General features: G+C 68.2%; 226 protein-coding genes, 1 tRNA gene, 3 pseudogenes and 1 riboswitch (2 of these 231 cut by a window edge). Of the genes and pseudogenes, 134 read left to right on the top strand and 96 right to left on the bottom strand.

Annotated features, from left to right (window positions below; all coding sequences use genetic code 11):
• Together G6N58_RS12405 and G6N58_RS12410 are read right to left on the bottom strand one after the other, a co-directional pair.
• Positions 1-694, bottom strand: partial view of a GolD/DthD family dehydrogenase gene (locus G6N58_RS12405; RefSeq protein WP_115278498.1) — the 5' portion only. Its footprint begins 44 nt before the window's first position; the window shows 694 of its 738 coding nt (coding positions 1-694); it begins with the start codon at positions 692-694; its stop codon lies beyond the left edge, outside the window.
• 28 nt (positions 695-722) lie between these two features.
• Positions 723-1,646 carry a sugar-binding transcriptional regulator gene (locus G6N58_RS12410; RefSeq protein WP_068914969.1) on the bottom strand — a complete coding sequence of 308 codons (924 nt, stop codon included), beginning with the start codon at positions 1,644-1,646 and terminating at the stop codon, positions 723-725.
• 170 nt (positions 1,647-1,816) lie between these two features.
• Between G6N58_RS12410 and G6N58_RS12415 the strand changes: the two genes are divergently transcribed.
• From G6N58_RS12415 to G6N58_RS12470, 12 genes are all read left to right on the top strand, one after another.
• Complete coding sequence (locus G6N58_RS12415) at positions 1,817-2,449, top strand: SIS domain-containing protein (RefSeq protein WP_232067837.1); 633 nt, start codon at positions 1,817-1,819, stop codon at positions 2,447-2,449.
• Positions 2,446-3,930 (top strand): xylulokinase, encoded by a 1,485-nt coding sequence (locus G6N58_RS12420; protein ID WP_115278496.1) that lies wholly within the window; start codon positions 2,446-2,448, stop codon positions 3,928-3,930. Before G6N58_RS12415 ends, G6N58_RS12420 begins: the two co-directional genes overlap by 4 nt.
• Positions 3,927-4,583: a beta/alpha barrel domain-containing protein gene (locus tag G6N58_RS12425; RefSeq protein WP_068914972.1), complete on the top strand. Its 657-nt coding sequence runs from the start codon at positions 3,927-3,929 to the stop codon at positions 4,581-4,583. The genes G6N58_RS12420 and G6N58_RS12425 overlap by 4 nt, the downstream gene beginning before the upstream one ends.
• Complete coding sequence (locus G6N58_RS12430; RefSeq protein ID WP_115278495.1) at positions 4,580-5,602, top strand: NAD(P)-dependent alcohol dehydrogenase; 1,023 nt, start codon at positions 4,580-4,582, stop codon at positions 5,600-5,602. Before G6N58_RS12425 ends, G6N58_RS12430 begins: the two co-directional genes overlap by 4 nt.
• Positions 5,599-6,366, top strand: a complete 768-nt coding sequence (locus tag G6N58_RS12435; protein WP_115278494.1) for an SDR family NAD(P)-dependent oxidoreductase — start codon at positions 5,599-5,601, stop codon at positions 6,364-6,366. Before G6N58_RS12430 ends, G6N58_RS12435 begins: the two co-directional genes overlap by 4 nt.
• On the top strand, positions 6,360-7,397 hold the full coding sequence (locus G6N58_RS12440) for a zinc-dependent alcohol dehydrogenase (protein ID WP_068914975.1): 1,038 nt from the start codon (positions 6,360-6,362) through the stop codon (positions 7,395-7,397). The genes G6N58_RS12435 and G6N58_RS12440 overlap by 7 nt, the downstream gene beginning before the upstream one ends.
• Positions 7,398-7,399: 2 nt before the next feature.
• The gene (locus G6N58_RS12445) at positions 7,400-8,932 is read left to right on the top strand and encodes a sugar ABC transporter ATP-binding protein (RefSeq protein WP_115278493.1); all 1,533 of its coding nucleotides are present in this window, start codon (positions 7,400-7,402) and stop codon (positions 8,930-8,932) included.
• The gene (locus G6N58_RS12450) at positions 8,929-9,960 is read left to right on the top strand and encodes an ABC transporter permease (protein ID WP_115278492.1); all 1,032 of its coding nucleotides are present in this window, start codon (positions 8,929-8,931) and stop codon (positions 9,958-9,960) included. The genes G6N58_RS12445 and G6N58_RS12450 overlap by 4 nt, the downstream gene beginning before the upstream one ends.
• Positions 9,961-10,012: 52 nt before the next feature.
• Positions 10,013-11,068 carry a substrate-binding domain-containing protein gene (locus G6N58_RS12455; protein ID WP_068914978.1) on the top strand — a complete coding sequence of 352 codons (1,056 nt, stop codon included), beginning with the start codon at positions 10,013-10,015 and terminating at the stop codon, positions 11,066-11,068.
• A 36-nt stretch (positions 11,069-11,104) separates the two neighbouring features.
• Positions 11,105-12,154 (top strand): sugar ABC transporter xylitol/L-sorbitol-binding protein XypA, encoded by a 1,050-nt coding sequence (xypA, locus tag G6N58_RS12460; protein WP_163908125.1) that lies wholly within the window; start codon positions 11,105-11,107, stop codon positions 12,152-12,154.
• 71 nt (positions 12,155-12,225) lie between these two features.
• Positions 12,226-12,603 (top strand): nuclear transport factor 2 family protein, encoded by a 378-nt coding sequence (locus tag G6N58_RS12465; RefSeq protein WP_068919516.1) that lies wholly within the window; start codon positions 12,226-12,228, stop codon positions 12,601-12,603.
• Between the two features lie 10 nt (positions 12,604-12,613).
• Complete coding sequence (locus G6N58_RS12470; RefSeq protein WP_147289326.1) at positions 12,614-12,949, top strand: hypothetical protein; 336 nt, start codon at positions 12,614-12,616, stop codon at positions 12,947-12,949.
• 19 nt (positions 12,950-12,968) lie between these two features.
• Here G6N58_RS12470 and G6N58_RS12475 read toward each other — a convergent pair.
• A pseudogene (locus tag G6N58_RS12475) lies at positions 12,969-13,286 on the bottom strand (UBP-type zinc finger domain-containing protein); the annotation flags it as partial.
• Positions 13,287-13,355: 69 nt separating this feature from the next.
• Between G6N58_RS12475 and G6N58_RS12480 the strand changes: the two are divergent.
• Entirely contained in the window at positions 13,356-13,796 is a 441-nt protein-coding gene (locus G6N58_RS12480; RefSeq protein WP_115278490.1) for an SRPBCC family protein, read from the top strand.
• Here G6N58_RS12480 and G6N58_RS12485 read toward each other — a convergent pair.
• Genes G6N58_RS12485 through cynS form a run of 3 tightly spaced genes read right to left on the bottom strand, consistent with a single transcriptional unit; the run spans position 13,793 to position 15,782 of the window.
• The gene (locus G6N58_RS12485) at positions 13,793-14,500 is read right to left on the bottom strand and encodes an AIM24 family protein (protein WP_115278489.1); all 708 of its coding nucleotides are present in this window, start codon (positions 14,498-14,500) and stop codon (positions 13,793-13,795) included. The genes G6N58_RS12480 and G6N58_RS12485 overlap by 4 nt on opposite strands.
• A complete protein-coding gene (locus G6N58_RS12490; protein ID WP_115281552.1) occupies positions 14,497-15,321 on the bottom strand; it encodes a formate/nitrite transporter family protein in 825 nt (274 codons plus the stop codon). Before G6N58_RS12490 ends, G6N58_RS12485 begins: the two co-directional genes overlap by 4 nt.
• Before the next feature lie 14 nt (positions 15,322-15,335).
• Positions 15,336-15,782 carry a cyanase gene (gene cynS / locus G6N58_RS12495; protein WP_115278488.1) on the bottom strand — a complete coding sequence of 149 codons (447 nt, stop codon included), beginning with the start codon at positions 15,780-15,782 and terminating at the stop codon, positions 15,336-15,338.
• A gap of 183 nt (positions 15,783-15,965) precedes the next feature.
• Here cynS and G6N58_RS12500 point away from each other — a divergent pair, with 183 nt between their 5' ends.
• The 3 genes from G6N58_RS12500 (at position 15,966) to G6N58_RS12510 (ending at position 19,716) form a co-directional block, all read left to right on the top strand.
• Positions 15,966-16,721 carry a helix-turn-helix domain-containing protein gene (locus G6N58_RS12500; protein ID WP_163908127.1) on the top strand — a complete coding sequence of 252 codons (756 nt, stop codon included), beginning with the start codon at positions 15,966-15,968 and terminating at the stop codon, positions 16,719-16,721.
• Positions 16,722-16,739: 18 nt separating this feature from the next.
• The gene (locus G6N58_RS12505) at positions 16,740-17,648 is read left to right on the top strand and encodes a TIGR03564 family F420-dependent LLM class oxidoreductase (RefSeq protein WP_115278486.1); all 909 of its coding nucleotides are present in this window, start codon (positions 16,740-16,742) and stop codon (positions 17,646-17,648) included.
• 403 nt (positions 17,649-18,051) lie between these two features.
• A complete protein-coding gene (locus G6N58_RS12510; RefSeq protein ID WP_115278485.1) occupies positions 18,052-19,716 on the top strand; it encodes a DUF222 domain-containing protein in 1,665 nt (554 codons plus the stop codon).
• A 10-nt stretch (positions 19,717-19,726) separates the two neighbouring features.
• Here G6N58_RS12510 and G6N58_RS12515 read toward each other — a convergent pair whose 3' ends face one another.
• The gene (locus tag G6N58_RS12515; RefSeq protein ID WP_264036902.1) at positions 19,727-20,623 is read right to left on the bottom strand and encodes a DMT family transporter; all 897 of its coding nucleotides are present in this window, start codon (positions 20,621-20,623) and stop codon (positions 19,727-19,729) included.
• Positions 20,620-21,789, bottom strand: coding sequence for a pyridoxal phosphate-dependent aminotransferase (locus tag G6N58_RS12520; protein WP_115278483.1), 1,170 nt, complete (start codon positions 21,787-21,789; stop codon positions 20,620-20,622). The genes G6N58_RS12515 and G6N58_RS12520 overlap by 4 nt, the downstream gene beginning before the upstream one ends.
• A gap of 80 nt (positions 21,790-21,869) precedes the next feature.
• On the opposite strand from G6N58_RS12520, the gene G6N58_RS12525 reads away from it, so the two are divergent.
• Positions 21,870-22,877 carry a LacI family DNA-binding transcriptional regulator gene (locus tag G6N58_RS12525; RefSeq protein WP_163908129.1) on the top strand — a complete coding sequence of 336 codons (1,008 nt, stop codon included), beginning with the start codon at positions 21,870-21,872 and terminating at the stop codon, positions 22,875-22,877.
• On the opposite strand, the gene G6N58_RS12530 is transcribed toward G6N58_RS12525, so the two are convergent.
• Positions 22,855-23,736 (bottom strand): LysR family transcriptional regulator, encoded by an 882-nt coding sequence (locus G6N58_RS12530; protein WP_115278481.1) that lies wholly within the window; start codon positions 23,734-23,736, stop codon positions 22,855-22,857. The genes G6N58_RS12525 and G6N58_RS12530 overlap by 23 nt on opposite strands.
• 86 nt (positions 23,737-23,822) lie before the next feature.
• Between G6N58_RS12530 and G6N58_RS12535 the strand changes: the two genes are divergently transcribed.
• Together G6N58_RS12535 and G6N58_RS12540 are read left to right on the top strand one after the other, a co-directional pair.
• Entirely contained in the window at positions 23,823-25,382 is a 1,560-nt protein-coding gene (locus G6N58_RS12535) for a phytoene desaturase family protein (protein WP_163908131.1), read from the top strand.
• A 47-nt stretch (positions 25,383-25,429) separates the two neighbouring features.
• A complete protein-coding gene (locus G6N58_RS12540) occupies positions 25,430-26,326 on the top strand; it encodes an ABC transporter substrate-binding protein (RefSeq protein WP_068914992.1) in 897 nt (298 codons plus the stop codon).
• On the opposite strand, the gene G6N58_RS12545 is transcribed toward G6N58_RS12540, so the two are convergent.
• The gene (locus tag G6N58_RS12545) at positions 26,308-27,435 is read right to left on the bottom strand and encodes an MFS transporter (protein ID WP_147289325.1); all 1,128 of its coding nucleotides are present in this window, start codon (positions 27,433-27,435) and stop codon (positions 26,308-26,310) included. The two genes, G6N58_RS12540 and G6N58_RS12545, sit on opposite strands and share 19 nt — an antisense overlap.
• A gap of 220 nt (positions 27,436-27,655) precedes the next feature.
• Here G6N58_RS12545 and G6N58_RS12550 point away from each other — a divergent pair, with 220 nt between their 5' ends.
• Genes G6N58_RS12550 through G6N58_RS12575 form a run of 6 tightly spaced genes read left to right on the top strand, consistent with a single transcriptional unit; the run spans position 27,656 to position 34,597 of the window.
• On the top strand, positions 27,656-28,867 hold the full coding sequence (locus G6N58_RS12550; RefSeq protein WP_115278478.1) for an amino acid ABC transporter substrate-binding protein: 1,212 nt from the start codon (positions 27,656-27,658) through the stop codon (positions 28,865-28,867).
• A gap of 4 nt (positions 28,868-28,871) precedes the next feature.
• Positions 28,872-29,753, top strand: a complete 882-nt coding sequence (locus tag G6N58_RS12555) for a branched-chain amino acid ABC transporter permease (protein ID WP_115278477.1) — start codon at positions 28,872-28,874, stop codon at positions 29,751-29,753.
• A complete protein-coding gene (locus G6N58_RS12560; RefSeq protein ID WP_068914996.1) occupies positions 29,750-31,615 on the top strand; it encodes a branched-chain amino acid ABC transporter ATP-binding protein/permease in 1,866 nt (621 codons plus the stop codon). Before G6N58_RS12555 ends, G6N58_RS12560 begins: the two co-directional genes overlap by 4 nt.
• Positions 31,612-32,361, top strand: coding sequence for an ABC transporter ATP-binding protein (locus tag G6N58_RS12565; protein WP_068914997.1), 750 nt, complete (start codon positions 31,612-31,614; stop codon positions 32,359-32,361). The genes G6N58_RS12560 and G6N58_RS12565 overlap by 4 nt, the downstream gene beginning before the upstream one ends.
• Before the next feature lie 17 nt (positions 32,362-32,378).
• Positions 32,379-33,326, top strand: coding sequence for an NAD(P)-dependent oxidoreductase (locus G6N58_RS12570; RefSeq protein WP_068914998.1), 948 nt, complete (start codon positions 32,379-32,381; stop codon positions 33,324-33,326).
• On the top strand, positions 33,323-34,597 hold the full coding sequence (locus G6N58_RS12575) for a M24 family metallopeptidase (protein WP_068914999.1): 1,275 nt from the start codon (positions 33,323-33,325) through the stop codon (positions 34,595-34,597). The genes G6N58_RS12570 and G6N58_RS12575 overlap by 4 nt, the downstream gene beginning before the upstream one ends.
• Before the next feature lie 68 nt (positions 34,598-34,665).
• Here G6N58_RS12575 and G6N58_RS12580 read toward each other — a convergent pair whose 3' ends face one another.
• From G6N58_RS12580 to G6N58_RS12600, 5 genes are read right to left on the bottom strand one after another with little or no spacing between them, the layout of a single operon-like run.
• Positions 34,666-35,595 (bottom strand): NAD-dependent epimerase/dehydratase family protein, encoded by a 930-nt coding sequence (locus G6N58_RS12580; RefSeq protein ID WP_115278476.1) that lies wholly within the window; start codon positions 35,593-35,595, stop codon positions 34,666-34,668.
• Positions 35,592-36,119, bottom strand: a complete 528-nt coding sequence (locus tag G6N58_RS12585; protein WP_068915001.1) for a flavin reductase family protein — start codon at positions 36,117-36,119, stop codon at positions 35,592-35,594. The genes G6N58_RS12580 and G6N58_RS12585 overlap by 4 nt, the downstream gene beginning before the upstream one ends.
• Positions 36,112-36,645 (bottom strand): LeuD/DmdB family oxidoreductase small subunit, encoded by a 534-nt coding sequence (locus tag G6N58_RS12590; RefSeq protein WP_115278475.1) that lies wholly within the window; start codon positions 36,643-36,645, stop codon positions 36,112-36,114. Before G6N58_RS12590 ends, G6N58_RS12585 begins: the two co-directional genes overlap by 8 nt.
• The gene (locus G6N58_RS12595) at positions 36,642-37,904 is read right to left on the bottom strand and encodes a 3-isopropylmalate dehydratase large subunit (RefSeq protein ID WP_115281551.1); all 1,263 of its coding nucleotides are present in this window, start codon (positions 37,902-37,904) and stop codon (positions 36,642-36,644) included. Before G6N58_RS12595 ends, G6N58_RS12590 begins: the two co-directional genes overlap by 4 nt.
• Positions 37,897-38,757 (bottom strand): isocitrate lyase/PEP mutase family protein, encoded by an 861-nt coding sequence (locus tag G6N58_RS12600; protein WP_232067839.1) that lies wholly within the window; start codon positions 38,755-38,757, stop codon positions 37,897-37,899. Before G6N58_RS12600 ends, G6N58_RS12595 begins: the two co-directional genes overlap by 8 nt.
• A gap of 224 nt (positions 38,758-38,981) precedes the next feature.
• Here G6N58_RS12600 and G6N58_RS12605 point away from each other — a divergent pair, with 224 nt between their 5' ends.
• From G6N58_RS12605 to G6N58_RS12625, 5 genes are read left to right on the top strand one after another with little or no spacing between them, the layout of a single operon-like run.
• The gene (locus tag G6N58_RS12605; RefSeq protein ID WP_068915004.1) at positions 38,982-39,776 is read left to right on the top strand and encodes an IclR family transcriptional regulator; all 795 of its coding nucleotides are present in this window, start codon (positions 38,982-38,984) and stop codon (positions 39,774-39,776) included.
• 4 nt (positions 39,777-39,780) lie between these two features.
• Positions 39,781-40,224 carry a GlcG/HbpS family heme-binding protein gene (locus G6N58_RS12610; protein WP_083230520.1) on the top strand — a complete coding sequence of 148 codons (444 nt, stop codon included), beginning with the start codon at positions 39,781-39,783 and terminating at the stop codon, positions 40,222-40,224.
• Between the two features lie 34 nt (positions 40,225-40,258).
• On the top strand, positions 40,259-41,392 hold the full coding sequence (locus G6N58_RS12615) for an LLM class flavin-dependent oxidoreductase (RefSeq protein ID WP_115278473.1): 1,134 nt from the start codon (positions 40,259-40,261) through the stop codon (positions 41,390-41,392).
• Positions 41,393-41,394: 2 nt separating this feature from the next.
• Positions 41,395-42,189 (top strand): SDR family NAD(P)-dependent oxidoreductase, encoded by a 795-nt coding sequence (locus G6N58_RS12620; protein ID WP_163908133.1) that lies wholly within the window; start codon positions 41,395-41,397, stop codon positions 42,187-42,189.
• A gap of 22 nt (positions 42,190-42,211) precedes the next feature.
• Positions 42,212-43,441 (top strand): bifunctional 3,4-dihydroxy-2-butanone-4-phosphate synthase/GTP cyclohydrolase II, encoded by a 1,230-nt coding sequence (locus G6N58_RS12625; RefSeq protein WP_115278471.1) that lies wholly within the window; start codon positions 42,212-42,214, stop codon positions 43,439-43,441.
• A gap of 12 nt (positions 43,442-43,453) precedes the next feature.
• Here the strand turns inward: G6N58_RS12625 and G6N58_RS12630 are convergent, their stop codons facing one another.
• Positions 43,454-44,149 carry a GntR family transcriptional regulator gene (locus tag G6N58_RS12630; RefSeq protein WP_115278470.1) on the bottom strand — a complete coding sequence of 232 codons (696 nt, stop codon included), beginning with the start codon at positions 44,147-44,149 and terminating at the stop codon, positions 43,454-43,456.
• Positions 44,150-44,399: 250 nt separating this feature from the next.
• Here G6N58_RS12630 and G6N58_RS12635 point away from each other — a divergent pair, with 250 nt between their 5' ends.
• The 6 genes from G6N58_RS12635 (at position 44,400) to G6N58_RS12660 (ending at position 51,255) form a co-directional block, all read left to right on the top strand.
• On the top strand, positions 44,400-45,695 hold the full coding sequence (locus tag G6N58_RS12635) for an MFS transporter (protein ID WP_163908136.1): 1,296 nt from the start codon (positions 44,400-44,402) through the stop codon (positions 45,693-45,695).
• A complete protein-coding gene (locus G6N58_RS12640) occupies positions 45,692-46,483 on the top strand; it encodes an enoyl-CoA hydratase/isomerase family protein (protein ID WP_115278468.1) in 792 nt (263 codons plus the stop codon). Before G6N58_RS12635 ends, G6N58_RS12640 begins: the two co-directional genes overlap by 4 nt.
• A gap of 5 nt (positions 46,484-46,488) precedes the next feature.
• On the top strand, positions 46,489-48,168 hold the full coding sequence (locus tag G6N58_RS12645; RefSeq protein ID WP_232067840.1) for a class I adenylate-forming enzyme family protein: 1,680 nt from the start codon (positions 46,489-46,491) through the stop codon (positions 48,166-48,168).
• A gap of 78 nt (positions 48,169-48,246) precedes the next feature.
• Complete coding sequence (locus G6N58_RS12650) at positions 48,247-49,239, top strand: enoyl-CoA hydratase/isomerase family protein (RefSeq protein WP_115278466.1); 993 nt, start codon at positions 48,247-48,249, stop codon at positions 49,237-49,239.
• Positions 49,236-50,393, top strand: a complete 1,158-nt coding sequence (locus tag G6N58_RS12655) for a thiolase family protein (protein WP_163908138.1) — start codon at positions 49,236-49,238, stop codon at positions 50,391-50,393. The genes G6N58_RS12650 and G6N58_RS12655 overlap by 4 nt, the downstream gene beginning before the upstream one ends.
• Before the next feature lie 13 nt (positions 50,394-50,406).
• Positions 50,407-51,255 (top strand): oxidoreductase, encoded by an 849-nt coding sequence (locus G6N58_RS12660; RefSeq protein ID WP_115278465.1) that lies wholly within the window; start codon positions 50,407-50,409, stop codon positions 51,253-51,255.
• On the opposite strand, the gene G6N58_RS12665 is transcribed toward G6N58_RS12660, so the two are convergent.
• A complete protein-coding gene (locus G6N58_RS12665; RefSeq protein ID WP_115278464.1) occupies positions 51,245-51,826 on the bottom strand; it encodes a carboxymuconolactone decarboxylase family protein in 582 nt (193 codons plus the stop codon). The two genes, G6N58_RS12660 and G6N58_RS12665, sit on opposite strands and share 11 nt — an antisense overlap.
• Before the next feature lie 83 nt (positions 51,827-51,909).
• On the opposite strand from G6N58_RS12665, the gene G6N58_RS12670 reads away from it, so the two are divergent.
• A complete protein-coding gene (locus tag G6N58_RS12670; RefSeq protein WP_115278463.1) occupies positions 51,910-52,935 on the top strand; it encodes a LacI family DNA-binding transcriptional regulator in 1,026 nt (341 codons plus the stop codon).
• On the opposite strand, the gene G6N58_RS12675 is transcribed toward G6N58_RS12670, so the two are convergent.
• Genes G6N58_RS12675 through G6N58_RS12685 form a run of 3 tightly spaced genes read right to left on the bottom strand, consistent with a single transcriptional unit; the run spans position 52,913 to position 55,505 of the window.
• A complete protein-coding gene (locus G6N58_RS12675) occupies positions 52,913-54,289 on the bottom strand; it encodes an NADP-dependent succinic semialdehyde dehydrogenase (RefSeq protein WP_115278462.1) in 1,377 nt (458 codons plus the stop codon). The two genes, G6N58_RS12670 and G6N58_RS12675, sit on opposite strands and share 23 nt — an antisense overlap.
• A gap of 24 nt (positions 54,290-54,313) precedes the next feature.
• Entirely contained in the window at positions 54,314-54,973 is a 660-nt protein-coding gene (locus tag G6N58_RS12680) for a GntR family transcriptional regulator (protein ID WP_115278461.1), read from the bottom strand.
• Between the two features lie 7 nt (positions 54,974-54,980).
• Positions 54,981-55,505, bottom strand: a complete 525-nt coding sequence (locus G6N58_RS12685; protein WP_068915017.1) for a VOC family protein — start codon at positions 55,503-55,505, stop codon at positions 54,981-54,983.
• Between the two features lie 148 nt (positions 55,506-55,653).
• Here G6N58_RS12685 and G6N58_RS12690 point away from each other — a divergent pair, with 148 nt between their 5' ends.
• Together G6N58_RS12690 and G6N58_RS12695 are read left to right on the top strand one after the other, a co-directional pair.
• The gene (locus tag G6N58_RS12690; RefSeq protein WP_115281550.1) at positions 55,654-57,840 is read left to right on the top strand and encodes an alpha-ketoacid dehydrogenase subunit alpha/beta; all 2,187 of its coding nucleotides are present in this window, start codon (positions 55,654-55,656) and stop codon (positions 57,838-57,840) included.
• A complete protein-coding gene (locus G6N58_RS12695; protein ID WP_115278460.1) occupies positions 57,840-59,096 on the top strand; it encodes a dihydrolipoamide acetyltransferase family protein in 1,257 nt (418 codons plus the stop codon). The genes G6N58_RS12690 and G6N58_RS12695 overlap by 1 nt, the downstream gene beginning before the upstream one ends.
• Positions 59,097-59,139: 43 nt before the next feature.
• Here the strand turns inward: G6N58_RS12695 and G6N58_RS12700 are convergent, their stop codons facing one another.
• From G6N58_RS12700 to G6N58_RS12740, 9 genes are all read right to left on the bottom strand, one after another.
• Positions 59,140-60,216 (bottom strand): SDR family oxidoreductase, encoded by a 1,077-nt coding sequence (locus tag G6N58_RS12700; protein ID WP_115278459.1) that lies wholly within the window; start codon positions 60,214-60,216, stop codon positions 59,140-59,142.
• Between the two features lie 81 nt (positions 60,217-60,297).
• A complete protein-coding gene (locus G6N58_RS12705; protein ID WP_115278458.1) occupies positions 60,298-61,689 on the bottom strand; it encodes a M24 family metallopeptidase in 1,392 nt (463 codons plus the stop codon).
• A gap of 45 nt (positions 61,690-61,734) precedes the next feature.
• Entirely contained in the window at positions 61,735-62,523 is a 789-nt protein-coding gene (locus tag G6N58_RS12710) for an SDR family NAD(P)-dependent oxidoreductase (RefSeq protein ID WP_115278457.1), read from the bottom strand.
• 22 nt (positions 62,524-62,545) lie between these two features.
• Positions 62,546-63,316 carry an SDR family oxidoreductase gene (locus G6N58_RS12715; RefSeq protein ID WP_115278456.1) on the bottom strand — a complete coding sequence of 257 codons (771 nt, stop codon included), beginning with the start codon at positions 63,314-63,316 and terminating at the stop codon, positions 62,546-62,548.
• Entirely contained in the window at positions 63,313-64,383 is a 1,071-nt protein-coding gene (locus G6N58_RS12720; RefSeq protein ID WP_115278455.1) for a 2,3-butanediol dehydrogenase, read from the bottom strand. The genes G6N58_RS12715 and G6N58_RS12720 overlap by 4 nt, the downstream gene beginning before the upstream one ends.
• Positions 64,384-64,393: 10 nt before the next feature.
• Positions 64,394-65,401 (bottom strand): ABC transporter permease, encoded by a 1,008-nt coding sequence (locus G6N58_RS12725; RefSeq protein WP_115278454.1) that lies wholly within the window; start codon positions 65,399-65,401, stop codon positions 64,394-64,396.
• Between the two features lie 15 nt (positions 65,402-65,416).
• The gene (locus tag G6N58_RS12730; RefSeq protein WP_163908139.1) at positions 65,417-66,865 is read right to left on the bottom strand and encodes a sugar ABC transporter ATP-binding protein; all 1,449 of its coding nucleotides are present in this window, start codon (positions 66,863-66,865) and stop codon (positions 65,417-65,419) included.
• Positions 66,866-66,950: 85 nt separating this feature from the next.
• Entirely contained in the window at positions 66,951-67,724 is a 774-nt protein-coding gene (locus G6N58_RS12735; RefSeq protein WP_115278452.1) for an SDR family NAD(P)-dependent oxidoreductase, read from the bottom strand.
• Positions 67,721-68,869 (bottom strand): sugar ABC transporter substrate-binding protein, encoded by a 1,149-nt coding sequence (locus G6N58_RS12740; protein ID WP_163908141.1) that lies wholly within the window; start codon positions 68,867-68,869, stop codon positions 67,721-67,723. Before G6N58_RS12740 ends, G6N58_RS12735 begins: the two co-directional genes overlap by 4 nt.
• 353 nt (positions 68,870-69,222) lie before the next feature.
• Here G6N58_RS12740 and G6N58_RS12745 point away from each other — a divergent pair, with 353 nt between their 5' ends.
• The 4 genes from G6N58_RS12745 (at position 69,223) to G6N58_RS12760 (ending at position 72,670) form a co-directional block, all read left to right on the top strand.
• Positions 69,223-69,849, top strand: coding sequence for a cupin domain-containing protein (locus G6N58_RS12745; protein WP_163908143.1), 627 nt, complete (start codon positions 69,223-69,225; stop codon positions 69,847-69,849).
• 7 nt (positions 69,850-69,856) lie between these two features.
• Complete coding sequence (gene lhgO, locus G6N58_RS12750) at positions 69,857-71,062, top strand: L-2-hydroxyglutarate dehydrogenase (RefSeq protein WP_115278450.1); 1,206 nt, start codon at positions 69,857-69,859, stop codon at positions 71,060-71,062.
• A 69-nt stretch (positions 71,063-71,131) separates the two neighbouring features.
• Entirely contained in the window at positions 71,132-71,872 is a 741-nt protein-coding gene (locus tag G6N58_RS12755; protein ID WP_115278449.1) for an SDR family NAD(P)-dependent oxidoreductase, read from the top strand.
• A 21-nt stretch (positions 71,873-71,893) separates the two neighbouring features.
• Entirely contained in the window at positions 71,894-72,670 is a 777-nt protein-coding gene (locus tag G6N58_RS12760; protein WP_115278448.1) for a helix-turn-helix transcriptional regulator, read from the top strand.
• Here the strand turns inward: G6N58_RS12760 and G6N58_RS12765 are convergent.
• On the bottom strand, positions 72,660-73,262 hold the full coding sequence (locus G6N58_RS12765; protein ID WP_115278447.1) for a TetR/AcrR family transcriptional regulator: 603 nt from the start codon (positions 73,260-73,262) through the stop codon (positions 72,660-72,662). The two genes, G6N58_RS12760 and G6N58_RS12765, sit on opposite strands and share 11 nt — an antisense overlap.
• Positions 73,263-73,370: 108 nt before the next feature.
• Here G6N58_RS12765 and G6N58_RS12770 point away from each other — a divergent pair, with 108 nt between their 5' ends.
• On the top strand, positions 73,371-74,084 hold the full coding sequence (locus G6N58_RS12770) for an SDR family NAD(P)-dependent oxidoreductase (RefSeq protein ID WP_115278446.1): 714 nt from the start codon (positions 73,371-73,373) through the stop codon (positions 74,082-74,084).
• On the opposite strand, the gene G6N58_RS12775 is transcribed toward G6N58_RS12770, so the two are convergent.
• A complete protein-coding gene (locus G6N58_RS12775) occupies positions 74,074-74,562 on the bottom strand; it encodes a MarR family winged helix-turn-helix transcriptional regulator (protein WP_115278445.1) in 489 nt (162 codons plus the stop codon). The two genes, G6N58_RS12770 and G6N58_RS12775, sit on opposite strands and share 11 nt — an antisense overlap.
• 92 nt (positions 74,563-74,654) lie before the next feature.
• Between G6N58_RS12775 and G6N58_RS12780 the strand changes: the two genes are divergently transcribed.
• The gene (locus G6N58_RS12780) at positions 74,655-75,071 is read left to right on the top strand and encodes a Rid family hydrolase (protein ID WP_115278444.1); all 417 of its coding nucleotides are present in this window, start codon (positions 74,655-74,657) and stop codon (positions 75,069-75,071) included.
• 2 nt (positions 75,072-75,073) lie between these two features.
• Here G6N58_RS12780 and G6N58_RS12785 read toward each other — a convergent pair whose 3' ends face one another.
• A complete protein-coding gene (locus tag G6N58_RS12785) occupies positions 75,074-75,925 on the bottom strand; it encodes an LLM class flavin-dependent oxidoreductase (protein WP_115278443.1) in 852 nt (283 codons plus the stop codon).
• 106 nt (positions 75,926-76,031) lie between these two features.
• Here G6N58_RS12785 and G6N58_RS12790 point away from each other — a divergent pair, with 106 nt between their 5' ends.
• Complete coding sequence (locus G6N58_RS12790) at positions 76,032-76,607, top strand: TetR/AcrR family transcriptional regulator (protein ID WP_115278442.1); 576 nt, start codon at positions 76,032-76,034, stop codon at positions 76,605-76,607.
• A gap of 3 nt (positions 76,608-76,610) precedes the next feature.
• Here G6N58_RS12790 and G6N58_RS12795 read toward each other — a convergent pair whose 3' ends face one another.
• A complete protein-coding gene (locus G6N58_RS12795; RefSeq protein ID WP_115278441.1) occupies positions 76,611-77,237 on the bottom strand; it encodes a flavin reductase family protein in 627 nt (208 codons plus the stop codon).
• Between the two features lie 75 nt (positions 77,238-77,312).
• Here G6N58_RS12795 and G6N58_RS12800 point away from each other — a divergent pair, with 75 nt between their 5' ends.
• The 3 genes from G6N58_RS12800 (at position 77,313) to G6N58_RS12810 (ending at position 81,949) form a co-directional block, all read left to right on the top strand.
• Entirely contained in the window at positions 77,313-78,410 is a 1,098-nt protein-coding gene (locus G6N58_RS12800; RefSeq protein WP_115278440.1) for an alkene reductase, read from the top strand.
• A gap of 176 nt (positions 78,411-78,586) precedes the next feature.
• The gene (locus tag G6N58_RS12805; RefSeq protein WP_068915040.1) at positions 78,587-79,798 is read left to right on the top strand and encodes an acetyl-CoA C-acetyltransferase; all 1,212 of its coding nucleotides are present in this window, start codon (positions 78,587-78,589) and stop codon (positions 79,796-79,798) included.
• 3 nt (positions 79,799-79,801) lie between these two features.
• The gene (locus tag G6N58_RS12810) at positions 79,802-81,949 is read left to right on the top strand and encodes a 3-hydroxyacyl-CoA dehydrogenase NAD-binding domain-containing protein (RefSeq protein ID WP_115278439.1); all 2,148 of its coding nucleotides are present in this window, start codon (positions 79,802-79,804) and stop codon (positions 81,947-81,949) included.
• 53 nt (positions 81,950-82,002) lie between these two features.
• Here G6N58_RS12810 and G6N58_RS12815 read toward each other — a convergent pair whose 3' ends face one another.
• Both G6N58_RS12815 and G6N58_RS12820 read right to left on the bottom strand, forming a co-directional pair.
• Positions 82,003-82,428 (bottom strand): pyridoxamine 5'-phosphate oxidase family protein, encoded by a 426-nt coding sequence (locus G6N58_RS12815; RefSeq protein WP_115278438.1) that lies wholly within the window; start codon positions 82,426-82,428, stop codon positions 82,003-82,005.
• 9 nt (positions 82,429-82,437) lie between these two features.
• Positions 82,438-83,655 (bottom strand): FAD-dependent monooxygenase, encoded by a 1,218-nt coding sequence (locus tag G6N58_RS12820; protein ID WP_115278437.1) that lies wholly within the window; start codon positions 83,653-83,655, stop codon positions 82,438-82,440.
• 74 nt (positions 83,656-83,729) lie between these two features.
• On the opposite strand from G6N58_RS12820, the gene G6N58_RS12825 reads away from it, so the two are divergent.
• The 4 genes from G6N58_RS12825 (at position 83,730) to G6N58_RS12840 (ending at position 87,220) form a co-directional block, all read left to right on the top strand.
• Positions 83,730-84,281, top strand: coding sequence for a TetR/AcrR family transcriptional regulator (locus tag G6N58_RS12825; protein ID WP_115278436.1), 552 nt, complete (start codon positions 83,730-83,732; stop codon positions 84,279-84,281).
• Between the two features lie 11 nt (positions 84,282-84,292).
• Positions 84,293-85,285 (top strand): LLM class F420-dependent oxidoreductase, encoded by a 993-nt coding sequence (locus tag G6N58_RS12830; RefSeq protein ID WP_115278435.1) that lies wholly within the window; start codon positions 84,293-84,295, stop codon positions 85,283-85,285.
• Positions 85,286-85,326: 41 nt separating this feature from the next.
• Positions 85,327-85,800, top strand: a complete 474-nt coding sequence (locus G6N58_RS12835; protein ID WP_115278434.1) for a VOC family protein — start codon at positions 85,327-85,329, stop codon at positions 85,798-85,800.
• A 64-nt stretch (positions 85,801-85,864) separates the two neighbouring features.
• Entirely contained in the window at positions 85,865-87,220 is a 1,356-nt protein-coding gene (locus G6N58_RS12840) for an MFS transporter (RefSeq protein WP_068915047.1), read from the top strand.
• On the opposite strand, the gene G6N58_RS12845 is transcribed toward G6N58_RS12840, so the two are convergent.
• Positions 87,210-87,812 carry a TetR/AcrR family transcriptional regulator gene (locus tag G6N58_RS12845; protein ID WP_115278433.1) on the bottom strand — a complete coding sequence of 201 codons (603 nt, stop codon included), beginning with the start codon at positions 87,810-87,812 and terminating at the stop codon, positions 87,210-87,212. The genes G6N58_RS12840 and G6N58_RS12845 overlap by 11 nt on opposite strands.
• Positions 87,813-87,849: 37 nt before the next feature.
• Between G6N58_RS12845 and G6N58_RS12850 the strand changes: the two genes are divergently transcribed.
• Positions 87,850-88,923: a DUF2855 family protein gene (locus G6N58_RS12850; RefSeq protein ID WP_115278432.1), complete on the top strand. Its 1,074-nt coding sequence runs from the start codon at positions 87,850-87,852 to the stop codon at positions 88,921-88,923.
• A 12-nt stretch (positions 88,924-88,935) separates the two neighbouring features.
• The gene (locus G6N58_RS12855; RefSeq protein WP_115278431.1) at positions 88,936-89,562 is read left to right on the top strand and encodes a trimeric intracellular cation channel family protein; all 627 of its coding nucleotides are present in this window, start codon (positions 88,936-88,938) and stop codon (positions 89,560-89,562) included.
• 2 nt (positions 89,563-89,564) lie between these two features.
• Here G6N58_RS12855 and G6N58_RS12860 read toward each other — a convergent pair whose 3' ends face one another.
• From G6N58_RS12860 to G6N58_RS12885, 6 genes are all read right to left on the bottom strand, one after another.
• The gene (locus tag G6N58_RS12860; RefSeq protein WP_068915051.1) at positions 89,565-90,017 is read right to left on the bottom strand and encodes a GreA/GreB family elongation factor; all 453 of its coding nucleotides are present in this window, start codon (positions 90,015-90,017) and stop codon (positions 89,565-89,567) included.
• A gap of 91 nt (positions 90,018-90,108) precedes the next feature.
• Positions 90,109-91,359 (bottom strand): NAD(P)/FAD-dependent oxidoreductase, encoded by a 1,251-nt coding sequence (locus tag G6N58_RS12865; RefSeq protein ID WP_115278430.1) that lies wholly within the window; start codon positions 91,357-91,359, stop codon positions 90,109-90,111.
• An 87-nt stretch (positions 91,360-91,446) separates the two neighbouring features.
• Complete coding sequence (locus G6N58_RS12870) at positions 91,447-92,985, bottom strand: PucR family transcriptional regulator (protein WP_115278429.1); 1,539 nt, start codon at positions 92,983-92,985, stop codon at positions 91,447-91,449.
• Positions 92,986-92,997: 12 nt separating this feature from the next.
• Positions 92,998-93,348: a VOC family protein gene (locus G6N58_RS12875; protein ID WP_115278428.1), complete on the bottom strand. Its 351-nt coding sequence runs from the start codon at positions 93,346-93,348 to the stop codon at positions 92,998-93,000.
• Entirely contained in the window at positions 93,345-94,994 is a 1,650-nt protein-coding gene (locus G6N58_RS12880; RefSeq protein WP_068915055.1) for a DNA repair helicase XPB, read from the bottom strand. The genes G6N58_RS12875 and G6N58_RS12880 overlap by 4 nt, the downstream gene beginning before the upstream one ends.
• Before the next feature lie 69 nt (positions 94,995-95,063).
• Complete coding sequence (locus G6N58_RS12885) at positions 95,064-97,337, bottom strand: helicase-associated domain-containing protein (RefSeq protein ID WP_115278427.1); 2,274 nt, start codon at positions 97,335-97,337, stop codon at positions 95,064-95,066.
• Positions 97,338-97,393: 56 nt separating this feature from the next.
• Here G6N58_RS12885 and G6N58_RS12890 point away from each other — a divergent pair, with 56 nt between their 5' ends.
• From G6N58_RS12890 to G6N58_RS12905, 4 genes are read left to right on the top strand one after another with little or no spacing between them, the layout of a single operon-like run.
• The gene (locus G6N58_RS12890; RefSeq protein WP_115278426.1) at positions 97,394-97,582 is read left to right on the top strand and encodes a hypothetical protein; all 189 of its coding nucleotides are present in this window, start codon (positions 97,394-97,396) and stop codon (positions 97,580-97,582) included.
• A 59-nt stretch (positions 97,583-97,641) separates the two neighbouring features.
• On the top strand, positions 97,642-98,067 hold the full coding sequence (gene moaC, locus G6N58_RS12895; protein ID WP_115281549.1) for a cyclic pyranopterin monophosphate synthase MoaC: 426 nt from the start codon (positions 97,642-97,644) through the stop codon (positions 98,065-98,067).
• Positions 98,064-98,543 carry a MogA/MoaB family molybdenum cofactor biosynthesis protein gene (locus G6N58_RS12900; RefSeq protein ID WP_068915059.1) on the top strand — a complete coding sequence of 160 codons (480 nt, stop codon included), beginning with the start codon at positions 98,064-98,066 and terminating at the stop codon, positions 98,541-98,543. The genes moaC and G6N58_RS12900 overlap by 4 nt, the downstream gene beginning before the upstream one ends.
• The gene (locus tag G6N58_RS12905; RefSeq protein ID WP_068915060.1) at positions 98,540-98,968 is read left to right on the top strand and encodes a molybdenum cofactor biosynthesis protein MoaE; all 429 of its coding nucleotides are present in this window, start codon (positions 98,540-98,542) and stop codon (positions 98,966-98,968) included. Before G6N58_RS12900 ends, G6N58_RS12905 begins: the two co-directional genes overlap by 4 nt.
• A 136-nt stretch (positions 98,969-99,104) precedes the next feature.
• Here G6N58_RS12905 and G6N58_RS12910 read toward each other — a convergent pair whose 3' ends face one another.
• From G6N58_RS12910 to G6N58_RS12925, 4 genes are all read right to left on the bottom strand, one after another.
• Entirely contained in the window at positions 99,105-100,280 is a 1,176-nt protein-coding gene (locus G6N58_RS12910; protein WP_115278425.1) for a transglycosylase family protein, read from the bottom strand.
• A gap of 9 nt (positions 100,281-100,289) precedes the next feature.
• A riboswitch (cyclic di-AMP (ydaO/yuaA leader) is annotated at positions 100,290-100,471 on the bottom strand.
• 250 nt (positions 100,472-100,721) lie between these two features.
• The gene (locus G6N58_RS12915; protein ID WP_068919524.1) at positions 100,722-100,964 is read right to left on the bottom strand and encodes a MoaD/ThiS family protein; all 243 of its coding nucleotides are present in this window, start codon (positions 100,962-100,964) and stop codon (positions 100,722-100,724) included.
• A gap of 1 nt (position 100,965) precedes the next feature.
• Positions 100,966-102,018, bottom strand: a complete 1,053-nt coding sequence (gene moaA / locus G6N58_RS12920) for a GTP 3',8-cyclase MoaA (RefSeq protein ID WP_068915062.1) — start codon at positions 102,016-102,018, stop codon at positions 100,966-100,968.
• Entirely contained in the window at positions 102,015-102,419 is a 405-nt protein-coding gene (locus G6N58_RS12925) for a YccF domain-containing protein (RefSeq protein WP_115278424.1), read from the bottom strand. The genes moaA and G6N58_RS12925 overlap by 4 nt, the downstream gene beginning before the upstream one ends.
• A gap of 141 nt (positions 102,420-102,560) precedes the next feature.
• Here G6N58_RS12925 and G6N58_RS12930 point away from each other — a divergent pair, with 141 nt between their 5' ends.
• The 4 genes from G6N58_RS12930 to G6N58_RS12945 all read left to right on the top strand — a co-directional run bounded on the left by G6N58_RS12930 (position 102,561) and on the right by G6N58_RS12945 (position 105,519).
• Positions 102,561-102,974, top strand: a complete 414-nt coding sequence (locus tag G6N58_RS12930) for a cold-shock protein (RefSeq protein WP_068915064.1) — start codon at positions 102,561-102,563, stop codon at positions 102,972-102,974.
• 29 nt (positions 102,975-103,003) lie between these two features.
• On the top strand, positions 103,004-104,008 hold the full coding sequence (locus tag G6N58_RS12935) for a glutathione S-transferase family protein (RefSeq protein ID WP_115278423.1): 1,005 nt from the start codon (positions 103,004-103,006) through the stop codon (positions 104,006-104,008).
• Positions 104,009-104,089: 81 nt separating this feature from the next.
• The gene (locus G6N58_RS12940; RefSeq protein WP_115278422.1) at positions 104,090-104,518 is read left to right on the top strand and encodes a hypothetical protein; all 429 of its coding nucleotides are present in this window, start codon (positions 104,090-104,092) and stop codon (positions 104,516-104,518) included.
• A gap of 5 nt (positions 104,519-104,523) precedes the next feature.
• The gene (locus G6N58_RS12945; RefSeq protein ID WP_163908145.1) at positions 104,524-105,519 is read left to right on the top strand and encodes a DDE-type integrase/transposase/recombinase; all 996 of its coding nucleotides are present in this window, start codon (positions 104,524-104,526) and stop codon (positions 105,517-105,519) included.
• A gap of 33 nt (positions 105,520-105,552) precedes the next feature.
• Here the strand turns inward: G6N58_RS12945 and G6N58_RS12950 are convergent, their stop codons facing one another.
• The 3 genes from G6N58_RS12950 to G6N58_RS12960 form a co-directional block, all read right to left on the bottom strand.
• Positions 105,553-107,880, bottom strand: coding sequence for an esterase-like activity of phytase family protein (locus G6N58_RS12950; protein ID WP_115278420.1), 2,328 nt, complete (start codon positions 107,878-107,880; stop codon positions 105,553-105,555).
• Between the two features lie 75 nt (positions 107,881-107,955).
• Entirely contained in the window at positions 107,956-110,067 is a 2,112-nt protein-coding gene (locus tag G6N58_RS12955) for a xanthine dehydrogenase family protein molybdopterin-binding subunit (RefSeq protein WP_115278419.1), read from the bottom strand.
• On the bottom strand, positions 110,064-110,552 hold the full coding sequence (locus tag G6N58_RS12960) for a (2Fe-2S)-binding protein (RefSeq protein ID WP_068915068.1): 489 nt from the start codon (positions 110,550-110,552) through the stop codon (positions 110,064-110,066). Before G6N58_RS12960 ends, G6N58_RS12955 begins: the two co-directional genes overlap by 4 nt.
• A gap of 94 nt (positions 110,553-110,646) precedes the next feature.
• Here G6N58_RS12960 and G6N58_RS12965 point away from each other — a divergent pair, with 94 nt between their 5' ends.
• Positions 110,647-111,417 (top strand): deoxyribonuclease IV, encoded by a 771-nt coding sequence (locus G6N58_RS12965; RefSeq protein ID WP_068915069.1) that lies wholly within the window; start codon positions 110,647-110,649, stop codon positions 111,415-111,417.
• Here the strand turns inward: G6N58_RS12965 and G6N58_RS12970 are convergent.
• A complete protein-coding gene (locus G6N58_RS12970; RefSeq protein ID WP_115278418.1) occupies positions 111,414-111,953 on the bottom strand; it encodes a TetR/AcrR family transcriptional regulator in 540 nt (179 codons plus the stop codon). The two genes, G6N58_RS12965 and G6N58_RS12970, sit on opposite strands and share 4 nt — an antisense overlap.
• Before the next feature lie 79 nt (positions 111,954-112,032).
• Here G6N58_RS12970 and G6N58_RS12975 point away from each other — a divergent pair, with 79 nt between their 5' ends.
• On the top strand, positions 112,033-112,803 hold the full coding sequence (locus G6N58_RS12975; RefSeq protein ID WP_115281548.1) for an SDR family NAD(P)-dependent oxidoreductase: 771 nt from the start codon (positions 112,033-112,035) through the stop codon (positions 112,801-112,803).
• 22 nt (positions 112,804-112,825) lie between these two features.
• Here the strand turns inward: G6N58_RS12975 and G6N58_RS12980 are convergent, their stop codons facing one another.
• Entirely contained in the window at positions 112,826-113,320 is a 495-nt protein-coding gene (locus G6N58_RS12980; RefSeq protein ID WP_115278417.1) for a DUF2771 domain-containing protein, read from the bottom strand.
• On the bottom strand, positions 113,317-114,891 hold the full coding sequence (locus G6N58_RS12985) for an MFS transporter (RefSeq protein WP_163908147.1): 1,575 nt from the start codon (positions 114,889-114,891) through the stop codon (positions 113,317-113,319). Before G6N58_RS12985 ends, G6N58_RS12980 begins: the two co-directional genes overlap by 4 nt.
• A 178-nt stretch (positions 114,892-115,069) precedes the next feature.
• Here G6N58_RS12985 and G6N58_RS12990 point away from each other — a divergent pair, with 178 nt between their 5' ends.
• Positions 115,070-115,882, top strand: coding sequence for a DUF3027 domain-containing protein (locus G6N58_RS12990; protein WP_068915074.1), 813 nt, complete (start codon positions 115,070-115,072; stop codon positions 115,880-115,882).
• 28 nt (positions 115,883-115,910) lie between these two features.
• Here the strand turns inward: G6N58_RS12990 and G6N58_RS12995 are convergent, their stop codons facing one another.
• On the bottom strand, positions 115,911-116,186 hold the full coding sequence (locus tag G6N58_RS12995; protein WP_068915075.1) for a DUF2530 domain-containing protein: 276 nt from the start codon (positions 116,184-116,186) through the stop codon (positions 115,911-115,913).
• Between the two features lie 92 nt (positions 116,187-116,278).
• Here G6N58_RS12995 and G6N58_RS13000 point away from each other — a divergent pair, with 92 nt between their 5' ends.
• The 3 genes from G6N58_RS13000 to G6N58_RS13010 are packed head-to-tail and all read left to right on the top strand — an operon-like array spanning position 116,279 to position 117,818.
• A complete protein-coding gene (locus tag G6N58_RS13000) occupies positions 116,279-116,710 on the top strand; it encodes an Rv0880 family HTH-type transcriptional regulator (RefSeq protein WP_115278416.1) in 432 nt (143 codons plus the stop codon).
• Positions 116,711-116,726: 16 nt separating this feature from the next.
• Positions 116,727-117,530 carry a TrmH family RNA methyltransferase gene (locus G6N58_RS13005; protein ID WP_115278415.1) on the top strand — a complete coding sequence of 268 codons (804 nt, stop codon included), beginning with the start codon at positions 116,727-116,729 and terminating at the stop codon, positions 117,528-117,530.
• A 9-nt stretch (positions 117,531-117,539) separates the two neighbouring features.
• Complete coding sequence (locus G6N58_RS13010; protein ID WP_068915078.1) at positions 117,540-117,818, top strand: DUF2537 domain-containing protein; 279 nt, start codon at positions 117,540-117,542, stop codon at positions 117,816-117,818.
• Here the strand turns inward: G6N58_RS13010 and sepH are convergent, their stop codons facing one another.
• Both sepH and serC read right to left on the bottom strand, forming a co-directional pair.
• A complete protein-coding gene (sepH, locus tag G6N58_RS13015) occupies positions 117,819-118,640 on the bottom strand; it encodes a septation protein SepH (RefSeq protein ID WP_068915079.1) in 822 nt (273 codons plus the stop codon).
• A gap of 104 nt (positions 118,641-118,744) precedes the next feature.
• The gene (gene serC, locus G6N58_RS13020; protein ID WP_115278414.1) at positions 118,745-119,863 is read right to left on the bottom strand and encodes a phosphoserine transaminase; all 1,119 of its coding nucleotides are present in this window, start codon (positions 119,861-119,863) and stop codon (positions 118,745-118,747) included.
• Between the two features lie 195 nt (positions 119,864-120,058).
• Between serC and G6N58_RS13025 the strand changes: the two genes are divergently transcribed.
• Both G6N58_RS13025 and G6N58_RS13030 read left to right on the top strand, forming a co-directional pair.
• Positions 120,059-121,105 (top strand): AurF N-oxygenase family protein, encoded by a 1,047-nt coding sequence (locus G6N58_RS13025; RefSeq protein WP_068915083.1) that lies wholly within the window; start codon positions 120,059-120,061, stop codon positions 121,103-121,105.
• A gap of 4 nt (positions 121,106-121,109) precedes the next feature.
• On the top strand, positions 121,110-122,750 hold the full coding sequence (locus G6N58_RS13030; protein ID WP_115278413.1) for an FAD-dependent oxidoreductase: 1,641 nt from the start codon (positions 121,110-121,112) through the stop codon (positions 122,748-122,750).
• Positions 122,751-122,789: 39 nt separating this feature from the next.
• Here G6N58_RS13030 and G6N58_RS30550 read toward each other — a convergent pair whose 3' ends face one another.
• The 5 genes from G6N58_RS30550 to G6N58_RS13055 form a co-directional block, all read right to left on the bottom strand.
• Positions 122,790-123,332: a chitin-binding protein gene (locus G6N58_RS30550; RefSeq protein ID WP_163908149.1), complete on the bottom strand. Its 543-nt coding sequence runs from the start codon at positions 123,330-123,332 to the stop codon at positions 122,790-122,792.
• 101 nt (positions 123,333-123,433) lie between these two features.
• A complete protein-coding gene (locus tag G6N58_RS13040; RefSeq protein ID WP_068919526.1) occupies positions 123,434-124,606 on the bottom strand; it encodes a YihY/virulence factor BrkB family protein in 1,173 nt (390 codons plus the stop codon).
• Positions 124,607-124,677: 71 nt separating this feature from the next.
• Positions 124,678-125,481, bottom strand: a complete 804-nt coding sequence (locus tag G6N58_RS13045; RefSeq protein ID WP_163908151.1) for an ABC transporter ATP-binding protein — start codon at positions 125,479-125,481, stop codon at positions 124,678-124,680.
• A gap of 45 nt (positions 125,482-125,526) precedes the next feature.
• Entirely contained in the window at positions 125,527-125,976 is a 450-nt protein-coding gene (locus G6N58_RS13050) for a VOC family protein (protein ID WP_068915086.1), read from the bottom strand.
• A gap of 51 nt (positions 125,977-126,027) precedes the next feature.
• A complete protein-coding gene (locus tag G6N58_RS13055) occupies positions 126,028-127,155 on the bottom strand; it encodes a citrate synthase 2 (protein WP_068915087.1) in 1,128 nt (375 codons plus the stop codon).
• A gap of 95 nt (positions 127,156-127,250) precedes the next feature.
• Between G6N58_RS13055 and pdxH the strand changes: the two genes are divergently transcribed.
• From pdxH to G6N58_RS13085, 6 genes are all read left to right on the top strand, one after another.
• Positions 127,251-127,877 (top strand): pyridoxamine 5'-phosphate oxidase, encoded by a 627-nt coding sequence (gene pdxH / locus G6N58_RS13060; protein ID WP_068919527.1) that lies wholly within the window; start codon positions 127,251-127,253, stop codon positions 127,875-127,877.
• The gene (locus G6N58_RS13065; protein ID WP_068915088.1) at positions 127,874-129,124 is read left to right on the top strand and encodes an MFS transporter; all 1,251 of its coding nucleotides are present in this window, start codon (positions 127,874-127,876) and stop codon (positions 129,122-129,124) included. The genes pdxH and G6N58_RS13065 overlap by 4 nt, the downstream gene beginning before the upstream one ends.
• A 115-nt stretch (positions 129,125-129,239) precedes the next feature.
• Positions 129,240-129,908, top strand: coding sequence for a TetR/AcrR family transcriptional regulator (locus tag G6N58_RS13070; protein WP_232067842.1), 669 nt, complete (start codon positions 129,240-129,242; stop codon positions 129,906-129,908).
• A 59-nt stretch (positions 129,909-129,967) separates the two neighbouring features.
• Complete coding sequence (locus G6N58_RS13075) at positions 129,968-131,278, top strand: citrate synthase (protein WP_068915090.1); 1,311 nt, start codon at positions 129,968-129,970, stop codon at positions 131,276-131,278.
• Positions 131,279-131,324: 46 nt separating this feature from the next.
• Entirely contained in the window at positions 131,325-132,779 is a 1,455-nt protein-coding gene (locus tag G6N58_RS13080) for an MFS transporter (protein WP_163908153.1), read from the top strand.
• Positions 132,766-133,176, top strand: coding sequence for a MarR family winged helix-turn-helix transcriptional regulator (locus G6N58_RS13085; protein WP_068915092.1), 411 nt, complete (start codon positions 132,766-132,768; stop codon positions 133,174-133,176). Before G6N58_RS13080 ends, G6N58_RS13085 begins: the two co-directional genes overlap by 14 nt.
• On the opposite strand, the gene G6N58_RS13090 is transcribed toward G6N58_RS13085, so the two are convergent.
• A complete protein-coding gene (locus G6N58_RS13090; RefSeq protein WP_115278410.1) occupies positions 133,163-134,704 on the bottom strand; it encodes a phytoene desaturase family protein in 1,542 nt (513 codons plus the stop codon). The genes G6N58_RS13085 and G6N58_RS13090 overlap by 14 nt on opposite strands.
• Before the next feature lie 27 nt (positions 134,705-134,731).
• Positions 134,732-135,220: an Rv2240c family protein gene (locus G6N58_RS13095; RefSeq protein ID WP_232067843.1), complete on the bottom strand. Its 489-nt coding sequence runs from the start codon at positions 135,218-135,220 to the stop codon at positions 134,732-134,734.
• A gap of 184 nt (positions 135,221-135,404) precedes the next feature.
• On the opposite strand from G6N58_RS13095, the gene G6N58_RS13100 reads away from it, so the two are divergent.
• From G6N58_RS13100 to G6N58_RS13125, 6 genes are read left to right on the top strand one after another with little or no spacing between them, the layout of a single operon-like run.
• Positions 135,405-136,073, top strand: a complete 669-nt coding sequence (locus G6N58_RS13100) for an MspA family porin (protein WP_115278409.1) — start codon at positions 135,405-135,407, stop codon at positions 136,071-136,073.
• A complete protein-coding gene (locus G6N58_RS13105) occupies positions 136,070-136,732 on the top strand; it encodes an MspA family porin (protein ID WP_115278408.1) in 663 nt (220 codons plus the stop codon). Before G6N58_RS13100 ends, G6N58_RS13105 begins: the two co-directional genes overlap by 4 nt.
• 1 nt (position 136,733) lies before the next feature.
• Positions 136,734-137,150, top strand: a complete 417-nt coding sequence (locus tag G6N58_RS13110; protein ID WP_115278407.1) for a hypothetical protein — start codon at positions 136,734-136,736, stop codon at positions 137,148-137,150.
• Positions 137,151-137,160: 10 nt separating this feature from the next.
• The gene (locus tag G6N58_RS13115) at positions 137,161-138,018 is read left to right on the top strand and encodes a hypothetical protein (RefSeq protein ID WP_163908155.1); all 858 of its coding nucleotides are present in this window, start codon (positions 137,161-137,163) and stop codon (positions 138,016-138,018) included.
• Positions 138,015-138,308: a hypothetical protein gene (locus tag G6N58_RS13120; protein WP_115278405.1), complete on the top strand. Its 294-nt coding sequence runs from the start codon at positions 138,015-138,017 to the stop codon at positions 138,306-138,308. The genes G6N58_RS13115 and G6N58_RS13120 overlap by 4 nt, the downstream gene beginning before the upstream one ends.
• Before the next feature lie 14 nt (positions 138,309-138,322).
• Positions 138,323-138,610, top strand: a complete 288-nt coding sequence (locus tag G6N58_RS13125) for a hypothetical protein (protein WP_147289324.1) — start codon at positions 138,323-138,325, stop codon at positions 138,608-138,610.
• 1 nt (position 138,611) lies between these two features.
• On the opposite strand, the gene G6N58_RS13130 is transcribed toward G6N58_RS13125, so the two are convergent.
• The gene (locus G6N58_RS13130; protein WP_115278403.1) at positions 138,612-138,860 is read right to left on the bottom strand and encodes a DUF2630 family protein; all 249 of its coding nucleotides are present in this window, start codon (positions 138,858-138,860) and stop codon (positions 138,612-138,614) included.
• Between the two features lie 294 nt (positions 138,861-139,154).
• Between G6N58_RS13130 and G6N58_RS13135 the strand changes: the two genes are divergently transcribed.
• Positions 139,155-139,517, top strand: a complete 363-nt coding sequence (locus tag G6N58_RS13135; RefSeq protein WP_068915099.1) for an FKBP-type peptidyl-prolyl cis-trans isomerase — start codon at positions 139,155-139,157, stop codon at positions 139,515-139,517.
• 1 nt (position 139,518) lies between these two features.
• Here G6N58_RS13135 and G6N58_RS13140 read toward each other — a convergent pair whose 3' ends face one another.
• Genes G6N58_RS13140 through prrA form a run of 3 tightly spaced genes read right to left on the bottom strand, consistent with a single transcriptional unit; the run spans position 139,519 to position 142,825 of the window.
• Entirely contained in the window at positions 139,519-140,742 is a 1,224-nt protein-coding gene (locus tag G6N58_RS13140; RefSeq protein ID WP_147289322.1) for a sensor domain-containing phosphodiesterase, read from the bottom strand.
• A gap of 11 nt (positions 140,743-140,753) precedes the next feature.
• Positions 140,754-142,106 carry a sensor histidine kinase gene (locus G6N58_RS13145; RefSeq protein ID WP_115278401.1) on the bottom strand — a complete coding sequence of 451 codons (1,353 nt, stop codon included), beginning with the start codon at positions 142,104-142,106 and terminating at the stop codon, positions 140,754-140,756.
• Between the two features lie 8 nt (positions 142,107-142,114).
• Complete coding sequence (gene prrA / locus G6N58_RS13150; RefSeq protein ID WP_115278400.1) at positions 142,115-142,825, bottom strand: two-component system response regulator PrrA; 711 nt, start codon at positions 142,823-142,825, stop codon at positions 142,115-142,117.
• A 93-nt stretch (positions 142,826-142,918) separates the two neighbouring features.
• On the opposite strand from prrA, the gene G6N58_RS13155 reads away from it, so the two are divergent.
• The 4 genes from G6N58_RS13155 to G6N58_RS30810 all read left to right on the top strand — a co-directional run bounded on the left by G6N58_RS13155 (position 142,919) and on the right by G6N58_RS30810 (position 149,306).
• On the top strand, positions 142,919-144,793 hold the full coding sequence (locus G6N58_RS13155) for an ABC transporter ATP-binding protein (RefSeq protein WP_115278399.1): 1,875 nt from the start codon (positions 142,919-142,921) through the stop codon (positions 144,791-144,793).
• Between the two features lie 104 nt (positions 144,794-144,897).
• On the top strand, positions 144,898-146,790 hold the full coding sequence (locus tag G6N58_RS13160) for an ABC transporter ATP-binding protein (RefSeq protein ID WP_068915114.1): 1,893 nt from the start codon (positions 144,898-144,900) through the stop codon (positions 146,788-146,790).
• Complete coding sequence (locus G6N58_RS13165; protein WP_115278398.1) at positions 146,787-148,604, top strand: ABC transporter ATP-binding protein; 1,818 nt, start codon at positions 146,787-146,789, stop codon at positions 148,602-148,604. Before G6N58_RS13160 ends, G6N58_RS13165 begins: the two co-directional genes overlap by 4 nt.
• A 432-nt stretch (positions 148,605-149,036) precedes the next feature.
• Positions 149,037-149,306, top strand: coding sequence for a MerR family transcriptional regulator (locus G6N58_RS30810; RefSeq protein ID WP_218567696.1), 270 nt, complete (start codon positions 149,037-149,039; stop codon positions 149,304-149,306).
• A 9-nt stretch (positions 149,307-149,315) separates the two neighbouring features.
• Here G6N58_RS30810 and G6N58_RS13175 read toward each other — a convergent pair whose 3' ends face one another.
• Both G6N58_RS13175 and G6N58_RS13180 read right to left on the bottom strand, forming a co-directional pair.
• Complete coding sequence (locus tag G6N58_RS13175; protein ID WP_172545074.1) at positions 149,316-150,656, bottom strand: NAD(P)/FAD-dependent oxidoreductase; 1,341 nt, start codon at positions 150,654-150,656, stop codon at positions 149,316-149,318.
• A 44-nt stretch (positions 150,657-150,700) separates the two neighbouring features.
• Positions 150,701-151,509 (bottom strand): annotated as a pseudogene (locus tag G6N58_RS13180) (LuxR C-terminal-related transcriptional regulator).
• Positions 151,510-151,567: 58 nt separating this feature from the next.
• Here G6N58_RS13180 and G6N58_RS13185 point away from each other — a divergent pair.
• The 5 genes from G6N58_RS13185 to G6N58_RS13205 are packed head-to-tail and all read left to right on the top strand — an operon-like array spanning position 151,568 to position 156,572.
• Entirely contained in the window at positions 151,568-153,247 is a 1,680-nt protein-coding gene (locus tag G6N58_RS13185; RefSeq protein ID WP_115278395.1) for an AMP-binding protein, read from the top strand.
• Positions 153,244-154,881: an AMP-binding protein gene (locus G6N58_RS13190; protein WP_163908157.1), complete on the top strand. Its 1,638-nt coding sequence runs from the start codon at positions 153,244-153,246 to the stop codon at positions 154,879-154,881. The genes G6N58_RS13185 and G6N58_RS13190 overlap by 4 nt, the downstream gene beginning before the upstream one ends.
• A 55-nt stretch (positions 154,882-154,936) precedes the next feature.
• Positions 154,937-155,356 carry a hypothetical protein gene (locus G6N58_RS13195; protein ID WP_115278394.1) on the top strand — a complete coding sequence of 140 codons (420 nt, stop codon included), beginning with the start codon at positions 154,937-154,939 and terminating at the stop codon, positions 155,354-155,356.
• Positions 155,357-155,406: 50 nt separating this feature from the next.
• Positions 155,407-156,111, top strand: a complete 705-nt coding sequence (locus G6N58_RS13200; RefSeq protein WP_232067844.1) for a GntR family transcriptional regulator — start codon at positions 155,407-155,409, stop codon at positions 156,109-156,111.
• Entirely contained in the window at positions 156,108-156,572 is a 465-nt protein-coding gene (locus G6N58_RS13205) for a RidA family protein (protein ID WP_115278392.1), read from the top strand. The genes G6N58_RS13200 and G6N58_RS13205 overlap by 4 nt, the downstream gene beginning before the upstream one ends.
• A gap of 8 nt (positions 156,573-156,580) precedes the next feature.
• Here G6N58_RS13205 and G6N58_RS13210 read toward each other — a convergent pair whose 3' ends face one another.
• Complete coding sequence (locus tag G6N58_RS13210; RefSeq protein WP_115278391.1) at positions 156,581-157,177, bottom strand: SRPBCC family protein; 597 nt, start codon at positions 157,175-157,177, stop codon at positions 156,581-156,583.
• Between the two features lie 153 nt (positions 157,178-157,330).
• On the opposite strand from G6N58_RS13210, the gene G6N58_RS13215 reads away from it, so the two are divergent.
• The 9 genes from G6N58_RS13215 (at position 157,331) to G6N58_RS13255 (ending at position 166,703) form a co-directional block, all read left to right on the top strand.
• A complete protein-coding gene (locus G6N58_RS13215; protein ID WP_232067845.1) occupies positions 157,331-158,323 on the top strand; it encodes an LLM class flavin-dependent oxidoreductase in 993 nt (330 codons plus the stop codon).
• Positions 158,324-158,643: 320 nt separating this feature from the next.
• Positions 158,644-159,642, top strand: a complete 999-nt coding sequence (locus tag G6N58_RS13220; RefSeq protein ID WP_115278389.1) for an ABC transporter substrate-binding protein — start codon at positions 158,644-158,646, stop codon at positions 159,640-159,642.
• 38 nt (positions 159,643-159,680) lie between these two features.
• The gene (locus G6N58_RS13225) at positions 159,681-160,481 is read left to right on the top strand and encodes an ABC transporter ATP-binding protein (RefSeq protein ID WP_068915132.1); all 801 of its coding nucleotides are present in this window, start codon (positions 159,681-159,683) and stop codon (positions 160,479-160,481) included.
• Positions 160,478-161,326: an ABC transporter permease gene (locus G6N58_RS13230; protein WP_068915133.1), complete on the top strand. Its 849-nt coding sequence runs from the start codon at positions 160,478-160,480 to the stop codon at positions 161,324-161,326. The genes G6N58_RS13225 and G6N58_RS13230 overlap by 4 nt, the downstream gene beginning before the upstream one ends.
• Positions 161,323-162,096: an ABC transporter permease gene (locus G6N58_RS13235; RefSeq protein ID WP_232067846.1), complete on the top strand. Its 774-nt coding sequence runs from the start codon at positions 161,323-161,325 to the stop codon at positions 162,094-162,096. The genes G6N58_RS13230 and G6N58_RS13235 overlap by 4 nt, the downstream gene beginning before the upstream one ends.
• Entirely contained in the window at positions 162,069-164,411 is a 2,343-nt protein-coding gene (locus G6N58_RS13240; protein ID WP_232067847.1) for a xanthine dehydrogenase family protein molybdopterin-binding subunit, read from the top strand. Before G6N58_RS13235 ends, G6N58_RS13240 begins: the two co-directional genes overlap by 28 nt.
• Positions 164,408-165,274: an FAD binding domain-containing protein gene (locus G6N58_RS13245; RefSeq protein ID WP_115278388.1), complete on the top strand. Its 867-nt coding sequence runs from the start codon at positions 164,408-164,410 to the stop codon at positions 165,272-165,274. Before G6N58_RS13240 ends, G6N58_RS13245 begins: the two co-directional genes overlap by 4 nt.
• Positions 165,271-165,747: a (2Fe-2S)-binding protein gene (locus G6N58_RS13250; RefSeq protein ID WP_232067848.1), complete on the top strand. Its 477-nt coding sequence runs from the start codon at positions 165,271-165,273 to the stop codon at positions 165,745-165,747. The genes G6N58_RS13245 and G6N58_RS13250 overlap by 4 nt, the downstream gene beginning before the upstream one ends.
• Positions 165,687-166,703, top strand: a complete 1,017-nt coding sequence (locus G6N58_RS13255; RefSeq protein WP_163908158.1) for an FUSC family protein — start codon at positions 165,687-165,689, stop codon at positions 166,701-166,703. The genes G6N58_RS13250 and G6N58_RS13255 overlap by 61 nt, the downstream gene beginning before the upstream one ends.
• Here the strand turns inward: G6N58_RS13255 and hglS are convergent.
• Positions 166,675-168,078 (bottom strand): 2-oxoadipate dioxygenase/decarboxylase, encoded by a 1,404-nt coding sequence (hglS, locus tag G6N58_RS13260; protein ID WP_115278386.1) that lies wholly within the window; start codon positions 168,076-168,078, stop codon positions 166,675-166,677. The two genes, G6N58_RS13255 and hglS, sit on opposite strands and share 29 nt — an antisense overlap.
• Before the next feature lie 86 nt (positions 168,079-168,164).
• Here hglS and G6N58_RS13265 point away from each other — a divergent pair, with 86 nt between their 5' ends.
• Together G6N58_RS13265 and fgd are read left to right on the top strand one after the other, a co-directional pair.
• Complete coding sequence (locus tag G6N58_RS13265) at positions 168,165-169,394, top strand: amidohydrolase family protein (protein WP_115278385.1); 1,230 nt, start codon at positions 168,165-168,167, stop codon at positions 169,392-169,394.
• Positions 169,391-170,401 carry a glucose-6-phosphate dehydrogenase (coenzyme-F420) gene (fgd, locus tag G6N58_RS13270; protein ID WP_115278384.1) on the top strand — a complete coding sequence of 337 codons (1,011 nt, stop codon included), beginning with the start codon at positions 169,391-169,393 and terminating at the stop codon, positions 170,399-170,401. Before G6N58_RS13265 ends, fgd begins: the two co-directional genes overlap by 4 nt.
• Here the strand turns inward: fgd and G6N58_RS13275 are convergent.
• Both G6N58_RS13275 and G6N58_RS13280 read right to left on the bottom strand, forming a co-directional pair.
• On the bottom strand, positions 170,398-171,207 hold the full coding sequence (locus G6N58_RS13275; protein WP_115278383.1) for a VOC family protein: 810 nt from the start codon (positions 171,205-171,207) through the stop codon (positions 170,398-170,400). The two genes, fgd and G6N58_RS13275, sit on opposite strands and share 4 nt — an antisense overlap.
• Positions 171,208-171,792: 585 nt before the next feature.
• Positions 171,793-173,177, bottom strand: a pseudogene (locus tag G6N58_RS13280) (IS256 family transposase).
• Between the two features lie 85 nt (positions 173,178-173,262).
• On the opposite strand from G6N58_RS13280, the gene G6N58_RS13285 reads away from it, so the two are divergent.
• Complete coding sequence (locus tag G6N58_RS13285) at positions 173,263-174,840, top strand: DUF222 domain-containing protein (protein ID WP_272866092.1); 1,578 nt, start codon at positions 173,263-173,265, stop codon at positions 174,838-174,840.
• A 9-nt stretch (positions 174,841-174,849) separates the two neighbouring features.
• Here the strand turns inward: G6N58_RS13285 and G6N58_RS13290 are convergent, their stop codons facing one another.
• Complete coding sequence (locus G6N58_RS13290) at positions 174,850-176,322, bottom strand: carboxyl transferase domain-containing protein (protein ID WP_115278381.1); 1,473 nt, start codon at positions 176,320-176,322, stop codon at positions 174,850-174,852.
• A 36-nt stretch (positions 176,323-176,358) separates the two neighbouring features.
• Between G6N58_RS13290 and G6N58_RS13295 the strand changes: the two genes are divergently transcribed.
• The 6 genes from G6N58_RS13295 to G6N58_RS13320 all read left to right on the top strand — a co-directional run bounded on the left by G6N58_RS13295 (position 176,359) and on the right by G6N58_RS13320 (position 182,963).
• Complete coding sequence (locus tag G6N58_RS13295) at positions 176,359-177,093, top strand: enoyl-CoA hydratase (protein ID WP_068915145.1); 735 nt, start codon at positions 176,359-176,361, stop codon at positions 177,091-177,093.
• Positions 177,094-177,106: 13 nt separating this feature from the next.
• Positions 177,107-178,234, top strand: a complete 1,128-nt coding sequence (locus G6N58_RS13300) for an MBL fold metallo-hydrolase (protein ID WP_115281541.1) — start codon at positions 177,107-177,109, stop codon at positions 178,232-178,234.
• Between the two features lie 63 nt (positions 178,235-178,297).
• Positions 178,298-179,857, top strand: a complete 1,560-nt coding sequence (locus tag G6N58_RS13305) for a serine hydrolase (protein ID WP_115281540.1) — start codon at positions 178,298-178,300, stop codon at positions 179,855-179,857.
• Positions 179,854-182,232 carry a cation-translocating P-type ATPase gene (locus G6N58_RS13310; RefSeq protein ID WP_115278380.1) on the top strand — a complete coding sequence of 793 codons (2,379 nt, stop codon included), beginning with the start codon at positions 179,854-179,856 and terminating at the stop codon, positions 182,230-182,232. The genes G6N58_RS13305 and G6N58_RS13310 overlap by 4 nt, the downstream gene beginning before the upstream one ends.
• A gap of 5 nt (positions 182,233-182,237) precedes the next feature.
• On the top strand, positions 182,238-182,522 hold the full coding sequence (locus tag G6N58_RS13315; protein ID WP_068915147.1) for an antitoxin: 285 nt from the start codon (positions 182,238-182,240) through the stop codon (positions 182,520-182,522).
• A 3-nt stretch (positions 182,523-182,525) separates the two neighbouring features.
• The gene (locus G6N58_RS13320; RefSeq protein WP_068915148.1) at positions 182,526-182,963 is read left to right on the top strand and encodes a type II toxin-antitoxin system Rv0910 family toxin; all 438 of its coding nucleotides are present in this window, start codon (positions 182,526-182,528) and stop codon (positions 182,961-182,963) included.
• On the opposite strand, the gene G6N58_RS13325 is transcribed toward G6N58_RS13320, so the two are convergent.
• Together G6N58_RS13325 and G6N58_RS13330 are read right to left on the bottom strand one after the other, a co-directional pair.
• Entirely contained in the window at positions 182,964-184,541 is a 1,578-nt protein-coding gene (locus tag G6N58_RS13325; protein WP_115278379.1) for a sensor histidine kinase, read from the bottom strand. It lies immediately after the preceding gene.
• Positions 184,534-185,184, bottom strand: coding sequence for a response regulator transcription factor (locus tag G6N58_RS13330; RefSeq protein ID WP_115278378.1), 651 nt, complete (start codon positions 185,182-185,184; stop codon positions 184,534-184,536). Before G6N58_RS13330 ends, G6N58_RS13325 begins: the two co-directional genes overlap by 8 nt.
• Positions 185,185-185,293: 109 nt before the next feature.
• On the opposite strand from G6N58_RS13330, the gene G6N58_RS13335 reads away from it, so the two are divergent.
• Genes G6N58_RS13335 through G6N58_RS13355 form a run of 5 tightly spaced genes read left to right on the top strand, consistent with a single transcriptional unit; the run spans position 185,294 to position 188,875 of the window.
• A complete protein-coding gene (locus G6N58_RS13335; protein ID WP_163908160.1) occupies positions 185,294-186,073 on the top strand; it encodes a phosphoketolase family protein in 780 nt (259 codons plus the stop codon).
• 22 nt (positions 186,074-186,095) lie between these two features.
• Positions 186,096-186,479: a phage holin family protein gene (locus G6N58_RS13340; protein WP_115278376.1), complete on the top strand. Its 384-nt coding sequence runs from the start codon at positions 186,096-186,098 to the stop codon at positions 186,477-186,479.
• Positions 186,476-187,354 carry an amidohydrolase family protein gene (locus tag G6N58_RS13345; RefSeq protein WP_115278375.1) on the top strand — a complete coding sequence of 293 codons (879 nt, stop codon included), beginning with the start codon at positions 186,476-186,478 and terminating at the stop codon, positions 187,352-187,354. Before G6N58_RS13340 ends, G6N58_RS13345 begins: the two co-directional genes overlap by 4 nt.
• 30 nt (positions 187,355-187,384) lie before the next feature.
• Positions 187,385-188,134, top strand: a complete 750-nt coding sequence (locus tag G6N58_RS13350; RefSeq protein ID WP_115278374.1) for a VOC family protein — start codon at positions 187,385-187,387, stop codon at positions 188,132-188,134.
• Between the two features lie 18 nt (positions 188,135-188,152).
• Positions 188,153-188,875 carry a 3-keto-5-aminohexanoate cleavage protein gene (locus tag G6N58_RS13355; protein WP_115278373.1) on the top strand — a complete coding sequence of 241 codons (723 nt, stop codon included), beginning with the start codon at positions 188,153-188,155 and terminating at the stop codon, positions 188,873-188,875.
• Here the strand turns inward: G6N58_RS13355 and G6N58_RS13360 are convergent.
• Positions 188,872-189,312, bottom strand: a complete 441-nt coding sequence (locus G6N58_RS13360; RefSeq protein ID WP_115278372.1) for a cupin domain-containing protein — start codon at positions 189,310-189,312, stop codon at positions 188,872-188,874. The genes G6N58_RS13355 and G6N58_RS13360 overlap by 4 nt on opposite strands.
• A 111-nt stretch (positions 189,313-189,423) precedes the next feature.
• Here G6N58_RS13360 and G6N58_RS13365 point away from each other — a divergent pair, with 111 nt between their 5' ends.
• Genes G6N58_RS13365 through G6N58_RS31310 form a run of 4 tightly spaced genes read left to right on the top strand, consistent with a single transcriptional unit; the run spans position 189,424 to position 192,654 of the window.
• The gene (locus G6N58_RS13365; protein WP_115278371.1) at positions 189,424-190,986 is read left to right on the top strand and encodes an ABC-F family ATP-binding cassette domain-containing protein; all 1,563 of its coding nucleotides are present in this window, start codon (positions 189,424-189,426) and stop codon (positions 190,984-190,986) included.
• Between the two features lie 9 nt (positions 190,987-190,995).
• Positions 190,996-191,430 (top strand): hypothetical protein, encoded by a 435-nt coding sequence (locus G6N58_RS13370; RefSeq protein WP_068915158.1) that lies wholly within the window; start codon positions 190,996-190,998, stop codon positions 191,428-191,430.
• Complete coding sequence (locus G6N58_RS13375; protein WP_068915159.1) at positions 191,427-192,026, top strand: GNAT family N-acetyltransferase; 600 nt, start codon at positions 191,427-191,429, stop codon at positions 192,024-192,026. Before G6N58_RS13370 ends, G6N58_RS13375 begins: the two co-directional genes overlap by 4 nt.
• Positions 192,027-192,054: 28 nt before the next feature.
• Positions 192,055-192,654, top strand: coding sequence for a hypothetical protein (locus G6N58_RS31310; RefSeq protein WP_147289320.1), 600 nt, complete (start codon positions 192,055-192,057; stop codon positions 192,652-192,654).
• Here G6N58_RS31310 and G6N58_RS13385 read toward each other — a convergent pair.
• Together G6N58_RS13385 and G6N58_RS13390 are read right to left on the bottom strand one after the other, a co-directional pair.
• Positions 192,638-194,119 carry a carotenoid oxygenase family protein gene (locus G6N58_RS13385; RefSeq protein ID WP_115278369.1) on the bottom strand — a complete coding sequence of 494 codons (1,482 nt, stop codon included), beginning with the start codon at positions 194,117-194,119 and terminating at the stop codon, positions 192,638-192,640. The two genes, G6N58_RS31310 and G6N58_RS13385, sit on opposite strands and share 17 nt — an antisense overlap.
• Positions 194,110-194,484, bottom strand: a complete 375-nt coding sequence (locus G6N58_RS13390; RefSeq protein ID WP_147289319.1) for a hypothetical protein — start codon at positions 194,482-194,484, stop codon at positions 194,110-194,112. The genes G6N58_RS13385 and G6N58_RS13390 overlap by 10 nt, the downstream gene beginning before the upstream one ends.
• A 50-nt stretch (positions 194,485-194,534) precedes the next feature.
• Here G6N58_RS13390 and G6N58_RS13395 point away from each other — a divergent pair, with 50 nt between their 5' ends.
• Both G6N58_RS13395 and G6N58_RS13400 read left to right on the top strand, forming a co-directional pair.
• Positions 194,535-195,221 carry a GAF and ANTAR domain-containing protein gene (locus tag G6N58_RS13395; protein ID WP_115278368.1) on the top strand — a complete coding sequence of 229 codons (687 nt, stop codon included), beginning with the start codon at positions 194,535-194,537 and terminating at the stop codon, positions 195,219-195,221.
• Positions 195,214-197,553, top strand: coding sequence for an AAA family ATPase (locus G6N58_RS13400; RefSeq protein WP_115278367.1), 2,340 nt, complete (start codon positions 195,214-195,216; stop codon positions 197,551-197,553). Before G6N58_RS13395 ends, G6N58_RS13400 begins: the two co-directional genes overlap by 8 nt.
• 14 nt (positions 197,554-197,567) lie before the next feature.
• Here the strand turns inward: G6N58_RS13400 and G6N58_RS13405 are convergent, their stop codons facing one another.
• The 6 genes from G6N58_RS13405 to G6N58_RS13430 form a co-directional block, all read right to left on the bottom strand.
• On the bottom strand, positions 197,568-198,830 hold the full coding sequence (locus G6N58_RS13405) for an HNH endonuclease signature motif containing protein (RefSeq protein ID WP_115278366.1): 1,263 nt from the start codon (positions 198,828-198,830) through the stop codon (positions 197,568-197,570).
• 30 nt (positions 198,831-198,860) lie between these two features.
• A complete protein-coding gene (locus G6N58_RS13410) occupies positions 198,861-200,999 on the bottom strand; it encodes a DNA gyrase subunit A (RefSeq protein ID WP_115278365.1) in 2,139 nt (712 codons plus the stop codon).
• A 12-nt stretch (positions 201,000-201,011) separates the two neighbouring features.
• Positions 201,012-203,045, bottom strand: coding sequence for a toprim domain-containing protein (locus G6N58_RS13415; protein ID WP_068915167.1), 2,034 nt, complete (start codon positions 203,043-203,045; stop codon positions 201,012-201,014).
• A 77-nt stretch (positions 203,046-203,122) separates the two neighbouring features.
• The gene (locus tag G6N58_RS13420; protein WP_232067849.1) at positions 203,123-203,911 is read right to left on the bottom strand and encodes an adenylate/guanylate cyclase domain-containing protein; all 789 of its coding nucleotides are present in this window, start codon (positions 203,909-203,911) and stop codon (positions 203,123-203,125) included.
• The gene (locus G6N58_RS13425) at positions 203,908-204,294 is read right to left on the bottom strand and encodes a YchJ family protein (protein ID WP_068915169.1); all 387 of its coding nucleotides are present in this window, start codon (positions 204,292-204,294) and stop codon (positions 203,908-203,910) included. The genes G6N58_RS13420 and G6N58_RS13425 overlap by 4 nt, the downstream gene beginning before the upstream one ends.
• 15 nt (positions 204,295-204,309) lie before the next feature.
• Complete coding sequence (locus G6N58_RS13430) at positions 204,310-205,008, bottom strand: SDR family NAD(P)-dependent oxidoreductase (protein ID WP_115281538.1); 699 nt, start codon at positions 205,006-205,008, stop codon at positions 204,310-204,312.
• Between the two features lie 83 nt (positions 205,009-205,091).
• Here G6N58_RS13430 and G6N58_RS13435 point away from each other — a divergent pair, with 83 nt between their 5' ends.
• From G6N58_RS13435 to G6N58_RS13475, 9 genes are all read left to right on the top strand, one after another.
• Positions 205,092-205,880, top strand: coding sequence for a helix-turn-helix transcriptional regulator (locus tag G6N58_RS13435; RefSeq protein WP_232067850.1), 789 nt, complete (start codon positions 205,092-205,094; stop codon positions 205,878-205,880).
• 156 nt (positions 205,881-206,036) lie between these two features.
• Positions 206,037-206,558, top strand: coding sequence for an MSMEG_0572/Sll0783 family nitrogen starvation response protein (locus tag G6N58_RS13440; protein WP_068915171.1), 522 nt, complete (start codon positions 206,037-206,039; stop codon positions 206,556-206,558).
• 7 nt (positions 206,559-206,565) lie between these two features.
• Positions 206,566-207,456, top strand: coding sequence for a carbon-nitrogen hydrolase family protein (locus G6N58_RS13445; protein ID WP_115278363.1), 891 nt, complete (start codon positions 206,566-206,568; stop codon positions 207,454-207,456).
• Positions 207,449-207,742 carry an MSMEG_0570 family nitrogen starvation response protein gene (locus G6N58_RS13450; RefSeq protein WP_068915173.1) on the top strand — a complete coding sequence of 98 codons (294 nt, stop codon included), beginning with the start codon at positions 207,449-207,451 and terminating at the stop codon, positions 207,740-207,742. The genes G6N58_RS13445 and G6N58_RS13450 overlap by 8 nt, the downstream gene beginning before the upstream one ends.
• Positions 207,742-209,019, top strand: coding sequence for an MSMEG_0569 family flavin-dependent oxidoreductase (locus tag G6N58_RS13455; protein WP_115278362.1), 1,278 nt, complete (start codon positions 207,742-207,744; stop codon positions 209,017-209,019). The genes G6N58_RS13450 and G6N58_RS13455 overlap by 1 nt, the downstream gene beginning before the upstream one ends.
• Before the next feature lie 23 nt (positions 209,020-209,042).
• Positions 209,043-210,098, top strand: a complete 1,056-nt coding sequence (locus G6N58_RS13460) for an MSMEG_0568 family radical SAM protein (RefSeq protein ID WP_115278361.1) — start codon at positions 209,043-209,045, stop codon at positions 210,096-210,098.
• Complete coding sequence (locus tag G6N58_RS13465; protein WP_115278360.1) at positions 210,098-211,516, top strand: MSMEG_0567/sll0787 family protein; 1,419 nt, start codon at positions 210,098-210,100, stop codon at positions 211,514-211,516. The genes G6N58_RS13460 and G6N58_RS13465 overlap by 1 nt, the downstream gene beginning before the upstream one ends.
• Before the next feature lie 10 nt (positions 211,517-211,526).
• Positions 211,527-212,363: a carbon-nitrogen hydrolase family protein gene (locus G6N58_RS13470; RefSeq protein WP_068915177.1), complete on the top strand. Its 837-nt coding sequence runs from the start codon at positions 211,527-211,529 to the stop codon at positions 212,361-212,363.
• A 2-nt stretch (positions 212,364-212,365) separates the two neighbouring features.
• Entirely contained in the window at positions 212,366-213,427 is a 1,062-nt protein-coding gene (locus G6N58_RS13475; RefSeq protein WP_115278359.1) for an MSMEG_0565 family glycosyltransferase, read from the top strand.
• Here the strand turns inward: G6N58_RS13475 and G6N58_RS13480 are convergent.
• Entirely contained in the window at positions 213,409-214,170 is a 762-nt protein-coding gene (locus G6N58_RS13480; RefSeq protein WP_197746420.1) for a helix-turn-helix transcriptional regulator, read from the bottom strand. The genes G6N58_RS13475 and G6N58_RS13480 overlap by 19 nt on opposite strands.
• A gap of 84 nt (positions 214,171-214,254) precedes the next feature.
• On the opposite strand from G6N58_RS13480, the gene G6N58_RS13485 reads away from it, so the two are divergent.
• On the top strand, positions 214,255-215,055 hold the full coding sequence (locus G6N58_RS13485) for an SDR family oxidoreductase (protein WP_115278358.1): 801 nt from the start codon (positions 214,255-214,257) through the stop codon (positions 215,053-215,055).
• 22 nt (positions 215,056-215,077) lie between these two features.
• On the opposite strand, the gene G6N58_RS13490 is transcribed toward G6N58_RS13485, so the two are convergent.
• Positions 215,078-215,150 (bottom strand) — tRNA-Arg (locus tag G6N58_RS13490).
• A gap of 66 nt (positions 215,151-215,216) precedes the next feature.
• Between G6N58_RS13490 and G6N58_RS13495 the strand changes: the two genes are divergently transcribed.
• Positions 215,217-215,420: a CsbD family protein gene (locus G6N58_RS13495; protein ID WP_068915181.1), complete on the top strand. Its 204-nt coding sequence runs from the start codon at positions 215,217-215,219 to the stop codon at positions 215,418-215,420.
• Here G6N58_RS13495 and G6N58_RS13500 read toward each other — a convergent pair.
• Positions 215,414-216,232, bottom strand: a complete 819-nt coding sequence (locus G6N58_RS13500; protein WP_115278357.1) for a TIGR03621 family F420-dependent LLM class oxidoreductase — start codon at positions 216,230-216,232, stop codon at positions 215,414-215,416. The two genes, G6N58_RS13495 and G6N58_RS13500, sit on opposite strands and share 7 nt — an antisense overlap.
• A 19-nt stretch (positions 216,233-216,251) precedes the next feature.
• Here G6N58_RS13500 and G6N58_RS13505 point away from each other — a divergent pair, with 19 nt between their 5' ends.
• Complete coding sequence (locus G6N58_RS13505) at positions 216,252-217,346, top strand: glutamate--cysteine ligase (RefSeq protein WP_232067851.1); 1,095 nt, start codon at positions 216,252-216,254, stop codon at positions 217,344-217,346.
• On the opposite strand, the gene G6N58_RS13510 is transcribed toward G6N58_RS13505, so the two are convergent.
• The 9 genes from G6N58_RS13510 to G6N58_RS13550 form a co-directional block, all read right to left on the bottom strand.
• Positions 217,339-218,037: an anti-sigma factor gene (locus tag G6N58_RS13510; protein WP_115278356.1), complete on the bottom strand. Its 699-nt coding sequence runs from the start codon at positions 218,035-218,037 to the stop codon at positions 217,339-217,341. The two genes, G6N58_RS13505 and G6N58_RS13510, sit on opposite strands and share 8 nt — an antisense overlap.
• Complete coding sequence (locus G6N58_RS13515; RefSeq protein WP_068915184.1) at positions 218,034-218,582, bottom strand: sigma-70 family RNA polymerase sigma factor; 549 nt, start codon at positions 218,580-218,582, stop codon at positions 218,034-218,036. The genes G6N58_RS13510 and G6N58_RS13515 overlap by 4 nt, the downstream gene beginning before the upstream one ends.
• 80 nt (positions 218,583-218,662) lie before the next feature.
• The gene (locus G6N58_RS13520; protein ID WP_272866076.1) at positions 218,663-219,424 is read right to left on the bottom strand and encodes a DUF1365 domain-containing protein; all 762 of its coding nucleotides are present in this window, start codon (positions 219,422-219,424) and stop codon (positions 218,663-218,665) included.
• A gap of 51 nt (positions 219,425-219,475) precedes the next feature.
• Entirely contained in the window at positions 219,476-219,754 is a 279-nt protein-coding gene (locus G6N58_RS13525; protein ID WP_083230538.1) for an ANTAR domain-containing protein, read from the bottom strand.
• A gap of 124 nt (positions 219,755-219,878) precedes the next feature.
• Entirely contained in the window at positions 219,879-220,937 is a 1,059-nt protein-coding gene (locus G6N58_RS13530) for a poly-gamma-glutamate hydrolase family protein (RefSeq protein ID WP_115278355.1), read from the bottom strand.
• On the bottom strand, positions 220,938-222,164 hold the full coding sequence (locus G6N58_RS13535; RefSeq protein WP_115281534.1) for an Nramp family divalent metal transporter: 1,227 nt from the start codon (positions 222,162-222,164) through the stop codon (positions 220,938-220,940).
• A gap of 59 nt (positions 222,165-222,223) precedes the next feature.
• Complete coding sequence (locus tag G6N58_RS13540; protein WP_115278354.1) at positions 222,224-222,466, bottom strand: hypothetical protein; 243 nt, start codon at positions 222,464-222,466, stop codon at positions 222,224-222,226.
• Between the two features lie 42 nt (positions 222,467-222,508).
• The gene (locus G6N58_RS13545; protein WP_163908161.1) at positions 222,509-222,811 is read right to left on the bottom strand and encodes a hypothetical protein; all 303 of its coding nucleotides are present in this window, start codon (positions 222,809-222,811) and stop codon (positions 222,509-222,511) included.
• A protein-coding gene (locus G6N58_RS13550; RefSeq protein WP_068915187.1) for a hypothetical protein crosses the window boundary here: on the bottom strand, positions 222,799-222,983 show its 3' portion. Its footprint extends 61 nt past the window's final position; 185 of the gene's 246 nt are visible here — the last part of the coding sequence; the start codon falls outside the window, past its right edge — the gene reads right to left on this strand; its stop codon occupies positions 222,799-222,801. Before G6N58_RS13550 ends, G6N58_RS13545 begins: the two co-directional genes overlap by 13 nt.

The raw sequence follows: 222,983 nt of genomic DNA on the forward strand, positions 1-222,983 counted from the left end.
TGACCATGCCCGCGGCATCGGAGGCCAGATACACCGCGGCCGCGGCGATCTCGTCGGGGTAGGCGAACCGGCCGGTGGGGATCAGCTTCTTCAGTGCCTCGCCCTTGGGGTTGTCCCACGCCTTGATGCCGAGATCGGTGAGCACGACGGTGGGGGAGATGCTGTTGACCCGCACGCCCCGCCCGGCCCATTCGGCGGCAAGCACTTTCGTGATGCCGACGACGCCGAACTTCGACGCGCAGTAGGCCACGTGCTCGTCGATGGCGACGGTGGCGGCCTGCGACGCCATGTTGATGATGACCCCACGGCCCGCGGCGAGCATGTGCTTCCCGACGGCTTGGCTCATCTGGAACGTGCCGCTGAGATTGACGGCGATGGTGTCGTCCCAGAACTGCTGTGAGAGTTCTTCGGCGGGTGCCAGCCGGGCGATGCCCGCGCTGTTGACCAGAATGTCGATCCTGCCGTGGGCCTCGATCACCGCGTCGACGGTCTGGCGCACGGACTCGGGATCGGCGACGTTGCAGTGGAATCCGCGGCTTCCGTCGGAAGGGTCGCTGAGGTCGGCGACGGCGATGGTGGCGCCCTTGGCGGCCAGGGCGGAGGCGATGGCGGCACCGATTCCCGAGGCTCCACCGGTCACCACGGCCACGCGGCCGTCGAGACGGAAGTCGAGATCAATCGCTTGCCCGGACATAGCTACACCAATCTGTTGAGGCGGTCGGTCACGACGCCAGCACCGCGGAGGCGATCTCGACGTCGGTGACCATCGATTTGACCAGTCCCGATTTCAGGACCGATCGGGTGGCGGCGATCTTCTGGGTGCCGGTCGCCAAGGCGATGACGGTGGGGATGGAGCGCAGGATCGCCTCGTCGACGCCCATCCGGCGCTCGTCGAGTCCGGACACCCGCACTCCGTCGGCGTCGAGCAGCAGGGCGCAGGTCTCGGCGCAGACGCCGGCCTCGCCCAGGGCCTGGGTCTCAGCCGGGGTCAGCAGTTCGTAAACCTGCGAGGCGCCCGGGTGCCAGGCGCCGACGGACACCACGGCGCAGGTCACCTTGTTGTGCCGGGTGAGGGTCTCCTGGATCTGCTGTGTGCCCGTGAGGCTTTCGGCTGTCCGGGCGTCGGAGACCACCAGCGGCGCGTACATGGGCCACGACCGCCCGCCGCTGATCTCGGTGAGGCGACGCACCAGGTCCACACCGTTGGAGGTCAGTGCGCCCGCCATGCCGGTCAGCTGCACCACGTCGGCGTGGGGAAGTGCGGTGATGTGGTCGGCGATCTTGGTCAGGGTCCGGCCGCAGTCGACGCCGATGACGTCATCGGGGCGCAGGATCGACTGCAGCAGTTGCGCTGTCGCCTTGGCCACGGCATCCACGCGTTCGGCCGGGCTGTTCTCGTCGGTCAGCACCACATAGGCGTGTTCGAGGTTGAACCGGCGCTGCAGTTCGGTGGACAGCTCGACGTCGATGGACCCGGGATTGTGGATGGTGATCTCGACCATGCCGGAGGCCAGCGCCTCGTCCAGCTCGCGGGCCACCTTGAATCGGGAGATGCCGAACTCCTCGGCGATCTGGATGCGGGTCCGGCCTTCGAGGTAGTACCGACGCGCGATCACGGCGCGTTGGAACAGCTCATCCGGCCCCATGTGATGCCTCCTCGCCGTTCCCGATGCCGCTCAATCGACGCAGTGTATGCCGCGGAATTGACGGGTGTCCCACCGCTCTGCTCATATGTGCAGGCGTATTGACATGTGAGCATAGACCCTGCATGATCTGGATCACAAGATCATCTGAGTATCGGAGAGATCAAATGAGCATGGACGACACAGAGCTGGCCGCGCTGGCCGGCGATGTGCTGTCCCGGGAGTCGCGGGCGCTGTCAGCGCTCGTCGGCGCCGTGGAAGCAGGGGTGGCCCAGGTGGCCCGTCGGGTCGTCGACACCCCGGGCAAGGTCGTCACCACCGGATCGGGCACCTCGGGCATCATGGCCGAGCGCCTGGCCCATCTGCTCTCGGTGTGCGGCACCCCATCGGTGTACCTACCCGCGATGGACGCCCTGCACGGCGGCATAGGCGCCGTGACCCCCTCCGATCTGGTGCTGGCCATCTCCAAGACCGGCCGTTCCAGCGAATTGACCAACCTCACGGCGAAATTCGTGCAACGTGGCATCGACGTCGTCGCCGTCACCGAGAACGCCACCTCCCCGTTCGCGCAGGCCGCCACCGTCGTGGTGGCACTGCCGACCACCCCGCCCGATGCGGACCCCGGTGACATGATCGCCATGGCCAGCACCCTGGCCGTGGGCGCCTGGGGTGACGCACTGTCCGTGGTCACCATGGCGATGCGCGGGCACACGCTGGCCGACGTGGTGGAGAGCCACCCCGCCGGCGGGGTCGGGCACCGCGGCGTGCAGCCCGGTGACGATGCGGCACCGGTGGTCCGCGTATGACCTTTCCCGTTGTGCTGGGCGTGGATTCGTCCACCCAGTCCTGCAAGGTCGAGGTCCGCGACGCGGACACCGGCCGGCTCTACAGCACCGGCTCGGCGCCGCACCCGCCGGCGTTCCCGCCCTGCAGTGAGCAGCATCCGCTGGACTGGGTGTCGGCGTTCATCGCCGCCACCAGGGCAGCTCTGGCCGGCTGTACGGAAACTGTTGAGGTTCGAGCCATCTCGGTGGCGGCGCAGTGTCACGGCCTGGTGCTGCTCGACGCCGCGGGACAACCGCTGCGGGCGGCCAAGCTGTGGAACGACACCACCGGGGCGCCGAATCTCGCCGGGCTGACCGAGCGCATCGGTGTGGACGCCTGGGTGGCCCGGGTGGGCTCGCTGCCCACGGCGGCGTTCACGATCGCCAAGCTGGCCTGGGTGGCCGAGCACGAGCCGCACCTGCTGGACCGGGTGGCCACGCTGCTGCTGCCGCACGACTACCTGACGTTCTGGCTCACCGGCGCCAAGATCACCGACCGCTCCGAGGCGTCCGGTACCGGTTACTTCGATGCGCGCACCGGTGAATGGATCACCGAGTATCTCGAAATCGCTGCAGGCGAACGCGATTGGGCCCGCATGCTTCCGACGGTGCTCGGGCCCGCCGATGTCGCGGGCACCGTGCGTCCCGCGGCCGCCGCGGAACTCGGCTTGGGCGAGGCAGTGGTGGTGGCGCCGGGCGGCGGAGACCAGCACCTCGGCTACCTGGGCCTGGGCCTCACCGACGGCGACCAGTACTTCGGCATCGGCACCTCGGGTGTGGTGGCCACCTCCTCGCGCGCCCCGGTCTACGACACCAGCGGGATGATCGACGGCGTCGCCGACGTGACCGGTGGCTTCCTGCCCCTGGTCAGCACCCTGAACGCGGCCCGCGTGGGCGACCTCGCAGCACGGCTGCTGGGTACCGACCTGGCCGGTCTGGAGCAGTTGGCGCTGGCCGCCGGCGACACCAGGGGCCCGGTGCTGGTGCCGTTCTTCGACGGGGAACGCAAGCCCAATCGACCTGACGCCCATGGCACTTTCGTGGATCTCACCTCGCACACCAGCCGCGAGGAACTCGCGCGGGCGTTTGTCGAAGGTCCGCTGCTCTCGTTGCTGAGTGGGCGTGACCATCTGCGCGCCGGCGGTGTCACCCTGCGCCCCGGCATCACCGCCGTGGGCGGCGGCGCCCGCTCCAAGGCCACCCGCCAGCTGCTGGCCGACCTGTCCGGCGACGAGGTCAGCACCCTGGATGCCGACGAGGCCACCGCCCGCGGCGCCTGCGTGCAGGCCGCCGCCGTGGTGGCCGGTGGCGGCGTCGGCACGCTGATCGACGTCGCCAAACGCTGGCAGCCGCCGGTTCTCGGTGCGGCGGCACCGCGCCGGCTCTCGCGCGATGTCGACTCGCTGCGGGCGCGCTGGGCGGCCGTGGCAGAGTCCTCCCTGATCGACGAGGTGAACCGGTGACCGCCGTACTCGCGCCATGGCACACCCGGTTCCCGGGCCGGCTCGCCGGCTCGGTCTACGCGGCGGAGCCGGAGTCCAGAGTTGATGCCGCCCAAGCCCTCTCGGATGCAGAGCTGGATGTCCACGTAGACGTGATGGCCGAGGCCGAGGGCCTGCCCGCCGGCGTCAGCCTCACCGAGTTGCACCGCATCGCCGACACCGTCGACCCCGCCCGGATCGGGGTGCACCTGATCGGCTCGGCCGATTTCGTCGACACCATCCTGGCTTCGGTGCTCAGGGTGCGGCCCGGCGTGGTGTTCGTGCCATGGGCGGCCTTCACCGAAGAGCGTGTCGCGGCCATCCGCGCCGCCGGATCCCAGGCGTGGATCGCGTTGTGGCGCGAATGGGACGGACTCGAGGAGTCATCAGCACCGGTGTGGCCGGCACGGCCGGACGGCGTGCTGGTGATGCTCATCGAGCCGGGCACCAAGAACCGTTGTGCACTCGGCAGATTGGCTGTGGTGACGGCGTGTGCCGGCGACCTCCCGGTCGCGGTGGACGGCGGTGTCACCGAGTCGGTGGCGCAGCTGTGTGTCACCGCCGGAGCCAGTTCGATCGTCGTCGGCAGAGCACTGCTCGCCGCACCCTCAGCACGGAGAGAAGGAGACAGATGACCACCACAGAGACCATGCGCGCGAGCGTGATGACCGGCCCGGGCAGCCTCGTGATCGAGGAACGGCCCGTGCCGGTGCCGGGTCCCAACCAGGTGCTGATCGAGGTTGCCGCCGTGGGTGTCTGCGGCTCCGACGTGCACTACTACCGCCACGGCCGCATCGGCGACTTCGTGGTCAACGACCCGATGATCCTGGGCCACGAACTCTCCGGCCGCATCACCGCCGTCGGTGAGGGGGTGGACTCCGGCCGGGTCGGACAGCGGGTGGCCGTCGAGCCGCAGCACCCCTGCCGTCGCTGCAAGCAGTGCAAGGCCGGGCGCTACAACCTGTGCCCGGACATGAAGTTCTACGCCACCCCGCCGATCGACGGCGCGTTCTGCCGCTACGTCATCATCGACGAGGATTTCGCCTACGCCGTACCGGATTCCATGTCCGATGACGCCGCCGCACTGCTGGAGCCGCTCTCGGTGGCCATCGCCACCATGCGCAAGGCCGGCATTGTCCCCGGCTCGTCGATCCTGATCGCCGGCGCCGGCCCCATCGGCGTCATCTGCGCCCAGGCCGCCAAGGCCTTCGGCGCCTCCCGCATCGTGGTCACCGACCTGGTGCCGTCGCGGCGGGAGAAGGCGCTGAAATTCGGCGCCACCGAGGTGCTCGACCCCGCGCAGGTCGACGTCTCGGCCATCGAACCGGTGGATGCGTTCGTCGACGCCACCGGCGTGGCCGTGGCCGTCCAGAGCGGCATCAAGGCCGTCGGCCCCGCCGGCAAGGTGGTGCTGGTGGGCATGGGTGCCGACGAGTACCCTCTGCCGGTCAGCCACATCGCCAACCTGGAGATCACCGTCACCGGCGTCTTCCGGTACACCGACACCTGGCCTGCCGCGATCCATCTGGTCAACTCCGGAGCGGTGGACCTGGACTCCATGGTGACCGGGCGCTACGACCTCGAACACGTGGCCGACGCGCTCGACAGCGACACCGACCCTGCCAGCCTCAAGTCGATTGTGAACCCCTCATGACGCAGAAGAACCCGTTCGATCTGACCGGCCGCACCGCCCTGGTAACCGGCGGCAACCAGGGCCTGGGCCTGGCCTTCGCCTTCGGGCTGGCCGACGCCGGCGCCAAGGTCGCCATCGCGGGCCGCAGTGCCGAGCGCAACGAGAAGGTGGTGGCCGAAGCCAAGGGCAAAGGTCATGACTTCCACGCCATCACCGCCGACATCACCAAAGCCGAGGACGTCGAGCGGATGACCGCCGACGCCATCTCCGCGCTGGGCCACCTCGACATCCTGGTCAACAACGCCGGCACCTGCTACCACGGCGAATCGTGGACGGTCAAGGAATCCGAGTGGGACGCGGTGTTCGACCTCAATGTCAAGGCGCTGTGGGCCTGCTCGCTGGAGGCAGGCAAGCACATGCGCGAGCGCGGCAGCGGCTCGATCGTCAACATCGGCTCCATGTCGGGCATGATCGTCAACCGCCCGCAGATGCAGCCGGCCTACAACGCCTCCAAGGCCGCCGTGCACCACCTCACCAAATCCCTTGCGGCCGAATGGGGTCCGCTGGGCATCCGGGTCAACGCGCTGGCCCCGGGCTACTGCAAAACCGAGATGGCCCCGGTGGACCGGCCCGAGTTCAAGCAGCACTGGATCGACGACACCCCGATGCTGCGGTACGCGATGCCCGAGGAGATCGCCCCGTCGGTGGTGTTCCTGGCCAGCGATGCCTCGTCGTTCATCACCGGCTCGGTCCTCGTGGCGGACGGGGGATACACCGCATGGTAGAAACCAACCGTCGCGTCGTCGTCAGCGCTCTGGACGACATCACCATCGAGACCGTCGACCAGCAGCAGCCCGCAGCGGGGGAGGCGCGGGTGCGCACCCGCATCGTCGGCATCTGTGGCTCCGATCTGCACGCCGCCTGCGGCAGGCACCCGTTCATCGACCTGCCCTACCGGCCCGGCCACGAGGCCGTGGGTGTGGTGGACGCGGTGGGTGACGGTGTCGATGAATCCTGGATCGGGAAACGTGTTGTGGTGGAACCCAATCTGGCCTGCGGACACTGCACCCAGTGCCAGGCCGGCCGCTACAACATCTGCAAGGACCTGCTGGTGCTGGGCTGCCAGACACCCGGGGCGCTCGCCGATACCTTCAGCGTCGCCGTCGATCGGCTGATCGCGCTGGGTGACGAGCTCGACGACCGGCACGCCATCCTGGTGGAGCCGCTGGCCACCCCGGTGCACACGGTGCGCCGCGCCGCCGAAGCGGTCGGTGACCTCGCCGGGCGACCGGTCGTGGTGATCGGCGCCGGGCCCATCGGACTGTTCGTCCTGCTGGCGGCCAAACACGCCGGCGCCAAGGTCGTGGTGGCCGACCTGTTGGAATCCAAGCGGGAGCGCGCCGAACGCCTCGGTGCCGCAGGCACCTTCGACCCCACCGCACCTGATGCGGTGCAGACCGCACTGGAACTCCTCGGTGGCCCGGCTGCGGTGGTGATCGACTGTGTGTCCCGCGAGAGTTCGGTGGCCCAGGCCGTGGATCTGGTGGACAAGGGCGGTGCCGTGATGATCGTGGGTGTCGCCGAAGGTGCCACCCCGGTACCGCTGGGGCTGATCCAGGATCGCGAACTGGCGCTGATCGGCAACCTGATGTTCGTGCGTGAGGACTTCCTGGCGGCCATCGAACTGCTGTCCTCGGGTGCGGTGCCGATCGACGAGATCATCAGTGCAGAGTTCGATTTCGAACATGCCGCCGACGCTTTCGCCGCGTCGGCCGATGCGGAGAACGTCAAAGTGCTCGTGACGGTGGGGAGCTAGCGATGGCGGCACTACTGCAGGCCAAGGACATCCAGAAGGGATTCGGCGGGGTGCCGGTCCTCAAGGGCATCACCCTGGACCTCGAGCCGGGCACCGTCACCGCTCTTGCTGGCGAGAATGGCGCCGGCAAGTCCACGTTGATGAAGATCATCAGTGGCCAGTACACCGCAGACCACGGCAGCGTCACCGTCAAGGGCGCCACGTTGACCGGCGGGAACACCAAGGACGCCGTCAAGCACGGCGTCGCGATCGTCCCGCAGGAACTGGCGTCCATCGAGTACATGACGGTCTACGAGAACCTGTTCGTGGGACGCGAGATCAAGACCGGGCCGTTCCTCAACCGCAAGGCCATGATCGACGAGGCCCGCGACGCGCTGGCCGTGTTCGGCGTGAACATCGACCCGAGTGCGCGCATGGTCAGCCTGCCGGTGGGCCTGCGGCAGATTGTGGAGATCGTCAAGGCGGCCCGCACCGGCGCCCAGGTGGTGATGCTCGACGAGCCCACCTCGGCGATCTCCGAGCGTGAGGTCGAAGGTCTGTACAAGATCGTGCGCCAGCTCAAGGAGCACGGCGTCGCGATGGTGTACACCACGCACAAGATGGCAGAAATCCGCGCCATCGCCGATCGGGTGGTGGTGCTGCGCGACGGCGGCCTGATCCTCGACAAGATGATCGGCGATGTCACCGACGACGACATCGTGACCGCGATGATCGGCCGCGAGCTCGAGGCGCTGTTCCCCGAGCGCCCCGAACCGGGCGCCGACACCGTGCTCGAGGTCAAGAACCTGTTGGTCGACGGTGCCAACGGACCGGTTTCGTTCGACGTCAAGGCCGGTGAGATCGTCGGTCTGGCCGGGCTGGTGGGCGCCGGGCGCACCGAACTGCTGGAGGCCATCTTCGGTGCCCGGCGCACCCACGGCGGTGAGGTGCTGGTGCGCGGCAAGCTCGTCAAGCGCAACGCCCCCGCGGCGGCCATCACCGAAGGCATGGCGATGGTGCCCGAGGACCGCAAGCTCTCGGGTGTGGTGCTGTCGATGAGCGTGCTCGACAACGGCTCCCTGCCGCGACTGTCGGCCTTCTCGGTGGCCGGCTGGCTCAAGGGCAAGGCCCGCACCAACCAGATCGCCGACGCGATGAAGTCGGTGCGGTTGCGCAGCAACGGACTGTCCCAGGAGGTCGGCACCCTCTCCGGCGGCAACCAGCAGAAGGTGGTGCTGGCCCGCTGGCTCACCGGCACGGTCAACGTGCTGCTGCTCGACGAACCCACCCGCGGTGTGGACGTCGGCGCCCGCAGTGAGATCTACCGCATCATCACCGAATTCGCAGAACAGGGCATGGCCGTGCTGATGGCGTCGTCGGACATGCCCGAGGTCGTCGGGCTGAGTCACCGCGCATTCGTGATGCGCGGCGGCGAGTTCGTCGGCGAGCTCGACCGTGACGCGCTCGACCACCCCGAGGTCCAGGAGTCGGTGTTCCGGCTGGCGACCGCGCTCGAGGCCAGAACCGACACAGGAAATCAGGAGGCAGCATCATGAGCACCAAGGAAGACACCGCTCCGGAGTCCGGAGGTGCCACCACGGTGGCCTCGCCGGTCACCGGCGAGCCGGTGAAACTCTTCTCCCGGGAATGGCTGAGCGGCATGGCGTTGCGCTACGCCATGTTCATCATCCTGCTGCTGGTGATCTGCTACTTCAGTTACCGCAGTGCACGATTCGCCACCCCCGACAACCTGATCACCATCCTGGTGGCGGCCGCGCCGTTCGCGCTGATCGCACTCGGCCAGACGCTGGTGATCCTCACCGGCGGCATCGACCTGTCGGTGGGCTCGGTGATCGCGGTGTCCGCCATGGCCGGTGCGGCCACCGCCAAAGCCAACCCCGGCCAGGTCTGGATGACCGTCATGGTCGCCATGCTGGTCGGCCTGGCCGTCGGCTGCCTCAACGGGGTGATGGTCTCGCGCCTGAACGTTCCACCGTTCATCGCCACCCTCGGCACCTTGACCGCCGGCTCGGGTGCGGCCTACGTGATCGGCGGCGGCGCCCCGATCAACGGCCTGCCCGCGGAGTTCGGTTCCATCGCCAACACCCGGATCCTGGGTCTGCAGATCCCGGTGCTGCTGATGATCTTCGGCATCATCGCGCTGGCCATCATCATGAAGCGCACCACCTACGGCATGCGGGTGTACGCCGTGGGCGGTAACCGCAACGCCGCCGAGATCGCCGGTATCAACGCCAAGAACGTGTTGTTCAGCGTGTACGCGCTGTCGGGTCTGCTGGCCGGGCTGTCCGGCGTCATGCTGGCCTCGCGCGTCATCTCCGGCCCGCCCAACCTGGGCCAGGGCTACGAGCTGGACGCCATCGCCGCCGTCGTCATCGGTGGTGCCAGCCTGATGGGTGGCCGTGGCTCCATCTGGGGAACCGCGCTGGGCCTGTTGATGATCCAGACGCTGAACAACGGTCTGGACATCCTCGTGGTGCCGGCCTACTGGCAGGACGTCATCAAGGGTGTGCTGATCGTCGCCGCGGTGGCGATCGACGTGTGGTCCTCGAAACGAAGAACATGACGCTCCACGAGTTGCGACACAACCAACCGAAAGAAAATGGGAGAGAAGGCAGATGAAGCTGGGAACAAAGATGTTCGCCATTGCCTCGGCCGCGGCGCTGGGGCTCGGTCTGACAGCATGTGGGGCTGGTGACGATTCCGCGTCTGGCGGAGAAGGCGGAGCCACCCGGATCGGCGTCTCGGTGTACGACATGAGCTCGTTCATCACCGCCGGCAAAGAGGGCATGGATCAGTACGCCAAGGACAACAACATCGAGTTGATCTGGAACTCGGCCAATCTGGACGTCTCGACGCAGGCCAGCCAGGTCGACTCCTTCCTCAACCAGGGTGTCGACGCCATCATCGTGGTTCCGGTGCAGGCGGATTCGCTGGGCCCGCAGGTCACCGCGGCCAAGGAGAAGGGCATTCCGCTGGTTCCGGTGAACGCCGCGCTCAACAGCCCGGACGTGGCCGGCAACGTGCAGCCCGACGACGTGGCTGCCGGTGAGCAGGAAATGCAGATGATGGCCGATGCGCTCGGTGGGCGCGGCAACATCGTGGTCCTGCAGGGCCCGCTGGGACAGTCCGGCGAGCTGCAGCGCACCGAAGGCATCAACAATGTCCTGGCCAAGTACCCGGACATCAAGGTGCTGGCGATGGACACCGCCAACTGGAAGCGCGACGAAGCCGTCAACAAGATGAAGAACTGGATCTCCGGTTTCGGGGACCAGATCAACGGTGTGGTGGCCGAGAACGACGACATGGGTCTCGGTGCCCTGCAGGCGCTCAAGGAGTCGGGTCGCACCGTGCCGATCGTCGGCATCGATGGCATCGAAGACGGTCTCAACGCCGTCAAGAGCGGTGAGTTCATCGGCACCTCGCTGCAGAACGGCACCGTTGAGCTGTCCGCCGGTCTGGCCGTGGCCAACGCCCTGGCCAAGGGTGAGGACGTCAACAAAGAGCCCGTCTACATCATGCCGGCCATCACCCAGGACAACGTCGACGTCGCCATCGAGCACGTCGTCACCAAGCGGGCCGAGTTCCTGGCCGGCCTGTCCGAACTGACCAAGAAGAACCTCGAAACCGGCGACATCGCCTACGAGGGCATCCCCGGTCAGACCGCTCCGTAATCCCCGAACCGACAGCACGAAAGAGAAAGAGATCGAATGAAACTGACGACCAAGTTCGGCGCGATCGCGGCCGCCGGCGCGCTGGGCCTCGGCCTGACCGCCTGTGGTGCCGGTGACGATGCGGCCAACAGTGACACCACCCGCATCGGTGTGACGGTGTACGACATGAGCTCGTTCATCACCGCCGGCAAGGAGGGGATGGACGTCTACGCCGAAGCCAACAACATCGAGCTGGTGTGGAACTCGGCCAACAACGACGTCTCCACTCAGGCCAGCCAGGTCGACTCCCTGATCAACCAGGGCGTCGACGCGATCATCGTCGTTCCGGTGCAGGCGGATTCGCTCGGGCCGCAGGTGGCCGCCGCCAAGGAGAAGAACATCCCGCTGCTGGCGGTCAACGCGGCACTGGAGACCCCCGACCTGGCCGGCAACGTGCAGCCCGACGACGTGGCTGCCGGTGAGCAGGAAATGCAGATGATGGCCGACCGCCTCGGCGGCCGCGGCAACATCGTGATCCTGCAGGGCCCCCTCGGTGGCTCCGGTGAAATCAACCGCGGCAAGGGCATCGACAACGTGCTGGCCAAGTACCCGGACATCAAGGTGCTGGCCAAGGACACCGCCAACTGGAAGCGCGACGAGGCCGTCAACAAGATGAAGAACTGGATCTCGAGCTTCGGCCCGCAGATCAACGGCGTCGTCTCCCAGAACGACGACATGGGCCTGGGCGCCCTGCAGGCGCTCAAGGAAGCCGGCCGCACCGATGTGCCGATCGTCGGCATCGATGGCATCGAGGACGGGCTGAACGCGGTCAAGAGCGGTGAGTTCATCGGCACCTCGCTGCAGAACGGCACCGTGGAGCTGTCGGCCGGTCTGGCCGTGGCCAACGCGATCGTCAAGGGCGAGGACGTCAACACCGAGCCCGTGTACATCATGCCGGCCATCACCCAGGACAACGTCGACGTGGCGATCCAGCACGTCGTCACCGAGCGGCAGCAGTTCCTCGACGGACTCGTCGAGCTGACCAAGAAGAACCTCGAGACCGGCGACATCGCCTACGAGGGCATTCCTGGCCAGACCGCTCCGTAAAAAGCCAACTGAATCCCCCGCAGCGGGCCGGTCACCTTCGGGTGGCCGGCCCGTCTGGTTCACTGAGCGTCATGCATCCGTTCAGAGCTGCCGTCGAAGCGGGCGACTTCGCCGCCATCCCCCCGATGTGTGCACCCGACGTGGTGTTCCGCAGCCCCATCGCCCACAAGCCCTACCAGGGCCGCGAGATGCTGGGGGTGATCCTCGGGGCGGTGTCGCGGGTGTTCGAGGACCTGACCTATGTGCGCGAGTTCGGCGACGACTCCAACCACGCCCTGATCTTCACCGCCCGGGTGGGGGACCTGGAGATCAACGGCTGCGACTTCCTGCACACCGGGCCCGACGGGCTCATCGACGAATTCATGGTGATGCTGCGGCCGCTGAAGGCGGTGACGTTGTTCGCCGAGAAGATGAGCGTCGAGTTCGAGAAGGCGATGCGGGGCGAGTAGCGCACTACGCGTGAACCCGCTGCCGCCGCGCGGCAGCATCGAGGGCATGGCCAGCATCGGCACCGACGGGATGACCGTCCGCGGGGAGCAGCGCGACGACCACAGCTGGCTCTTCACGGTCTGCTACACAGCGTGTTTCAGCGACGACGACCTGGGCCGCCGCTTCGATGACACGGTGGCCATCCGGGAGCTACACGGGTGCACCAGGATCGCGCAGGCAGAGCACGGCGTCACCTTCACCGCAACCAGCGCCACGGTGTGGCGCAAGAAGCGAATCGTGGTGCGGGCGTCCGCCGTTGAGGCCGTCTGCGCCGAGATCCACCTGCACCCGGCTCAGCCGCGCTGACGCTCCAGCTGCTCGAACAGTCCGACGGCACCCGCCCGCGCGGGCCCGGCACGGTCTCGTCGGCGGGCCGGGAGTCCGGCGGGGCGAGCTGAGGCCCGTCGTAGTAGTCGTCGCTGGAGTAGTCCCAGAACCAGTCTTCGCCCGGTTCGAAGGACTGGATGACAGGATGGCCACTCTCGCGCCAGTGGGCGCTGGCGTGCTTCATCGGGGAATCGTCGCAACAGCCGATGTGGCCGCAGGCCGCGCAGCGGCGCAGGTGCACCCACCAGCCCTTGGCTTCGTCGCATTCCACACAACCGGTGCCGCTCGGTGCCACGGTCGGATCGACATCGCTCATGGGTTCCGAGCCTACTGGCGATGGGGGAAACATGACCGGATCTGCGCCCGGCTCGCTAATGTTCGGGCCATGGCTGTCAACGATTCGCGTGAAGTGACCATCGACGCAACACCCGAGGAGATCCTCGACGTCATCGCCGACGTCGAGAACACCCCCAGCTGGTCACCGCAGTTCCAGAGCTGCGAGGTGCTCGAGGCGTTCGACGACGGCCGCCCCAGGCGGGTCAAGATGAAGGTCAAGGCCGCGGGTGTCACCGATGAGCAGATCATCGAATACACCTGGTCCGACAGCGGGCCGAGCTGGACCCTGATCAGCGCGGGGGCCCTGAAGAAGCAGGATGCGTCGTACACCCTCACCCCCGACGGCGACAAGACCAAGGTGCGCTTCGACATCACGGTGGACCCGTCGATCCCCATGCCCGGCTTCGTCATCAAACGCACCATGAAGGGCGCCATCGAGACGGCCACCGACGGGCTCAAGAAGCAGGTGGACAAGCTCAAGAAGGGCTAGTTGCCGTCGTTGGTCTTGTCCGGCAGGTAGGGCTCGATGGCGGCGGCCAGCTTGGCGACCGTCATCGACTGCAGCCAGAACTGTCCCGGGCCGTGCAGTTCGGCCATGAACAGGGAGTCGCCGAACATCTTGTTCTTCACCCCGCGGACGCTGGCGAAACTCAACTGCATCTCGGCGCGGTACATGGCCAGGTGACCGGGGTGGACCATGAACGACTGACCCGCGGGCAAGTCGTACTCCACCAGTTCACCGGCCACCTGCACCCAGGCCACGCCGTTGCCGCTCAGCTTCTGGAACACCACGCCCGCGCCGCCGAAGATGCCGGCACCGAGCTTCTGCTGCAGCCCCACCGACACCTCGACATCGGGCGTACTGGCCATGTACGCGCCGTTGGCCACCATGAACGTGTCCGCGGGGTCGACGCGCAGTTCCCGGATCACGCCGGGCAGGTTCGTGGACAAGGCGATCAGCCGGCCCGGCGCCTGCGCGGTGTACTGGGTGAGGAACAGTTGTCCGCCGCCGAGCATCCGTTTCAGGCCGCTCATGAAGCCGCCGCGGCCGCCGGAGCCGAACCGGGTGGAGGTCTCGATGGCGAAACCCGGAGTGAACCAGGAGACGTCGCCGCCCTCGGCCACGATGGCCTCTCCCGGTTCCATCGTCAGCTCCAGGATCGGCATGGTGTTGCCGATGATCGTTGTCTTCACGCCGTCAATGTACCGACCTTTCGTGGCGGCCGGGTCTTGGCGTGCGTGGCGTAGATGACCAGACCCACGAAGGCCAGCCCACCCACCAGATTGCCGAGCACCGTGGGGATCTCGTTCCACACCAGATAGTCGGCCACGGTGAAGTCGCCACCGAGCAGCAGGCCGGACGGGAACAGGAACATGTTGACGATCGAGTGTTCGAAGCCCAGGTAGAAGAACACCATGATCGGCATCCACATCGCGATGACCTTGCCCGGCAGGCTGTCTGACATCATGGCGCCGACCACGCCGGTGGACACCATCCAGTTGCACAACACCGCGCGGACGAACAGGGTCAGCATGCCGGCCGCGCCGTGCTCGGCGTAGCCGACCGTCCGGCCGTGGCCGATCTCCCCGATGGCCTGGCCCACCGCGTCGGGGGTGACCGAGAATCCGTAGGTGAAGTAGATGGCCATCAGCACTGCGACGGTGAAGGCGCCGGCGAAGTTGCCCAGGAACACCAGGCCCCAGTTGCGTAGCAGCGCAGCGATTGTCACTCCGGGACGCTTGTCCAGCCAGGCCAGCGGCACCAGCGTGAAGACGGCGGTCAGCAGGTCGAATCCCAGCAGGTGCAGGATGCAGAAGCCGACGGGGAACAACACCGCTCCGAGCAACGGCTGCCCGGTGTTGACCGAGATGCTGACCGCGAACGCGGCCGCCAGCGCCAGGATGGCGCCGGCCATGTAGGCGCGGATCAGGGTGTCCCGCGTGGACATCAGCACCTTCGCCTGGCCGGCGTCGATGATGCGGGTGGCGAGTTCTTTGGGGGTCACATACGACATCGCGGGTTCTCCGTTCACCACTGGTAGGGCAGGAATTTGCCGTCGATGGTGACGACCACCCGGTCACCGGCGGCGTCTTCGCGGCGCTCGAAGCTGACATTGCAGTTGATGGCGCTCATGATCCCGTCGCCGAACTCCTCGTGGATCAACGCCTTGAACGCGGGCCCGTAGACGTTGATCAGCTCGACGAAGCGGTAGATCGTCGGGTCCGTCGCCAGTGCCGGGTCGGCGGTCCGGTAGGGCTGGCGTTGGATCGCCGCGACTGTCTCGGGTTGCAGGCCCAGCAACTCACCCAGGGAGGCGGCCTCTGCGGCGGGCACTGGATGGCTGCCCAGCAGCGCGGCGGTGGTCCAGACCAGGGGCCGGTTGATGTGGTCGGCGATCTTCTGCCAGCTCAGGCCGGTGGCGGCGCGGCGCGCTTCGATGTCTGCGATGGCTGGGGAGGTGGGGTCGTATGCCATGGACTGTCTCCTTGTCGTCGTGGTGGTTGTCGTCGTCGTGAATCCATGTCATCGCCCCGGGACGGGGCGCCACAATGGCAGGACGCGCACACCGACCGGCATTTCGCGCACGGTGAGCTCGGCTTAACCAGCGCTTTACCCGGGGTAAACACCGTGCAACTCTGCGGCTCTAGCGTCGATGTCATGGGGACTGTCGATGCGGAACTGCTGTCTGCAGTGGTCGAGGCCGCACCGACTCCGTTGTGGGTCATCGAGGCCGACGGCACGGTGGCGCTGGCGAACCAGGCCGCGGTGAACGTGCTGGACTACGCATCAGTCGCTGATGTGATCGGTGCTCCGAGTCACGACACCCTGCATCGCTGGCGGCTGGACGGTTCTCGTTATGCCTCGCACGCCTGCCCCATCGTGGATCACCGCGGTGCCCGCGCAGGGTCTCATCCCGAGTGGTTCTTCACCCGCGTCGGCCGGCCGATCCCTGTCACCTGGTCCATCCGTCCACTCGGCCGCGGCGGCGCCAAGCTGTTGTCCTTCACCGACGCCAGCGAGCAGATGGCCGTGCACCGGCGGGAGTTCGCACGTGCGCCGTCGCGTGCGGAACTGCGGTCGCGGCTGCTGGCCCACGTGAGCGTCCGCTTTCGCGATCCCGAGTTCACTCCGGCGGTGCTGGCGGGTGAGTCCCACCTGTCGCTGCGTCTGGTCCAGCAGGTGCTCTCCGAGGACGGCCGTTCGCCGGCCACCGAGATCCGGCGCAAGCGTCTGGAACTGGCGTGCACGCTGCTGCGGAGCGGGTCCACGGTGCAGCAAGCCTGTCGGGCCAGCGGATTCTCCGAACCAGGCACCTTCACCCGGGCCTTCCGCCGACACTTCGACATGTCACCCAGCGAGTGGCTGCGCAAAAATTCGAATCAGCCGGAGTCTGCGGAAATAGCCTCGCGGTGAGCCTGGTTGCTCCGGAGTATGCCGACAGGAGTTGTCCTCAATCCGGATCACAGCGCCGAAAACACCGTCGATGACGCGATTGGCCAGGCCAGACGTGCCTACGACGCCGGTGTGCGCCAGCTGTGGCTGGCGCAGATGGCCGACATCGACGCGATTGCCCTGGCCGGGTTGATCGGTGCAGCCGTACCCGGACTGGGGGTGGGCACGTCGGTGGTTCCCATCAATCCCCGCCATCCGCTGCTGATCTCCGCCGCCGCGCAGACCGCGCAGGCTGCCTCGCACGGCCAGTTCAGTCTGGGGCTGGGACTCGGTGCGCCGGATGTGGAGCAGGCGGTGTTCGGCATGCGCTGGTCGAACACCATCACCCGGTTGCGCGAGCACCTGACCGTGCTGCGATCGATATTCGACACCGGCGTCGTGGATTTCGACGGCTCCGAGATCAGCACCCACCCACAGTGGCCGATCTCGGTGGGCGGCGGCACCCCCATTCCGATCTATGTGGCCGCGATGGGACCCAAGGCGCTGCGGATCACCGGGGAGCTCGCCGATGGCACCCTGCCGTACCTGGCAGGTCCGAAAACGTTGGAGCAGTTCATCGTTCCCACCATCACCGCTGCCGCGGCCGGCCGTCCCGCGCCGCGGATCATCGCCATGGTTCCGGTGCTGGTGACCGACGACGTCGACGCCGGGCGCCGCTGGGCCGCTGAGCAACTGGCGTTCTACGAAACCATCCCGTCGTACCAGAAGGTGATTGCCCGCGAAGGCGTGGACGGTGTGGTGGACCTGGCCGCGGTCGGGTCTGCGGCTGAGGTGACCAAGCATCTGCAGCGGCACCTCGATGCCGGAGCGACGGATGTGGTGCTGAGTCCGATGCGACGTGCACCCGGTGACGCTGAGGCGAACTGGGCTGTGGCCGCCGGTCTCTGAGTTTCACCACCGCCGAGCGTGCGTGTTTGTACGGGGGCGCGCCGTGGTAGCTGTGCAGAATGCGGACGCTCAACGCGCGGTGAATCCGGCTCTGCCACTTCAGCGAAGCGCCGCGGTTGGGGTCGCCGCGAGTGTGGAGTTGTGTCGCCTCTACCTCGGTTCGGCGGAGACCAAGTCCACACTCGAGCCGTATCCCACCACCCGTCGGGAGTGCGTGTTTGTACTAGGGCGCGCCGCAGAATCTGTACAGGATGCGCACGCTCGGCATGCGCTGAATCCTGCTCTGGCACTTCAGTAGAGCGCTGCCGGTATCAAGTCCACACTTAAAACTGTTGCAAAACTCATCTGTCACTTCCGTTTTCGGCGGCCGTTTTTTGTCGGACCCCGTCTATATCGTGGGGGCATGTTCGCAGGGTTGCCCGATTGCGCAGCGCGGTCGCAGATGACCGACGTGCAACTCGACGATGCGATCACCACCTACACCGCCCTGGCCGCCACCGTCGCCGCCCACCGGTTGCTGTTCATCGCCGAGAAGACCACCCGTACCTACACCGATGACTACGACACCGTCGAGGACACCGAAGCCGCCTGGAAGTCCGCCGCCGCCGAGATCTCGTTGGCCAGCGACACCAGCCACGGCCGGGCGTCCAACGACATGGAAATCGGGTTGGCGTTGGCGACTCGGTTGCCGAAGGTCGCTGAGTTGTTGTTGGGCGGGCAGATCTCGGAATACATCGCCCGACGCATCGTGCACCGCACCACCAACATCATCGACCCCGACGTACTGGCCACCGTGGAGGCTCACCTCGCTGAGGCGGCCACCACCTGGGGTGCCCTATCGGTCAAGAAACTCGATGACGCCATCGATGTGTGGGTGAATCGTTTCGATCCGGCGGCGGTGCGGCAGGTGCGGGTGCGGGTCCGCGACCGGGGTGTGGAGATCCTGGAAACCAAAGACGGGGTCACCGAGGTCCTGCTGCGCCTCACCGGTGCCGATGCCGCGTTGTATTGGCAGCGGATCACCGCGATGGCCAAAGGGGTCTGCACAGACGACCCCCGGACGCTGAATCAGCGCCGCGCTGATGCCCACGGGGCGCTGGGGGCGGGGTTCTTCCACCTGGCGTGTCAGTGCGGGAACCCGGACTGCCCCGCCGCCGCCGACGATGATGGCCGGGCCTCGCAGGTGGTGGTGCACATCTACACCGAAGCGGCCACCCTCGACGCACAGCCCGATCCGTTGATGGACGGCGATGCTCCGCTGCCGCCGGACCCTGGCCAGCCGCGCAGTGACATCACCCTGGTCTATCCCGACGGCACCCGCGTCCCCCTCGACGGCGAACCCGAACCCGCCCGCGAACAGGAGAGCACCAACGATGGCTCACCTGCCGAATGCCGGCCCGCGGCCGACGTTCAGCAGGAGCCCGAGAGCGAAAACGAAGCAGCGGAGACACCACCACCCACACCACCGCCCAATCCGCCGCCGGGCATCCTGGTGGGCTTCGGCGCGATGCCGGCGCCGCTGATCGCCGCACTCATCGCCCGAGGCGCACCAGTCCGCCACCTCACCGCACCGGGAACAAATCCCGAACAGCGCTACCGCCCGTCAACAGCCCTGCAGGAGTGGACCACCGCCCGCGACCTGACGTGCCGGTTCCCGAACTGCGACCGCCCGGCCCAGTTCTGCGAATACGACCACACCACCCCGTGGCCGGCCGGCACAACCCATGCCTCCGGCGGCAAGATGTACTGCAAGCTGCATCATTTCGGCAAAACCTTCTGGGCCGGCTGGACCGACAGCCAAGCCCCCGACGGCACCATCACCATCACCACCCCCACCGGACAGACCTACACCAGCAAACCCGCCAGCCGCCTCTACTTCCCCACCATCAACACCACCTCAGCTCCCATCAACACCCCGCCGCCGACACCCACCCCGCCCGGCAAAATCAACCACATCCCCACATACCGAAAACGCAACCACGCCCGACAACGCGCCTACCGCATCAACGCCGAACGCAAACTCAACGACGCCCACGTCACCGAATGGAACAGACCACCACCGTTCTGACGGTCGGGGCTCACGGGGCCGGCTGCCGGTCCAACCTGATTCGCACCGCTGCACCAGCGCACGCGATCACGGCGACCGCGCCCAGAACGGTCTGCCACGTCAGCCTCTCGTGCAGGAGTACAGCGGCCCACAGCACACTGAGCACCGGTTGAATCAACTGAACCTGACTGACCTGCGCAATGGGGCCGATGGCCAGCCCGCGGTACCAGGCGAAGAACCCGAGGAACATGCTGACCGCGGCCAAGTAGCCGAACGCGGCCCACTGATGTGCAGTCGCCGACGGGGGTTGATTGATCACCGCCACCACGGTGAGAACGATCATCACGGGAGCGGCAACCACCAGCGCCCACGAAATCGTCTGCCAAGCACCGAGTTCCCGGGCCAGAAGCCCGCCTTCGGCGTACCCGATGGCCGCCCCCAGCACAGCGGCGAACAACAAGAGGTCCGACCAGTGAATTTGCCCCGGGCCGCCGCCGTGAAGCACCGCGAACGCCACCGCGGCTACCGCCCCGGCCGCGGCGACGAGCCAGAAGAGCATCCGCACGCTCTCCTTACCGCGCAGGACAGCCATCACAGCGGTTGCGGCGGGCAGCAATGCAATCACCACAGCGGCGTGGCTGGCCGACGTCGAGGTCAGGGCATAGGACGTCAAGATTGGAAACGCGAGGACAATGCCCGCCGCGATGACCATCAGTCGCACACACTGACTCCAGGTCGGGCGAGCCTGCCTGGTCAATGCCAGCGCTGCGCCGGCCAGTACCGCGGCGACCACGGCACGCGCCGCACCGATGAACAGTGGAGACAATCCCTCGACGGCGACGCGGGTGAAGACGACGGTGAAGGAGAAGCTGAGAACACCGAGCAACCCCCACCACAGACCTGTACGAGAAACACGTGTCACCGTCAGCGGCGCAGGATCTGTAGCCGTCTGATGGCCTCGTCCAGTGTGCCGTCCTTCTTGCAGAAGGCGAAGCGCACCAGGTGATTCCATTGCGCGGCGTGGGGTCCCGCTGCATCGCAGAACGCCGACAGCGGGATGGCCGCCACGCCGGCGCGGTGCGGTAGCTCGGCGCAGAATGCGGTGCTGTCGGTGTAGCCGAGCGGCCGGGGATCCGCGCACAGGAAATATGTTCCGGCGCTGGCATGGACGTCGAAACCGATGTCGGCCAACGCATCCGAGAGCTTGTCGCGCTTGCCCTGCAACGAATCCCGCAGGTCGTCCACCCAGGCGTCCTCGTTGTCCAGCGCATAGGCCACCGCCGGCTGGAACGGGGCGCCGCCGACGTAGGTGAGGAACTGCTTGGCCGCCCGCACGCCGGCGATCAGCTCGGCGGGTCCGCAGACCCAGCCGATCTTCCACCCCGTGACGTTGAACATCTTGGCCGCACTCGAGATGGTCAGGGTGCGCTCGGCCATCCCGGGGTAGGCGGCCAGCGGCCGATGCTCGCGCGAATCGAATACCAGGTGCTCGTAGACCTCATCAGTGATCACCAGCAGGTCGGCGTCCACAGCGATCTGCGCGACGGCCGCCAGATCCTCGTCCCGGAGCACCAAGCCGGTGGGGTTGTGCGGGGAGTTGATGATCATGGCCTTGGTACGCGGCGAGACGGCGGTGCGCAGCGCGTCCAGGTCGAGGCCGAACCCGCGGCCGTCGGGCACCAGCGGTGCGGTGATGCGGTGACACCCGGCCATGGCGACCACGGGGGAGTAGGAGTCGTAGAACGGTTCGATCAACAGCACCTCGGAACCGGGTTCCACCAGGCCGATCACCGCCGCGGCGATGGCCTCGGTGGCGCCTGCGGTGATCAAGACCTCGCTGTCGGGGTCGTACTCGACGGCGTACTTGCGCTTGCGCTGGCGAGTCACCGCCTGGCGCAGCATCGGGATGCCCGGTCCGGGCGGGTACTGGTTCACCCCGTCGGCGATGGCGTGCTGCGCGGATTTCAGCATGGCGACGGGACCGTCCTCGTCGGGGAACCCCTGGCCCAGGTTGACTGCGCCGATGCGCGCCGCCAACGCCGACATCTCGGCGAACACGGTGGTCGTATAGGGCTGCAGCCGGTGGACCGTCATGGTTGCCCAGCCTAGCGACGGCGGTAGTCTGACTGCTCTGGCGGTCAGCCACCGGGGAGGGGGACAGGATGCCGCGTCGGGTGACCATCGACGATGTGGCCCGGTTGGCTGAGGTCCACAAGGCGACGGTGTCGCGGGCGCTCAACGCCCGCACCAGTGACCAGGTCAACGCCGAAACCCTGAAGCGGGTCAAGCGGGCCGCCCGCCAGCTGGGCTATGTCCCCAACGCGATGGCCCGCGGGTTGCGCACCAGCAGATCCATGACCATCGGCGTCATCATCCCTGACCTGATGAACCCGATCTTCCCGCCCATCATCCGCGGCATCGAGCACGTGCTGCAGGCGCAGGGGTACACGGTGCTGATCGCCAACACCGATTCCCACGACGACGTCGAGATCTCAGCGTTCGAATCGCTGCTGCAGCGCCGGGTGGACGGGTTCATCCTCGCGACGGGGCGCCTCGACGACCAGCCGGTGGTGGACCAGGCGGCCGCGGCCGGAGTTCCGGTGGTGTTGGTCAACCGCGGCTCCGGCATGGGTGGTTATCCGTTGGTGGGCGGCGACAACGTCCGCGGCGTCGAGTTGGCGGTCGCACATCTGGTCGAGCTGGGGCACCGCAGCATCGTGCATGCCGCCGGGCCGCCGAACTTCTCCACCACCCGTTCGCGCGCCGAGGCGTTCGAAGCGACGGCCACCGCAGCCGGTGTGGCGCACCAGACCATCTATGCCAATGCCCTGACCATCGAGGCCGGCTTTCAGGCCGCCGATACCATGTTGGCGCACAACGACATTCATCCGACGGCGTTGATGGCCGGCAATGACCTGGTGGCGCTGGGGCTGATCCGGCGGTTGCGGGCCGAGGGTCTGCGGTGCCCGGAGGACGTCTCGGTGGTCGGGTTCAACGACATGCCCTTCGCCGAGGACTTCTGGCCGCCGCTGACCTCGGTGCACATGCCGCTGCGCGACATCGGTGCGGAGGCGGCGCGATTGTTGTTGCGGGGCATCGACACCGGCGAGCAGGACGGCGCGACGCTGACGCTGCCGGTGACGCTGATGGTGCGGGGTTCTACCGGTCCGGCACCGGCCTGAGCAGTTCGTCGGCCAAGGCGGCTGCGGCGGGGCTGAGGTGTCGCGGTGCGGCGAGATACAACGTCCAGCGCACCTCCGGCTGCAGGGGCAGCGCCCGCAGATCAGGGAAGCGCCCGGCGTCGGTGGCGGGCATGATCGTGCTGCCCAGGCGGTGACGGGTCAGTTCGGCGGCGGTGTGGTAGTCGGCCACCTCGTAGGTGGTGGCCACCGTGACGCCGGCGTCGGCCAGGGCCTGGTCCACCATCCGGCGCACGCCCCACCCCGGAGCGAACTGGATGAGGTGCTCGCCGGACAGGTCCGCGACGTCCACCGTGTTATGCCCCGCCAGGTGGTGCTCGGGTCGGCAGACGAACAGCAGTGGCTCGCTGGTGAGGGGCTGCACGTCCACCGCGGCCACGGTCCTTCCAGGAGTGGAGATCAGCGCCAGGTCCAGGGTGCCGTCGGCGATGGCAGCCAGATGACCCACCGAGCCGGCGGCACTCTGCTGCAGTCGGACCTGGATCAGCGGGTACCGGGTGCGGAACTTGCCCAGTGCGGCAGGAAGATCCAGGGCGCCGGCGGACATCAGGGTGCCCAGCTGCACGGTGCCCGCCAGCTGGTCCTGATACTTCACCACGGCATCCCTGGCACGCCTGGCCGCAGCCAGCACCTCGTGGGCCTGGGTGAGAAACACTGCGCCCGCCGCGCTGAGGGTGATCTGGCGCCGCGAGCGGTCCACCAGCGCGACGCCGAGTTCCTTTTCCAGCCGCGCGATGGACGCCGACAGTGCCGATTGCACCAGGTGCACCCGGCGCGCGGCCCGGGAGAAGTTCAGTTCATCGGCGACGGCGATGAAGTGTTCGAGCTGGCGGAGCTCCATCCCGCCATTGAATCATCTCCCAGACCGATCGGACAGATCACAAACATTCGTTGGACGCGATGGGACTGCAGTGCTGCGATCAGGGTATGACCACTGACATCGTTGTCGCGGGCGCCGGGCACAACAGCCTCATCACCGCCTGCTACCTCGCCCGGGCCGGTTACCGGGTGCTGGCCGTCGATGCCCGGCCCATTCCGGGCGGCGGCGCGGCCACCGAGGAGATGCTCGCACCTGGCTACCTGGTGGACTCGTGCTCCACCGGCCACACGCTGATCCAGGGCAATCCCCTGATGACCGGCGACGAACTAGGGCTGCTGGCCCAGCACGGGTTGCGCTATGCCCACCCGGATCCCGTTGCGCACGTGATGTTTCCGGACGGCACCCAATTCACCCACTGGCTCGACATGGAGCGCACCGTCGAATCGATCAGCCGGTTCTCCCGGGCCGACGCCGATGCCTACCGTCGGCTGATCGCCGAATGGCGCGACGTCAAGCACCTGTTCAACCGGGCGCAGTTCACGCCCCTGGGTCGCGGGCCCAGCCTGGACGCAATGCTGGACGAGCACCCGATGGGCAACGTCTGGAAGCGGCGGCGGGTGATGTCCTCCTGGGAGGTCATCCGGCACGAGTTCGAGAACCGCTACGTCCGCTCCTACATGCTGTGGCAGGCGTACCAGACAATGGTGCGACCGGACGCCGCGGGCACCGGCCCGCTGGCCTACTCGATCATCGGCGGACGGCAAGAGAAGAGCTGGTCCATCCCGCTGGGCGGCTCCGGGCAACTGACCGACGCCCTGGTCCGGTGTTTCGAATCCTACGGTGGTCGAATCGAAACCGACGTGATGGTGGAGTCGCTGATCCTCGACGACGGCCGCTGCGTCGGCGTGCGCGCCGTCGACGGGCGGGAGTTCCGTGCGTCGGTGGCGGTGTTGTCCACCATCCACGTCACCCGCCTGACCGAGATGGCGCCTGCTGAAAGTTGGGACGAGGCTTGGCGCTACGGCGTCGCGACCTACGACCCCGGTGCCGCCGGCTCTGCGGTGTATCTGGGCACGACGGTGCCGCCGGTGTTCGAGACGCCCGACGGGCCGGTGTCGGCGGTGTCGGCCGGGTACGCGGGGTGGCCCGAGGACATGCTGGACCACGCCCGGATCGCTTATGACGGGCAGTGGCAGGACCGGATCGGTTTCCTGCTGGTCGCCACCCCCACCCTCGTGGACCCCAGTCGCGTTCCGGTGCCCGGACACCACACCGTCAAGCTGCTGCACACCGTCGGACACGTGATGCCGGAGGACCGCCGCTACGCCGACGTGATGGCGACGCGGGCCGCCGAACTGCGCGAGCTCACCCGGTGGATGTGCCCGTCGTTCACCGACGATGTGGTTCTTGCCGAATATGTCAAGGGCCCTGTGGAATTCGAGCAAGCCAACCCGGCGATGGTCAACGGTGCCTGGCACGGCGGCGACCGTGGCATCACGTTCTCCGGTCCCCAGCGGCCGGCGCCGGGATGGGCCGGCCACCGCACCCCGATCCCCGGGCTGTACCAGACCGGCGCCACGACGTATCCGGGCGGCTCGGTGACGGGTGGACCGGGTCGCAACGCGGCCATGGTCATGCTCGAAGATCTTGGCCGCGAACTTCTTTGATTCGGTAGTCTCCCGGCAGCATCCCTACAAACGATTGCAGGTCTCTGGTGGATCAGATCAAGCTCGGAGTCTTCAGCCCGTCGGTGGTCCTCGACGTCGCCCGGTCCAGCGGCCGGCTGACCGAGGCTGGCGTGGAGGTTCACGACACCCCCGTGGCGTCCTCACCGGCGCAGTTCACTTCACTGCGAGACGGCGAGTACGACGCGGTGTTCACCAGCCCCGACAACGTGCTGGCCTACCGGTTCCTGCCGGCCAACCCGCTGGGCGAGCTGCTCGACGTGGAGATCCTGGCCGGGCTGGACCGGGGACTCGGGCTGTGCCTGGCGGTGCGGCCCGGGCTGGTCGACGTGAGCAAACTCGCGGGTGGGCGTTTCGGTGTCGACGTGCCCACGTCCGGTTTTGCGTTCGTCGGCTACGCGCTGCTGGAGGAACTGGGCGTGGCGCGCGCCGACGTGGAGATCATCACATTGGGATCAACACCCAAGCGCGCCAGCGTGTTGCAGACCGGCGGCTGCGATGCCACGGTTCTCAACGCGGGCAATGAGTTGGCCGCCCAGGCGGCCGGCTGTGCGCTGCTGGCCGACGTCACCCGGTTGGGTCCGTACCTGGGCACCGTGGTCGCCCGGCTGCGGGACGCCCCCGCAGCGGCGGCCGTCGACCGGATGGTGGCGGCGCTGGTGGACACCGCACGCAGCATCAGTGCCGGCGAACTGGACAGCGCGGCAACCGAATCCGCGGCGCGGTTGCTCGCCCTGGACGCCGACGGCGCCGCCCGGCACCTGGCGGTGCTGCGGGACCCGGCGCGCGGGCTGATCGGCGACGGCAGCGTGGACCTCGCGGCGCTCGGCACGCTGGTGGGGTTGCGTCGACGCTTTCTGCCGGCGCCTGAACTCGAGGGCCTCGAAGACCGGTTCGGTGAGCTGGTCTATTCGCGGACGACGTAGCGGGCGCGGGCGGCGGTGGTCACCGCCGCATAGCCGATCGACACCACCGTCGCGACGATGAACAGCACCTCGAAGCGGTGTGCGCCCGCGGCGACGTTGCCCGCGGCCGCGCCCGCCGATGCGCCGACGAACAGTGCGACGGAGAAGGATGACATGCCGATGGCGCGGCTGTCGGCGGCGGCGTCACTCATCCAGGTCTGCATGGTGGTGTGACCGGTGGCCCACGCCAGGCCCAGCGCAATGGCGGCCGTCAGCACGGTGATCAGCGAAATGTCCACGGACACCGCAACGTAGGCGCCCACGATCGCGATACCTGCCACCAGCATCAGCACCCAGGTCGCCCAGCGGCCGAGCACCAGTCGCATCAGCTGGGTGGTGATCACCACTGCGGCTCCGAACGCCGAAGTGGCGGCCCCGGCCACCAGGACGGAGGCGCCGGTGGCCTGCAGCGCCACCGCCAGGTAGTTGAACACCCCGACCAGCAGGGCTCCCTCGACGATGGTGAAGGCCAAGATGGCAACCGCCCAGCGGTTGGCGGCCAGCGTGCGCAGCGAGGGCAGTAGGCGTTCCCGGGTGTCGCCGGCGGTGTCCGAGAGCCGGGGCAGCAGCGCGGTCAGTGCGAACGCGAACACGGCGATCACCACGTAAACCCAACGCCAGCCGAACCATTGGGCGATGACGCCGGCACCCAGTGTCCCGCTGGCCAGCCCCACCGAGATGGCGGCGGCCAGGTTGGCATTGGCCACGGCTCGCTTGGTGATCGCCAGCGTGTCGCCGTAGTAGATCAGGACGGTGGTGATGGTGGCGGCGAACATGGCGCCCGCGACACCGCGGGTGATGCTGTAGGTGAGTGCGTCCTGGGTGAATGCGGTGGCCAGATTGGCCACGCCGCCCAGTGCCGTTGACACCACCAGGATGCGCACCCGGCCGAAGCGCGCCGCCAGGGTGCTCCAGAACAACTGGAACGCGGCATAGGACACGGCGTAGACCGTCAGCGAATGGCCGATCGCGTCCAGGCTCGTGTTCAGATCACCGGCGATCACGGGAACCAGAGGAGGCATCACCGACCGGTCGATCATCGACACGAACGCGGCCAGGATCAAGATCATGTGTGCCACTCCGGTGTGGGATGGTGCCCTGGTTGGTGCAAACGTTTGCGGTTGACTATAGCTGCGTCGATTCGGTCAACCAGAGGCGGTGTGATCCCCGGCATGGGAGGGTGTTGACACTCGTCCCGCTCCTGTGTGACGATTCACTGCAATCGATTGCAAGTGAGCTACACAACATCAGAGCTCGTCGGAGGCAATCGGTCTGACAGAGAGGTTGGGCATGCGCATAACCACCGCATTTCGAGCGATCGCGGCGGCTGCCGCGATCGCATTGGCAGCCACCGGCTGCTCGGCGGACGACGCCGGCGACAGTGACACCATCAAGATCGGTGCCTCACTACCGCTGACCGGCGAATTCAGCCAGGGCGGGCTCGACACCCAGCGCGGGTACGAGACCTGGGTCGAGATGACCAACGAGGCCGGCGGTCTGCTCGGCAAGCAGGTGGAGATCGTCGTCAAGGACGACGCCACCCAGCAAGAGACCGCGGTCTCCAACTACAACAACCTGATCTCGCAGGACAAGGTGAATCTGCTGCTCGGCAGCCAGTCCTCCCTGCTCAACATCCCCGCCTCGGCCATCGCCGAGAAGAACAAGATGCTGTTCGTGTGCCCGTCCTGCGGCTCACCGGACATGTTCAACCGCGGGTTCAAGTACATCTTCTTCTCCCAGCAGGCCATCGCCACCGACCAGGCCAAGGTGTTCGCCAACTGGATCGCCGCCCTGCCGCCGGAGCAGCGGCCGAAAACCGCCGCCTATCCCGCGCTGGACGACCCGTTCGCCGGGCCCGTCGTGGAAGGCGCCGAGAAGATCCTCTCGGCCGCGGGCATCCGCACCGTCTACAAGGACCAGTACCCGGCCACCACCAAGAACTTCGACTCGGTGGTCAACGCCATGCGTGACGCCGGCGCCGAGATCGTGGTGCAGGGCGCACAATTCGAGGACGGGGTCAACATGATCCGTTCGATGAACCGGGCCAATTACCAGCCGGGCATCCTGTACCAGAGCAGCTCGCCCACCTACGGCCAGCAGTACCTCGACGCCGTGGGACCCGACAACGCCGAGGGCGTGTTCTTCTCGTCCAGCTACAGCCCGCTGTCGGACACCACGCAGAATGCGGACTTCGTGAAGCGGTACGAGGAGAAGTTCGGCCAGAGCCCGCCCGAGGACGCCGCTGACGGCTTCGCCGCCGGCCAGGTGCTGCAGGCCGCCGTCGAGGCAGTCGGCTCCATCGACGACCAGACCGCTCTCGCAGACTGGTTGCACGCCAATAGCGTCGACACACTGCTGGGCACGCTGAGCTGGAATGAGGACGGCAGCCCCAAGGGTGACTTCCTGGTGGGACAGTGGCAGGCCGGCGTCTCGCAGGTGGTGCTGCCCACCGACGTCGCAACCTCGGACAAGATCATGCGCTGGCGCGGCGGGGACATCTGATCTCATGACCTCCCTCGTCCAGACGCTCATCCTGGGGCTGCTCGTCGGCGCGCTGTACGCGCTGATGGCCTCTGGCCTGACCCTGATCTTCGGGGTCATGCGGGTGATCAACCTCGCCCACGGTGCGTTCGCCGTACTGGCGGCGTTCCTCACCTACACCCTGTGGCGCCAGCTCGGACTCGATCCGCTGCTGTCCATCCCGATCGTCATGGTCGTGATGTTCGGATTCGGTTGGCTGGTCTACGTTCTGGTGATCCGCCACGTCCGCGGCGCGCACGTCACCATGACGGTGCTGGCCACCTTCGGGATCGCGTTGATGCTCGAGGGAATCATGGGCTTCATCTGGGGCAACACCTCCACCTCGGTGGTGGTGTCCTACACCGACGCCTCGCTGTCACTGGGCAGCATCTACATCCCGCAGGCCATGCTCATCGCTGCGGTCATCGCGGTGGTGGTGATGGGCGGGCTGTACCTGCTGCTCAACCACACCTGGGCGGGCCGGGCCATCCGGGCGGCGTCGTCCAACGAGAGCGGCGCGCTGCTGGTGGGGGTGAGCGTGGCCACCATCGCCGCGCTCACCTTCGCCATCGGCGTGGCCACCCTGGGTGCCGGCGGCGCGATGCTCTCCACGATCTACCCGTTCCTGCCCGGCACCCACTACCAGTGGATCGCCCGGTTGCTCGCGATCGTCGTGCTCGGCGGTCTCGGCAGCCTGCCGGGTGCCGTCCTCGGCGCACTGGTGATCGGGATCGGTGAGATGGCGGCCACCGCCTACGTCGGCGCCGCCTGGCCCGTCGCGGTGCCGTTCCTGGTCATCATCGTCGTGCTGATCACCCGCCCGCAGGGCCTGATGGGCACCCGACTCCGAGAGGACGCGGTGGCATGAGTGCCGATGTGAAGACCCGCCTGCTGGACCCCACGTTGCACAAGTGGGGATCCCGCGCCCTGATCGCCGTCGCGGCGGCCGTGATCGTGCTGTTCCCGTTGTCGCCCAGCATGTCTGCGCAGAACATCGTCATCCTGTCACTGGTGTTGGCCATCGGCGCCAGCGGCCTGAACGTCATCACCGGGTTCACCGGCTACCTGTCGCTGAGCCAGGGCGCGTTCATCGGGATCGGTGCCTACGTCGGGGCCATCATGGCCAACCGGTTCCCCGACATCGAACCGCTGGTCTGGGTTCCGTTGGCCGGCGTGGTCGCGGCCCTGATCGCCATGCTGCTCGGCCTGGTCACCTACCGCTCCCGCGGTCCGGCCTTCGTCATCATCACCGTGGCGTTCCTGTTCCTCATCCAGTTCGTCGCCATCGAATGGGTGTCGGTCACCAACGGCACCGCCGGCCTGACCCTGCCGCTGCCGGATTGGCCGGAGGCGTGGGGCAACTGGCCCTTCCACCTGGCCCTCGTCGGACTGCTGGCCGCCTCGCTGCTGATGACGTGGTGGATCCGCCGCACCAAGTTCGGCATGGGTCTGATCGCCATCCGCGAGGATGAGGGCAAGGCCGGCACCATCGGTGTCAACGCACCCGTCTACAAGCTGCTGGCCTTCGGGCTCTCGGCACTGTTCGTCGGCATGGCCGGGTCGGTGTACGGCTACTACCTGTCCTTCGTCGACCCCATCGGCATGTTCTCCATCATCACCAGCGCCCTGATCGTGCTGGCAGTCATCCTCGGCGGCCGCGGCACGCTGTGGGGCCCGGTGTTGGGCGCCTTCATCATTCAGCCGGTCAACATCTACGCCAACCAGGCCTTCGGCGGCGGCAACGCCCGCCTGGTGCTGTTCGGCGGGCTGCTGGTGCTGCTGGTGATCCTGCTGCCCAAGGGCATCCTGCCCACCCTGGCCTCGCTGATCGAGAAGGCCAGGACCAAGGGCACCGTGGGGTTGTCCGGTGCGCGGCTCAATCCGCTGGACCGGCCGCTGGTGCGCACCGAGCTCCGCAAGCCCGCGCCGACCGGCAAGACACTGCTGGAAGTCAAAGGCCTGCACAAGAGTTTCGGTGGCAACCAGGCCGTCAACGACTGCAGCTTCACCGTTCCCGAAGGGTCCATCACCGCGCTCATCGGACCCAACGGCTCGGGCAAGACCACGGTGTTCAACCTGATCTCCGGTGTCATGGCCCCCGACCAGGGCGAGATCCTGCTGGACGGGCAGCGCATCGACAACATCTCGCCGTGGTCGCGTGCGCACCACGGGCTGGGCCGGACATTCCAGATCACCCGGTTGTTCCGGGAGATGACCGTGCTGGAGAACGTCGTCGCGCCGCTGCGCAACTTCTCGGTGCCGCAGCTCGGCCTCGGTGCCGTCAGCGGCTCGGAAGCCGCACGCGCCGAGGAACTCCTGGAGTTCGTCGGTATGACGGCCTACCGGGACGCGCACGCCGGGGCGCTGTCCTACGGGCAGCAGAAGCTGGTCGAACTGGCCCAGGTGCTGATGCTCGATCCGAAGCTGATCCTGCTCGACGAACCCGCCGGCGGCATCAACCCCACCTTGATCGAGCGGATGGGTGACCTGATCCGCCAGCTCAACGCCGACGGCAAGACCTTCCTGCTGGTGGAACACAACATGCCGTTCGTGGTGGGTCTGTGTGACCCGATCCGGGTGCTTGCGCGTGGTGCGGTGATCTCTCAGGGCAGTCCGGAAGAAATCCAGAAGGACCCGTTGGTGCTCGACGCCTACCTGGGCGACGACTACCTGCTCGAGGCGCCGTCCAAAGGCTCCACAGTGTCAGTGAAGGAAGGGAATCCGGCATGATCAAACTCGAAGGCGTGATCGCCGGCTACGGCGGCGGCAACGTCCTGCAAGGTGTCGATCTCGAGGTCGGCCCGGGTGAGCTCGGCTGTATCGTCGGGCCCAACGGTGCAGGCAAGTCGACGGTGCTGCGGGCCGTCAGCGGCATCCTCAAGCCCAGCGCGGGCCGGATCACGCTGGACGGCAAGAACATCACCGGCCTGTCCCCGGACCAGGTGCTCGAATGTGGTGTCACCCAGGTGCCGCAGAGCAACGGGTTGTTCCCGACGCTGACCGTCAAGGAGAACATCCTGATGGGCGCTTACGTCATCCGCAGGCAGCGGGCGCTGGTCAAGCAGCGCTACGACGAGGTGCTCAACATGTTCCCGTTGGTGAAGGACAAGACCGGCATCCGCTGCGGCAACCTCTCCGGCGGCCAGCGGCGCATGGTGGAATTCGCCCGTTCGCTGATGCTCGATCCCAAGCTGGTGCTGCTGGACGAACCGTCGCTGGGACTGGACCCCAAGTCGCTCACGGTGATCGACGAAGCCGTGGCGATCATGCGGGCCAACGGCAAGGCCATCCTGATGGTCGAGCAGAACGTCCGATTCGGCCTGCGCATGGCGTCCAGCGGCATCGTCATGGAGAGCGGCCGGGTCCTGCTGACCGGCCCGGCCCAATCCGTTCTGGCCAACCCCGAGATCGCAGATCTCTACTTCGGTGGTGCGGTGCATGCACCCAGCACGTCCGACACCCCCGCAACCGCCTAGAAAGATAAGGAACACACATGTCTGCCTCAAACCTCAAGATCGGCTGGATCGGCGCAGGCCGAATGGGTGCCCAGCTGGTGACCCGGTTGCTCGACGCCGGATACGACGTGACGGTGTACAACCGCACCGCGGCCAAAGCCGCGCCGCTGGCGGAGAAGGGTGCCAAGGTGGTGACCCGGCCGGTGGACCTGGCCGATCGCGATCTGGTGTTCGCCATGGTGTCGTCGTCGAAGGACCTCGAGCAGGTGATGCTCGGTGACGGTGGCCTACTCACCGGCGAGGTGTCGCCGCGGGTGATCGCCGACTCGTCGACGGTCTCGGCCGAGATCAGCGTCAAGATCCGGGAGGCCGCCAACTCGCGTGGGTGTGACTTCCTGGCCACCCCCGTCAGCGGTAACCCGAAAGTGATTGCGGCAGGGAAGCTCACGGTGGCGGTGTCGGGTCCGCGTGAGGTGTTCGACTCCGTGCGCCCGGTGTTGGAAGTGTTCGGTCGCAGTGTCACCTACGTCGGCGAGGGTGAGGTGGCGCGGTTGGTGAAGATCGCCCACAACCTGATGCTCGGCGTGGTCACCCAGTGTCTGGCCGAGATCACGGTGCTGGTGGAGAAGGGCGGTGTCAGCCGCGCCGACTTCCTGGAGTTCCTCAACGATTCGGTGATGGGCTCGACGTTCACCAAGTACAAGTCGCCGGCGTTCGTCAACCTCGACTTCGCGCCGACGTTCACGATGGGCCTGCTGCAGAAGGACTTCGACCTGGGTCTGGCCGCGGCCAACGAGTTGAAGGCCCCCATGCCCATCGCCTCGGCCACCCGCCAGATCGTGGCGCAGGCGGCGGGCGCGGGAGTGGGTGTCGAGGAGGACTTCGCGACACTGCTGCTGGAGGTGGCCCGCGGCGCGGGCATCGAACTCTCACCCGAGAACGTGACGGTCGACGACGGACTGACGCCGCCGGTGCACCAGTCATGACGGCTCTGCATGAGCCCAAGGCTCCTCCGGTGACACTGCGTCCGCTGGGCGCTCCGGGGCACATGGGTGTCGACTACGAGGAGCGGGTGGACTTCGCCCGGTTGCGGGACTATCGCATCGGGCGGGCGAAGGCCGCGCTGGAGGCGTCGGGGTGTGGCGCGTTCCTGCTGTTCGACTTCTACAACATCCGGTACACCACGCAGACGTGGATCGGTGGGGCACTGGGCGACAAGATGATTCGCTACTGCCTGCTGACCCGCGACCGGGAGCCCATCCTGTGGGACTTCGGCTCGGCCGTGCGGCACCACAAGCTCTACAGCCCGTGGCTGCCGCAGGAGAACTGGCGAGCCGGCTTCCTGGGCTTCCGCGGGGCGGTGGCCCCGGAGGCCGGGCTGATGCGCGATGCGGTCACCGAGATCAAGGCGCTGCTGGTCGAGGCCGGCGTGGCCGACGAGCCGGTGGGCATGGACATCGTGGAGCCGCCGTTCCTGTTCGAGATGCAGCGCCAGGGACTGTCGGTGGTCGATGCTCAGCAGTCGATGCTCGACGCCCGGGTGATCAAGTCGGGCGACGAGATCATGTTGCTCAACCAGGCCGCAGCCATGGTCGACGGGGTGTACCAGGACATCGTCGATGCGCTCAAGCCCGGCGTGCGGGAGAACGAGATCGTGGCGCTGGCCAACAAACGGCTCTACGAGTTGGGGTCCGATCAGGTGGAGGCCGTCAACGCCATCTCCGGCGAACGGTGTAATCCGCACCCGCACAACTTCACCGATCGGATCATCCGTCCCGGTGATCAGGCGTTCTTCGACATCATCCACTCCTACAACGGGTATCGGACCTGCTACTACCGCACCTTCGGGGTGGGATCGGCCACGCAGAGTCAGCGTGATGCCTACAAGCAGGCCCGGGAGTGGATGGACCGGTCCATCGACGCGATCCGCCCGGGTGTGGGTTCGGATCAGATCGCCCGGTTGCTGCCCAAGGCCGAGGACTTCGGGTTCGAGAACGAGATGGCGGCCTTCGGGTTGCAGTTCGCCCACGGTCTGGGACTGGGGCTGCATGAGCGGCCCATCATCTCGCGGCTGAACTCGCTGGAGAACCCGTTGGAGATCCAGGCGGGCATGGTGTTCGCGATGGAGACCTACTGCCCGGCCTCCGACGGCACCTCGGCCGCACGCATCGAAGAGGAAGTGGTGGTCACCGACGACGGCCCGGTGATCCTGACGAAGTTCCCGGCTCAGGAACTCTTCGTCGCCAACGAGTACTAGCGGGACCCCTCGCCCGCAGAACAAGTGCGGCGCCCCTGAACGGGGGCGCCGCACTTTTCTGTGTCACCTCATGTTGCTCGATACCACCGCACCGTCTCGGCAAGCGCGGTCTCGTGATCGGTCACGGGCAGCGGGCCGAAAACGCCGTCGAACTTGGCATGGTCCACCACCCAGGGGTGGGTGCGTTGGTGATCCATCTCGTCGTAGCCGCGGAGTCTGGGATCTAACAGGCCGAGTAGCCGGACGGTGGCGGCAGGCAGCCGTAACGGATGACGCTCACGGCCCGCGACGCGGCCGGTCAACCTGATGAACTCGGCGATCGTCAGCGTCTCGGCGGCGGGTGTGTGCCAGATCTGCCCGTCGGCACGCGCGTCGTCACCCAGGATGATGAGCGCACGCGCGGTGTCACTGGAGTACCCGAAGGTGTGCGGAATGCCCAACGGCGCGAACCACATCGGCCGCCGGCCGCGGGACAACGGCCCCACAATCAGTTCCCCGGGCAGCGACATTCGCGCATCCGGGCCGTAGTAGTCGCTGATGCGACCGATCGTCACCCGCATCCGACCGCGCTCGTGCGCGGCCAGCAGCGTGTGCCCGAGGTCGGCGCGCATTCTCTCCTTCGGGCCGACCGGTCGCTGCGGCGTCTGTTCGGTGATCGGTCCGGTCACCGGCCCGTAGGCGTACAGATTGTCGGCGAATACCACCTTTGCACCCGTGGCCTCTGCTGCGGCGATGACGTTGTCGATCATGACCGGGAACGAGGCCACCCACTCGGGGTAGGGCACATTGGCTGCCATGTGGATGACTGCCGCATCATGGCACGCGGCGATCAGCGCCTCCCTGTCCATGACGTCGGTGCGGTGGTTCTCGACACCTGGTGGCAGTCCCTTGCCGGTTCGCGTGACGCCGCGTACCGGTCGACCATCAGTCGACAGCTGGCGGGCGATTTCTGCGCCGAGGCCGCTGCCGGCACCCAATACCACTGTCGTCTCGCTCATAACTCTCCTCGTATGGTGGCGGCCATCCGTCGAAAGTCACTGCCCTGGAACACCAACGGTTCATGGTCTGCGTCCACGTGGATGGTTCTGATCAGGAACAGCGCGATCGTGTGGTCGCCCCCGGGCAGCTCATCGAACAACTCGCAGTCCAGGTGAGCGGCGGCGTGGTCGAGGAACACCGCACCGCTGTGGTGGGGCGTCCAGCTGACGTCGTTGAACCGGTCGCCGTTCTTGGCGGCCAACCGCCGGCAGCTCGGGCCCTGGGTGTCGTTGAGCAGACTGATCCCCAACCGGGAGAACCCACGCAGCACCGGCCAGGTCGAGGAGCTACGCGCCATCGCCACCGACACCAGGGGAGGATCCAGCGACAGGGGGGTGAACGAACTGGCCGCCATCCCGTGCGGGACACCGGCAGAGTCGAGCCCGCACACCGCCACAACGCTCTGCGGTACTTTCGCGAAGGCCGCTCGCAATTGCGCCGGGTCGGACGGTACATCCGCGAAGGCGGACGGCTTGCTAGCCATCGGCGCGGCCGCTGCTCGGCGGGGTGGGACGCAGGTATCCGGCAGCTTCGAGCTGGTTCATCAGTCCCCCTGCAGCCAGCATGTCCTCGATGAACTGCGGGAAGGGATCGAATACCGTTGTGGTGCACTGGGATTCATTGACGAGCTGAGCTGTACTCAGGTTGATGTCAAGCAGGTCACCCTCGGTGATCACCGTCCGCGCAGCGGGGACGGTGATGGCGGGCAGACCGTAGTTGAGCAGGTTGCGGTGAAACAGCGAGTTGAACTGTTCGGCGATGAGACAGGTGATCCCGATCTCGAGGAACAGCTCGGCGACCGGCCGGCTGGATCCCAGTCCGAAATTGCGTCCGGCGACCACGATGTCACCAGGGGCGGCCAGTGCGGGCCAGCCGGGGCGGGTGGCGTCGAACATGTGCTGCGCCGCTTCGGCGGGAGGGAGTTTCATGGCGAAGCCGGGGTACATGTCATCGGTGTTGACCTCATCGCCGAATACCCAGGCTCGACCGCGGATCTGCGGCAGCGTCATCGGTGTGCCTCCGTCAACCGAACCGGCGCAGTGATGTGCCCGGCGATGGCCGACGCGGCGACGGTGGCGGGCGACGCCATGTAGATGGAGGCCTCCGTGCTACCCATCCGTCCGCGGAAGTTCCTGGTGCTGGCCGTGATACACACCTCCGACGGTGCGAGCAGACCCATGTGGTAACCGAAGCATGCGCCGCACGTCGAGTTGGTGACGACGGCGCCGGCCTCCAGCAGGGTCGCAACGTAGCCCAGCCTGACCGCCTCCAGGTACACCTTCTGTGATGCCGGGGTGACGATCAGCCGGACACCGTCTGCAACGCGGCGCCCGGCCACCACACGCGCGGCAACCTCCAGATCGGCGAGCTGGCCGTTGGCGCACGAGCCGATGAAGGCCTGGTCGACCCGGGTGCCGGCGAGCTCGCCGACCGGCACGGCATTGTTGATCACGGTGCCCGGGAGCGCGACCATCGGTTCGACACTGCGGAGATCGATCATCCGGATTTCTTCGTACTCGGCGCCGGGATCACCGTTGCGGGGTGTGAAGGCAGCATCGGGCGCGGTGCGCGACAGGTGTTCCAGGCACACGTCATCGGCGGGAAACACCGTGAAATCGGCGCCGATCTCCGCCCCCTGAGTGGCAATCGTGCGGCGATCCGCGATGGGAACGCTGGCCAGACCCGGGCCGCCGAACTCGACGGCGTGATCGGTGGCATCGCCGTAGCGGTTCGCGATGTGCAGGAAGATGTCCTTGCCGTTGACGTGTGGGGGTTTGCAGCCCACGAGTTCATAACGGATGGTCCTGGGCACCCGGTACCAGGTTTTGCCGGTGCAGACCATCTGCAGTATCTCGGCCGGACCGAGGCCCCGCGCCGCGGTGTTCATGGCGCCCCCTGCGCAGGTGTGGGAGTCGGTACACGCCAGAACTGTCCCTGGGAGCGCCATCCCCTGTTCGTCGATGACCTGGTGCACGATGCCGTGCCTGCCGATGTCGAAGAAGCGCCCGATGCGGTGCTCGCGGGCGAACGCACGGGCCCTGGTGCCGTGAACCGCGTCGCGGACGGTCGGCGCGGGAACAGCGTGGTCCATGACGATCGCAATCTTGTCCGGGTCATGCACCGCGACCACGTCGGCCAGGCGGAGCTGGGCGAACTGCACGTCGATGATCACCGTCATGTCCACGTCGCAGGTCACGATCTGGCCTGGTGTCACCTCGTCATGGCCGGAGGCTGCGGCGAGGATGCTCTCGATGATGGTGTTAGGCATCGGCAGCACTCCCGGCGTAGGCGCCGCGGATGCGCTCCCAGAACGGCAGACCGAGTGCGTCGAAGAAGCGCCGTGGTGACGGTAGCCCCGCGCCCTGGGTGTCATGGCGGGCCAGGGCTGCGAGAGCGTCGGTGATTCCGCGGACCGCGCCCCCGACGCCGGCCCCGGGCGCGATCACGAGTGCGTATCCGAAGTCCCGCAGCTGTTCGAGCGAGACCGGGGGTGTCTTGCCGTGCGGGACCAGGTTGAACAACACCGGCGCATCCACTTCCGCGGGAATGCGCGCGATCTCATCGAGTGACTCTGGAGCCTCGACGAAGATGACGTCAGCGCCGGCGGTGACGTACCGCGCGGCACGGCGCAGGGCGTCGTCCATTCCGTTTACGGCACGCGCGTCGGTGCGCGCGATGATGAGCGCGTCCGTGCGGGCGTCGCAGGCGGCCTCGATCTTGGCGGTGAATTCGCCGACGTCGACGACGGACTTCTCCTCGAGGTGCCCACACCGTTTGGGGAACACCTGGTCCTCCAGTTGGACGGCGGACACCCCGACCCGTTGGTACTCCCGGACTGTGCGGAAGACGTTGGTCACGTCGCCGAAACCGGTATCGGCATCGGCGATCAGCGGTTTCGACAAACAGCGCCGAATCACGGCGGCGGACGCCACCAGTTCGGTCATCGTGGCCAGTCCGATGTCGGGGAGCCCCACTGCGGAGGCCGAGACGGCAGCCCCCGACATGTATGCCACCGGGAAGGCCGAATTCTGGATCAGCGCGGCCGAGACGCCGTCGTACACACCTGGCGCGATCACCAGGTCGGGTCCGTTGATCAGGTCACGCAAGACAGTTCCCGTCACGGGGTGACCCCTTTCGATGGGGAAGTGGGCGGGCGAACGACTAACCCGCCAGATGGGTTTAGAAACCATCTAGTGGTGACAGTAAATTCCGATGACGACGGTGTCAATGCTGCGCTGTGGCCTGATGCACGAGGCGCCGCGGTATTGACAGACGTGGCTGGCCGTGACTACGGTCACAGCCACTAGATGGTTATATGAACCACCAGACGGTCGCGGGAGGAACAATGGTCGAGGATGGATCGGTGCGCGTCATCGAGCGCGTCTGTCTGGTCTTGGACTGCTTCACCAAACAGCAGCCGCGCCTGCAGGTCGGCGACATCCGGGACCGCACCGGTCTCCCCGCCACCACCGTGGCGAGAATCCTCAAAAACCTGGTAGCGCAACGTCTTCTGGAGCGAGAAGGAAACGACTACCGGTTGGGTCTGCGGGTGCTGGTCTGGTCGGCGCCGGCCAAGGCGGCATCCGATCTGATCATGGCCGCCGGTCCGGTGATCGATCATGTGCGGGACCTGACCGGGGAGACCACCGGTGTGTATGTACGGCAGGGGGCCGTTCGTGTCGGGGTCGCCGCCACTCTGTCCGAGCGATCCATCATCTACAACGGCTATGTCGGACAGGTGATGCCCATGCACGCCGGCGCCGCGGGTAAAACACTGATGGCCTTCAGCGAGCAGGCGCTGTCCTCGGCGCTCGACGCCGGCCTGACCCGGTTCACCGATGCCACCATCACCGACGCTGCCGCCCTGCGACGGGAACTCGAGACCGTCCGTGCGCAGGGGTGGGCCTACGCCTCCGAGGAGCGTGAGCCGGGGCTCAGCTCGATCGCCGCCCCGATCCTCGACTCGGCAGGTGAGATCACCGCCACCATCACCGTCGGCGGCCCCACGTTCCGGCTGTCTCCCGCGGCGGCAGCCGAATTCGGCCCGCTGATTGCCGCCGCCGGTATCTCGATATCCCAAAGGCTGGGCTACGTCGGCCATCTGGCCGACCATCCCGCTCCTACGACGAACGGACACTGACATCATGTCGACCACGACCGCGCCCGCCACCCGATCGCTGCAGACCCTGACCCTCGCGGGAGCCTCCGCGCTGACCGAGGCGGCGATAACCGCCGCCTCCGACCAGGCGATGGCGATCGCAGTGGCTGTCCATGACGCCGGTGGCAACCTGCTCAGCTTCGCGCGCATGGACGGCGTCCCGGAGCTCACCATCGAGATCGCGCAGAACAAGTCGTACACCGCCGTGGCCTTCGGGTTGCCCACCCATCAATGGCACGACGTCATCAAGAACGACGAGCCGTTGAGGCTCGGAATGGTCCACACTCCGCGGCTGGTCACCTACGGCGGTGGATTCCCGCTGGTGTCCGCGGGACAGGTGGTCGGCGCCATCGGCATCAGCGGGGGCCATTACAGCCAGGACATGCAGATTGCGCAGAGTGCACTTCAATCCTGCGGTTACGCGGGCTGAAATCAATCCTTCACCACCGAAACGAGGTTGTGTCATGCCCGAAGACCATGCTGACGTCACTGCCGAAGCGCGAGAGCATCTTTCGCTGTACGACAACACGAACAGACTCAAGCTGGGAACCTTCGCCACCAACGCGAGCTACGGCTCGAGCATCAGCGAGGCACCCACGTCATATCACGTGAGCTGGCAGCACACGGTGGGTCTCGCACAACAGGCCGAGCGGTTGGGCCTCGACATGGTGGTCCCCATCGGCCGGTGGCGAGGCTTCGGCGGCGCGACGAACTTCAACGGCGAGAGCTTCGAGACCTACACCTGGGCGGCGGGAATCGCCCAGGCCACCGAGCGGGTGATGGTGTTCGCGACATCCCACGTTCCCACCATCCATCCGATCGTGGCCGCCAAGCAGGCCGTCACCATCGACCACATCTCCAACGGGCGGTTCGGCCTCAACCTCGTCATGGGCTGGTTCAAACCGGAGATGGAGATGTTCGGCTCGGCACTGCGTGAGCACGACGAGAGGTACGGCGTCGGAGACGAGTGGGTGCGCATCGTCAAGCAGCTGTGGACCGACGAGGAGCCGGTGTCCTTCGACGGCCGCTTCTACACGATCAACGGGGCCGAGTCCTGGCCCAAACCGATCCAGCGTCCCCACCCGGTGATCATGAACGCTGGATCCTCGCCCGCGGGAAGCGACTTTGCTGCGCGCAACGCCGACATCAACTTCGTCACGGTCGACGACGCGGAGGTGGCCGCGGCACTGGTCCAGAAGCTCAAGGCCAACGCCCGCGACAACTACGGGCGCGACCCGCAGGTGTTCTCGGGTGCGTACGTCGTCTGTCGTGACACCGAAAAGGAAGCCCGCGACGCGGTGCAGTCGGTTCTCGATCACGGTGACCGGCAGGCCGCGCGCAACCTGATGGAGGTGCTCGGCGTGCAGAGCGGCTCCTTCGACCACCTGATGAAGAAAGGCATGGAGGACCGTTTCATCACCGGTTGGGGCGCACCGGCTTTCGTCGGCACACCCGAGCAGATCGCCGATCAGTTCATCGGGTTGGAGAAGGCGGGGATCTCTGGGATCACCATGGGCTTCCTCGATTACGCAGCGGAACTCGAGTACTTCGGCGAGACCGTGCTGCCACTGCTCCGCGAAGCCGGCCTGCGCGCCTGAGCGTGAACGACACCTACTCGACGAAGGGCGACACAGTGGGACGGCTCGACAACAAACTGGCGGTGATCACCGGTGCGACGGGCGGGGTGGGACGCGCCGCATGCCACATGTTCTGCCGCGAAGGCGCATCGGTGATCGGCGTCGACATCGACGATGACGCGGGGGCAGCACTGCAATCGAAGTTGACCGCCGAGGGATTCGCCTTCGAGTTCCGCACGGTGGACGTTGCCTCCGAACACGAGGTGGCTGAACTCGCCGCGGATGTCGGGCAAGGCCGGACGATCGACATCGTCTACAACAACGCGGGCATCATCCTGGGTAAGCCCATCGTGGAGTCCACGGTCGAGGACTGGGACCGCATCCACAACGCCAACTCCAAATCCGTGTTCCTGATGATCCGGGCCTTCGCGCCCCGGATGACCAATCCCGGTGGTGCCATTGTGAACACCTCGTCAGCAGGCGGTGCGGTGGCGCTACCCAACATGGCCATCTACGGGGCGGCCAAAGCCGGAGTCATCATGCTCTCGAAGGTCGCGGCCGTCGACCTGGCCCCTGGCATCCGGGTCAACGCACTCCTACCCGGCGTCGTCGACACCCCGATGCCACACAATTTCGTGGCAGGTCTGCCCGAAGCCCAGCAGGCCGCCGTCCTCGATGGATTTCGGGCGCAACATCTGACGGGCCGGATAGGCCGTCCCGAGGAGGTGGCTGCCGCCGCACTTTTTCTCGCCAGCGACGAAGCGTCGTTCATCACGGGCAGCGCGATGTATGTCGACGGTGGCGCCACCGCAATGTGACCGCCCGCGAAGAAGGACAGACATGACAGGAACAACGGCGTCCAGGTCAGTGCACCGTGCGGTTGCGGCGCTGGCCGCGGGCGGCTTCGTGGTGGTTGTCGACGACGCCGACCGGGAGAACGAAGGGGACCTCATCTGCGCGGCGGAGACGATCCGGACCGACCAGATGGCGTTTCTGGTCCGCCACACCACCGGCATCATCTGCACCCCGATGCCGGCGGCACGAGCCGACGCCTTGCAGCTGCCGCCGATGGTCGTCCAGAACAACGACTCACTGGGCACTGCCTTCACCGTCACCGTCGACCACATGTCGACCGGAACCGGGGTCTCGGCGACGGACCGCGCGGCGACAGTCCGCGCGCTTGCGGAAATTGACACTGCACCTGGCGATCTGAGGCGGCCCGGCCACATCTTTCCGTTGCGGGCGCGTGCCGGTGGTGTCTTGGAGCGCGCCGGACACACCGAAGCCGCGGTGGACCTGACCACCATGGCGGGGATGTCGGGCGTCGGGGTGATCGGCGAGATCGTGGACGACGACGGTTCCATGCGGCGCGGCGCCTCACTGCAGGAGTTCGCCTCGACTCACGGGATCCCGATGCTCGCCATCGCCGATCTGGTGCGTCACCGCCGCGCAACGGAGCGGCTGGTCGAGCTCATCGGCGCTGCCCAGATGCCCACCGAGTTCGGCGAGTTCCGCGCACTGGCTTACCGCAACGCGCTCAACGGTACCGAGCACCTCGCCCTGGTGATGGGCGATGTGGCGGCCGCGGGGCGCACCACCGAGGGCGCCCTGGTTCGCGTGCACTCCGAATGTCTGACCGGCGACATGATCGGATCTCTGCGGTGCGACTGCGGCACACAATTGGAACAGGCGCTGCACGCGATTGCCCGCGAAGGCGTCGGCGCGCTGATCTACCTACGCGGGCACGAAGGCCGGGGAATCGGTCTGGGACACAAGATCAGGGCGTATGCCCTGCAGGAACAAGGCATGGATACCGTTGATGCGAACACCGTCCAAGGGTTGCCGGTGGACGCGCGCAGTTACGGCATCGGCGCGCAGATCCTGACCGATCTGGGTGTCCAGCGTCTGCGGCTGATCACCAACAACCCGGCCAAGTACCGGGGCATCGATGGCTACGGTCTCGAGATCACCGGGCGCGTGGCACTCCCCACCGTCACGACACCGCACAACGTCCGGTATCTACGCACCAAACGCGAACGTATGCAGCACGACATCACGCTGGCGCGCTGAACTCGTACCGCCTCAATCCCAGAGCCCGGACCGGGCCAGATCCTCGCTGAGCATGTCCCTGCTCTGGGTCAGGTGCTCGAACATCGCCGCTCGCGCGCCCTCGGCGTCGCCGCTCTCGAGGGCCGCGATGATGCTCCCGTGCTCATAGGTGCAGGTCTTGGGACGATCCGTCCACTCCAGCCCGATGTAGCGCGGTACATACCGTGCGAAACGTGCTGCGGTCCAGGCCAACTCGGGTGAATCGGCCGCCAGGTTGACGGTGCGGTGCAGGTGGTGGGCGCTGCGTTCGGCGCCCACGCGGTCGTTGTCGTCCTCGTGCGCGGTGAGCTCCTGCTGCAGTTCGCGCAGCCGCGCTGTCTCATCAGCGGTGATCCGGCCGGCGGCGCGGGCGGCCAGCTCGCCGGTGACCATGGCGAGCACCAGGATGCGGTCCTCGAAACCCGAGCGGGTGAGCCTCGCGACCTCATAGCCGCGCCGCGGGCGGCGCTGGACAAAACCGTCGGCGAACAATTCGACGAGTGCTTCGCGCACCGGTGTCACGCTCAGGTCCAGGTGGTCGGCCAGGTGCTCGACACGGAGCCGGTCACCGGCGCTGAGCCGGCCGGTCATGATCAGGTGCTGGATGTAGTCGCGCACCTCGGTGCTCACCTTGGCGCCGCCCATCGACGGGGCCTCGGGCAGGGCGTCGAGCTCAGGGCGTACCAACACGTCCGGCGTCCTTTCGTCGGGTCAAGTGTATTGGGTCCAAAACCCGCGCCGGAGCGTGAGCGCGTTCTTTGTAAAATATTTTAGGTCAAAAACCTGGACATCTCGGAGCGGAGCGCCCATGATGAGAAAGCCGGGTAGTCCGGCGTGTGTTCGCGGCCCCGGCGCCGGCCGGCGAGTGCGCAACCCCTGTCACTCTCATCCGAGGAGCGTCGTGAACCGACAGCCAACCGGTGCAGAACCCGCACCCCCCATGAGCATCAGGACGGTTGCGGCATCGAGCATGATCGGTACCACCATCGAGTGGTTCGACTTCTTCGCTTACGCCACTGCCGCCGCGCTCGTGCTGAACGTCCTGTTCTTCCCCACCGCGGATCCGCTGGTCGGCACCATCCTCGCGTTCGGCGGCATCGCCGTGGGCTACTTCGGGCGCCCGCTGGGCTCGGTGGTGTTCGGCCACTTCGGCGACCGCATCGGACGCAAGACCATGCTGGTCATCTCCCTGCTGATCATGGGTGCGGCCACCTTCGCCATCGGCCTGTTGCCCACCTATGCATCGTGGGGGATCGCGGCACCGATCCTGTTGATGTCGCTGCGGTTCCTGCAGGGCTTCGCGCTCGGCGGTGAATGGGGTGGCGCGGTGCTCATGGTGATCGAACATGCCGAGCCGCGGTCCAAGCGGTTCTGGGCCAGCTTCCCGCAGGCCGGGCTGGCCCTCGGGCTCACGCTGTCCACCCTGTGCTTCGTCGCCCTCAAACAGATGCCGGAGGCGGCGTTCCAGTCGTGGGGGTGGCGGGTGCCGTTCCTGCTGAGCGCAGTTCTGGTGTTGGTGGGCTTGATGATTCGCCTCAAGATCACCGAAACTCCGGAGTTCGAGGCCCTGCGTGAGGCCGGCGGCCAGGTCCGGATGCCCATCGTGGACACCTTCCGGCACCAGTGGCGTCAGGTGATTCTCGCTGCACTGTGTTTCGCCAACATCGGCGCGATCTTCTACGCCCTGTTCACCTTCAGCGTCACCTACGGGACCACGCGGCTGGGCTTCTCGCAGACGGCGACACTCTGGATGGGCACACTGTGCGCGGTCATCGCGATCATCGGCTTTCCCGCCGCCGGACGGCTGGCCGATCGCTACGGCACCGGACGGGTGTTCACCCTCGGGGTGCTGGGCACCACCGTGTTCGCCGTCCCCATGTACTGGCTCATCGACACCGGCAGCTTGTGGATCGCGACCCGGGGTTATGTGCTTGCCACCGTGAGCTTCTGCGGCTCCTACGGAACCCTGGGAGCACTGTATGCCGAGGCCTTCGACGTGTCGGTGCGGTACACCGGAATGTCGCTGAGCCTGGGAGTGGGCACCCTGGTGGGCTCGGCGTTCGTCCCGATGATCTACGTCGAGCTGCTCGACCGCTTCCACAGCTCCTGGACGATCTCGCTCTACATCGTGCTCACGGGTCTGATCAGCCTCACCGCGGCGACGCTGCTGCTGCGCCTCACACCGTCCCGCGACCACACAGCGGCCCCGGCGGCCCGCGAGGAGGCCACGGCATGACCGAGCCCACCGTGCTGCTCGACGTACGGGACGGGGTGGCCTGGCTGCACCTGAACCGACCCCGGCAGCTGAACGCCCTGTCGCGGGACCTCACCCGGGAGCTCAACACCGTCCTGGACCGTATCGAAGCCAATCCACGCTGCCGAGTCATCGTGGTGACCGGCGTCGGCCGGGCCTTCAGCGCCGGGGGAGATCTCACCGAGTTCAAACGCCACCTCGACGCGGGCGACCACGACGGGCTGTTACGCCTGATCGACGACACCGCAACAACATTGAGCCGCTTCGAGGACACCTCCCGGCCGGTGATCGCGGCGGTCAACGGCATTGCGGTGGCCGGCGGCATGGAGATGCTGCTCTGCTGTGACATCGTGGTGGCCGCGGAATCGGCCCTGATGGGGGATGGCCATGCCAAGTACGGGGTGATCCCCGGGGCCGGCGGGGCCGCGCGGCTGGTCCACAAGGTCTCGTCCAATTCTGCCGCCCGTCTGCTGCTCACCGGTGAGCTGTTCCCCGCCGGGCATCGGGTGTTCACCGGCCTGGTCGACGAGGTGGTGCCCGATGACTGTCTGCGGGATCGCGCGCACCAACTGGCCGTCCAGATGGCACGGCTCAGTCCGCTGGCGTTGGGCCACATCAAGGCCGTGGCACGCGAAGCCCGGCACCAACCTGTCTCGGTCGGGCTCAAACTCGAACTCGCGGCCTTCGCCGATTATGTAGGTTCGAAGGACTTCGCCGAAGGAATGGCTGCCTTCAGCCAACGGCGAATCCCCGAGTTCCACGGGAGGTGATGACGATGACAGCACGTGATCTCAGCGAGCTGCTGCGCCGCAGCGCCGCAAGCGCCCCCGGGTCGGCCTTCGTCTTTCCCGATAACCGCTATACGTTCCCCGAAATGGACCGGCGTTGTGACGAATTCGCCGCCATGTACCGCAGCGCCGGCCTGGGCGCGGCTGACCACGTCGGTCTCTGGATGCCGGCATCGCTGGACATGATCGCCGCGATCGTGGCCTGCGCGCGGATCGGCGCCGTCGCGGTTCCGGTCAACGACCGGTTCCGCACCGACGAGCTGCAGTACGTCGTCGCCCACGGGGATCTCTCGGCCCTGGTGACCAGCGCCCCCGACGGGCACACCGACCGTCCTGCCGAGCTGATGCGCGCACTACCGGGCCTGGCGTCCGCACCGGGGCCGACCCTCGACCTCGACGCGACTCCCCGGTTGCGCCGTGTCATCGTCGTCGGGACCGACCACATACCACCCTGCCCGGGTATCACCAGTCAGCACGAACTCGGGTTGCCTGCAACACATCCCGCTGAGCGGATGGGCCAACCCAGTGTGCCTGTCGACGAATCGCACGGCGACATCGCCTACCTGATGTACACCTCCGGGACGTCGGCGTCGCCGAAGGCCTGCATCATCTCCGCCGCCGCGGTGGTGGCTCAGGGCGGCGCACTGGCCCACCAGCGTTACCTCCTCGACAGCACCAGCGTTTTCTGGTGCCCGCTTCCGCTGTTCCACACCGCGGGTCTGGCGACGCTGGCGGCCTGCATCACCGCCGGGGCCAGCTTCGTGCACGCCGGGGTCTTCGATCCCGCCCAATCGCTGCGGGCGATGGAGCGTGAGCGCGTCACCCACGCGATCCCGTGCTTCGAAACCATCTGGATGCGGGTACTGGACCATCCGGACTTCGCCATCACCGATCTGTCCTCGCTGCGGGTCCTGATGAACACCGGCGGCGAGGACTTGCTGCGCAAGCTGCAGGCGCGGGTGCCGCACGCCGTGCAGTTGGCGAACTACGGCATCACCGAAGGCAGTGGGCACGTCGCCATGACGGAGATCGCCGATTCGCTGGATGTCCGGGTGCGCACGGGAGGGTTTCTGCTGCCCGGTATGCAGGCCCGCATCGTGGATCTGGAAACCGGGCACTCGGTGGCGCCGAACGTCGAGGGCGAGATCCACTTCCGCGGTGAATCCCGGTTCCTGGGGTACTACCGCGACCCGGAAGCGAACGCGACGTACATCGACGCCGACGGCTGGTTCGCCTCCGGCGACCTGGGCGTGCTCGACGAGGACGGCCGCCTCACCTACAAGGGGCGCGTGAAGGACATGCTCAAGGTCGGCGGCGAAAACGTTGCGTCGCTGGAGATCGAGTCCTACTTGTTGCGGCACCCCGACATCGCGGTGGCCGCGGTGGTGGCCGCACCCGACGCCTACTACGGAGAAGTCCCAGCCGCCTTCGTGCAACTCGCCGACGGCCGGCGACTCGACGAAGCGGATGTCATCGACTTCTGCCTCGACCGCATCGCGACCTACAAGGTGCCGCGCTACGTCAGGTTTGTCACGCAGTGGCCGATGTCGGGCACCAAGATTCGCAAAGTCGAACTGCGGCAACGCATCGCCGAAGAACTGGCGGCTCACAACATCACCGAGGCGCCCCGACTGCGCAGCAGCCGCGCAGCCCGCGTCGCTCCTTGATCACACCTCTGCACTGCAAAGGACCCGTTTCATGACCAGTTGTCTCACCCTGTCCCGCCCCGTCACCGAGGTGCTCGCGTGAGCGGGGGACAGAACCTCATGGTCGGGCATGCCCAGGGACTGACCACCGTGACACTCGATCGGCCCCGGGCGCTCAACGCGCTCACCATAGACATGGTTGCCGGCATCAGGGCTGTGGTCGATGCGTCGAGTGCACCGGTGCTCATCCGCAGCGCACATCCCGTCGCGTTCTGCGCCGGCGGAGACATCCGGGCTATCCGTGAGTACGCCATGAGAGGTGACCGGGAAGCCATCCGGGAATTCTTCGCCACCGAGTATGCGATGAATCATGTTGTTGCACAGGCTCCGCAGGTGGGCTCGGTGGTCGACGGCATCTGCTTGGGCGGCGGCCTCGGTATCGCTGCCCACAGCCGGGTACACGTCGTCACGGAGCGGGCATCGCTGGCGATGCCAGAAAGTGCCATCGGCTTCTTTCACGATGTCGGCGCCAGCTATCTCCTGGCCGCCGCGCCGGGTCAGGTGGGCCTCTATCTCGCGATGACCGGCGCACGGATCGGGCCGGCAGACGCCATCTACGCCGGTCTGGCCACTCACCTGATCGCCTCCGCCGACGTGGCGGAGTTCGGTGCGCGGCTGCGGACGGAAGGCGTCACCGCGGCGCTGGAAAGTGCGGCGCTGCCGGTCGATGTCGCGGACTGTGCGTTGCTCGCCCACCGGGACGACATAGACCGGTGTTTCTCGGCGGAGTCCGTGCCCGCAGTCCTCGAGCGGGTCGCGGCCACCGACAACGACTGGGGTGTAACGACGTCAGCCCTCTTACGTGCGGCATCACCGCAGAGTTTGGCCACCGCGTTCGCCCTGGTGCGCCGGGCGCGCACCAGCACGCTGGCCGACTGCCTGGATCGTGATCTTGCCGTCGCGCTGGCCATGGTCCACACCGACGACTTCATCGAAGGCGTGGGGGCAAAGCTGGTGGACCGCAACCGCGCCCCGGTGTGGACATCGCGCCATGACAGCGTTGACCCTGCGATGGCTGAGGTGCTGTTGTGAACGAAGTCGTGATCGTGGCGGCTGCCCGCACGGCGATCGGGCGCGGGCACCCGGTCAAGGGAATGTTCCGGGACGCGTCCCCCCACGAGCTGCTGGCCACTGCGTATCACGGTGTGCTGGACCAGTGTGGGATCACCGGCTCAGACGTCGACGAGGTCCTCGCCGGGTGTGTCCAGCAGATCGGGCCACAAGGCACGAACATCGCCCGTAACGCGTGGTTACATGCGGGACTGGACGTTTCGGTACCGGCCAGCACCGTCGACACCCAGTGCGGCGCTTCGCAGCAGGCGGTCAATCTGGCCGCGGCGCTGATCGGATCCGGCGCCCGGGACGTGGTTCTCGCCGCCGGCGTCGAGCACATGGGGCTGGTGCCCTTCGCCTCCGGTGTCCGGATCCAGCAGGAGTACGGCGACGCCGTGACCCCGGCGATGACGAACCAGCACGGCCTGGTTCCCTCCCAGAATCTGATCGGGCAGGGCCCCGCCGCCGAACGCATCGCGACGCAGTGGGGGATCTCCCGGGCCGAGCTGGACGCCTGGGCGCTGCGTTCACACCAGCTCGCCGACGCGGCCACCAGCAGAGGCGATTTCGAACGAGAGATCGTGGGAAGCGAGCGAACCGATCAGGGTATCCGCCCGGGTACCACGCTGGACACCCTGGCGGCGCTGGAACCACCCTTCGTGGAGAACGGTCGGCTGACGGCGGGCACGTCGTCACAGGTCTCCGACGGCGCCGCGGCGGTCCTGCTGATGTCGCGCGCCAGGGCGGCGAAGCTCGGCATCACGCCGCGCGCCAGGGTCATCGACCATCTGGTGCTCGGTGCGGATCCCCGGATGATGTTGACCGCTCCGATCCCGCTGACCCACAGGCTGTTACAACGCAACACGCTCAGCATCGCAGACATCGACGTCACCGAGATCAACGAAGCCTTTGCGTCGGTGGTGCTGGCCTGGCTGGCCGACATCGGAGCCGACCAAGCCACCGTCAACCCGCGCGGCGGCGCCATTGCGCTCGGTCACCCACTGGGGGCTTCCGGTGCCCGATTGATCACCACCCTGATCCATGAACTCGAAGACCTCGACGCCGAGCTCGGGTTTGTCACCATGTGCTGCGCCGGCGGACTGGCCACCGGAACGCTGCTGCAGCGAATCTGACAAGGAGAACACCATGACCACTCTGTTCGTCACGGGCGTCAGCAGCGGCCTGGGCCGCGCCTTCGCCACCGAAGCCCTCGCTGCCGGACACACCGTCGTCGGGACCGTCCGCAGCCGCGCTGACGCCGACGCCTTCGAGGCCCTTCAGGCGGGCCGAGCCCACGCGCGCCTGCTCGATGTCACCGACGACGCCGCCGTGGTCGAGACGGTTGCCGACATCGAGCGCACCGTAGGGCCGATCGACGTCGTGATCGCCAATGCCGGCTACGGCGTGGAGGGCATCTTCGAGGAGACTCCGCTCTCGGAGTTGCGGGCGCAGTTCGCCACCAACGTCTTCGGAGTTGCCGCGACGCTGCAGGCCGTGCTGCCCTACCTGCGGTCGCGGCGCCGCGGCCATCTGATGGCCGTGACGTCGATGGGTGGGCTGATGGCGGTGCCCGGCATGTCGGCCTACTGTGCCAGCAAGTTCGCCGTCGAGGGACTGCTGGAGAGCATCGCCCAGGAGGTTGCGGGGCTGGGAATCCACGTCACCGCCATCGAACCCGGGTCGTTCCGTACTGACTGGGCGGGCCGTTCGATGACGCGCGCGCAGCGGTCCATCACGGACTACGACGCCCTCTTCGACCCGATCCGACAGGCCCGCATCACCGCCAGCGGAAACCAGCTGGGTAACCCCCGCAAGGCCGGCCAGGCCGTACTGGCGATTCTCGACGAGGCAGCGCCGCCGCGGCATCTGGTGTTGGGCTCCGATGCGCTGCGGCTGGTGCGCACCGCCCGGGCGGCCGTCGACCGCGACATCGACCAGTGGGAAAATCTCTCCCGCAGCACCGATTTCGCCGACGGCGCGCAGCTCAGCTCGTGAACGTCGCGGCCACTTCCGGCGCGAGCCCGGCCACGCCGCTGCTGTCGAGATCCCCGTGCTTGATACCCAGCGTCTTGAGGAACTTCTGCTGGCCCATGGTCAGGCCGATGAAGTAACCCAACTCGACGATCTCGGGCTCGGTGAAATTGGCATGCAGCGCCTCCCAGACCGTGTCATCGGCCATCCCCGGATCCCAGGCGATGGCTTCGGCCAGCAGCAGGGCGGCCTTCTCGCGGGGTGAGAACTTCTCGGAGTCGCGGAACTCGATCACGTCGTCGAATTCGCGTTCGGTCAGCCCGGCGGCCAGGTGTGACCGTTGGCCGGCGCAGTAGCCGCAGTCCAGTGACTTGGCCACGAACACCCGCGCGAGCTCCTTGATCGAATGGTCCAGGACACCTTCCCGGAACACCGTCTGCCAGGACTGATTGAACGACCGCAGCACGGCGGGCACGTGGGCGCGGATGGCCTGGCTCTCCACCCGGGGCGTGCCGAAGCGGCGGGAATCGGCGATGTAGCCGGCGAGCTCGGGGTCGGTGATCGAGTCCGGATCCACGTAACTGATGCGCGGCATGGCGGGTCCTCCAATGTTTGGCAATCGATTGCCAAACACTGTACTCAGCTGGGGACGCAGCACAAGGTGTCTAGGCTTGTCGGATGCCGAAGCCGACCATCCAGGATGTCGCCCGCGCTGCCGGCGTCCACCCGGCAACGGTGTCGCGGGCACTCAATCCCGCACTGGTCGGCCGGGTTACCCCGGCAACCACCCGCCGGGTGGAGGAGGCCGCCGCCCGCCTCGGATACGTGCCCGACGAGTTCGGCCGGACCCTGCGCACCCGCCGGTCCCGCATGATCGGCGTCGTGGTGCCCGACCTCGGCAACCCGGTGTTCCCGCCGATTGTGCGCGGCATCGAGGACACGTTGCGCACGGCCGGCTATGCGGCCCTGATCGCGAACACCGACGACAGTGCCGACCGGGAGGAAGAGCTGCTGCGTACTCTGACCGCCCGGCGCTGCGACGGTTTCATCATCGCCTCCTCGCGCCGCGACGACCGGGCGGTCGTCGACCTCGTCAACACGAATACGCCTGTGGTGCTGGTCAATCGTCTGCTGGACGTGGATGCGGCCGCGGTCTCCGGCGACGACGCAGCGGGCATGGTGGCCGCCGTGGATCATCTGGTGGCACTCGGTCACACTGCAATCGCCCATGTGGCCGGTCCGGTGAGTCTGTCGATGACGGGGGTGCGAAGAACTGCTTTCGAGACGGCAATCGAGGCCGCAGGCCTGGCGGTGGACCCGGAACTCATCGAGCATGCGCAGCGCTACGCCGCAGACGAAGGCAAAGCGGCCTTCTCTGCTCTGCTGGACAGACGGATTCCCACCGCGGTGATCGCCGGCAACGACATGATCGCGGTCGGTTGCTACGCGGCGCTACGCGAGCGGGGGATCCCCTGTCCGGCAGAGGTTTCAGTGATCGGCTTCAACAACATGCCGCTGTCGGATTTCCTGGACCCCGCGCTGACCACCGTGGCGATCCCGCAGTACGACATCGGCGCGCGGGCAGCGCAACTGGTCCTCGACCTGATCGCCGACCAGCCGCGCAGCCACGTTCTGGTGCCCGTCGCGCTCCTGGTGCGCGGCTCCACAGGCCCGCCGCCGGTCAGGCCTTCCAGACGGTCTTGAGGTTGCAGAACTCGCGGATGCCTGCGGCGGCCAGCTCGCGGCCGTAGCCGGAGTCCTTGATGCCGCCGAACGGCAGCTCGGGGTAGGAGACCGTCATGCCGTTGAGGAACACCGCGCCGGCATCCAGGGCGCCGACGAACCAGTCCTGCTCGTCGGCGTCGTTGCTCCACACCGCCGAGCTGAGCCCGAAGGTGGTCTGGTTGGCCACCCGCACCGCCTCGTCGCGGTCGGCGACCCGGTACACCGAGGCCACCGGACCGAAGGTCTCCTCCATGACGATGCGCATGTCATCGGTGAGACCGGCCAACACCGTGGGGTTGTAGTACCAGCCGGGCCGATCCGGCGCCCCGCCGCCGGCGAGCACCTCGGCGCCCTTGGCCACCGCGTCGTCGACCAGGTCGGCGACATCGGTTCGGCCGGATTCGGTGGCCAGCGGGCCCACGTCGGTGGACTCGTCCATCGGGTCCCCGACGGTCAGCGCGTTCATCTTCGCGACGAACGCGTCGACGAATTGGTCGTAGACGTCGGTGTGCACGATGAATCGCTTTCCGGCGATACAGGATTGACCGTTGTTGGAGACCCGGGCCTTCACCGCGGTGGCGGCGGCCGCCTCGATGTCGGCGCTGGGCATGACGATGAACGGATCGGAGCCGCCGAGCTCCAGCACTGCCTTCTTGATGACCTGACCGGCGGTGGCCGCCACCGAGCGACCCGCCGGCTCGGACCCGGTGAGGGTGACGGCCTTGACCCGGGGGTCCTCGATCACCGCGGCCACCTCACGCGAGCCGATCAGCAGGGTGCGGAACGAGCCGGTCGGGAATCCGCCCCGCTCGAACAGCTCGTCGAGGTACAGCGCGCTCAGCGGAACGTTGGAGGCGTGCTTGAGCAGTCCGGTGTTGCCGGCCATCAGCGCGGGGGCGGCGAACCGGATCACCTGCCACAGCGGGTAGTTCCACGGCATCACCGCCAGCACCACGCCCAGCGGCTGCCACACCGTGCCCGCCGAGGCGGCGTTCACCGACGACGGATCGTCGAGTGCCTCGGCGCCCAGGAATGACTCGGCGTTGTCGGCGTAGAAGTGCATGTTCTTGGCACATTTGAGCACCTCGGCCCGGGACTGGGCGATCGGCTTGCCCATCTCCAGGGTGATCATCTCGGCGGTCTTGTCGACGTCGGCCTCCAGGATCTCCGCCGTCGCGTGCATCCAGGCGGCGCGCTGGGCGTAGGTGGTGCTCTTCAGCTGGTGGAAGGCGTCGTGGGCGGCGGCGATGCGCTGCTGCACTTCGTCGGCGGAATGCGCCTCGAAGGTCTCGACGGTCTCACCGTTGGCGGGGTTGATGGTCTCGATTGCCATGGAATTCCTGTTCGTTGCCGGGGACTATTCGAAAACTTCTGGGTGCCGGGCCAATTGGCGGCGGGTACGGCGGATGTGGCCGAGTAACACCCGCTCGGCCTCGTCGTGGTCGCGCTCGCGCAGGGCTGCGACCAACATGTGGTGCTCGTCGTGCACGATGCGGTTGCTGTCGTCGTCGAGCAGCCGCGTGAAGGCGCGGCGGTAGTGCTGGGTGGTGTTCCACAGCCGCTCCACCGTCGGGCCGAGGAACGTGGTGTCCGCACCGGCGTAGCTGCCGAGGTGGAACTGCCGGTCCAGCTCGAGGAACTGTTCGACATCCCGGGTGGCGCGCATCTGATCGGCCAGCTCGGCCAGCCGCGTGATCTGGAACTCCGAGAGGTTCGCCAAGCTGTAACGCAGCAGCAGCGGCTCGATGCGTTCGCGGACCTGGTACAGCTCGACACATTCGTCGAGGCTCAGCTGGGCGATCCACGAGCCGGCGTTGGCCACCGAGGTGACCAGGCCGTCGGCTTCCAGAATGCGCAGGGCCTCCCGCACCGGGACGCGGCTGGCGCCGTACTCGTCGGCCAGTTCCACCTGACGCAGCCGGGTGCCCGGTGGATACACCCCGCGCAGGATGGCCTGACGGAGTTCGTCGGCCACCCGGGCACCGGTGATGCCGTCGCGGATCAAGGGTTGTGTCATCGGGTGTTCAGTCTGCCGGATGATTCGGATTCCACAGCAGCACTTGCGCGTCTGCCTCGTACGCTTTGCCGTTCGGGAAGCTCACGAGTTCGAACTGCATGCCCCAGGGGCTGCGGAAGTAGACCCAGTGCTGTCCCTCGCTGGCGTTGCGGCTGGCGGTCGGCTCGCCCATCACCTCGATGCCTTCGGACCGCAGGTAGGCCACGGCGGCATCCATGTCGTGGACGTAGAAGGCGAGATGGTGGCCGCCGATGTCGCTGTTGCGGGGTTGGGGGGCCTGGCCGTCGGCGGGCTCGTATTCGAACACCTCGAAGTTGGCGCCGGTGCCGCACCGGTAGAAGCGCAGTTCACGCATCACCGTGCGGGGGTGCACGCCGAGGTGCTCCTGCATCCAATCGTCGTCGTGCGCATAGGGACCCAGTGTGTAGACGTGGGTGCAGCCCAGGATCCGCACGAAGAAGTCGTGCGCCTTCTCCAGGTCGGGGACCGTGAAGCCGATGTGGTCGGTGCCGACGAGGCCGGGGAGCGGCATGGTGCGAACCCTTTCGAAGGTGCCGTAAAGTGCATCCAATCAAGAGTGAGAGTACCGGCTCAACCCGCAGAAAAGAACCCTCTCTGGCCAAAGTGTATCCAATCGGGTTATGGTTGGGATGCGCATCACACCGATGGAGATGAGGCTCATGCCAACCGAAACCCGCCTGGAAACCGGCTCGCCCTGGATCGAACTGGCGACCACCGCCGAGGACTGGAAAGCCGCTGACCCGGCACTGCTGGCCACCATGCTGGCCGAGCTGCACCTGATCCGGGCCTTCGAGGAGACGGTGCTGGAGCTGGCGGGCGAGGGGCTGGTGCACGGCCCGGCGCACTCCAGCATCGGGCAGGAGGGCGGTGCGGTGGGATCCATCGTCGGCCTGCGCTCCGCCGACGCGGTCAACGGCTCGCACCGCGGCCACCACCAGTTCCTGGCCAAGGCCCTGACGCATGTCTCCGGCGGGGTGATCGATCCCGCCGCGGCCGTCACCCCGAAGATCCAGCGCGTGCTGCAGCAGACGCTCGCCGAGATCCTGGGCCTGGCGCAGGGGTATTGCCGGGGCCGCGGCGGCTCGATGCACCTGCAGTGGTTCGAAGCCGGCGCCCTGGGCACCAACGCCATCGTCGGCGGCGGCGTACCCATGGGTGCGGGCAACGCCTGGGCGCAGAAGCACAGTGGCACAACGGACCTGACCATCAGCTACTTCGGGGACGGCTCCAGCCAGATCGGCTCGGTGCTGGAATCGATGAACCTGGCCGCGGCCTGGAAGCTGCCGTTCTGCTTCTTCATCGAGAACAACCTCTACGCGGTGTCCACCCGCGTCGACGAGATCACCGCCGATCCAAGGCTTTCGGTGCGCGGGCAGGGCTTTGGCATCCCGGGTTGGCGGGTGGACGGCATGGATCCGCTGGCGGTGTACCTGGCCACCGAAAAGGCTGCCGAGCGGATGCGCAACGGCGAGGGTCCCGCCGTCATCGAGGCCGAGGTGTACCGGTTCTTCCACCAGAACGGCCCTTACCCGGGTAGCGCGTTCGGCTACCGCGACAAGGCGGAGGAGGCGTCCTGGCGCGCCCGTGACCCGCTGGAGAAGACCGCTTCCGAGATGATCGCACTGGGGCTGATCGACGAGGCCGGCGTGGCCGAGCTGCGCCGCCAGGCCCAGCAGGCGATGACGGACGCGGTGGCCCAGCTTCTCGAAGCCGACCCCGAGACCGAGGGCAAGCGCCGCATCCGCCCCGAACTGTGGCCCGATCCCGGCTTCGTCAACGTCGGCGTCCGCGGCGATGCCAGCGAGCTGGATTCCCTCGAGGTCCTGGAGCCCACCAACTACAAAGGGCCCTGGCGTAAAACCAAATTCGTGGAGGCAGTCTCCGGTGTGATGGATCGCCGGATGGCCACCGATGAGCGCATCGTCATCTTCGGCGAGGACGTGCACCGCCTCGGCGGCGGTACCAACGGCGCCACCAAGGGACTGGCCAAGTACGGCGACAACCGCCTGGTGGGCACCCCCATCAGCGAGAACGCCTTCACCGGTCTGGGGGGCGGTCTGGCACTCGACGGCCGGTTCCGGCCGGTGGTGGAGTTCATGTACCCCGACTTCATGTGGGTGGCCGCCGACCAGGTGTTCAACCAGATCGGCAAGGCACGGCACATGTTCGGCGGCGACAACCCGGTGCCGTTCGTGCTGCGCACCAAGGTGGCGATGGGCTCCGGCTACGGGTCGCAGCACCTGATGGATCCGGCCGGCATCTTCGCCACCAGTCCCGGCTGGCGCATCGTCGCCCCGTCCTGCGCCGCGGACTACGTGGGTCTGATGAATGCCGCTCTGGCGCTGCAGGATCCGGTGCTGGTGATCGAGCACATCGATCTCTACGCCAAGGCCGACGAGGTGCCTGACGTGGAGCTGGACTACATCATCGCGCCCGGCACCGCGGCCGTGCGCCGTACGGGCAACGACGTCACCGTGATCAGCTACCTGTCGATGGTGGCGCACTGCGCCGAAGCCATCGAGCAGACCGGCATGGACGCCGAACTGATCGATCTGCGCTGGCTGGACCGCGCCTCCATCGACTGGGACACCATCGAGGCCAGCGTCAAGAAGACCAACGCAGTGCTGATCGTCGAGCAGGGCGCCCGCGGCAGCTCCTACGGGGGATGGCTGGCCGACGAGATCCAGCGCCGTCTGTTCGACTGGCTGGACCAGCCGGTGGAGCGGGTCTCTGGAGGCGAGGCGTCGCCGTCCATCTCCCGGGTGTTGGAGCGTGCGGCCATCGCCCGCACCGAGGAAGTGGTGGCCGGCCTGAAGAAGATCCGTATCGGGATGGGTGATCACTGATGGCCACCGTCGTCCGTATGCCCGAGGTGCTGGCCAACACCAGCGAGGCAATCATCCAGACGTGGCTGGTGAGCGTCGGGCAGGAAATCAACGTCGGTGACCCGATCGCCGAGATCGAAACCGAGAAGGCCGTGGTCGAGTACGCCGCCGAGGTCGCAGGCGTGTTGGCCCAACTGATCGCCGAACCCGGCGTCACCATCGCCGTCGGTGAGCCGATCGCTGTGGTCGGCGCCCCCGGGGAGACGGTCGAGGCCAACATCGACACCCACACCGACACCGAAGCGCCCCGGGACCCGGAGTCCGCCGCGCCGATTCTGGAGGCTCCCGCGCCGGAACCGGTGCAGGCAGCGGCCGCAGACCAAGGGGCGCCGGCGACCAACGGCCGACGGTTGTTCGCCACCCCGTTGGTACGCAAGATCGCCAAGGAGAAGGGCATCGACCTGCACTCCGTCACCGGGACCGGACCGGGCGGTCGCATCGTGCGCCGGGATCTCGAGAAGCTCCCGGCTGCCACACCCGCAGCGACGCCGACCCCGGTTGCGGCGCCGCGGGCCGACGAGTCCGTGACTGCGCAGGTCGGGTTCACCGACATCCCGCTGACCGGCATGCGCAAGGCCATCGCGCGACGGCTCACCGAGAGCAAGACCACGGTGCCGCACTTCTACGTCACGGCGGACTGCCGGGTGGACGCGCTGCTGGAGCTGCGCAAGACCGTCAATGCCGCAGGCCCGGTGAAGGTGTCGGTGAACGACTTCGTGATCAAGGCCGTGGCCGGTGCGATGATCGAAGTCCCCGAGGCCAATTCGATCTGGAACGGGGATTCGATCCGGCGCTTCGACAGCGCTGACATCGCCGTGGCCGTCGCGGTGGACGGCGGACTGCTCACCCCGGTGATCCGCGGGGTGGATCGCCTGCCGATCTCAGGTATCTCGGCGCAGGTCGCCGATCTGGCCGGGCGCGCGCGTGAAGGCAAGATCAAGCAGCAGGAGCTCAAGGGCGGCAGCTTCTCGGTGTCGAACCTCGGCATGTACGGCGTCGGCGAGTTCTCGGCGATCCTCAACCCGCCGCACTCCGGCATCCTGGCCGTCGGCGGTGCCATGCAGAAGCCGGTGGTGACCGACGGTGAGCTCGCCGTCGCGACGGTCATGACCGTCACGCTGTCTGCCGATCACCGGGTGATCGACGGGGCGGTGGCCGCGCAGTGGATGGCCGCGTTCGTCCGGCGAATCGAAAATCCGGTGACGATCCTGATCTGAGAGCGGGGCCGCGGGGACGGTCATCCGCCCCCGCGGCCCGACCTCACGGGATCAGTCTGGCGGCCCGGTACTGCGCCACGGTATCGGCCAGCGACTGCGGGGTCGCCCGGAAACCGTCGAAACCCGCGCTGCGGGCCTTGGTGGTGTCGGTGAGGCATTCGATGTCGCGACCCAGATCGGCATCGGTGTGCCACCACGAGGCCAGCCGGTCGACGTCGTGCTCGACCAGGCCATGGCGGGCGGCAATGTCCTTCCAGACGGATGCGGCATCGTGCATCTGGTCTTCCAGCGGCCGCGGCGCCGTGTCGAAACCCACCGGGGTCACGTCGAAGAGGGCAGCCAACTGGGGCCACAACCAGCGCCACCGGAACACGTCGCCGTTGGCAGTGTTGAATGCCTGATTGTGGCCGTGGGGAGACGCTGCCGCCCAGATCATCTGATCGGCCAGCAGGGTGGCGTCGGTGACGTCGGTCAGGCCGTTCCACTGGGTCTCGGATCCCGGAAAGATGAAGGGGCGGCCGGTCTCTCGACAGATGGTGGCGTACACAGACAGCGTCAGCACCATGTTCATGGCGTTGCCCACCGCGAAACCGCACACGGTGTGAGATCGGTGCACACTCCAGGTGAATCCCATCCGCTGCGCCGCGGCGAACAACTCGTCTTCCTGCGCATAGTAGAAGTTCGGTGACGGCAGCCGGGGCTCGGATTCGTGGAACGGGGTCTCGGCCTGCACACCGTTGCCATAGTCCTCGAACGAGCCGAGATAGTGTTTGAGCCCGGTCATCAACGCGACATGCTCGACCGAACCTCCGGCCTCCAACGCGACCAAGACGTTTCGCAGCAAGGCTGAATTCACCGCGATGTTGGCGGCCTCGTCGGATTGGCGCATCCACGCCGTGACGAACACCGCCTCGGGCCTGATGTCAGCCAGCGCTTCGCGTAGTTGACCCTCGTCGAGGAGGTCTGCCGTCACAGGGATCGCGTCGGCGACCGGCAATTCTGTCCTGCGGGACAGCCCATAGGTGCGCCGGCCGGCAGCTACCAGTCGACGGCAGATGGCCTGCCCCGAGATGCCGGTGGCACCCACTACCAGCGCGTCACTTCTGTCCGAAACGTTCATTGGTTCTCCTTCTCGTGTTGTCAGACAGACGCCGTCGAGGCGGACACCCGTCAGAGCGTCCGCCTCGAGTGGTCGGTGCCGTCATGGCGTGCTGATCGTGCTCTCGCCCCGGCCGATCGAGGTGTTCAGGTGCGACTGCGAATCACGCAGTGTGGGCAGTGCACCTCCCACGGTGAAGTAGCGCTGACCCGCGACCAGCAGGTCCTCGGCGGGGAACTTGGTGATGACTTCGCAGCCGGTGGCGGTGACCACCAGTTCCTCCTCGATTCGGGCCGCACCCCAGCCGTCGGCTGCCGGCCAGTAGGTCTCCAGTGCGAAGACCATGCCTTCCTCGAGTACCTCGGGGTGATCGAATGACACCAATCGGGAGAAGATCGGCTTCTCCCAGATCGACAGACCGACGCCGTGCCCATACTGCAGCGCAAAGGCGGCCTCCTCGTCGGCGAAGCCGAACTCCTGCGCTTTCGGCCAGACCGCGACGATGTCGGCGGTGGTGGCACCGGGACGCACCAGGGCTATTGCCGCGTCCATGTACTCGCGTGCGCGGGTGTAGGCGTCACGCTGGGCGGCTGAGGCACTGCCGACGGCGAACGTGCGGTAGTAGCACGTGCGATAGCCGTTGTAACTGTGCAGGATGTCGAAGAACGCCGGGTCGCCGGGGCGTAGGATGCGGTCGGAGTACACGTGCGGGTGCGGCGCGCACCGTTCACCGGAGATCGCGTTCACACCCTCGACGAACTCCGAACCCATGTCGTACAAGCTCTTGCTCACCAGGCCGACGCATTCGTTCTCCTTGACCCCGGGACGCAGGAACTCATAGAGCCGGTCGTAGGCGGCGTCGACCATCGAGCAGGCCTGGGTGAGCAGACCGATCTCGTCCCGGGTTTTGATGCGCCGGGCCTCGAGGAACACCTGCTGGCCGTCGGTGACGGTGATGCCGGCGTCCTGCAACGCCTTCAGGATGGGCAGTTCGATGACATCCACTCCCAGCGGATCACCCAGGAGTCCGTAGGCGTCCAGTTCCGCGCGGACCTTGCGCGCCACCTCGTCGGCGATACCCGCATCGGGGTGGAAAGCGCCGCGCAGCGTGGAGATGCCTGCGCGGGCACCGCTGGGCTGGGTCATCTTCGCGCCGTGGTGTGGGCCGTGCGGGTCGGCGTCGGATTCTGCTTTGGAGTAGTCCAACCACGGATTGTAGAGCTGGTGGTGCTTGGCCGCGGAACCGAAATCCCACACGATGGGCTCACCACCGCGGACCAGCAACGCGAACCGGATCAGCTTGTCCACCGCCCAGGTACCGATATGGGTGGCGCTCATGTAGCGGATGTTGGTGAAGTCAAAAGCCAGTACCGCGCCGAGTTCGGACTCGTCGAGTTTGGCCTTCAAGCGGGCCAGCCGCTCATCGCGGAGCCGGTCGAAGTCGAGGCGCTGTTCCCAGTCGACGGCGTTGGTTCCGTAGGTGGCGATGCCCATGGTCGTGTGGTCCTATCTGTGAAAGTATCTACGTGTGTGAAGGATTCAGACGAGGACCATGCCACCGTCCACAGCCATCACTTGTCCGGTGATGTAGTCGGAGTCCGGTGCGGCCAGGAAGATCGCGGTGGGGACGATGTCCGCCGGGGTGGCGGCGCGACCGACCAGGGCTCCGGAAGCGAACGCGGCGAACGCATCTCCGGGCTGCTCGGCGTCACCGATGGCCACCAGATCCTTGTCCAGCTGCTGCCATAGTGGAGTGTCCACCACGCCGGGAGAGAACCCGTTGACGGTGATGGATTGGGCCGCCAGTGCCCGCGCAGCCGCCTGGATGATCGCAATGACGGCGAATTTGCTTGCGCTGTAGGGCGCGAAGCTGGCATAGCCCTCGCGACCGGCGATGGAGGCCGTATTGACGATCTTTCCGGGCCCGCCCTGGGCGATCATCTGTGTGGCCGCCTCCTGCGTCCCGATCAGCACGCCGAGGGCATTGACGTTCATCACCGTGTGCCAGCTGTCCTCGGTGATCTCCAGGAAAGGCTGGGGGATGTTGAGGCCGGCGTTGTTGAACATCACGTCGAGGCGGCCGTATTCGGACACCGCGGTGGCGATTGCAGTCCGAACCGACGCCCGGTCGGTGACATCGGCGACGGCGGCGCAGGCGCGTCCGCCCTGAGCGACGATGGCGTCGGCCACCGCATGGGCGCCGGCCGAGTCGCGGTCGACGACGGTGATCAGCGCGCCTTCTGCGGCCAGGCCATGTGCGAGGCCCGCGCCGATACCGCGGCCTGCGCCGGTGATGACGATGGACTTGTCGGTGAGTCGGTCGGTCATGAGAACTCCTGGTGGAAGACGGTCAGTGAAAGACGACGCCGCCGTTGACATCCAGCGAGGCGCCGGTGATGTAAGCGGCCGCGGGGGAGGACAGGAAGAGGATGGCGTTCGCGATGTCCTGCGGTGCGCCGGCCTTCTCGAGCGGGATCTTGGCCCATTCCGATTGTTTGATCTCTTCGAACGAAACCCCCCGTTCGGCGGCTTCGGATTCCAGGGCCGCGCGGTGCATGGCGGTGTCGATGTTGCCCGGGCACACGGTGTTGGCCCGGATCAGCGGAGCGAGTTCCTGAGCCAGGGCCTGGGTGAACACGATGAGTCCGGCTTTGGCGGCGCAATAGGCCGCAAAGTAGGCGTGTCCGGATCGGCCCCACCACGATGAGACAGCCGTGATGGCACCCCCGCCGTCCTGCTTGAGCAGAGGGACCAGCGCGTGCGTCATCTCGTATGCACCGGTGAGGTTGACGTCGATGACCCGCCGCCACTCGGTGGGGGTGAGGTCGGCGATGCCGGCCGCGGTCTGCACGGTGCCTGCGACCAGGGCCAGGGCGTCGAGTCGCCCGAAGTCGGCGGCGACCTGCTCGGCCAGCGTGCCCACCCGAGAGGTCTGCGTGATGTCGGCGGTGTACGCCCGCACCGTGAGATGGGGGAACTCGGCGGCGAGATCCGGGGTGTGGGAGAGGAAGCGGTCGTCGGCGTCGACGAGGGCGACCGAAGTCCCGGCTTCCAGGAACGATCGCACCACCGCGCGGCCGATCCCACCGCCTGCACCGGTCACCAGAGCGGTGGTGGTCACGTGTCACCACCGACCCGGACCAGAAGCTTCTGCGCGTCGCCATCGGGGTCGAGCAGCCGGTCGAATCCACGTGACACGACGTCGTGAACGTCGATGATCTCGGTCAGCACGCGCTCCACCGGATAGCGACCGGAGGCGACGAGGGCGATGATCCGCGGCCAGTCGTACACCGGGTAGCACCACGTTCCGGTCAGGGTGAGATCCCGGTTGGACAGCGCCATGGGGTCGATGGCAGCGGGTTTGACGTGTAGTCCGACCTGGGTGACGGTGCCGGCGGAGCGGACGCTGGCCAGCGCGGCGTTCAGGCCGGGTTCGCTGCCCGAGCATTCGGCAGCGACATCCACCCCGACACCGTTGGTCAGGTCCCGGACGAAGGCGGGCACGTCTGTTGCCGTCGGGTCGACGACGGTGACCCCGCCCAATGCTTCGGCCAGTGCGCGCCGACGTGCATTCGGCTCGGAAACAATGACTTTCGAGGCTCCGCCGGCCTGCGCGTACAGCGCCGACAGTGCCCCGATGGGTCCGGCTCCGGTGATCAGGATGGTGTCACCGGCGCCCATCCCGGTCTGGTCGACGCCGTAAGCCGCGACCGCCGCCGGTTCGATCAGCGCACCCTGAACATTGTCCACCTCAGGTGGCAGCACACTGACCTGCTGTTCCTGCACCACCACCAGTTCGGCGATACCTCCACCGTCCCAGCTCAATCCGGTGCAGGCCATGACCACACACAGGTGATTGAGGCCGCGCCGACAGTAGTAGCACTGACCGCAGGTCACCAGGGGCATCACCGAAACCCGATCTCCCACTTTCGTGCTGGTGACCTCGGAGCCGATGTCGACCACCTCGGCGGAGAACTCGTGGCCCAGCACCTGCGGCGCGTTGGCGCCGGTCAACGCGTGGGGTTCGGTAGGGATCACGATGGGGCCGAACGCGTACTCGTGCAGATCGGTACCGCAGATCCCACAGAAGAACGGCCGCAGGAGCACGTCCCTGGGACCGACCGGTTGTGGGGCCGGGACCTCCTCGACGCGGACGTCGTGACGGTTGTGGAACACGGTGGCGAGCATGGCTGTCCTCCTACTTGACCAGGGTCATCTTGCGGCGGTCCATCGTCAGTGCGACCGCAGCGATGACAACCAGACCTTGAACGACGTTCTGCAGGAACGGATCGACCGCCGCGATCACCATGCCGTTGCCGAGGATCGCGATGATCAGGACGCCGGTGACGGTGCGCAGCGGACCCCCGATTCCGCCCGAGAGCGGGGTGCCGCCCATGACCACCGCGGCGATGGCCGGTAGCAGGAAGGGCTCTCCCATGTCCGGGCTGGCGCTCTTGGCGCGCACCAACTGCAGCAGGCCGGCGATACCGACCAGGAAGCCGGAGATCATGAAGGCGTACACCTTGTAGCGCCGCACCGGCACGCCGGACAACCTCGAGGTCTTCTCGTTGCCGCCGAGCGCATAGAGGTATCGCCCCAGCCGGGTGCTGCGGGCAACGATGATCGCGACGACGAGCACCAGGATGGCCCACAGCGCGATCACGGGCAGCCCGAGGAAGGTGCCGGTGAACAGATTGACAAACCCACCATCGGTGAGTGGTACGGGTGCTCCCCCCGCCATGTAGCTGGCCAACCCGTTGAAGGCGTACAACGTCCCCAGCGTGACCAGGAAGGAGGGCAGTCGACCGTAGGCGATGACCAGCCCGTTGAACAACCCGCAGAGCATCCCGATCAGGGGGAGCAGTACCAACAGCGCACTGATTCCGGTGTACTGCACCATGAGTGCGCCGGAGAACGCGGTGAAGGTGAGGATGGACCCGACGGACAGGTCGATGCTGCCCATCAGGATCACCACCGTCGAGGCAGTGGCGAGGATGAGCAGGACCGAGGACTGCCGCAGGATGTTGAGGAAGTTCTCGTGCCGGAGGAACCGGCTGTCCACCAGAGAGAACGCGATGATGAGCAGCAGCAGTGTCGCTATCGGGGCGATGGTGGACCAGTGCCGTTTGGCGAAGTCGAGCAGGTTCACCCGATCGGCCTCGGGTGGAGGTGCGGACGCCGGGGAGGTGTGCAGGTCGGTTGTCATGTGTTCGTACCTTCGTTAGACCATCGTTGCGATGAGGTCGGATTCCTGGGGTTTGGTGTCGACGTGCGCATCCACGCGGTGGGTGATCACGCCGTCCTTCATGACCGCGATGCGGTTGGACAACCCGATGACTTCCAGCAGGTCGTCGCTGATCAGCAGGATCGCGACGCCGCTGTCAGCGAGGTCGCGGATGATGTCGTAGATCTCCTCTTTGGCGCCGGCGTCGACACCCCGGGTGGGATTGTCCAGAATCAGCATGTCGACGCCGCGGGCCAGCCACCGGGCGATGATGGCCTTCTGCTGGTTACCCCCGCTGAGGCTGTCGATCGGAGCCACGATCGACGCCGCCTTGATCCGCATCTTGCCGAAGTACTCCTTGGCTTCGGTCTTTTCGCGGCCCAGGTCCAGCAGCGGGGTTCTCTGCGACGCGATGCGTGCGAACGAGATGTTCTGCGCCACGGAGAACGTGTCCAGCAATCCGTCGTCCTTGCGCTCCGGGGTGACGTAGCCGACCTTCAGGTCGCACATGGTCGCGATCGACGGTCGGGCGATCTGCTTGCCCCGATAACTCAGCGTCCCCGCGGTGACCGGGCGGGCTCCGAAGACCGCGGCACCCAGCTCGCTCTTTCCCGAACCGAGAACGCCTGCGATGCCGACGATCTCACCGGCCTTGATCGACAGGTCGACATCCCTGAAGGCCTGGCCGTCCCCGAGGTTCTCCACCTCCAGCACCGCGTCGCCGGGGGTGGGGCGCTGTCTACCCTCCCGATAGAACTGCGCATCGCGTTCGCGGCCCACCATGAGGTAGTGCAGCTGACTCTCGGTCAGGGTTCCCGTGGATTCCTCTGCGACCACGGCGCCGTCTTTGAAGACCACGATGCGGTCGCTCCACTCCAGTAACTCGCTGAGGCGGTGGGACACGAACACCACGGCACTGCGTTCCTTCACCCGCATGAGCACGGTGCGCAGGAACTCGATCTCGTCGGCAGCCAGGCCGGCGGTGGGTTCGTCGAGCAGGATGATGGGCTCCTCGTGGCCCAGCAGTTCGGCCAGGGCGAAGGCTTTGATGATCTCGAGAACCTGCCGCACCGCAAACGGGTAGTGGTCCACCGCAGCAGCCGGGTCCACCCAGCCGTGGTCGAACCGCTCCAGAAGGTTGCGCACCCAGGCGATTCCAGCGCCGCGCCGGATCAGTCCGGCCCGGATGAAGTGCTGTTCGTGGGACAATACGAAGTTCTCCCACACCGACCGGTTGGGCACCAGCGCGAGTTCCTGGAATATCCGGAAGACCCCGTTGCTGGTGGCTTCCCGGTAGTTGGCGAAGCTCACCTCGCGGCCGTTGACCAGCACATGGCCCGCGTCCTGGTGGTCGGTACCGCTGATGATGTTCAGTACCGTGGACTTGCCGGCCCCGTTCTCGCCGATCAGCCCGACGATCTCACCTCGTCGAACCGAGAAACTCACTCCACGAAGCGCTTTCACCGGACCGAAAGTGCGTGTCACATCTCGGATCTCCAGCAGGGCTGGATTGTGATCTGTCGAGGTCATCTCATACCGCCATGATTCCGCCGTCGATGGTGACCGCCGAACCCGTCAGGTAGCCCACGTCATCGCGCAGCAGGAACAACACCAGCTCGGCGATCTCCCGGGGCTCGGCGTAGCGACGCACCGGGGTGCCTTCGATGAACCGGTCGTGCTCGTACCCCGGGTCGTCGGGGTTGACCAGCAGCTCCGAGCGGGTCATCAGGGGAGTGGCCACCGGCCCGGGACAGATGCAGTTGACCCGGATTCCCTGAGTGGCGACCTCTGCCGCCGCGCTGCGGGTCAGTCCCAGCACACCGTGTTTGGTCACCACGTAGTCGGACCGGTCAGGTGCCGCCTTCAGGCTGAGGATGGATCCGGTGTTCACCACGGCTCCGCCTCCGGCCTGCTGGATCAACGGTAGGACGTACTTGAGGCCGAAGAACATGCCGTCGAGGTTGATGCCCACCACCTTTCGCCATTCGTCGGAGGTGGTGTCGACAATGGACTTGTGCACACCTTCGACGCCGGCGTTGTTGAAGAACAGCTGCGGCGGGCCGACCAGTCCTGTTGCGGCCTCGGCGTAGGTCCGCACCTGAGCCGGGTCGGAGACGTCGGCGGCAAAGGGGTGCACTTCTCCGGCGGCGTCCGATGCTGTCTTCTCAGCGCCCTCGACGTTGACGTCGACGGCCAGGACCCGGGCACCGGCGGCGGCGAGTTCGAGGGCGACCGCTCGGCCGATGCCGCTGCCCGCTCCGGTGACAATGGCACCTTTTCCCGCGAACGTGTTGGTGTTTGTCATTGCAGGATGTCCTTCCCGCCATTGCGGCATTTGGTTCGTACGGTTGCGAAGGGATCGGACCGGTAGGCCGTCGCGTAGCGTTGCGCCACGCGTTCCATCTCTCCCGAGTCGACGGCTTCGGTGTATGCCGCCGGGATCTCGTAGCGAGGCGGCTTCTTGTCGCGCTCCCAGTAGATGTCGATGTCCAAGGGGATCATCGAGTTCTGCGGATCCCAGTCGTCCGGGTGCAGTGCCTGGGACATCAGCTCGTAGTCGAACGGCAGGGGTTTCGACGAATACATCAGGTCGCGGTAGGCCTCGGCAGCCTCGGCGGAGTCGATGATGAAGCCGCCGAAGTTCATCATCCGTTCCGGGGCGGAGAGGGTGACGCCGGCCAGCGCGTCGAACACGCGCACCGTCGAGAACGCTCCGATCCAGGCCCCGTGGTGCGCCCAGGTGGCGAACGCAGTGCCACGGGGGATGGCTTCGAGGAATTCGCCGATGGCGTCGATCCCGACCACCTTGCAGTTCTTGATGCCCCGCGACTCCACCGCCGTGACAGCCGCCATGGCCGAATCATCGTTGGCGCACATGATTCCGGTGACGTCCGGGTTGGCGGTCAGGAGGTTCTCGATCACCGGCTGGGTACCGCCGCGGCTGAACGCGCCCGGCTGGCGCGCCACCATCTCGATACCCGGGTACAGGGCCAGAGCCTCGTCAACACCTGCGGTGCGATTGTCGGAGGCCGAGTTGCCCTTGATCCCCTCGATGTGGATGAACTTGCCCGTGCCGCCCATCTCCTCGAACAGCTGCTTACACAGCTCGCGCGCGCCGGCGACGTCGTTGGCGGTCTGATACGAGTAGTAATAGTCGCCGATGTCGAACGGCGTGCTCCACGGCGCGTTGGACCAGTTGCTCGAGGCGTAGATACCCGAGGCCTGCGCCAGACCGAGGATCTCAGGGCTGGCTGCTGCGGTGTTGGGGAGCGTGCTGATGCCCTGCACGTCCTTGATCGGAGCGGCTTCGAAGACGCTGCGCAGTACGTCGATGTTGGAGTTGTCGACCTGTTGGTCGCGGGACATCAGCAAGGTGGCGGCCGCGAAGGCAGAGCCCCGCGCCCAGCCCTGGAAGTAGTCGTTGTCCAGGGTGTAGAAGCTGTCGACCATCGAGAAGTGTTTGTTCCGAGGATCATTGGGGTCCTGAACGACGGGCGTAGGGAGCGGGCCGAAGTCGACTGCACCCGATGCGTTGGTGCACGCGCTCAACAACGGCAGTGACGCACCCGCGGCAGCGGCCTGCAGGGTGAATCGGAGGAATTCTCGTCGGGAATTCATGGTGCGCGACATGCGCATGGGTGGCTCCTCGCAACTGTGCGTCGGTGTGACCTGCAACACCGTGGATGTTTAACAGCATTTAACGACACGGCGTGCAATGTCAAGTGTTGTGGAACACGAGATTCGTGGCAGAATCGCCCAGGAACGGTTCCACGGGTTTTGACCAGCGGAAAGGTGACGGGAGTTTGGACAACACGGCGCGCGCCATCCGGGATGCGCGCATCCAGGCCGGCCTGAGTCTTCGCGAGCTCGGTTCGCGTGCGGGCGTGTCCGCAAGCCTGTTGTCGCAGATCGAGACGGGTCGGGCGAGGCCGTCGGTCACCACCCTGTATGCGCTGGTGGGGGAGCTGGGACTGTCGCTCGATGAGCTGGTTGCCTCAGACAATGGCTCCGGTCCCGCGCCCAGGACCACCTCGACGCTGGATCGGCAACTGGCGCAACTGGCGTCCCAGCCGGCTGTGGCAGGGGTATCGCCCGTGATGCACCCGGGAGCCAGGCCGGTACTGGAGTTGGAATCCGGCGTGATCTGGGAACAACTCGCCAAGGTGGGTGCCTCGGCCACCGACGCGATCCTGGTGACGTATCCGCCGGGTAGCTCGTCATCCACCACCGGGCGTCTGAGCACCCACACCGGTTACGAGATCGCGTACCTGATCAGCGGAACCCTGGAACTCCAACTGGAATTCGAGACCTACACACTGTCGGCCGGCGATTCCATCGCCTTCGACTCCGCGCGGGTGCACGTCTACCGCAATCCGGGCGACGAACCCGCCCGCGGGGTGTGGTTCGTGACGGGCCGAGAGCAGCACTAGGGGTGTGATGAGCGCTCACGGCAGGGACGCTGCCGATGTTGTCGTCATCGGCGGCGGCATCGTCGGTTTGGCGACGGCGTGGCAGATCCAGCAGCGCCGCCCCGGCATCACCGTGGCGGTGCTGGAGAAGGAGACCGGCGTTGCCACCCACCAGACCGGGCACAACAGCGGCGTCATCCACTCGGGGATCTACTACGAGCCGGGCAGTCTGAAAGCGACGTTGTGCAAGCGAGGCGCGGACGACACCAAAGCCTTTGCGCGTGAACACGGCATCCCGTGTGACACGACCGGCAAGTTGCTGGTCGCCACGGATGACGCCGAACACCAGCGGATGCTGGCGCTGTTCGAGCGGGCTCAGGTCAACGGCCTGGACGTCCGCATCCTGGATGCGGCGCAACTACGCCAGGCCGAGCCGCACATCCGAGGCTGCGGTGCCATCGAGGTGCCCACCACCGGCATCATCGACTACCGGCGGGTGTCGCAGGTGCTGGCCGAGCTGGTGGTGGCCGCCGGTGGCGTCGTGGAGACCGGCGTGGAGGTCACCGGCATCCATGAGTCCGCCGAGCAGGTGCGGATCGACACCGCCGAGAAGACCTGGACTGCGGCACATCTCGTCGTCTGCGCGGGCCTGCAGGCCGACCGCCTGGCGACCATGGCCGGTCTGGACCCGGAGGTGCAGATCATCCCGTTCCGCGGTGAGTACTTCACCCTGCCGCCGTCGCGCAACGGGCTGGTGGCGCACCTGATCTATCCCATTCCGGACCCCGAATTGCCCTTTTTGGGTGTGCATCTGAGCCCCACCATCCACGGCACCCTGACGGTGGGCCCGAATGCGGTGCTCGGCTTCGCGCGCGAGCGGTACGGCAAGGGTGCGGTGACGCCGGCGGATGTGGCGCAGTACCTGCGTTTCCCCGGGATGTGGAAACTGGCCAGAGCCAACGTCCGCACCGGTGCGCGCGAGTTGTCCAACTCGTTGTTCAAGCGCGGCTATCTGGCGCAGTGCCGCAAGTACTGTCCCGAACTGACACTCTCGGATCTGGTTCCGATGGAGGCCGGCATCCGCGCCCAGGCGGTGCGCCGGGACGGCACGTTGGTGCACGACTTCCTGCTGAAGACCACCGCGCGCAGCATTCACGTGCTCAACGCGCCGTCACCGGCGGCCACGTCGGCGCTGCCCATCGGCGAGACGCTGGCCGCGCAGCTGTACCCCTGAGGTATTCCCGGCGGACGGGGGTAGAGGTTGTGCCTGCCTGGCCGCCCATTTTTCCGGTGTGCTGGAGCCATGACCACACAGGAGAACACCATCGCCCTCGTCACGGGCGCCAACACCGGCATCGGATTCCACCTCGCACGCCAGCTCGCCCAGACCGGCGCCCGGGTGCTGCTCGGCTCGCGTGATCCCGGCCGCGGATCCGACGCCGCAGAGAAGCTGGCCGCCGAGGGGCTGCAGGTCGAGCAGCTGACCATCGACATCACCGACGACCAGAGCATCGCCGCGGCGGTGCACCGGGTCAGCCAGACCCACGGTCGGGTGGACCTGCTGATCAACAACGCGGCCATTGCCGGCGACCTGCAGCCGGCATCGGCGGTCAGCCGCGAGTCGATGCTCGCCACTTACGACACCAACGTCGCGGGCGTGGCCGCGGTGACCAACGGATTCCTGCCGCTGCTGCGGGCATCGTCACGGGCCCGCGTGCTCAACGTCTCGAGCGAGCTCGGGTCCACCCGGCTGGTGAACGATCCGGACTGGCCGTTCAGCCACGTGGCCACCGCCGCCTACCAGGCCTCCAAGAGCGCGCTGGACATGCTGACCGTGCTCTACGCCAAAGAGCTTGCCGCGCAGAACATCGCCGTGGTTTCGGTGAGCCCCGGCTACCGTGCCACCGGGCTGAGCAACGGCGAACCGATGGAGGGCGCCGGGGACCCGGCCGAGGGCGCGGCGGGCATCGTCGGGGTGGCGCTGTCCGGCGAACTGCGCACCGGGCTGTTCTTCAGCGACCAGGGAGAACTCGTGCCCTGGTGAGCAGCGTGCCACTATCGAGGTATGGATGCACACGCGGCGGGGAGGTACCTGCGGGCAGTTCGCGACAGTCGTGACCCGCAGGCCTACGGGTTCAGCGACCGCGGTCGCCGCACCCCGGGCTTGCGCCGCGAAGAGGTGGCACAGCTGGCGCACATCTCGTTGGAGCACTACACGAACCTCGAGCGCGGGCGCGGCGCGGGACCGTCGGATCAGGTGGTCAGCGCCATCTGCGACGCGTTGCGGATGGACGATGATGAGCGACGGCACCTGTTCGAGCTGATCGGGCGGACCGTTCCGTGGGGCAGCGAACCCAGCATGGAGGTTTCCCCGAGCGTGGCCAAGCTGGTGCAGGGTCTGGGTTCCACCGCTGCCATCGTGCTGAGCGCCCGGTTCGACGTGTTGGCGTGGAACGCCCAGGCGGAGCTGCTGATGGAGGATTTCGGCGCCCTCGATCGGTCGGAGCGCAATGTGGCGCGACGGCACTTTCTGCCGACGGGGGGCCTGACCCCGCACTACGGGATGTCCCACGCCGACGAATTCTCCCGCATCGTGGTGGGCCAGCTGCGCACGACGCTGGCTCGCTATCCGCGTGACGAGCAGACTCAGAAGCTGATCAACGACCTGTGCAACGGCAGCCCCGAGTTCGTCGAATTATGGGGCGATGCAACGGCTGTCGGGTCAACCCACATGATCAAATACGTCGACCACCACACTCTCGGCCCGCTCGCGCTGGCCTGCGACATGCTGCGCGATCCCCATCGCGATCAGAGCATCGTGATGTTCTCCATCATGGAATGACCGGCGGCGGCTGCGGCAACGGGTGGGCGCCCTGGGGTCGTAGCCCGTCGAAGATGATGGCGAGATAGCGCTGCCACAGCAATGGCGGTGGGGCGCTGAGATTCTCGACGGCGTGGATGGGCGCGCACATCAACAGGAACACATCGGCCTCGGTGATGTCGGGCCGCAGGGCACCGGCGTCACGAGCGCGGTCGACCAGCACGCCCAAGCTGTCGTGCAGGGCGTCGCGCAGTTCCGCCACCCGGGGGTCGTCGTTGCTCGCGGATTGCAGAAAGGTCAGGTCGTGCTGCCGGCGTTGGTCGGCGGCGATGGTCAGGAACTCCAGCAGCGCCGCGCCCGGATCCGCGGCATCGGAACGCTGTCGGGCAGCGTCGACCAGTGTCGCGATGTGCCCGCAGACGATGGCCGCGATCAGATCCTCTTTGGTGTCGAAATGCCGGAACACCGTGCCCTTGGCGATGCCCGCGCGGCGGGCGATGTCGGCCACCGACGCCGCGGGCCCTCGCTCGGCGAACTCCTCCTCGGCTGCCGCCAGCAGCAGAGTGCGGTTGCGGGCGGCGTCGGCGCGGACCGGGCGGGCGGGGGAACTCACCCCTGGAGACTAGCAAGTTGACCGCGCGGTCATCTTGTGGCACCGTGGCCGATGAACATGACCATACGGTCATGTTGCCGAGTTCATACGAAAGCTGTTGGAGGACACATGAAGTTGTCAGGAGCCACCGCGCTGGTCACCGGAGCCAACCGGGGTATCGGGGACCACTTCGCCCGGGGACTGCTGGAGCGCGGCGCCAAGGTCTACGCCACCGCCCGGCGGCCCGAGTCGGTGGGCATCCCCGGGGCCGAGGTGCTCCAGCTCGACATCACCGACCAGGCTTCCGTTGCAGCGGCCGCAGCGGCCGCCGGCGACGTGGACGTACTGATCAACAACGCCGCCGATGCCGCCGGTGGGAATCTCGTCACCGGAGACCTGGCCGCCATCCGGTCCACCATGGAGTCCAACTACTTCGGCACCCTGTCGATGATCCGGGCGTTCGCCCCCATTCTGGCCCGCAACGGCGGCGGGGCCATCCTCAACGTGCTGTCGGCCGCAGCGTGGACCACCGTGCTGGGCAACACTGCCTACGCGGCGTCCAAATCGGCGGAGTGGGGCCTGACCAACGCGGTTCGCCTCGAGCTGCAGGAGCAGGGCACCCTGGTTTCCGCGCTGGTGCCGGGGTTGATCGGTACCCAGACTCTGTTCGACTTCGCCGAGCGCCACGGCATCGAGTTCGCCGAGGGCGCGGTGCTGGACCCGGCGGACCTGGTGACGCTCGCGCTCGACGGACTGGAAGCCGATGAGATCGAGATCCTGGACGCGCACAGCGTCGCGGCCAAGGCCACCCTCGCCGGGCCGCCGCAGACGTTCAGCCTGTAGAGCCCTGCTGCGCACCGAAGTTCGGGTGCACCACGCGCAACTTGTCGGCGATCCGCGTCAGCGCGCGCAGGTCGGTGGGGGTGAGCGGGTCCAGCACGAGCTGTCGCAACGAGCGCATGTGCACCGGCGCCGCCACAACCACCAGTCGGAAGCCGTCGTCGGTCAGGTGGGCCAGGGTGTAGCGCCCGTCGTCGGGATCGGGGGAGCGCGTCATCCAGCCGCGCTGTTCGAATCGCTTGACCACGTTGGACAGTCGCGACAGTGAGCCGTTGGCCAGAAAAGCCAACTCGCTCATGCGGATCCGGCGGTCCGGCGCTTCGGAGACGTGGCTGAGCACCAGGTACTCGAACAGCGTCAGGTCCACCTCGCGCAGTGCGGAATCCAGCCGGCCGGGCAGCATCAGCATGATCGCCGCCAGGCCGGTCCAGGCCTCCTTCTCCTGCGGGGTGAGCCACTCCGGTTCCTCGCTGCGTGCCATCCGTGCAGCCTATCCCTTGGGAATAACTTCACGTGTGAAGTCATTGCTGCTAGTGTCAGTTCAAGCGTGAAGTCATCAACGAAAGGCGAACCATGGCAGCGGTCGAATTCTTCGTCACCCCCGGAGTGGGCGAGAAGATGCGTCAAGAGCGGCATTACAGCCAGGCGGTGCGGATCGGCAACGTCGTCGAGATCTCCGGACAGGGCGGCTGGGATGACGACCTCAATTTTCCGGAATCCCTCGAGGCCGAGATCGTGCAGGCTTTCGACAACGTGGAGAAGGTCCTGGCCGCCGCCGGTGCCAGTTGGTCCGACGTGGTGCACGTGAACTCCTACCACGTGATCAGTGAACCGGACGGCGCCTTTGACGCTCACAACGACGTCATGGTGGCTCAGTTCCGGAAGAGGATGGACGACCGGGCACCCATCTGGACCGAAACCGGCGTCACCGTGCTCGGCGCTCCGAAGATGCGCGTCGAGATCCGGGTGACGGCGGTGGTCGGGGACTGACGTCAGCAGATGATCTCGTCGGCCACCCACCGGGCCGCCCGGTCCGGGAACGGGGCCGGGAGGATGAGCACGATGTGCTCGAATCCTGCGGAAATCACCTCGGCGACAGCACTTTTTGTAGGAATGGGATTGTCGTAGGACACCGGCAGTGCAACCGAGCGCACGATCGCCGCCGGGTCCCGGCCGATGTCGTGGCAGAGCTGGTCGAGTCGGGAGCTGCGCGCCACCAGGTCGGCGATGTCGCCGCCCGGGGCGTTCCAGATGTCGGCGTGCTCGGCGACCACCCGCAATGTGGGTGTCGAGCGGCCGCCGATCACGATCGGTGGGTGCGGGCGCTGCACCGGCAACGGGTTGCCGATGGCGCCGGTGAGGCGGACGTGCGCACCGTCGAAATCGAACGGTGTGGAGTCGGCCCACAGGCGCTTGAGCACCACACAGGCCTCGGCGAGAGCATCAACCGACGAGCCGAAGGTGTCATACGGCAGTCCGTTGGCTTCGTATTCGCGCCGGGCTATCGGCACGCTGGGCCGCGATCCGGCGCCGATGCCGAAGTCGAGTCGCCCGCCGGAGACGATGTCGACGGTCGTAGCGATCTTCGCCAGCACGGCGGGCGGCCGAAATCGGTTGCTGGTCACCATGATTCCCAGGCGCAGTCGCTCGGTGGCCGCGGCCAGCGCCGAGAGCAGCGTCCAGCCCTCGAGGATGGGGCCCTCCAGCGGGCCGGCGATGGGCAGCAGGTGATCGAACAGCCACGCATGCTCGATCGCATCGATGGCGTCCGCCTCCTGCCAGACGCGCAGCACGTCGCCGTAGTCGACCTGCTGAGGCGCGGTGAGGATTCCGAACGATGGCATGTCACGTCTCTCTCCGCCGGGGCTGGCATGATGGGAGCGGAACAACCGGAGCGGCGTTCCGCATACGACAATACGGAGCGGTGCTCCGTTTTGCAAGGGAGCTGCGGTGGGTGACGACAGAACGGAAGTGGCGGCAGGCCGGGTGCGGTCGGATGCCAGACGCAACCGGCAGACCCTGCTGGAGGCCGCCGCCGCCGCGTTCATCGAGAATGGCGTGGACGCCCCCGTGCGCGACATCGCCGCCCGGGCCGGGGTTGGGATGGGGACGCTCTACCGGCACTTTCCCACGCGGGCCGACCTCATCATCGCTGTCTATCAGCATCAGATCGACGCCTGCGCCACCGCCGGACCCGAGCTGCTGGCTCGCACCGACCCGTACCAGGCCCTCACTACCTGGGTCGACATGTTCGTCGATCTGCTGGTGACCAAACACGGGCTCGCGGCGGCACTGCACTCCGACAGCGCACGCTTCGAAGCCCTGCACGCCTACTTCCTGGACCAGCTTCTGCCGGTGGCCACCCAACTGCTCACGGCGGCATCGGAGGCCGGCGACATCGTGTCCGGCGTCGAGGCGTACGGCCTGCTGCGCGGGATCGGGAACCTGTGCATCGGCGACGGGGACGGCCGCTACGACCCGCGCACGCTGGTCGGCCTGCTCATCGCCGGGCTACGCACCCGCTGATGCTCAGCTGCTGGGGCGGCGCATCTCGAACGCGGCGTCGGGGGTGATCTCGAAGTACTGGGCCGGCCCACCGGCCCGGACGATCGGGTGCGCGGCGCCGGTGTCGAAGATGCCGTCGTTCAGTAGCTCGGCGTCGATGTGCACGGCCACCACCTCGCCGAGCACCAGCCAGGTCGGGACCGCCTCACCGGCGCTCGTGGCCAACTGCACCAGCTGGGTCAGGGTGCACTCGAAGTTCACCGGGCTCTCCAGTACCCGTGGCGCTGACACCAGGGTCGACGGCACGGCCGTCAGCTTGCCGCGGACGAATTCGTCGCTCTCGGGTGGTAGCGGCGCCGACGTCTCGTTCATGGCTTCGGCCAGGTCCCGGGTGGCCAGGTTCCAGACGAACTCGCCGGTCGCCTCGACATTGGCCACCGAGTCCTTCCATCCCACCGACGCGAAACCCACGATGGGCGGGTGGTAGTTGAACCCGTTGAAGAAGCTGTACGGGGCCAGGTTGGCCACGCCCTCGCCGCTGACCGTCGAGATCCAGCCGATCGGCCTGGGGGCGACAATGGCGTTGAACGGGTCGTGGGGCAACCCCGTTCCCTGTGCGGGTCGGTAGTAATGGGCGCCTTCGCGTGCCACGTGCTCTCCTGCGGGTCGACTGGCAGACCATGCTAGGCGGGAATGAATTCCCGTGCCCGTGCGCTCTTAAGCTGCATGACCTTCACCCTCGGCAGTGATGCGGCGCTGCGCAAGCCCATTCAGATCGGCGACACCTCCGCCGAGAACCGAATCTTCATGGCGCCCTTGACCCGATCGCGTGCCGATGCCGACGCCACCCCGTCGGACCTGGCGGTGACCTACTACGCCCAGCGCGCCGCGGCGGGTCTGATCATCAGTGAGGCGACGGCCATCTGTGAGCAGGCCAACGGCGCTTACATGAACACCCCGGGCCTGTACACCGACCGGCACCAGGAGAAATGGGGCGAGATCGCCTCGGCCGTGCACAGTGCCGGTGGCAAGATGTTCGTCCAGCTCTGGCACGTCGGCCGGATGGCGCACCCGGAGATCAGCGGGTTCGACGTGGTGGGTCCGTCGGCTGTCGGCGCGAACCTGACCACCCACACCCCGTCGGGCAAGCAGGCGCTGCAGATCCCGCGGGCGCTCACGGTCGAGGAGATCGGCACCATCGTGGGCCAGTTCCGGTCGGCGGCCCGTCGCGCGGTGGACGCGGGTATGGACGGCGTGGAGATCCATGGAGCCAATGGCTATCTGCTGCACGAGTTCTCGTCAGATGTGGTGAACCAGCGCACGGATGCTTACGGCGGGTCGCCGGAGAACCGGGCGCGCCTGACCGCCGAGGTGGTCGAGGCCGTGGCCGACGAGATCGGTGCGGGCCGGGTGGGTCTGCGGATCTCGCCCGGAAACACCGCCGGCGACATGCAGGAGAACGACAAGGTGGGCGCCTACGAGGCGCTGCTGCGGCGCATCGATGCCCTGGGCCTGGCCTACCTGCACATCCTCATCGATCCTTCCGACCCGGTGTTCGCCACCCTGCGCTCGCTCTGGGGCGGCCCGGTGGTGCTGAACACCGGCCGCGAGCGCGACACCAGCTTCTGCCAACTCGAGGAGCTCGCCGAGTGGGGCGTCATCAGCGCCGCCGCAGTGGGCCGGGCGTTCCTGGCCAACCCGGATCTGATCCGTCGGCTGGAGGTCGGCGCCGAGCTCAACGAGCCGGACGTGGCCACCTTCTACGCCCCCGGGCCGGTGGGCTACACCGACTACCCGACGATGGCCGAGCTGCAGCAGGTCTGAGCCACGCGCGGCAACCACGACACGGACGATCCGCCCCGCGGATCGTCCGTTGTCGTGTCCGCAGGGCACAGAACGTGACCAGTCTCCCAACCAAGCGGTTGGGCGAGGCTGCTAGGCTGGCGCGATAGAGGACAAACCTCCCTGCATCAACCCTGAACAGGACCTGGAGACAACGTATGTCCGAAGAAGCCTTCATCTATGAGGCCATTCGCACACCGCGCGGCAAGCAGCGCGGTGGCTCCCTCAACGAGATCAAGCCGGTCAACCTGGTGGTCGGCCTGATCGACGAGATCCGCGCGCGCTACCCCGACCTGGACGAGAACCTGATCAGCGACGTCATCTTGGGTGTCGTTTCCCCCGTGGGTGACCAGGGCGGCGACATCGCCCGCACTGCTGCTCTGGTGGCCAAGCTGCCCGAGACCACCGGCGGCTTCCAGCTCAACCGCTTCTGCGCCTCCGGCCTCGAGGCCGTGAACACCGCCGCGCAGAAGGTGCGCTCGGGCTGGGACGACCTGGTGCTGGCCGGCGGCGTCGAGTCCATGAGCCGCGTCCCGATGGGCTCCGACGGCGGCGCCTGGGCGTCGGACCCCGAGACCAACTACCGCGTCGGTTTCGTCCCGCAGGGCATCGGCGCGGACCTGATCGCCACCATCGAGGGTTTCTCCCGCGAGGACGTCGACGCCTACGCGGTGCGCTCGCAGGAGCGGGCAGCTGCGGCCTGGTCCGGCGGCTACTTCGCCAAGTCCGTGGTCCCGGTCAAGGATCAGAACGGCCTGGTGGTGCTCGACCACGACGAGCACACCCGGCCCGGCACCACCCTGGAGAGCCTGGCCAAGCTCAAGCCGGCCTTCGAGGGCCTGGGAGCCATGGGCGGCTTCGACGACGTGGCGCTGCAGAAGTACCACTACGTCGAGAAGATCAACCACGTGCACACCGGCGGCAACAGCTCCGGCATCGTCGACGGCGCCGCGCTGGTGCTCGTCGGCTCGGAGAAGGCCGGCCTGTCGCAGGGACTGACCCCGCGGGCGCGCATCGTGGCCACCGCCACCAGCGGCGCCGACCCGGTCATCATGCTGACCGGCCCGACGCCCGCTACCCGCAAGGTGCTGGACCGCGCAGGCCTGACCGTCGACGACATCGACCTGTTCGAGCTCAACGAGGCGTTCGCCTCGGTGGTGCTGAAGTTCCAGAAGGACCTGGGCATCCCCGACGAGAAGCTCAACGTCAACGGTGGCGCAATCGCGATGGGCCACCCGCTGGGCGCCACCGGCGCCATGATCACCGGAACCATGGTCGACGAGCTCGAGCGGCGCGGCGCCCGGCGTGCGCTGATCACGCTGTGCATCGGCGGCGGCATGGGTGTGGCCACCATCATCGAGAGGGTCTGACCAATGGCTGAAAACACCATCACATGGGACAAGGATGCCGACGGCATCGTCACCCTGACGCTGGACGATCCCACCGGCTCGGCCAACGTGATGAACGAGCACTACAAGGAATCCATGCACAATGCCGTGGAAAAACTTGTAGCAGAAAAGGATTCGATCACCGGTGTGGTGATCGCCAGCGCCAAGAAGACCTTCTTCGCCGGCGGTGACCTCAAGGGCATGATGACCGTCGGCCCCGACGACGCCGCGGCATCCTTCGCCGAGGTCGAGTTCATCAAGGCCGACCTGCGCAAGCTGGAGACCCTGGGCAAGCCGGTGGTGGCCGCCATCAACGGCGCCGCCCTCGGTGGTGGCCTGGAGATCGCGCTGGCCACCCACCACCGCATCGCCGCTGACGTCAAGGGTGTGGTGATCGGGCTGCCCGAGGTCACCCTGGGTCTGCTGCCCGGCGGTGGCGGCGTGGCACGCACCGTGCGCATGTTCGGCATCCAGAAGGCCTTCATGGAGATCCTGAGCCAGGGCACCCGCTTCAAGCCGGGCAAGGCCAAGGAGATCGGCCTGGTGGACGAATTGGTCTCCAGCACCGAGGAATTGGTGCCGGCCGCCAAGGCGTGGATCAAGGCCAATCCCGACGCCCACACTCAGCCGTGGGACGCCAAGGGCTACAAGATGCCCGGCGGCACGCCGTCGCATCCGGCGCTGGCCGCCATCCTGCCGTCGTTCCCGGCGCTGCTGAAGAAGCAGCTCAAGGGTGCGCCCATGCCGGCGCCGCGCGCCATCCTGGACGCCGCCGTCGAGGGCGCCCAGGTGGACTTCGACACCGCCACCCGCATCGAGAGCCGCTACTTCGTCTCGCTGGTGACCGGCCAGACCGCCAAGAACATGATCCAGGCGTTCTTCCTGGACCTGCAGGCCATCAACGGTGGCGCCTCGCGCCCGGACGGCATCGCCAAGCAGGAGATCAAGAAGATCGGCGTGCTCGGCGCGGGCATGATGGGCGCAGGCATCGCCTACGTCTCGGCCAAGGCCGGCTATGACGTTGTGCTCAAGGATGTTTCGCTCGAAGCCGCCCAGAAGGGCAAGGGCTATTCCGAGAAGTTGGAAGCCAAGGCGCTGGAGCGGGGCCGCACCACGCAGGAGAAATCCGACGCGCTGCTGGCCCGCATCACCCCGGCCGCTGACCCGCAGGATCTCAAGGGTGTCGACTTCGTGATCGAGGCCGTCTTCGAGAACCAGGAACTCAAGCACAAGGTGTTCCAGGAGATCGAGGACATCGTGGGACCCAACGCGCTGCTGGGCTCCAACACCTCCACCCTGCCGATCACCGGCCTGGCGTCCGGGGTCAAGCGCCAGGAAGACTTCATCGGCATCCACTTCTTCTCCCCTGTGGACAAGATGCCGCTGGTGGAGATCATCAAGGGCGAGAAGACCTCCGACGAGGCGCTGGCCCGGGTGTTCGACTACACCCTGGCCATCGGCAAGACCCCGATCGTGGTCAATGACAGCCGCGGCTTCTTCACCAGCCGCGTCATCGGCACCTTCGTCAACGAGGCGCTGGCGATGCTGGGCGAGGGCGTTGCCCCGGCCAGCATCGAGCAGGCCGGTGCCCAGGCGGGTTACCCGGCCGCGCCGTTGCAGCTCTCCGACGAGCTCAACCTGGAGCTGATGCAGAAGATCGCCACCGAGACCCGCAAGGCGACCGAGGCGGCAGGCGGCACCCATGTGGCGCACCCGGCCGAAGAGGTCGTCAACAAGATGATCGAGATCGGCCGTCCGTCGCGGCTCAAGGGCGCGGGCTTCTACGAGTACGTCGACGGCAAGCGCGTCGGTCTGTGGGAGGGCCTGGCCGACACGTTCGGATCGGGAAAGAGCGAGATCCCGTTGCAGGACATGATCGATCGCATGCTGTTCGCCGAGGCGCTGGAGACGCAGAAATGCCTCGACGAGGGCGTGCTGACCTCCACTGCCGACGCGAACATCGGCTCCATCATGGGCATCGGCTTCCCGCCGTACACCGGTGGTAGCGCGCAGTTCATCGTCGGCTACCAGGGTGAGCTCGGCGTCGGCAAGGAAGCGTTCGTGGCACGGGCCAAGCAGCTCGCTGAGCGCTACGGCGAGCGCTTCACCCCGCCTGCTTCGCTGACCAGCTAGCCGCAGACCTCAAAAGCCCCCAGCACAATGACGTGCTGGGGGCTTTTGTTGCCTCAGAAGCTGCCCATGTCCGAGGACAGCCAGTGCTGCGGCTGCAGGAAGATCGCCACGTGGTCGCCGAAGTTGGCTCCTGCGAATTCCAGGTAGCGCCGGGCAGCGGCGTCGTCGAGGTACCGATGGGCCAGCTCCTCCATCTGAGCGTCGGTACCCGGCTCGATGCGGCTGACCGCACCGTCCACCGCGACGTAGCGGACGGTGGGTTCGAGCTGTTCGACCATCAGGGAGAAGAATCCCGCTGACTGGATCAGCCGCGCCTTGCGGGAGTCTGTTCCGGTGAGGATCCAGGGCTCACCACCGGGCGTGTACTGGTACCAGATGGGCACCGTCAGCGGACCGCGGCCGGCGCCGGCGTGCACCGACAGCGCGGCGATGTGCGGCTGGGCCAGGAACTGTTCGCGTTCAGCGGTGGAAAGGGCCATGGCGCAAGGCTAACCGCGCCGGGCGACGGCCATGGCGTAGTCGGGCACCTGGATGGAGTCGTAGAGCCGGATACCCCTGTCGCTGAGACCTGCGACCGCGGAGGTGACCGGTGTCGGCAGCAGTGAGATCAGCCGTCCGGTGAGCAGCAGCGCGTGCAGGCCCAGCCGCGACGAGGGCAGGATGGTCCTGGCGGTGCTCTTGGCCAAGGCTCGGGCACCCAGGACCGGGTGGCGCATCACCTGCTCGTAGGCGGCGAAGCCCGCGGCGTGGTCGCCGTCGGCGCGGCCCAGCTCGCCCGCCAGCACATAGGCGCCCACCACCGCCAGGCTGGTACTGCCCCCGACGGCCGGGCCGGGGCAGTACCCGGCGTCACCCACCAGCGTCACCCGTCCGCGCGACCAGGTGTCCAGCTGCAACTGGTCGATGGCGTCGAAGTAGAACGCCGGGGTGCCGGCGACTTCGGCCAGCCAACGGTCCACCTCGGCGGACATCCCCGTGAACCGTGTCCGCAGCACCGCCTTGTGCTGGTCGGCGGCGCGGTGGTCGTAGGTGAAGGGGGCCGCGGGGCGGAACAGGAACACCGCCCTGGCGTTGTCGAGGTGATCGGCGGTGTAGATCATCGCGCTGCGGTCCACGTCGAACCAACCGGTCATCTCACCCTCGCGCGCAAGAGATTTCGGCACCGACACCACCGACAGGTAGGCGCCGAGGAACTCGGTGTGCCCGGCGTCGTCGCCGAACGCCAACTGCCGCACCCCCGAGTGCAGCCCGTCGGCGCCGATGACGACGTCGAACTGGCGGGTGGGGGAGTGCGCGAAGGTGACCTGGCCGTCGTCGGCGATCGCGGTGATCTGGTCACCGAAGAGGTACTCGACGTGCTCGCACCCGGCGTCGTAGAAGATCTGGCTGAGGTCGTCGCGCATGATCTCGACGTGGCGCGCCGAGATGGCCGCGGACAGCTTGCGGTAGTCGACGTGGGTCACCCGCGTGGCGCCCGGCCGGCGGGCCAGGATGTGGTCGGTGCCGGTGGCCCGGTTGAGCACCCGGTCCGCGACGCCCATCTTCTCCGCGATGTCCATGGCGGGGCCGAACAGATCGATGGCGTGTCCGCCGGTCTTGCGCAGCGCCGGGGCCCGCTCCACCACCGTGACCTTGAATCCCTGCCGGGCCAGCCAGTAGGCCGACACCGGTCCGGCGATGCTGGCACCGGAAATCAGAACGCGCATGTCCTCCTCCTTACTTAACGGTCGGTAAGTGACGGCTTGAGCTTACTTAACGATCGGTCAGATAGGGTGGCCAGGTGAGTTCACCCAGGTCGGACACCCGCCAGCGCATCCAGGATGCGGCGCGGGAGCTGTTCGCCGTCAAAGGTGTGCAGCGCACCAGCCTGCAGGACATCGCCGCCCGGCTCGGCATCACCAAGCCTGCGCTGTACTACCACTTCGGCTCCCGCGAGGACCTGGTCCGCAGCATCGTGGCGCCGCTGATCGAGGGCGGAGAGCAGCTGGCGGCCGAATGTGAGGCCCACCCGGAGTGGTCACCGCAGCAGATCCTGGAGCGCTACTTCGACTACCACTACCGCCACCGCGCCGATCTGCTGCTGGTGGTCTCCGAGCTCAGCACCATCGCCGACCTGGGGCTGATCGACACCATGCTGACCTGGCGAGAACGCTTGGGCCGCTTGATCTTCGGGCCGAACCCCACGCTGGAGCAGTCGGCCCGCGCGGTGATCGCCCTGGGCGGTCTGCAGGATTGCTGCCTGCAGTTCCCGGACGCCCCCGCCGACGAACTGCGCGCCGCGGTGGTCGCCGGTGCCCTGGCCGCACTGGGCCAGCAGGTGTCCCCGGGCTAGAGTCGGATGTCATGCGCTTCGGATTGTTCATCCCGCAAGGCTGGCGTCTGGATCTGGTCGGCATCGACCCGAAAGAGCAGTGGGCGGTGATGAACGGGCTCGCCACCTACGCCGACACCGCGAAGGCCTGGGACTCACTGTGGGTCTACGACCACTTCCACACCGTTCCGGTGCCCAGCGGCGAAGCGACCCATGAGGCGTGGTCGCTGATGGCGGCGTACGCCGCCACCACCTCGCGCATCAAGCTCGGGCAGATGTGCACGGCCATGAGTTACCGCAACCCGGCGTATCTGGCCAAGGTGGCCGCCACCGTCGACGTGATTTCCGGGGGCCGCGTGCAGATGGGCATCGGCGGCGGCTGGTACGAGCACGAGTGGCGCGCCTACGGCTACGGCTTCCCGTCGGCCGGTGTGCGACTGGGCCGCCTGGACGAGGGTGTGCAGATCATGCGCGACGCCTGGCGCGACGGGGTGGTGAGCTTCGACGGCAAGCACTATCAGGTGGACGGGGCCATCGTGGCGCCGAAACCCTTGCAGGACGGCGGGATCCCGCTGTGGATCGCCGGCGGCGGGGAGAAGGTGACGCTGCGGATCGCCGCCCGGTACGCGCAGTACACCAACTTCGCCTCGGCCCCCGAGGTGTTCCAGAACAAGTCGGAGATCCTGGCCGGGCACTGCCGCGACGTGGGCACCGACTTCGACGCGATCGTGCGGTCCTCCAACGTGAACGTCGTCCTCGGTTCCTCCGAAGCCGAGGTCGCCGACCGCCTCGAGCGGATCCGGTCGCGGGTCAAGGACGTCGCCGGCCAGGACGCCACCGACGCCATGATCGCCTCGATGAGTGGCCCGGGCACCGGTGCGGGCACACCCGAGCAGGTGATCGAGACGCTGACCAACCTGCGCGGCCTGGGCTGTGAGTACGTGATCTGCTACTTCCCCGAAGCGGCCTACGACCGCTCGGGCATCGAGATGTTCGAGCGCGAGGTCATCCCCGCACTGCAGTGACACTGCGATGATTTCCGGCCGCGCCCGGGGTCGGTACGGGTATGACGACGATGACGCCCTGCCTGTGGTTCGACAACACTCTCGAAGAAGCCATCGAGTTCTACACCTCGGTCTTCCCCAACTCCTCGGTGGAGTCGCTGGTGCGCTACACCGAGGCCGGACCCGGCAAACCCGGTGACATCTGTTATGGCGCATTCGTCCTCGACGGCAACCGCTTCCTCGGCATCAACGGCGGCCCGGAGTTCCGCTTCACCGAGGCGGTGTCGTTCGAAGTGCGGTGCGCCGACCAGGCCGAGGTGGACCACTACTGGGCCCGGTTGACCGACGGCGGCGAGGAATCCCAGTGCGGCTGGCTCAAGGACCGGTACGGGCTGAGCTGGCAGATCGTGCCGGAGCGGCTCTACCAACTGCTCGAGCACGATGATCCGGCGGTGGCCGCTGCCGCCACCACGGCAATGCTCGGGATGCGCAAGATCGTGGTCGCCGAACTGGAGGCCGCCGTCGCGGCGATGTGACCCAGACGCCCCGGTGATGCGAAGATGCCTCGTCGACATCCGAGCAAACAGGGACGAGTGACGTATGACCAGGACTGACGAGAATCTCGTCGCCGGGGTGCCGCGCAGCCGCATCGTCGTGGCCTCGATGGTGGGCACCACCATCGAGTTCTTCGACTTCTACATCTACGCCACCGCGGCGGTGTCGGTGTTCCCGCACCTGTTCTTCCCCAAGGGCGACGGCACCGCGGCGCTCCTGGCCTCGCTGGCGACGTTCGGTCTGGCGTTCGTCGCCCGGCCGCTGGGGTCGATCCTGTTCGGGCACTTCGGGGATCGGGTGGGACGCAAGGCCACCCTGGTGGGCTCGCTGCTGACGATGGGGATCGCGACGTTCGCCATCGGTCTGCTGCCCACCTATGCCCAGGTGGGTGTGCTGGCGCCGGCGCTGCTGGCCGTCATGCGCTTCGCCCAGGGGCTGGCACTCGGCGGGGAATGGAGCGGGGCGGCGCTGCTGGCCACCGAGACCGCGAAGCCCGGGAAGCGCGCGTGGGCGGCGATGTGGCCCCAACTCGGGGCCCCGTTCGGCTTCCTGCTGGCCAACGGGCTGTTCCTGATCCTGATCATCGCGCTGGGGCACAGCAACACCGAACCCGACCTCGACGGAGCATTTCTCACCTGGGGCTGGCGGGTGCCGTTCCTGCTGTCGGCGATCATGGTCGCGATCGGGCTCTACGTCCGGCTGAAGCTGACCGAGACGCCGGTCTTCGCCCGCGCCGTGGAGCGCGGCGAACGGGTCAAGACTCCGCTGGCCGAGGTGTTCCGCGGCAGCTGGCGGCAGCTGATCATCGGGACCTTCGTCATGCTGGCCACCTACACGCTGTTCTACATCGTGACCACCTGGGCACTGAGCTACGGCACCGGCAAGCGCCCGCCCGACGGCAGCGGACTCGGCTTCGGGTACGTCGATTTCCTGTATCTGCAACTGATCTCGGTGTTGTTCTTCGCCGGCGCGTTGCCGATCTCGGGCCTGCTGGCCGACAGGTTCGGCCGCCGCCGCACCCTGCTGGTGATCACCGCGGGCATCATCGTCTTCGGCGCCTGCTTCGGCCTGCTGCTCGGTACGCGTAGCGAAGGCATGACACTGCTGTTCCTGGTGCTCGGCATGACACTGATGGGTCTGACGTTCGCCCCGATGAGTGCGGTGCTGCCAGAGCTGTTCCCGACCAACGTCCGTTACACCGGATCGGGCATCTCCTACAACCTCTCGAGCATCCTCGGTGCGGCCGTCGCCCCGTTCATCGCCACCTATCTGGCCACCACCTACAGCGTCGGATGGGTCGGGGTCTACCTGGCCGCGGCGGCCGCGCTGACCTTCATCGCCCTGCTGGTGATGCCCGAGACCAAGGACACCAGCCTCGACGAGGTCACCACTACGGCGTGACCGCCAGGTGCCGGCGCACCAACGCCAGGCACTCGGCCCGCAGCCGTTCGTGCATCGTCGGGTCAGCGCTCAGCATCAGCTGCAACACGGTTCCGCGCAGCAGGCCCACCAGCAGGTAGGCGAACGCGGCGGCGTCGGTGTCCGCGCGGATGTCACCGGCGGCGATCCCGTCGGCGACCGCGCCGGCGATGAGGTCGCGGAACCACTGGTCCCGCTCGAGGTAGACCTCGCGGACGTTGACGTCGTTGGCGGCCGCCTCGCCCCACATCAACAAAAATGCGCGGGTGACGCCGGCGACGCCGTCCGGCGGCAGCGCCAGATACCGCGCGGTGAGCTCGAGGATCCACTGCAGACCGGTCGCGTCCGGGGGGACGCTGACCAGGATCTGGGCGTGCTCGACGGCGCGGCGCAGCAGTTCCTTCTTGGAGCCGAACTGATGGGTGACGATGCCGCGGCTGTAGCCGGCGGCCGCGCCCACCTGCGCTGTCGACATGGCACGTGAGCCCGACTCCGCGATCAGTGCCAGGGCCGCGTCGAGCAGACGGTGTTCGGTCTCGGCGCGGCGCTGCTGCTGGGTACGACGACCGGGCATGCCAACATGCTATGCGATCAGCAAGTAACCTCGAGGCATGCCTTCCGACAATCTGTCCGTATCCGTTCTCGAAGCCGACCGTGCCGACGCGTTCGAGCACACCCGAATCGTGTCCGACCGTCTGCCCGATGACCCTGACGCCCTCGTCCTGGAGGTGCTGCGCTTCAGCCTCGCCACCAACAACCTGGGCTACGTGATGCTCGCGGACTTTCTGCGGTCCTGGGACGCCTACCCGTCACCGACGCCGGGCTGGGGGCGGGTACCGGTCTGGGGTGCCGCGCGCGTGCTCGCCGCACCGCCGGGCGTCGCGGACGTGGGGACCGTGGTGACGGGGTACCTACCGATGGCCACCCACACCGCGCTGCGGGCCGCCGCCGTGCCCGAGGGGGTGCTGGCCGTCGACCAACCCCGGGCTGCGATGCTGCCCATCTACCGGCGGCTGACCACGGCACCGCCGGTGCTGGCGCAGTGGGACGAGCACCAGATCGACGTCGACACCGTGCTGCTGGCCGTCTTCCCGTTCGCCGCGCTGCTGGCCCGCGACCTTCAGCAGCAGACGGACCGGGTGGTGGTCTCCAGCGCGTCGAGCCGCTCGGCGGCGGCGCTGGCCCGGTTGTTGAGCGGCGCGGGCACCGCGGTCACCGGGCTCACCAGCGCCCGCCACCGCGCGGCCGTGGAGTCGTTCGGGGTCTACGAGCAGGTACTGACCTACGACGACATCGCGGCCCTGCCGATCGGCGGGGACGTCGTGTACGCCGACCTGGCCGGTTCCGCCGAGGTGGGCGCCGCGCTGGGAACCCGGTTGGGGTCCCGGCTGGCCGCCACGGTGGTGGTCGGAGGCACCCATCTGCGCAGCTGGTCGGCCGACGCACCGCAGGACCCCACGGTGTCGGTGTTCAACACCGGTGACCGAGAGCAGGAGCTGGCCGCCGAACTCGGCCAGGAGGCGGTCGAGCAGCTCTACCTCGCGGCGCGGATAGACCTCAACGGATGGGCCTGCCCGTGGCTGCAGGTGCGCACGCTATCCGGTCTCGAGGCGGCCGATGCGACCTGGCGCGACATCGCGGCCGGCCGCTCGGATCCGCTGTCCGCGGTGGTGATCCGGCCCTAGCCGGAAGCTAAGGTGACCTCGGTGTCGCCACTGCTGCTCACCCTCGACTTCGTGGGTACCTTCGTCTTCGCGCTCAACGGCGCGCTGACCGCGGTGCGGCTGGAACGCCTCGACGTCTTCGGGGTGATCACCCTCGGCATGTTCACCGGACTCGGCGGCGGCACCATCCGTGATGTGCTGCTCGACGCGCTGCCGCCGGCCACCTTCGTCGACTGGCGTTACCTGGCCCTGGCCGCGGGCGGGGGACTGCTCGCCTTCCTGCTGAGTCGTCGCCTGGACCGGCTCGCGGTGCCCATCGTCGTGCTCGATGCGGTGGGGCTCAGCGTGTTCGCGGTGCTGAGCGCCTACAAGGCGCTGGACATGGGATTCGGTGTGGTGCAGGCGATGATCGTCGGAACGGTCACCGCCGTCGGCGGCGGCACCATCCGCGACGTGATGATCGGGCGGATCCCCACCGTCCTGCGCAGTGAGCTGTACGCCATTCCGGCGCTGATCGGCGCCGGATGCGCGTCGGCCGCCTACAGCGCCGGCTACCACGGCACCGTGGCCGCGCTCGGGTCGGCCGCGGTGTGCTTCGTCATCCGGATCGTCGGGGTGTACTTCGGCCTGGACGCGCCGCGAACCCGCAGCCATCACTGACCTCAGCGCATGTGCAGGCCGTAAGGCACCGCCTTGACGAGGGTCACCGACATCGTCGCGCCGCTGGGAACCTGGTAATCGCGTTGGTCACCGGGCCGCGCTCCCACCAGCGCCGCCCCCAGCGGTGAGGTGACGGTGTAGACCTCCAGGTCGCCGTATTCGACACCGCCGACGCCGAGCAGGAACGTCTCGGTCTCGCCGGTGTCGGCGAAACGCACCGTCAGGACCATGCCCGGTTCGGCGACCCCGTCGTCGGGCGGATCCTGGCCCACCACGGCATGGAGCAGCAGATCGTGGATGCGCTGGATCCGGGACCGCCGGGCGTGCTCGATGGCGACGGCGTTGGCGTCGTCGCCATCCCGGCGCCCGGTGGCCAGGCTGTTGAGCAGGTCCAGTTCGGCCATCAACCGGCCGTGCGCCTGGGTGGTCAGCCAGATCGGCTGTGCGATGGTCATGAAAGTGCCTCCAGGGTGGTTCGGGAACAACAAGGTCGTCGTCAGGGGCGGGTCACAGCGCCGCCCCTGACGACTCGGGGGAGAAGCCTGATCAGCGCAGCGGGTCGACGGCCTGCAGTGCCGCGCTGCGTTTTCCGGTGGTGACCAGCTCGGCCATCATTCGACCGGTGGCCGGGCCGTGCGCCAGACCCCACATGCCGTGCCCGCCGGCGACGAAGACCCCGCGCTGGACCACGCCGATGAGTGGGCGGCCGTCGGAGGTGACCGGTCGGGGGCCCACCCAGACGTCGCTGCGCCGGTCCCAGTCCACGCCGTCGAGCAGCGGCGACGCGGACTCGACGATGGCGCGTACCCGCGCGGCGACCGGCGGGGCATCCGGGTCGCGGAACTCCATGGTGCCTGCCACGCGCAACGCGCCCTGGTACGGCGTGCACGCCACCCGCGCCTCGGGCAGGTAGATCGGCCCCGGAGCCGGACGGTCCACCGGCACCGTGAACGAGTACCCGCGCCCGGCGCGCACCGGGGTGCGGACCCACCGGCCGGCCAGTCGCGAGAGCCAGGCGCCGGTGGCCAGGACGACGGCGTCGGCGGTGCGTGGCGGTTCGCCGCGCAGGAACACCTGGACGCCCCGCGCGGTCGGGCGGACGTCGGTGACCTCGCCGGTGGTGATGGTGGCGCCGCGTCCGGTGACCGCGCCGCCCAGCGCGTGGGTGAACCGCCCCGGATCCACGAAGCGCTGGTGTTCCACGCTCACCCCCACCGCGGCGGCCGACGACACCAGGGGAGCCTGCTCGCGCAGCTGCTCACCCGACAGCAGGCGGTAGTCGAGCTCCTGGCCGGCACGCTGCAGCGCGCGCAGCTCGGCCTCGAGGTGGGCAGCGTGGCCGGCGGTACCGAACACCGCGGTGATGGGCCCGTCCGTGGTCGGAACGTCCACGCCGTTGCCGGTCAGCACATCGAACGCCTCGAGGCATTCCTGGTTGAACGGCAGGTTTGCCGCCACCGCCTGCCGCCACACCGACGGGCGGCACGCCACCGCGAACCGCGCCAGGAACGACCACAATGCCGGATCGGCCGTGGGCGGAATATGCAGCGGTGCAGCAGGATTGAACAGTGACCGCAGACCGTAGGCCAGGGTGGCCGGTTGATTGAGCGGGATGGTGAGCGCCGGCGACACCCAGCCGGCGTTGCCCCAGGACGCGCCCGCCGCCACGCCGGTGCGGTCCACCACCGTCACCTCGACTCCGCGTTCGGCGAGGAACCACGCCGTGGACAGGCCCACGATGCCCGCCCCCACGACGATCACCGATCGCGGCGCGCCGTCGATGCTGTCGCCGACCATTGCCGGTCACCTCCGTTGCATGAGCTGTTGCCCCTTGATGGTGACGCGGGGAGAGACGCCAGGGGTTGGCCTGCGAGAACAATCTGACTAGCTCTGCTTGTCCTCCACGGACAACGTGTCGGCGGCAGCCAGCTCGACCGTCATGGCAAAGCGCTTGCGGGCGTCGCTGAGATCGAGATCGGTGACCTCGGCCATCTTGCGCATCCGGTAACGCACGGTGTTGTCGTGCACACCCAGGTGTGCCGCGGCGATGTGCAGATCACCCTGGGCGGCCAGCCAGGCGCGCAGCGTCGAGACGTACTGCGTGGCGTGCAGCTGGTCATGGCGGCGCAGATCGCTGACCGGTCCACGCTGCGGCGTGCGGCCCAGGCGAGCCGCGACGTGGAGGCGCTGCAGCACGATCTCCTCCCAGGACTCGTCATAGGCGGGCGGATCGCTCGCCGGGCCGGGACGCAACTCGTGCATCGCCAGACACTCGTCGGCCTCGTCGCGGGCCACCGGGAGCTCCAAAACCGTTGCAGGACCGCTGATTCCGGCGTGGATCACGGCCTGTGCGGGCAGCGCGGCGCGCAGGTCGTCCACCCAGCGGCGGGCGGCGACGGCCGAGTCCCCGGGCAAGATGGTGTAGACCGTGCTGGCCGACAGCGCGCTGCGGCCCGGGCGCGACCAGCCGAAGCCGGTGGTCGCCCGCTCGAAGGTCATGAGCAGCGCAGCATGCAGTTCCTCGCCCTGGCGTGCCCGCAGGCCGATCACCCGCAGTCCGGCCGCCGGCAGCGCCAGCTTGCTCACCGCGGTAGGCGCATCCACGGTGCCCTCGAGCAACCCGATCACCAGATCGGATTCCACCTGCCGTTCCAGATCCGCACTGGCCCGCGAGCGCAACAGGTGCAGGGCCACCGTCCGGGCGCCGTCGGTGAGCGCCTGCAGCCGCCGGCCCGTCAACTCCTCCGGAGTTGTCACCCACAGCGAGCCCAGCACCTCCCGGCCCGCCCGCGCAGCCACCACCATGCGACCGGACAACCCCTCTTCCGGAGTGGGCGCCAGGAACAGCGGCAGCTCGGAGGTCGCCAGATGCCGGGCCACCCCGCGCGCGGCGAGCATCTCCCGCAGCCGCTGCGGCACCTCGCGGCCCAGGATGGTCTCGGCCCGCGCCTGGTCGGTGTGCTGCTGCATCCGCGAGTACGCCAGCACCCGATTCTGCCGGTCCTCGATGGTCACCGCGCCGCCCACCGCGTCGGCGAGGCTGTCGGCGAGCGCGAACAGATCCGTCGGGCCCCGGCCGGACTCCGTTTCCCGGCCTTCGAGCACCAGCCCGAACACCACGGCGGCCACCTCGCTCCAGGAGACGTCGGCAGGCACGGTCAGGACGGCGATGTCCGCCGGGGCGTCGGCCCCCTCGCCCCAGACGGCATCGCGGACCAGGAGCACGCAGGCCCGCGCCGCGCGGGCCCACTGCAGTGCGTCCTCCGGTGATGCGGCCCCGACCCCGAGCACCACGTCGCCCACCACGTCGCGGTCCTCGCGTAGCACCACCGACCGCAGGTCCGTCGAGCGCGCGATTCCGCCGGCCCGCAGCCCGATGCCGTAGCCGCCGAGCACATTGACGAGTCGGTCCAAGGTGACCATGGCCGCCCCGGTTCAGCTGCGGTGGCTCAGGACGTTGACCACATTGCCGGCAGCGTCGGCGAAGAAGAACCGCCGCACACCCCACGGCTCATCAGTGAGCGGATGCACGATCCGCAGCCCGGCGGCGGACGCTTCCTCGTGCGCGGCGTCGACATCGTCGACTTCCACCGAGACCGTTGGATTGAGCTGCGCGGTCTGGTCTGTGGTCATCAAACTGAGCTGATGCCGGTGGTCGGCGTCGGCCAGCGTGGCGATCCAGCCGTGGTTCATCACCTCGGTCAGCCCGAGGATGCGGGTGTGCTCGGCGACGGCGGCATCGAGATCGGGCACCGTCAGCACCGGGACCACCCGCAGCACCGTCATATCGCCGGGCCCAGCAGATCGTCGGCGTCCTTGATGACGTAGCCGTAACCCTGTTCGGCCAGGAAGCGCTGCCGGTGGGCGGCGTACTCGGCGTCGAGGCTGTCGCGGGCGACCACGCTGTAGAACACCGCGCCACCGCCGTCGGCCTTGGGTCGCAGCAGCCGGCCCAGCCGCTGGGCCTCTTCCTGACGTGAGCCGAACGTACCCGAAACCTGCACGGCCACTGACGCTTCCGGCAGGTCGATGGAGAAGTTCGCCACCTTGGACACCACCAGCGTGCGGATCTCGCCGCGCCGGAACTGGTCGAAGAGCACCTCGCGTTCGGCATTCTTGGTGGACCCCTGGATCACCGGGGCGCCGAGCTCGGCCCCCAGCTCGTCGAGCTGGTCCAGGTAGGCGCCGATCACCAGCGTCTGCTCCTTGGGATGCTGCGCCAGGATGGACTTCACCACCGCCATCTTGGAACGCGCGGTGGCGCAGAGCTTGTAGCGATCCTCGGGCTCGGCCACCGCGTAGAGCATGCGCTCGTTGTCGGTCATGGTGACCCGGACCTCGATGCACTCGGCGGGCGCGATCCAGCCCTGAGCCTCGATGTCCTTCCACGGGGCGTCGTACCGCTTGGGCCCGATCAGCGAGAACACGTCACCTTCGCGGCCGTCCTCGCGGATCAGCGTGGCCGTGAGCCCCAGCCGGCGGCGGGACTGCAGATCGGCGGTCATCCGGAACACCGGTGCGGGCAGCAGATGCACCTCGTCGTAGACGATCAGCCCCCAGTCGCGGCTGTCGAACAGCTCGAGATGCTTGTACTCGCCCTTGGTGCGGCGGGTGATCACCTGGTAGGTGGCGATGGTGACCGGCCGGATCTCCTTGCGCTCGCCCGAGTACTCGCCGATCTCCTCTTCGGTCAGCGAGGTACGGGCAATCAGCTCGCGCTTCCACTGCCGGCCCGCCACGGTGTTGGTGACCAGGATCAGGGTCGTCGCGCCGGCTTTGGCCATCGCGGCCGCCCCCACCAGCGTCTTGCCCGCCCCACAGGGCAGCACCACCACACCGGAACCGCCCGCCCAGAACGACTCGGCGGCCATCTCCTGGTAATCGCGCAGCTGCCAGCCGTCCTGGGCCAGCGTGATCGGATGGGCTTCCCCGTTGACATAGCCGGCGAGGTCTTCGGCCGGCCACCCGATCTTGAGCAGGACCTGTTTGATGTTCCCGCGGTCACTCGGATGCACGATCACGGTGTCGTCATCGATGCGGGCGCCCAGCATCGGCGCGATCTTCTTGTTCCGCAGGACCTCGGCCAGCACGGCCCGGTCCAGGCTGACCAGGGTCAGACCGTGCGCCGGGTGCTTGATCAGCTGCAGCCGGCCGTAGCGGCCCATGGTGTCGACGATGTCCACCAACAGCGGCTGCGGCACCGCGAACCGGGAGAAGCTGACCAGCGCATCGACCACCTGCTCGGCGTCGTGGCCGGCAGCGCGGGCATTCCACAGCGCCAGCGGGGTGATGCGGTAGGTGTGAATGTGCTCGGGGGCACGTTCCAGCTCGGCAAAGGGGGCGATGGCGGCGCGGGCAGCGCCGGCCTGCTCGTGGTCGACTTCGAGCAGCACGGTCTTGTCGGACTGGACGATCAGAGGTCCTTCGCTCATACGCCGCTCCTCCTCATCGCTCGTCCCTCGCTCTGCATCGGTCGCCGGCGGGAGTCATTCGTCCATTATTCAGTCGTCCACCGACATGACCGTCGTCACGCGGTGAACTGCGAAGTCACGGACCCGCCCGGACGCCGGATCGAAGGCCATCAACTGACCGCCGCGCACCGAGATGGGGGACACCACCCGCTGCGTCGCCACCCCGGCGGCGTCGATGTAACCGATCACCACCGACTGCTGGCGGTGCGCGGCCTGCTGCAGCAACGCCATGGCCCGCGCCGGCTCCACCCGGTCGCCGTTCGACCCGGGCAGGGGCAGCGCCACCACCTTGCGCAGGATGGCGACCACGGCGGCCAGGGTGTCCCGGTTGGGCGCGCTCGGCAGCGGCCGGAAGAACCGCCGGTGCGCAGGCGTGGGCACCCGGGCACCACGGGCCCGCAGATCGACGATCGCCCCCGAGGCATCCTCGGCCGCCGGCGCCAACCCGGCGCCGCGCAGCACCGCCAGCACCTCGGAGATCGGGGCCAGTGACACCGCCACCGTGGGAGCCACCTGGCGCAACTCCAACTGCGCTGCCCCCGGCAAGGCAACGGCCTGCGCCAACAGAGAGGGATCCTCACAGCGGATGAATGACGAGGCCATCCCGATCCGCAGCTGGCCGTGCCGGCGCGCCACATCGTCGATGAGGTACGTCAACCCTTGCGGGACAGGCGTTTTCGAATGCCGGCCGAAGAACGTGTGCAAAGCGGCGGCGGACTGGCCGGTGTCCAGGGCTCGCCGGATGGTCTGCTCGCTGATCCGGTACACCATCGCCGCCCCGGCCGACTCCACCGTGGCCACCACGGCCAGCGCGTCGGCCAGGTCGCGCTCCAGCGGACCCGGCACCACGACGGTCAGATCGGCCTGCACCAGGAAGTAGTCGATCGGCGGTGGCAACACCGTGTTCATCGCCACCACGGCGGCGTCGGCGGCATCCTCGCGCGAGCGGTCGATCAGCACCCGGCTGGGCGAGGTGATGGCGCCGCGGCCCAGCAGCCCCAGCGCGTGCGCCTCCTCCAACAACTGGCCGACCGGTTCGGGCTGCAGCCGCACCGACCAGCGCGGGCGCCGCCAGATCATCGCCCGCGACGCCGAGGCGGCGTCCACGCCCGCACCCGCGGGCATCGCGGCGAGCACACTCAGCAGCAGCTGGCGGTCCAGGGGAGCGGCCGTGGAATACAGTGCGTCCGACAATGCCGCGTACGGCTTGCCGTCTGGTCCGCGGTGGCCGATGAGGCTGGGCCGGGCCGGCAGGGTGAGCCAGGCGGTGGCGATCAGCTCCCACCGCTGCGCCAGCGGCGACTCGGTGAACCGGTCGGCGCTGACGGTCGGTGCCCAGTACGGGCCGTTGCCGTCCTCCGGGTCCGGATCGGGCATGCCGCTGGCCATCAGCCCGGCGGCTGCCGCGAGTTCCAGGAGCAGAGCCAGCCGCGACTCGCCGATGCCGGTGAGCTTCGTCAGCCGCTTCATGTCCCGAACCCCGAGCCCGCCGCTGCGCAGCTCCGGGATGGGGGTGGCACCGAGCGTCTCGAGCAGCACGTCGATGTCGCGCATCAGGTCGATGACCGCGCCGGCGGCCACCGCGTCGACGTCGGCGCCGGTGTTGCTGGTCACCGTCGGTTCGGGTGCCACCAGGTGCAGCGGCCCCGGTTCCTCGCCGCGCATCACCTGGCCGACCTGGCGGGGCAGGATCACCGTTTCGTCGTCCACCTGGCGCAGCAGCCCGGCCGCGAGCAGGCGCGGTACCGGGCGGTCGGCGGGAGCGCCGGGGGCGGCGTCGCGGGTGCGCCCGACGGGGGAGCCGTCGAGCAGGCGGTCCAACAGGTCGCGCTGGGGACCGTCGAGCCCGTCGAGCAACTCGGTGATCTCCGCCGAGGTCCGCGTCGGGTCTTCGAGGATGACCTGGCCGGGATACCACGGCAGCCCGGCGGCCGCTTCGGCCGACACCCGCACCAGCGGGTCACCCCAGGCCAGCGCCCGGTCGCGGAGGTCATCGAGGGCCTCGACCACCACGACCTCCGGTGCCCGGTCCCGCACCAGCTCGATCAGCTTGGTGACCGGTACCGGCTCGGTGTCGGCCTGCAGCACCAGCAGGGCGTCGAGCACCGCCAGCCGCAGGAAATCCAGCTCGTCGGTGGCAGCCTTGACCGACTGCCGGGCCTGTGCGCGGGCAGCGAGTGCCGAGATGCTGCCGGGCGCCGGCTGGGCGAGGTCCGGCCGCAGTTCCAGCAGTCGGATGAGCCGCTCGTCCGGCAGTTCGGCCAGCCAGGCGCCGAGCGGAACGCCTGGGGTGTGCTTGGTCATCGTTGACCAGCGTAAAACAGGTTCTTGTGCGCGCCATTCCTTCATCACCTGTCAGAATGGCTTCCGTGGCTGACAAGAAGAAGTACGTCGACAACGGCTGGCCCGAGGTGGGACCCGACGACCACGCGGTCAGTGAGCTGGTCTCCGACCGCACCGGATCGCTGTCACCGTTCGGTGACCTGGAGTTTCCGCTGCCTCTGTCGGAGATTCCCTACGTCCACCCGGTCACCGTCGTCAACAAGTAGTGGTACGCGGCAGCGGCTCCACCCCGCTCTCGCACCTCGATGAGCGAGGTGCGGCACACATGGTCGACGTCTCGGACAAAGCGGCCACCAACCGCGTGGCGGTTGCGGCCGGGACCCTGCGCACCACCGCCGAGGTGGTCGGGCTGATCTCCTCGGGTGGGCTGCCCAAGGGCGACGCCCTGGCGACCGCCCGGGTGGCCGGCATCCTGGCCGCCAAACGCACCAGCGACCTCATCCCGCTGTGCCACCACCTGGCGCTCAGCGGCGTGGACATCGAGTTCGCGGTGGGCGCCGAGCAGATCGACATCACCGCCACGGTCAAGACCACCGACCGCACCGGCGTCGAGATGGAAGCACTGACTGCGGTCAGCGTGGCCGCGTTGACGGTCTACGACATGATCAAGGCGGTCGATCCCGCGGGCAGCATCCACGATGTCCGGGTGCTGAGCAAGACCGGCGGCCGCACCGGAACCTGGACCCGGTGACGCGCACCGCGGCGGTGGTGATCGCCTCGACGCGGGCGGCCAGTGGGGTCTACGACGACCGGACCGGCCCCCTGATCTCGGATTGGCTGCTGCAGCAAGGCTTTTCGGTGCCCGGCGTGCAGGTGGTGCCCGACGGTGATCCGGTGGGCGCCGCCCTGCGCGCTGCGGTGGCTGCGGGTGCCGATCTGGTGATCACCTCCGGCGGCACCGGCATCTCTCCCACTGACGCCACTCCCGCCCAGACGCTGGCGGTGCTGGACTACGAGATCCCGGGACTGGCGGACGCCATCCGGCGCTCGGGGCTGCCCAAGGTACCCACCTCGGTGCTCTCCCGCGGCGTCTGCGGCGTGGCGGGCCGGACGTTGATCGTGAACCTGCCGGGCTCGCCGGGCGGGGTGCGCGACGGTCTCGGCGTGCTGGCCGACGTGGTGCACCATGCGCTGGATCAGCTTGCGGGGAAGGACCATTCACGATGACGGTCAAGGTGGTGCGTGCGGCGCTGACCGAGACGCCGATCTCCCTGACCGAACACGAGCAGCTGGTGGCCCACGAGGCCGCGGGCGCGGTGGTGGGGTTCGCCGGAGTGGTCCGGGACCACGATGGCGGCCGCGGGGTGTTGCGGCTGGAGTACTCGGCACATCCCAGTGCGGGCCAGACCATGGCCGAGGTGCTCGACGAGATCGCCGGTTCGGCCGCCGGTGTGCGGGCCATCGCAGCCAGCCACCGGGTGGGGCCACTGGCCATCGGCGACGCGGCCCTGGTGGTGGCGGTGGCCGCCGATCACCGCAAGGCGGCCTTCGACACCTGCGCCCGGTTGGTGGACGTCATCAAGGAGCGCTTGCCGGTCTGGAAGCACCAGTTCTTCGGCGATGGCACCGATGAATGGGTCAACAGCGCCTGACGACCGGTGCGGGCGAGGGACGAGCCCGCTGAGGAGTGGGCCGTTCAACAGCGCCTAGATACACGTCGAGACTGCAGCCAGTGCGGGATTCCGTGAGGAAATCGCGCGCTGGGTGCAGTCTCGACGTTGTCGGTACTCAGGCCGGCGGCGGCACCGGAGCGGCCGGGTCCACCGGCAGCGGAGCCGGGGGAGCCGGAACCGGGGCTCCCGGAGGCGGCGGGGCAGCGGCCGGAGCCGGACCCGAGGTCAGCGGACGCTGCGCCAGGGCGAACAGCATGTCGCCGCCGCTGATCTCCTGCGTCTGGACCGCGTGCCACAGTTCCTTGAGGTAGGTGACGTTCGCAGTGTCCTGCGGGCCGACGGGAACCTCGGTGGCGCCCGGGGGCAGGTTCTCGGGGCTGGGCAGGTGCGGGGTCTGCGCCGGGGGCGCGGCCACCACATCGGCACCCGGAGCCGGGGCCGGAGCGGCCAGAGGCGCCGCCGGCGGCGGAACAGGGGCCAGTGGATCCGGAGCCGGGGCAGCCAGCGGGGCCGGTGCCGGAGCGGGCGGCAACGGGGCCGGTGCGGGCGGCGGAGGCAGCGGTGCAGGCTCCGCGGGTGCCGGGATCGGCGCCTGCGGCAGCGGAGCGTCCAGCGACCAGGTCTGCGGTGCAGCGGCCGGGTCGGCGAAGGTCCAATCGGCGGCCGGGGCAGGAGCGGCCAACGAGGCGTCGACCACCACAGCCGGGTCGGCTGGCGGCGCGGGTGCCGGAGCCGGGGGCAGGGCCTCGGGGGCGGGCGCAGGCGCGAAGGCCACCGGGGCCACCTCGGGGGCGGGGGGCAGCGGAGCCGGGGCGGGCGGCGGGAAGCCGGGCACCGGCGGCGGAGGGGGCAGCGGAGCGCCATTGAGGCCCGCGGCGTCCAGGGGCGCGTTCAGCGGGGCGGGGTCGGCGACCACGTTGCGGGGGGTGGCTCCGGAGAGTCCACGTCCACAGGTGGGCCAGGCGCCCTTGCCCTGGGTGGCGAGCACACGCTCAGCCACGGCGATCTGCTCTTCCTTGGTGGCCAGGTGCGCGGCCGGGGCGAATTCGCCGCCGCCGTGACCGGACCAGGTGCTGGGAGCGAACTGCAGACCGCCCTGGTAGCCGTTGCCGGTGTTGATGGCCCAGTTGCCACCGGATTCACAGCTGGCGACGGTGTCCCACTCGTTGTCGGGGGCAGCGGTGGCCTGTCCGGCGAGGGCGATGCCGGTTCCACCGAGCACAGCGCCGGTGAAGGCGACTTTCGCTACCTGGGTGGCCGATGTAGTGGGCTTGCGGTGCCGTCCACTCATAGGTCGATGACGTCCTCTCTGTAGCGCCTGCGAGGTCAGCTGTCGGGTTCGGGCTGGAGAGGTTGCCCGGCCGATCCCGGTTCCGTTCAGAACCGCTCTCGGCTTCACCCCAAGGAACCGCGTGCGGTTCCAGGTCCTCGGTGGACCGGTGGGTCCCCCGCCTCCATCCAGTGGTTTGTCGGATCCCGCCTCACATGGATGGAGCTAGGCGCTACGAGGGGGATGGGCCTGTCGCTGGGTAGATCTCGGCTGGCCTGGGAGTGAACGGTAATGCCTTCAAACGTGTGCGTCACCTTTGGGCTGTCCAGGCGTTTTGCGGCTGGGCAAACCTTAAGAAGGCTCTAAAACGCCACGACAAAAAAGCGTTTTCCCAGGTCCGATGGGCCAGGTATTCCCTTGTAGCCAGCTCGTTATCGGATTGTTATGTGATGTAAATCACGCTCAGCCGCCGGCGAACGGGGGTAAGACGTCGACGGTCTGTCCCGATTCGATCACGGTTGCGACATCGCGGATCGCGATGCTGTCACAGAGGTATGAACATCGCTGCAGCACCCGGTCCAGCTCGCCGGAGCGCAGCCGCAGGATCTCCACCAGCTGGGCCACCGTGGTGCCCGTCGCCACCGTCAGCGTCTCCTGCTCGGTTCCCGCCGCGGCGCGCGCCGCGGCGAAGTACCGCACCGTCACCTCACCCACCGATGGCACTCATCGGCCGGTCCGGCTGCACGAAGCCGGGGTCGTTGATGCCGTGCCCGGCCGCCTTGCTCCACATGGCCGCCCGCCAGGCGGCCTCGATGGCGTCATCGTCGGCGCCACCACGCAGCAGCGCGCGCAGATCCGTCTCGCTGGTGGCGAACAGACAGTTGCGGACCTGCCCGTCGGCGGTCAGGCGGCTGCGGTCACACGCCGCGCAGAAGGCCTGTGAGACCGACGCGATGACGCCCACGGTGGCGGGGCCGCCGTCGACCTGCCACAGTTCGGCCGGCGCGGACCCGCGTGGCCGCGGATCGGGGGCAAGGGTGAAGTGGCCGCGCAGGATCGTCAGGATCTCGGCTGCGGTCAGTACCTCACCGCGCTTCCACTGATGCCCGGCATCCAGCGGCATCTGCTCGATGATCCGCAGCTGGTAGCCGTGCTCCAGGCAGAACCGCAGCAGCGGGACCACGTCGTCACGCCCGGTCACCGCATCCAGCACCGCGTTGACCTTGATCGGGCCCAGGCCGGCCGCCTTGGCAGCGGCCAGCCCGGCCAGCACATCGTCGAGGCGGTCGCGGCGCGTGATGGCGGCGAAGTGTGCGGCGTCGACGCTGTCGAGGGACACGTTGACCCGGTTCAAACCCGCCTTCGCCAGACCCGCCGCGCGCCGGTGCAGGCCCAGCCCGTTGGTCGTCATGGCCATCTCGGGTCGCGGGGTCAGCGCGGCCGTCGCCGACACCACCTCTTCGAGCTGTTTCATCAGCAGCGGCTCACCGCCGGTGAAACGCACGGTGGTGATGCCCAGCCGGGTCACGGCGATCCGCAGCAGCCGGATCAGCTCCTGGGAGGTCAACACCTGGGTCTGCGGCATCCAGTCCAGCCCCTCGGCGGGCATGCAATAGGTACAGCGCAGGTTGCAGCGGTCGGTCAACGACACCCGCAGATCGGTGGCGATGCGGCCGAAGGTGTCGATCAGCGGGCCGTCGGCCGGGGCGGGGGTGGATACCCGGGACACCGAGGGCAGGCCCAGAGGGGTCACCGTCACCGCAGCGCCCCCACGCCCCCGCGGACGTCGTCGACCGGGACGATCTCTTTGCCGAGCGGCATCAGCGACACCGGGATCAGCTTGAGGTTGGCCAGCGCCAGCGGGATGCCGATCACCGTGATCGCCATGGCGACCGCGGTGATGATGTGGCCGATGGCCAGCCAGATGCCGGCGACGATGATCCAGATGACGTTGCCGACCACCGCCCCGGGGCGGGTGCCGGGTTTGTCCACGATGGTCCGCCCGAACGGCCACAGTGCGTAGGACGCAATCCGCAGGGAGGCGAACCCGAACGGAATGGTGATGATCAGGACAAAACAGATCAACGCGGCCAGCAGGTATCCCAGCGCCAGCCAGAGGCCGCCGAAGATCAGCCAGATCACGTTCAATATCAGGCGCATCGCTCCTCCAAGGGTTCTCCCAGCCTACCGAGTAACACGGATGCTGGACGGGTCGGCCGCCGAGTAGGATCTGCTGTCATTGCGTCCTGCACACGCGGGACGCTTCCTTGTGTAACCAAGACTCGACAGCAGGTGAGACCAGTGCCGACCGGCAAGGTGAAGTGGTACGACGCCGAAAAGGGCTTCGGCTTCCTCTCCCAGGAGGAAGGGGAGGACGTCTATGTGCGCTCCTCCGCGCTGCCTGCGGGCGTAGAAGGTCTCAAGGCCGGCCAGAAGGTCGAGTTCGGGGTGGCCGCCGGCCGCCGCGGACCGCAGGCGCTCCAGGTCAAGCTGCTGGAGGCACCGCCGAGCCTGTCCCGGACGCGGCGTGAGGCCGCCGGACCTGCCGAGCACAAGCACACTCCCGACGAGCTGCACGGCATGGTGAACGATCTGATCACCCTGCTGGAAGGCACCGTCCAGCCGGAATTGCGCAAGGGCAAGTACCCCGACCGCAAGGTGGCCCGTCGGGTCTCCGAAGTGGTCAAGGCCGTGGCGCGCGAACTCGACGCGTAAACGCGCGCCCGGTCGGGCAATCTAGGCGCATGGCTTACGTCGCCCAGGGCAGCGAGTTCAACCGGGACACCGACTACATCACGACGCGGATCACCGCCGACGGCCGTGATGGCTATCCGGTGGAGCCGGACAGGTACCGGCTCATCGTGGCGCGGGCCTGCCCGTGGGCGAACCGGATGATCATCGTGCGCCGGCTCCTGGGGCTCGAGGACGTGATGTCGATCGGTTTCTGCGGGCCCACGCACGACGAGCGCAGCTGGACCTTCGATCTGGACCCCGGCGGCGTCGACCCGGTGCTGAAGATCCCGCGGCTGCAGGACGCGTACTTCGCCCGGTTCCCGGACTACCCGAAGGGCATCACCGTGCCCGCCATCGTGGAGATCGCGACGGGTCAGGTGGTCACCAACGACTTTGCGCAGATGACGCTGGATCTGTCCACCGAGTGGACGCAGTACCACCGCGAGGGAGCGCCGCAGTTGTATCCCGAGGAACTGCGCGACGAGATCGACGTGGTGGCCAAGCGGATCTACACCGAGGTGAACAACGGGGTGTACCGGTGCGGTTTCGCCGGCTCGCAGGACGCCTACGATGCCGCCTACGACCGACTGTTCAACACGCTGGACTGGCTCTCCGATCGGCTGGAGGCGCAGCGATATCTGGTGGGCGACACCATCACCGAGGCCGACGTCCGGCTGTTCACCACCCTGGCCCGCTTCGACCCGGTGTATCACGGTCACTTCAAGTGCAACCGCAGCAAGCTCGCCGAGATGCCGGTGCTGTGGGCGTATGCGCGAGACCTGTTCCAGACGCCCGGGTTCGGCGACACATGCGACTTCGTGCAGATCAAGCAGCACTACTACATGGTGCACACCGACATCAATCCGACCAAGGTGGTGCCGAAGGGTCCGGAGCTGGCCAACTGGCTCACCCCGCATGGACGGGAATCGTTGGGCGGCAGGCCGTTCGGCGACGGCACGCCGCCGGGGACCACGCCGCCGGGTGAACAGGTGCCGTTGGGTCACGGGGCCCAGTAGCGATTTCGGCGCGCTGGCAACCGCTGACCCTCTTTGCCAGGCTGGTTGTGAGTCAGTTCGCAACCAGTTCCGGGAGGGGATGTGTCGATCAGTGCAGGTTTCACGCCGACGGAGATTCGCGAGTTGGTCGTGGAGTATCAGTTGGTGCCGCATGGGCAGAAGGGGCCGTGGCTGGCTGCTTTGGGAGTGTCGAATCGCCAGTTCAGGCGGTGGCAGTCGGCGGTGTTTGACGGTGACCTCGACCTGATTCCGCGAGAGGGTAGCCCTATGACGGTTCCCCCGGCTCAACGCAGGGCGTTGGCCAAGGCAGAAGACGCCAAGCAGGCTCGTGATGAGGCCGAACTCGCGCGTCTGCAGGCGCGGGTCCGCGAACTCGAGGCGACCAATGAAGCGTTGGGAAAAGCTATCGGGCTCTTGCACGAGAGGAACGCGCACGAGCCCGACGCCACCCCGACCACGATCGATCTCGACGATTCTTCGACCTCGAGAACGGACTCGTCGCCGAGCTGACGAGCGTGATCGGATCCCAGCGGCGGGCGCTGGCGCTGATCGCGCTGTCGCGATCGACGTGGCACTACCGATCGCATCCGCGTTCACCGGTGCCCGATCCGACCCCACACAGGGATCGGGCCTACCCCACGCGCATCGGCGCGCTCGACCGAGCGGCGATCGAAGCCGACATCATCGCCGGGTGGGTTGCCGGACTGTCGGTAGACCAGTCTTTCGCCACGAGGTGGGACGCGGGCGTGCTGCTGGCCTCGCGGCGGTCGTGGTGGCGCATCGCGGCGGCGATCGTCGATCAGAGTGCACGCCCGAGCGCGCCGACCCGCGCGAAGAACACCGCGCCGCGGGCGGCGCCGGTCTTGAAAGCAACCGGACCGCAACAGATCTGGAGTTGGGACATCACCGATCTGCGCAGCCCGTGGCGGGGTGTGGCGTTCAAGGCGTACTCGATCATCGATATCTACTCCCGCAAGATCGTCGGATGGCGCGTCGAGGAACGCGAATGCGACGACCTCGCGGTAGAGATGTTCGAGACCGCATTCGGCGGCCACGGGCTACCCGCAGTCGTGCACGCCGATTCCGGGCCGGCGATGCGGTCAACCGTCCTGGCCGATCTGCTTGCCGGCGCCGGTGTCGGCCGGACCCACAACCGGCCTCACGTCAGCAACGACAACCCGTACTCGGAGTCGGAATTGCGCACCATGAAGTACCGGCCCAACTTCCCTGGCGTCTTCGACGACCTCGAAACCGCTCGGGCCTGGGGGGACACCTACGTGCGCTGGTACAACCAGCACCACCGCCACAGCGGCATCGCCCTGTTCACTCCCGAGCAGGTGCATACCGGCGCATGGTCGCGGCAATGGGATCGCCGCGAGCACGCCCTACAGAACTACTACAACGCCCACCCCGAAAGGTTCCGGGCACGCCCGCACACCAAGGCACCCAGCCCCGTCGTCGGCATCAACCTCCCCGCCGAGAACGGACCCGACCGACTCCACGCAGCTTGACAACGCCCGTGACCGGTTATCAGCGCGCCGAAATCACTGGGTGACGGGGCCGAGGTTCAGGAAGACGGTCTCTCCGTTGGCGTCGTCGAGGCCGTCGTTGTCGGTGACCACATAGAGATTGCCGTTGCCGCCGACGGTCATGCCCTCGACCTTCTCCTGCACCCAGCCCTTGGGAGCCCGCAGGTCGGGCAACAGGTCACGCTGCAGCGTCTTGGTCAGCATGGGCGGTGCCTGCTCGGCCGAGGTGGAACCGGCCTCGTCGGGCAGTGACACCCGGTAGATCGCCTTGACGGCGGCATCGGGACCGTTGCGCTTGTCGCGTTCCAGGACCAGAAGTGCGCCGTCGTGCACGGCCACCTCGGACAACCCGATCCAATCACCCTCGGCGTCAGTGCTTTCCAGCGGGTAGCCGAACCACTCCCACTCACTGCTGGCGGGCGTGTAGCGACCCAGCCTGGCCGTGCCGGGTGGGTCGGACTTCAGCTCGCGCTGCACTGCCACCCAAACGGCGTCACCGTCGACGGCCACACCCTCGAGGCCCTGTGAACCCAATGCCGCGGCGATGTCTGCGGGCAGTGCGATGCGCTCTTCGATGGCGCCGTCGGCGGACACCCGGATCAGCTCGTTGCCCGGGCCTTCCTCTCCTTCAACGGCCAGGTAGAAGCCCCCGTCGGGTCGCGCGGCGACACCTTCGACGTCCACTGTGACGGCCTCGCCGTTCTCGGTGACGGGTAGCGCGCTGTCGATCAGAGCCGGGCTCTGCGAAACATCGACTCCCAGAACGCGAGTGGGACCGTAGGCATTGTCGGTGGCGGTGAAGAGCCGGTTCTCGTCGGAGGGGTCGGCGCTCAGAGCGCCCAGCGCGCCCCACGGGATCGGCGCACCGTCCACATCGCCGGAGACGATCGACGGGAACGCCACACTGTCGGCGGCGAACGCGTCACCGTAGCCATAGATGCTCACCGACGCGCGCACCTGCGCCTCGGCGTCGTCGGTCTCCGAGGAGATCACCAGCAGGTCGCGCCCGGGAATCGGCAGAATGCCCTCCGGACCCGGGGTGGTGGGCAGGATCTGACGGAACACCGGCGCCGTGACGTCGGAAACGTCGTACACCGCAACGAAGTTGCTGCGCTCGGATGCCACCAGTGCCACCGGCGTGCCGTCGAGTTCAGTGATCGCCAGGCCTTCGGGCTCGGGACCCTTTGCTTCGGAACGTCCTTCGATGTGCATGCCGGTGCGCACTGCCAGTTGCGAGAAGGAGTTGCCGGCATCCCAGACCACGTCCCCGGTGGCGGCGTCGAAGACGGTCCACCCGCGGGTGCCGCCCTTCCAGTCACCCTCGTTGGCAGTGGCCAGGTGGTCGTCACCGATCCAGCCGATGGCGTCGGGTTCGCGCGGCAGGTCGGCGATGGAACCGCTCTGGTCGATGGTGCCGTCTTCGGCGGTGTCGATCCCATCCACCGACTGTGTTCCGGCACTGAAGATGTTGATCACCTCGCCGGTGCGGCCGTCGATGACTGCGACGCCGTTGTTCTCCTGCAGCGTGACCGCGATCTGGCCGCGGGAGTTGATGGTGACGTACTCCGGTTCGAGATCCTCGGGGGTGTCCAAACCGGCGGAGCGGGCAGCTTCGACATCGAAGTCGACCCGGCGCAGCTGCCACGCGTCCGGCGCGCCGCCCAGATCGAGTATCTGCACGAAGCCCGTCGGCGGCTGGGGCAGGTCACCCTCCTCGCCGCCCTGCGGGGTGAACTCCTCGTCGCGCTGATTCTCCATGGCGATGGCGGCGAACCCGCCATCGGCAGCCAGGGCGATCGAATCGGGCTGGCCCTGCAGATCGATGCTGCGCACCCGGCTGCGGTCGCTGATCCGCACGACGTCCAGGCGACCACCGGGGTTCGCGAAATCTCCTCCGCTGGTGTCGATCACGACGAGAACGAACTCGCCGGCGGCGATCACCGAGGTGGGCTGGTCGTCGGCGTCCCCGAGCTCGGTCAGCGACAAGGTGCCGAGTCCTTTCGGTGCCGCAGGATCGGTGATGTCGACGAAGCCGATGCGCTTGGCGGGGGCGTCGGTGTAAATGAGGGTGTTGCCGTCCTCGCTGACCGTCGAGATCTCGGCGACGGTCTCGGTCTCGACGGGCTCGCCCTCCGGCCGGTTCAGGTACACCGGGTAGGTCGCCTGCCGGTGGTAGCGCTGCGCTGCGGGGATGTCGAAGTCGATGGGGGAGGTGGCGCGCGGGGTCTCCGGCGCAGCGGTGGGGTCGCCTGCTTCCGGCTCGGGTGACGACGACGAGCACGCCGCGGTCAGCAGCGTGACGGTGACAACGGCGGCTACTTGTCGCGGCGAGGACACGTTCATGGGGCACGAGCATCCCGGGCCGAGGTGCGCTCAGGGAACGGGTGGGTGAACGTCAGGGGACCCGGAGGTGACCAGCTAGATTGCGGCGGTGTTGATGGCCGCGACGATGTTCTCCTGGGTGAACGGCAGCGTGTGTACCCGTATCCCGAGGGCGTCGGCCAGGGCGTTGCCGATGGCGGCCGTGACGGGTCCCTGCGTCGCCTCCCCGGCGCCGAGTGACGGCTGATCCGGGCGGTCGATCACGTGCACGTCCACCCGGGGCACGTCGGAGAACCGCGCGATCGGATAGGCCTCCCAGTCGGTGCTGGTGATGCCGTTGCGGTCGAAGCGGACCTGCTCGAGCAGCGTCCAGCTGGTGGCCTGGATGGCGCCGCCCTCGATCTGGTTGCGCACCCCGTCGGCGTTGACCACCCGCCCGACATCCACGGCGATGGTCAACCGACGGACGCGCAGCCGGTCGGTGGCTTCCACATCGGCCACCACCGCACAGTAGGAGCTGCGATTCTTGTACCGGCAGAACGCGATTCCGCGACCATGCCCGTCGGGCACCGGGGTGCCCCAGCCGGCCTGGGCGGCGGCCGTGGTGAGCACATCCCTGGCGCGGGGGTCCGACAGGTTGGCCAGTCGCAGCTCCAGCGGGTCGCGCCCGGTCTCGCGGGCCAGGTCGTCGAGGACGGATTCCAGGGCGAAGGTGTTGAGCTGGCTGCCCAGTGACCGCAGCGACGAGGTACGGATGGGCATGGTCAGCAGGCGGTGCACCGTGACATCCACCCGCGCGATGTCGTAGTACGGTTCGGCGTTGCGGGCCGAGCCGTGGCCCCGCGCCGCCGGTGGGTCGACCGACGGGGGCAGGGCATCGGCGCCGTCGCGGTGGGCGTCGGCCAGCAGGCTGTGGCGCGGTGTGTACCCCGGCCGGGCGGTGTGGCCGTTGGTCCACAGTTGGTAGGACAGATCGGTGATGATCCCGGATTCGTCGACGCTGGCCGCCAGATCGCCGACCATGGCGGGACCGTAGGGCTCCCAGGCGAATTCGTCACCGCGGCTCCACTGCACCCGGACGTGGCGCCCAGGAACCTGCAGGGCCAGCAGGGCTGCGTCCATGGCCACGTCGTCGGCGGAGTTGTGGCCGTAGCTGCCCGGTCCTTCCACGTGCTGCACCACCACGTCGGCGGTGTCCAGCCCCACGGCCGCGGCGATGGCCTGCCCCAGGGTGAAGACACCCTGGCTGTAGCTCCAGATGAACAGACGGCCACGGTCGAGAACTGCGATGGCGCAGCCGGGGCCGATCGATGCGTGCGCCAGGAACGGCCGGAAAAAGGTGCCGCGCACCGTCACCGGGCCGTTGTGGCGGGCACCGTCGGCGCGCACCTGACTGGTCTCGGCGGGGGCCGACCGCAGCCACCGGGACAGCTCGTCGCCGTCGGGCAGTTCGATGCCGGGCGACCAGGTGGCCGCCGCGGACAGAGCCTCGGCGGCGCGGGTGGCCTGCCCCTCGCGGCGGGCCAGGACGGCGAGGAGATCACCGTCGCGCACCACCTTCTCCACCCCGGGCATCATCGAGACACTCTCGGCAGCAATCACTTCGAGGTGGGCACCCGGTCGGGGCGGACGCACCACCCGGGCGTGCAGCATGCCGTCGAACTCCAGGTCGTGCAGGAAGCGCGGTCGACCGAACACCTTGTCGGGAAGATCAACTCGCGGCAGGTCCTTGGCGGTGGCCGGCGCGAACTCGACCGGCAGGGACTCGTCGCCGACCTCGACGTCCAGATCGACGGCAGCGGCGAGCTCTGCGTAGGAGCCGATGCGGGTGCCGTCGGCAGTGACGAAGACGCCGGAGGACAGCCGCACTGCGGTGACGTCCAGCCCCGCTGTCTTGGCTGCGGCGCGGCGGAACAGCTCCCGGGCTTCCGCGCAGACCCGGCGGACCGCCGCGCCGGAGAAGGTGATCGACAGGCTGCCCGCGGTGAGTCCCTCATCCGGCGACGACGCGGTGTTGGTGGCGCCGGCGGTCACCGACTCCGGTGCGACGTCGAGTTCGTGAGCGGCGATCTGAGTCAGGGCAGTCGTGATCCCCTGTCCCAGTTCCACTTTGCCGACCCGCAGCGCGACGGTGCCGTCCCCGGCGATGGTCAGCCACGTCGAGATCAGCCGGTTGGTGACCAGGGAGGCGGGCAGGTCGGTGGTCATCGGCCCGCCGCCGAGTTGGCCGCCGCCAGCACCGCGTCGACGAAACGCTGGTGGGTCCCGCACCGGCACAGGTTGCGGTCCAGCGCGGCGCAGACCTCCTCGCGGGTGGGGCGGGGGTTGTCGCGCAGCAACGCGACGGCGCTGACGATCATGCCCGCGACGCAGTAGCCGCACTGTCCGGCCTGCAGTTCCAGGAATGCTGCCTGGACGGGATGGGGTGCATCCGGGGTGCCGACGCCGGCGAGGGTCTGCACCGGTCCGTGGACGTAATCGACGGGGGTGTCGCACGCCGGCGTGGGATGGCCGTCGATCAGCACAAAACACGCCCCGCACTGCCCCAGCCCGCACCCGAACTTCGGTGACTTGTCGCCGATGTCGTTGCGCAGCACCTCGAGTAGCGAGGTGCCCGCCGGGACGTCGACGTCGTGGTCGCGGCCGTTGACGGTCAGCCGGAACGAGGCCAGATCGGCATCGGGTGCGCTCATGGGTGTGTCACTCCCTCGTGAGGCCGGGGCGAACTGCAATCGTTTGCAGCCTACAACACGAATCGCTGTCACCGCCGCGGATTAGGCTGACCGCATGGCTCTGTTAGGCGCACACGTCGATTCGGCTGACCCTTTGAGCGCGGCCCAGGCCATCGGCGCCGAGGCCGTGCAGTTCTTCATGGGCGACCCGCAGGGCTGGAAGAAGCCGCCGCCGCACCCGCACGCCGAGGCGCTGCGCGACAGCGACGTCACGATCTACATCCATGCGCCGTATCTGATCAACGTGGCCAGTACGAACAACAAGATCCGCATCCCCAGCCGCAAGATGTTGCTGCAGCACGCCGAGGCCGCCGCAGGCATCGGCGCCAAGGGCCTGATCGTGCACGGCGGCCACGTCACCGCCAAGGATGATCCCGCCGTCGGTATCGAGAACTGGCGCAAGGCGTTCGAGCGGCAGGAGGAGGCCGGCGGATTCCCCCTGCCCATCCTGATCGAGAACACCGCGGGCGGCGAGAACGCGATGGCCCGCAAGTTCGACCGGCTGGCCATGCTGTGGGACGCGGTGGGCCAGTACGAGCCCGGGTTTGTACTCGACACCTGCCATGCCTGGGCCGGGGGCGAAGAGCTGGATCACATCGTCGACCGGGTGAAGGCGATCACCGGCCGCATCGACCTGATCCACGCCAACAACTCCCGCGACGGGTTCGACTCCGGTGCCGACCGGCACGCCAACTTCGATGCGGGCACGTTCGACTCGCAGGTCATCGCCGACATCTGCCGCGCCGCGGGCAGTGACGTCATCATCGAGACCCCCGGCGAGGGCATCGCGGCGGACCTGGAGTACCTGCGGACGCGCGCCCGTTAAGGGCGAAGCCCGTCGAATACCACTCGCAGCAGCATCCGAGCCTGCGGACCGCCCGCATCGACGCCGTTGTTACGCACCGAATGTGCCAGCCCGCACATCAACATCAGCACCGCCGATGCGTCGATCCCCTCCTTGAGTGCACCCGCGGCCCGGGTGTGGTCGAGTACCTGGGCCAGGCGTTCGAGAAGTTCCTGCTGACGGGCTGCGGTCTGTTCCAGGGCGGGCTGCGGGCGTGAGGTCACGGCCTCGAACACCGGGTCCTGCGCCAGCAGCGTGAAGACTGCGGTGAGCGCGCGCTCCAGATGGTCAGGGCCGGTGCTGTCCAAGATCTCTGCGAGGTCGTCGAACCGGTCCCAGACCAGTGTTTCCTCCAGTTCCGACGTGGTGGCGAAGTGTCGGTAGACGGTGCCGACTCCGACCTCGGCGGCGCGGGCAACGGCATTGAGCGCCAACGGTTCGCCGTTGCCGGCGAGGCTGCGTGCGGCATCGAGGATCCGGGCGTGGTTGCGTGCCGCGTCGCTCCGCAATGGGGCCATTCGACCACTCTAATCGGAATATCGATCCGAACGGATTAGTTATCCGTTTAAGCTGACAGTGCCGCCGAAAGGAATCATCATGACCGAGAAGTCCCGCCCCGTCGCCGTCGTCACCGGAGCCAGCTCCGGCATCGGCGAGCACTATGCCCGCCGATACGCACGTGAGGGTTTCGACCTCGTTCTCGTCGCCCGCTCCGGCCAGGTACTCGAATCGCTGGCTGCCGAGCTGACCGGGCGCCACAATGTCCACGTCGACGTCCACCCTGCCGACCTCAGCGACAGCACCGACGTGGCAAAGCTCGTGGATCTGTTGACCTTCGGCCTGGCCCGGCTGGACCACCTGGTCAACAACGCCGGCGTCTCTCCGGAGGGCGACCTGGCGGACAGCGATGCGGGTGCGTTACAGCAGATGATCGAGGTGAACATCACGGCGCTCACATTGCTGACCCGGGCAGCCGTCATTCGCATGCGGGCAGCAGGCAGCGGGACCATCATCAACGTCGCCAGCCTGGCCGCGTACCAGGCGATGCCCCACCTGGCGGCGTACGGGGCATCAAAGGCCTATGTGCTGGCGTTCACCGAGGCGGTGTCGGAGGAGAACCGGCGCCATGGACTGCGGATCCTCGCGGTGTCACCGGGAGATACCGACACCCCGATGAACACGACTCCGACCGATCGCAAACGGTCGCCGGCGCAGGTCGTCGACACCACGTGGGCAGCACTGGCCGGTTCGGCACCGTCGGTGGTGGACGGTCGGAGGAATGCCGCGGCGGCCCTCGTGGCGACCCGGGTGCTGCCCAAGCGCCTCGGTCTGCGGGTGGCCGAGAAGATGATGCGGCACAAGGTCTGAGCGCGGGGCGCGCGCCGGGAGGTCACTCCCAGACGAAGCGGATGGACCACTCGGCGTGCGGGACCTCGCGGATCTCGTCGCTGCCGTCGGTCACCAGCGTCAGCAGCTGCACCGCCAGCCCGGTGGCGCGGCCGCGCTGCGGATCAACTGTCGGGATGGTTGCCGACAACCGGCTGTCGGGGCGGAATGTGCTGATGGTGGTGTTGTCGGCGTCCTCGTAGACCACCACCAGCCGCCACGGCGCCGCGGCGATGGCCTCGGGCACCGCCAGCTGGACGCGGTTGCGTTCGGTGACCCGCAGCTCGCCCTGGCTCTGCGGCGTCGCGCAGTCGTTGAGGTCCAGCACGTTGCAGTACAGGAACGGCCCCACCCGGGTCAGCTGCCCGCCGGTGAACGCGCTGATCTCCGGCAGTCCGTGGCCGCCTTCATCGCGCACCAGTGCCCACGCCGCCGTGCCGGCACCCGCCGACGCGAGCACCACAGCCGCGGCGGTGGCCGCCGCGATCGTCCGTTTCACTTCCAGGTCACCACCGTGTGATCCACCGTCTCCTGTTCGACCATCACCGGCCGGTTGCCACCGAAGCCGGGGATCAGCGAGTTGCCGCGGAAACTGACGATGGTCTGGGCCAGCAGCGGGATCAGCAGGGCAGTGATCGCGGTGAACCCTACCCACAGCTCGGTGTGGACCAGCACCCCGATGGCCCCGCCGAAGACCCAGGCCAGCTGCAGCACCGATTCCGACCGGCCGAACGCCGAGGCCCGCGATTCTTCGGGCAGATCGTCCTGCAGCGACGCGTCCAGCGACGCCTTGGCGATGGCGCTGGCGCCGGAGGTGATCAGCGCGGCCACGGCCACCACCGGCAGCGATCCGGCGATGGCGGCGGCCAGCGCGGCTGCGGAGACCGCGATGGTGCACCGGACCACCAGCACCGAGGGCCGGCCGAGTTTGAGCCGCGCGGCGGTGAAGTTGCCGGCGAAGTTGCCGATGCCGGCCGCGGCGCCGATGAGGCCCAGCATCGCCAGCTGTTCCAGACCGCTGGCGTCATGCGATTTCGCCACGAACGCCGGATACAGGAACAGGAATCCGACCATGGCCTTGATGGTGCAGTTGCCCCACAGCGAGGTGATGATGTTGCGGCCCAGAGGTTGCCTCAGCGCGCCGGTGGGGGCCTGGGCCCGCGGGGACGCACCACTGTGGTCGTGATAGCTCAACGTGGCGGGCACCTCGCCGGCGGTCTGCTCGACCCAGCTGGGGATCTGCATGGCCAGCCAGGCGCCGGCCAGGCTCACGCCCACCACCACGAACAGGGCTCCTGGCGCGCCGAGCAGCCGGGTGCAGGCGTACTCCACCCCGGCGGCGATCCCGCCTCCGATGATGGTGCCGCCCAGGAGCCCGAACATGGTGAGGCGGGAATTGACCCGCACCAGGTCGATGGTGGGTGGCATCACCCGGGGGGTGACGGCGCTGCGTAGTACCGAGAAGGATTTGGAGAGCACCATCATGCCCAAGGCGCAGGGGTACAGCACCCAGGAGGGGAAGCTGCCGGTGGCGCTGTCGTAGTTGGCGATCAACAGCAGCGCCAGCGCCGTGCGCGTGCCGAACGACAAGGCCAACGCCACCCGCCGGCCGTGCTGCAGTCGGTCGAGCGCGGGACCGATCAGGGGGGCGATGACGGCGAACGGGGCGATGGTGATCAGCAGGTACAGCGCCACCTTGCCCTTGCTCTCGCCGGAAGCGGCGGCGAAGAACAGGGTGTTGGCCAGCGCGACGGCCATGGCGGCGTCGACGGCGAAGTTGGCCACCGTCGGCCAGGTCAGTGCGGTGAGGCCGGACTTGTCCGCGCCGTCGGCGGTGGCGGCCCGGTGGACCAGCCCGTATACCGCCGAGCCCATCTCGCGGCTGCGCTGGCGCGCGGCCCGGGTGACGGTGATGCGGTCGGCCGGATCGGTGCGCCGTTGCGACTGATCGGCCGGCGGCGCTTCAGGAGCTTCCTCACCCAGCGGCGGCAGATAGCGGTTGGCGCTGGGCGTCGGCGCGGCGCGACGGGCCCGGCGGTAGGCCGGTTCGTCGCTCGGGTAGTTGGCCATCCCGGGATGCTCGTCGGGACCCGGGCGCCGTCGGCCATCCGCACCGGGGTCACGCCCCTGGTGCGGTCCGTCATGCCGCCGCTCTGACACAGGCTCGATTGTTCCTCATGGGTGTCCGTGTCACCGGATGGCTTACCGGTGTGGCTCCGGTGGGCTGGTTCGGGCACTATGAGTGGCGATGGACAGCATGACCGAAGCCACCGAGACCACGGAGACCACCCAGATCCCGGCCGACGACCAGCCGGCATCGGGGCCGCTGAGCGCGCTGCTCACCGGCGCCGTCGACCTCGCGCGGGCGGCGGTCCAGGAAGCCGGCGACGGCGCTGTCGGCGAATACCTCGGCGTCACGCACGAGGACCCCTCCTCGGCGACCCACCGTTTCCTGGCCGAGCTGCCGGGCTACCGCGGCTGGCAGTGGGCCGTGGTGGTGGCTGCCTACCCTGGCGCCGAGCACGCCACGATCAGCGAAGTGGTGCTGGTTCCGGGCCCGACGGCGTTGCTGGCGCCGCAGTGGGTGCCGTGGGACCAGCGGGTGCGTCCCGGTGATCTGAGCCCGGGTGATCTGCTGGCGCCGCCCGCGGATGACCCGCGGCTGGTGCCCGGGTTCCTGCTCAGCGGTGATCCCGCGATCGACGAGACCGCGGCGGAGATCGGGTTGGGCCGGCGCCAGGTGCTCGGTCAGTTCGGTCGAGACGACGCGGCCCAGCGCTGGCATGACGGCGACTTCGGACCGAACTCGGCGATGGCCCGGTCGACGAAGCGGGTGTGCCGCGACTGCGGCTTCTACCTGCCGTTGGCCGGGGCGCTGGGACCCATGTTCGGGGTGTGTGCCAACGAACTGGCGGCCGACGGGCACGTGGTCGACTGGTCCTACGGTTGCGGTGCGCATTCGGACACCCCGGCCCCCGCGGGCGCCGGGTCGCCGCAGTTCGATCCGTACGACGACGGCCAGATCGACATCGCGCAGAATCCGGCGCCGGCTCAGTCCTGACCGTCCGCAGCGTTTGCCGGCCGCGAGTTCAGCTGCGGTGCTCGCCGATGTCGAGACCGGTCTGCGCACCCCGCGCGCCGCGCCGCGCCGCGCTGCGCTGCCACAGGAAGATCGATGTGCCCACCACACCGACCGCCAGGCCCGCGAGGGCGATCGGACGCCATTCGTGCAGGGCAGCGACGGTGAAAGAGGCGATTGTGACCACCGTCCAGGCCAGCGCCCCGACGGCAATCACCCGCCAGGGCTCCAGGAGTCCCGGGGGCAGAGGCGGCGGCTGCGGAGCGGCCGGCTGATCGGTGGGCATCGCGGTCCAAACTAGTCGACTGCAGCGGTGCGTGACGCGGCTCGAGGGGCTTTGCCCGACCATTTTGTGCCCCCTGTCGTATCGTTTGCGATGTGAAGGACGTCGATACCCGTCTGGCCAGTGACCTGTCGCTCGCGATCGTGCGGATGGCCCGCCAGTTGCGGTTCCGTCGCCCGGAGTCGCCGGTGTCGATGTCACAGCTGTCGGCGTTGGCGACCCTGCACAAGGAAGGCGCGATGACGCCCGGCGCGCTCGCGGTCCGCGAACGGGTGCGTCCGCCCTCGATGACGCGGGTGGTGGCCTCGCTGGCCGAGCTGGGTCTGGTGGCCCGCAATGCCCATCCGGTGGACGGCAGGCAGGTGCTGGTGTCGGTGTCCGACGCAGGCGTCGACCTGGTGGAATCCGAGCGGCGCGCCAGCCAGGAGTGGTTGCAGCGCAAGCTCGCCGAACTCGACCATGATCAGCGGGTGACCCTCAAGCGCGCGGCCGACCTGATGTCGGCCATCGTCGAAGAAAGCGCGTGAGCGCCCGCACCCAGCGATGCTGATCGATGTAACCGACCCCGCCGACCCGCGGCTGGACGACTTCCGCGACCTCAACAGCATCGATCGCCGGCCCGATCTGCCCAGCGGCAAGGGACTGGTGATCGCCGAGGGTGTGCTGGTGGCCCAGCGCATGCTGGCGTCGCGGTTTTCTCCACACGCGTTGCTGGGGACGTCGCGGCGGTTCGACGAACTGGCCGCCGACCTCGAGGGCGTCGACGTGCCCTGTTACTGCGCGAGTGCGGAGGTGATGGCCGAGGTGGTCGGCTTCCACCTCAACCGGGGGGTGTTGGCCGCCGCGCGGCGAGCGCCTGAGCTCAGCGTGGAGCAGGTGATCGACGGGGCCCGCACCGTCGCCGTCCTGGAGGGCGTCAACGACCACGAGAACCTGGGCTCGATCTTCCGCAATGCGGCCGGACTCGGCGTCGACGCGGTGGTGTTCGGCGCGGGGTGCGCCGACCCGCTGTACCGCAGGGCGGTGCGGGTGTCGATGGGCCATGCCCTGCTGGTGCCTTTTGCCAAGGCGCAGCACTGGCCAGGTGATCTGATGATGTTGCGCGACAACGGATTTCGGCTGCTTTCCATGACGCCGGACGCCGGGGCGCTGACGCTGTCGGACGCCGTGCCGGAGCTGGCGCAGGACCGGGTGGCGATCCTGGTGGGCGCCGAGGGGCCGGGCCTTCGCGAGTCGACCATGCGGGCCAGCGATGTGCGGGTGCGCATCCCGATGGCACGCGGCACCGATTCCCTGAACGTCGCCACCGCGGCGGCGCTGGCCTTCTACGAGCGGGCCCGGGTCTAAGCTCCCAGCGTGACCGACGACTCGACGCCCTGGGGCACCGGACTGACTGTCGCCGCCTTCGTTGCTGCCGTCACCGCTGCCGCGGTGGTGGTGCTGAGCCTGGGTCTGATCCGGGTGCACGTGCTACTGGCGGTCGGCCTGAACCTGGTGGCGGTCGGTGGCCTGGCCCCCACGGTCTGGGGGTGGCGGCACAAACCGGTGGTGCGCTGGTTCGCCCTCGGTGCCGGCGTCGGGGTGACGCTGGCGTGGTTGTCGCTGGTGGGTCTGGTGGCGTCCGGGGTCGGCTGATCAGCGATCGCCGCTGGAGCGCACACCCAGCAGGACGTCTTCCCACGCGGGAATGGTGGGCTTGGCCTTGCGGGCGCGGGCCGGGCGCTGCGCCGGTTCCTCCGGCGCCGGGGCCTCGGGTTCGGCAGTGGGCTCGGGTTCGGATGCCGCGGGCTGCGCTGCCGGGGGAGCGGGGACGGCGCTGAAGTCGAGCTGTGCCAACGGCGCCACCGAGCGCAGCGGCCGCTCGAAGTGGGGGTTCACCAGTTCCTGGGCCGCGTCGTCGACGGCGGTGACGGTGCCGCCGTGCGCGCCGGGGGTGAACCGGAAGTGCGCCAGGTTGTCCGACCGCCCGGCCTTCCACGCCAGTTGCACTGTCCAGCGGCCGTCCTCGTTGCGCCAGGCGTCCCAGCTGCTGGCTTCGGTGCTCAGGCCCCGCGCCACAAACGCCGTGGTGACCGTCTCGATCAGGGTCAGCACCGAGGGGCCGTCGGCCAGCACCGGGTGCGCTGCGCCCGCGAGTTCGGCTGCCCGGGCCCGTTCCAGGAGCACCGGGTGCGCGAAGCGCTCGACGCGGGAGATTTCGACGCCCGCGCTCTTGGCGAGCTGTTCGACCGACGCGCCGGCCCGGATCCTGGCCTGGATGTCCTTGGGGCGCAGCACGCTGGTGACTTCGATGTCCATCTGCGTCTGCTCCAGTCGGGCCTTGTCGCCGCGCACGGCCGCGCGCAGTTTGTCGTTGATGCGCAGCCGGTAGGTGTCCGCCGGACCCCGTGCATCATCGTCTTCGAGCAGGATGTGCCGTCCATCGACATCGAGTCCGACGACCTTCAGATCTCGCATGCCGACCTCCTTGGGGCCACCGCGCCGGGCCCGAGTATCAGGCACCTTACGGCAGTTCGCGGCCCACGCCGGGAGGACACGCGGGTGGTGTCCGAACCGGAACGCTAGATTCGCTCGACCACCCAGTCGATGCACTGCGTCAACGCCGAGATGTCCTCGGGATCGACGGCTGGGAACATGGCCACCCGCAGCTGGTTTCGGCCCAGCTTGCGGTACGGCTCGGTGTCGACGATCCCGTTGGCGCGCAACATCTTCGCGACGGCGGCGGCATCGACGGAGTCGGTGAAGTCGATGGTGCCCACCACCTGAGAGCGCAGCGCGGGGTCGGCGACGAACGGGGTGGTGTAGGCCGTCTTCTCGGCCCAGGAGTACAGCCGTTGCGATGAGTCGGCGGTGCGGGCGACGGCCCAGTCCAGCCCGCCGTTGCCGTTGAGCCAGTCCAACTGCTCGGCCATCAGCAGTAGCGTGCCGATGGCGGGGGTGTTGTAGGTCTGGTTCTTCAGGCTGTTGTCCACCGCGATGGGCAGCGAGAGGAACTCCGGCACCCACCGGCCCGAGGCGGCGATGGACTCGACACGCGCCAGCGCGGCCGGGGACATGACGGCCAGCCACAGGCCGCCGTCGCTGGCGAAGTTCTTCTGCGGCGCGAAGTAGTAGGCGTCGGTGGCGGTGATGTCGACGGGCAGGCCGCCGGCGCCGGAGGTGGCGTCGATGACCACCAGGGCGTCGCCGGATCCGGCGGGCCGTGCCACCGGGACGGCCACCCCGGTGGACGTCTCGTTCTGCGCCCACGCCAGCACGTCGGCCGAGGGGTCGGCGGTCAGAGCGGGCGCGCTGCCGGCATCGGCCTTGATGATCAGCGGGTCTCCGACAAAGGGGTTCTTGGCCACCGCGGAGGCGAACTTCGCGCTGAATTCGCCGTAGGTCAGGTGCAGGGAGCGCTCGTTGACCAGCCCGAATGCTGCTGCGTCCCAGAACGCGGTGGAGCCGCCGTTGCCCAGGATCACCTCATAGCCGTCGGGCACCGAGAACAGGGCGCGTACGCCGTCGCGCACCCGCCCCACCAGGTTCTTCACCGGCGCTTGCCGGTGCGAGGTGCCGAACAACTCGGCGCCCTTGCTCACCAGTGCCTGCAGTTGCTCGGGACGCACCTTCGACGGACCGCACCCGAACCGTCCGTCGGCGGGTTTGAGGTCCTCGGGGATCGTCAGCTGCTCAGCCATGCCGCAAGCCTATGCGGTCCCCGGTCAGCCCTGGTTTGCGGTATTCGCCGTACGGATACAGGTGATCCAAGTCACATGTGATGCAGATAACCGGGCTGGCACACACTACGAACAAAGTCCTGGTTGAAACCTGGGACCGCGGGTACTGTTGTTGTACAGCGAGCGTACGAATGTAAACCTCACGGAGGATTTCGAATGGCTGTCAAGACTGCTCGGACCCGCGTCATCCGCCGGTGGCGCAAGAACATGGACGTCCGCGACGATCAGCGGTACGTGGATCTGCTCACCACACTGTCCGAGGGGTCGGTGCGGCGCAACTTCAACCCGTACACCGACATCAACTGGGACTCCCCGGAGTTCGCGGTGGTACCGGACGACGAGCGCTGGATCCTGCCGGGCACCGACCCGCTGGGCAAGCACCCCTGGTACCAGGCCCAACCCCGCGATCGCCAGATCGAGATCGGCATGTGGCGTCAGGCCAATGTCGCCAAGGTGGGTCTGCACTTCGAGTCCATCCTGATCCGTGGCCTGATGAACTACGCCTTCTGGCTGCCCAACGGTTCACCGGAGTACCGCTACTGCCTGCACGAGTCGGTCGAAGAGTGCAACCACACCATGATGTTCCAGGAGATGGTGAACCGGATCGGCGCCGATGTCCCCGGCATGCCGCGCATGCTCAAATGGCTCTCGCAGCTGATCCCGTTGGCCGCCGGCCCATTGCCCGTCATGTTCTTCTTCGGTGTGCTCGCCGGCGAGGAGCCCATCGACCACACCCAGAAGAACGTGCTGCGCGAAGGCAAGTCGCTGCATCCGATCATGGAGCGGGTGATGGCCATTCACGTGGCCGAGGAGGCGCGGCACATCTCCTTCGCCCATGAGTACCTGCAGAAGCGGGTTCCGCACATGCGGCCGCGCAAGCGGTTCTGGCTCTCGCTGCACGTGCCGATCATCATGCGCGTGCTCTGCCAGGCCATCGTGGTGCCGCCCAAGGCGTTCTGGCAGGAGTTCGACATCCCGCGGTCGGTGAAGAAGGACGTCTTCTTCGGCAAGCCGGAATCGCGCCAGTTCCTGCGCGACATGTTCGGCGATGTCCGGATGCTCTGCGAGGAGACGGGTCTGATGAATCCGGTGGCCCGGCTGATCTGGAAGCTGTGCAAGATCGACGGCGCTCCGTCGCGCTACCGCAGCGAGCCCCAGCGAGCCCATCTGCCCGCCGAGCGCCCCGAGTCCGTGCCGGCCTGAGCCCATGCCGCATGTCGTCACCCAGTCGTGTTGCAGCGACGGGTCCTGTGTCTACGCGTGCCCGGTCAACTGCATCCATCCGTCGCCGGATGAGCCGGGCTTCGCCACCGCCGAGATGCTCTACATCGACCCGGATGCGTGTGTGGACTGCGGCGCCTGTGTCAGCGCGTGCCCGGTCGGGGCCATCGCCCCGGATTCGAAGTTGACGCCGGAGCAGCTGCCCTTCATCGAACTCAACGCCGCGTTCTACCCGCCCAGGCCGCCGGGGCAGAAGGTGCCGCCCACGTCCAAGCTGGCCCCGGTGCTGCCGGCACCGGAGGTGCGCACGCGCCGCCAACCCCTGATGGTTGCCATCGTGGGTTCGGGCCCGGCGGCCATGTACGCCGCCGACGAGCTGCTCACCCAGCCGGGTGTGCGGGTCAACATGTTCGAGAAGCTGCCCACGCCTTACGGTCTGGTACGGGCGGGTGTGGCCCCGGATCATCAGAGCACCAAGCAGGTCACCGCGCTGTTCGACCGGATCGCCCGCAAGCGTGGGTTCGCGATGTACCTCAACGTCGAGGTCGGCACCCACGTGACGCACGCGGATCTGATGGCTCGTCACCACGCCGTGCTCTACGCGGTGGGCGCTCCGAACGACCGCCGCCTGGACATCCCGGGGATGGACCTGCCCGGAACCGCGACGGCCACGGAGTTGGTCGCCTGGATCAACGGCCACCCCGACTTCGCTTCGCTGCCAGTGGATCTCAGCACCGAACGGGTGGTGGTGATCGGCAACGGCAACGTCGCGCTCGACGTCGCGCGCATCCTGACCACCGACCCGGACGAGCTGGCGCGCACCGACATCGCCGACCACGCACTGGCAGTGCTGCGCGATTCCATGGTGCAGGAGGTGGTGATCGCGGCGCGCCGGGGCCCGGCTGCCTCGGCGTTCACCCTGCCGGAGCTGATCGGATTGACCGCGACCAACCAGGTGGTCCTAGGCGCTTCCGACCGGGAGTGGGTGCAGCGCGATCTAGCCGCCGACCAGGACCCGCTGACGCGCGCCAAACTGGAGATCCTGGGCAAGCTCGATGACAGTGCCGCCCCGATCACACGGCCGCGGATCCGGTTCGCCTACGGCTGTACGCCGTCGCGTGTGGTCGGGGAGAACCGTGCTGCCGGTGTCGAATTCGCCGACAGGGGAGTGACGCAAGCCGGGCTGGTGCTGACGTCCATCGGCTACCGCGGCAAGCCGATCGACGGGCTGCCGTTCGACGAGGCCGCCTCGGTGGTGCCCAACGAGCAGGGTCGGGTGGCCCCCGGGGTCTATGTCGCAGGCTGGATCAAGCGGGGCCCCACCGGGTTCATCGGTACCAACAAGTCCTGCGCGATGCAGACCGTCGAGCAATTGGTCGAGGATTACAACCGCGGCGCGCTGAGCGATCCGGACACCAAGGATGTCGCAGACCTGGTGCGCAGCAGGCAGCCGCGGGTCGTCGACGTGGCCGGCTGGCGGGCCATCGACGCCGCCGAGCGGGCCGCGGGCCAGCAGTCGGGTCGACCCCGGGTGAAGGTGACGACGGTCGAGGACATGCTGACAGTGGCCGCACGTGCCCCGGAACCGTCTGTGCGGCAACGAATTTTGCAGAAGCTGCGCTTGTGACGAAGCGGGGGTGGCCGCCGCCGACCACCCCCGCCTGCCTCACAGGGCGATCCAGGCTCCGAAGAGCCAGAACCCCCACTGGTTGAACCCTGGGTTCCACACGGGGGTCACGTCGTAACCCCAGTAGTTGATCGCGCCGGCGTTCCAGTAACCGCCCGGCGGCGGTAGGGGGCGATCCCAGGACGGCCGGGGCGGCGGACCCCAGCCCCACGGCGCCGGACCTTCACCCCACGGTGCTCCGCGGAACCCCCAGTGGCCGGGCTCGGCCGCGGATGGCGGTGGGGGAGGAGGCGGGCCGAACTCGCCGGGCCCGCCATGCGGACCGGGTCCATCCCAGGGTCCGCCGGGTCCGGGACGTCCGGGTCCACCCGGCCCGGGAGGCCCCGGATGTCCAGGAGGGCCGCCGGGACCCGGAGGTGCTCCGGGCGGTTGTACACACGCCGGGCCGGGGCAGCCACCTCCGGGGGGCGCGGCATTCGCCAGCGCGGGGCCGATACCGAGCGCGCCGAGTCCGATGCCGGCGGTCGTGATGGCCACCAGCGCAGCTCGCTTGAGGTTGTCCGTCGTCGTGCGGTGGTACATCGTGTCACTCCTTTCGAGCTCCCCGATCCACTCCCGACGATAGATAGCGTATCTATGAGTCTGCCCACGGCTTGCTGAGGCCCTGCTGATGCAGCGCGCCGTCAGCTCCGGTGTCCCCGGGTGCGGCGCAGCTTGCGACCCTGCATCCGGGTGCGGTGTTCGCTGGCGCGGGTCTTCTCGATGGCGCTGGTGTCCCGCAGCGGCAGCTGTAGGTCGGACTCCGCGGCGATGCCGGCCTGTAGCTGCCGTCCCCGCTCGAGCTCCGCGTCCAGCTCGGCTCCGAACAGCAGGGCGAGATTGGTGATCCACAACCACAGCAGGAACACGATCACCCCGGCCAGCGCGCCGAAGGTCTTGTTGTAGCTCCCGAAATTGGCGACGTAGACACCGAATCCCAGGGACGCCACCACCCAGACCACGATCGCGATCGCCGCCCCGACGCTGAGCCAGCGGAAGCGCGGCTGTTCGACGTTGGGGCTGGCGTGGTACAGCAGGGCGACACCCAGGATCACCAGCAGCAACAGCACCGGCCAGCGGGCGATGTTCCACACCGACACGGCGGTGTCGCCGGCGCCGAGCAGTCCGCCGACGGCCTCGGCCACCGGCCCGCTGACAGCGAGCATCAGCACCACCAACGCCACCACGATCAGGCTGGCGAACGTCAGCATCAGCTGCTGCAGGCGCAGCTTCACCGCAGGTCGGCCCTCGTCCACCTCGTAGATCCGGTTCATCGCCCGTCCGAACGCGCCCACGTAGCCCGACGCCGACCACACCGCCGCCAACAAGCCCACAACCAGCGCGAAGCCGGCTGACGGGGCCTCGACGAGCTGTTGGATCGGCTGGCGCAGTGTCTCGGCTGCCGCACCCGGGCTGATGTCACCGATCAGGTCCAGCAGGGTGTCCGATGTGCGCTGTCCCTGTCCGATGACGCCGAGGAGCGAGACCACCACCAGCAGAGCGGGGAACAGGGACAGCACGGCGTAGTACGTCAACGCTGCCGCCAGATCGGTGCACTGATCCCGGCCGAACTCCCCGACCGTCTGCTTCAGGACGTAGCGCCAGGAAGGGGTGGTCAGGTCGGCGGGGGAGTCGGGCTTGCGGGGATCGTCGGGTTCCGGGCGCTGCGCGTCCGCTGGTGGCGCCGGCTCCTGCCGAGGTGACGCCGGCTCGGCGGCGGAGCGCGCAGCCGAACGCCGGCGGGCGGCCAGCACGGCCGAGGCGGCGCCGGCAACAAAGGCCCCCAACAGCGCAGAGGGCCGAGCCTTACGGACCACCGTGGGACGCTGCGACTGATATTGACCCGAGCTGATCTGCACGACAGCTCTGATGCCCCGTGCCGGAGCCGTTAAACGGAGTCGTGCACGGCTCGCGGCGCTGCGCGGGCAGTCCACCGGCCGCCGTCGGAGCGCACCTCCACCGGATGGGCGAAGGCCTGCGAGACGGCCGCGCTGGTCAGCGTCGACGCGATCGGACCCTGCGCGACGATCCTGCCCTCGGCGAGCAACAGCACATGGGTGGTGGCGCTCGGCAGTTCCTCGAGGTGATGGGTCACCGTGATCGAAGCCAGCGCGGGGTGGCCGGCGAAGAGCGCGTCGACGGTTTCCAGCAGCTGTTCGCGCGCCGCGAGATCCAGTCCTGTCGACGGCTCGTCCAGCAGCAGCAGTTGCGGCTCGGCGATCAGGGCCCGCGCGATGAGCGCCCGTCCGCGTTCTCCCTGCGACAAGGTGTTCCAGCGCGCATCGGCGCGGTGGGTGAGCCCCAGGGTGTGCACCAGCGCATCCACCCGTGCCCGATCGCCGGGATCCGGTGTCCACCGCAGCGGCAGGTCGATCGTGCCGGTGACGCCGGTGAGCACCACCTCACGCACTGTGAGGGGGAAGTCCAGCGGATGCCGGGGGTTCACGTGGCCGATGGCCGTGCGCAGCTTCGCCAGCTCGACCTTGCCCAGGCGCCCGCCGAGCACCTCGACTGTTCCCGAGGTGGGGAAGGTCTCGGCCCCGCAGAACCCCAGGATGGTCGTCTTGCCGGCCCCGTTGGGGCCCAGCAGCGCCCAGCGTTCGCCTTCGGCGACGGCAAACGAGATGCCATCCAGGATCTGCTTGCCGTTGCGCCGGAAGGTCACATCCTTCAGTTCGATGACGTGGTGCATGCCCCCAGCTTGCTAGAGGTAGGACCACACGTCGTCACCGGGTGGCTACTGCTGCGCCATGCCCGCGGCGAGTTCGGCCATGTCGACCTCGCGGACCGGCTGCGCCAGCGACCACTGATGTCCGAAGGGATCACGCACCACGCCGTAGCGGTCGCCCCAGAACTGTTCCTCCAGCGGCATCACGACGGTGGCGCCGGCGTCGACGGCGCGCTGGAACCAGGAATCCACGTCATCGACGGTCAGATGCATCGTCACCGGGGTGCCGCCCAGCGCGGCCGGGGTGGAGGAGTTGCCGTCACACATCTCCGGGAAGTCGTCGTTGAGCATGACCATGAAGCCGTTGATCTGGACGGCAGCGTGGGCCAGCTTGCCGCCGGGTCCGGGCAACCGGACCATCTCGCTGGCGCCGAACGCCTTGACATAGAAGTCGATGGCGGCCGCCGCTCCGTCGACGACGAGGTGCGGGGCAAGGACGGGCTGAACTTCGATGGCCATGGTGGCTCCTTCGGTCGGTGACGTACGCAGATACCGACCGCGCGCAGCGCCCTAAATCATCGCGCCGCGCACCACCGTGTCCCAACCGGTCACCGATTCCGGGCGGCGCGGCTCGGGTCCGACGTAGATCGCCGAGGGCCGCACCAGCTTGCCGAGGCGCTTCTGCTCCAGGATGTGGGCGCACCAACCGGCGGTCCGGCCGCAGGTGAACATCGCGGGCATCATCGACGGCGGCACCTTGGCGAAGTCAAGGATGACCGCGGCCCAGAACTCCACGTTGGTCTCGATGGCCCGGTCGGGCCGGCGTTCCCGCAACTCGGTGAGCGCGGCCTGCTCCAGTGCGGCCGCCACCTCGTAGCGGGGTGCGTCCAGGCGTTTGGCGGTGGCGCGCAGGACGCGGGCCCGGGGATCCTCGGCGCGGTAGACCCGGTGCCCGAAGCCCATCAGCTTCTCCTTGCGGTCCAGGATCCCGGTGATCACCCCCCGCGGGTCCCCGGTCCGCTCGGCCTCTTCGATCATCGGGATCACGCGGGCCGGCGCGCCGCCGTGCAGCGGTCCGCTCATGGCAGCGGTGGCTCCGGACAGTGCGGCCGCCACGTCGGCACCGGTGGACGCGATCACCCGGGCGGTGAACGTCGACGCGTTCATCCCGTGCTCGGCCGCGGTCACCCAGTAGGCGTCGATGGCCTCGACATGCCGCGGGTCCGGATCGCCGTGCCAGCGGGTCATGAATCGTGCCGTGACGGTGGTGCATTCGTCGACCACCCGCTGCGGTACCGCCGGTTGATAGATGCCCCGGGCGGACTGCGCCACGTACGACAGCGCCATCGCCGAAGCGCGGGCCAGCTGATCGCGGGCGGTCTCGTCGTCGATGTCGAGCAGCGGTGCGTACCCCCAGATGGGTGCCAGCATGGCCAACCCGGCCTGCACGTCGACGCGGACGTCCCCGGTGTGGATGGGCAGCGGGAACGGCTCGGCCGGCGGCAGGCCGCGGCCGAAGGCGCCGTCGACCAGCAGGGCCCAGACATCTCCGAAGGTGACCCGCTCACCCACCAGGTCCTCGATGTCGACACCGCGGTACCGCAGGGCACCGCCGTCCTTGTCGGGTTCGGCGATCTCGGTCTCGAACGCCACGACGCCCGCCAAACCGGGCACAAAATCCTTGGGCACCTCAGCCATGGCGCCGATTGTCGCACCTGCGGTGGCGGGTGTCTCGACCGAGGCGTTGTAGCGTTACCGCCGTGGTGCAACCGGAACGTGAACCCCTGGCGGCCATGCGGGTGGAATACGGGTCTGTGGAAAAGGACGGCAGCCCGGACCTGGACGCCGGCTGGCTGGACATCGGGTGGCTTGCGTTGCTGCGCAACTGGATTGCCGATGCCCGGAATGCCGGGGTGGCCGAGCCCAATGCGATGGTGCTGGCCACGGTGCGTGACGGGCACCCGGTGAGCCGCACCGTGCTGTGCAAGGACGTCGACGAAGCCGGCATCACCTTCTACACCAACTACGGCTCCGCCAAAGGTGACGAGCTGGCCGCGACACCGTATGCGGCGGTGACGTTTCCCTGGTACGCCCTCGGCAGGCAGGTGCACATCCGGGGAGCGGTGACCGTCGTCGACCGCGAGACCACCCAGGCCTACTGGGCCACCCGGCCGCGCGGCTCCCAGCTGGGCGCCTGGGCGTCCCAGCAGTCGCGGCCGGTCGCCGACCGGGCGGCGCTGCTCGAGCAGCTGGCCGAGGTGACGCAACGCTTCGCCGGCGAGGCCGAGGTTCCCGCGCCCCCGCACTGGGGCGGCTACCGGATCGCCCCCGAGGTGGTGGAGTTCTGGCAGGGCCGGGAAAACCGGCTGCACAACCGGATTCGAGTGTCAGGCGGGCAGATCGAGCGTCTGCAGCCGTGAGGCTGTTCGCCGACACGACACCGCTGCGCAATCGCGACTTCCGCAGGCTCTGGTGGGCGGGCATCCCCACCGTCATCGGCGCCAATCTGACCATCTTCGCCGTCCCCGTCCAGGTCTACGCACTGACCCAGAGTTCGGCCTACGTCGGATTGGCCGGGTTGTTCGCCCTGGTGCCATTGATCGTCTTCGGGCTGTGGGGCGGTGCGCTGGCCGACGCGATGGACCGGCGCCTGCTGCTGATCATCGCCTCCAGCGGGCTGGCCTTGTCCTCGGTACTGCTGTGGGCGCAGGCGGCGTTGCAGCTGAACAACGTCTGGGTGGTGCTGGGCCTCTTGGCTTTTCAGCAGGCCTTCTACGCGGTGAACTCGCCCACCCGGTCGGCGGCCATCCCGCGCATCCTGCCCTCGGACCAGATCGCGGCGGCCACCTCGCTGAACATCACCGTGACGCAGTTCGGCTCCATCGTCGGGCCCCTGCTGGCCGGGCTGTTGCTGGCGTGGGTGGACCTGTCGACGCTGTACCTGATCGACGCGGTGACCTGCCTGCTGCCGATCTGGGCGACGTTCCGGCTGGCTGCCATGCCGCCGACGCACGGCGCCTCGACGTCGCTGGGCTTCGGTGCCGTGCTCGACGGGTTCCGCTATCTGGCCGGCAACACGGTGGTGCTGATGTCGTTCGTGGTCGACCTGATCGCGATGATCCTCGGCATGCCACGGGCGCTGTTTCCCCAGATGGCGCACGAGAGTTTCGGTGGCCCCGTCGACGGCGGCACCACGATGGCGCTGCTGGCCGCGGCGATGTCGGTCGGCGCGGTGGCGGGCGGGGTGTTCTCGGGCTGGCTGCCGCGGGTGCGGCGGCAGGGCCTGGCCGTCGTGGTGGCCATCATCGTGTGGGGTGCGGCGATCGTCGGTTTCGGGGTGGCGGCCGGCGCGGCCGGGGGCCGGGCCGGGGTGCTGCTGTGGGTGGCAGTGGGATGTCTGACCGTCGGCGGCGCCGCCGACATGGTGTCCTCGGCCCTGCGCAACACCATCTTGTTGCAGGTCGCCTCCGACGAGCTGCGCGGGCGACTGCAGGGGGTGTACCTCGTGGTGGTGGCCGGCGGGCCGCGGATCGCGGACGTGCTGCACGGTTCCGCCGCGGCGACCATGGGCACCGCCGTCGCCGCTGCCGGCGGGGGAGCGGCGGTGGTGGTGTTCGTGGTGATCGCTGCACTGGCCGTGCCGGCGTTCGTGCGCTACCGGGTGTGACCGGTCCGCGACGTTCAATCCCAGAGATGTCAAGTTTGCCAAACTTGCACGCCCTGTCATCGAGCCCACACGAGTCTGCTCCAAGCTCGCGTTGTCAGCGGCTAGGATGGCAGGCGTGGGTGAGGGTGTGAGCGGCAGAGCTCCAGGTTTGCGGGAGCGCAAGAAACTGCGTACCCGCAGCACCCTCGTGGACAGGGCCGCGGAGCTGTGTCTGTGCCAGGGTTACGACAACACCACCGTCGAACAGATCGCCGAGGCGGCCGAGGTGTCCCCGCGCACGTTCAGCAGGTACTTCCCCACCAAAGACGCCGTGATCCTGGCCATCGTGGAAGACGTCGCCCAGTTCGTGGCAACCGAGCTGGCCGCGCAGCCCCAGGGCATCACCGAATACGAGGCGCTGTTGCGTGCTCACCTGGCCTCGATCTCGTCGCATTTCAGCAGGCATGCGGCGCTGATCCAGATCGTCAATTCCTCGGCGAGCCTCGCGATGGCGACGATCCCGTTCCGTGCGGACCCGGACCGCTTCCCGACGGTGGTCGAGACCGCACAGCGAATGGGCCTGCCCACCGATCACGACGCCGTTCACCTGGTGATCGACAGCTGGACGGCGGTGATGAACACCGCCTGTAATGGCCTGGGCCGCCCCGGTCAGCCGCCCATCGAACTCGACGTGGTGCTGTCGCGGGTGCAGGCGGCCTACGAGTTGTTCACCCGGACTTGGCAACCTTGGGAAGCCGCTTCGCAATCGATCCAACAACCCCCCGCAGGCGCGCCTCAGGGGTAGCGGCTACCTTTTAGGGGCAGACAGCGTAGCCGCTGCCGCCGAGCGCAGAAGGGGATCTTGTGGCCGACAGTAATTCCCAGACTTCATCCGAGGACATCGCCACTCTGCGGTACCCCGGTGGTGAGATCGACCTGGATATCGTGCACGCCACCGACGGTGACGACGGCATCGCCCTGGGTTCGCTGTTGTCCAAGACCGGATACACCACGTTCGACGGTGGGTTCGTCAACACCGCGTCCACCAAGTCGGCGATCACCTATATCGACGGTGACGCCGGGATCCTGCGCTACCGCGGCATCCCGATCGAGCAGCTGGCCGAGAAGTCCACCTTCATCGAGGTCAGCTACCTGCTGATCTACGGCGAGCTGCCCACCGCCGAGCAGCTGGAGAACTTCACCACCCAGATCCAGCGGCACACGCTGCTGCATGAGGATCTGAAGCGCTTCTTCGACGGCTTCCCCCGCAATGCACATCCCATGCCGGTGCTCTCCAGCGCGGTCAATGCGCTGAGCGCCTACTACCAGGACTCGCTGGACCCGTTCGACCCCAAGCAGGTGGAGCTGTCCACCATCCGGTTGCTGGCCAAGCTGCCCACCATCGCCGCATATGCCTACAAGAAGTCCGAGGGTCAGCCGTTCCTCTACCCAGACAACTCGCTGACCCTGGTCGAGAACTTCCTGCGGATGACGTTCGGGTTCCCCGCCGAGCCCTACGAGGTGGACCCGGAGATCGTCCGCGCGCTGGACATGCTGTTCATCCTGCACGCCGATCACGAGCAGAACTGCTCGACGTCGACCGTGCGCCTGGTCGGCTCGTCACAGGCCAACCTGTTCACCTCCATTTCCGGCGGCATCAACGCCCTGTGGGGCCCGCTGCACGGCGGCGCCAACCAGGCGGTGCTCGAGATGCTCAAGAAGATCGAGGCCGGTGACGACGATGTCCAGACCTTCGTCAAGAAGGTCAAGAACAAAGAAGACGGCGTGAAGCTCATGGGCTTCGGGCACCGCGTGTACAAGAACTACGACCCGCGCGCCCGCATCGTGAAAGAGCAGGCCGACAAGATCCTCGGCAAGATCGGGGTCTCGGACCCGCTGCTGGACATCGCCAAGGAACTCGAGGAGATCGCGCTCACCGACGACTTCTTCGTCGAGCGCAAGCTCTACCCGAACGTCGACTACTACACCGGCGTCATCTACCGGGCCATGGGCTTCCCCACCCGGATGTTCACGGTGCTGTTCGCCCTCGGGCGGCTCCCGGGCTGGATCGCGCACTGGCGGGAGATGCACGGCGAGCCCAACAAGATCGGCCGCCCGCGCCAGATCTACACCGGCTACACCGAGCGCGACTACCTCGACATGGGCAAGCGCTGACCTGCCTTTCTTGCGCTCGTAACAGTTGTAGTTCCACAATTGTTGTGTGAATAAAACTGTCGGGCAGCTGACGGGGCGCCGCAAGGCGATCATCCTGTTCTCCTGCTGCCTGAGCCTGCTGATCGTGTCGATGGACGCCACCATCGTCAACGTGGCCCTGCCGACCATCCGCACCGACCTCGACGCCTCGGCGACGCAGTTGCAGTGGACCCTCGACATCTACACGGTGGTGCTGGCGTCGCTGCTCATGCTGGCCGGCGCCACTGCCGACAGGTTCGGCCGGCGCAGGGTGTTCCAGATCGGCTTGACGGTGTTCGCGCTCGGCTCGCTGCTGTGCAGCCTGGCGCCCGGCATCGAGATGCTCATCGCTGCCCGCTTCGTGCAGGCCATCGGCGGGTCGATGCTCAATCCCGTGGCGATGTCCATCATCACCTCGGTGTTCACCGGCAAGGTGGAACGAGCCCGGGCCATCGGCATGTGGGGCGGCGTGCTCGGCATCGCGATGGCGCTGGGGCCGACGGTCGGTGGGGCGCTGATCGAATACGTGGACTGGCGGGCGGTGTTCTGGCTCAATCTGCCGGTCTGTCTGCTGGCGCTGGTCCTCACCGCGATCTTCGTCCCGGAGAGCAAGTCGGCCACCATGCGCGACCTGGACCCGATCGGTCAGATCCTGGGCGTGGTGTTCCTGTTCGGAATCGTGTTCGTGCTCATCGAGGGCCCTGGCCTGGGGTGGACGGATCCGGTGACGCTGGTCGCGTCGATGGTCACCGCAGTGGCCTTCGCGGTGTTCCTGCGGTTCGAGTCCCGCCGCCACGATCCCTTCATCGATCTGCGCTTCTTCCGCAGCATCCCGTTCGCGTCCGCGACGGTGACGGCGATGTGCGCATTCGCCTCCTGGGGTGCCTTCCTGTTCATGATGGCGTTGTATCTGCAGGGCTTCCGGGGCTTCAGTGCGTTGCAGACAGGTCTGCTGTACTTGCCGATCGCCCTCGGCGCGCTGATCTTCTCCCCGCTGTCCGGCCGGGTGGTGGGACGCTTCGGTCCCCGGCCGTCGCTGCTGGCGTCCGGGGTCTTGCTGACGACGGCGGCGGTGCTGCTGATGCTGCTCGACGCCGACACCCCCATCTGGGCGGTGCTGGTGATCTTCGCGGTGTTCGGCATCGGCTTCTCGGTGGTCAACGCCCCGATCACCAACACCGCCGTCAGTGGGATGCCGCTGGACCGCGCGGGCGCGGCCTCGGCGGTGGCATCCACCAGCCGGCAGGTCGGCGTGAGTATCGGTGTGGCGCTGTGTGGTTCGGTGGCAGGGGCGGCGCTGGCCTCACCGCACGTGGACTTCGGTGCCGCGGCGCGTCCGCTGTGGTTCGTGGTGGCCGGCTTCGGCATCACGATCTTCGTGTTGGGGCTGTTCTCCACGTCGGCGCGTGCGCAGCGCTCGGCTGACCGGGTGGCACCACTGATTGCCGCCAAGCCCGGGGAGAAGGCTCATGCACTCGGCTGACGAGGTGTGGAAGGACCTGGCGCGGTACGTCTTCGACAACCGTGACGTATGGAAGCGCGCCGTGGTCGAGGTGTCCGGGCTGCCGTTCTCCCGGGTGCGCATCATCACCCGGTTGGGTCGCTCGCCGCTGACGATGAAGCAGGTGGCCGAGTTCGCGATCATCGACGCACCGGCGGCCACCGTCGCCGTCAACGATCTGGAGTCGCGCGGTCTGGTGGTGCGCGAGATCGACCCCGCCAACCGGCGCTCGAAGTTGGTGTCGCTGACCGAGCGGGGCCGTCAGGTGGTGGCCGCCATCGACGCGGTCGACGACCCGGCGCCCCCGGCGGTGCGCCAACTCGACGCCGAGCAACTGGCCGCGCTGCGCCGCATCGTCGACACGCTCACCGGGTCATAGTCGCCAGCACAGCCATGGCCGCGTTGTGGCCGCCGATGCCCGAAACCGCGCCACCGCGGCGAGATCCGGAGCCGCACAACAGGATCCGATCGTGTTCGGTCGCCACCCCCCAATGTTGCGCAGGGCTCTCGAGTAGTTCGTCGTCCTCGGCGAACGGCCAGCTCAGCCCGCCGTGAAAGATGTTGCCCGCCGTCATGCCCAAGGTGTTCTGCAGATCGAGAGTGGTCTTGGTCTCCAGGCACGGCCGGCCGTCGGCCGCGGCCAGGATCAGGTTCTGAACGGGTTCGGCCAGAACAGAATTCAACGATGTCAGCACGGCGTCGGTGAGCTGTTGCCGGATCACGGCGGGCTCGGCACCCGCAGTCAGCGAGTGGGGGGTGTGCAGCCCGAACACCGTCAGCGTCTGGGCGCCCGATGCCTGCAGTCCGGGGGACAAGATCGACGGATCGGACAGAGAGTGACAGTAGATCTCACACGGCAGCGGATCAGGAATGGTGCCGGCGGCCGCCTGCCGGTAGGCGGTGTCGAGTTGGCTCCAGGTCTCGTTGATGTGGAAGGTGCCGCCGAACGCCTGTTCCGGCGTGACCGATCCGTCGCGCGACTGCGGCAACCGCCGCAGCAGCAGGTTGACCTTGACCTGGGCCCCCGGTGCCGCCGGCGGAGCGGGCTCGCCCATCAGCTCGGCGAGTACCGTCGGGGTGACACCTGCCAGCACGAAACGTGCGCTGTCGGTGACGATCCGGTCTTCCATCCGGTAGCGCACGCTGCCGTCGGGCTGCACCGACGTGACCTCGGCGCCGGTCACCAGGCGGGCGCCGAACCCGGCGGCGGCGCCGGCCAGCGCGTCGGTCACAGCCCCCATTCCGCCGACGGGCACATCCCAGTCCCCGGTGCCGCCGCCGATCAGGTGGTACAGCAGACAGACATTCTGGGTCAACGAGATGTCGTCCAGCGTGGCGAAGGTGCCGATCAAGGCGTCGGTGGCGATGACGCCGCGGACCAGATCGCTGCCCACCGCGGCGGTGATGGCGTCCGCGGCAGGCGTCTCCACCAGCGCATCCCAGGCTGCATCGTCGCCCACGCGGGAGCGGGCCTGCGACCGGGTGGGCAGCGGCTCCAACAGAGTGGGCCACAACGGCTCGGTGACCCGGCGCGCCCGCTCATAGAACTCGGCGAAACCAGCGGCGTCGGCCTCGGCGCCCACGGCCGCGAACGTCGGGTCAGGGCCGATCAGCAGCCCGGTCTCACCCGCGCTCGCCGGGTCCGGGGTGTACGACGAATACCGCCGCCGGGCCAGGCGCACCGAGATGCCCAGATCGTCGAGGATGCGCGGCGGCAACAGGCTCACCAGATAGGAGTAGCGGGACAGCCGCGCGTCCACCCCGGGGAAGGCAGGTGCGGAGACCGCCGCCCCGCCGGTGTGGTCCTGGCGTTCCAGCACGGTGACGCGCAGCCCCGCCCGCGCCAGGTAGGCCGCCGCGGTCAGGCCGTTGTGCCCGCCGCCGACGATGATGACATCGGTGTCCATGCCACCAGTCTGCTCGCCACGGCGGGCTCAGGCGTGGGTCCCCGCCGCCGCACAGGCCGACTGTGCGGCCTCGGTGTGCTCGTTGAGTTCGGTGGCCACCGTGTTGAAGCGGTCCACGTCGGCACGTAGACCCATCAGCAGCACCAGCTTGGTGGCGCCCAGCGACCAGGCCCGCATGGGAGAGGCGATCTCCGCGGTCAGCCCAGGGGTCCGGGAGGCCGCCAGCGCGGTGCCCACGGCGTGGCGCAGCCCGGTGCGTCCGGAGGTGTTGCTGGCGTTGAGCTCCGGATCCCCGTGCTGGTCGCCGAGGGCCAGCCCGTTGGCGAAGCTCTGGTAACTCAGTGACGCCATGTCCAGCGCGGTCGCGAACTGAGTGCAGGCGGCCACCGCGTCGGCGCTGGGCGCCGGTTCGGCCGCGGCCACAGCAGCGCCGGTCAGGGCGGCGGCCACGCCGATTCCGCACGCGGTCAGCCCGGCGGCGACGTTGATGATGGTGGGCTCCCGTCCGGTGGGCATGGCTGCCTGTGACGATCCGGGGTGCCGGCGTCGGCCGGGTGACGCCGGCGTGAACGCCCGGTGAGTCACCGGAAACGAGTAAGCGACGGCGGTTGTCCGCGCACAATTCGCCGGCCGTTTGCTGTCCTGACATTTACCACCCCGATGATTTCAGTCGAATCGAGGCTGAAAGGGCGGCATATCCATGCGGATCCCTGCGTGCGTCGCTGCTGCGGTGACGTTGTCGGCGGTGCTGTGCGCCGCGCCGCCTGCCGGCGCGGAGCCGGCCCCGTTGCCACCCGCGGTGGCAGATGCCGCGCCGCCGCCGAACGGGGCGACAGCCGCGGCGGCTCCCGGCGTGCTGTCCACCCCGGACGGGTGGGAACTGACCGTCGCCGGCGCCGACGAGACCCGGGTGGCGGTCGCACCGCTGACGACGGCGCTGACGTCGCGCGAGTACCTGGTGGGCGGCACCTTCACCGGCACCGTCGCCGGTGCGGGGTCCACCACGTTGAGCGGAGGATCGCTGGTGGTCGGCTACCGGATCGGCTGCGGCATCATCGGCGGTCCGGTGGAGCTCCTCGGTTCTGTGGGTGCCACACCGACATTCGGCTCCAACGCAGTGATCGGCGCAGTGCAGTTTCCGGTGAACGGGCAGATCAAGGTCAACCTGAGGCCGGGGACGGTCACCACCGTGCCAGTGGGGCAGAAGGATTACAAAGGTGACGAGGTGCGGGTCACGGTGACGGGCTTCCGGGTACGGGTTGACGGCTGCGTGGGGCAGTCCTTCATCCAGTCGTATGCCACCTTCAAGAGCTCGAGCACCGACACCGACGACATCGTTACCTACGCCGGTCAGGTCACCGTCGTATGAGAACCGCACTGGCCGCGGCCGTTCTGCTGTGCCTGGGGCTGTGCACCGCACCAGGCGCACGGGCCGAGCCGGTCGCCGATGTGGCGCCCGTCGCCGACGTGGTGCCCCCGCCGCCCAACGGTGCTGTCGCCTCCGATCCTCCGGGTTTTGTTGTCACGCCGGATGGTTGGGAGCTGACCGTCGGCGCCCAGGACGAGACGCAGGTGGCTGTCGCCCCGCTGACCACCGCGGCGTCGTCGCGCGAATACCTGGTGGGTGGCACTTTCACCGGCGCCGTGGCGGGCAACGGCACCGCCCCCGTGGAGGGTGGCACTCTCGAGGTCGGTTATCAGATCGGCTGCGGCATCGAGTTGAACGTCGTCAAACTCAACGGTTCGGTGGGGTTCCAGCCCTCCGTCGGGCCTACCGGTCTGGGCAACACCAACATTCCGGTGACCGGGCAGATGGAGGTGTTCCCGCAACCCGGTGAGGTCATCACGTCCACGGTGACCACCAAGAGCTTCGAGGGCGCCGCGCCCAGGGTCACCCTCAAGGACATCCACATCAAGATCGACGGCTGCATCGGCCAGTCTTTCCTGCGCTCGTACGCGATCCTCACCAGCTCCACCGAAACCGCCGACGACATCGTGGCGTACTACGGCGTTGCCAAGGTGGTGTGAGGTGCTACTGAAAGTCTGTGCGGGCGTGGTGATCATGCTGGTGTCGTCCCCAGCGGGGACGGCCGCCGCCGAACCGTCGCCGGTGCCGCCCCCGCCCCCGTCGCCGGCCTCACTCGGCGAGGTGCTGGGCCAGTACGCGGTGCCGTCGGTTCCCGGCGCGGCCACGCCCGTTGTGCCGAATCTGAACCCGTGGAACAACCAGTACCTGTTGCCACAGAACGAATCGCCGGCTGCACCCGGGCAGGGTCAGGTGTTCGGCGTGCCGCCGGGGCAGGAGAACGCCAATGTGTCCGGCATCGACTATCTGAAGCGGTTGGTGGACACGTACCGGGCCGGTGGTCTCGAGGGTGCCCTGCTGGGGCAGAACCCCGTCGAGGGTGTCGGCAAACCGATTCCCGTCCCGCCTCCTCAGTCGTAGGGAAAAACACATGCGCTCAACATCTTTCGCAGCACCGGTCATGTCCGTCGCGGTGGCAGCCGGCGTGCTGATGCCCGGCGGTGAAACGCCCGCGGCGCCGCTGCTGACCCCATCGGCATCTCCTGCGTTCCACCGCCCGCAGGTCGCGCTGGCGGCATGGACGTCGCCTGGTACCGGACCCGTGCCGCCGACTGTTCTTCTCCAGGAGATGGTCGCGGCCGCGAGCGCGCCGGCGCCCGGGTCGCAGCGCACGGCCGCGGTTGAGCCCATGGCCGACGAGGTGGTGGCCGACCCGGCGCCGACCCCGTTGACCCCCATCGACGTCATCGACGCCATCGGGGCGGCCGCATACCTGGCGGTGGCGGGGCCGCTGCTGGTGGTCAGCATCCCGTTCCAGGTGATCACGGGTCAATCCGAGGACATCGTCGTCTCGTTGAACAACCTGATCCAGGCAGCCAACACCATCCTGAAGCTGGTCGGCCGCTCCATCGCACCCATTCCCGTCCCGTCGGCGCAGGACGTCGCGGAGGCCTCCCCTGTGGTGGAGGTTGCAGCGGAGGACACCGATGACGCGGATGTTCGCGACGCCGAGGAGCCGGAGACCGAACACAGCGACGAGAGTGTGAGCACCGACGACACCGAGGGCGCCGAGGACATCGAAGAAGTGGACGGGGCCAACGAGACCGAGGACAGCGACGAGACCGAGGACACCGACGAGACCGAGGACACCGACGAGACCGAGGACACCGACGAGACCGAGGACTGCGACCAGACCGAGGACACCGACGAGACCGAGGACACCGAGTCGGCCACCGACGACACCGAAGCACCGGACACCGGCGCCGAGTCCGATACGGTCACCGGGTGACGGTGCGTGTGGCCATGTGCGCGGCAGCTGGCCTGCTGCTCGCCGCGGCGCCGGCGGCGGCCGAGCCGACGTCCACCGCACCGCTGCCCGAACCCCCCATGGCCGGCACACAACTGCCCGTCGACGCCATCGAGACTCTCGGCAGGCAGGGTTATGACGTCGAGATCGAATGGGTCAGCGGATATCCGTCGAACATTCCGCTGAAGTACTGCCAGGTGACCAATATCGATGTACACGCAGCCCCGCTGGCGTACATCATGATCTCCTGTCCACCGGACACCTCCCAGTAGTAGGAGACCCACCGATGATGTTCAGGATGATCGTGGCCGGCAGCGCTGCGTTCCTGGCGGCCGCGCCCCCTGCTTCGGCGGAGCCGTCGCCCACGCTGCCCCAGCCACCGCCCGCAGGCACCGAGTCACCCGGTGACACCCTGCGCAGCCTCACGGCGCTGGGTTATGACGTGAAGGCGCAGTACACCGCGGGCGCACCGTCGAACATCCCGCTGTCGGAGTGCACGGTCACCGGCATCGACACGCACGCCTCTCCGCTGGCTTACGTGATGATCAACTGTCCGCCCGACGGCTCGCAGTGAGTCAGCTGAGGTAGCCCTCGACCTGGTCGCCGGGGCGCACCTGCGCGGAAGTGGGATCGCCACCGGTCTCGCGCAGCGCCCGCCGCTGCCGCAGCAGGTCCCAGCACTGGTCCAGCTGGACCTCGACCGCGCGCAGCCGCTGGTGTTCCTCGGTCTCGTCGATCTCGTGGTGCTGCAGCTTTGCTCGCAGCTCCTTCTCCTCGGCCACCAGCTTGTTCACGTCGGAGAGAATGTCCTGATCTGTCGCCACCCGACCAGTCTGCCCGACTGCGGGGGCGGTGCGCCCGCCAACTGCGCCCACCGCGGCGGGCGCGCGCTACAGTCGATGGGGTGGGGCGACCTAACGTCTATTTGCTGGTTTCGCTGATGCGAAACCAAGGCCGATGTCAATGCGGCTGGCGGGGCAAGCGGCGGTGGTTGCGAGGATTTGCGTTGGTCGACGTTTTTGAACACGCCCGCGACACCGGACATCTGCCGACGGACATCGAGGTCAACCAGACGCTGCACATGTTCTGAGCATGTCGGGACACGTTAGGGTGAGCGGGTGAGCACAAAACCCGAGATCGAATTCCCCGAAGGCCCCGCCCCGACCGACCTGGTCATCGAGGACATCACGATCGGCGACGGCGCCGAAGCCGTCCCCGGCGCCAACGTCGAGGTGCACTACCTGGGCGTCGAATACGACACGGGTGAAGAGTTCGACAGCTCGTGGAACCGCGGGCAGTCCATCGAGTTCCCGCTGCGCGGTCTCATTCAGGGCTGGCAGGACGGTATCCCGGGAATGAAGGTGGGCGGCCGGCGCAAGCTCACCATCCCGCCGGAGCAGGCCTACGGTCCGGCCGGCGGCGGTCACCGCTTGTCGGGCAAGACGCTCATCTTCGTGATCGATCTGCTCGGCACCCGCTGACTCAGCGCATCCGGTGCAGCAGGCTGCGGGCAGTGGCCGTCACCAGTTCGCGGTCATAGGTGATCACGAAGTCGAAGCGACGGTCCCCGTCGGCGCAGGGCGCCGCACCCCGCTCGCGTTCCCGCTCGCGCGCGATCAGCGCGGCGGCGGTGTGCGGCCCGAGCGCGACCACCGTCCACTCGAGGCTCAGTGGATCGTCGCTGGTCAGGCTCACCCCGCGGATGCCGTCGCCGGGTTCCTCGACCATCCCCTGACCGAACACCGCCACCAGCGGTGATGTCCGGGCCAGGTCCCTGTAGCGCCTCAGGGTCCGCGGGGTCAGGTACTGCAGTCGTTGCAGCGCCGCCAGAACCATCGGAGGATCGGCTGCCCGCTGCGCCTGGGTCTCGATGTGCCGGGAGAACGCGACCACGGTGCTCTTGCGGGCGGTCCGCACCCGGTGATGGTCCTCCACCAGACCGAAGGGCGACGCGGACGCCGGTGCGGCCGGGGGTGGGCGCCGTCGCACCGCGCTCCACGACCCCGCTGAGTCGCCCAGAACCCCCGGCCTGCCGAATCGGTAACCCTGCCCCAGGTCTGCCCCCAGCGCCAGGGCCTGCTCCAGGTGTTCATCGCTCTCGATGCCCTCGGCCAGGATCAGTGCCCCGGTGCGTTCGTGATGGGCCAGGATGGCCGAGAGGGTCTGCGCCTGCTGGACATTGGGTTGCGATTGCACCAGGGCCAGGTCCAGCTTCATCACATCCGGTGAGATGATGTCCAACAGCGCCGACGAATCCGGATGTGCGCCAACGTCATCGAGCGCGATGAGGAACCCGTCACGCCGCAGTGCTGCCACCTTCTGCAGCAGCAACCGCGGCTGGGACAACAGCCTGCGCTCGGTGATCTCGAACATCACGGCCAGTCCGTCGCGGGTTGCCAGGGCGGGCTGGCGTGCCATCGGTGACAGGTAGGGACTCGACGGTTCGCAGTTCACCGAGAGCACCAGATCGTCGGCGATGCCGGCGTGCAGTGCCGTGTCGATGGACGCGTCGATGCACATCTGGTCGAGGGCGTCGGCGCGGCGGTGGGTTCGCGCGTGGGCGAACACCGTGGCCGGGTTCAGGTGACCGAACTGCGGCCACCGCGCCAGCGCTTCATAACCCACCACGGATTCATCGCGCAGGGCGACGATCGGTTGGTAGGCGGGCATCAGTCCCTCGCCGCGTATCGCGGCGTCGATTGTCACAATTGCCGAACTTACCGTGTGGTGGGCTCAGGGCCGGGTAGGCGCAGTATCAGCCGGGCGCCGCCCAGCGAGCTCGTCTCCAATGTTGCTGTGCCGCGGTGCAATTGAGCCTGCTGGGCGACCAGGGCCAGGCCCAGGCCGGAGCCGGAGTGTGATGCCGTGGAGCCGCGGGAGAATCGTTCGAAGACCAGTTCGCGTTCCTCTTCGGGCAATCCGACGCCGTTGTCGTCCACGGCGATCTCCACCCCGGCCCGCGAACTGACCGCGGACAGCCGCACGTGGGTGGCGCCGCCGTGCTTGACCGCGTTGGCGATCGCGTTGTCCACCGCCAACCGCAGCCCGGCCGGCAGTCCGACGATGATGACGGTGGGTGCGGGCACCAGCGCCACCTCGAGATCGGGATAGATGCGCATGGCGTCATGCGCTGCCCGGTCCAGCAGTTCGGTGATGTCGACTGCCGCGTGGTCATCGGAGGTGGACAATTCACCCTGGGCCAGCCGTTCCAGCGCCCACAGCGTGGCCTCGATACGCGACTGGGTGCGCACCACGTCGTCGAGCACTTCTTTGCGCTGTTCCTCGGGCATGTCCAGCGTGGCGAGCACCTCGATGTTGGTGCGCATGGCTGTCAGCGGGGTGCGCAGTTCGTGGGAGGAGACCGCCGCGAAGTCGCGCGCCGACGCCAGGGCTTCCTGGGTACGGGCCCGTTCGGTCCAGACCCGCTGGACCATGCCGCGCATCGCCTCGGCGATTTCCACCGCCTCGGAGGCGCCGCGCACCTCGATCTCCGGGGCCTCGTCGTCGACGACGTCGATGGTGCGGGTCTGCTGCGCCAGTCGGCGCAGCGGGCGCACCGCGAACGCTGCCAGCAGCCAACCCAGCACCGCGGCGGCGCCCACTGCGAGCCCGCAGATCATCAGCACCCGCCGGTGCAGGTTGTTGGTGTCGTTGATGGTGGCGTCATAGGTGGCCCCGACAGCCACCGACATCGGACCCGTCGGCCCGACGATGTCGACCGTGCGCACCCGGTAGCGCACGCCGTCGATCTCGGTGTCGGCGTAGTCGGTGTCCAGCTGCGGCAGGACGACGTCGCCGGTGGACTTGACGTCGCCGTCGCGGCGCACGGTGATCACGGCGTCGGCGCCGTTGGGGGAGCGGGGAATCTCGTCGAGCCCGCGCGGCAGGAAGGGGATCGCGAAACCTGCGGCCTCGTCGAGGCGCCGGTCGAGCCGTTCCTTGCGGTCATTGGTGATACCGACCCACACGATGGCGCCGACGATCGTCACCACGATGGCCGCCCCGAGTGCTGTCGCGAACGCCACCCTGGTGCGCAGCGAGGGCGTCCGAGTGAAGATCCGCGACTGCACGGGCGGGCCTACTGCGTCCTGAGCACGAATCCCACCCCGCGCACGGTGTGCAACAACCGCGGTGCGCCGCCGGCCTCCAGCTTGCGGCGCAGGTATCCGATGAAGACGTCGACGACGTTGGTGTCGGCGGCGAAGTCGTAACCCCAGACCAGCTCGAGCAGCTGGGCGCGCGACAGCACCGCGGTCTTGTGTTCGGCCAGGACGGCCAGCAGGTCGAACTCCCGCTTGGTGAGATCGACGTCGACGCCGTTGACCCGGGCCCGGCGGCCCGGGATGTCGACTTCCAGCGGGCCCACCGAGATGGTCTCCGACGAGAACGTGGCGGTGGCGCCGCGGCGGCGCAGCAGGGCTTTGACCCGGGCCACCAGCTCGGCCAGGACGAACGGCTTGACCAGGTAGTCGTCGGCGCCGGCCTCCAGGCCGGCCACCCGGTCGTCGACCGAGCTGCGCGCCGAGAGCACACACACCGGTACGTCGTTGTCCATCGCCCGCAGCGCGGTCACCACCGACACCCCGTCCAGGACGGGCATGTTGATGTCCAGCACAATCGCGTCGGGGCGGGTCTCGGTGGCGCTGCGCAGGGCCTCGGCGCCGTCGACGGCGGTGGAGACCTCGAATCCGGACAGCCGCAGCCCGCGCTCCAGCGACGCCAGCACGTCGGCATCGTCGTCGACCACCAAGACCCGGGGTGAGCCCGCACCACTGTCCATGCCCGACATCTTGCCTGATGGTGTGTGACGTTTCGGTAAGGCGCGGTGACCGGGCCGGGAAGCTTTTGACCTGAACGATAGTTGAGGTCCTACGGTGAATACATGAGCATCGAGACCGTCGCCCGGCACTCGCTGTACCGGCAGATCAAGTCAGACCGCGCAGATCTGCGCGCGCTGGCCAACACATCGCTGCTCAGACGCATCTGGGTCTTCTCGCGCCGGCATCACCGCAAGCTGGCCGTCTTCATCGGTGTCAGCGTCTTCAGCGCGCTGCTGACGGTGGCCACCCCGCTGCTCGCCGGCCGGGTGGTCGACGAGATCGTCCGCGGCGGCGCCACCGGGGTGGTGGTGATCTTGGCGTTGGTGATCGCCGGGGTGGCCGTCGCCGAGGCGGCCGTGGCCCTGGTGACGCGGTGGTTGTCCTCACACATCGGCGAGGGCCTGATCCTGGATCTGCGCACCGCGGTGTTCGACCACGTGCAACGCATGCCGGTGGCGTTTTTCACCCGCACCCGCACCGGCGCCCTGGTCAGCCGCCTGGGCAACGACGTCCTCGGTGCCCAGCGAGCTTTCTCCGACACTCTGTCCGGGGTGGTCACCAACCTGGTGACGCTGACCTTGACGCTGGTGGTGATGCTCAGCATCTCCTGGCAGATCACGCTGCTGTCGCTGGTGCTGATGCCGCTGTTCCTGCTGCCGGCCCGGCGCATCGGGCGCACCATGGCGCGGTTGAGCCGGGAGAGTGCGATCCACAACGCCACCATGAACACCCAGATGACCGAGCGGTTCTCCGCCCCCGGCGCCACGCTGATCAAGCTCTTCGGCAACCCGGCCGCCGAGTCCGCGGAGTTCGCTGCGCGAGCAGGACGGGTGCGCGACATCGGTGTCAAAACGGCGATGCTGCAGGCCACCTTCATGAACTCGCTGACGCTGATGTCGGCGCTGGCACTGGCGCTGGTGTACGGCCTCGGCGGCGTGCTGGCCATCGGCGGGGCGTTGCAGGCCGGGGCCATCGTCTCCTTGGCGCTGCTGCTCACCCGGCTCTACGCGCCGCTGACCGCGCTGGCCAACGCGCACATCGAAGTGGCCTCCGCGCTGGTCAGCTTCGAGCGGGTGTTCGAGGTGCTGGACCTGATCCCGCTGATCCAGGACGCCCCCGACGCCCGGCCGGTGCCCGAGGGCGGGGTGGCCGTGGAGTTCGATCAGGTCCGCTTCAGCTATCCCTCCGCCGACAAGGTGTCGCTGGCCTCGCTGGAAGAGGTCGCCGTCCTCGATGACCGGGGCGGCGACGAAGTGCTGCACGGCATCTCCTTCCGCGCCGAGCCCGGGCAGATGATCGCCCTGGTGGGCTCCTCGGGTGCGGGCAAGTCCACCATCGCGTCGCTGCTGGCCCGGCTCTACGACGTGGATTCCGGGGCAGTGCGTTTGGCCGGTGTCGACGTCCGCGATCTCACCGCCGCATCCCTGCGCGACACCATCGGCCTGGTCACCCAGGACGGCCACCTGTTCCACGAGACCATCGGCGCCAACCTGCGGCTGGCCGACCCCGAGGCCACCGACGACGAACTCTGGGCCGCCCTGCGCCGGGCCCGGCTGGCCGACGTCGTGGCTGATATGCCCGACGGTCTGGACACCGTGGTCGGCGAACGCGGCTACCGCCTGTCCGGCGGACAGCGGCAACGGCTGACCATCGCCCGTCTGCTGCTCGGACGCTCGCGGGTGGTGGTGCTCGACGAGGCCACCGCCGCACTGGATTCGTCGTCCGAAGCCGCTGTGCAGCAGGCGCTGGCCGAGGCGCTGGCCGGGCGCACCTCGCTGGTGATCGCCCACCGGCTCTCCACCGTGCGCGCCGCCGACCAGATCCTGGTGGTCGAGGCCGGCCGCATCGTCGAACGGGGCACCCACGAACGACTGCTGGCCCGCCACGGCCGGTACGCGGAGCTGTACGAGACGCAGTTCGGAACCCAGGCCGCCTGATGAGGGTTATTGATTAGACAGTCGTGGTTATCTGGAATGCGGGGGTTGCACCCGACGTTGGTGTCGGCGGTGGGGTTTAGGACTGTTCGGTAGGAGGTGATTCGATGCGCGCGCATGACGGCTTGCGTTCCGCACCGGCGATCGCCGCACCGCCGCGGCGCCGGCGCGCATCCTCGGATCTGCTGCGGCTGCTGCCTTACCTGAAGCCCTACCGGGTGCGCTGGACCGTGATGGTGATCGTCGCGCTGGCCAGCCTCGGGGCCACCATCGCGATCCCGCTGATGACCAAAGCCGTGATCGATGGGCCGGTGCGCAATCAGGACCAGCAGGGCCTGTGGATCGTGGGCACGGCCGCGTTGGCCATCGGTGTGCTCGAAGCGCTGCTGTGGTTCATCCGGCGGTGGCTGGTGGCCCGCGCCACCATGGGCGTCGAAGCGGACATCCGCAAGGACCTCTACGCGCGGCTGCAGGTCCTTCCCATGTCCTTCCACACCCGCTGGGAGTCCGGTCAGCTGCTGTCGCGGGTGATGAACGACCTGTCGTCGCTGCGCCGGTTCCTCTCTTTCGGCCTGGTGTTCCTGATCCTCAACGCCATCCAGATCGTGGTGGTGACCGGCATCCTGCTGGCCATGTACTGGCCGCTGGGTGTGGTGGTGGTGCTGTCCATCGTGCCGATCACCCTGACCGTCATCCACTTCGAGCGCGAATTCACCCGGCTGTCCCGGCTGGCCCAGGACCAGGCCGGGCACGTCGCCACCCAGGTCGAGGAATCCGCGCTGGGCGTGCGGGTGGTCAAGTCCTTCGGCCGCGAGCAGTACACCTACGACCGGTTCGACGAGCGCGCCTCGGCCCTCTACGACACCCAGCTGGCCAAGGTCGGCGTGTCCTCGAAATTCTGGACGCTGCTGGAGGTCATCCCGAACCTGACCTTGATCATCGTGCTCGGCTTCGGCGCGTACGCCGCGGGCACCGGCGCGGTGACCATGGGCACGCTGGTGGCCTTCATCACGATGATGCTGTCGCTGGTCTGGCCCATCGCCTCGCTGGGCTTTCTGCTGTCGATGATGCAGGAGTCGTTCACTGCCGCCAACCGCGTCGCCGAGATCTTCGACGCGCCGCGCGAGATCACCGACGGGCCCGAGGCCACCCCGCCCCGCGGCGGCCGACTCGAGCTGGTGGATGTCGGCTTCCGTTTCCCCGACTCGCAGGAGTGGGCGCTGCGGCACGTGAACCTGACGGTGGAACCCGGCCAGACCATGGCGCTGGTGGGTCCCACCGGTTCCGGCAAGTCGGTGCTGGCGGCGCTGCTGTCGCGGCTCTATGACGTGACCGAGGGCGCGATCCTGATCGACGGCACCGACATCCGGGAACTGAGCCTGCCCGCCCTGCGCGAGGCGGTGGCCACCGCGTTCGAGGATCCGACGCTGTTCTCCATGTCGGTGGCCGAGAACCTGCGGCTGGGCCGCTCGGATGCCACCGACGCCGAACTACAGGAGGCCATCGACGTCGCGGCCGCCGGGTTCGTCTACGACCTGCCTTACAGCCTGGACACCCGCATCGGCGAGCAGGGCATGAGCCTGTCCGGCGGGCAGCGCCAACGGCTTTCGCTGGCGCGCGCCATCCTGGCCGGGCCGCGCATCCTGGTGCTCGACGACACTCTGTCCGCTCTCGACGTGCACACCGAGGCCGCCGTCACCGAGGCCCTACGCCGCGTGCTGGTGTCGGTCACCGGGATCGTGGTGGCCCACCGCGCGTCCACCGTGCTGCTGGCCGATCAGGTGGCTCTGCTGGAGCACGGCACCGTCACCCACGTCGGCACCCATTCGCAGTTGCTCGAGACCGTTCCCGCCTACCGGTATCTGTTGGCCGCCGACGACTCACTCGATGACCTCGAGATCGAGCGCGCCGAGCTGGAGCACCGCTACTGCGAAGAACACGCCGTCGAGGATGCCTGCGCAGCAAGGGAATTCGCGACCATGGAGGGGGAGCGACGATGACCGCCACCCAATGGCGCGGACGTTTCGACGACCAGCAGGACGACGTGGGGATCGATGAGTTCGCCCCGCGGCGCCGGGAGGCGAAGGCCCTGCTGTGGGACCTGCTGCGCCCCTTCAAAACCGCGGTGTACATCCTGGCCGCGGTGGTCGTGGTCGAGAACGCCGCCCGCCTGACGGTGCCGATTCTCATCCAGCGCGGCATCGACCACGGCATCCCGCCCATCGTCGAGGGCGACTCGGCGCGTGAGCTCATCCTGGTCGTCGCGACGCTGTGCGCGGTGGTGGTGGTGCAGGCCGTGACCCGGATGTTCTTCCTGCGCCGCTCCGGACGCATCGGGCAGAGCGTGCTGCTGGAACTGCGCCGGCGGTTGTTCATCCACTTCGGCCGCCTCGATGTCGCCTTCCATGACCGCTACACCTCGGGGCGGGTGGTCAGCCGCTCCACCAACGACGTCGACGCCATCCAGGAGATGCTGCAGAACGGCTTCGACAGCCTGATCACCGCGGTGCTGACCCTGTTCGGCACCGCCGTGCTGCTGGTGGTGCTGGACTGGCGGCTCGGGCTGGTGTGCCTGGTCGCGTTCCCCGTGCTGATCATGCTGTCGGCGTGGTTCCGTTCGGAGTCGGCCAAGACCTACCGCGAGGTGCGCGAGAGCGCCGCCCTGGTGATCGTGCAGTTCGTCGAGACCATGACCGGCATCAAGGCGGTGCAGGCCTACCGACGCGAGCCGCGTAACCAGGAGATCTTCGAAGAGGTCGCCGACCGCTACAAGGACGTCAACGAGCGCACCTTCAAATTGCTGGCGATCTTCATGCCGGGGGTGAAGCTGGTGGGCAACCTCACCACCGGCGTGGTGCTGCTCTACGGCGGTTACCGGGTGCTGCACGGCGAGATGACCATCGGCACGCTGGCCGCGTTCCTGCTGTACCTGCGGATGTTCTTCGAGCCCATGCAGGAGATCACCCAGTTCTTCAACACCTTCCAGTCCGCGGCCGCCGCGCTGGAGAAGCTCGCCGGGGTGCTGTCCACAAAGCCGGCCATCGCCGATCCGGTCATCCCGGCATCGCTCAACGACGTGCGCGGCGAGGTGCGGTTCAACGACGTCACCTTCTCCTACGTGGAGGGCCGCCCGGTGTTGCCGGGACTGGAGTTGACGGTGCCCGCCGGGCAGACCGTCGCGCTGGTGGGCACCACGGGCGCGGGCAAGACCACCATCGCCAAGCTGATCGCCCGGTTCTACGACCCCACCTCGGGTTCGGTCACTGTGGACGGCACCGACATTCGTGACCTCGCGCAGAGTGAGCTGCGCACCCACGTCGTGATGGTGACGCAGGAGAACTTCATGTTCGACGGCACCATCGCCGACAACATCCGCTTCGGCAAGCCGTCGGCCACCGATGCCGAGGTGCGCGCCGCGGCCGAGGCCGTGGGTGCAGACCGGTTCATCAGCGAGCTCCCGGAGGGGTACGCCACCGACGTCGCCAAGCGCGGCGGCCGGCTGTCGGCCGGGCAGCGGCAGCTGGTTGCCTTCGCGCGGGCGTTCCTGGCCGACCCGGCCGTGCTGATCCTCGACGAGGCCACTTCGTCGCTGGACATCCCGAGCGAACGGATGGTGCAGCAGGCTCTGGAGACGGTGCTGGCCGACCGCACGGCTCTGGTGATCGCCCACCGGCTCTCGACGGTGGAGGTGGCCGACCGGGTACTGGTGCTCGAGCACGGCCGCATCATCGAAGACGGGTCCCCGGATGAGCTCATCGCCGGCGACGGCCACTACGCCGGACTGCACCAAGCCTGGGTTCGCTCCCTGGCCTGACGGTGTGTTCTCTCCGGAACAGAAAATCTATAGTCGCGGGTGTAGACATTGTGTCGAAGCTGGGCTAGATTTTTTCCATACACACAGACGAGGTCAGAGGGCACGGGAGGCGAGCTACCCGTGAATCAGACGTAAAGCACTGTCGGGCAGGACGAGTCGCCGACAGTTACGGAAAGAGGAAAGGAGTGAATTGCCGTCGGATCGTCCGACATTTCCGTCGGATCGATGCCGCATTCAACTGCAGTATCAAAGATGGTAGTAATCTCCTCAGGGCCGGCGGCCCCGGTGAACTCTTGCCGGGCTGCCGGCCCTCTTACGTGTCTGGGATACAAGTTGTCACATGCGGAAGGTGATGTGATCCAGAAGAACAACGGCTCCACACCCGCAGTGCCGAACGACAAATTCGACGACGAGGACTATCCGGCCTACAGCATGGGAGCGGCCGCGAAGATCATCGGCGCCACCCCAGCCTTTCTGCGCAGCCTCGACGAAGCCAAACTACTTGTCCCGTACCGCTCCGAGGGCGGACATCGGCGTTTCTCCCGCTACCAACTCCGCCTGGCCGCCAGGGCCCGTGAACTCGTCGACCAGGGCACCGCGTTGGACGCGGCGTGCCGCATCATCGTTCTGGAAGATCAACTCGCCGAAGCCCTGGCGCTCAACGCCCGCCTCTCCGGCAGTGCCGGCGACGACACCGCCTGACACTGCCCATCACCTTCCGGCGGTAGCCGCCGGCTGTAACAGCTCCTCGAGCTTGGCGTTGGTGCGCAGCAGCTGCGACGAGAGCATGTCGATGATCTTGGCGCGGGCGCGCTCGCTCACCGAGGCGGTGGTATGGCTGAGCACGTTGAGCCGTGCGGAATCCAGCCAGGCCATCATGTCCGGATCGCCGAACCATCTGAGCTGATTGCTGTTGTACGCCAACATCATCCGCAGCCAGTCCAGCGGTTCGTGGGGGGTGGGCACCGGTAGGCAGTAGGAATTCTTCATCGCATCGTCGCCGTAGGTCGCCTCGACGTGCGCGATCACCGCGGCGCTGAACACGGGTTGGCAGGTGCGCACCGTCTGCAAGGTGATGGTCTGACCATCGAACACCGTGGCGGTGTCGCGGCTGCCGAGACCGTCGGAGCTGCAGTTGACGAACAACGCCGAGTGATCCACCGGGATCGACCCCTGCTCCAACACCACCTTGCCCGAGACGATCCGGACCACGCGGCCCAGCCGCACCACGTTCTCGATGCGCCGCAGCTGCTCCAGTTCGGCGGTCGAGACTATGGCGCAGCGGTACATGGTGGGGGTCACGGACTCGTCGACACGCATCAGACAGCCAGCCGCGGCCAACCGGTCGAACAGGTCGGGCACCGAGGCCGCGGCGTCCACCGCGCGCAACTGAGCGGTCACGTCGGCGAGCACCTGCTTGGCGAACCGGCGACCCGGTTGGATCGCGGCCCGGTCCAGCAGCCAGGAGTCGCGGGGTTTGATCCAGGTCAACCGCGCCGGGTCGACGCCGTGGTGCAGCAGCCACAGACAACTGTCCATGGCGGTTTTCCCCGCGCCGACGATCACATAGTGGTCATGAGCGGGCGTGCGCGGCAACTCATTCGGCGGAATGCAGGAGATTCCGGTCGTCACCGGATACGGCGGCGGCTGCATCGACGGCACCGTCACCCCGACCTGCGTGGAGTCCACCACCCGGCCCGCGCGCACCTGCCGCAGCCGGCCGCCCAGCTCGCGGAACTCGCCACCGCCCAGGTACTCACACATCGGGAAGTACGACACCCGGCCACCGGACAGGAACCGTTCCCGCATCACCGCGTCGAAGTAGGCCAGCACCTGCGCCCCGCCGGCCAGTTCATAAAAACCGGCGTTGAGACCCGCGGTGTCGATGGTGTCCGAGCCGAGCGGTCGCGAGTTCACCCCGTAATAGGCCGACGGCTGGTGTAGCCGCACGAAGGGGTACGCGGCGTTCCAGTGCCCGCCGGGCTGGTGGTGGCGGTCCACCATGACCACGCGGGCATCGGTCTCGGTGATCAGGGTGTCGACGAACGCCATGGCCGTGGCACCCGCCCCGATCACCAGGTAGTCGGTGTCGATCACTACGGCAACAACCCCGTCAGCCGGGCTTTGGAGACCGCCTCGTGGCGGCTGCCCGCGCCCAGTTTGGCCATCGCACTGCGCAGATAGCTCTTCACCGTCTCGGTTTTGAGCGACAGGCGCAGCGCCGCTTCGGCATTGGTGCACCCCAGCGCCACCTGCGCCAGTACGTCGAGCTCGCGCCCGGAGAGCGGTGCTCCTGGAACCCCCGACCCCACCAGCTGATCCGCCAGCGCCCGCAGCTGCTCGGCGGTGGGGGCCTCCGCGGCCGCGGCGAGCCGGCGCAGCTCCGCGTGCACCGTGCGTACCCCTTCGTCTCCGGGGGCGGTCAACGCGGCCTCGCGCATCCGAATCCGGCGGTCCACCTCGTCGCGGATCGCCAGTTCCCGGCTCAGCCGTCGCGCCGAGGCACCATCGCCTCGGCTGCCCGGCCGCCGATCGGCGCACTGGCCCGGTGTGCCCCGTACAGCACCGCCCGGGCCTGCCCGTCGACCACCACGGGCACCGCGAGCACGCTGCGGATGCCTTCGGTGAGCACCGGGGCGTCGTAGTCGTGGGTGATGGAGGCCGCACTGCGGTAGTCCGAGACCGACAGCGGCCGCCCCGCGACCATGCTGGCCCCGCCCAGCCCGGAGTTCGACCGCACCGCCAGCCCGCGCAGGCCGCCGGTGCGGTTGCCCACGAGTTCGGTGATCAGCAGCGTGTCGCCGTGCACCTCACCGCCGAACAGCACCGGCACCGCGGTTCGGGCCGCGACGGCGCGCAGTTCGGCGCGCACCGCGTCACTGTCCCGCGGTCGCAGCACGGTCACCGGTTCACCCTCTTTCGGGGGTAGTGCTCGGACAAGTGTGACGTAGATCCTAGTCGGTATGAGCAACACCGATCTCTACCGCGCCGCCCGTGACCAGCTCGTCGAGGTCATCGGCGATTACGACACGGCTGTCGAGGCCTTCACCTGGCCCCGGCTGACCGGCCCGTTCAACTGGGCCACCGACTGGTTCGACGTGATCGCGGCGGGCAACCACCGCCCCGCACTGTGGATCGTCGAGGCCGACGGGTCCGAGCAGAAGGTCAGCTTCGCGCAGATGTCCGAGCGCTCCAACCAGGTGGCGGCGTGGCTCTCAGGGCTGGGCGTCGGCAAGGGCGACCGGGTGATCCTGATGCTCGGCAACCAGGTCGAGCTCTGGGAGGCGATGCTGGCGATCGCCAAGCTGGGAGCCATCATCATGCCCACCACGGGGGCGCTCGGGCCGGCGGACCTCGAGGACCGCATCAGCCGCGGCGGCGCCCGCTTCGTCATCGCCAATGCCGCCGACACCGCCAAGTTCGAGAACGTGCCCGGTGAGTACGTACGTATCGTCATCGGCGCGGCGGACGGCTGGCACAGCTACGCCGACGCCGACGACACCACGCCCGGGACGTTTACCACCGTCACCGACGTGCACGACCCCATGCTCATCTACTTCACCTCCGGCACCACCAGCCGGCCGAAGCTGGTGGAGCATTCCCAGATCAGTTACGCGGTGGGGCATCTGAGCACGATGGCCTGGATCGGCGTGCGACCGGGTGACGTGCACCTGGCGATCAGCTCTCCGGGTTGGGCCAAACACGCGTGGAGTTGCTTCTTCGCGCCGTGGATCGCCGAGGCCACGATCTTCGTCTACAACTACGCCCGCTTCGACGCCGCCGCGCTGCTGGAACAGCTGGACCGGGCCCAGGTCAACACGTTCTGCGCGCCGCCCACGGTGTGGCGCATGCTGATCCAGGCCGATCTCGGTGCCAAGCCGCAGGGGCTGCGCGAGATCCTCGGCGCGGGTGAGCCGCTGAACCCCGACGTCATCGCCCAGGTGGAGAAGGCCTGGGGGCTGACCATCCGCGACGGGTTCGGGCAGACCGAGACCACCCTGCAGGTGGGCAACACGCCCGGAGCCGCGGTGAAGCCGGGATCGATGGGACGGCCGATGCCGGGAGTGCCGGTGGTCCTGGTGGATCCGGTCAGCGGGGAGCTCGCCGACGAGGGCGAGATCTGTCTGGACCTGAGCCAGGCCCCGCTGAATTTGATGACCGGCTACCTCGGCGATCCCCAGCGCAATGCCGCGGTGATGGCCGACGGGTACTACCACACCGGCGACGTGGCCAGCCGCGACGCGGACGGCTACATCACCTACATCGGCCGCACTGACGACGTGTTCAAGTCCTCGGACTACAAGGTGTCGCCGTTCGAGCTGGAGAGCGTGCTGATCGAGCACCCGGCGGTGGTGGAAGCCGCGGTGGTGCCGCAGCCCGACGACACCCGGCTGGCGGTTCCCAAGGCGTACGTCTCGCTGGCCGCCGGGTGGCACGAAGGTGAGGAGACGGCCAAGGCGATTCTCGAGCATGCCCGCGACCACCTGGCGCCGTATCTGAAGGTGCGCCGGGTGGAGTTCTTCGAGTTGCCCAAGACCATCTCCGGCAAGATCCGGCGGGTGGAGTTGCGCCGCCGTGAAGAAGACGCCCACCGGGCCGGAACCCCCATCGACTCCGAATACCGCTACGAGGATCTGCTGTGAATTCCTACGACTCGCTGTCCTACGACAAAGGCCCCACCGACACCCCGATCCTGGAAACCACCATCGGGCAGAACTTCGAGGACACCGCGGCCGCCCATCCCGATGTGCTGGCACTGGTGGATGTGGCGGCCGGAAAGCGCTGGACCTACGCCGAACTCGACGCCGAGGTGGACATCGTGGCCCGCGGCCTGATGGCTCTCGGGGTGGGCCGCGGCGATCGCGTCGGCATCTGGTCACCCAACCGCGCCGAGTGGGTGATGGTGCAGTACGCGACCGCGAAGATCGGCGCCGTGCTGGTCAACATCAACCCGGCCTACCGCACCCACGAATTGTCCTATGTGCTGGCGCAATCCGGGGTCAACACCCTGATCGCCGCGACCGACTTCAAGACCTCGGACTACGTCGCCATGGTCGGCGAGGTCGACCACGATCTGCGTGACGTCATCTTCCTGGGCACCGAGGACTGGGACCGCCTGCGCGCCGGCACCGTCTCCGACGACGCCTACGCGTCGCGGAAGTCGGCGCTGCGCAACACCGACCCCATCAACATCCAGTACACCTCGGGCACAACGGGTTTCCCGAAGGGTGCCACCCTGTCGCACCGCAACATCCTCAACAACGGCCACTTCGTCACCGAGCTCATCGCCCTGCAGGCGGGGGAGAAGCTGTGCATCCCGGTGCCCTTCTACCACTGTTTCGGGATGGTGATGGGCAATCTGGGTGCCACCAGTCACGGTGCCACCATCGTCATCCCGGGGCCGGGGTTCGATCCCGCCGCCACTCTCGACGCCGTCGAATCCGAGCGCTGTGCCGGCGTTTACGGAGTCCCCACCATGTTCATCGCCATGCTGGCCGACCCGGCATTTGCCCAGCGGGACCTGAGTTCACTGCGCACCGGCATCATGGCCGGCTCGGTGTGCCCGGTCGAGGTGATGAAGCGGGTGGTCGCCGACATGCACATGTCCGAGGTGGCGATCGCGTACGGCATGACCGAGACCTCCCCGGTGTCGTGCCAGACCCTGATCACCGACGACCTGGAACGCCGTACCGCGTCCATCGGCCGCGCCCACCCACATGTCGAGATCAAGATCGTCGATCCCGACACCGGTGAGATGGTCCGCCGCGGCGAGGCCGGTGAGTTCTGCACACGGGGCTATTCGGTGATGCTGGGGTACTGGGACGAGCCCGAGAAGACCTCGCAGGCCATTGATTCCGAGGGCTGGATGCACACCGGCGATCTCGCCGTCATGCGCGAGGACGGGTACTGCGATGTGGTGGGCCGGATCAAGGACATGATCATCCGCGGCGGCGAGAACGTCTACCCGCGTGAGATCGAGGAGTTCCTCTACACCCATCCCGACATCGAGGACGCGCAGGTGATCGGGGTGCCCGATGACCGCTACGGTGAGGAGATCTGCGCCTGGATCCGGATGCGCGCCGGCCGGGACCCGCTCGATGCCGGTGGCCTGAGGGAGTTCGCGTTGGACAAGTTGGCGCACTTCAAGATCCCGCGGTACGTCCACATCGTCGACGAGTTCCCCATGACGGTCACCGGCAAGGTGCGCAAGGTGCAGATGCGGGAGATAACAACCACGCTGATCGCAACCGGCGACGCCAAGGTGTCCCGCCCCTAGGCCGGAGTTCGCCGGTCAGCCAGCGCAGACGGCCCGCAAGTGTCAGAGTTGGGCGATGTCCGTGGCCCCTGTGTGCGCCGTGACCGGCAGGCGTCTGTGCGCGCTGCTGGCGGTGTGCTCCGCCGGGCTGCACCTACTGATGCTCGGGCACACCGGGTCGATCGCCGCGGCCGTGGTGCTGCTGGTGATGCTCGGGGTGTGCCTGTTCTGCGCGGGTGAGTTGTGGCGGGCCGGGTCGGTGCGCGCGTGGACCCTGGTGGCGCTGATGAACCTGGGGATGCTGGCGCTGCACCTGTCCGGGGTGGGGCACCAGCACGGCGTCGCGGTGACGCAGGCCGCCGCGAACCCGTCGGCGCTGATGCGTGCCGTGGCCGCCATCGCGGTGGTGGAGGTGGGCGCAGCCACCGCGGTGCTGCTGTACCGCACCCGCGGTCGGGCCGCGCAGTTGAGCGCCGGGCGGGGCGAAGTGCTCTGAGCGAGCGGGTTATCGCATAGAGTATCCAATGTTTGAGAAAGGGGGCCGCGGTGCCGACACGCGCCAAACAGGCACACGAGCCCAGGGCGGGGTTCGTCCGGCCCAAAACCGCCCAGCAGGCGGTCGTGGAGTTGCTGCGCAACGACATCACCTCGGGACGGTTGGCACCGGGCACGCCCATCGTCCAGGAGGCACTCGCCGAACAGCTCGGCATGTCGCGCATCCCGATCCGGGAGGCGCTGAAGAGCCTCGAAGCCGAGGAGTACGTCACCTACGAGCCACACAGCGGCTACCGCGTGGTGAAGCTGGGCCTGCAGGAGCTCACCGAGGTCTTCCGGCTGCGAACCCTGTTGGAGGAGGAGCTGATCCGTGACTCCATGCGCATCCCGGTGGCCCCGGAGATCATCGCGGAGATGCGGATGCTGATGGACGAGATGGACCGTGCCGGCGCCGACGGCGACCTGGTGGCCGTGGGCGTGGCCAACCGACGGTTCCACTACCTGACGTTCGAGCAGAGTGAGCTGTCGCGGACCAAACGCATCGTCAACCAGCTGTGGAACATGGCCGACCCGTACCGGCCGCTGTACGCCGACCTGATGGACCTGGACAAGGTGAACTGCGAGCATGTCCTGATCACCGATGCCATGGTCGAGGGCGACGTGGACAAGGCCGTCGCCCTCAACAGTCAGCATCGTTCGCACTCGATCGAGCACCTGAAGACCGTGCTGGGGGCCGGTCAGGGGATCGGCTTGTGACCTCGCCGTCCGAGCGGCTCGCCCGCCTCGGCCTGAGCATCCCGCCGCCGCCCGCGCCCAAGGGCAACTACTTCCCGACCCGTCAGCACGGGGGTCAGCTGTGGGTCTCCGGCGCCACCGCGCGCACCGCGGCCGGGCCCGGTCTGCGTGGAGTCGTGGGCGCCGAGGTCTCGCCCGCCGAGGCCAAGGAGCAGGCACGCATCGCGGCGCTGAACCTGCTCGGCGCCGTCGAGGCCGCCGTCGGGCTGGCGGGGGTCACCGCGGTGCTGCACCTGCGGGGGTATGTCCGCGCGGTGGCCGACTTCGACGCCCAGCCCGGTGTCATCGACGGCGCTTCGGAGCTGCTGCTGGCAGTGTTCGGTGCCGAGATCGGGGCGCACGCCCGCACCGCCATCGGGGTGGCCTCGCTGCCCGGGCAGGCGTGCGTGGAGCTCGAACTCGTTGTTGCGGTCGCGGGCTGACCGACGCGTCAGCGCGCGTAGACCGCGCGTCCCACCGCCAGGCCCAGCGCGATGCCGGCAAGGGCGGTGGCCGCCACCTGGACCAGAACGTCCCGGTGCACAGCGGCAGCGCCGGTGCGCGACGTGGGCAACCCGACGGTGCGGTCGGCGGCAGGCGCGTCGCCGGTACTGATCATGGTGTTGAGCCGGCTCACGAACTGCTTGATGATCCGCCCGCTGACCTGGCTGATGACCCCGCTGCCGAATTGGGCGATGCGGCCGCCGAGGTCCAGGTCGGTGGTCACCACCACTGCGGTGCGGCCGGCGTCGTCGCGGGCAGTGATGGAGATGGTGGCCTCGGCCGAGCCCTGCCCGGTGCGGTCTCGGGCTGCGCCGCGCACCACCATGGTGTGGGCGGCGTCGTCCTGGTTCACCAGCACGGCCGAGCCCTGCAGCGTCAGACCCACCGGGCCCACCTTCACGGCCACGTGGCCGTCGTAGTTGCTGCCGTCCACCGCATCGATCTCCGCACCCGGGATGCACGACGCCATCCGGGGGATGTCGGTGAGTGCCGACCAGGCGTCCGCCAGCGGGGCGTCAACGGTGAACTCGTTGGTCAACTGCATGACTGCCTCCTGGATGACCTGTGTATTTCAGCGGGGCGAACGGAATCTTGCGGTTACGCTGCGCGGTGATTGGATCCGATATACAGTATCAGCCATTGAGTGGCTGATCAGCGTGAATCGAGCGCGGTCCTCGACAGGGAAAGGCAGTAGCTGGTGCTGAGTAAAGGAGTCGGACTCTTCCCCACGGAGCCGGTGGGGGCGATGCGCGACTACGTCCACCTCTGTGAGTCCCTGGGCTACGACAACGTGTGGATCGGGGACTCGCAGAACATCTGGCGCGAATCCTCGACGGTGATGGGCGCGGCCGCCGTGGGCACCAACCGGGTGGTCTTCGGTACCGGCGTTACCAACGCCGTCACCCGGCACATGTCCCTGCTGGCCTCATCCTGGGCTACGCTGTCCGAATTCACCGGTGGCCGTGTGGCTTTGGGAATCGGGACGGGTGATTCCTCGCTGCGCACCATGGGACTCAAACCCCAGAAGCTGGCGGAGCTGGAGGAGTCGGTGCGCCAGTTGCGCACATTGTTCCGCGGCGAGAAGGCCGTCGAGCCCCACAGCGGGGCCGAATACCACCTGAACTACCTCACCGAGCCGATGAACATCCCGATCTACATCGCGGCTTCGGCGCCGAAGATCCTGCAGATGTCGGGCCGCATCGCCGACGGGGTGATCGTGCTGGTGGGCACCGCGCCGCACTTCATCGAGGCGGCGCTGGCCACCATCGAGAAGGGCGCCAAGGAGAGCGGACGCACCCTCGACGACCTGCACATCGTGCTGTGGACGCCGACGGCCATCGGCCCGGACCGCACCGAGGCCCGCGACCTGGTGCGCGCCCACGTCTCCCGAGTGGCGATCCGGCCGCTGCCTGCCAAGGTGGACCCGGCGCTGGAGGCCGCGATCGACCGCATCCGCGAGTCCTACGACTACTACCACCACATGGACACCGAGGCCTCGCACGCCGATCTGGTGCCCGACGAGCTGGTCGACCTGTTCGCCCTGGCGGGAACACCCGATGAATGTGCCCAGCGGTTGAAGGAGATCGAGGCACTCGGCGTAGACCAGGTGTCGATCGTGCCGTTCGTGCGTCCCGGCCAGAGCAAGGAAACCACCATCCGCACCTTCGCCGATATCGTCGCAGGTCTGTAACGATGTCTGTCAGCGCCGCGTTTCCGTCGCCCGGCAGCGGAGCCCCCGGGGCGCCGCCGCCGCTGAAACGCCCGCTGACCCCAGCCGACGGGGTGCCCGCAACGACGCGGGAGCAGGCCGAGCCGAGTGCCGCACCCCAGCCGGTCACTACCCACAGTGCCGGTGCACCAACACATCTGACGGCCGCGGCGGCAATGACCGGTGTCGCGATCGGATTGGAACTCGCGCGGTTGATCGGTCGCCGGCGACCGCACCACCGCACCAACGGTCCACGTCGGGCCGGATAGTTGAACACAAGAATTCACCCTGGAGGTTCTGAAATGTCGTTCGTCAAGAAATGCGCTGTGGCAGGTCTGGCCGCGGTACTCACCATCGGTACCGCCGCGTGCGCCGATGAATCCGCCGGTCCGGAGACCGCCGCCGAAGGTGGCAGCACCGACAAGACCCTGAGCATCTCGGCCACGGGCGTCGACAGCCTGCCGTTCATGGCGATCCTGCAGGTGGGCATCGACAAGGGCTGGTTCCAGGAGAAGGGGCTGGAGGTCGACCTGTTCTCCGGCGGCGGTGGTGGCAACACCCTGCGTGTCGTCACCAGCGGCGACGCCGACCTGGCCATCGCAGGCAACACCTCGGTGCTGCTGGCCGCGCAACAGCCCAGCTCCAACCTCACGGTGATCGCGCCGTGGTTCCAGCTCAACGACTTCTCCTGGATCGCCCCGCCGGGACGCACGCTGGACAACAACGCGGTGCTGGGCTTCAGCTCCGCGGGCTCGTCCACCGAGCTGCTGGTCAAGGGACTCGAGAAGGAACTCGGTGTGCGCGCCCAGGCGGTCGGCGGCATGGGGGACAACTGGACCGCGGCCAAGGCCGACCAGATCACCGCCGGCTGGGCCATGCAGCCCTTCATCGCGGCCAAGGAGGCCGAGGAGAACGCCGAGGTGCTGGTCAACTCCCGCGACATCCTGGGTGACCTGCCCGCCGACCTGGTGGCGGTCAACAACGACTACGCCGAGGCCAACCCGGACAACCTGAAGGCGTTCTTCGAGGTGGCCGACCGCCTCAACGAATGGGTGGTCGCCGAGCCGGACGCTGCGGCCGCCGAGATCGCCCCGCTGGTGGGCGTCAGCGAAGACGTCATGAAGGCTTCCCTGGCCGCCACTCCGGACCTGGCCAAGGGGTACTCGCTGACCGTCGACAAGGACGGGCTGGAGAACCTCTCGACCCTGATGGTCGAAGCGGGACAGATCTCCGAGCCCGTGGACTGGGCCACCGTGCTGGATCAGCAGTACCTGCCCGAGGACGCCCGCGCCACCCTCTGACCCCAGCCTGACCACCTCGCCGACGATCGGAGAAAAGCATGCAGCCGCAAGGCATTCAGATGGACAACGTGTCAGTTGTCTTCGAGACCGCGGCAGCCACCGTCACCGCGGTCAAGAACGTCACCCAACAGGTGCCGCACGCCAGTTTCGTCTCGATCGTCGGCCCCAGCGGCTGCGGTAAGTCGACGCTGCTCGCGGTGATCGCCGGCCTGCAGAAGGCGTCATCGGGGTCGGTCAGTGTGGCGGGCAAGCCGGTCACCGGGCCGGACCCCAAGATCGGCGTGGTGTTCCAGGAGGATTCGACGCTGCCGTGGCGCACCGTCGAGGAGAACGTCCGCTTCGCCATGCAGATGATCGGCGTCGACAAGTCCGAACAACGCAAGCGGGCCAAGGATGCCGTCGACCTGGTGGGGCTGGCCGGCTTCGAGAAGTCCTACCCCTCGCAGCTCTCCGGCGGCATGCGTCAGCGAGTGGCCCTGGCCCGGACCCTGGCGGTGCAGCCGGAGGTGGTGCTGATGGACGAGCCGTTCGCCGCACTGGACCAGCAGACCCGGCTGTTCCTCGGCGCGGAGGTGCGTCAGATCTGGGCGCGCACCAACCAGACCATCGTCTTCGTCACCCACGACATCTCCGAGGCGATCCTGCTCTCGCAGCAGGTCTGGGTGATGTCCTACCGGCCGGGCACCATCATCGACGTGGTCGACATCGACCTGCCGGAGAATCGCGACGCCTCGGTAGTGTCCACGCCGCAGTTCAACGAACTGCACAACCGCATCTGGAGCTCGCTGCAGGCGGAGTCCATGCGCGGGTTCAAGCAGCAGGAGACCGCCGCGACATGACCTCCTCGTACGTCGCCGCCGACGACCTCCCGGCCGAGACACTGCCCGCGGCGCCCCAGCCCACCCCGGCGCCGCCCAAACGGGGGATCAGCAAGGGTGCGCTGAGCGCCCTGTCCACGATCGGGCTGATCGCGGCGTTCATCGCGATCTGCGAGATCGGCGTCCGTGCCGGTCTGTGGAACGAGAGTGTGCTGCCCGCTCCGTCGACCATCTTCGCCGAGTTGGCCACCCAGATGGCGTTGCCCCAGTTCTGGGACGACGCCGCCCGAACCGGTGTCGAGGTCGCGGTATCGCTGGTGTTCGGCGCCCTGCTCGGGCTGCTGGCAGGCCTGACGTTCTGGAAGCTGCCCTACATCGGCCGGATCTTCGAGCCGTACCTGGTGTCGTTTTATGCGGTGCCCTTGGTGCTGTTCTACCCGGTGATGATCGTCCTGGTGGGCATCAACGCCATGTCGGTCATCATCCTGGCCACCATCATGGCGGCCATCCCGATGGCGTTGAACACCACCGTCGGCCTCAAGGGCATGCGGCCGGTGTACATGAAGCTGGCCCGCTCACTGAACGCTTCACCGCGCCAGGTGCTCTTCTCGGTGGCCATCCCGGCGGCCGGGCCGTTCATCGTCGCGGGTCTACGGCTGGCGGTGGTGTACGCGCTGATCGGCACCATCGCCATGGAGTTCACCACCGCACAGGCCGGGCTGGGCTACCGCATCCGCTATCTGTACGAAACCTTCGACAACACAGCGATGTTCGCCTACATCGTCGTGGTGTTGCTGTTCTCGTGTCTGCTCACCGTGCTGCTGGCGCTGGTGGAGCGGGTGCTGCTGAAAGGACGAAACCTGTGAGCTCCGCAGTGGCATCACCCACGCCGGCCGCCCGCCGCGTGCGCACCTTCCTGGGCGGGCAGCTGTTCGGGTCGGTGGCCCTGGCAGCGCTGATGGTGCTGATCTGGGAAATCGTCTCCGGCCTGACGTTCGTCATCCCGTCGCCGGCGGCCACCGTCGAGGTGCTCATCCAGAACCTGACCAACTCGGCCTACCTGTTCGACATGCAGGTGACCGCGCAGTCGGTGGTGCTGGCCTTCGTGATCGGGACCGCCATCGGCGGCGGGCTGGGTCTGCTGCTCGGGCTGTCGGAGAAACTGCGGCTCATCTTCGAGCCGACGCTGATCATGCTCAACGGCATCCCGAAGATCGTGCTGTATCCGGTTCTGCTGCCCATCTTTTCGCTGTCTGGCTCCAAAGTGGTGATGGGAGTGCTGTTCGCCCTGTTCCCGGTGCTGATCAACGTCTCCACCGGCGTGCAGGAAATCCCGAAGGTGTACTGGAAGCTGGCCAAGTCGGTGCAGGCGAACGCCTGGCAGCGGCTGGTGCACATCATCTTCCCCGCGATCCGGCGGCCGCTGCTGACCGGCATCCGGCTGGCTGTCAGCCTCGCCGTGGTGGGTGTGGTGCTCTCGGAGTTCTTCGCGACCCGCCGCGGACTGGGCCGAGTGGTATTGCAGTCCTACAGCCATGGCGAATACCCGGCCATGGTGGCCACCATCCTGCTGCTCATCACCGTGTCGTTCGTGATCTCGATAGCCCTGTGGCAGTGGGAGAAGCGAATCCATTGAGCGACGGCTACATCGGGCAGTCGGTCCCGCGGCGTGAGGATCAGCGGCTGCTCGCCGGCCGCGGCCGGTTCCTCGCCGATCAAGCCTCCGGCGCGCACCACGTGGTGTTCCTGCGCTCCAGCCAGGCGCACGCCCGGATCGACCGGATCGACGGCAGCCGCGCCACCGAGATGCCCGGTGTACTCGGCTTCTTCACCGCCGCTGAGCTGGATCTCGAGGGTGTCCCGATTCCGCTGCTGACGCGTCCCGAGGTCGAGTTCTCCGACGCCACCCAGTGCGTGCTCGCCGAGCAGCGGCTGCCGGTGCTGGCCTCGCAGCGGGTGCACTACATCGGCCAGCCCATCGCCGTGCTGATCGCCGAGGACCGCTATCGCGCCGAGGACGCCCTCGAGATGGTCGAGGTGGACTACACCCCGTTGCCCGCCGTCACCGACGCCGAGGCGGCCTTGCAGGCTGACAGCCCGGTGTTGTTCGACCATCTCTCCGGCAACGAGGCCGCCCGGCTGCGGTACAACTTCGGTGATCCCGCTGCCGCCATGGCTGTCGCGCACCGGGTGGTCAGCGGCACCTACCGAATGGGCCGCCACGGTGCCGTTCCGCTGGAATGCCGCGGCGTGCGGGCCGAATTCGATCCGCGCCGAGGGCAACTCGAGGTCCTGACCTCCACTCAGGTGCCGCACATGGTGCGTAAAGCCATCTGCGGGGTCACCGGGTGGGCTCCCGAGGATGTCACGGTGTCGGTGCCCGATGTGGGCGGCGGGTTCGGCACCAAGGCCAACGTTTACAGCGAGGAGATCGTGCTCGCGGTGCTGGCCCGCCGGACCGGTCACGCGCTGATCTGGGTGGAGGACCGGCAGGAGCACCTGGCCGCCAGTGCCCAGGGCCGCGACCAGGTGCACCACACGCGACTGGCCGTCGACGCCGACGGTCACATCCTGGCCTGGGAGGACCACTTCGTCGTCGACATCGGGGCGGGCAGCCTGTGGGTGGCCGGCATCGTCGCCAATACCGCCATTCACCTCCTGGGTCCATATCGTGTTCCGGCAGCTGACATCTCGGGGCGCGCCGCACTGACCAACAAGACACTGGTGGCCCAGTACCGCGGGGCGGGCCGGCCGGAGGCCACCTTCGCCCTGGAGCGCAGTCTGGACGCCGCGGCCGCCGAGCTCGGCATCTCCACCGCCGAGATCCGCCGCCGCAACCTGCTGACCGCCGCCGATCTGCCGTATTCCCGGCCCATCCCGTACCGCGACGGGGTTCCCATCGTCTTCGACGGCGCCGACTACCTGGCCTGCCTGAAGGCGGTGACCGAGGAGCTGCCGCCGTCGGAAGCAGAGCTGGTGGCCGCCGAACACCCCGATCACGCCGTGGGATACGGGTTGTCGAGCTACCTGGAAGCCACCGGCCGGGGGCCGCACGAGACTGCCCGCATCCGCGTCCTGCGAAGCGGCGAGTTCGAGGTCACCTCCGGAGCGGCCAGCGCCGGGCAGGCCCACGAGACCGTGTTCGCCCAGGTGGCTGCCGACGCGCTGGCGGTACCGCTGGAGGCGGTGCGCTACGTCCCCGCCGACACCGAGCGCCTGCCCGAAGGCGTCGGCACCTTCGCCAGCCGTTCGGCGATCCTGGCCGGCTCGGCCATCCACCAGGCCGCCGGCGAGCTCGTCGGCCTGGCCGCGACGCGGGCAGCGGCCCTGCTCGGGGCCTCCTCGGGCGTCGAGTACGCCGACGGGATGTTCACCGCGGACGGCCGCAGCATCGGTTGGCGCGAGCTGGCGCAGTCGCAGGCGGTGGGCGGCGGGCTGGAAGGCGGTGGCGCCCTGGACGTCACCGCGGTGTTCCGACCGCCGACCGTCACCTGGACCATGGGCGTGCACGCCGTCATCCTCGGGGTGCACCGGCGCACCGGCATCGTCACCGTGCTCCGCTACGCGGTGGCCCACGAGGGCGGCCGTGAGATCAACCCGAAGGTGGTCGAAGGCCAGGTGATCGGCGGCGTCGCCCAGGGCCTCGGCGGGGCGCTGTTCGAGCAGTGGAGTTATTCGCCTGCGGGCCAGCCTCTCTCCACCACCTTCGCGGCCTACCACCTGCCGTTGTCCACGGATGTGCCGCGCGTTGCCGTGCGGCACCTGCACGTCGACACCCCGGTCAACCCGATCGGCGTGCGCGGCGCGGGCGAGAGCGGCACCATCGCGGTCTACGCGGCGGTGGCAGGCGCGGTCGACGATGCTCTGGGAACCGGCTTTCACGTCAGCACCACGCCGATCGACACCGGAGCCCTGTGCCGCGAGCTCGACACCGCGGGGGTGCCGGTATGAAGCCCGCTGAATTCGCCTACCACCGACCGGAATCGGTGGCCGAGGCGCTGCTCTTGCTGGCCGAGCTGCCCGATGCCAAACTGCTGGCCGGTGGACAGTCGCTGCTGACGCTGATGAACCTGCGCCTGGCCCGGCCCGCCGCGGTGATCGACATCGGTGGTCTGGTCGAGCTCACCAGGATCTTCGACGACACCGACGACCTGATCCTGGGAGCGATGGTGACCCATCGCACGGTGGAGACCGACCCGCTGATCGCCGCGCGTACACCGCTGTTGGCCGATGCTGCGCGCTACATCGGCCACATCGGGATCCGCAACCGCGGCACCATCGGCGGCTCCCTCGCCCATGCCGACCCGGCCGCGGAGATGCCGCTGGCCGCGCTGGCGCTGGGGGCCACCTGTCACGTGGAGTCGGCCGCCAGGGGGCGCCGGGCGGTCGCCGCCCAGGACCTGTTCCTGTCGTTCTACACCAGCTCCCTGGAACCCGACGAGATGCTCACCTGGATCTCCCTGCCGGCGATCACGCCGCAGCAGGGCTGGGGATTCGTCGAATATGCCCATCAGCACGGTGATTACGGAATGGCCGGGGCCGGGGTGATGCTGACGCTGGACGCCTCGGGACGTGTCGAGCAGGTGCGGGCGGCGGTGCTCAACGCTGCGGACCGGCCGCTGCTGTTCACCGCAGGTGTGGGGGAGCGCCCGTCCGCCGGGCTCTGGGAACAGCTGGCCGCCGAGTGGGCCGCCCAGACCGAACCGTCCGCGGACGACGCGGCCTACGCGCGACGGTTGTGCGCCGTCGCGCTGGAAGAGGCGTTGACGGCGGCCGCAGGCAGGCTCGCAGCCGAACAGGAGGTGCTCCGGTGACGGTGCAGATCACGGTGACGGTGAACGGTACGGCGTTCGAGCGTGCGGTACCGCCGCGGATGACGCTGGCGGACTTCCTCCGTGACGAACTGGGCTTGACCGGAACACATCTGGGATGCGAGCACGGCGTCTGCGGCGCCTGCTCGGTGTTCATCGACGGACGCAGCGCACGGGCGTGCCTGACGCTGGCGGTGCAGGTCGACGGGCGCACCGTCACCACCGTCGAAGGCCTCGACCAGTTCGAGGAGGCGCCGCGGCTGCGCGAATGCTTCGCCAAACAGCGCGGTCTGCAATGCGGCTTCTGCACGCCGGGCTTCCTGGTCACCGCGCTGGAGCTGATCCGCGACACCGATACACAGAAGCCGCTGACCGAGGACGGTGTGCGAGAGGTGTTGTCCGGCAACATCTGTCGATGCACCGGCTACCAGGGAATCGTCGACGCGGTGCTGGAAGCGGCGCAGACATCCGACTAGACAGGTCGCTGCTCCGCCCGACCGGCCGTCCCGACTGGGCGGCCGCCGCGGCGCTGGCCGTCGCACTCGGCGCGGTGTTCGTATCGTGTGATCTGCTGGGGCAGCCGAGCGCCGGCGCCGCGGTGGCCCTGGGTTTTGTGTTGACCGCTGTTCCGGTGATTCCCCGAACTCTCGTTGCTGCAGCCGAAGTGCTGGCACTGCGCACCGCAGCGGTGGCCGCCGGCGCCGGTGTGGTGCTGCTATTCGGGGGTAACACCCCGGCCCTGGCGGTGTGCACCGTGGGCGCGGCGATGCTGGGAGCGGTGCTGCCGAAGCTGGGTGCCACCGCGGCATTGGCGATCGTGCTGATGGACCTGCACACCGGCCGACTGGTGGAAGCCCCACCGCTGCCGCTTCCGGTGCTCTATCTCAGTGGCGCCGCCGCGGTGTGGGTGGCCGTGCTGCTGGCACGGGCCACCCGCCGAGCCCCGGCGGAAACCGCTGCGCGCAAGGCGGGGTACACCCTCGTCGCCGCGATGGGGGTGGCCGTCGCCCTGGCCACGACCGTCGCAGCGGCGGTGCCCGAGGACGTCGTGGGCGCCCACTGGTTGATCACCAGCGTCATCCTGTCCATTCAGAGCGACCCGTCGGCCACCGGTCTGCGCCTGGCACAACGGTTGTCGGGCAATCTGGTGGGTGCCGTGCTGGCCGCGGTCATCCTCGCCGCACATCCGGCGACCGTTGTGCTGGTGGTGGCCATCGTGGTGCTCTTCCTGCTGGCGATGGCGCTGCGGCCGGTGAACTACACCTGGTGGGCGGTGACCGGGCCGCCGGTGCTGTTGCTCATCAGCGAGTACCCCGCCGTCTTCCCGTGGTACGAGGGCGGGGTACGGCTGCTGATGAACGTCGTCGGTGCGCTCATCGTCGTCGCGGTGGTCTTCGGCGCGCCTAAGTGTCTGCCCGCAAAACGGTGGTGAGTCCCAGTTGACGCGATACCTCGTCGAGCGAGCGCTGACGCTGCGCGGCGTACAGGTCGTTGGGGTCGGCCACCGGTATACCGAGGATCTCCGACATCCAGTCGATGGTGCGATCCGACCCGGCCACCGACAGGTCCTTGTGGCCTTCCGAGGACAGGTTCGACTGGAAGATGCCTGCGGCCGAGCGCGGCAGGAAGTCCTCATACACGATGGGGTGCGGCACCAGCCAGCCGCGCTGCAGCAGGCTGGCCAGGTTCGCTTCGAACGGCCCGGTGCGCGCGGATTCCGGGGCCAGGGTGAACGTGAAGTACGCCAGATCCTGAACGGCGAGCTCGAGTTCGGTGGTTGGCAGGTTCTCGCGCCACACCTGGCGGGCCACGTCCTGGCGCACCGCGCCGGGCTCCTCGGCCACCCGGGCGTCGGTCTTGGCAACCATGACGTCGTAGAGGTCGCGGCCGGCCGGGGTCAGCGCCACGCCGCGGGCTTCCACCTCCCCGAAGCGCACGCGCAGCGAATCGGTGTGCACCACGCCGTCGGCATCGACGAATCGCCGGGCCTCGGCCAGGGCCTTGAACGACGTCTGGCGCAGCAGCACGTCGGGCCCCTCCCAGCCGGGCGGGCCCTGGATGTCGTCGATCATGGTGATCCCTCTGGCCTCCATGCGGCGGTAGAGCTCGTCGATGTCGAGTACCCGCGGAGTCAGGTGGTTGATGTGGGTGGTGCTCACGCCGCCGATGTCCGCGGCCACCGACGAGATGGCGTCCAGCGTCTCGTACCACACCCGGTCCACGGGCTGGTCGGACAACTCGAACGCCTGGGTGGCCAGTGCCACAAAACGATCGGCATCGCGGGTGGGCAGCTGTCCTTCGGCCTGGGCGACGGCGGCGAGCTGCAGCAGTTCGTCGTCGAACAGGATGCGGTGTTCCAGGAACTCGGACAGTCGGCCAGTGAGTTCTTCGGTGAAGAACCGGCGGTCGTCGATCACCAGCATCGAGGTGAAGACGCGGAAGGGATTGCGGTCCAGTTCCGCCGGATCGATGGGCCGAAAGGCGGTGGACACCACAGGAACTGCGCTGGATGCGGCCTCACGCAGATCGTAGAACCCGACGGGCTGCATGCCGAAGCCGCCGAAGATGGTGGCCACCTGGCGCATCTCCTTGGCGGTGCCCACCCGGATGGCGCCGTGGCGCTCGTCGGCCACCCGGGTTGCGGTGCCCAGCCTTTCGGCGTCGGCCCCGTGGCGCAGCAGTACCTCCCGATTGACCTCGGCTGCGACATCGACCAGATCGAGATAGGCGGGCACTTCGTTGCCGTACATCTGTGACAGCGACCGCGCGAACCTCGCGCGCAATTCCCATGAGCTGACGGTGGCCATCCGGTGCGTCTCCTGCCGTTCGGGTCCCCCGGCGGGGCATACACCTGTTACCGTATACTGGATCCAATCCGTGCGAAAGTGGGACCATGACAACTCTGCTCGTGGAAGACATCGGCGTCCTGGTGCAGGGCGACCGGACCCTGGAGCCCGTGCGTGACACCACGTTGGTGGTCGAGGACGGCGTCATCACCGGAATCGGGACCGACCACCCGTCGCCCGACCGGGTGCTCTCGGCCGGCGGGCTCACCGTCATGCCGGGTCTGGTCGACGGCCACATCCACCCCACCTTCGGGGAGTGGACACCGGCGCAGAATGCCGTCGGCTGGTTCCGCAACTACCTGCACGGCGGGAACACCTCGATGGTCTCCGCGGGTGAACTGCACATTCCCGGGCTCGACTTCACCGCGCTCACACCGGAATTGGTGCTCAGCATTGCCATCACGTCCAAGCACACCACCGGCCGGATGCGACCGTCGGGGGTCAAGGTCAACGCGGGCACCATCCTTCTGGTGCCGGGTATGACCGAGGAGCACTTCGACCGGGCTGCCCGCGAAGGGATCGATCAGCTCAAGTTCATCTTCTACGACTGGAACCGGCTCGGCGACGGCGAAGCCCAGCAGTACGTCACCTGGGCGCATGAGCGCGGCATGACGGTCAAGATGCACTCGGGTGGGGTTTCGCGCTCGGGTTCCAGCCGGGTGGCCGGGCGTGATGTCGTGCTCGCAGTGGAACCCGATGTGGTGGGCCATATCTCCGGTGGGCCCATCCCGGCGCCGGATGCCGACATCCTGGCCATCATCGAGGAGCTGCCTGCAGCCAAGCTCGAGGTGTGCAGCTCGATGAACTACCGCGCCACCAAACTGGTTGTCGAACAGCTCATCTCACGTGATCAGATCGAGCGTCTGACCCTGGGCACCGACACGCCCGGCGGCACCGGTGTGATCCCGCGCGGCATGCTGCGCAACCTCTGCTTCCTGGCCTCGGTCTGCGGGCTCGACCCGGTGTCGGCCGTCGCCGCGGGTACCGGTCAGACCGCCCGCGCCCATGGACTGGACACCGGTCTGCTCGAGGTCGGCCGCCCCGCCGATTTCCTGGTGCTGGGCCCCATCACCGGCTCCACCGGCAGCGACGCCTTGGAATGTTTTGCGCTGGGTGATCTTCCGGGCATCGCCTCCGTGGTGATCGACGGTGTGCCGCTGGTCGAGACGCGCAGCGAGCAGACTCCGCCGCCGTCACGCAGCGTGTCCTGGCGTGGGGCGACGGCGGCTCCGGTCCCCGAACCCGCCCCGGCGGCTCCGCGCAGTGGCTGCTGCTGATGGCGCTGAAGCTCGGATACAAGGCGTCGGCGGAGCAGTTCGCGCCGCGTGAGTTGGTGGAGTTGGCGGTGGCCGCCGAGGCGCACGGGATGGACAGTGCCACGGTCAGTGATCACTTCCAGCCGTGGCGCCACGACGGTGGACATGCGCCGTTCTCGCTGGCATGGCTGGTAGCGGTGGGGGAGCGCACCGAGCGGCTCCAGCTGGGCACCTCGGTGCTGACCCCGACCTTCCGCTACAACCCGGCGGTCATTGCGCAGGCGTTCGCCACCATGGGGTGTCTGTATCCGGGCCGGATCTTCCTCGGTGTGGGCACCGGTGAGGCGCTCAACGAGATCGCCACCGGATTCACCGGCGACTGGCCGGAGTTCAAAGAACGCTATGCCCGGCTGCGGGAGTCGGTGCGCCTCATGCGGGAGTTGTGGCTCGGTGACCGCGTCGACTTCGACGGCGACTACTACTACACCAAGGGGGCGTCGATCTACGACGTGCCCGAAGGCGGCATCCCTATCTACATCGCAGCCGGCGGACCTCAGGTCGCCAAGTACGCCGGCCGCGCCGGCGACGGCTTCATCTGCACTTCGGGCAAAGGGGCAGAACTCTATGCCGACAAGCTGCTGCCTGCCGTCGCCGAGGGTGAGGCAGCCGCAGGCAAGCGCGCGGGCGCAGTCGACCGGATGATCGAGATCAAGATTTCCTACGACACCGATCCTGAACGGGCCTTGGAGAACACCCGGTTCTGGGCGCCGCTGTCGCTGACCGCCGAGCAGAAGCACTCGATCGACGATCCGATCGAGATGGAGAAAGCTGCCGACGCGTTGCCCATCGAGCAGGTCGCCAAACGCTGGATCGTGGCCTCCGATCCCGATGAGGCCGTCGCGAAGGTCAAGGACTACGTCGACTGGGGTCTCAACCACCTGGTGTTCCACGCACCGGGTCATGATCAGCGCCGCTTCCTGGAACTGTTCCAACGGGATCTGGAACCCCGCCTGCGACAGTTGGGCTAATTCGGCGGAGTGAACTGACTCAGTGTCAGTAGCGCCCCCTGCGGGTCACGGATGGTCACCGTCCTGGTCCATTCGGTGTCCTCATGGGAGATCACCGACGCCCCGAGACTCTCGGCTTTCTCGGCCGATGAGTCCCGGTCCTCGACGGCGAAGGAAACCTGCCAGGAGTTGGTGTCTCCGTTGACCAGCCAAGCCACCGCATCCTCGAACCCGGGTGGAGCGTTGATCTCCGACTGCACGGTCACGATGTCGGGGTAGACGGTGGCCTGCAGGTGGGCGCCGTACCCGGGCCGTCGCACCAGGGTGTCGTCGAACTCCCATCCGAAGAGGGCGGCGTAGAAGGCGCGGGAGGTCGCGGCGTCGGTGGTGCTCAGATCGCTGAAGTTCCATGTGCCCGCTATGTTCACCGCCTGCGCGCCGGGCCGGTTGCGCGGCTGCCACACGTGAAACAGCGCCCCCAGCGGGTCACGGCACCCGGCTTGCCGGCCCCCGGGTCCCGCATCGACCGGTGCCAGGATGACCGTGCCGCCTGCTTCGGTGACGGCTGCTGCGGTGGCGTCCGCATCATCGACGGCAATGTAGGTGCGCCACGCGATCTCGTCGCCGGGTTCGGCAGGTGCTATCGCGGCGACGTCCTCGCCGCCGAGTGTGGCGATGAGGTAACTGCCGGGAGCCTCCGCCGGGATGGCGTCTTGGAACGTCCAGTCGAACAGGCTGCCGTAGAAATGTTTGGCCTCGTCGAGGTCGGTGGCCACGACGTCGACCCAGCAGGGCACGCCGTGCGGATAAGTACGTGTGTCGGTCATGGCCCCATGGTGCCCCCGGGGTCTGACATCGTCTGACCAACCGCCGAGCGTGCGTGTTTGTACGGAGGCGCGCCATGGAATCTGTGCAGTTTGCGCACGCTCGCGTGTGGTGACTCTCGCTCTGCCACTGGGGGGTGCCGGCTTCTTGAGTGTGGGGTTGTTACCCACTTTCTGAGGCGCGGCGGGGATTATGTCCACACTCGGGCCGTGCCCCACCTCTACCGCCGAGCGTGCGTGTTTGTACGGGGGCGCCGTGGTTTGTGTGCAGTGTGCGCACGCTCGGCACGGGTGAGTCCGGCTCTGCCACTTCTGCAGGGCGGTGCGGGTGTCGGTTGCTCGAGTGTGGAGTTGTTACCCACTTTCTGAGGCGCGGCGGGGATCAAGTCCACACTCAAGATTCGTGCAAAACTCATCTGTCACTTCTGTTTTCGGCGGCCAGTTTTTGTCGGACCCGGTCTATATCGTGGGGTCATGTTCGCAGGGTTGCCCGATTGCGCAGCGCGGTCGCAGATGACCGACGTGCAACTCGACGATGCGGAGCTTGTCAAGACTTTTGTGTATGAGCCGCGTTGGTTAGTACGCTGGTTAGTAAATGTATGGCTCTAGTCGGTCTGGGTAGGCCAGGACCAGGGCGCCTAGTGCGTGCTTCCACCCAGTGACGATGGCGCCTTCGACGAGACGGTTACTTTGCTTGTACCGCTGGGGCGTCGTTCGGTCGCGGTGACGAACGCGTTCTCGGGAGCGTTTGTCTTCGATATCGCAGATCGCAAGCCACAAAGCTTCACTGCCGCTTGATCATTCGGGAAATGACCACGATTCTTGATGATTTTGCGGAGTTGATAGTTCAGCGACTCGATGGCGTTGGTGGTGTAGATAATTTTGCGGACGGCCGGCGGGAACGACAGAAACGGAATGAAGCGGTCCCAGGCTGCCTCCCAGGCTCGAACCGTAGTCGGGTACTTCTTCCCCCAAGCGGACGCGGCGAACTCGTGCAGAGCGATTTCCGCGGCATCGATGGTGGGTGCGGTGTAAATGAGGCGCAACGCAGAGGCCACCTGTTTGCGATCGCCGTAGGCAACAAAACGCATCGATGACCGAAGGAGATGCACCGTGCATGTTTGCACGATGGTCTGCGGCCACGTCGCGGCAATCGCGTCGCCGAAGCCGGTTAGCCCATCCACACAGGCGATGAGCACGTCCTTAACGCCACGATTGGCCAGCTCAGCGCACACTCCAGCCCAGAATTTCGCTCCCTCGGTGGGCTGGACCCAAATCCCCAGCACGTGGCGGATCCCGTCCATATCGACTCCGACAGCGATGTGAGCGGACTTGTTTCGGACCTGATGACCGTCGCGGATCTTGATCACCAGAGCGTCCAGATAGACGATCGGATACATCGGATCCAGCGGCCTGCGCTGCCACTCCAGGACCTCTTCGAGCACCGCGTCGGTGATCTTGCTGATCGTCTCCCGCGAGATCTCGGTGCCGATCGTGGTGGCCAGGTGATGCTCGATGTCGCGGACGGTCATCCCGCCGGCATAGAGGCTGATGATCATCGAATCCAGTCCACCGATGCGCCGCGAGCCCTTCGGAACCAGCATCGGAATGAAGCTGCCGTCACGGTCACGTGGAATGGCCAGGGTGACGTCGCCGACCTCGCTAGAGACTGTCTTGGCGCTGAAACCGTTGCGGGCGTTGGGAAGTACCCGCCCAGCGGGATCGCCCTTGTCGTAGCCGAGATGGCCGGTCAGCTCCGTCTGCAGGCCGCGCTCCAGGACCGCCTTGACCATCTCCTGCAGAAAGCCACCTTCGCCAGTCAACTGCAGCTCACCCGCGTCGATCTTGGCCAGCACGTCGTCGAAACCGCCCGAGGCCTTCAACGCCTCGAACGCCTGCCGGCCTGACTCCAGCCGGTCTACTTCCTCGCCGTTATCGCCGTCACCGGCCTGACTGTCCTGCCGAACAACCATGGACATCATCGTGCTCCATCTGGCTCATGCAGCTCCTACACAAACCATCTGACACGCCCACGATGCGATCACCACCTACACCGCCCTGGCCGCCACCGTCGCCGCCCACCGGTTGTTGTTCATCGCCGAGAAGACCAGCCGCACCTACACCGATGACTACGACACCGTCGAGGACACCGAAGCCGCGTGGAAGTCCGCCGCCGCGGAGATCTCGTTGGCCAGCGACACCAGCCACGGCCGGGCGTCCAACGACATGGAAATCGGGTTGGCGTTGGCGACTCGGTTGCCGAAGGTCGCTGAGTTGTTGTTGGGCGGGCAGATCTCGGAATACATCGCCCGGCGCATCGTGCACCGCACCGCCAACATCATCGACCCCGACGTACTGGCCACCGTGGAGGCTTACATCGCTGAGGCGGCCACCACCTGGGGTGCCCTGTCGGTCAAGAAACTCGATAACGCCATCGACGTCTGGGTGAATCGTTTCGATCCGGCGGCGGTGCGGCGGGTGCGGGTGCGGGTCCGTGACCGGGGTGTGGAGATCCTGGAAACCAAAGACGGGGTCACTGAGGTCCTGCTGCGGTTGACCGGTGCCGATGCCGCTCTGTATTGGCAGCGGATCACCGCGATGGCCAAAGGGGTCTGCACAGACGATCCGCGGACGTTGGATCAGCGTCGCGCTGATGCCCACGGGGCGCTGGGAGCCGGGTTCTTCCACCTGGCGTGCCAGTGCGGGAACCCGGAGTGCCCCGCCGCTGCCGACGATGATGGACGGGCCTCGCAGGTGGTGGTGCACATCTACACCGCAGCGGCCACCCTCGACGCACAGCCCGATCCGTTGATGGACGGCGATGCCCCGCTGCCGCCGGACCCTGGCCAGCCGCGCAGTGACATCACCCTGGTCTACCCCGACGGCACCCGCGTCCCCCTCGACGGGGAGCCAGAGCCCGCCCGCGAGCAGGAGAGCACCAACGATGGCTCACCTGCCGAATGCCGGCCCACAGCAGACGTTCAGCAGGAGCCCGAGAGCGAAAACGAAGCAGCGGAGACACCAGCACCCTGCGTGCCCAATCCGCCGCCGGGCATCCTGGTGGGCTTCGGCGCGATGCCGGCGCCGCTGATCGCCGCGCTCATCGCCCGCGGCGCACCAGTCCGCCACCTCACCGCACCGGGAACGGACCCCGAACAGCGGTACCGCCCGTCAACAGCCCTGCAGGAGTGGACCACCGCCCGCGATCTGACGTGTCGGTTCCCGAATTGCGACCGCCCGGCCCAGTTCTGCGAATGGGATCACACCACCCCCTGGCCGGCCGGCAAAACCCATGCCTCCGGCGGCAAGATGTACTGCAAACTGCACCATTTCGGCAAAACCTTCTGGGCCGGGTGGACCGACAGCCAAGCCCCTGACGGCACCATCACCATCACCACCCCCACCGGGCAGACCTACACCAGCAAACCCGCCAGCCGCCTCTACTTCCCCACCATCAACACCACCTCAGCCCCGATCACCACCCCGCCGCCGACACCCACCCCGCCCGGCAAGATCAACCACATCCCCACATACCGAAAACGCAACCACGCCAAGCAACGCGCCTACCGCATCAACGCCGAGCGCAAACTCAACGACACCCACGTCGCCGAATGGAACAGGCCACCACCGTTCTGAGAGGGGGCGCTACAGCCCCAGCCTGCGGTAGCGGTCCAGCCGCGCGGCCAACCGCTGCGACGCGGGCTGCTTCCGCAGCGCGGCTAATTCCACGGCAATGGCCCGGGCCATCCGCTCGGAGAAGGCCACCGGTTCATCGGCGGCATCCGGGTATTCGCCCACCACAACATCGACGATGCCGTCTCGCTGCAGATCAGCCGATCGAACCCCCTGCGCCGCAGCCAATTCCGGTGCATGATCGGTATCGCGGAAGACGATGGCGCTGGCCCCCTCCGGCGGCAGCGGCGCCAGCCACCCGTGTAACGCCGCCAACACCCGGTCCGCGGGCACCATCGCCAAGGCCGGGCCGCCGCTGCCCTGGCCCAGCAACACCGAGACCGTCGGCACCTCCAAGGTCACCAGATCAGACAGGCACCGGGCGATCTCACCGGCCAGCCCACCCTGCTCGGCCTCGGCGGACAGCGCGGGCCCGGCGGTGTCGATCACCAACACCAGCGGCAGACCCAACCCCGCCGCCAGCGCCATTCCCCGGCGCGCTTCCCGCAGCGATGCCGGACCCACCAGGCCACCGGTCACGCGCTGCTGGCCGAGCACCACCGCCGGCTGACCGCTGAACCGAGCCAGCGCCAGCAGCGTGGTCGACGCCGTCTCACCCTGCCCGGTCCCGGACAGCAGCACCCGCTCGGTGCAGCCGTGCCGCAGCAGGTGCGACGCCCCGGGGCGGTCGGGCCGGCGCGACGCCTCGATCGACGTCCAGGCAGGCACGTCGGGCAGGTCGTCACCCGATTCGGCTACGGGGGCCGGCTCGGGAATGTCGCTGACCACTTTCAACGCCCGGTCCAGCGTGCCCCGCAACAGCGTCAACGGCACCACGCCGTCGATCACGCCGTGGTGCTGCAGGTTCTCCGCGGTCTGCACCCCGGACGGAAACGGCTCACCGTAGAGGTGCTCGTACACGCGCGGCCCCAGGAACCCGACGAGGGCGCCGGGTTCGGCCACCGTGATGTGGCCCAGCGACCCCCAGGACGCGAACACCCCACCGGTGGTGGGATGGCGCAGGTAGACCAGGTACGGCAGCTGCGCCCGTTTGTGCAGGGTCACCGCGGCGGCGATCTTCACCATCTGAAGGAATGCGACGGTGCCCTCCTGCATGCGGGTTCCACCGGAACTCGGCGACGCCAGCAGCGGCAGCCGCAGGGCCGTCGCGCGCTCGATCGCGGCGGTGATCCGCTCGGCGGCGGCCACCCCGATGGACCCGGCCAGGAAATCGAACTCGCACGCCACCACCGCCACGCGGCGGCCGAACACGGTGCCCTCGCCGGTCAGCACCGACTCGTCGAGCCCGGTCGCGTCCCGGGCGGCCGCCAGGTCGGCGGAATACGCCGCATCCGGCCGCACGTCGACGGGAGCGACGTCCCAGCTCTGGAAGGACCCCTCGTCGAGGACGGCGTCGCGCAGTTCGACGGCACTGATGCGGCTCACGGGGATGAGGCTAGTGGGGTCAACTACCCTGGCCCCATGATCGGTGTCACCCGCGTCGGCAACGTCACGACCATCGAACTCCAGCGCCCGGAGCGGCGCAACGCGCTGAACAGCGAACTCGTCGACGGGCTGCGGGAAACCATCCAGCGCGAGGCTGCCGAGGATGTCCGCGCCATCGTGCTCACGGGCGCGGGCACGGTGTTCTGCGCCGGCGCCGACCTGTCGGGCGACGTCTTCGCCGCCGACTTCCCCGACAAGGCGGTGGCGCTGAACAAGGCCATCGACCAGGTGCCGGTCCCGGTGATCGCCGCCATCAACGGCCCCGCGATCGGTGCGGGCCTGCAACTGGCCATGATCTGCGATCTGCGGGTGGTGGTGCCGGATGCGTACTTCTGGTTCCCCATCGCCAAATACGGCCTGGCGCTGGACAACTGGAGTGTGCACCGGCTGGTGAGCCTGGTCGGTTACGGCCGCGCCCGCGCGATGCTGCTGGGAGCCGAGCGCCTCAGCGCCGACACGGCGCTGGAAACCGGAATGGCCAACCGGATCGGGACACTGGCCGATGCGCAGGAATGGGCCGCCGAGATCGCCGGGCTTGCTCCGCTGTCGATCCGCAGCTCCAAACGCATCCTCAACGACGACGGCGCCTACCTTGCCGACATGCCCCCGCACCACAAGGAGCTGTTCGACGCCGCCTGGGGCAGCAAGGACGTCATCGAAGCCCAGGTCGCCCGCATGGAGAAGCGGCCACCGAACTTCCAGGGCGCCTGAGATGGCACCCGAGATGCTGCGCCAGGCGGTCCGGTTGGTCGGCGGAACCGCCACCTTGATGACGGGCGGCTGGGCACTGCGAGCGCTGCAGGGCACCCCGTCGGCGCTGGGGGCCGGACCTGCCGCCATCGCCGCAGTGGCCCAGTCCTCACCGCAGTTCCGTGACGGCGTCTTCCACAACGCCGAACCCTCGTCCACCATCAGCCTGTCGCCGCAGGAACAGGGTGCGCTGGTCGCCGACCTGGTGTTCGGCCGCTCCGAGGCCCATCCGCCCGGGGACATCCCGGTGGTCACCCCCACCGGCGGCACCCAGGCTGCGGATCTGGCCGTCACCTGGTACGGGCATTCGTCGGCCGTCCTCGAAGTCGACGGCTACCGGGTACTGACCGACCCGGTGTGGAGCCGCCGGTGCTCACCGTCGCGGTCGGTCGGCCCGCAGCGGCTGCACGCGGTGCCCGCACCGCTGGCGGCCCTACCGGCCATCGACGCGGTGATCATCAGCCACGACCACTACGACCATCTGGACATTGACACCATCAAGGCGCTGGCCCGCACCCAGCGGTCGACGTTCTTCGTGCCGCTGGGCATCGGTGCACACCTGCGCGAATGGCACGTGCCGTCCGAGCGGATCGTGGAGCTGGACTGGGGCCAGTCCGGGCACCTCGGCGATCTCGAACTGGTCTGCACCCCGGCGCGGCACTTCTCCGGACGGTTCCTCACCCGCAACACCACCCTCTGGTCGTCCTGGGCGGTCATCGGCCCCCGCCACCGCGCGTTCTTCGGCGGGGACACCGGCTACACGACGGCCTTCACCGGTGTCGGCGACGACCACGGGCCCTTCGACCTGACGCTGATGCCGGTGGGTGCCTACCACCCGGGCTGGCCGGACATCCACATGAACCCGGAGGAGGCCGTGCGGGCGCACCGCGACGTCACCGACGCCGGCAAGGGACTCCTCGTCCCCATCCACTGGGCCACCTTCCGGCTGGCGCCGCACCCGTGGTCCGAACCCATCGAGCGGATGCTGGTGGCAGCGCGCACCGAGCACGTCACCGCAGCGGTGCCGCGCCCGGGTGAGCGGGTGGGCGCGGAACTGTCGGCCACGCCGGACCCCGAGTTGGACCCGTGGTGGCGGTTCTGAGCGGTTACCGTTCTCGCTGTGAACTGGAGCCTGGTCCGTGCTGTCACCGCCACCGCCGCCCTGATGCTGGTCGCCGGCTGCGCCGAGCCATCGCAGCCGGCCGCCCCCAGCACGTCCGCGGCGCCGCCCACCAGCACCGAGCAACTGCCGCCTCCGCTGGTGCCCGCGATGCCACTGCCGGACAACGCCGTCGACAACGCCGTCGGTCAGCTGGACCGCATCGTCGATGAACTGATGACGTCGTCCGGGGTGCCAGGGCTGGCGGTGGCTGTGGTGCGCGGGGGAGAAACGCTGTACGCCAAGGGTTTCGGAGTCAAGGACAACCGGGCCGGTGACACGCCGGAGAACGCCGTGGACGCCGACACCGTGTTCCAGCTGGCGTCGCTGTCCAAACCGGTGGGCGCCACCGTCGTCGCGCACCAGGTCTCGCAGAAAGCCATCGGCTGGGACTCCCGGATCGTGGACGCCCTGCCGTGGTTCTCCCTCGCCGATCCGGCGGCGACGGGCCAACTCACCGTCGGTGACCTGTACTCGCACCGCTCCGGGCTGCCCGACCACGCCGGCGACAAGCTCGAGGATCTGGGCTTCGACCGGCGCCAGGTGCTCGACAGGCTGCGGGAACTGCCACTGGACCCGTTCCGGATCTCCTATGCCTACACCAACTTCGGGCTCACCGCCGCCGCCGAGGCGGTGGCGGTCAGTGCGGGCAAGAGCTGGGAGGACCTCTCCGCCGAGGTGCTCTATGAGCCGCTGGGGATGACGTCGACCAGCTCGCGGTTCGCCGACTACCAGGCCCGGCCGGACAAGGCGCTGGCCCACCTCGCGATCGACGGCGGCTATCAGCCGCTGCACGAGCGCAACGCCGACGCCCAGGCCCCCGCGGGCGGCGTCAGCTCGTCGGTGAACGACATGACCCGCTGGCTGACCATGGTGCTGGGCAACGGCACCGTGGACGGCACGCAGATCGCCACCCCCGAGGCGTTGCTGCCCGCCCTGACCCCGCAGATCGTGTCCAGCCCGCCGTCGCAGCCGGCCGAGCGAACGGGGTTCTACGGGTACGGCTTCAACCTCGGCACCACATCGGCGGCCCGCACCCAGCTCAGCCACTCCGGTGCCTTCGAGACCGGTGCCGCCAGCAACGTCGTGATCCTGCCCTCCGCCGACGTCGGGATCGTCGCGCTGTCCAACGCCACCCCGACCGGACTCGTGGAGACCATCACCGCGGAGTTCGCCGATCTGGTCCAGTTCGGTGAGGTCCGGGAGGACTGGCGAAGCCTCTACGGCGCGGCGTTCGCGCAGATGGCCGCGCCCGTGGGTGAACTGGTGGGACAGACGCCTCCGTCCAGCCCGGCGCCGGCCCCGCCGCTGGCAGAGTTGGCGGGGACCTACACCAACCCCTACTGGGGGCCCGCCACCGTCACCGAATCCGGCGGCACGCTGGGCCTCGCGCTCGGCCCCAAGGGTGAGGTGTGGCCGCTGAAGCACTGGGACGGAAACGTTTTCACGTTCGAGTTCTTCTCGGAGAACTTCCCGCCCGGCAGTGTCTCCAAGGCCACCTTCACCGGTGACCGTCTGATACTCGAATACTTCGACGACGAAGGGATGGGGACGTTCCTGCGATGATCGACGCAGCAGCAGGTCTCACCGATGAGGAGGTGGCCCAGCGGGTCGCGGCCGGCCACACCAACGACGTGCCCACCCGGGCGGCGCGCAGCGTCTCGGAGATCATCCGCGGCAACGTGCTGACCCGGATCAACGCGATCCTGGGCGTGTTGTTCTTGATCGTCCTGGCCACCGGATCGCTGATCAACGGGCTGTTCGGACTGCTGATCGTCGCCAACAGCGGCATCGGGATCATCCAGGAACTGCGGGCCAAGAAGACGCTCGACGCGCTGGCCATCGTGGGCCAGGCCAAGCCGACGGTGCGCCGCCGGTCGGGCACCGCTGCCCTGGCGCCCAATCAGGTGGTGCTCGACGACATCATCGAACTGGGTCCCGGTGACCAGATCGTGGTCGACGGGCAGGTGGTCGAGGAGAGCAACCTCGAAGTCGACGAGTCGCTGCTGACCGGGGAAGCCGACCCGATCGCCAAAGACACCGGCGACGCGGTGATGTCGGGCAGTTTTGTGGTCGCCGGCTCCGGGGCCTACCGCGCCACCAAGGTGGGCCGCGAGGCCTACGCCGCGAAACTGGCCGAGGAAGCCAGCAAGTTCACCCTGGTGAAATCAGAGTTGCGCAGCGGCATCAACACCATCCTGCGCTTCATCACCTATCTGCTGTGGCCGGCGGGCGCGTTGATCATCTACACCCAACTGTTCACCACCGACGCCGGATGGCGGGAGTCGGTGCTGCGCATGGTCGGCGCGCTGGTGCCGATGGTGCCCGAAGGGCTGGTGCTGATGACCTCCATCGCCTTTGCGGTGGGGGTGGTGCGGCTGGGCCGGCGACAGTGTCTGGTCAACGAGCTGCCCGCCATCGAGGGCCTGGCCCGCGTCGACGTGGTGTGCGCCGACAAGACGGGCACGCTGACCGAGAACGGCATGCGGCTCGCGGAGGTCAAACCCTTGGACGGCCAGGATGTCTCGGCAGCGCTGGGCTGTCTGGCCCACCACGACGCCCGTCCTAACGCCAGCATGCTCGCCATCGCCGAGGCCTACCCACAGCCGGCGGGCTGGACGGCCACCGCCTCCGCGCCCTTCAAGTCGGCCACCAAGTGGAGCGGCACCTCCTTCGACGGTCACGGCAACTGGGTGATCGGTGCGCCGGACGTGCTGCTGGACCCGTCGTCGCCCGAGGCCGCCGACGCCGAGCGCATCGGGTCCCGAGGGCTGCGGGTGCTGCTGCTGGGGACCTGCGAGCAGCGGGTCGACGCCGCCGATGCCCCGGGGCAGGTCACGCCGGCAGCGCTGGTGGTGTTGGAGCAGAAGGTGCGCCCCGATGCCCGCGAGACGCTGGAGTACTTCGCCGAGCAGAAGGTCTCGGTGAAGGTGATCTCCGGCGACAACGCGGTGTCGGTGGGTGCGGTGGCCGGATCGCTGGGCCTGCAGGGTCAGACCATGGACGCCCGCCGGCTGCCCGCGGAGACCGGGCAGCTGGCCGAGGCGCTGGAGGAGTACACCACCTTCGGCCGGGTGCGCCCCGACCAGAAGCGGTCCATGGTGCACGCCCTGCAGTCGCGCGGGCACAACGTGGCGATGACCGGCGACGGTGTCAACGACGTGCTGGCGCTCAAGGATGCCGACATCGGCGTGGCGATGGGTTCGGGCAGCCCGGCCTCGCGCGCCGTCGCGCAGATCGTGCTGTTGGACAACAAGTTCGCCACGCTGCCGTACGTGGTCGCCGAGGGCCGTCGGGTGATCGGCAACATCGAACGGGTCTCCAACCTGTTCCTCACCAAGACGGTGTACTCGGTGCTGCTGGCCCTGCTGGTCGGCATCGCCGGCCTCGGGTCCAAGCTGTTCGGCAGCGACCCGCTGTTGTTCCCGTTCCAGCCCATCCACGTCACTATCGCCGCGTGGTTCACCATCGGTATCCCGGCCTTCGTGCTGTCGCTGGCACCCAATACCGAGCGGGCCCACACCGGCTTCGTGCGCCGGGTGATGGTGGCGGCGCTGCCGACGGGCCTGGTGGTCGGCATCGCCACGTTCGTCTCCTACCTGCTGGCCTATGAAGGTCAGGACGCCCCGGTCCAGGTGCAGACCCAGGCGTCGACGGCGGCACTGATCACGCTGCTGGTCTCGGCGGTGTGGGTGCTGGCCTGCGTGGCCCGGCCCTACGAGTGGTGGCGGGTGGCGCTGGTCGCGGCCTCCGGGCTGGCCTACGTGGTGATCTTCGCCATCCCGCTGGCCAGGGAGAAGTTCATGCTGGACCCCTCCAACCCGGAGGTGACGTCCACAGCGCTGGTCATCGGCGCCATCGCGGCGCTGGCAATCGAGATGCTGTGGTGGTTGCAGGGCAGAATTCTGGGTGAGAAACGCCATTTCTGGCGGGTAGGTTGAACACCATGGGATTCCTCGACAAGGCCCTGAAGACGGGCAAAGACCTGTTGGGCAAGAATGCCGACAAGGTGGACAAGGTCATCGACAAGGCCGGCGACCTGGTGGACAAGAAGACCCAGGGCAAGTACGCCGGCACCGTCGACAAGGTGCAGGAGCAGGCCAAAAAGGCGGTCAAGGAGCAGGGCGCCCGCCAGACTCCGCCGCCGGCCACACCACCGGTGACGCCGCCGGCCGCACCGCCGCCCCAGACACCCCCGGCCGCACCGCAGACACCCCCGGGCCAGCACTGATCCATGGCCAAACTGTCCGTATCGGTCGACGTACCGCTGTCGCCCGAGCAGGCCTGGGAGTGCGCCTCCGACCTGTCCCGCTACAAGGAGTGGCTGTCGATCCACCGGGTGTGGCGCAGCCCCATTCCCGACACGCTGGAGAAGGGCACCGCCCTGGACTCCATCGTCGAGGTGATGGGCATGATGAACCGGGTCAGCTGGACCATCGTGCACTTCAAACCGCCGGAGTCCATGACGCTCAACGGCGTCGGCCGCGGCGGGGTGAAGGTCAAGCTCATCGGCAAGGTCCGTCCGGCCGAAGACGGGGCGCAGGTGCAGTTCGACATCCACCTCGGGGGCCCGGCACTGTTCGGACCCATCGGAATGCTGGTGGCCGGGGCGCTGAAGAACGACATCGCCGAGTCGCTGCAGCGGTTCAAGGCGGTGTTCACCGCGGCCTGATCAGGGCAGCGGAACCGACCAGGTCACCGTCGCACCGGTACCGCCACCCTCGAGGCTCAGCTGCCCGCCGCACTCCTGCGCGCGGGCGGCCAGGTTGGCCAACCCACTGCCGGTGATGCCTTCGGCGAACCCCACGCCGTCATCCGACACCACGATGGTGAGATCGTCGTCGACGGTCACGGTCACCACCGCGGTCGTGGCGTGCGCGTGCCGGACGGCGTTGCTGATCGCCTCGCGCACAACGGCTTCGGCGTGATCGGCAAGTCCTGCGTCCACCACCGACAGCGGCCCGCTGACGTGCAGCGACGCCCGCACCGGGGAGTCTGCGGACATGCGCGTCACCGCCTCCTCCAGCCGCTGCCGCAACCGGGTCACGCTACCGCCGTGGAGGTCGAAGATGGCGGTGCGGATCTCCTGCACCACCTCTTGAAGATCGTCGAGGGCGCGGGAGATGCGTTGCGGGGTATCCGAATTGGTGCCACCGCGCGACCCCTGCAGGGACAATCCGATGGCGAACAGGCGTTGGATCACGTGATCGTGCAGATCGCGCGCAATGCGGTCGCGGTCGGACAGCACGTCGAGTTCTCGCAGCGTGGCCACCGCCCGGCTCTGCACCTCGGCCAGATGCAGGGCGAGCCCGGTCTGGTCGGCGAAGGCGGCCATCATGTCCAGATGGTCGGCGCTGAACCCGGCGCCGCCCCGGCACACCAGCACCCCGATGGTGTCGTCGGGTTCGCGCAACGGCAGGATCAGTGCGGGCGCGTCGGGACCCAGCTCGCCGAAGATCTTCGCGCGCAACGGCAGTCGTCCGGTAAACGCGCGGCCCACCGCGGTGCCCTCGACAGGCAGCGTCACACCGATCAGCGCGGCGTCGGTGGCTGCGGTGACCACCAGGTCACCCTGGTCGTCGGGCAGCAGCAGTGCCGCCACCTCGCACCCGGTCAAACCGAGGGCCTGCGCCGCGATCTGACGGTGTACCGCGGCGGAGTCGTTTCCGGCCAACAGGTTGTTGCTGATGTCGCGGGTGGCCTCGATCCAGATCTGGCGGGTGCGGGCGGCGTGGTACAGCCGGGCGTTCTCGATCGCGATGCCCGCCGCGCCGGCCAGCGCCAGCACCAGCACCTCGTCATCCGCGGAAAACTGCTCCCCGCAGGCTTTCTCGGTGAGATAGAGGTTGCCGAACACCTGATCGCGGATCCTGATCGGCACACCGAGGAATGTCCGCATGGGCGGATGATTCGGCGGGAAACCCACCGACACCGGATGCTGCGAGAGATTCTCGATGCGCACCGGTTCCGGGCGGGTGAACAGCAGCCCGAGCACACCGTGGCCGGCGGGCAGCGGGCCGATCAGATCACGGGTCACGTCGTCGATGCCGTCGTAGACGAACCGTTCCAGCGTGCGCGGGCCGGGCTCGGTGGCGATGACGCCCAGCGCGCCGTACTGCGCGTCGACCAGGCGCATGGCCGTCTCGACGATGGTGCGCAGCGTCTGTTCCAGATCCAGTCCGGCGGTCACCGCCAGCATGGCCTCGATGAGCGACGCGCGGATGTCGTCCTTGGACAGCGCGTCAGCCATCGCTGTTCTGCCGCAACTCGGCGGCCAGGAGCGCGGCCTGGGTGCGCCGGTGCATGCCCAGCTTGGCCAGCAGGCGGGAGACGTAGTTCTTGACCGTCTTCTCCGCCAGGAACATTCGCTCGCCGATCTCCCGGTTGGTCAGACCTTCCCCGAGCAGCCCCAGCAGTGTCCGCTCGGTGGGCGACAGGTCCCGCAACCGGTCGTCCTCGGTCGTCCCTTCCTCGGACCGGCGCAACTTCGACATCAGTGCGGCTGCGGCGCGGTTGTCCAGCAACGACTTTCCCGCGCCGACCTCCTTGATGGCGTGGGCCAGTTCCATACCGCGGATGTCCTTGACCACGTACCCGCTGGCGCCGGCGAGGATGGCGTCGAGCATGGACTGCTCGTCGGTGAACGACGTCAGGATCAGGCAGCGCAGGTCGTCGTGCTTGGTCAGCAGGTCACGGCACAGGTCGATGCCGCTGCCGTCGGGCAGCCGGACGTCGAGCACCGCGACATCGGGGCGCACTGCCGGTACCCGGGCCATCGCCTCGGACACCGAACCGGCCTCACCGACGACGGTCAGGTCAGGGTCGCCCGAGAGCAGGTCGGCGAGCCCGCGGCGCACCACTTCGTGGTCGTCGACCAGGAACACGGAGATCACGCACCCACAGTAGTGCCGGGGCGACTGGGACAAGAAGGGACTTAAGTCCCATCCGGTGATGCCGCGAGCACCCTGGCTCCGGTGCGCTGACCAGGGCAGTCTCGTCGCCATGACCGATCTGTACGAAACCACGCTCGACCGGGTGGACGCCTGGTGGCGGGCGGCGAACCATGTGGCGGCCGGACTGCCCGGCGGAACGCGGGCGGGAGTGGCCGCCGTGACGCTCACCTACGCCCACCTCAACCGGGTGATCGTGCGCAGGCAGCAGCGCATCCGGTTCGTGCTCGGCGTGCGCGACGGTATGGCCGCACTCGACGCGGTGGCGCGACTGGAGGGCACCCGTGCCGGTGACCCGCCCACCGGCGGGTTCGCCCCCACCGGCGGGCGTTCCTACGCACTGGCCTATGCGGTGGGCATGGCGCTGGACGAACCGGGGCTGACCGTGGCGGCGCTGGTCGACGAGGACGAGGCCGTCAGCGCCTGGCAGGCCCGCTCGCTGCACGACCCCCTGATCGACGGGGCGGTGCTGCCCATCCTCTACCAGCCGAGCATGACCGCCGACCAGGTGCGCGCCGAGTTCCGGGCCCGCGGCTGGGAACCCGTCGAGATCGGCTTCGGCATCGGCCCGGCGGACACCGATGAGCTGCACCGGTGCTTCGCCGCCGCCCTCTACCTCGCGCTGGACCAGATCGCCGCGCTCACCGCTGCCGCGGCGGCGAAACAGACAGTGCGCCAGGTGCGGTGGCCGATGCTGGTACTGCGCGTTCCTGCCGGCTGGCCGCCCGCTGACGTGATCCCGGTGGACTGGTTCGACACCGACGGCCGGTTGATCGCCGAGGTGGCCCGGGCGGCACCGACCGGCGATCTGCGAATGAGCGCCGACTGGTGAGCTGTCTGCCTATGCTCACCACGTGACTCGATTCCTGCTGCGGCTCGGGGTGTTCCTGGGCTCTGCGGCGCTCGGACTGCTGGTGGCCGCGTGGCTGGTACGCGGTGTGTCGCTGTCGGTCCTGGGCTTCATCACCGCCGTCGTGATCTTCGCCGTGGCGCAGGCGGTGCTCGCGCCGTTGCTCACCACACTCGCCAACCGCTATGCGTCGGCTCTGCTGGGCGGCATCGGACTGATCACCACCTTCGCGGCCCTGCTGGTGGCGACGCTGTTCAGCAACGGGCTGGCGATCCGCGGTGTCGGCTCCTGGATCGCCGCGACGGTGGTGGTGTGGCTGATCACCGCGCTGGCCACCGTGCTGCTGCCCAAGGTCATCCTCAAAGACGCCAAGACGCCCCCAGCGTGACCTACACCTGCGCCATCGATGTCACCGCGGTCGAGGCCATCGACATCCACACCCACGTCGAGATCGACGGCCACGGGCACACGTCCTATGACGCCGAATTGACCGACGCCACCCGCACCTACTTCAAGATGGGAGACGCCCCGGCGGCGGGGGTGGACGAGCTGGCCGAGATGTACCGCAGCCAACACGCCGCCGCGGTGGTCTTCACCATCGACGCCGAAACCGCGACCGGGCACCGACCCAACTCCATCGAAGACCTGATCGCCGGGGCCGCCCGGCACAACGACGTGCTGATCCCGTTCGGCAGCGTCGACCCGTGGAATCCCGGTGCCGTCAACCGGGTCCGCGAACTGGTGCAGCTGGGCGCGCGGGGGTTCAAGTTCCACCCCAGCATGCAGGCATTCGAACCCAACCACCGTCGCTTCTACGGCATCTACGAAGCCATCACCGAAGCCGGTGTGCCCGCGTTGTTCCACACCGGTCAGACAGGTCTGGGCTCCGGGCTGCCCGGCGGCCACGGCATCAAACTGCGGTACTCCGATCCGATGCTGCTCGACGACGTGGCCGCCGACTTCCCGGATCTGACCATCGTGATGGCACACCCGGCGGTGCCCTGGGTGGACGCCCAGATCGCGATCGCCGCCCACAAAGCCAACGTCTACCTGGACCTGTCGGGCTACTCGCCCACGTACTTCCCGCCGCAGCTGGTCAAGGCCATGTCCCGGCAGCTGCAGACGAAGGTGCTGTTCGGCACCGACTTTCCCTACATCACGCCGGCGCGATGGCGCCGTGACTTCGCGGCGCTGGACCTGGCACCGGAGGTCACCGCCCTGGTCTACAAGGAGAACGCGGTGCGGGTGCTGGGGCTGCGATGAGTTTCGCCGAGACCGGCAGTCGGTATCGGCATGACAGCACACTTGGGCGCACCCACCTGGATCGACCTGGCCACCTCGGATCTCGAGCGGGCCCAGCACTTCTACGGCGAAGTGTTCGGCTGGACCTTCACCGACGCGGGCCCGGAGTACGGCGGCTACGTCACCGCGACGAAGGATTCCCGTGTGGTGGCGGGGCTGATGACCAACAACCCGCAGTGGAACTCCCCGGACGGCTGGACCACCTACCTGCACACCCCCGACATCGGTGACACCCTGGCCAGGATCGCCGACGCGGGTGGCCAGTCGTGCGGCGGCGCCATGGACATTCCCGGCAAGGGCACCATGGCGATGTTCAGCGACGCCACCGGCGCGCTGACCGGCCTCTGGCAGCCCGGCGGGCACACCGGCTTCGAGGTGACCGGCTCAGCGGGCAGCCCGGCGTGGTTCCAGCTCAGTGCCGGCGATTACCGGCGGGCGCTGGACTTCTACAGCGCCGTCTTCGGCGTCGACCTCAAGGTCGAGGCGGATACCCCCGAATTCCGTTACACCAACGCCCTTTTCGCAGGAGAGCCGGGTTTCGGGGTGATGGACGGTTCGGCGTTCCCGGAGCCGTCCCAGTGGACGGTGTTCCTGGCCGCCGACGACGTCGACGCCGCGTGCGACACGGTCACCACCCTCGGCGGTGCCGTCGTCCGCGCCGCCGAGGACACGCCCTACGGCAGGCTGGCGGCCGTCCTGGACCCCACCGGCGCGGCCTTCAACCTGTCCTCGCCGCAGTAGTCGGCCAAGATGGGACCCATGAGTGGTCCCGCGATCTTCGTCCAGGCAGCCATCAACGGTGCCCGCACCCCCGACCAGCACGCCCACCTCCCGGTCACCCCCGGGCAGCTGGCCGCCGCCGCAGTGGAGTCGGTGCGAGCCGGCGCGCAGGCGGTGCACATGCATCCCAAGGGGGCCGACGGCAGGGACTCGCTGGTGCCGGGCACCGTGGCTGCGGCGGTGACCGCGGTGCGCGGTGCGCTGCCCACCACGCCGCTGGGTGTCACCACCGGCTTCTGGGCGCTGCCGGACCCACAGCAACGCTGGGACGCCATCGCGGCCTGGGATGTGTTGCCCGACTTCACCTCGCTGAACTGGCACGAGCCCGGCTCACCCGAGCTGGCCGAGCTCATCCTGTCCAGGGGCATGGGCATCGAGGTGGGGATCTTCCACGCCGAGGCCGCCGCGTCCTGGGCGGCATCCGACATCGCGCAGAAATGTTTGCGGGTGATGATCGAACTGCAGGACGAGGACGACGCCGAGTTGGCCGACGAGCTGCTGGATGCGGTGCGCGCCGCCGACTCGCCCGCACAGATCCTGCTGCACGGCCTCAACGACAGCTGCTGGCCGCTGCTGCAGCACGCCGGGCGGCGCAACGTCGCGACCCGCATCGGGCTGGAGGACACGCTGGCCCTACCCGACGGCACGGTTGCCGGGGGCAATGCCGACCTGGTGTCGGCGGCGGTGCGGTTGTTGAGTTAAGGCGCGTGCAGCGCGAAGTCGGCGAAGTCGAAGCCGGGTACCACCACGCAGCTGACCAGGCAGGGCTCGTCGTCGCGGGGGATGGCGCGCTGCCAGTGCCCCGGCGGCACCAGCACCTGCGGGTGCTCGCCGGCAGTGATGTCGCTGCCCAACAGATGTGTTGTGGCGCTTGATTGTTCAGCGCCGATCTCCAGCAGCAGCGGCCCGCCCCGGTGGTAGAACCAGAGTTCTGCGCTGCGGACGGTGTGCCAGGCGGACTGCTGACCCGGCATCAGGAGGAACAGGATGGCCGTCCCGGCATCACGTGGGCCGGTGTACTCCGGCGGCAGCGACGACGGGCCGATGGTGAGGTCGCTGCGCCAGGTCTCACGGAACCAACCCCCTTCCGGATGCGGCGCGAGGTCCAGGTTGCGGGCCCACTCCGGGAGATCGGTCATCGGGCCAGCCTAATATTCCGTTGGCCCACGCCAGGCCCTTGGCTACCGTGGCGCACATGATCAGCACCTCCGGTTCTGCGCGCCTTCTGTCAGACCTGCACCGGAGTAGTCATGTCACCTTCAGTCGTTCTCACCAACCTCGGGTTTTCCTGGCCTGACGGCTCGGTCGCCCTCTCGGGCATCACCGCCGCATTCGGCCCCGGCCGCACCGGCCTGGTCGGCGCCAACGGCTCCGGCAAGTCCACCCTGCTCCGGCTGATCGCCGGGCACCTCAAGCCCGCCGCAGGCAGCATCGTCACCAGCGGCGACGTCGCGTACCTACCGCAGACGCTCACCCTGGCCACCGACGCCACGGTCGCCGACCTGCTGGGTATCTCCGCCGCCGTCGCCGCCCTGCGCGCCATCGAGTCCGGCGACACCGCCGAGGCGCATTTCGACACGGTCGGCGAGGACTGGGACATCGAGACGCGCGCCCGCGCCGCGCTCGACGACCTCGGGCTGCAGGCCTTCGCGCTGGATCGGCGTGTCGGTGACGTCTCCGGGGGAGAGGCCATGCTGCTGGCCGTCACCGGCCTGCGGCTGCGCCGCGCCGAGGTCACGCTGCTCGACGAGCCGACCAACAACCTGGACCGCGACGCCCGCGCCGCGCTGCAGGAGAGTCTGGCCGGCTGGCCCGGTGCGCTGATGATCGTCAGCCACGACGTGGGCCTGCTGGACCAGATGGACAACACCGCCGAGCTCTACGCCAACAGCCTGACGGTGTTCGGCGGCCCCTACACGGCGTGGCGCGACCAGCTGGCGGCCGAGCAGGCCGCCGCGGCCCAGGCCGCGCGCACCGCCGAGCAGGCCGTCAAAGTCGAGCAGCGCCAACGGGTCGAGGCCGAGGTGAAGCTGGCGCGCCGCAACCGCGCGGCCAAGAAGGCCTACGCCGAGAAGCGGGTGCCCAAGATCGTGGCCAACGGCAGGAAGATGGCCGCTCAGGTATCGGCAGGCAGGCTGCGCGGCAACCACGATGACCGGATCGAGGCCGCGCAGCAGGTCGCCGAGGAGGCCGGTGCCCGGGTCCGCGAGGACGAACACATCCGGGTGGACCTGCCCGACCCGGGCGTGCCGCGGTCGCGGGTGCTGGCCGAACTACCCGGGCCCGCCGACCCGGTCATCCTGCAGGGCCCCGAACGGGTTGCGCTGATCGGGCCCAACGGCGCCGGCAAGACCACCTTCCTGGAGGCGCTGCTGGGCTCCGAGGCGCTCAAGACCGACCGGGTGGGTTATCTCCCGCAGCGCATGGACGGTCTCGACGACGACGTGAGTGTGCTCGACACCGTGGCGGCCGCGGCCCCCGGGGCGGGGCCGGAACGCATCCGCGGGCAGCTGGCCCGCTTCCTGCTGCGCGGCGACACCGTGTACCGCACCGTGGGGACGCTCTCGGGAGGTGAGCGGTTCCGGGTGGCGCTGGCGCGGTTGCTGCTCGCCGAACCGCCACCGCAGCTGGTGATCCTGGACGAACCCACCAACAACCTGGACCTGACCAGCGTCGAACAGGTGGTGGACGCCCTGCGCGGCTACCGCGGGGCGCTGCTGGTGGTCAGCCATGACGACGGCTTCCTGCGTCGCCTGGACCTGGACCGGACGTTGACCATGGCGGGGCCCGGTGTGGTCGCCGAGGCCAGATAGGGTCGGTGCATGCCACGCCCTCGCCCCGGTTGGTTGGTGGCGCTGTGTGCCACCGTGCTGGCCGTCAGCGTGTGGCTGCCGTGGATCAGCACCAGCGCCGACGGCGGCGGGCGCGCCACTGCCGCCGGCGGTGCCGTCGGCAGTCTCGAACTCGATCCGGGCTTCGGCGCCGGGCAACTCATCACGGTGCTGGCCTCGGCGCTGCTGGTCGCCGGGGCGATGGCCGCCCGCGGCTTCTCGTCCCGGGCGGCCGCCGCGGCGGCACTGGTGATCTCGGTGGTGATCGCCGCCCTGACGGTGGTCTACTACCGCCTGCACGTCGCCGCGCCCGTGGTGGCCGCCTACGGGTTGTACATCGGTGCGGGTGCCGCCGTGGCCGCGGTCGCCTGTTCGGTGTGGGCCGTGGCGGACGCCGTGTTCAGGGATCGAAAGGTGTTGCGATGAGCCGGTTTGTCGAGCCGGTGACCCTCACCGGGGCGCAGTGGGTTGTGTTGGAGCCGCTGACCGAAGCGCACACCCCGGAGATCGCCGCCGCGGCGGCCGACGGCGACGGCGGGTCGCTGTGGTTCACCACCGCACCGGCGCCCGACACCGCGGCTGCGTGGGTAGGGCGGCTGCTGGACATGCAGGCCGGCGATCAGGGACAGACCTTTGTGGTGCGCCGGAAATCCGACCACACGCTGGTCGGGTCATCGAGTATGTTTCGCGTCGACGCTCCCAACCGGCGGCTCGAGATCGGCCACACCTGGTATTCGGGGTCTTCCCGGCGCACCGGGGTCAACTCCGAGACCAAGCTGCTGATGCTCGGGCACGCGTTCGAGGCTCTCGGCTGCGTCGCGGTGGAGTTCCGCACCCACTTCTTCAACCACACCAGCCGGGCCGCGATCGAGCGCCTCGGCGCCAAGCAGGACGGGGTGCTGCGCAGCCACCAGTTGCTGGCCGACGGATCCCGCCGGGACACCGTGGTCTACTCGATCCTGGACATCGAGTGGCCAGCGGTGCGAACCCACCTGCAATTCCGCCTGTCCCGAGGCTCCTGAGCGGCACGCCCGTGTTCTGATGGACGGCATGCGAATCGCCGGACCGACGCTGGTCGCCCTGTTGCTGCTCACCGGGTGTGGGTCCACGACGCAGGGCACGCCCGAGGCCGATCACAGCTGCGCGCCGGCCGCGGGACCGATGACCACCATCGACCCGGTGGCAGAAGGCGAACCGCAACTGGAGATTCCCCAGCTGCCGGGATGGAACACCTCCGACGCGCTGGAGTCGCCGATGATCCGCTTCGCCATGGTGAACACCGATCTGATCAGCGGCAATTTCGCGCCCAATGCGGTGGTGACCTTCGAGAATGCCGGCAGCGAGTCCGGTGACGCCGACGCCGTCTTCACCCAGCAGCGGGAACTGCTGGAAACGCAGTTGGGCGCCACCGACGTCTCGACCGAATCCGGCTCGCGCTGCGGTTATCCGGCGCAGATCATCAGCTACACCGCGCCCGCGGCCGGAGAGATCCCCGAACGCAGCGCCAAGGTGCTCTGTGTGCTCTCCGAAGTGGACGGCACCACCTACCTGTCCACCGTGACACTCAGCTCGGTGGCCCCTGAGGAGGCCACCTACGCCGCCGACTCCGAGGCCATCCTCAGCGGCTTCCGCGTCACCGCCACCCCCTGAGCTCGGCTGCCGGCGCCCAGGCGGAATGTGTTCCGCTGGAGACACGTTCGGGTAACGCCAGGGTGCACACCGGGCCGTCGGCCAGGCGCGCGGCGTCGAACACCAGGCAGTAGGAGGCATCGGTTCCCATGTCGGTGGTGATGGTCACCAGGTAACCGTCGTCCTCCGCCCCGGCCCCCGGTCTCGGCGCCATCGCCGCCTCCGATCCGTAGACCCCCTCGCCGTATGAGTACCGCTCCTCGGCGCCGGTTCTGACGTCGTGACGGATCAGGCCGTCGAACAGGAACCACCCCGGCTTGCCGGTGGAGGCCCAGGTGTAGCGGTAGTCCAGGCCCGCGCGGGCTCCGTTCACCATGCCGAATTCGCTGATGCTGTCGGTCAACTGCTCCTCGCGGCAGGCGCCGGTGACGAGGTTGAACCGCCAGCGGTGCAGGCGGGTCTGCAGCCGGTCCAGGGCCAGGAAGCGGAAGGCCCGCTCCCACGTCGTCCCGCCGGTGTCCATCGGTTCCGGGTCGCCTTCGAAGAACCCGTCGAGCACGATCTCGTCGCCCTCTTCGTACGCGTTGGTGAAGTGCAGCACGAAGGTGGGATCGGCCTCGAACCAGCGGACGTCGGCGGCGGTGCCGCGGCGTGGCACCACGGCAAAACGCGACGGCAGATCCCGGTGATACCGCGGGAGATGAACCCCGGCCGCCAGCAGGGCCGGATCCCAGAACAGCGGGAAGTCGTTGAGGATGATGTAGTTCGGGGTGAAGGCCATGTCGTGCGGCAGCCGGGGCCCGGGCAGCGGCACCGGAGTGTGGTGCACCAGCACATTGCCGGAGTCCACCACGCCGAATCCCAGGTACGGCTCCTGCTTGCTGTAGTGGAAGAACAGCAGCTCGCCGGTGGTGGGGTCCACCTTCGGGTGCGCGGAAACGCCCCAGCGCCAGGGCAGTTGGTCGACCCACTCCTGCTTACCCAGGCCGGCCGCGGTCACCGGGTCCAACCCGTAGAGATCGCCGCACTGGTAGAAGCTGGTCAACGCCACGCCGCGGTGCACCACCACATCGGTGCTGGACGCGTCCTTCATCAGGCCGCGGGCTCCCCAGCCGTGGTCGCGGCGGGCCAACTCCACCGGTTCGGCCAGTCCCGGCCACAGCGGGCCACCTTCGACCTGCTCGGCCAGGAACCCGTCGGTACGGACGAACCTGTTGCGGTAGAACGCCTTCCCGTCACGGAACCCGACCAGGTGCACCATTCCGTCACCGTCGAAGGGATGGTAGAACTTCAGCGCGGGGTGCAGGGGGTTCTCGGTGTTGCGCAGGTACACCCCGTCCAGGTCCGCCGGCACCTCACCGGAGACCACGGTCAGGTCCTCGGCATCCCATTCGTGGGTCTGCGGCCGCCACGGCCCGGTGCGGTAGGGGTGGTCGTCGTCCTCGGGCAGCGTCGACAGGTACTTCGCCACCAGCTCTACGTCCATGCGCTCACCACCAGGCTCACCGTGCGGTGTCCCCAGCCGTCGATGCGTGCGGGCGGCCGCACGCCCAGCACCACGCCGTCGCGGCCGTCGGTCATTCGGCTGCCCCCTGGTGCCCGTCGTCTCCAGCTCGACACCGAGCACCGGCGCGCTGTGGTAGCTGGCGGCGCGCAGGTCGCCCCACAGGTCGTCGCGGACGGTGGCTGGCACGGCACCCAGGGTGTTCCTGAGCTGCGAATATCGGCGACGTGGATCACGCCGATCTGGGCACCGCCCAGCCCGGCAGCCTCGAGTGTGTGGTCCACCACCTCCGCGGTGAGCTGCGCGAAGTCGCTCTGGTAGCCCCTGAGCACCCATACGCTCGTCATCGTCGCGACGGTATTACACCCGAGGGCGGGTGATATGGGAAAGTGTGCGAATGACGCTTGAGTCGAAACATGACTTGGCGGTCCGTATGGCCGCCCTGGCACGAGACGTCGCCGTGCCGGTTGCCATCGACGATGTGCTCCGCGGGGTCACCGATGCTGTGCTGGAACTGATCCCCGGTGCGGAGTACGCCGGTTTGCTGTTGCTGGGCCGGGGTGGCAAATACGACACTTTGGTACCCACCGACGACCTGATGTACCAGCTGGACGAGATGCAGATCCGCACCGGCGAGGGCCCGTGTGTGGAGGCGGCCATCGACGACCTGATCGTGCGAACCGACGACTTCGAGTGCGAGCTGCGCTGGCCGGAGTACTCCAAACTGGTGGTCAAGGTCGGCATCCGCAGCGCCCTGTCGTTCAAGCTGTACACCGCCCAGCGCAACGCAGGCGCGCTCAACGTGTTCTCCACCCAGGTCAAGGCGTTCGACGCCGAGGCCGAAGCCATCGGATCGGTGCTTGCTGCGCACGCCGCCGCGGCCATCGTCGCCAGCCGCCAGGAGGAACAGCTGCAGTCCGCGCTGTCCAGCCGTGACCTGATCGGCCAGGCCAAGGGCATCATCATGGAGCGCTACAACGTCGACGCGGTGCGTGCGTTCGAGATGCTGCGCGAGCTGTCCCAGTCCGGAAACGTCAAGCTCGTCGACATCGCCAAGCAGGTCATCGACACCCGCGGTGTCTAGACCGCATGGAGAATTCGTCCTCACCGACGAGTTTCGGGCTGCGCTGGAGCAGCTGGCCGGCGGCAAGCATCTGTTCCTGACGGGCAAGGCAGGCACCGGTAAGTCGACGCTGATCCGCCGGTTCATGGCGTCGACGTCGCACAACGTGGTGGTCGTCGCCCCCACCGGCATCGCGGCGCTCAACGTCGACGGCTACACCGTGCACCGGCTGTTCGGCTTCACCGCCACCACCACGCTGGAGGACGTCCGGACCGGAACCTACCGGCCGGGGCGGTTCACCAAGACGCTGGCGGGGTTGGACACCCTGATCATCGACGAGGCGTCGATGGTGCGCGCGGATCTGTTCGACATGCTGGCCGCCGCGCTGGAACGGTTCGGTCCCGCACCGGGCACCCCGTTCGGCGGGGTGCAGATCGTGCTGGTGGGTGATCTGTACCAGCTGCCGCCCGTGGTCACCGAGGGCGAAGCGGCCTTCTTCACCACCCGCTACGAGACGCCCTATTTCTTCTCCGCCGACAGCTTCGACCGCACCGAATTCCCCACCGTGGCCCTGACGACGGTGTTCCGCCAGCTCGGCGACGACCAGCTGGCCGCCATCCTCAACGAGATCCGGGAGGGCGTCCTGCTCGGGCACGCGCAGGAGCAGCTCAACGCCCGCACCGACCCGGATTTTGTCGCGCCCGGAGACGAGTTCTGGCTGACCCTGGCGCCCACCAATCGCCTGGTGACTGCCCGCAACCGGCAGCGCCTGGAGTTGCTCGACGGCGACGAGTTCACCTCCCGGGCAGTGCAGTACGGCGACCTGAGCCTGTTCGATCCGCCCGCCGACGAGATCCTGCGATTCAAGGTGGGGGCGCAGGTGATGATGCTCAACAACGACCAGTCCGGCCGCTGGGTCAACGGCACACTGGGCCGCATCAGTGAGATCCACTGGGACCGCAAAGACCTGAGTGTCACCGTCGACTTCACCGACGGCACCGACGCCGAGGTCGGGTTGTTCAGCTGGGAGGCCACCCGGCCCGTGATCGACGGCGGCAGGCTGCGTCACGAGGTGGTGGGCACCTTCACCCAGCTGCCGTTCAAACTGGCCTGGGCCATCACCATTCACAAGAGCCAGGGACAGACGCTGGACCGGCTGATGGTGGACCTGACCGGCGGCATGTTCTCCACCGGCCAGCTGTACGTAGCGCTCAGCCGGGCCACCAGCCTGGCGGGGCTGGTGCTCAAACGGCCCGTGCTCGCCAAAGACCTCAAGACCGACCGGCGCATCGCGCGTTTCCTGCATGCTGCCGTGGACCATCAAGGCTCCCGCCGATTCTGCGCCATCGGCCTGCTCACCGTGGGCGACGAGGGCCGGATGTCGCGACCACGGCCGGTGGAACTCGCGGTGGCGTTCGATGACGGCACCGCGATCAGCTCGGTGATCAACCCGCAGCGCGATCTCGCCGATGCGCGGGCCGCGTACGGGATCAGCGTCGCCGATGTCCTGCTGGCCCCCACGCTGGCAGAGGCGTGGAGCGTGCTGGCCCCGATGCTGGCGGGCTGCACCCCGGTGGGACCCGGCATCGACGAGACACTGGGACTGCTGGACTTCGAACTCAAACGGCTGGGCCACGTAACCGTGATGCCCTTGGGTGTCGAGCTGCGCCACCGGGTCACCGGTGCGACCGCGCTGCAGCGGGCGCAGTCCATCCTGGCCGCTTTCGACGGGGCCACCGACGCGGCGTCCACGCCGTTCCCCGATCCCGATCCCGAGGGGGCTTTTGGGCATCTGCTGACCCGCGATCACGCTGTGCCCAGCCCGGTTTCGGCTACGCTACCCGCCCTGACTGCGCTGCTGGAGGTGTCCCGCGGGGTCAGTCGGGTGCTGCTCACCGACTCGGCGCCTGAGCTCGACAGCACTCCCTGGGTGGACGCCGCCCGGCACACCGCGGCCTACCAGTTGCGCTGCGCCGCCTCGCGGGTGCATCTGACTGACACGGTGCTGGCACGGTTGCGGGCAGCCGAGGCGCTGCTGGGAGTCGAGGTGGTGAATGCGGCCATGCTGACGGATGCGGCGCAGGATATTGCCGCAGTGCTGGAGCCCGGTGTCCGGATCTGTTTCACCGGAACGGCTTTGGATGCCGCTGGCCGCGAGGTGCCCCGCGAACGGATGGAGCAACTGGCCGCCGCGGCAGGGCTGGCGCCGGTGAAGACGGTGACCAAAACCCGTTGCGAGGTCCTGGTGACTGCCGAGGAAGGCACCCAGTCCGGCAAGGCGCGCAAGGCGCTCGAGTACGGCAAGGCCGTGTTCAGCGCCGATGAGTTCTTCGCCTGGCTCGACTCGCGTTGACGGCCCGCCTCGGGTCAGGCGGCCGCGGGTGGTGGTTGGTAGGGGGTGTACCACCACCAGTCGCAGCGGGCGCCGCCTGGTCCGGGGTGTGCGGGCACGTCGGGTGGCGGTGTGGTGGGTGGCCGGGCGAGGGATCCGTTGGTGAGGTGGCGGCCGGTGGCGTCGGTGACGACCAGGCGGCCGGCCGGCCCGGTCAAGGTGATGCCCCGTGTGTGGTGCAGGCGGTGGTGATACGGACACACCAACACGAGGTTGTCGAGCTCTGTGGGTCCGCCGTCTTCCCAGTGGATAAGGTGGTGGGCGTGCAGGCCGCGGGTGGCGCCGCAGCCGGGCACCACGCAGGTGCCGTGATCGCGATGCTCGAGGGCTCGGCGTAGCCGTCGGTTGATGGTGCGGGTCTCGCGTCCGGCGCCGAGGGGTTGGCCGTCGCGTTCGAACCACACCTCACAGGTGGCATCACAGAGCAGGTACTGACGATCAGCGTCGGCGAGGACCGGGCCCAGATGCAGGTTCGCAAGGCGCGATTCGACGTCGACGTGAATGACCACGGTGGTGCGCTGTCCGTGCGGGCGTGCCGCGGCGTCGGCGTCCCAGCCGGCGCGCATCAGGCTCAGGAACCCGTCCACCGGGGTCGGGAACGGTGGGGTGGTCTCGGTGAGGTTCTCGGCGTGGGCGCGTTTCCAGTCCGCGACCACCTTGTCCTGATAGGACTGCAGCCCGGCCTGGAATTCGGCGGCCTCGATGGTGGGCAGGGTGATGTGCCAGGTGGTCGAGTGGGGGCCGTGGGTGGTGGTGATCGATCGCGGCGCTTCGGGTTCCGCAACGGGTTCCGGTTCAGGTTTGGGTGCGGGTGGGGGTTCGAGTCGCACGGCTGTGCGGATCTGGGTGACCGTGGCGTATCGGGCGAATTGGGCGTAGTGGGCGTCGGAGCCGTCGGCGGCGCCGTCGACCACCGCGCCGAGCTGATCCAGTGACAGCCAGCCGTCCCGCATCCCGGCGACACATTGCGGGAACTGTTCGGCGCGTTCGGCGACCGCGGTGAAGGTGTGGGCGGTGTGGGGGGAGACCCCGGTTTTGGCGGCCACCAACGAGGCCACCGAGCGGAACCCGGTGATGCCGGCCAGCCCGTCGCGGTTGATCTCGGCGATGATCTCCACGATCCGCCCGTCGATGGCGTTGCGCTGCCCCGAGAGCTCCGCGATCTCGGCGAACAACACCTCCAGCCGCTGCGCGGGGGTTACCCCGTCTGCGGCCGAAAGTGTTGCGCTCGTGGACATGACCTCATTCAAACAGAGGCCACCGACACGTTACGGCGCCGGTTCTATGCCCGTGCCGGCGCTCTTCACCGAGGACTTCGCCCGTTTCTCCGCGCGTACCGGCTTGCCGCCGCGGACGAACCCGGTGACCGAAATAGTCGCCGATACCAACGCGTCCTCCCCGCCCGCGAACGGGTGGAACCCGACGCCGGCGCCACCGCGGCCCTTGACCGGGATGTCGGCGACGTCGGTGACCTTCCAGGCCTTGTCCGAGATGGACAGGATGGCCTCCCCGTTGCCGCAGCTGACCGGCAGGGCGGCGATCACCGCGTCATCGTCGTCGGCCAGTTTGACCCCGGCCACCCCGTTGCCCGCGGCGCCCTGCGGGTTGACCGCCGCCGGGTCGATGCGCAGGACCTTGCCGCGCCGTGTCACCAACGCCAGGTGGTAGCCCTCGGGCAGCACCCCGGACGACAACAGCCCGGTGATGTCGGGGGCCACCGGAATGTCGCGGATCTTGAACGGCAGGCCGTTGCCGTGGGTGAACTTGATCCGGCCGTCGGTCCACACCGCCCAGCCCAGCCCGGAGGTGAGCAGCTCGCCGTGGCTGTCGGAGAACACTCCCCGGTCATCGAGGCGCCATGCCGTGTTGACCTTGCGCTCCCGGGCGCCGTCCTCGTCTGCACCGGCGGTCACCGGGGTGGCGTCGAAGTCCAGCACGGTGCGGCGGTCGAATTCGGGGCCTTTGAACAGCTTTGTGGTCTCCACCAGCTCCCGGTCGATCACCACGCGGCGGGCGTCGGGGTTGGCCACCAACTCCGTCAGCTCGGCGAATTCGGCGTCCAGCTTGTCGGCTTCGGCCTGCAGCTCGATGACGTCGAGCTTGGTGAGTCGGCGAAGCTGCAGCGCCAGAACGTAATTGGCCTGCTCCTCGTCGAGGCTGAAGTGATCCTGCAGGCCGCGGCGGGCGTCGTCGACGGTGTCGGAGTTGCGGATGATGGCCACGGCGGTGTCGATGTCCAGATGGATGGTCATCAGACCGGCCACCAGGTGTCTGCGCGCCGTCACCTTCTCCAGGCGGTATTCGCTGCGGTGCAACACCACCGAATCGCGCAGGTGCAGAAAGGCGCCGATCAGTTCGCGAACGTTCCACCAGCGCGGCACCCGGTCTTCGTCGAGTGCCACCAGGCTGGCGGCAAACGTGGACTCCAGGGGTGTCAGCGCCAGTAGCTGGTCGCGGATCTGCTCGGCGCTGTGGCCGCGTTTGGCCGTCACGACGATGCGCAGGCCGTTGCGGCGGTCGGTGAGATCCGACATGTCGGCCACACCAGACATCTCCCCGGACTCGACCAGTGCGCGGATGCGGTCCTGCACGGTGTTGCTGGCGACGCCGGGCGGCAGCTCGGTGACGATGCAATTCTTGCCCTCCACAGTCACCGTGCCGCGCACCGTCAGCTGGCCCCGGCCGGTGGTGATGTACTCCCGCAACCCGGCGGTGCCGACGACGGTGGCGCCGCAGCCCCAGTCGGGGCCCGGGATCAGCTTCAACAGCCGCTCGTCGGTCATGTTCGGGGTCTTCAGCAGCGCCCGGCAGGCGGCCATGATCTCCCGCGGATTGTGTGCGGGCACCTTGGTGGCCCAGCCCTCGGCGATGCCCATTGCCCCGTTGCACAGCAACACAGGCCACTGGGCGGGCAGCATGGTGGGCTCGGTCCACTCGCCGTCGAAGGTCGGCACCATGGGGACCGCGTGGTCGTTGAGCTCGGCGGTGAGTGCGGCGCCGGGGGCGGACAACCGCATCTCGGTGTACCGGTCGGCGGCCGGGATGTCGCCCTGGATGCGGGGGAAGGCGCCCTGACCGTCGATGACCTTCACGCGCTGGAACTCGGCGGCCATCAGCGCAGCGGCCCCGTACATCGACGCGCCGCCGTGCGGGTGCAGGTTACCGGTGACGGCCGAGCAGATCTTCGAGGACTTCTGCGGCTTGTTGCCGGGCTGCAGACCGGAGTCGTGCATCTGGTAGAGCAGGCGGCGCTGTCCGGGCTTGAGCCCGTCGAACGCCGACGGGATGGCGCGGTCGCTGACGCTGTAGAGCGCGAACGTCAGCTGGTAGTGGTTCCAGTAATCGTCGGCGCTCTGGTCGAGGACCAGGTCGGGGTTCTGTTCGGGGAGATCCAGCGTGGCGGTCACAGTAGGTATGTCCTAGGTCAGGTCGAGCGCGGCGGTGTCGATGCGGGCGGCCACGTCGGCCATCCACGTGCGCCTGCCTTCCGGCGGCCCGCCGAACAGGGTGTGGTGCAGCTTGTTCTCGCTGTCGTCCGGGTGCACGCGAATCACGGTGCGCCGCTGCGGATCCAGCACGGTGTTCCAGAAGTCGTCGGCGTCCATCTCACCGAGGCCCTTGTTGCGCTGCACCTCGACCTTGCGCTTGGACCGGGACTTCAAGTCGGCCACCGCGGCGTCGCGTTCGGACTCGTCCTGGCAGTAGATCCGCTCGACGCCGTCCTTGACCACGAACAGCGGCGGCAACGTCACGTACACCATCCCGGCTTCAACCAGCGGCCGGTAGAAGTCCAGGAACATCGAGATCAGGCTCGAGTTGATGTTGCCGCCGTCCGGGTCGGCGTCAGAGGCGAACAGGATGCGGTCATAGCGGCACAGTTCCGGGTCGCAGCTGTCGCGCAGGCCGCAACCCAGGATGCGTTCGATCGAGTCGAACTCGTCCTTGACCCGCGCCTTGCTCACCGTGAAGCCGTACACGTTGGGCGGCTTGCCTTTCAGCGGGAAGGCGGCCTGGAAGGTGGCGTCGCGGGCGGCCTTGATGGTGCCCAGCGCCGAGTCGCCCTCGCACAGGAACAGCTCCGCGCCTGAGCCGCGGCCGGTCTCACGGCTGGGCAGCAGCTTGGGGGGCAGCGAGAGGTTGGTGCCCAGACCCTTGGCCTTCGACGCCGCGCGGGAGCGGGCTTTGGCGCCTTCGGCGCTGCGCCGGGCCCGGGCCGATTCCAGCGCCAGCTTGGTCCACAACGACACCGCGTCGGCGTTGCTGGGATTGGCCGCCCAGATGGTCACACTGCGCGCCACATCCGGGGCCATGGCGACATTCAGTGACCGGGACGACACCGCGGTCTTGGCTTGGGAGTCCCAGGCCACGTCGGGCGCGCGGGTGTCCACCGCCAGGGCCGTGACCGCGGCGAAGTCCTGCGGTTCCGGGCCGTCCTCACCCTTGGCCAGCCCCAGGTCACGGATCCGGGATGCGCGGTCGGCCAGCGCCTCGGACAGGCCTTTCATGGCAGCGTTGAGGTGCGACCCGCCGCCGGGGGTGCGCACGGTGTTGCAGAACGCGGCGACGGTGGCCGGTTCGGCGGGTCCGGCGGTCAGCGACCAGCGGAACGGGGTGGGGCCGCGGCCGGTGGTGTACTCACCACGGCCTTCGACCACCGCGCGCACGCCCGGGGCGGGGGTGCCGGCGGCGGTGCACATCAGGTCGAGCAGGGTGTCGCTGCCCCACGGGCCGTTGAACGGCTCCAGCAGCGCCGGGGCGATCTCCTCGCCCGGCCAGCCCTCGTCGGTGACGATCAGCTGCACACCGGGGGACATCCGGGCCGCGGCGTGGGCCCGCAGCAGCACTTCGCCGATGTCGAGGCTGGCATCGGGCACCACGATGGGGTCGAACAGGATGCGCACCTCGGTGCCGTGCGCTTTGGGCTTGCGGTTGGCCACCCCGGCCAGCGTCTGGGTGTCGATGCGGGTGAACGGGGCGTCGGGATCGAACTCGGCGCCCTCGAACTCGCCGGGATAACCGCGTCCGAAGCTCTGCAGGTAGGTCTTGCCGGCCCGCCGCACCGTGACGTCGGTACGCGCGGAGATGAAGACCGCTGCGGCGGCGCCGATTCCGTTCAGGCCGGCGCCGGTGCTGGCAGCATCGGTGTGGGCGGAGAACTTGCCGCCGGCGCGCGCGGTGCCGAGGGTCTTGACGATGCCGTTCTTGCCGGTGGTCGGGTCGGAGTCGACGGGCAGGCCGCGGCCGTCGTCGGCGACGCTGACCGACCCGTCGGCGTGCAGGGTGATGGTGACGCATGATCCGCCGTGGCTGGGTACGGCGACTTCTTCGATGGCGTTGTCGACGATCTCGCGCAGCGCGGTGTTCAGCACGTCGAGACCCAGGTTCACCGCCGGCCGCAGGCGGGTGTGCTGGACATCGTCGAGCTCGGTGATGTCTGCGGCGTTGTAACTCACTGCTGGTCCTTCCCTCAGGCGGCTACATTCTGCCCTGAGGGGGCGACACCGTGCCCCATTGCGCTGGTGGCGGCGCGTTACGCGACGGGAAACAGGGTGTGGGTTCCCTGCAGCCCCTTCAGCTCGACCTGGCGGGGCGACCCGTACTCGACCTCGGGAACAGCCACGCGTATCGGCTCGCTGACCAGCACCTCACCGCCGCCGGCCTGGTCTGCGACTCGGGCTGCCAGCGCGACATCGAGGCCGAACAGGTCGTCTCCACGTCGCACCGAGGTGCCCATGTGGATGCCGATCCGGACCCGGATCTGCTCGTCGTCGTTGCTCCGATCGGAGCCGAACGCGTCCTGGGCGTCCACTGCAAACCGGATGGCGTCCTGCGGGCGGGCGAAGGCGATCATGAAGCCGTCACCCTGGCTCTTCACCACGTGCCCGCCGTGTCGGTCGACCCGCGTCTGGATCACCCGGTTATGACGTTCCAGCAGCGTGACCCAGGCTCGGTCACCGAGTCGTTCGTTGGCCTGGGTGGAACCCTCGATGTCGGAGAACACCAGGACCACGGTGCCGTCCGCGGTCAGCCGCGCCAGATCGGGCCGTTCCACCTGCGCCCAGCCCGCGAGATCTTCGATCGAGTTGCGCACAATGGCGCCCAGGCCCTTGTTGATCAGCATGTCGGCGGTCTGGAACACCGTTTTGACAGCAACGGGTGCCACCCCACGACGCCGCCGGCGGCCCTGCTGTCGGCGCTGCAGTTCCCGCCTTGCGTCTGCCAACCGCCTGCGGCTGACCAGGTACAGCACCAGAAACGTGATCGTCGAGGCGAGCAGGGCCGCCGCAGCAGCCGCAAGGATCCATGCGGCCGTGGTCACTCGTACAGATCACCGTCCACGTAGAACCAGCGCCCGGCGCGTCGGGTGAAGGTGGAGCGCTCGTGCAGCACCGAGCTGCCCTCGCCATCGCGGTAGAACGCCCGGTACTCGACCACCCCACGGTCGTCGTCTGGGCCGCCGGCCTGGGTGTCGACGATCTCGAGCCGGACCCACGGCAGCACCGCGTCGGGCATCGTGCCCGCCGGCCGGGTACCCGGATCCCAGGTGGCCCAGATGTAGTCCATGTTGCCCACCGCGTACGCGCTGTAGCGCGAGCGCATCAACTGTTCTGCGGTCGCTGGGAGTTCGCCGTGGTGGAAGGCCTGGCAGCAGGCGCCGAAGGCTTCTCCGCTGCCGCACGGACACGGGTCGGTGGGTTGCATGAATCCATTTTGCTCCTACCAGTCCAGCGCACCGCCGGAGTGGAAGAACCCGCCGGTGGGGCCGTCGCTGCCGATCTGCGCCATCCGCACGATCACCTCGGCCCCCTCCTCGACGCTCTGTGTGCCGGTGTGGTGGTTCAGGTCGGTCTTGGTGAAGCCGGGTTCGACGGCGTTGATGCGGATGCCGGGGAACGCCTTGGCGTACTGCACGGTGATCATGTTCAGGGCGGCTTTGCTGGCCGGGTACGCGACACCCGGGTAGAAGTGCGCGGGGGAGGCGGGGTCGATGAGCGCCCGGGGCAGGCCGAGACCGCTGCTGACGTTCACGATCACCGGTGCGGGCGAGCGCTGCAGCGCCGGTAGGAAGGCATGCAGCACGCGGACCGTACCGAAGACGTTGGTGTCGAACGCTGTTCGCAGCGTGTCCGCAGTGACGTCGGAGACGGCGACGAAGCCGCCGTCGGACGTGCGCTCCTCGATGCCGGCATTGTTGACCAGCACATCGAGTTCCGGGATCGTGGCGGCCGCGGCGTCGACGGAGGCATCGTCGGTGATGTCGAGCGCGATGAAGCGGGCGCTCAGCCGCTCGGCGGCGGCGCGGCCCTTCTCCGGATCCCGCGCGCCGAGATAGACCGTGTGGCCCGCGGCGATCAGCCTGCGGGCGGTTTCGTAGCCCAGGCCCTTGTTGGCCCCGGTGACGAGTGTTGTTGTCATGACTCCACACTCGTTGCGGTTGCGGCGCCGCGGGTAGGTCCGGTCCATCCTGGGTACTGGCAAACCCACCTACACTCGGGCCGGTGAGTTCCCTCGGCGAGTTCCTACGCCTGCGACGGGGGCAGGTCCGCCCGCAGGACGTGGGTCTGGTGCCGGGGCCGCGCCGCCGGGTGGACGGGCTGCGCCGCGAGGAGCTGGCGGCGCTGGCGGGCATCAGCGCCGACTATTACCTGCGCATCGAGCAGGGGCGCAACGCCAACCCGTCCGAGCAGATCCTCGACGCGCTGGCCCGGGCGCTGCGCCTCGACGACGCCGGGAGAGCGCACCTGCACCAGCTGGCCCGCGAGAACCAGCCGGTGTACGACGGTGCGGAGACGGTCTCGGCCGACGTCCTGACCCTCATCGACCAGCTCGGAGTGCCCGCCGTGGTGGTGGGACGCTGCGTCGACTGCCTGGCGTCCAATGCCGCCGCCCGCCTGCTGTCGCCGAACTTCGTGAGCGGGATCAACGTGCTGCGGCAGTTGTTCCTCGACCCGGCCGAGCGCGACCTGCACGTCGACTGGGAGGACGTCACCGCGGGTGTGGTCGGTGGGCTGCGCCAGGTGGCCGGGGGCGAGGCCCGGGATCCGCGGTTGGATGACCTGGTGCAGGAGATGTGCGCGTTGAGCCCCCGGTTCAGCATGCTCTGGCACCGCGCCGACGTGGGCTACCGGCCGGCCGGGGAGAGTCACATGCGCCATCCGGTGGTGGGGGAGTTGCGCCTGCGCAGGACACGGCTGCCCATCCCGGACTCCGGCGGCCAGCACCTGCACCTCTACCACGCAGTGCCGGGGACCGACACGGCTGCCCGGTTGGCGTCGTTGCAGCGGTGAGCCACGCCGGATTACCGGCTCGTTACGGGTATCGCCGTTTCGGCAACACAGACGTCTTCCACCGATAACCAAACGGAAATCGTGCGGGCCTGTAATGGGTGTCAGCCGAGTTCGTCGGCCCCCAGCACCCGAGTCTCCCCGGAAACGGAGTCCCCCATGGCTTTTGACGCATCCATCACCGAGAACATCGCGAAATCTCTGGCCGAGATCCCCCACCCGTCGCTGCCCAAGGGCAGCAACATCTACGGCAGCACCAAGATCTTCCCCGACTACCAGGCTGAGGACGGCGAGAGCTACTTCACCCTGGTGCACGGCATCGCCCACGAATCGTCGGTCAGCTTCGTCGCCGTCCTGCAGGCAACCCGCGCGCTGCGCAAGGGATTCGAGTCCGCCATCTACTTCTACGGTCCGGGTGCCATCAACTGCCTGGCCACCCGCGGGTTTCCCACCACCGGCGACTCCGGTTTCCCGGGCGAGCAGAACATCAACGACGCGCTGGCCACCTTCATCTCCGAGGGCGGCACGGTATTCGCCTGCCGCTTCGGGCTCGCTCTGCACGGCGGTCGTGAAGAGGACCTGATCGAGGGCGTCATCCCCGCGCACCCGCTGGACGTCCAGGACGCCCTGATCCACTACGCCCGCAAGGGTGCCATCATCAACTCCACATACATGGTGTGAGTTCGAGATGACCACTCTTGCCGCGGTTTCCGCGAACTTCACCCGCGACCTGGAGCAGAACTACGCCCTGATTGCCGCGCTGGCCGACGAGGCGCGCGAACGTGGTGTCGACTTCCTGGCGCTGCCGGAAGCGGCCATCGGAGGGTATCTGTCGTCGCTGGGCAACCACGGCGACACCGTCAAGACCACCACCCGTTCGCTGCCACCGGCCATCCGGGCCGACGGGCCCGAGATCCGGCGGGTGCAGCAACTGGCCGGTGACCTGGTGGTGGCGATCGGCTTCTGCGAGCTTGCCGACGACGGTGAAACACGTTACAACGCAGCAGCATTGCTCGATGGTGGTCAGGTCTACGGCGTCTACCGCAAAGTTCATCAACCGCTGGGGGAGGGCATGTCGTACTCCGCCGGTGACCGCTACGACGTCCACGACACCCCGGCCGGTCGCATCGGCCTGCAGATCTGCTACGACAAGGCCTTTCCCGAGGCGGCCCGGATGATGGCCCTCGACGGGGCGCAGATCATCGCCAGCCTGTCGGCCTGGCCGGCGGCGCGCACCGCCACCGCGGAGAACCTGCAGGAGGACCGGTGGACCTACCGGTTCAACCAGTTCGACATCGCCCGCGCCCTGGACAACCAGGTGTTCTGGGTCGCGGCGAACCAGAGCGGCACCTTCGGGTCGCTGCGCTACGTCGGCAACGCCAAAGTGGTGGACCCGGGAGGCAACATCCTGGCCACCACCCTGCTGGGCAGCGGGATGGCGGTCGCCGACGTCGACGTCGACACCACCTTCCGCACCATGCGCGCCGGGATGTTCCACCTGCGTGACCGCAGGCCCGATGTGTACGGCCCGCTGACCGATGCCGACGCCACCACCTGGGCGGAGCTCGCGCATGCCTGAGATGACCTTCGACATCCGCTGGCCCGACGGTTCCACCCAATCCTGCTACTCCCCGAGCCTGGTGATGCACGACTACCTGACCACGGGGCAGCGCTACACCGTCGCCGACCTGCTGGACCGCACGGGCACCGCGCTGCAGCAGGCCAGCGACCGGGTGCGGGCGAAGTACGGCTTCGCCTGCACCTCGGCCGCAGCTACCGCTGAGGAGATCACCAGCGCTGCACGGCAGTTCGACCGTAACGCGGAGATCGTGATCGTCGGCATGCACCCCGAGATGGAGCGGTGATGACCACAACATCACATGTGCCGGTGGCCATCATCGGCGGTGGACAGGCCGGCCTGTCGGTCAGCTGGTACCTGCGCCGCGCCGGCATCGACCACGAGGTGCTCGAGGCGCAGACCCCGGTGCACGCCTGGGCCGACAGCCGCTGGGACAACTTCACCCTGGTGACCCCCAACTGGCACTGCAAGCTGCCCGGCTACACCTACGACGGGCCGGACCCGGACGGGTTCATGACCCGCGACGAGGTGGTGGACTGGCTGCAGGGCTGGTTGCAGACCTTCCACGCGCCGCTGCGCACCCACACCCGGGTCACGAAGTTGGCCCAGCGCGTCGAAGGCGGGTTCACGCTCACCCTCGAATCACCCTCGGGCACTGAGTTTCTCACCTGTGAGAACGCCGTCATCGCCACCGGCGGTTACCCCCTTCCGGTGATGCCTGCCTACTCCCCGTCGCTGGACCCGGGCATCACCCAGATCCACTCCGAGCAGTACCGCAACGCCGGGCAACTGCCCCACGGCGCGGTGCTGGTGGTGGGCACCGGGCAGTCCGGCGCGCAGATCGCCGAAGATCTGCACCTGGCCCGGCGCCAGGTGCACCTGGCGGTGGGCAACGCGCCCCGGGTGGCCCGGTTCTACCGCGGCCGCGACTGCATGACGTGGCTGTCCGACATGGGGCTCTACGACCGTGCCGCACAACAGTATCCGGGTGGCAAGGCGGCCATCGAGAAGACCAACCACTACGTGACCGGCCGCGACGGCGGCCGGGACGTGGACCTGCGGCAGTTCGCCGTCGAAGGGATGAAGCTCTACGGCGCGCTGGCCGACGGCAAGGACTCCACCCTGGCCTTCGAACCCACCCTGCGCACCGCATTGGACCACGCCGACGCGGTGTACAACTCGATCTGCTCGGACATCGACGCCTACATCGACCGCGAGGGCATCACCGCGCCGCCACCGTCGCGTTACGTCCCGGTGTGGGAGCCCGACACCGAGCCCACCACACTGGATCTGGCGGCCGAAGGGGTCACCAGCATCGTGTGGGCCATCGGCTACCGACCGGACTACCGGTGGATCGAGGCCAGTGCCTTCGACGGCGCGGGGCGGCCGATGCAGACCCGCGGCGTCACCTCGGTGCCGGGGCTGAGCTTCGTCGGACTGCCATGGATGCACACCTGGGGATCGGGGCGGTTCCTCGGGATCGATCGCGACGCCTCGTACGTCGCCGCCGCCATCATCGGCGGCTACCACGAGTCCGTGCTGCGGCTCGCCGTCGGGCACTGACCCCACGATCAGGAGGACACGACATGTCCGTATCCACCCGAGTCGATCTGGCTCTGCTGGGTTTTCGCGGTGCGCCACCGGTCAGCCGCACCGCGGGCGCCGGGCCCAGCGTCGACGGCCACCTGGTGATCGACGGTCTCAATGCCGCCATCCCGCGTAATCCCGACAGCCCGTTCGCTTTCGACGGCACCCGGGTGCTCCTCGACGGCGAGGACGTCGGGCTGGACGTCGAAGTGGTGCACCGGCCCCGGTTCTACGACCTGAGTACCGCTGAGGGGGTGCCCTACGAGAAGCTGGCCCGGCTGCACGGCCGCAACGTCCTGGCCACCACCGTGGTGCAGACCTGCATCCGCTACGCCGAGGACCAGCGCTGCCGGTTCTGCACCATCGAGGAGTCCCTGCGCACCGGCGCCACCACGGCCGTCAAGAGGCCCGCCGAGCTGGCCGAGGTGGCCGCTGCCGCAGTGCGTCTGGACGGTGTGACGCAGATGGTGATGACCACGGGCACCTCGGCGGGCAGTGACCGCGGCGCCCGTCACCTGGCCCGTTGCGTGCGCGCGGTCAAGGCCGCGGTGCCCTCGCTGCCCATCCAGGTGCAGTGTGAGCCGCCCGCCGACCTGGCGGTGCTGACCGAGCTGCGCGAAGCCGGCGCCGATGCCATCGGCATCCACATCGAATCCCTCGACGAGGATGTCCGCCGACGCTGGATGCCCGGCAAGGCAGAGGTCACCGTGGCGCGCTACCACGAGGCGTGGCGTGAGGCGGTCCGGGTGTTCGGACGCAATCAGGTGTCGACCTACCTGCTGGTCGGGCTCGGGGAGGACCCCGAGGAATTGATCCGCGGCGCAGCCGAACTCATCACCATGGGCGTGTATCCCTTCGTCGTCCCGTTCCGCCCGCAGCCCGGATCCCTGGCGGTCGACGTCGACGGCGCCCCAGCGCCGGAGGCCGGTGTGGTCGAGAAGGTCAGCCGGGAGGTGGCAGCCCTGCTGCGCGCAGCGGACATGGCCGGCGCCGACCAACGAGCCGGGTGCGCGGCCTGCGGAGCGTGCAGCGTCCTGCAGAACCTGGGGGCCTGATGATCCCGTTCGCCGCAAGCGCGCACGCCCCCGTCGGGCTGTCGATCCTGTGCGGGACGCCGCGCACGCCCGAGCCTTTCCTGATCAGCCCGGCCTCCGGGTATGACCAGCTGGCCGCGTACGGGCGGCTGAGGCGATCGGAGTTCGTCGCCGAGCAGGGTCTGTTCACCGGCAGTGACCGCGATGACCTCGACGACGATCCCCGCACCGTGGTGCTGGTGGCCACCGGCCCGGACGGGCGGGTGCTCGGCGGGGTGCGGCTGACCCCGGCCACCGCCACCGATCTGGGCTGGTGGACCGGCAGCCGGCTGGTGGTCGATCCGGCCGCGCGCTCGGCAGGAGTGGGCCCGGCGCTGGTCCGGGCCGCGTGCGCCTACGCCGAATCAGCGGGCGTGCTGCGTTTCGAGGCCACCGTGCAGCAGCGCTACGCCCGACTGTTCGCTCACCTGGGTTGGGACCGGCTGGGAACCCGGGTGGTGGCCGGCCAGGACCATGCCTGGGTGCGCTGGCCTCTGCACCGGATCCAGCGGAGCGCCGCAGCCACCAAATCGTTTCTCGGTGACACCTTGGCACCGCTGCGGGCCGTGCCCGGCGGGCTGGGAACCGCCGGCTTCGTCGGCGACGACGGGGCGCCGATTCCCGGCAGCGACCTCATCGCCGCGTGCGATGCGATCGTGCCCTCGATGGTGGAACGGGACCCGGAATGGGCGGGGTGGTGCGCCGTGCTGGTCAACATCAACGACCTCACCGCCATGGGCGCCACTGCGGTGGGTCTGCTCGACGCTGTCGGCGCACCCACCCGCGCCCTGCTGGACCGGGTGATGACCGGGCTGGCCCGCGCCAGCGCCGCCTGGCAGGTGCCGGTGCTCGGCGGGCACACCCAGGTCGGTGTCCCGGCGGCGCTGTCGGTCACCGCGTTGGGCAGCAGCAGCGCACCGGTACGCGGCGGCGGCGGGGCGGCCGGCGACGCCGTGCGGCTGACGGTGGACACCACCGGTGGCTGGCGTCCGGGTTACACCGGGCGACAATGGGATTCGACCAGTACGCGCCGCAGCGCGGAGCTGGCAGCGATGGCCGCGCTGGTGGGCCGGACGGCGCCGAAGGCCGCCAAGGACGTCAGCATGGCCGGTATCGCCGGCACACTCGGAATGTTGGCCGAGGCCTGCGGGACCGGCGCCGAGCTGAATGTGGCGGCGGTGCCCCGACCTGCGGAGGCGACGGTCGGGGACTGGCTGACCTGTTTCCCGGGGTACGGCATGCTGACCGCAGGCCCGCAGGAGCCCGCGGCGCTGCCCGCCGGTGTCCGCACCGCGGAATGTGGTGTGCTGACGACCGAACCGGGGGTGCGGCTGCGCTGGCCCGACGGGGTGGTGACCGGTGTGCTCTCGTCCGCGGTGACCGGGCTGGGCACGTCGTAAGGTACTCCCGATGACGGTGGTGACCCTGGCCGCGGTGGCCGCGCACTTCGGGCGCGACCTGCCGCGCTGCGTCGAGAAGGTGGTCGGCATCACCGCCGCCGCGCGGCAGGACGGGGTGGACCTGCTGGTGTTCCCCGACGCCTGCCTCGGCGGGTACATCGGCGACTTCCGGGCGCCGGACCCCGAGGACCCACCGCCGGCGCTGGATCCCGACGGACCCGAGATCGCCGCGGTGATCGCCGCAGCCGGGCCGATGACGGTGTGCCTGGGCTATGCCGAAGCCAGCGTCGGGGGCGGGCGCTACAACGCCGCCATCTGCGTCACGGGCGACGGCGTGCTGGGCACCCACCGCAAGGTGCACCAGCCGGCTGGGGAGGCGCTGACCTATCTGGCCGGAGACGGCTTCTCGGTGTTCGACACCCCGGTGGGCCGACTCGGCATGCTGATCGACTACGACAAGACCTTCCCGGAGGCCGCGCGCGCCCTCGCTGCCGCCGACGCGCACATCATCGCCGCGTTGTCGGCCTGGCCGGCCAGCATCACCGACCGCGCGTCCCGGTTGCCCGCCGACCGGCAGTCCCGGCTGTTCGACCTGTACGACTGCGCGCGGGCTGCGGAGAATCAGGTCGTGGTGGTGTCGTCGAACCAGACCGGCGTGATGGGCAATCTGCGGTTTCTCGGTCAGGCGAAGGTGGTCGGGCCCGGTGGCGACATCCTGGCCACCACCCGCGCCAAAGGCGGGCTGGCCAAGGTGGCGATCGACGTCGAGGCCGAGGTCGGCCGCGCGCGCAAGGTGCTCAACCACCTCGCCGAGCTGCGTCCTGACACCTACCGGAGCCCGTTGTGACGATGCGCGTTGCGTTGCTGACCTACTCCACGAAACCCCGTGGCGGCGTGGTCCACACGCTGAACCTGGCCGAGGCGCTGGCGGCGCGCGGGGTGGCGGTGACGGTGTGGTCACTGGCCCGCGCCGGCGACCGCGGCTTCTTCCGCGAGGTTGATCCCGCGGTGACGGTGAAGCTGGCCGAGTTCACCGACCTACCCGGCGACACCGTGACCGACCGCATCGTGCGGTCGATCGCCACGCTGCGAGAAGCGTTCTGCGCCGCTGACTTCGATATCGTGCATGCCCAGGACTGCATCAGCGCCAACGCGGTGGGCCGGTGTATCCGCACCATCCATCACCTCGACGAGTTCACCACCCCGGTGCTGGCGCAGTGTCACGAGCGCGCGATCGTCGACCCCTACGCCCGGATCTGCGTGTCGGAAGCGGTGGCCGCGCAGGTGCGGGCCGGCTGGGGTTTCACGCCTGAGGTGATTCCCAATGGTGTTGCTGCACAACGGTTCATCGACGCGGCCTCGGATGCTGCGGCGCTGGCCCGCTGGCGGGCACAGCTCGGTCATTATGTGCTGGCCGTCGGCGGCATCGAACCCCGGAAAGGCACCCTGGATCTGGTGGAGGCCATGGCGCTGCTGCCGGGGGTGCCCCTGGTGATCGCCGGCGGGGAGACGCTGTTCGACTACCGCGACTACCGCAGCGCCTTCGAGCAACGGTGCAGGGAGCTGAGCGTGCATCCGGTGATCCTGGGTGCGGTCGACGATGCCGAGCTCCCCAGTCTGGTGGCCGCCTGTGACGCCTTCGCGTTTCCGTCCACCAAAGAGGGCTTCGGTCTGGCGGCCATGGAGGCCCTGGCGGCAGGCCGACCCGTGGTGGCCCGCGATCTGCCGGTCCTGCGGGAAGTCTTGGGTAGCACAGTGACTTTCGCGTCCACGCCGGCCGGTTTTGCGGCGGCGCTGCAGGCCGCCATCGAGGCGCCGCCGGACCCGGGCCCCGGCCGGGCGCTGGCACGCAGCCGGACCTGGGCCGCCGCCGCGGCCGCGCACATCGAGTTCTACGAGCGCTCCCGGTAGATCAACAGCTGATAGCCCGGTGCGCTGGCCACTCCGAAGGCATGGAAGTCGGCGGTCAGCCGCCCCCGGACCGGGTGGTGCAGCAGCTTGGTCTCGTGGGTCTTGGGCTGCACATCATGGCGCGACCAGTAGGCGGCGAACTCCTCGCTGCCGCTGTTGAGCGTCTCGAGCAGTTCGGTCAGGCGCGCCGGAGTGTGGCTGAAATCGGCACTGGCCCGCAGATTCGCGACCGTGCCCTGGGCCGCGGCCTCCCAGTCGACGTAGAAGCGACGTCCTTCGGGGTCCAGGAACACCATCTCGAGCAGATTCGCCGTCTCGGTGAACCCGCAGAACAGTTCGGCGGCCCGGCTGTTGAGCACCACGATGTCCAGCAGCGGGTCGAGCACCATGGCGCCGGCTTCTTCCCAGGAGTCCATGAGTGACAACAACTCCGGCGGCACCGGGCGGATCGACGCCTGCTCGTCGAGCCGGCGGGCCACCCCGGCCAGGGAGTAGACATACTGCTGCTCGGGCTCACTGAGCTGCAGGATCGACGAGAGCGCAGCCAGCACCTCGGGGGACGGGCGGAGCTCGCGGCCCTGCTCGAGTCTGCGGTAGTAGTCCACGCTGACACCCGCAGCCAGCGCCACCTCCTCGCCCCGAAGGCCCGTCACCCGACGCGGCCCACCGGGGACCAGCCCGATGTCCTCGGGTCCGACCTTCGCGCGTCTGGTGCGCAGGAAATCACCCAACTCGCTCGGCATGCCCCGATCCTAGGGACCGGGCGGGGCGGTGGGGGGACGTGAGACGTCCCCCCACCCTGGCGCGCGGGCGCCCACGCTGGACCCATGACCGAAACACGAAACACCACCTCTGCACAGTTGCTCTCCGGGTCCCCGCTGGCGGGCCGGGTCGCGGTGGTCACGGGAGCGTCCAGCGGGATCGGGGAGGCCACGTCGGTGCGGCTGGCCGAACTCGGGGCCAAGGTCGCCCTGCTGGCGCGCCGCGGTGACCGCCTCGACGAGTTGGAGGACCGCATCAGGGCCGCCGGGGGCGAGGCCTTGGCGCTGCCCACCGACGTCCGCGACCGCGACGCCGTGCTCGCTGCCGGTCACCGGGTGGCCGACGAGCTCGGCACCGCCGACCTGGTGTTCGCCAACGCCGGCATCCAATTGATCTCCAGCATCAGCGATCTGGCCGTCGAGGACTGGGACACCCAGCTGCACACCAACGTGGGAGGGGTGATGAACACCATCGCGGCGTTCCTGCCGCAGCTGCGTGCTGCCGCCGCCGAGGGACGCACAACCGACCTGATCACCACCTCATCGATCGCCGCGGTGCGGATCCTGGAACGGTTCCAGGTGTACTCGGGCACCAAGGCGCTGGTGGCCCACCTATCGCGGCTGCTGCGCACCGAGCTGGGGGAGGAGAAGATCCGGGTGTCGACCATCGAACCGGGCATGGTCGACACCGAGCTGCCCGATCACGTCTCCGATCCCGCCGCCTCCACCCTGATGGCGGATCTGATCGCCGACATCGACGCCCTGCAGTCCGCCGACATCGCCGAGGTGGTCGCCTTCCTGGCCGCCCTGCCGCGCCACATCAACCTGACCGAGATCACCGTGCTGCCGACGGAGCAGAAGATCTGACGTGCAAAGAATCGGCGCTGAGTGCCCCCGGCAGGATTCGAACCTGCGACACCGGCTTTAGGAGAGCCGTGCTCTATCCCCTGAGCTACGGGGGCGACGGTGGGAGTGTACTCGGGACGGGGTGGGGTTTGCGCCGACGGAGGGCCGGTAATCCTGCTGCCATGAGTGCATCAGACAAGGCGTGGATCAAGGTCGACAAGCTCACCGGCATCGCCAAGGAGAAAGTGGGCCGGGTGACCGGCAACCGCCGTATGCAGTTCGAAGGCAGGTCCGAGCAGATGAACGCCAGCGTTCGCTCGGCGGGGGAGAAGATCAAAGACTCGGTGCGGGGTCGACGGACCCGCACCACACGAAACACCTACTGACGTAGTTCGGCAATCACCTTCGCGAACTGCTCGGCGTGGCGCAGCATCACCGTCAGGTAGCTGATGCCGTACCGCTCCTGCAGCGTGTGCACCTGGTCGGCCATGTCGCGCGGCGTCCCGGACAGCACGCCGGGCAGGCGTGTCAGCTCCTCGTCCGAGGAGTGTGGAGCATAGCGGCGCATCAGGGAGAGGTCGGCGTGACCGGTCTCATCGGTGGGCGCCGCGGTGATCGTCAGGTTCAACTCCACCTCACGGCCATCGGTGGCTTCGCGCACGAACTCCACCCTCTCGGCCAAAGGATCGGCCACACCTTTGCCGAGGTCGGAACCTGTGAGCCCGACGATCTGCGCATGTTGCGCGGCCAGCGTCAGCACTCGGTCGCCGTTGCCCGCGACCAGCAGGGGGATGTCGGGATGGTGTTCCCGGAGATACGCAACGCAGTGCTCGAGGTGGCGCACCCGCTGCCCGGCCGTTGGGTAGGGCAGCTCTGCGGCCTCGAACTCTTGGCGCACATATCCCGCACCCAAACCGAGTTCCAGCCGACCCTCACTCAGCGTCGCGACGTCAGCGGCGTCGCGGGCCAGCAGCGCTGGCCTGTAGAAGCCGCAATTGAGGACATTGGTGCCCAGCCGGATCGTCGACGTGACCGCCGCCACAGCGGCCAGAGCGGGGAAGGGGGCAATCGCTCCGAGGTGGTCGGGCACGATGAAGACATCAAAACCGAGGTCCTCGAAGCGCCTCGCATTGTCCAGCAGTGCAGTACGTGATTGCAGATGGTTGACGCCGACACCGAATCGGAACTGACCGCTCATCGGCACGGATGGTACGCGTTTGACCCGGCCCGCATCGGTGAATCCCGCGGCGGTGATTGACGACTTCGGTGATCCACCGACCATAGGTGTCGAAGAGGAATTCCTGCTCGTCGACCCGGACAGCGGAGCCCCCGTCGCGAAAAACGACGACGTGGCCACATATGCCGAGGCCCACGGCGTGCAGCTGCAGAAGGAACTGACCACCTGCCAGGTGGAGACCGCCACCGGCATCCTGAACACTCCCGATCAGGTGCTGGCCGAGGTCACCCGCCTGCGGCAGATCAGCGCGGCCGCGGCCGAGAAGGCCGGCGCGCAGCTGTTGGCCGTCGCGCTGCCTCCGACGGTGCCCCACGAATTCCCCATCACCGACAAACCTCGATACCACCGCATTGCCGAGCAGTTCGGCATGATCGCCCACGAGCAGGGAATCTCCGGCTGTCATGTGCATGTCGCCGTCCCGGACGCCGACGCCGCGGTGCGGGTGTGCACGCGGCTGCGGCCGTGGTTGCCGGTGCTGTTGGCGCTGACCGCCAACTCGGCCATCTACCGCAACAGCGACACCGGCTACGCCAGCTGGCGGCACATCCTCTGGGCCCGCTGGCCCAGCGCCGGACCACCACCGCATCTGCGCTCAGCGGCCGAGTACTACGCGGTGGTCTCCGAATTGCAGGACGCCGGAGCCATTCTCGACAACGGCATGGTCTATTGGGATGCCCGGCCGTCCGCCAATTTCCCCACGGTCGAGATCCGCGCCTCCGACGTGCCCTCGACGGCCGCCGAGACCACCTTGTTGGCGACGCTGGTCCGCGCCGCGGTGATGACGGCGCTGCGACGCCCAGATCTGGATTCGGTGCTGCCCGAACACGTTCTGCGTGCGGCGTATTGGCGGGCCGCCCGGGACGGGGCCGAGCGCCGGATGCCGGAGCTGATCTCTGTGTTCGTCAACGAGGTCCGGCCCGCCCTGGAGGCCGCCGGCGACTGGGACTATGCGAGCGCCGAGGTGCAGCGGGTGCTCGGCGAGGGCAACGGCGCGGCCCGGCAGCGGCGAGCGTGGCGGCGGCGCAAGGACATCGGCGATGTCCTGGCCGACGCTGCCGCGTCCACCGTCAGGTGAGCGGCAGGCTGGCGAACGGCTCGCTGGTCGGTTGCTCCGAGCCGGTGCCGGGTTCGACGGTGAACGCGAGCTCGGTCGAGTCGCCCAGGTCGGGAACCACGGCCGTGGTGGACGGCGACACCGACGCGGCATCCATCGTGCCCGCCGAGGTCGCCTGGCCGTCGTGCAGCAGCCACATCTGGTAAACGGTGCCCGTCGACGGCGGCGGCACGTTGTTCATCACCAGGTAGGCCGCGTCCCGCTCATGGGAGAACACCAGGGTGGCCTGCCCGCCGCCGGGCAGTTCACCGGAGACCGTGCGGACGTCGGGGGCGGCGAAGATCTGCTCGGTGGTCGACGGCGCGGGAGCCGGCCGCAGTGCCAGCCCGGCGCCGAGGGCACCGAGCCCGATCACCAACGCCGCAGCGCCCGCCAGCACCGCCTGCCGCCAGTTACGGCGGGGCAGGGCGCGGACATTGTCGGCGGAAGCGGCGGACAGCACCGCGTCCCGCAGATGCGCCGGTGGTTCGGTTGCGGTCGCCGCCGACAGATGGGCCATGGCCTCGCGCACCGCGCGTACCTCGTCGTAGAACGCCGCTTCCCGCCCGGCGCGGGCCACCTCGGCGTCCACCGCGTCGCGTTCGTCGTCGCTGAGCGCATGCAGTGCGTAGGGGACCGCGAGGTCCATCACGTCTGATTCGGGGCTGGTCATCGCACCCCCAGGCAGTTGCGCAGCCCGCGGAGTGCGTCACGCATGCGCGACTTCACCGTCGCCAGGTTGGCTGACAGCTTTTCGGACACCTGCACGTAGGTCAGGCCGTCGTAGTACGCCATTTGGATACATTCTCGTTGCAGGTCGGTCAGGCCGTCCAGGCAGGAAACGACCTCCTGTCGCTCTTCGCGGGAGATCACCGCGTCGCTCACGTTGTCGCTGGCCAATTCGACGTTCGCGGCACCGTAGCGGGACTCGCGCGTCGTCGCCGCCTGCTCCGAACGCACCCGGTCCACGGCCCTGCGATGGGCCAGGGTCATCAGCCAGGACAGCGCCGATCCGGCGGCGGGATCGAAGTTCCCGGCCGAGCGCCACACCTGGAGATAGACGTCCTGAGTGGTTTCCTCGCTGTACCCGGGATCCCGAAGAACCCGTGTGACCAGGCCGTATACCCGAGACCGGGTGAGATCGTAGAACTGCGCGAAGGCATCGGCGTCGCCGCGAGCCACTCGGCGCAGCAGCACGTCGAGGTCCGTCACGAGCATGAGGATAACCGGCGGTGCGGTCCGGCTTGTGCAGTCACGCGCGCTTTCGCGCAGTGGGACCGGCGGGCTGTCGGCCAGGGTCATGGTCCGTGCACCCCCTGGGCCCCGGCGGCGGAGTGCACGGGGATCTCCCGCGGGACGGTCGGCACGCCGCGCAGCATCAGGGCGGCGGCGTGGGTGCGGATCGCCAACGCCCCCATCAGCGGGGCCAACGGTGCCGTCAGCTGCAGCCTGGCCACCTGGGCCGCACTGGCACTGCGGCGGGTGCCGCGCAGCGTCGCCACAAACGCGGGCTCATCGTCGCGGTGCAGCGAGATCGTGATGTCCAGGCGGTCGTCGGGGCGCGGCGCCCGCACCAGGTAGTGGCCGTCGTTGCCCTGGAAGGGGGAGACGTAGAGCTGTTTGGGCACCACCGCCGGCTGGCCCTGATCCGGGGGCAGGAGGTAGGCGTGCCGGTCGCCGTAGGTGTTGTGGACCTCGGCGATGACGGCGCGAACCTCACCGGTGGCGTCGTGACACCAGAACAGGCTCAGCGGATTGAACACATATCCGAGCACCCGGGCCTGCAGCAGCGCGGTGATCCGGCCGCCGGGCAGATACACGTCGTGTTCCGCCAGCACCTGCTCGACGCGTCGGCGCAGGGTGTCGGGTCCGTCGGCCGGTTCCTCGAAGTGGTCCTGGGCCTCGAACCGCGCGAAGGAGCGCAAGAACGCAGGCAACCGCGGCGGTGCGTCAACGTCGATGTACCAGCTGTAACCCGTGTGCTCGAAGTAGTGATGCGCCGGCGCGCGGCGCAGATGCATGACACGGGTGCGGTACAGCGCGGGGGTGCTCGTGTCCAAGGCTTGCACATCTGCTATTCGGAGCAGATGTCGCAGCGGATGGGAGCAAACTCAGGCGGGCTGCGCGGCGCCGCGACTACCCGCGATCAGATGCCCCCAGGTCTGGGTCGCCGCCTCGGCAGCAGGCCCGGCGACGATGGCCATCGAGCCTTCGGCCAGCTGGACCAGGGCCCGCGCCAGCGTCAAGGTGCCGAGCCCGAACTGCTTGGAGGTGCGGGCGATCTCGGTGAACGCGTCGTCGGCGCTACAGCCGCGCAGTGCCACCAGGACACCTTTGGCGATATCCAGGTACCGACTGTCGGTGGACGGGATGAGTGTGTTCCGAGGCAACGCGCCAGACCTTCCAGTTGCAATGAAGCTCCCACTCTAGTTGGCAGACAACCAATTTGACGGACTTTTACCAACAGTCCAGCAACACCACAACAAACGGTGAATGGCGGGCGTCGTCCCGGTGTCACACCCAGGTGCGGGCGGCGGCGGCCAACCCCTGAACCAGCGCCGAGGTGGCCGGGCTCAGACCGTCGTCACCGGGCATCGCACTGCGCGGGCTGATGCCGCGCACCCGCGGCGACAGTTCCACCTGCACCCCGCCGTGGCGGGGGAGATTCACCGGGTTGTCCGGGTGCAGGCCGCGCAACTCGGGCGGGATCTCGTCGAGGTCGGTGATGACGTGGTAACCCGGTACGACGACGTGACGGTGGAGGTGCTCTGCCAGGGTGCGGTTGGTCCCGCCGGCGAGCAGGTGGGTGCTGCGACCCAGCCGGCCGTAGCCGTGCACGGACACCACGATGTCGACGTGGTCGAGGAACTGCTGTAACTGCGCGGACTCGGCCGGCCGGTACAGCGCGGAGGCGAGGTGGTCGGGGTAGTGGTCAGGGTGGTGCACGGCATACACCGAGGCGCCCGCCGCGTCGGCCGCCCGCTCGGCGATCACGTCTGTCATGCGTTCGAGCCCGCCGCCGTGGATGGCCATGAACCCGAATCGGGAGCGCAGCGTAGCCCTTTCGACCACTCCCGGAACGGCCAGCAGGTCGGTCAGCGACTGCGGTGCACCGGCCGTCGCCGGACCCAGCTGCCGCGGCCAGTGCACCGGATCCCAGCGCCGCAGGAACTCCACCCAGCGTGGCGGCAACCCGTGGTGCACGGCGCCGGCGATGATGCGCTCGAGGTAGCCGGGTCGCGGTGCTCCCGGTTCCACCCGGTGGTCGATGTAGACCCAGACCGATGTCGGTCCGTCGTCGGTCTGCACCGTCATCCGGTCGCGGCGGTAGCGCACCGGCACCCCTTCGGCACTGTCCAGCGTGGCCAGGTCGCGGTCGGACACCTCCCAGACGACCCCGTGCACGCGCGAGCCGGTGAAGGGCTCGACGGTGGCAACCCCGCGTTCGTTGATCAGCCAGTCGTGATCGGTCAGGACCGCCGGACGCGGTGTCGCGGCATCGGGACAGCGGCGCGCCATCTGCTGCACGCACAGGTTGGACCCGTACGCGAAATAGAGGTGACGGACCGACACTCAGCCCGTCACGGTCAGATAGATGAGCACCACATTCAGCACACTAATCAACGCCGCGACCGCCCACCCGAGTGCGGTGGTGACCCGGTGGTTGGCGTCGTCCCCCATCAACCGGCGGTCGCTGGTCAGGCGAACCAGCGGAATCAGGGCGAAGGGGATGCCGAACGACAGCACCACCTGGGAGAGCACCAGGGCGCGACTGGGGTCGAAGCCGATGCCCAGGATCACCAGTGCGGGGATCAGTGTGACCAGCCGTCGCACCAGGATGGGAACGGAGATCTTGAGCAGCCCGTCCATGATCATCGCGCCGGCGTATGCGCCCACCGAGGTGGAGGCCAGCCCTGAGGCCAGCAGGCCGATGGCGAACAGCAGCGCGATGGTGGGCCCCAGGGTGTCCTGGACCGCGGCGTGGGCGCCTTCGATGGAGTCGGTGTCGTCGCGCCCCTGCAGAGTGGTGGCGGCCACCAGCAGCATCGCCAGGTTCACCGCGCCGGCCACCAGCATGGCCAGTGCCACATCCCATTTGGTCACCTGCAACAGCCGCCGTCGCGGTGCGCCCGCCGCCGGATGTCCGTGCCGGTCGCGGGCCAGCCCGGAGTGCAGGTAGACCGCGTGCGGCATGACCGTCGCGCCCAGCATGGCGGTGGCCAGCAGCACGCTCTCGGCACCGTCGAACCTGGGGATCAATCCGGCGGCCACGTCGTCGACGGACGGGGGTGCCACCACCAGGCTGGTCAGGAAGCCGATCGCGATGACCAGCAGCAGTCCGGTGATGACCCGCTCGAACACCTTCTGCCCGCGGCGGTCCTGTACCAGCAGCAGCACCAGTGACACCGCTCCGGTGATGATGCCGCCGACCAGCAGCGGCAGGTCGAACAAGAGGTACAGCGCGATGGCCCCGCCCACCACTTCGGCAAGATCGGTTGCCATGGCCACCAATTCGGCCTGCAGCCAGTAGGCGATCCGGGTGCGCCTGCGGGTGTGGTCGGCGACGGCCTCCGGCAGTGAGCGCCCCGTGACCAGGCCCAGTTTGGCGGACAGGAACTGCACCAGCCCGGCCATCACGTTGGCCAGCACGATCACCCACACCAGCAGGAATCCGAACTGCGCGCCGGCGCTGACGTTGGCGGCGACGTTGCCTGGGTCGACGTAGGCGATGGCGGCGACGAACGCCGGCCCCAGCAGAACGAATCCGGACCGCAGAGGCGCTCGGGTGACCTGGCTCAACTGCCCCACTCTCTATCCGTGGAAACGAATCAGAAAGTTAGGGTAGCCGAAAAATGTGTTCAGCCGAACCCGAAGACGAAACCGGGGCCGTCCCAGCCCCAGCCCCATCCCCAACCCCAGCCGTAGTTCATCGGTGGTGGGGTGGTGGTGATCTGCGCGCTGCCCCGGGTCTCGCACTGCGTGGTCTGCGGAGAGACGTTCACGCAGTTCGGCAAGGCCGCGGCGGTGGGCGAAAAAAGAACCGCCGCCGACAGCGCCAGGGCTGTCAGCGGCGGTGCGAAGAGTTGTGTTGTGGTGCACATGGTCGCTCCGATCGATGGAGCGATTTTACGCCTGAGCAGGGCTCAAGGGAATGTCACGACGTAGTTCGGGTAGTCCCAGTAGCGGTAGGTGAAGCCCGGCCAGGTGGGCTGGCCCAATTCGGCCGGACCGGTGACGATCTGAGTGCTGCCGCCGGTGGTGCACACCGTGGTCTGCGGGGTGGCCGGCTGGGAGCCGACGGCGCCGCACTGCGGCTGGGCCGCCGCCACCGGCGCAAGCAGCAGAGCCACCGGCGCAGAGAGCACCGCCGCCGACAGCGCGAGGACTGCCAGCGGCGGAGCGAAAGGCGTCGAGACGCGCATGGGGCCGGGGTCTAGAGGACCCACATGCCTCCACCCCACGGCCACATGCCCCACTGGGTCTCGCCGAGCTGACCGGGCGAGCTGGTGATCTGGGCATTGCCCGGGCTCTGGCACACCGTGCTGGTACCGGAGACGATGTTGCCGGCTTGCGTGCAGTCGGTGCGCGGGGGCTCAGCCGACGCCAGCGGCGCGGCCA

The organism is Mycolicibacterium tokaiense (genome assembly GCF_010725885.1).
Taxonomy (GTDB): domain Bacteria; phylum Actinomycetota; class Actinomycetes; order Mycobacteriales; family Mycobacteriaceae; genus Mycobacterium; species Mycobacterium tokaiense.

Bases quoted from the DNA above. Each gene is read 5' to 3' on its own strand.
- G6N58_RS13085 (WP_068915092.1), top strand. From the start codon at position 132,766: ATGCACTCGGCTGACGAGGTGTGGAAGGACCTGGCGCGGTACGTCTTC.
- G6N58_RS12880 (WP_068915055.1), bottom strand. From the start codon at position 94,994: ATGAGCGAAGGACCTCTGATCGTCCAGTCCGACAAGACCGTGCTGCTC.
- G6N58_RS13480 (WP_197746420.1), bottom strand. From the start codon at position 214,170: ATGCCGAGCGAGTTGGGTGATTTCCTGCGCACCAGACGCGCGAAGGTC.
- G6N58_RS13275 (WP_115278383.1), bottom strand. From the start codon at position 171,207: ATGACCGACACACGTACTTATCCGCACGGCGTGCCCTGCTGGGTCGAC.
- G6N58_RS13510 (WP_115278356.1), bottom strand. From the start codon at position 218,037: ATGACCAGCCCCGAATCAGACGTGATGGACCTCGCGGTCCCCTACGCA.
- G6N58_RS13300 (WP_115281541.1), top strand. From the start codon at position 177,107: ATGCTGCGCCAGGCGGTCCGGTTGGTCGGCGGAACCGCCACCTTGATG.
- G6N58_RS13025 (WP_068915083.1), top strand. From the start codon at position 120,059: ATGGCTGTCAAGACTGCTCGGACCCGCGTCATCCGCCGGTGGCGCAAG.
- G6N58_RS12890 (WP_115278426.1), top strand. From the start codon at position 97,394: ATGGCTTCCGTGGCTGACAAGAAGAAGTACGTCGACAACGGCTGGCCC.
- G6N58_RS12710 (WP_115278457.1), bottom strand. From the start codon at position 62,523: ATGACCGACCGACTCACCGACAAGTCCATCGTCATCACCGGCGCAGGC.
- G6N58_RS12530 (WP_115278481.1), bottom strand. From the start codon at position 23,736: ATGGAGCTCCGCCAGCTCGAACACTTCATCGCCGTCGCCGATGAACTG.
- G6N58_RS12665 (WP_115278464.1), bottom strand. From the start codon at position 51,826: ATGCCGCGCATCAGTTACGTGGATCCGGACTCGATCACCGACCCCGAG.
- G6N58_RS12970 (WP_115278418.1), bottom strand. From the start codon at position 111,953: ATGGCCCCATTGCGGAGCGACGCGGCACGCAACCACGCCCGGATCCTC.
- G6N58_RS13370 (WP_068915158.1), top strand. From the start codon at position 190,996: ATGCCACGCCCTCGCCCCGGTTGGTTGGTGGCGCTGTGTGCCACCGTG.
- G6N58_RS13500 (WP_115278357.1), bottom strand. From the start codon at position 216,232: ATGAGCGGTCAGTTCCGATTCGGTGTCGGCGTCAACCATCTGCAATCA.
- G6N58_RS12955 (WP_115278419.1), bottom strand. From the start codon at position 110,067: ATGACCACCGACCTGCCCGCCTCCCTGGTCACCAACCGGCTGATCTCG.
- G6N58_RS13375 (WP_068915159.1), top strand. From the start codon at position 191,427: ATGAGCCGGTTTGTCGAGCCGGTGACCCTCACCGGGGCGCAGTGGGTT.
- G6N58_RS13515 (WP_068915184.1), bottom strand. From the start codon at position 218,582: ATGCTCGTGACGGACCTCGACGTGCTGCTGCGCCGAGTGGCTCGCGGC.
- prrA (WP_115278400.1), bottom strand. From the start codon at position 142,825: ATGTCGGGCATGGACAGTGGTGCGGGCTCACCCCGGGTCTTGGTGGTC.
- G6N58_RS12720 (WP_115278455.1), bottom strand. From the start codon at position 64,383: ATGCTCGCCACCGTGTTCCACAACCGTCACGACGTCCGCGTCGAGGAG.
- G6N58_RS12590 (WP_115278475.1), bottom strand. From the start codon at position 36,645: ATGACGCTGCCGCAGATCCGCGGTCGAGCCTGGGTATTCGGCGATGAG.
- G6N58_RS13465 (WP_115278360.1), top strand. From the start codon at position 210,098: ATGATCCCGTTCGCCGCAAGCGCGCACGCCCCCGTCGGGCTGTCGATC.
- G6N58_RS12575 (WP_068914999.1), top strand. From the start codon at position 33,323: ATGACGGCTCTGCATGAGCCCAAGGCTCCTCCGGTGACACTGCGTCCG.
- G6N58_RS12735 (WP_115278452.1), bottom strand. From the start codon at position 67,724: ATGACAAACACCAACACGTTCGCGGGAAAAGGTGCCATTGTCACCGGA.
- G6N58_RS12840 (WP_068915047.1), top strand. From the start codon at position 85,865: ATGACCAGGACTGACGAGAATCTCGTCGCCGGGGTGCCGCGCAGCCGC.
- G6N58_RS12780 (WP_115278444.1), top strand. From the start codon at position 74,655: ATGGCAGCGGTCGAATTCTTCGTCACCCCCGGAGTGGGCGAGAAGATG.
- G6N58_RS12670 (WP_115278463.1), top strand. From the start codon at position 51,910: ATGCCGAAGCCGACCATCCAGGATGTCGCCCGCGCTGCCGGCGTCCAC.
- G6N58_RS12500 (WP_163908127.1), top strand. From the start codon at position 15,966: ATGGGGACTGTCGATGCGGAACTGCTGTCTGCAGTGGTCGAGGCCGCA.
- G6N58_RS13230 (WP_068915133.1), top strand. From the start codon at position 160,478: ATGACCTCCTCGTACGTCGCCGCCGACGACCTCCCGGCCGAGACACTG.
- G6N58_RS12635 (WP_163908136.1), top strand. From the start codon at position 44,400: ATGAGCATCAGGACGGTTGCGGCATCGAGCATGATCGGTACCACCATC.
- G6N58_RS12985 (WP_163908147.1), bottom strand. From the start codon at position 114,891: ATGGCCAACTACCCGAGCGACGAACCGGCCTACCGCCGGGCCCGTCGC.
- serC (WP_115278414.1), bottom strand. From the start codon at position 119,863: ATGGCTGAGCAGCTGACGATCCCCGAGGACCTCAAACCCGCCGACGGA.
- G6N58_RS12810 (WP_115278439.1), top strand. From the start codon at position 79,802: ATGGCTGAAAACACCATCACATGGGACAAGGATGCCGACGGCATCGTC.
- G6N58_RS12440 (WP_068914975.1), top strand. From the start codon at position 6,360: ATGGTAGAAACCAACCGTCGCGTCGTCGTCAGCGCTCTGGACGACATC.
- G6N58_RS13090 (WP_115278410.1), bottom strand. From the start codon at position 134,704: ATGGACACCGATGTCATCATCGTCGGCGGCGGGCACAACGGCCTGACC.
- G6N58_RS12695 (WP_115278460.1), top strand. From the start codon at position 57,840: ATGGCCACCGTCGTCCGTATGCCCGAGGTGCTGGCCAACACCAGCGAG.
- G6N58_RS12905 (WP_068915060.1), top strand. From the start codon at position 98,540: ATGACGGTCAAGGTGGTGCGTGCGGCGCTGACCGAGACGCCGATCTCC.
- G6N58_RS13365 (WP_115278371.1), top strand. From the start codon at position 189,424: ATGTCACCTTCAGTCGTTCTCACCAACCTCGGGTTTTCCTGGCCTGAC.
- G6N58_RS12965 (WP_068915069.1), top strand. From the start codon at position 110,647: ATGGCTCTGTTAGGCGCACACGTCGATTCGGCTGACCCTTTGAGCGCG.
- G6N58_RS12885 (WP_115278427.1), bottom strand. From the start codon at position 97,337: ATGACCAAGCACACCCCAGGCGTTCCGCTCGGCGCCTGGCTGGCCGAA.
- G6N58_RS12615 (WP_115278473.1), top strand. From the start codon at position 40,259: ATGCCCGAAGACCATGCTGACGTCACTGCCGAAGCGCGAGAGCATCTT.
- G6N58_RS13095 (WP_232067843.1), bottom strand. From the start codon at position 135,220: ATGCCCACCGGACGGGAGCCCACCATCATCAACGTCGCCGCCGGGCTG.
- G6N58_RS13315 (WP_068915147.1), top strand. From the start codon at position 182,238: ATGGGATTCCTCGACAAGGCCCTGAAGACGGGCAAAGACCTGTTGGGC.
- moaC (WP_115281549.1), top strand. From the start codon at position 97,642: ATGGTCGACGTCTCGGACAAAGCGGCCACCAACCGCGTGGCGGTTGCG.
- G6N58_RS12560 (WP_068914996.1), top strand. From the start codon at position 29,750: ATGAGTGCCGATGTGAAGACCCGCCTGCTGGACCCCACGTTGCACAAG.
- hglS (WP_115278386.1), bottom strand. From the start codon at position 168,078: ATGGCCACCGTCAGCTCATGGGAATTGCGCGCGAGGTTCGCGCGGTCG.
- G6N58_RS12995 (WP_068915075.1), bottom strand. From the start codon at position 116,186: ATGCCCACCGATCAGCCGGCCGCTCCGCAGCCGCCGCCTCTGCCCCCG.
- G6N58_RS13210 (WP_115278391.1), bottom strand. From the start codon at position 157,177: ATGCAGTTGACCAACGAGTTCACCGTTGACGCCCCGCTGGCGGACGCC.
- G6N58_RS12645 (WP_232067840.1), top strand. From the start codon at position 46,489: ATGACAGCACGTGATCTCAGCGAGCTGCTGCGCCGCAGCGCCGCAAGC.
- G6N58_RS12565 (WP_068914997.1), top strand. From the start codon at position 31,612: ATGATCAAACTCGAAGGCGTGATCGCCGGCTACGGCGGCGGCAACGTC.
- G6N58_RS13460 (WP_115278361.1), top strand. From the start codon at position 209,043: ATGTCCGTATCCACCCGAGTCGATCTGGCTCTGCTGGGTTTTCGCGGT.
- G6N58_RS13405 (WP_115278366.1), bottom strand. From the start codon at position 198,830: ATGTCCACGAGCGCAACACTTTCGGCCGCAGACGGGGTAACCCCCGCG.
- G6N58_RS13395 (WP_115278368.1), top strand. From the start codon at position 194,535: ATGACGCTTGAGTCGAAACATGACTTGGCGGTCCGTATGGCCGCCCTG.
- G6N58_RS13225 (WP_068915132.1), top strand. From the start codon at position 159,681: ATGCAGCCGCAAGGCATTCAGATGGACAACGTGTCAGTTGTCTTCGAG.
- G6N58_RS13425 (WP_068915169.1), bottom strand. From the start codon at position 204,294: ATGCAACCCACCGACCCGTGTCCGTGCGGCAGCGGAGAAGCCTTCGGC.
- G6N58_RS13430 (WP_115281538.1), bottom strand. From the start codon at position 205,008: ATGACAACAACACTCGTCACCGGGGCCAACAAGGGCCTGGGCTACGAA.
- G6N58_RS13030 (WP_115278413.1), top strand. From the start codon at position 121,110: ATGCCGCATGTCGTCACCCAGTCGTGTTGCAGCGACGGGTCCTGTGTC.
- G6N58_RS13165 (WP_115278398.1), top strand. From the start codon at position 146,787: ATGACCGCCACCCAATGGCGCGGACGTTTCGACGACCAGCAGGACGAC.
- pdxH (WP_068919527.1), top strand. From the start codon at position 127,251: ATGCGGGTGGAATACGGGTCTGTGGAAAAGGACGGCAGCCCGGACCTG.
- G6N58_RS13105 (WP_115278408.1), top strand. From the start codon at position 136,070: ATGAGAACCGCACTGGCCGCGGCCGTTCTGCTGTGCCTGGGGCTGTGC.
- G6N58_RS12465 (WP_068919516.1), top strand. From the start codon at position 12,226: ATGCATCCGTTCAGAGCTGCCGTCGAAGCGGGCGACTTCGCCGCCATC.
- G6N58_RS12800 (WP_115278440.1), top strand. From the start codon at position 77,313: ATGACCTTCACCCTCGGCAGTGATGCGGCGCTGCGCAAGCCCATTCAG.
- G6N58_RS12420 (WP_115278496.1), top strand. From the start codon at position 2,446: ATGACCTTTCCCGTTGTGCTGGGCGTGGATTCGTCCACCCAGTCCTGC.
- G6N58_RS12990 (WP_068915074.1), top strand. From the start codon at position 115,070: ATGGACAGCATGACCGAAGCCACCGAGACCACGGAGACCACCCAGATC.
- G6N58_RS13295 (WP_068915145.1), top strand. From the start codon at position 176,359: ATGATCGGTGTCACCCGCGTCGGCAACGTCACGACCATCGAACTCCAG.
- G6N58_RS13045 (WP_163908151.1), bottom strand. From the start codon at position 125,481: ATGCACCACGTCATCGAACTGAAGGATGTGACCTTCCGGCGCAACGGC.
- G6N58_RS12660 (WP_115278465.1), top strand. From the start codon at position 50,407: ATGACCACTCTGTTCGTCACGGGCGTCAGCAGCGGCCTGGGCCGCGCC.
- G6N58_RS12625 (WP_115278471.1), top strand. From the start codon at position 42,212: ATGACAGGAACAACGGCGTCCAGGTCAGTGCACCGTGCGGTTGCGGCG.
- G6N58_RS12865 (WP_115278430.1), bottom strand. From the start codon at position 91,359: ATGGTCGGCGACAGCATCGACGGCGCGCCGCGATCGGTGATCGTCGTG.
- G6N58_RS12815 (WP_115278438.1), bottom strand. From the start codon at position 82,428: ATGGCCCTTTCCACCGCTGAACGCGAACAGTTCCTGGCCCAGCCGCAC.
- G6N58_RS12605 (WP_068915004.1), top strand. From the start codon at position 38,982: ATGGTCGAGGATGGATCGGTGCGCGTCATCGAGCGCGTCTGTCTGGTC.
- G6N58_RS12860 (WP_068915051.1), bottom strand. From the start codon at position 90,017: ATGACCATCGCACAGCCGATCTGGCTGACCACCCAGGCGCACGGCCGG.
- G6N58_RS13245 (WP_115278388.1), top strand. From the start codon at position 164,408: ATGAAGCCCGCTGAATTCGCCTACCACCGACCGGAATCGGTGGCCGAG.
- cynS (WP_115278488.1), bottom strand. From the start codon at position 15,782: ATGGCATACGACCCCACCTCCCCAGCCATCGCAGACATCGAAGCGCGC.
- G6N58_RS13125 (WP_147289324.1), top strand. From the start codon at position 138,323: ATGATGTTCAGGATGATCGTGGCCGGCAGCGCTGCGTTCCTGGCGGCC.
- G6N58_RS13450 (WP_068915173.1), top strand. From the start codon at position 207,449: ATGCCTGAGATGACCTTCGACATCCGCTGGCCCGACGGTTCCACCCAA.
- G6N58_RS12435 (WP_115278494.1), top strand. From the start codon at position 5,599: ATGACGCAGAAGAACCCGTTCGATCTGACCGGCCGCACCGCCCTGGTA.
- G6N58_RS12925 (WP_115278424.1), bottom strand. From the start codon at position 102,419: ATGCGCCTGATATTGAACGTGATCTGGCTGATCTTCGGCGGCCTCTGG.
- G6N58_RS12760 (WP_115278448.1), top strand. From the start codon at position 71,894: ATGGATGCACACGCGGCGGGGAGGTACCTGCGGGCAGTTCGCGACAGT.
- G6N58_RS12935 (WP_115278423.1), top strand. From the start codon at position 103,004: ATGGCTTACGTCGCCCAGGGCAGCGAGTTCAACCGGGACACCGACTAC.
- G6N58_RS13475 (WP_115278359.1), top strand. From the start codon at position 212,366: ATGCGCGTTGCGTTGCTGACCTACTCCACGAAACCCCGTGGCGGCGTG.
- G6N58_RS13485 (WP_115278358.1), top strand. From the start codon at position 214,255: ATGACCGAAACACGAAACACCACCTCTGCACAGTTGCTCTCCGGGTCC.
- G6N58_RS12770 (WP_115278446.1), top strand. From the start codon at position 73,371: ATGAAGTTGTCAGGAGCCACCGCGCTGGTCACCGGAGCCAACCGGGGT.
- G6N58_RS13495 (WP_068915181.1), top strand. From the start codon at position 215,217: ATGAGTGCATCAGACAAGGCGTGGATCAAGGTCGACAAGCTCACCGGC.
- G6N58_RS12535 (WP_163908131.1), top strand. From the start codon at position 23,823: ATGACCACTGACATCGTTGTCGCGGGCGCCGGGCACAACAGCCTCATC.
- G6N58_RS12555 (WP_115278477.1), top strand. From the start codon at position 28,872: ATGACCTCCCTCGTCCAGACGCTCATCCTGGGGCTGCTCGTCGGCGCG.
- G6N58_RS12820 (WP_115278437.1), bottom strand. From the start codon at position 83,655: ATGCGCGTTCTGATTTCCGGTGCCAGCATCGCCGGACCGGTGTCGGCC.
- G6N58_RS13455 (WP_115278362.1), top strand. From the start codon at position 207,742: ATGACCACAACATCACATGTGCCGGTGGCCATCATCGGCGGTGGACAG.
- G6N58_RS12775 (WP_115278445.1), bottom strand. From the start codon at position 74,562: ATGGCACGCAGCGAGGAACCGGAGTGGCTCACCCCGCAGGAGAAGGAG.
- G6N58_RS13445 (WP_115278363.1), top strand. From the start codon at position 206,566: ATGACCACTCTTGCCGCGGTTTCCGCGAACTTCACCCGCGACCTGGAG.
- G6N58_RS13540 (WP_115278354.1), bottom strand. From the start codon at position 222,466: ATGTGCACCACAACACAACTCTTCGCACCGCCGCTGACAGCCCTGGCG.
- G6N58_RS13335 (WP_163908160.1), top strand. From the start codon at position 185,294: ATGACCGATCTGTACGAAACCACGCTCGACCGGGTGGACGCCTGGTGG.
- sepH (WP_068915079.1), bottom strand. From the start codon at position 118,640: ATGCGAGATCTGAAGGTCGTCGGACTCGATGTCGATGGACGGCACATC.
- G6N58_RS13005 (WP_115278415.1), top strand. From the start codon at position 116,727: ATGCTGATCGATGTAACCGACCCCGCCGACCCGCGGCTGGACGACTTC.
- G6N58_RS12480 (WP_115278490.1), top strand. From the start codon at position 13,356: ATGGCTGTCAACGATTCGCGTGAAGTGACCATCGACGCAACACCCGAG.
- G6N58_RS13160 (WP_068915114.1), top strand. From the start codon at position 144,898: ATGCGCGCGCATGACGGCTTGCGTTCCGCACCGGCGATCGCCGCACCG.
- G6N58_RS13195 (WP_115278394.1), top strand. From the start codon at position 154,937: ATGTCCGTGGCCCCTGTGTGCGCCGTGACCGGCAGGCGTCTGTGCGCG.
- G6N58_RS13255 (WP_163908158.1), top strand. From the start codon at position 165,687: ATGCACCGGCTACCAGGGAATCGTCGACGCGGTGCTGGAAGCGGCGCA.
- G6N58_RS12450 (WP_115278492.1), top strand. From the start codon at position 8,929: ATGAGCACCAAGGAAGACACCGCTCCGGAGTCCGGAGGTGCCACCACG.
- G6N58_RS13350 (WP_115278374.1), top strand. From the start codon at position 187,385: ATGACAGCACACTTGGGCGCACCCACCTGGATCGACCTGGCCACCTCG.
- G6N58_RS12725 (WP_115278454.1), bottom strand. From the start codon at position 65,401: ATGACAACCGACCTGCACACCTCCCCGGCGTCCGCACCTCCACCCGAG.
- G6N58_RS12510 (WP_115278485.1), top strand. From the start codon at position 18,052: ATGTTCGCAGGGTTGCCCGATTGCGCAGCGCGGTCGCAGATGACCGAC.
- G6N58_RS12835 (WP_115278434.1), top strand. From the start codon at position 85,327: ATGACGACGATGACGCCCTGCCTGTGGTTCGACAACACTCTCGAAGAA.
- G6N58_RS12850 (WP_115278432.1), top strand. From the start codon at position 87,850: ATGCCTTCCGACAATCTGTCCGTATCCGTTCTCGAAGCCGACCGTGCC.
- G6N58_RS13325 (WP_115278379.1), bottom strand. From the start codon at position 184,541: ATGGCTGACGCGCTGTCCAAGGACGACATCCGCGCGTCGCTCATCGAG.
- G6N58_RS12640 (WP_115278468.1), top strand. From the start codon at position 45,692: ATGACCGAGCCCACCGTGCTGCTCGACGTACGGGACGGGGTGGCCTGG.
- G6N58_RS12445 (WP_115278493.1), top strand. From the start codon at position 7,400: ATGGCGGCACTACTGCAGGCCAAGGACATCCAGAAGGGATTCGGCGGG.
- G6N58_RS12700 (WP_115278459.1), bottom strand. From the start codon at position 60,216: ATGAACGTTTCGGACAGAAGTGACGCGCTGGTAGTGGGTGCCACCGGC.
- G6N58_RS12580 (WP_115278476.1), bottom strand. From the start codon at position 35,595: ATGAGCGAGACGACAGTGGTATTGGGTGCCGGCAGCGGCCTCGGCGCA.
- G6N58_RS12595 (WP_115281551.1), bottom strand. From the start codon at position 37,904: ATGCCTAACACCATCATCGAGAGCATCCTCGCCGCAGCCTCCGGCCAT.
- G6N58_RS12755 (WP_115278449.1), top strand. From the start codon at position 71,132: ATGACCACACAGGAGAACACCATCGCCCTCGTCACGGGCGCCAACACC.
- G6N58_RS12675 (WP_115278462.1), bottom strand. From the start codon at position 54,289: ATGGCAATCGAGACCATCAACCCCGCCAACGGTGAGACCGTCGAGACC.
- G6N58_RS12870 (WP_115278429.1), bottom strand. From the start codon at position 92,985: ATGGTCACCTTGGACCGACTCGTCAATGTGCTCGGCGGCTACGGCATC.
- G6N58_RS31310 (WP_147289320.1), top strand. From the start codon at position 192,055: ATGCGAATCGCCGGACCGACGCTGGTCGCCCTGTTGCTGCTCACCGGG.
- G6N58_RS13220 (WP_115278389.1), top strand. From the start codon at position 158,644: ATGTCGTTCGTCAAGAAATGCGCTGTGGCAGGTCTGGCCGCGGTACTC.
- G6N58_RS12705 (WP_115278458.1), bottom strand. From the start codon at position 61,689: ATGGGCATCGCCACCTACGGAACCAACGCCGTCGACTGGGAACAGCGC.
- G6N58_RS12610 (WP_083230520.1), top strand. From the start codon at position 39,781: ATGTCGACCACGACCGCGCCCGCCACCCGATCGCTGCAGACCCTGACC.
- G6N58_RS13385 (WP_115278369.1), bottom strand. From the start codon at position 194,119: ATGGACGTAGAGCTGGTGGCGAAGTACCTGTCGACGCTGCCCGAGGAC.
- G6N58_RS13355 (WP_115278373.1), top strand. From the start codon at position 188,153: ATGAGTGGTCCCGCGATCTTCGTCCAGGCAGCCATCAACGGTGCCCGC.
- G6N58_RS12455 (WP_068914978.1), top strand. From the start codon at position 10,013: ATGAAGCTGGGAACAAAGATGTTCGCCATTGCCTCGGCCGCGGCGCTG.
- G6N58_RS12975 (WP_115281548.1), top strand. From the start codon at position 112,033: ATGACCGAGAAGTCCCGCCCCGTCGCCGTCGTCACCGGAGCCAGCTCC.
- G6N58_RS13115 (WP_163908155.1), top strand. From the start codon at position 137,161: ATGCGCTCAACATCTTTCGCAGCACCGGTCATGTCCGTCGCGGTGGCA.
- G6N58_RS12430 (WP_115278495.1), top strand. From the start codon at position 4,580: ATGACCACCACAGAGACCATGCGCGCGAGCGTGATGACCGGCCCGGGC.
- G6N58_RS13440 (WP_068915171.1), top strand. From the start codon at position 206,037: ATGGCTTTTGACGCATCCATCACCGAGAACATCGCGAAATCTCTGGCC.
- G6N58_RS12690 (WP_115281550.1), top strand. From the start codon at position 55,654: ATGCCAACCGAAACCCGCCTGGAAACCGGCTCGCCCTGGATCGAACTG.
- G6N58_RS30550 (WP_163908149.1), bottom strand. From the start codon at position 123,332: ATGTACCACCGCACGACGACGGACAACCTCAAGCGAGCTGCGCTGGTG.
- G6N58_RS13310 (WP_115278380.1), top strand. From the start codon at position 179,854: ATGATCGACGCAGCAGCAGGTCTCACCGATGAGGAGGTGGCCCAGCGG.
- G6N58_RS13055 (WP_068915087.1), bottom strand. From the start codon at position 127,155: ATGGCTGAGGTGCCCAAGGATTTTGTGCCCGGTTTGGCGGGCGTCGTG.
- G6N58_RS13100 (WP_115278409.1), top strand. From the start codon at position 135,405: ATGCGGATCCCTGCGTGCGTCGCTGCTGCGGTGACGTTGTCGGCGGTG.
- G6N58_RS13305 (WP_115281540.1), top strand. From the start codon at position 178,298: ATGCTGGTCGCCGGCTGCGCCGAGCCATCGCAGCCGGCCGCCCCCAGC.
- G6N58_RS12950 (WP_115278420.1), bottom strand. From the start codon at position 107,880: ATGAACGTGTCCTCGCCGCGACAAGTAGCCGCCGTTGTCACCGTCACG.
- G6N58_RS13390 (WP_147289319.1), bottom strand. From the start codon at position 194,484: ATGACGAGCGTATGGGTGCTCAGGGGCTACCAGAGCGACTTCGCGCAG.
- G6N58_RS13470 (WP_068915177.1), top strand. From the start codon at position 211,527: ATGACGGTGGTGACCCTGGCCGCGGTGGCCGCGCACTTCGGGCGCGAC.
- G6N58_RS12490 (WP_115281552.1), bottom strand. From the start codon at position 15,321: ATGTCGTATGTGACCCCCAAAGAACTCGCCACCCGCATCATCGACGCC.
- xypA (WP_163908125.1), top strand. From the start codon at position 11,105: ATGAAACTGACGACCAAGTTCGGCGCGATCGCGGCCGCCGGCGCGCTG.
- G6N58_RS13185 (WP_115278395.1), top strand. From the start codon at position 151,568: ATGAGCAACACCGATCTCTACCGCGCCGCCCGTGACCAGCTCGTCGAG.
- G6N58_RS13155 (WP_115278399.1), top strand. From the start codon at position 142,919: ATGAGCATCGAGACCGTCGCCCGGCACTCGCTGTACCGGCAGATCAAG.
- G6N58_RS12960 (WP_068915068.1), bottom strand. From the start codon at position 110,552: ATGAGCGCACCCGATGCCGATCTGGCCTCGTTCCGGCTGACCGTCAAC.
- G6N58_RS30810 (WP_218567696.1), top strand. From the start codon at position 149,037: ATGGGAGCGGCCGCGAAGATCATCGGCGCCACCCCAGCCTTTCTGCGC.
- G6N58_RS12875 (WP_115278428.1), bottom strand. From the start codon at position 93,348: ATGACGGTGCTGCGGGTGGTCCCGGTGCTGACGGTGCCCGATCTCGAT.
- G6N58_RS12740 (WP_163908141.1), bottom strand. From the start codon at position 68,869: ATGGTCGACAGCTTCTACACCCTGGACAACGACTACTTCCAGGGCTGG.
- G6N58_RS12550 (WP_115278478.1), top strand. From the start codon at position 27,656: ATGCGCATAACCACCGCATTTCGAGCGATCGCGGCGGCTGCCGCGATC.
- G6N58_RS12585 (WP_068915001.1), bottom strand. From the start codon at position 36,119: ATGGCTAGCAAGCCGTCCGCCTTCGCGGATGTACCGTCCGACCCGGCG.
- G6N58_RS12570 (WP_068914998.1), top strand. From the start codon at position 32,379: ATGTCTGCCTCAAACCTCAAGATCGGCTGGATCGGCGCAGGCCGAATG.
- G6N58_RS12785 (WP_115278443.1), bottom strand. From the start codon at position 75,925: ATGCCATCGTTCGGAATCCTCACCGCGCCTCAGCAGGTCGACTACGGC.
- G6N58_RS12805 (WP_068915040.1), top strand. From the start codon at position 78,587: ATGTCCGAAGAAGCCTTCATCTATGAGGCCATTCGCACACCGCGCGGC.
- G6N58_RS13050 (WP_068915086.1), bottom strand. From the start codon at position 125,976: ATGGCCATCGAAGTTCAGCCCGTCCTTGCCCCGCACCTCGTCGTCGAC.
- G6N58_RS13360 (WP_115278372.1), bottom strand. From the start codon at position 189,312: ATGACCGATCTCCCGGAGTGGGCCCGCAACCTGGACCTCGCGCCGCAT.
- G6N58_RS12685 (WP_068915017.1), bottom strand. From the start codon at position 55,505: ATGCCGCTCCCCGGCCTCGTCGGCACCGACCACATCGGCTTCACGGTC.
- G6N58_RS13320 (WP_068915148.1), top strand. From the start codon at position 182,526: ATGGCCAAACTGTCCGTATCGGTCGACGTACCGCTGTCGCCCGAGCAG.
- G6N58_RS13175 (WP_172545074.1), bottom strand. From the start codon at position 150,656: ATGGCGTTCGTCGACACCCTGATCACCGAGACCGATGCCCGCGTGGTC.
- G6N58_RS12910 (WP_115278425.1), bottom strand. From the start codon at position 100,280: ATGAGTGGACGGCACCGCAAGCCCACTACATCGGCCACCCAGGTAGCG.
- G6N58_RS12830 (WP_115278435.1), top strand. From the start codon at position 84,293: ATGCGCTTCGGATTGTTCATCCCGCAAGGCTGGCGTCTGGATCTGGTC.
- G6N58_RS12545 (WP_147289325.1), bottom strand. From the start codon at position 27,435: ATGATCTTGATCCTGGCCGCGTTCGTGTCGATGATCGACCGGTCGGTG.
- G6N58_RS12410 (WP_068914969.1), bottom strand. From the start codon at position 1,646: ATGGGGCCGGATGAGCTGTTCCAACGCGCCGTGATCGCGCGTCGGTAC.
- G6N58_RS12505 (WP_115278486.1), top strand. From the start codon at position 16,740: ATGCCGACAGGAGTTGTCCTCAATCCGGATCACAGCGCCGAAAACACC.
- G6N58_RS13265 (WP_115278385.1), top strand. From the start codon at position 168,165: ATGACAACTCTGCTCGTGGAAGACATCGGCGTCCTGGTGCAGGGCGAC.
- G6N58_RS12415 (WP_232067837.1), top strand. From the start codon at position 1,817: ATGGACGACACAGAGCTGGCCGCGCTGGCCGGCGATGTGCTGTCCCGG.
- G6N58_RS12680 (WP_115278461.1), bottom strand. From the start codon at position 54,973: ATGACACAACCCTTGATCCGCGACGGCATCACCGGTGCCCGGGTGGCC.
- G6N58_RS12845 (WP_115278433.1), bottom strand. From the start codon at position 87,812: ATGCCCGGTCGTCGTACCCAGCAGCAGCGCCGCGCCGAGACCGAACAC.
- G6N58_RS12520 (WP_115278483.1), bottom strand. From the start codon at position 21,789: ATGACGGTCCACCGGCTGCAGCCCTATACGACCACCGTGTTCGCCGAG.
- lhgO (WP_115278450.1), top strand. From the start codon at position 69,857: ATGAGCGCTCACGGCAGGGACGCTGCCGATGTTGTCGTCATCGGCGGC.